This window comes from Paenibacillus alkaliterrae (assembly GCF_021532375.1).
In the GTDB taxonomy this organism is placed as follows: Bacteria; Bacillota; Bacilli; order Paenibacillales; family Paenibacillaceae; genus Pristimantibacillus; species Pristimantibacillus alkaliterrae.
The window spans coordinates 1-208,947 of record NZ_JAKGAP010000010.1 but is presented as its reverse complement, the minus strand read 5'-3'; the positions used below and the strand labels follow the sequence as shown (position 1 = coordinate 208,947).

Sequence of the window (208,947 nt, the reverse complement as noted above, 5' to 3'; positions counted from 1 at the left end):
ATCAGGTGGAGAACAATCTAGCGATTTGAACTGAATACGATTCCCTTGTCCAAGTTTTATAGATTTACACAACCCATGCTAAACTGCGAATAGCCTCGTTAATTAACTAAGCAATTAAACTAAGAGGCTCCGAGTGAGCCTCTTTTTCCAACGACAAGACAAGATTAGAGAAGAAGGTGAACAATGAATGCCGTCCTGGAAACAACATTATAAACACATCATTCGGATTCTTCTTCTTCGTGATCAGTCTCTCATGAAAAAATTGTTAGTTTTCTCGGCGCTATTGGTTGTGCTGCCGATGTTATTTGTAGGCCTTATTTCTTACCGTCAATCCTCGCAGGTGCTGGAGAGAGAGGCACGGGATTATAGCTTACAGATTATCGATCAGGTTCAGCTTTATGTGGAGGACTACCTGCGTGACTTTGAAATTAATACACTCAAGATCATTAATCATCCTGACACCGTGAACTTCCTTAGAATGGTGACACGTGAGGAAGTGGAGAGCAGTGAGATTGTCGGAAGTATACGCAATTTATTGAAGAATTCAGCTTATTCACGTTCCGACATTCTCAATATCACGATTATTCTCGACGATATTCAAGTGGTAGATTCCGCCGATGAAGCGGATGAAGCGTCTGTACTTAATCTAAAGAATGAATACTGGTATAATACGATTCCTCAAAGCGGCGAGCCCAAAATCATCAGTCGTCTTATCCATTGGAAGCAAGAAGAGTTGGCGGTAATCTCCGTTATGAAGAGAATCGTTAGTCCACAAACCTTGAAGCCAATCGGCATGCTGATTATTGATGTGAATTACAAGCGCTTACAAGATGTTGCGTACAGAGTCAAACCGGGTAAAAGCGGTTATCTGTCTATTATTAATGAACAAGGTCTTTTTGTCTATCATCCTAATTTCTCGCTAATCGGGCAGCAAGCTAATGCTATGGATGTACAAGAGATGCAGTCTAAGAGCAGCGGATCATTAATATCCGTTGAAAAGGTCAAATATTTATTAACATTCAGCCGCAGTGATATATTGAAATGGAATTTTGTTACTTTTATTCCATATGACGAGCTGATGAGTGGTACGGATTATATAGGGAGAACCATTCTGCTCACAACAATGGTCTTCATGATTATTGCCTATATATTTGGCATTGGATTTGCTGCCAGCCTGGTTAAGCCGATCAAACGCTTGCATGAATACATAAGACGAGTGGAAGTCGGTGATTTTTCCGGAAAGGTTTCTGTTGATTCCAAAGATGAAATCGGTTTGCTGTCACACGGTTTTAATAAGATGGTGGAGCGGCTTTCCAGACTGCTCGAAGAAATATATTTCTCTAAATTGAAAACGACTGAGTTGAATTTGCGTCAAAAGGATACGGAACTGAAGATGCTTCAGGCGCAGATCAATCCTCATTTTCTCTATAATTCACTGGATACGATTCGAGGGATGGCGCTGCAGCATGATATGGATGAAATTTCAGTAATGGCGGCTTCTCTAGCACGGCTTCTAAGGTACAATGTGAAAGAAGAATCTCCCCAGGTGACGGTTCGGCAGGAAGTGGAAATAGGTGAAATTTACTTGCGAATCCAAAAATATAGGTTTGAGGAGAAGCTCGACTACCTTATTGAGATCCCTGATTGGGCACTAGCTCAAAAGATAGCTAAATTTACATTACAACCCTTAATTGAGAACTGTATCGTGCATGGACTTGAGCCTCGTTCGGGAACAACGCAAATCGTCGTAAGTGCCGAAAAATCGCCTGGCAATGGAACATTCACTCTATTAGTGACGGATACCGGACCAGGAATTCATCCAATCAAGCTGGGCGAGTTGATTCAAAAACTTGATCAGCGGGATGGAATAGAATTGACGGGCAAACACATTGGTCTTATGAATGTACATCGGCGTATTCGCTACATTCATGGTGAAGAATATGGATTATTCGTCGAAAGTCAGCCAGGTGAAGGAACAACAGTTGGAATTAGGTTGCCTCTACAAACGTCTTCGGAGGGAGGAAGTTGAATGCATAGCATTCTGATCGTGGAGGATGAGAGATGGGTACGCACCGCATTGAGAAAAACAATCGAGAAGACCGGTCTTCCCTTTAAAGTTGTTCATGAGTTAACGAACGGCGTGGAGGCGGTGGATTGGCTCAGCCATAATGAAGCGGATATGGTTCTAACGGATATTCGGATGCCGGTGATGGACGGGTTGGCATTAATAGAGGAGATTCAGCGACGCAAGCACATGATACAGGTGGTTATTGTCAGCGGGCATGACGATTTCTCTTATGCCCAGCAAGCTATTCGGCTTGGTGCCTTTGATTATTTGCTTAAGCCTGTTGAGACGGAGAGTATGGCTGCTTGTTTGCATAAGTGGTTAGAAGAACAGGAGAGGGAGAAGGTTGGGAAGCAGGAAAATCTACCTCTTGATTTGAAAGAAATATCCTCAATAGAGCGTGTCATCCGGCATATTGATAGCTTATCCGTACCTGATTTGACTATGACTGAAGCTGCCGCTATGGTGCATCTGAACCCAAGCTATTTCTGCAAGCTGTTCAAACAGCAGACCAACATAAATTTTACAGATTATATGACTAGTGTAAGGATGAAGGAAGCGACAAGATTGTTGGAAAAGACGTCTCTGCGTATTTCGGAAATAGCTGAACGGCTGGGTTATGCGGATCTGGCGTACTTTAGTAATACCTTTAAGAAGTCAGTGAAAGTGACACCGAGTGAATATAGGAAATTGAAACCTTAATTTAACCAATATAATAAAAAGTATCCCATAACTAAAAATGGGCAGTATTCTCTTCAATTAGAGAATAACTGCCCTTTTTGTGATTTCTTCGTCGGGAGCGAATTGCGAATGCAAGCCGTTATGTTCTCATATACATGTATAACGATTTTTCCATGAAATGAGGTGACATTGAACATGATCAAAAAAAAAATAGATCCCGTTATTACTTTATCAGCTTTTGCAGATGAAATTTCGCCAAACCTGCAAACACAGATGGACTTTCTCGCCGCTGAAGGCATTTATCATATGGATTTGCGATTGATTGGCGGGGAAAATGTCATAAAGCTTACTGACGAAGAGATTATTGAAATCAAAGAGCAGCTTGATGCCCGCGGTTTCAAAGCTGCTTCGATCGCTACATATATCGGAGCTATTGGTATCAACGATGGTTTTACTCCGCAACTGAAAGATTTAACACGGGCCATTCAACTGGCTAAATATTTCGGCACCCCATATATTCGGATATTTTCTTTCTTGATTCCCAAAGGAGAAGATTATTATAAGTATAGAGATGAAGTTCTGAGAAGATTACAGGCACTGACTCTTATTGCCGAACAGGAAGGGGTTATATTAGTTATAGATAATGACACTCCATTTTATGTCAATAACGGGGAACGCGCCCGAGACATACTTGGAACGATTAACTCGCCGAATCTGCGATTAGCGTTCGATCCTGCGAACTTCATTCAATCGCTAGTCTTTCCGATGAAAGACGCATATCCTCTAGTAGAACCTTATATTTCTTACATTCATATGAAAGATGCCAGGGTGAATACGGGCGAAGTGGTTCCCGCCGGCGAAGGAGACGCCGAAATAAGGAAATTACTCGCTGCATTAAAAGAGAAACAATACTCCGGGTTTATATCAATTGAACCGAAAGGCAGAGCGGGTGTTGCAGATCCGGATTTCTTCATAGCCGCCGCAAAAGCATTGAAGACGCTTCTGAATGAAGCGGGAATCAAGTATCAGCACACGGTTCCACCTGCCTGTCCAATGCCGATGATTCCACCCGATTATCTAAAGGATTGGATTCCTCTTGCTTCGTTGGATCAAATGGCTGAAACCGAATATGATGTCCTCATCGTCGGTACTGGTGCAGGTGGAGGAGCAGCCCTTTGGCGATTATGTGAACAGTGGCAAGAAAAGGGCAAGCGGATCGGCATTATTGAAAGGGGCGGTCTCGTGCTGCCGACACAGGCCCGTAATCTCCCAACGATGGACAACGATCGATTGAACAGGCTTTTTTATTCTGTATCCCAATCGATACCTGGATCCTTACCGGAATATTCAACAGGAAGACAATTATTTGCGCTGGGAGGCAGAACTTTATTTTGGAATATGATCAGTCCCCGTATGGATTTATCCCAGATTGCCAAGTGGCCCGTTTCACTTGAGGAGATGGATGTTTATTATCATATTGCTGAACAGGTCATGAATGTTTCCCGCAATTATTCTCAAGGGTCTTCTATGACAGAAATTTTGCTGGGTCATCTGCACCAGCTTGGTTTTCCGGAAGCAATGGGCGTTCCAATAGCTGCTGATCTTCAATCGAGAATATATGCGAAGAGGGACACCGACGTATTTTTCAGCTCGATTGTTTTCCTTGCTCAAGCTTTAAATCGCAGACCGTTCGATTTGGCAGTTAGAGCCCGTGCTGTACAAGTGCTGACTGATAACGGGAAAGCGATTGGCGTTCAGGTTATGTCCCCGGACAAAAAAACGTATAATCTCAAAGCAAAACATGTGGTTTTGTCGGCAAGTACATTTGAAACCCCCCGCCTTCTGCTTCATTCAGGGATTCAAGGGAGGGCAATCGGCCATTATCTGACAAATCATTCATCGATCAGAGCTACAGGGAAAATAAGCCGCAATGAGTTTCCGGATATTTTGGGTACGCTGGGTATCTTACTGCCAGGAACTTCATCGAGGAACTACCAAATTCAGCTGAGAGGGCCCGACACTTATGATTGGCATCAGACATACCAGAAAATACGGTTGTTGGATGAATTGGCGATCCTTTTCCTTGGATACGGCAAAGTTGAATCCCGGTTTGAAAATAAAATCACACTGGATCCAAATAGAATGGATGAGTACGGAGTACCTGAGATCCGAATCCATTTTTCTTATAGTGAGACGGATCAAGCTGTCATACGTCAGACCATGGAAGCTATAAATCAGATTTCTTCCGATCTGGGAATCCCTTTGATTTATAGGGATGGGATGCAGGCGATCTGCTTAATGCCTCCAGGGGACTTGCATCATGATTCGGGAACTTGCCGCATGGGCGATGACCCCTTAACTTCAGCAACCAACAGATATGGCCAAATTCATGGGGTATCCGGCCTTTATGTTGCCGACAACAGCGTCTTGCCTTCCGTAGGCACGGCGAACGTAACCTTGACAACAGTTGCCCTTGCCATACGTACGGCAGACTATATCAATAGTCAGGAGTGAATCGATAGCGATATGACTACATTAGCAGGTCTTGAAGATCCCCTTAATTCATGGATTCCTCTCACCCCATTGGAAGAAATGGCCAGAACCGATTATGATGTAATTATTGTCGGCAGCGGTGCTGGAGGGGGAGCGATTCTATGGAGATTATGCGAACGGTGGAGGAACAATGGAATGCGGATCGGCCTGATTGAGGCAGGAGATCTTTTATTGCCTACGCATATGAATAATCTTGCTATATTGTCTGGCGGACGGGCGGAGAGGTTTATGGCAAATCCCGAAATAACGAGACGGATTGGGAAAACCCTGCCTGAATTTTCAGGCGCAAAACAAGTTCTCGCTCTTGGAGGGAGAACGATACAATGGGGGAATGTTACTCCACGCATGCCATTGCACATACTTGAACAGTACCCCGTCCCACCTAACGAGATGCAGTTTTATTACGGCATTGCCGAACAGGCCATGAACGTCATGAAGTCCTTTATTCCAAATTCATCTCTCCAGCATGTCATTCTCAGCCGCCTTCGGATAAACGGTTATCCTGAAGCCGCTGCTCCGCCGATAGCTGTTGACATCAAACCGACCCAATTTGGAGTGGTTCATTCCAACGCGTATTTCAGCTCCATCGCTTTTCTCGCCGAAGCGTTGAACCGCATGCCCTTCGATCTGGCGGTAAACGCTCGTGCCGTTCAGGTGCTCACCGAACAAGGGAAAGCGGCCGGTGTGAGAGTGATGTCTCTTGACAAAAAAACGTATATTGTTCATGCCAAAACCGTTGTCATATCGGCCAGCACTCTCGAAACTCCGCGCATTCTGCTGAACTCGGGAATCAGTAGCAGCGCCATCGGACGTTTTTTAATCGATCATTCGGCTATAAGAGGCACAGCAATAGTGAGCCGAAAGGGTTTCCCGGAGATATTGGAACCGATTTCAATTATTATTCAGGAGACGAAAGATCGTCCATATCAGCTTCAGATATTTGGACGGGAACGGCCCTCTCATGAAGAGATGGGGATCATTATACAAGGTTACGGATTGGTAGAACCAAGGGCAGAAAACCGGATCACTTTGGACCCGTATCGGATTGATGAATATGGTGTACCAGCAGTCCAGGTCCATTACACCTATTCTCAAAAGGATCTGAATGTGATTCGGAAAATGACAGCGGGAATGAGAAAAGCTTTCTCAGCTATAGGAGCAACATTGGTTTCGATGGATGGCCAACCGGAATTATGTCTAAGACCCCCGGGAGATGATAACCACGAGTCAGGAAGCTGCCGCATCGGCGATGATCCAGCCACTTCGGCAGCCGACCGGTACGGTCAAATTCACGGTGTGTCCGGGCTCTATGTGGCCGATAATAGTGTCTTGCCTTTCCTCGGAACGAATCCGACACTCACAACCGTTGCCCTGGCTATTCGTACGGCTGATCGTATCATCCACAGGGCCTCATATTAAACACTGAGGTCCGTTTTTGGGGGTCGCCACGTTAATGGTGTTTGTCTGTATTATTCTCTCTATCTTTACTTAATTACAACAGGAAATCCTGTGTATGGTCGGCTTCCGTGTAGATGGATATGAGTACAATTGCCAATTCCTCACCTATATTTCTCACCAAATGGGGCGTACAGGCATTCCAACTGAATGAATCGCCCTCTCCAAATTCAGCCGCATCTTCTCCTTGCTCGGCGTAGATCTTTCCTTTAATGACAACATGTACTTCTTCACCCTCATGCGCATGAGGAGCTTCGCCTGTTGAGGTTCCGACAGGGATCTCGACGAGCAGCATTCTTACGTTCTTTGTAGAGCTCAGGTGCTCCACCTTTAACTTTTCTATTCCGCTTGTCGTTATCCTCCGTTCCTCTTTTCGGACGATATTCATGCGTTCCTCTTTTTGTAGCAGCAAATATGCTAAGGGTACCTTCAAAGCCTTCGCAATACTTTCTAAGGTTGTTATGGATGGTGAAGTTTTATTGGTTTCAACTTGGCTCATAAAGCCTTGAGATAAGCCTGTTTCTTCACAGATTTGAGCGATGGTAATATTTTTGCGTTTCCGGATTAGTCGTATGCTGGAGCCGATTTCCATCCAGTTTCACTCCTCGAAATATTAGTAATATAACATATAGATTTATAATACCGATTTTTTTGTTGACACGCCAGTTCACAGTACGATATATTAGCTATATGAATTTTATATTTTAATATATTATATTTAAGGATGGAGAGGGAAGAGAATGACGAAAATAACAGTGGTATCGACAATAATGCGTGTGGTTCTGGGAATATTATTCCTAGTTCATGGAATCAGTAAATTCCAAATGGGTCTCGGCAATGTTGAGGCTTGGTTCAGCTCAATGGGTGTTCCCGGATTTTTGGCTTATATTGTGGCGGCGCTTGAACTAGTCGGAGGTATTTTGCTTATTGTTGGTCTGTTTACCCGTTATGTATCAGTTCTGTTTGTTATCATGCTCATTGGTGCGATCGTTACGATAAAGTTTTCTGTAGGGTTGCTTGGAAACAGCCAGATGCCTGGATACGAGCTTGATTTAGGTTTTATGCTGGTGGCGATTTATTTGGCGGTTTCCGATCCTACGCCTCTATCGGTCGATCAAGCGTTTCTTAGAAAACGCGGCGCACAAACCACAAATCGAGGAGAGTTTCTATGAAACCTACTTACCAATATGATATTCAACTGCCGCCCAATTTGGACCCGGACAAAAAATATCCGACGATCTTTACGCTTCATGGAAAAGGATCCAACGAGAAAAATATGTATGGTTTGGTCGCGCCATTGTCCGATGGTTTTATTATTATCGGTATCCGAGGCAATCTTACGTTAGGTGAGGGATTTCAATATTACGAGTTGAAAAGCCTTGGTAATCCCATTCGGGAAATGTTTGATCAGGCTGTTCGGCAATTGGAAGCATTCATCCTATATGCGACGGAGAAGTACCCGATCGACATGAACAAGCGGTATTTGCTCGGCTTTAGCCAAGGGGCGATCTTGTCCATGGCGCTTGCGCTTACGCTGGGAGAGCAATTGAAAGGAATCGTCGCGTTAAATGGGTATGTACCGGAATTTGTAAAGACAGAGTATCCGCTGCAAAGCGTGGAAGACGTATCGGTGTTTATCTCTCATGGTGAATTCGACTCTGTATTCCCGATTCGGATCGGCCATGAAACGGCAGCTTTTTTTGAAAACCAAACATCTCGCTTGACCTTCAAAACTTATCCAACCGACCACGGTGTCTCCGAGGAGAATCAACGGGATTTTGTGAAATGGCTTAAAACGGATGCAGGTGTGCATTCAAACAAGGGGTGAATGAATATATGATACCATCTTATTTTTTCGCGCATGGTGCGCCTTCGATTGTCCTAGATCAAAATGCATATACGGCTTTTATAAAAAAATTTACGGCGAGTACACCTAAGCCTAAAGCGATTGTGCTATTTTCCGCACATTGGGAACAATCGATGCAGACCATTAGCGCCGTCGATACGTATAGTACGATTTACGATTTCTCGGGATTTCAAGATGAGCTTTACCAGATGACCTATCCGGCCAAAGGCGAGCGTTCGCTAAGTGACCAAATCCAATCGTTGTTCTCGAAGCAAGGTATTCAGAGCGAGATGGATGAGGAAAGAGGGCTGGATCACGGCGCTTGGGCTGTTCTTAAGCTGATCTATCCCGAAGCAGATGTTCCTGTAGTCGCTTTATCCGTCAACCGATATCTAACCAATGATCAACAATATCAAATCGGCAGAGCTTTATCGGAGCTCAGGGAACAGGATGTTCTTATTATTGGCAGTGGGGGAACCGTCCATAATTTGCGGAGGTTAAATTGGCAGGGGGAAGGGAACGACGAATGGGCTGAATCGTTTGATAACTGGCTGCAGAGCAAGCTAGAAACGTGGGATGTCGATGCGTTGTTTAACTACAGGGAATTAGCCCCTTATTCCAAGGAGGCTGTACCGACAAATGAACACTTTATTCCTTTGTTGCTTGCAATGGGGGCAGGAGACAAGAACCGTCAAGCGAAATTGCTTCACCGGAGTTATCAATTCGGTAACTTAAGCTTAAGCTGTTGGCAATTTAATTGATGATATTGAAAAAGAGGTTCCTTGAAGTAAAAACAGCTCTAGAGCGAGCGGTTATATTGTTGCTTGTCGCCGTGTTCATCGCTGGACATCTTACACATTGGGAACTGCTGTCCCCGATACTAGGCAGCTTGGTTTTTATTGCGGTGGCTCTGATGCTGCCCCAGCTTAGAGGGATGACGCTATGGCTTACCGTTTCCTTTATAGCCTTCGGAGTAATTCTCCTTATCCTTCAGAAGGCGGATGCCGGATTCTGGTTAAATGCAGCCGGTATCAATGTCACCCTGGTTACCCTGTTTGTTTTCGCTCCGCTGTTCGGGATCCCGGTCCGGCTTCCGGATTACATCGAATCCTTGAACCGGTTCTACGAAACGAAGGTGCGCAACAGGTCAGTTCTGTTCGCAGGAACACAGCTTCTGACTCAAATCATGGGTGTATTCCTTAATGTAGGTTCCATACCCGTTGTTTATCACGTCGTTTTTGCCAAACCGCAACCGGGCATGTCCCGGTTGCTTGCCAATGCGCTGAACCGCGGATTTGCGGGGGCCATTTTTTGGTCTCCCTATTTTGCAGCCATGGCAGTTGTAATCACCTCGCTTTCGATAAACTGGTCGACACTTCTTCCCTATATGCTCGGTTTGTCGATGGTTAGCATCCTTGTCAGTCTAGCCGTGGATTTTAAAGGACTGCGACATACAGAAAGTACCCTCTCACAAGCGGAAAGGGAGGTCATCGAACTGGCGGGCCCAGCCGCAAACAAGGGAAAGGCTGTATTCCCAGCAGGGCTCGGCGTTTATTTGGCATCTGCCATTGTCGTCATCTTGGTGTTGGAGCGATTAGTTGAACTGCCCATGGTCATGATCACCTGCATGGCAGCAGTCCTATTCCCGCTGATATGGTGTTTTGCGAAAGGGGCCATGGAGACTTACCGGCAAGGTCTGAAGAATCATGTCACGGTTACATTGCCAGCTTTGAAAAAAGAGATGACTCTATTTTTGGCAGCGGGTTTTTTCAGCGGCTCGATCGGCGCAACCGGGTTCGGTGCGTCCGTCCCCGGTCTGCTAGAGCTGATTCCTCTTCCAATCTCCGTATCCTTTTCGGTTTGTACAGTAGCGCTTATTACGGTTACGTCTATGGTGGGTCTTCATCCGATCGTCCTCGTTACCATTCTTGCAACCGGCATTGATCCGGCAGTTGTTCACATCAGTCCAAACTATTTCGCTGTACTGCTGCTTGGAAGCTGGGGTTTATCCAATACCGTATCGCCGGCTTCTGCCGTCAATAATTTGCTGGCGGGAGTATTTAAGAAGCCGGTATTTGAGTTTACATTAGCGAATTATAAATTCGCCGCCTGTATGGCGGTCGTGCTTCTTCTCTATTTAGCAGCTGTACGGATTTAAGTTTAAGATCGTTTGAGCGTTTCAGTACACAAGGAAGTATACGATATGACATTGTCGGATTATATATTTAGAAGAACGTATTAAAAACGTTAAACATATACTTGAATCTACGAATTGGTCAGTCACCGAGTAGTGAAATGATCTAATTAAACTAATAAACAAAGGTTTAGATAAATGGAGCGCAATTAGCAGATGGGAGACGTCTGCTAATTGTGCTTTTTTATCTGTGTAAAAAAAGGAGGCAATAATAATTAATCTGGAAGCTGGGAGGTGGAATTGCGGACAACGAGCTCTGGTTCTAAGTAAACGGTCTTAAGTGAATCAGGGCCTTCTATAAGCTCGAGAATGGTTGTTACAATAACGGATGTTATGGCAGATATGGCAACGCCTACCACAGTCATCGGAATTTCAAGGTCTTCCATTTGGGGCAGATTGTCGTAACTGACGACAGAGATATCTTTTGGAACGGTAAGCCCGCGCTCGCTGACGGCACGAAGGATGCCGCGAGTCATATCGATACCGCCGCTGATGACGGCCGTTGGACGTACCGTCCGTTCCAGCATGGTACGAGCGGCCATATACCCGTCGTGAAATTCTAAGCCATTCATCTGGAGAATGGAATCTTCCTTGAAGTGAAGGCCTAGGCGAATGGTCTCTTCCCGAAATGCTTCGATCTTTACGGCTTGCAAAGGATCATGTGATTGCGGTTCCCCTATGTAGGCGATATCTCTATGACCGAGGCCTGCCAAATGACGGACGGCTAGACGAACGGCTTGGCCTCGGTTCACGTCAACAGCAGAGTGCGGCGTATAGCCGGCAGCACCATAGGTGAGAATCGGGATTTGCAGCGGATTTAAGTCGTTAGAGCTGGAAATACTATCCCTATCCCCGAACACGAGTATCGCATCCACCTGGTATCGGCGGAAGGTTTCAATCGCCGATTCTATATTGCTAATGGATAATAACGTGATATAGCCTTGTTTTTCGAGCTCTTCGTTAAGCTTTGTAATTAGAGAGGAAAGGGCAGCTCGTTCGATGGACGGCCACACGACGCCAATTGCTCCGCTTCTTCTAGAGACGAGACTTCGGGCTGCAATGTTGGGTTGGTAGCCCAGTTCCTTAGCGATTGAAAGGATATGCTGTTTTGTTTTGTGTTGTACGAGCGGGCTGTTTCTCAGTGCCTTGGAGACAGTGGAGAAGCTAACGCCTGCCTGCTCGGCGATATCTTTAATCGTTACCATGGGTTCCCTCCGCTAGGAATGTCTACGAGTAGTTCGTAAGTCATTCATTTTATAATATTACACTTATTTCTGAAATGAAAGCGGCATAATTTTCGAGTGGACAGTACTAGCATAATCGGATATTATAAAAATAACAACGTTGTTAATTGGGGATAAGGGTGGTTTTCTGATGTTTAACTTACAAGATACCGTATCTGTTGTTATCGGAGGCAATGGTGTGCTGGGCAGCGCCATGTCATCTGCTCTTGCCGAAGCAGGATCGAAGGTGGCGGTCGTTGGCCGAGATATGGAGAAAGCAAGATTGGTATGTGAGCAGATTGAACGCAGCGGAGGTATCGCAAGCTCTTTTCAGGCAGATGCCACAAAGAAAGACGAACTAGAGTCAGTATTGATTGACGTGCTGCAATGGGGAGGTCGTGTGGACACCCTTGTTAATGCTTCTGGCACGAACAGTCCGACGCCGTTTTTTGACTTGGAAATGGATGAATGGGACAAAATTATGGATGTTAACCTGAAAAGCGTGGTGCTGGCAAGCCAAGTTTTTGGCAGAAAGATGATTGAACAGGGTACCGGCGGTTCCATTATAAATATTTCTTCCGTATCATCTGCACCGCCGCTTTCCCGGGTGTTTACTTATTCCGCATCGAAAGCGGGAGTCAATAGTATAACGCAATTTTTAGCTCGGGAATTTGCTCCGAATAAGATTAGAGTGAATGCGATCATTCCAGGATTCTTCCCTGCTGAGCAAAACAAGAAAATTTTATCTCCGGACAGAATTCAATCGATTATGCAGCATACCCCAATGAACCGCTTCGGAGATCCGGAGGAGCTTAAAGGGACGGTTGTTTACTTGGCCTCGCCAAAAGCTTCTTCGTTTGTCACCGGTGCTTTGCTGCGGGTAGATGGCGGATTTGGAGCGATGACCATATGAGTGATATCCTTACAAAGCTAGTAGAGAACACACCGATTCCAAAGCTGGTGAAGATTCGTCAGTCGTTTGACGATACGATACTAGAGGATCCGATTGGACAATTAATTAAGCGGCTTCGGGCTGCCGATTCGATGTCGGGGATTGCTGCTGGACATAAGGTGGCGGTAGCTGTCGGAAGCCGCGGCATTTCCCGAATCGATGAGCTTACGAAGACCGTTATCGATGAGCTGAAGAGGATTGGAGCTGAGCCTTTCATTGTGCCTTGCATGGGAAGTCATGGAGGAGCGACAGCGGAAGGGCAAACGGAGGTGCTTGCCCATCTTGGTATAGATGAAGAGCGGATGGGTTGTCCGGTCCGATCTTCGATGGAGGTTATCGAACTGGATCGTCTGCCGAATGGCTTGCCGATTTACTGTGACAAAATCGCCGCTATGGAGGCTGATGACATTATCGTCATAAATCGCATTAAGCCGCATACTGCTTTCCGCGGGGCGATTGAAAGCGGTATGTTTAAGATGATTTCTATCGGACTGGGCAAACAGAAAGGCGCGGAGGCTTGTCATCAGCTCGGCTTTAAATATATGGCTGAGAACGTACCTGCGATGGCTCGGGTAATGATCGAGAAGCTTCCGATCCGGTTTGGGGTGGCGATTGTTGAGAATGCGTACGACCAAATTTGTCGTATTGAGGTTCTCGGAACGGATATTATGGAGGAAAGAGAGAAGGAGCTGCTTGTAGAGGCGAAGAGCCGGCTTCCGCAAATTCTTTTTGCTGACTTGGACGTACTCGTTATTGATTACATCGGTAAGAACATCAGCGGAGATGGAGCGGATCCGAATATTACAGGCAGGTACCCGACGCCATATGCGCATGGGGGGCCTGAGGTGAATAAGATGGTGGTTCTCGATCTGACACCGGAGTCCAAAGGGAATGCCAATGGAGTAGGCACCGCCGATTTCACGACGAGCCGCTTGGTCAGTAAGACAGATTGGCCCAGCACCTATGCGAATGGACTTACCTCAACGGTATGTGCGCCTACGAAACAGGCGACAACACTTGCGAATGACCGCGATGCTATCAAAGCGGCGATCAAAACCTGTAACATTCTGGATTATACACAGTGCAAGCTGATTCGCATTCGCGATACGCTGCATCTCGGAACGATTGAAATTTCCGAGTCGCTGCTTGAGGAAGCGAAAAGCAATCCGCGCATTGAAATTTTGGAAGGACCTTACGAGTGGCAGTTCGACGAGGAAGGATACTTGCCAAAATGAGTGCAGATACAAAAATGGTATTAGCCATTGATATCGGAACGACGAGCACAAAGACGTTGGCTGTCGACCTGGCAGGGAAGATTCACGGCAGCCACTCCATTGAATATCCGCTTCACACTCCGAGTCCCGGTTATGCTGAGCAGGATCCGGATGTTATATACGAGGCTGTATTAGATGGAGTGGCCCATGTTATGAAGAAAGGCGGCCTACTGGCTGACGATATATGGTGTGTGACGTTCAGCTCAGCCAATCACAGCTTGATTCTTCTGGATGAAAGCGGTATTCCGCTGACCCCCAGCATCACTTGGGCGGATCAGCGCAGCGCTGCGCAGGCGGAGCGATTATTGAAGGACGGCACTGGATTGTCGGTCTATTCGCGGACAGGTACACCGATCCACCCGATGTCACCGCTCGTCAAGCTCATTTGGATGAGGGAAGAACGTCCGGATCTATTTCACTCCGCACAGCAATTCGTCGGTATAAAGGAATACATTTTGAATAAGCTATTCGGGATTATGGTTATAGATCATTCCATCGCAAGCGCTACCGGTTTATTTCATTTAGAAACGTTGACATGGGACAGTGAAGCGTTGCAACTCGCAGGTATCCGTGAGGATCAGTTGCCTCGATTAGTTCCGACTACGGAACGAATCCATGGGTTGAAAAGGGAAGCGGCTGAGCGTATGGGTCTTGGAACGGATACTCCATTCATTGTAGGCGCGCAGGACGGGGTGCTGGCCAATCTCGGTATTGGTGCGGTGGAGGAAGGTGTTTTGGCAGTGACGATTGGCACGAGCGGTGCAGTTCGGACTACCGTTAATCGGCCGACCTTCAATCCGGAAGGGCGACTGTTTTGCTACGCTTTGACGAAGGATCATTGGGTTGTAGGCGGACCTTCCAACAATGGAGCGATCGTAGCCAGGTGGATTTCGGATCGTCTCTATCCAGGCAAACCTATGGAAGAGGTGCTTCCATTAGCTGCTGCTGTTCCCCCGGGATCGAATGGACTTCTCTTTCTGCCTCTCTTATCGGGAGAACGCGCACCTTTCTGGGATGCGCAGGCGAAAGGAGTCATGTTCGGGCTGACACTCGCGCATATCGAGACGGATATGCTTCGGGCTGCAATGGAAGGCGTCTTGTTCCAAATTACGGCTATTGTATCCTTAATGAAACAGGCAGGAGAACAGCCTAGGGAGGTTCGTGCATCCGGAGGCTTTGCCCGATCTGCATTATGGTGCCAAATGATGGCCGACATGCTGGGCGTACCTGTTCGAGTACCCGATTCAGTAGAAAGCTCAGGACTCGGAGCTGCGCAGCTTGGACTTTATGCCATGGAAGGCTGCCACGGTTCGCTGCTGAGGTGGAAGGAGACGGAAGGCAGTCTCTACGAACCGGATGCGACAAACCATAGGTTGTATCAAGGCATATTACCGCTCTATTTAAACTTATATGATCGATTGAAAGAGCCAATGCGGGAAATTACAAAGCTGCAGTGTACACCCGCTTGAGTCCTTGAACAAAAGGAGGGACCAATATCATGCATGATAAATACAGCAAGCTGCAAGCGATTTTATTAGATATGGAATCCGTTGTGGTGGCGTTCTCCGGGGGCGTTGACAGCACCTTTCTTCTCGATGCAGCACTAAAGACGCTCGGAAGAGAACGTGTCTTGGCAGTCACGGCTGACTCGGAAACCTATCCGACGGAAGAGCTTGAGGAGGCCACTAAGCTAGCGAAAAGTCTCGGAGCTGCTCATAAAGTCATAGAGACGTCTGAACTCAATATTCCAGGCTATAAAGAGAATACAGGAAACCGCTGCTATTTTTGCAAAAAGAGCTTGTTCGAGCATTTGGAGCCGTTCATCAAGGATGGGACTTACCGGCATATCATTTATGGACTCATAGCTGATGACATGAATGAGCATAGGCCAGGGGTTCAAGCGGCGAAAGAACGCGGAGTGCGGGGGCCTCTGCAGGAAGCGGGTCTTTATAAAGAAGAGATCCGTGATTTATCCCGTGAGCACGGACTCCCAACTTGGGATAAGCCATCATTTGCGTGTCTTTCCTCCCGGATCGCATACGGCGAGACCATTACGATTGAGAAGCTTGGACGTGTCGGAGAAGCCGAACGCTACATCCGCTCGCTTGGCTTTGGCCAAGTAAGGGTCAGAAGTCATGGTGATATTGCCCGAATCGAAGTGGAGCCAGGAGCAATGGAGCTGCTTATTGGTCAGGCTGCGAATATTTCAGCTAAATTAAAAGAGCTTGGTTTTATCTATGTGGCAATGGATCTTTCCGGATATCGAAGCGGAAGTATGAATAAAGTGCTGGAACGTGGAGGATCAGTGATATGAACGAGTTTGAGGATCTTGGTTTCTGTAAGCTTGATGTGGGCCGCAATGAGCGGACGGGACATCCGGAGATCGTTTTTGGGATGGGAAAGACAGCAGATCAGGTTGAAACGATATTCTCTCGTCTCGTGGAGATACATGGCAGGGCGCTTGTTACCCGGGCAACAGTCGAAATGGCGGATCGAGTGACCGCACGGTACCCGGAGGCGCATTATGACGAAGTATCCCGACTCATCTCTTTAGGTCAATCCACCCGGAAGCTTCCAGGAAAGGTAGCTGTACTGACCGGAGGTACTTCGGATATTCCGGTGGCAGAGGAAGCGGCAGGCACAGCGGAATGGATGGGCTGCGAGGTTGACCGCATCTTTGACGTCGGGGTTGCTGGAATCGATCGGCTGCTTAGTCAAAAGGAACGGATTAGGGAAGCGTCTGTTGTAATTGGGGTTGCCGGCATGGAGGGCGCCTTGGTCAGTGTTGTCGGAGGACTTGTTCGCAGACCGGTTATTGCCGTACCTACGTCTGTGGGATACGGTGCCAATTTACAAGGGATTACAACACTTCTTGCCATGATGACCTCTTGCGCATCCGGTGTTACGGTTGTCAATATCGATAATGGCTTCGGGGCAGGATTTCAAGCAGCAATGATTTTACAATTGGTAGCGGAGGGCACGTAGGATGAGGACGGTCTATTTGGATTGTATTTCAGGCATCGCAGGAGATATGGCACTGTCCGCACTGGTGGACCTAGGTGCTGATCCGGATTACATTATCAGTCATTTAGCGAAATTGCCGATCGATCCTTTTACGATGGAATTCGTTCAGGTGGACCGGCGGGGGATTACGGCGAAATGGCTGAAGCTGGACTTTGATCATTGTGCTCATAACGACGGCCATATACACCAACATCAGCATCCTCACGAGCACCTGCATGATCACCATCATGATCACAACCATGATCATCACCATGATCATCCTCATGATCATGATCATGAGGAGCACATTCTTAATGAGCCGCATAACCAAGAGTCTCATGAACACTCGCATGAACATAGAAAGGCTTCCGACATTCTTCGGATGATCGAGGGCTCAAGTCTGCCGGTACGGGTGAAAGAGAGGAGTTTGTCGATTTTTCGCTTGATCGCCGAAGCGGAAGGTAAGATCCATGGGATAGACCCGGCCGACGTCCACTTTCACGAAGTTGGAGCAATGGACTCCATATTAGACGTCATTGGGGTTTGCCTGGCATTAGAGAATCTCGATGTCAGCAAAATCATCGTCTCTCCTTTACCAACCGGTACGGGCAAGCTCCGTATGGCCCATGGCTTATATCCGATTCCCGCTCCTGCGACGGCGGAGCTGCTTCGCGGCGTACCGTTATCTTCGTTTACGGCTAAGGGTGAATTGACAACGCCAACCGGCGCAGGGATCGTCAAAGCGCTGGCCTCTGAATTCGGTTCATTACCCGCTGGGACGATCGATCGAATTGGATATGGCGCAGGAACAAAAAATTTCGACCATCCGAACGTAGTAAGAGCTCTTCTTTATCAGCAGGAACAAAAGGAACAATCAAAAGAGACGATTATCGTACTCGAAGCGCAAGTGGATGATTCAACGGGAGAAACGCTTGGCTATGCTATGGAAAGGCTGTTTGAAGCCGGTGCTCTCGATGTTTTTCACACTCCTGTCTACATGAAAAAAAATCGTCCTGGAGTCCTCGTCACTGTTTTATGTTATCCGGCAAACAGCGGTCGTTGCGAGGAGACACTGCTTGCGGAAACGTCCACCTTCGGCGTACGCCGGAGCGAATGGCAGCGCAGGGCGCTTGAACGTCAGTGGATTCAGGTGGAAACTCCTTACGGATCCATTCGAGTGAAGCAGGCTATTGATGGAGAACGAATCATTCGCCAAGCTCCGGAATATGAGGATGCGGCTCAAGCTGCCAGATCGTTTGGCGTTCCTCTTGAGACCATCTATCGCGAAGTATATAAACGGATAAACGAATAGGAGAGGGATTATTGTCGAGTTTATAGGACTATTAGTATTGTCTATATTACTAGGGCTCCGTCATGGAATTGATTTTGACCATATTGCAGCTTTGGCCGATATAACCGGAGGGAGTCCGGGTTCGAAAAAAGAAAGGTTGAAGATGTCTCTATGGTACGCAGGCGGTCATGAGGCTGTCGTATTCATTCTGGGCAGTAGCATTCTCCTATTCGCTTGGAGCGTGCCTCTATGGGCCGACCACCTGATGGGCAAAGCGGTAGGGCTCACCTTGATTCTCATGGCGATCCTTATGCTGCTTGGGAGAAGAAAAGGTAACGCTGTCTATTGGAGCCGCGGGATCACCGTATTTCAGAAGCTTAGGCGGAAAAACGGTGAGCCGTTTACCTTTACACGGCGGAATGTATTTACCATCGGAGTCATTCACGGCATCGGAGCGGAAACACCGACTCAGCTTTTGTTGTTCACTACTGTGGCCGGAGTGGCTGCGATTAATCACGGCATGTTTGCGGTGGCGGCCTTCAGCGTCGGTTTACTCATTTCCCACGCGCTCATAGCGATAATCAGTATTTGGTTTCATGATCTTTCCAAAAAAATTCGTCCATTGTTTCCAGTTACGATGTATGCCGCTTGCTTATTCAGTTTTGTTCTCGGGGTAAGTTATTTAATAGAGTAAGTACGGCCTTTTTTAACAACGTTGTTATTAACGCGGTATTGAACATCCATATTCGTACAAGTCATAGAAAGATTGAATCTCATTAGCGTAAGAGGAGAGAAAGAACTTGAATAAACAACAGATTGGTGTCATTGGCCTTGCTGTAATGGGGAAAAATCTTGCCTTAAATTTGGAGAGCCGCGGATTTGAGGTTGCCGTCTTTAACCGATCCTTTGAAAAAACAAAGGAGCTGGTCAGGGAAGCGGCTGAGCGGAATGTGTACGGATACGATTCTTTAGGGGACTTTGTCGCTTCGCTCGAAGTGCCGAGAAAAATTTTGATCATGGTTAAGGCCGGCAGCGCTACGGACGATACGATTGCACAGCTTATCCCGCTGCTTGAAATAGGAGATATTTTGATGGACGGAGGCAATTCGTACTTTATAGATACACAGCGGAGAACAAAGGAGCTGGAGCCGTACGGCATTCATTTCATCGGTGCAGGTGTCTCAGGAGGCGAGCAGGGCGCGTTGGAGGGACCGGCTGTCATGCCGGGCGGAACCCAAGAGGCCTATGCGCATGTTGAGCCTTATTTAACCGCTATTTCTGCCAAAGTCGAGGGAGAGCCTTGCTGTACGTATATCGGACCGGACGGAGCGGGCCATTATGTCAAAATGGTACACAACGGTATCGAATATGGAGACATGCAGCTGATTTGCGAGGCTTACCATCTGCTCAAGGAAGTAATAGGCGCGGAGCCTGAGGAGCTTCATCACATTTTCAAGGAATGGAACGAAGGTGAGCTTAACAGCTACCTGATTGAGATTACACAAGACATATTTACCAAGATCGATCCGGAAACGGGCAAAAGAGTGGTCGATATTATCAAGGATTCTGCCGGACAGAAAGGCACGGGAAAATGGACCTCGCAAAACGCTCTGGATCTGGGTGTTCCTTTGCCAGTCATTACGGAGTCTGTTTTCATGCGTTATTTATCCTCCCTTGGAGAAGAGCGCAAGAGGGCATCGGCTTTGTTTGACAAGCCGGTTCCGAAATATAACGGGAATCGAGCGGATTTCATTGAGCTGGTGCGTAAGGCGCTGTACGCGAGCAAAATATGCTCCTATGCGCAAGGCTTTGCTCAAATGAAAATGGCTTCTGACACTTACGGATGGGGATTGAATTGCGGAAACATTGCCATGATCTTCCGCGGAGGCTGTATTATCCGGGCTCAATTCCTTCAAAATATTAAGAATGCATTTGAAAGCGATGCGGGTCTGCCTAATTTGCTCGTAGACAACTATTTTAAAACCATTGTTAATGAATACCAGCAAGCGTGGCGCGAGGTTGTTGCAGCTGCAGTGCTGAATGGAATCCCTGTTCCGGCATTCGCTTCGGCTCTATCTTATTTTGATGCATATCGCACACCGTATCTCCCGGCTAATCTGCTTCAGGCTCAGCGTGATTATTTCGGGGCCCATACTTTTGAGCGTGTTGATAAAGAAGGAAGCTATCACTTTCAATGGAATAACTAAAAAAAGGGGAAATGAAAATGAATACTCAAACGGTTGTAAGCTTGGCTGATCTTCGACAGACTGTAGAACGTTTGGCTCTCAGCATGCCCGTCACCGATATGCATACGCATTTATATGCGCCCGAATTTGGGGAGATGCTTTTGTGGGGCATTGATGATCTGCTGACTTATCATTATTTGATTTCGGAGTCGTTCAGGTGGTCGGAGGAAGAATACAGTCATTTCTGGACCATGTCCAAACGTGAGCAAGCGGACTGGATATGGAAATTACTATTCCTTGACCATTCTCCAGTAAGTGAGGCGGCCAGCGGTTTCATTACGATCCTAAAGCGTCTTGGGCTGGACGTATCCTCACGCAACCTGGACGATTACCGTCAGGCACTCTCGAAACGCACGGTGCATGAACAAGTCGATACGGTGATGCAAATCGCGGGAATTGAGAAAATCGTCATGACTAACGATCCGTTCGATCCCGTAGAACGTCCTGTTTGGCTGTCAGGCAATGGGAAAACAGATTCCCGGTTTTATGCTGCGCTACGGGTTGATACATTGCTGAATGACTGGCATCATGCCGTGAACGAGCTTCAAAACCTTGGTTATGATGTACAGGCGGAGTGGACCGAACGGACGAGAGAGGAAACTCGCCGTTTTCTGGCGGAATGGATCATTCGCATGGATGCCCTCTACCTTGCGGTTTCTATGCCTGGTGACTTTAAATATCCAGCCGATGATCATCGAAGCAAGATGATAGACGACGTTATGATACCGGTATGTCAAGAGCAAGATATTCCGTTTGCGCTTATGATCGGCGTTCGAAGAAAAGTGAACCCGTCGCTGGGATTGGCAGGCGATATGAGTATGCAATCTGACGTGTCGGCAGTTGAAGCGTTATGCCGCCGTTATCCGGAGCAGAAGTTCCTTATCACTATGCTGGCGAGAGAGAATCAGCATGAATTGACAGTACTTGCCCGTAAGTTCCGTAATTTGATGATTTTCGGCTGCTGGTGGTTTCTGCACATCGAGTCCATGGTCGAGGAGATGACGCGATTCCGCTTGGAGCTTCTAGGCACTTCGATGATCCCGCAGCATTCCGACTGCCGTGTCTTCGAACAGCTGATCTATAAATGGGAGCATTCCAGAAGAATCATCGGGAATGTGCTGGCAGACAAATACGAGAAGCTGCATCAGAGTGGCTGGAACGTGACCGAAGAGGAAATAAAAAGAGATTTGGATGATATGTTGAACCGGAACTTCTGGCGCTTTCTTGGCAAGGGGCAATAACGGGACAGAGACGGATAGAAATAAATGGGCGCAGCCGCAGGCTGCGCCCATTTATGATTTTGGTTTTTCACTCTTTATGGGCTCAACACAATAATCAGTGCGTGACGTGTTAAGGCTTCACCTTAACGGACACAGAAGCCCTTATATGTGAATTTTAGGGTTGAATTGCTTTCTATCGGACTCAGAAGCCGTTATTTAACCATTATGAAGCCCAAACGTATGGATTTGCGTGAAATAAGAGCCTCAGTGTCCGTAAGGAACTAGCAATACAGGGATAAACAGCAAATAAGGTCTCTGGTGTCCATTTATTCAATTGAAGAAATCAAATATCGACTTCGATTGATGGACAAGCACTGATTTCGGTTTTGAACCCTTTTATGCGCAAATTTTTTTTCAAATAGAAAAATTTTTGTCATGTTTTTGATCTCAGCGCTCCCTATAATGAACCCATAGACAAATAACATTTATGTAAGCGCTTCAGTTTATCCGCCATACCTGTTATCTCGCGTCTGTTGTCAAAAAAATTTAAGGGGGAAGTTGTATGATTAAGAAATGGATGAAGAGCTCGACAATTGTTCTAACGGCTGCGGTAATGCTCCTGGCGGGCTGTTCCTCATCAACTGGAACAAAAGACACAAATGCCGGAACCAACGCTGGAACAAAAGCTGAATCCAATGAGGGCAGCAAGGCGGAACCGGTTACGATTAAGGTTCATACCTGGTATAACCTTGAAAATGAAAAATTCGATGTTGTGAAACAGGAATTCGAGAAAAAGCACCCGGACATTAAAATCGAATTCGTATCCGCCGGAGATAACAATGCTACCGAACACTTGAAAAAAGTCGATCTGGCAGCAGCCTCGGGCGAGGAGATGGATGTCATCATGTTCTCTTCGCAAACATCAGTCGTTCAGCGGGTCCCGGCGGGCATGTTAGAGCCGATAGACGATTATTTGAACAAAGAGTGTATCAAATTTGATGACGAATATGCCGTCAGTACGCAAGATAATGGGAAGTACTATGGTCTGCCAGGTAAATCGGTTAACTTCTTTGTTGCCATTAACGAAGACCACCTGAAGGCCGCTGGACTGCCGATTCCGACAGATTGGACTTGGGACGAGTATCTCGACTATGCGAAAAAGATGACAAAACAGGACGGTGAGAAAAAACGGTATGGCACGTACTTTCATACTTGGACCAACCCATTTGTGATGCTAGCCTTGGCGAATCAAGCAGAAAACAACTACCTCGTCACTGACGATGGCAAATCGGCAAACATTACGAGCCCTGCTTTGCGTAAGTCGCTTGAAATTCGCTTGCAAGCGGAGAAGGATAAATCGGCAACGCCTTACACCGAGGTGATTAGCCAGAAGCTGAACTATCGGCCGCAGTATTTCAACCAAGATGCCAGTATGATAGCGACAGGTACGTTCTTAATCGCAGAAACGGGTGGTACAGACAAGGTACCGGCGACGTTCAAATCCGTATTTGCACCTATTCCGAAACTTAATAAAGAAGATCCAACCAGAGCCAACATTTCATCAGATGTTTTGTCGATCTCCAGCAAGTCGAAGCATAAAGAGCAAGCCTTTACATTCATCCGCTGGTTTACGACGGAAGGACTTATGGTCCAAGGCAGAAATATTCCATCCTGGAAAAAGGCCAATATGGAAGAAGTTTTAGATAAGATCATTGCTGCGACGCCGAGTCCGGAAATGATTGACAAGGCATCTCTGCTCAACTTTTTGAAAAATACCGTTATGGTCCAAGCGAAAACTCCGCCAGCGTATTCAGCAGAAGTAGAAAAAATGATGCAAGAGGAATTTGATAAAATGATGCTTCAAGGTCAAGATATCGATAAAACGATAAATACGGCACAAGAAAAGATTCAAAAATTGGTTGATGCCAATCAATAATTGCTCATATGGAATTGCAAACGACGCAGAAGTCATTTCTGCGTCGTTTGCGTATAGGCTGAAAGTATCTGAGAGGGGAGAAATGGTTGATTGATCCATTCAAAATAATTGCGCAAATAATTTTTCAAAGAGAAAAATTATTGCCCTGTATTTGATCCCAGCTCTCCCTATAATGAAGACATAGACGAACAACAAGAGGTGATTAGATTGGAACAAACGGTTCAAGAAACCGGAGCCATGAAAAATATGGTTCCACGAAAAAAACGAAAGAATTTAACACAGGATACATTAGCAGGGTATTTGTTTATATCACCTATGCTAATTATGACTGTTGTCCTCATGGTCATTCCGATTCTACTCTCCGGAATTATCAGCTTTACCGATTGGAACTTTATTGCAGGTTTAAAGAGTATCAATTTTATTGGATTTGATAATTATACGAAAATGCTATCTGATGAGAATTTCACCAGGTCGTTAGCCAACAATTTTCTTTTAATGATAGTCATCCCTGTTTCCTTGTTTATTGCATTAATATTGGCGGTACTTATCAATAAAGCGACTTACTTCAAATCTGTTTTTAAAGTCATTTATTTCATGCCTTTTATATCCAGCTTTGTCGCAGTAGCTATTCTGTGGCGTGTGTTATTTCATCCGACTAGCGGACCCATTAACGGTCTCCTAATGTCGATAGGGATCGATAATCCGCCGGCATGGCTGGCAGATCCGAGTTTTTCGCTCATATCTGTGATGATTATTATGGTTTGGGCTGGGATAGGCTTTGAGATGATCATTTTTATGGCCGGGCTGCAAAACATTCCGCAAGATCTCTATGAAGCAGCTGACATCGATGGCGCTTCGAAAATTCGTCAATTTTTCTCGGTTACGCTGCCTTTACTTTCGCCAACAACGTTCTTCCTGCTCATTACGGGTATCGTCGGTTCCTTTAAGGCGTTCGATCTGATCATGATCTTAACGAATGGTGGACCTGCTGGATCAACATCCGTTATCGTGTTTTACTTGTATGAAGTTGCCTTTATTCAATTGAAATCCGGATATGCGTCGGCGATTGGTATCGCACTTCTTCTCTTAATTCTGGCAATAACAGTTATTCAATGGATTGGTCAGAAGAAATGGGTAAATTACTAGGGGGATTCCTATGAGTTCGTTACGTGTTAGTCGTATTATAATTACTATATTGATGAGTGCTGCAGGTATAATTTTTCTCCTGCCATTCGTGTGGATGCTCTCAGCTTCCTTTAAACCGGAGCTTGAAGTTTTGGCTTATCCGATTCAATGGATTCCGGAAACATGGAATGCTGTTGAAAACTACCGGGAAGTTTGGTTCGGTACACTTCCTTTTGCTTTGTATTATTGGAACTCAATCAAAATCACTTTACTGACAACAGCAGTGTCTCTGATTACTTCAGCTATGGCTGCTTATGGCTTCTCAAAAATTTCGTTTAAAGGCCGGGATGTCATATTTATTATGGTGCTCGCAACATTTATGATTCCACATCAAGCGATCTTAGTTCCTCAATTTGTTCTATTCCGTTGGTTGGGTCTGTTTGACAGTCATACCGGCATAGTATTGTTAGGCAGTGCCGGAGCAATCGGGACTTTCCTTCTTCGACAATTTTTCATGAGTGTTCATAATGAAATTATCGAATCGGCACGTATGGACGGTGCCAACCATTGGACCATCTTTGTTAGAATTACGCTTCCATTAGTGAAATCTGCATTGGCTACCTTAATGATTCTTCGTTTCATCTGGACTTGGAATGACTATCAGAATCCGTTGATTTTCCTTCGGTCCGATCATTTGTATACGCTGCAGCTGGGGATGAGGAAGTTTAGCGATGTGAACGGAGAGTTTTATTCACTCATGATGGCAGCCGCCGTGTCCGCAATCTTGCCGCTGATGATTATCTTCATCATTGGCCAAAAGCAAGTTATTGAAGGCGTGGCGCAGGGTAGTGTCAAAGGATAGATAAAACAGATAATTGGATGGACAACTAGGAGGAAACCGTATGATTAAGAAATGGATGAAGAGCTCGGCAATTGTTTTAACGACTGGAGCAATGCTGCTGGCAGGCTGTTCCTCATCAACTGGGAATGAAACAAATACAGGAACCAACGCTGGAACCAACGCGGGCAGCAATGCGGAACCGGTCACGATTAAGGTTCATACATGGTACAACCTTGAAAATGAGAAATTTGATGTTGTAAAACAGGAATTCGAGAAAAAGTATCCAAACATCAAAGTTGAATTCGTATCTGCTGGAGATAATAATGCCAACGAACACGTGAAAAAAGTCGATCTGGCCGCAGCTTCGGGCGAAGACATGGACGTCATCATGTTCTCCTCACCAGCTCAATACGTGCAACGACTTGCGCTGGGCATGTTAGAGCCGCTTGATGAATATATGAACAAAGAGGGTCTCAAATTTGAGGATGAATATGTCGTCAATACGCAAGAGAATGGGAAGTACTATGGTCTGCCGGGGAAATCTGTAAACTTCTTCGTTGCCATTAACGAAGACCATCTGAAGGAAGCGGGACTGCCGATTCCGACTGATTGGACTTGGGACGAGTATCTCGAATACGCAAAGAAGATGACAAAACAGGGCGGTGAGAAAAAACGGTATGGTACGTACTTTCATACTTGGACCAATCCGTATGCGATGTTAGGACTGGGGAACCAACCGGAAAACGCCTATCTCGTCACGGACGATGGCAAATCGGCAAACATTACGAACCCGATTATGCGTAAGTCGCTGGAAATTCGCTTGCAAGCGGAGAGGGATGAGTCGGCAACGCCTTACTCCGAAGTGATTAGCCAGAAGCTGAATTATCGGCCGCAGTACTTCAATCAAGACGCAAGCATGATAGCGACAGGAACGTTTTTCATTCCCGAAGTGGGCGGGACAGAGAAGGTGCCGGCGACGTTCAAAACGGTATTCGCGCCTTATCCGAAAATGAATAAAGAAGACCCGATTACTACCTCAGTCTCATCAGATTTTGTGACGATGTACAGCAAGTCGATGCATAAAGAGGAAGCTTACACGTTCATCCGCTGGTTTACAACGGAGGGACTCGTTGCGCAAGGTAGAAATATCCCATCGTGGAAAAAGGCTAATATGGAAGAAGTATTAGATAAGATCATTGCTGCGGCGGCGAATCCGGAAATGATTGACAAGGAATCGGCGTTGAACTTCTTGAAGAATAGCGTTATGTTCCCAACGATAAATCCGCCAGGGTATTCAGCGGAAGTGGAAAAAATTATGCAAGAGGAATTTGATAAAATGATGCTTCAAGGTCAGGACATCGATATAACGATGAACACGGCGCAAGAGAAAATTCAAAAATTAGTTGATGCTAATCAATAATCATGCATTTCTGAAGAAAGGAAAGTGTAATAAGGGTGGACTTAAGGTATAACTAAAAGAATAGAAAACGAAGCTGGAGCAGCCTTTATGGTGCTCTAGCTTTCGTCACGTTATAGGGGAAGGAGGGAATGGGGATGAAATTCAACTTTTTTCGAGAATTGTCGCTTAGACAAAGATTGATTGCAACGTCCATCGCTTGTTTGATGGTTCCTACCCTTGTTATGCTTTACAACACGAGCTCATTTTCACAACAAATTATACGAGAACAAGCTTTAAACAGTGCAAGCCAGTCGCTAAGAATTGTACAGTACCAAATTCATGGCATTATTGAAGAAATGGTTGAAGTGTCGAACCGGGTTCAATTTAATGATGAACTAAAAAGCTTACTTCAACTACCGGACGATCCGTTAGTTACCCTGTCAGTCACCGCCCAGCTGGAACAGATGGCGAGCGCTCGACCTGATATACGACTTACCTTGCTTATGAGGGATGGACGATACTACTCGAATTATTCCTTTTACGAGTTTGATCCTTCGTCTTTCCGACAACAACCATGGTTTCAGAAGTTGTCCGGATTGTCGCCTTTTGACACCTTGTATTTGGGTGTTCAACCCAATTATTTGACAATTCAGGCTGAGAAAGATCCTTTTGTAATCATGACAGCACGTTCATTGACGGATTATTCGTCAGCGCCGTTCGCTTATTTGATCGTTAGCCGTACAGAAAATACGGTCAGCGGCATTATTGATAACCTATCTGAAGATATTTTTTTATTGGATCAGAATCAACGTATTCTGTCACATCGTGATGAAGATTATATCGGCCAAGATTTCGGAAGCCTTATGTCGACAAGCACGGATGTATCACCTGGAATTATTCACTTAGCTGGAGAAAATCAGATCTATGTATCGATGCCCGTTCAATATGCCGAATGGTCATTGGTGAGCTTGGTTCCGTATGAGCAATTAACAGACAAAGTGAACCGGATTTATCGATCAGGTCTCCTGCTGCAAATTTTATTCGCCGCGGGTTTTCTCCTTTTTCTCGCCTATTTACTAAGGAAATTTACAAAACCGATTAAAATTTTAGGTGATATAGCTCTGAAAGTTGAGTCGGGTGACCTGCAAATTCGATCTAACGTGAGGTCAGGCGACGAGGTAGGCCGACTTGGCAGATCCTTCGATCATATGCTCGACCGCATTTCAGAAATGCTCGAACAAGTAAAGCTGGAGCAAGAGCTTAAGAGGCAAGCGGAGCTTGCGATGCTGCAGGTGCAAATTAACCCGCATTTCTTATTTAATGTACTAAGCTCTATTCGTTTAAAGCTGCTTATGAAAGGGGATGATGAGAATGCCGAGCTGGTCGGCTCCTTATCTTCGCTGCTGCGGACGACACTATCATCCCAACAAGAATTTGTCCCTTTGCTTACCGAAATTGACATTACTCGGCAGTATATGGATCTGATGAATTTTTCGTTGCGGCATCAGATCGAGTCAACTGTAGAAACCAATGCGGACCTGCATTTGGAAACCGTACCAAGATTTATTCTTCAGCCTATTATAGAGAATTGTTATAAACATGGGTTTTCAAGGAGAGGCGGGCGCATTTCCATCCGTGTGGAGAAGACGGAAGAAACCTTACGTATAACGATTGAGGATAATGGTGTTGGCATGAACGCCCAAACATTGAGCCGTGTAAATGACACCCTAAAGCTGAGCAAGAGACAGATTATGGAGAGAAGAGATCAAATTGACGGGTTTGCTGCAGGAATAGGACTTACGAATGTGTATAATCGTTTAAAGTTAATTTACGGCGATCAGTTTCAAATGAATATGGATAGCGAATATCAAAAAGGAACGACAGTTGTATTCATTTTCCCGACTTCAATAACGGAGGGGAATCAACATGTATAAAGTAATCATCGCAGATGACCAAATGCCAGTCCTAGAATATTTGAAAGCAAAGCTGCCTTGGCAGGAGCTGGGTTTAGAATTGATAGCGGTCTGCTCGGATGGAGAAGAAGCGCTCCATGCTTGCAAGATTCTACCGCCTGATATCCTAATAACCGATATCGGTATGCCGATCATGAACGGATTAGAATTAATCGAAGAGGCACGCAAGATCAATCCAGGTCTCAAGACGGTCATCCTGTCCTGTCATGAAGAATTTCATTTTGCACAGCAAGCCGTAAAATTAAATGTAAATGATTATATTTTGAAAGAAACAATGCGTATCGAACAGCTGTTGGACATGTTACAACAGCTTATTTTGCAGCTTCAAAGCGAAAAAGCGGTGCAGAACGAACATCTGAAACTACAAGCTGTTGTCTCCCATGGTCTCTCAGCGTTAAAAACAACATTTTTGCGATCGTTGATTGACCAGCCTGTATGGGATGAAACGGAGTGGGAGAAGAAAGCCGGAAATTTGGGGATCCGTTTAACGGCTGGCTATCGATATTTGCCTGTGCTTTGCACGCTGGAACGTTTTTCGGATATAGAGGAAAGATTTGGAGGAGCACATCAGGTTCGGTTCGTAGTGGAAAACGCATTGAATGAATCTGTTCAAATAGCAGATCATGTCGTGTTAACCTTTGACGAGAGATCTTATTATATTCTCTATCCTTACCCAAAGACCATAAAAGTCAATATAATGGACATGATAACCGATGAATTGTTTAAGGCCCAAAAAATGTTCCTTCGCAATATGAAAATTGGAGTTTCTTTCTATTTAGGCGAAGGCTGCGATTCAATGACAACACTAAAAAAGCAAATTAGATTCATGCAAAACATAAAGACGTTTCGATTCTATTCGGGAGAACATCGTATCCTAAAAGCACAACAAATGGAGACGACGGAGGATGAACTATTTGTTCATTATTCTGAAGCAGTAAATGATATAAGAAATTGTATTCAATTGGACGATGCTGAACGTCTAAAGTACATGATTGAGAAGTGGTTGAAGCATATTGAATCGAAAAGGTATCCGGTAGATTCCGTACGCGGCTGGGTGATAAAGATCGTTTCTGACATTGAGCTGAAGTACTCGGTCATGCAGCATTTTTTGACTAATTATAGTGCTGAATTGATGCAGCAAAAAATTTATGCGATAGATACATTGGACCATCTTGGAGATGGGTTATATCACTATTTGGTTGAAAAGATGGATTCTATAAGAGTGCACAAGGATCACTCCATTCGTAAAGAAATCGCAGAAGCACAACGTTATGTACTCATGCATTTAAACGAGAAAATCGTTATGGATGACATGGCAAGAAGCTTAAACCTTAATCCTACACATTTTAGCCGCATTTTCAAAAAAGAAACCGGTGAAACCTTTGTGGAATTTGTAACGAGAAGCAAAATGGAACGGGCTCAGGAGCTGCTTGATAAATCCAATCAAAGTATAGAGCAAATTTCGCTAGAGCTGGCCTACGATAATTCCAGTTACTTCAATAAGCTGTTTCGTGCTTTCTCCGGCATGTCTCCGAATGAATATCGCAAAAAAATATGACCATATTTTTTTATTATATGGCCGTTAATCTGAGCTTAACGCTGATTATATTTCTGCAGAAGGTCCCGATATCGGGACCTTCTTTGGGTGCCGTAAAGTAAACAAAAGATACTTGATTGTGTTAAGCTCTTGGAGAGGCTATTGATACGAATGACAGTCAATACGGAGGAATGCTATGACAAGCTGGTTAGGAAGATCGCTCAATCGAAAGTTATCCTTTTTGCTGCTTGTATCGATACTCGTCCCACTTTTGTCGCTCGGCTACTTCTCGTATACGACTGCATCGGACGTGACGGAAGAAAAGGCGAAGCAAGCGGGGATGAGCATTTTGCGGCAGATCGATACGAATCTTGAATTTGTCGTCAAGGACATTGAGAACATGTCCTTGTTTCTGATCGGCAACAAGGAGGTTCAACAGTATTTGAGCAATAAGGGAGACGATGCCGTCAAGCAGACCCAAATGATCGAATTTTTATCCAATCTCGTCTATTCCAAGCCGTACATATCCGATATCACGATTTATCCCAAATATAAATCCCATCCGGTATCCAATACGACGATACTGCAATCGGGCCTGCCCGATATTACGCAGAAGGAACCGGACTATTTCGAGGCACACCCCAGATGGTGGTCTTCAGTGTACGAGAACCATACGAACGTCGGCGTCAAGCGGGTTATATCACTGGTGCGTCCGGTTCGCAACATGTTCTCATTTGAACAAATCGGCATGCTCGTCATCAGCTTGGATGAACAATCGGTGGCGCGAATGCTGAAGCAATCCGTCATCGAAGGCGATGATTACACGATGCTGGTTGATTCAGAAGGACGAATCCTTTCGAGCGGAACAAACTCCTCTATGAACGGTTCATTGGAAGACTTCTTGCCGGGACTTATGCCGTTTACAAAGACGACAGGGTCCGTCAATTATGGAGAGCAGGCATCAAAGAAAACGATTCTTTATTTAACGGTGCCGGATGTGAACTGGACGCTGGTCAGGGCCATACCGTATGCCGAGTACAGGTCGCAAAACCGGTATGTTCTTGCGCTTACGGCGGTGTCCGTCGGTTTAGCGGGCCTGCTGATCGCCTCACTCGTCGTTTTCTTCGTCAAGCGGGTGACGCGGCCTCTGCTGATGCTGACGCACTTTCTGAAGGATACCGATCCGGAGGAGCCGATACAGCCGTATCCCGTGGAGTCGATGGACGAGGTCGGACAGCTGGTGCGCAGCTATAACAAGCTGGGCGGGCGAATAGAACGGCTAACGGAGCAAGTGAAGCATAACGAATCGCTGAAGAAGGAAGCCGACATGCAAGCGCTTCAGGCGCAGATCAACCCGCACTTTTTGTATAATACGTTATCTTCGATCCATTGGATGGCTTTAATGAATGAAGACATGAAGACGGCCAATATGGTCGGCAGCCTGAGCGATTTCCTGCGCTTCAGCCTAAACAAAGGGGCTCCGTACTGCCCTGTGGAGCAAGAAATCGCGCATGCCCGCCACTATGCGAACATTCAATCGATTAGGTACCCGGACAAGTTCGAAATCCGCTTCTTCGTCGATCCCGCGATGCATGGCCGCATGATGCTCAAGCTGCTGCTTCAGCCTTTGATCGAAAATGCGCTCATTCATGGCATTCAGAAGAGAGAAGGCAAAGGCGTCATTCATGTGCACGCCGTCATGCAAGGGGCGACGATGAACTTCGTCGTCGACGATACCGGCACCGGCATGGAGCCGGACAGACTGAGCGACGTCTTGAGCAGGCTTTACCCGCCGGATGACCGTGAACAACCTATCGAGCAAGGAAGCTATGGCCTCAGGAACGTACATCAACGGCTCTTGCTGCACTACGGCAATGAGGCAGGACTTACGATTGAAAGCATGGAGGGCATAGGAACGCGAGTCACGTTTACCATACCTGTAATGGAGGAATCTTAAGGCATGAAAATTTTGATCGTGGACGACGAAGTGATCATTCGCACCGGGCTCAGCACGGTGATCAATTGGAAGGAGCTCGGCTTCGAGCTGCTGACCCCGGCCGCTTCCGCCGAGGAGGCGATTGTGCGCATACCGGATGAACGGCCGCATATTGTACTGACAGACATCCGCATGACCGGCAAGGATGGCCTGGAGCTGACGGCCGAGGTGAAGCAGCTGCTGCCCGATTCGGAAATTATTATTCTTACCGGCTATGAGGATTTCAGCTATACCCAGCAGGCGATCCGGGAGGGCGTCAGCGATTATTTGCTCAAGACGAGTCCGCCCAAGGAAATCATTAAGGCCGCAATGAAAGCGAAGCAGCGCATATTAAACCGGTGGGCTGCGCTGAAGCAAGGTCATATTCAGCAAACGGCTTTCCGTGACAGCCTGCTCGAGCGGTTAGTGACGGAAGGCCGTCTGGACGAGCAGTCGCTCGCGCAAATCCCCCAGCTGCTGCCGAAGGTGCATCCGGATGCCAAGTCGTTCCAGGCGCTTATCATCGCAGCATCCGGCTGGGGCGATGATACGATTTACGCCAATTCTCTTCATTTTGCAGTCGAGAATATGGTCAGGGAGCTGCTTGATTGCGAGACCTTGCTGCGCAAAGACTGCGTCCTGCTCATCCTAAGCCGGCATCAAGCGGTAATCGATCTTTATAAGGTCAAGCTGGAATTAGATCGAATCAGCCGGAAGCTGAAGTGCAAGCTATTCATCGCCGCAGGCTCCTGCGTGCGGGAGCTCCGCGACTTGAAGACGTCGTATGCGGAGGCTTCATTCGCTTTTACCTTCAAAGGGTTCGCCGGGCGGGAAGACTTAGTCGCTTATGACGATGTCAAAGGGTGTGTTGGCGGAAGAACGATTTGCACGCAGGAGGAGGAGGAGCAGATCATATCTATTTTGAAAAACGGGAACGCCGTCGAGCTGCGGTATTGGGTTAACCAAGCGATAAGCGCTCAGCTCGCGGATCCGGCAGTAACGCCAAGCTCGTTCCGAACCTATTCCAATTCGGTCATTATTTCAGGGCACCGTTGGCTTGAACGGGTTATGCAGTCACTGGGAGAGGAGGAGCCGCTTCCGGAGCAGCTTCTGCAGCAGCCGGCCGACATGTCTGTGCAGCCGGATGAAGCGCTGTACAAGCATTTGCATACTCTAATGGGCAAGTACCAGGAGATGGCGGCGGGCGAGCGGGTAACTTATATCAAACGCGCCATGGCCTATATTTGCGATCATTTAGACAAAAATTTGACGCTGCAGCAGGTGGCGAAGCATGTGCATTTAAACCCGAATCATTTCAGCGAAGTGTTCAAACGGGAGACCGGCCTGACTTATATCGAGTTCGTGACGCGGGAGCGTATCCGGCGCGCTATGAAGCTGCTTAGCCAGTCGCCGATGAAGATCAGCGAGGTGGCCCGGCATGTCGGCTATGAGGATGTTAAATATTTCAGCCAGCTGTTTAAGAAGGTTTCTGGAAAGACGCCTTCGGAATATCGAATAAAAAACTGAAGTTTATCCACCCTAATGCTGATTTCTGTCCCCTGCCCATTAAAAAATGTACCCCCTATACTAAAGAGGCAACTAAAACAAGGAGGTCACATCAATGAAAAAAGTATTATCCATTGCTATAACGCTTACGCTCACAATCTCACTCATCTTGACAGGCTGCGGCAAGAAAGAATCCGGGAACGAAACGGATCAGGCCGGCGGCAAAGAAAAGGTGAAGCTCTCTCTCTGGCATAACTTTACCGGTGACGACCAACGCGCCAAGACGATGCGCTCGATCATCGAACAGTTCCAAAAGGACCATACGAACATCGAGCTTGATATTCAAGCGATTCCGCCGGACGGCTACAGAACGCGTCTGAAAACGGTTGCGGCAGCAAACGAAATGCCTGACCTATTCGTCATGTGGCCGGGTGTTATGACGAAGGAGTTTCAAGCGGGCAAGCTGATTCAGCCTATTAATGAACTGCTCGAGAGCAAGCCGGAGTGGAGAGACGGATTCCTGCCTGGCTCGTTCGATGCCTTTACGATAGAAAACAACATTTACAGCGCGCCGATTGCGTTGTCCCCGACGTCTATTCTGTATTACAACCAATCGATTCTCGACGAAAACGGCCTGCAGGTGCCGAAAACGTGGGATGAGCTGTTGAACGCCGTTAAGGTGCTCAAGGAAAAAGGAATTACGCCAATCGCACTTGGCAATAAAGCAGCATGGGTTGCGCAGTCCAGTATTCTCAGCTCGCTGGCTGACCGTGTGACCGGCACGGACTGGTTCTTAAAAGCAGCTGCTCAAGACGGGGCGAAGTTCACTGATCCAGAATTCGTGCAGGCGCTTCAATATTTGCAGGATTTAGGAAATGAAGGCGCGTTCCAAGAAGGTTTCAATGCAATTGACAATACGCAAATGGAGCAAATGTTCGCGCAAGGCAAAGCAGCGATGATGATCGACGGCGGTTGGGCGCTGACGAACTTTGCAGCGAATGCTTCTGAAGAAGCAATGGCTCAAATGGGCGCAACGGTGCTTCCTTCTATCCCTGGCGGCAAAGGCGACCCGAATACGTTGTCCGGCGTTGTCGGAACAGGTCTTGGACTTGGCAAAGGCGCAACGGGCGCGAAGAAAGAAGCCGCATTCGAGCTGATGTATGCCATGGCTGGCCCTGACGCTCAGAAGAGCGTACTGGAAAGCAACCAGCTTGTCAGCTATAAAGTGGAACTCGACAAGAGCAAGGTAACGTCGATCTTCGCGAAAGTGTACGAGCTAGTGAATACCGTAAAGACGACTCCGGTATACGACGGCGTCATGACTTCAGCCGGCGCTGAAGCGGTGAACAACGGACTTCAGGAGCTGCTCATGGGCGGCAAACCGGAAGACATTGCGAAGAAAATTCAAGACGCGCAAGCGAAGTCGCTTGGCAAATAATGTAGAGAGTCTTAAATAACAAACAACATGTCGCGGTTTCAGTTCTCCTCCCGGCAGGAGGGCTGAAACTGCCCTACCTATTAGGGATGAAAGGAGTTCTGTATGACGTCTTCCAGCCGTATGAAAGGTTTTATCACCCTTGGACTTCTTCCCGCCCTGCTCTTATATCTGGTATTCGTTATTATCCCGATTATCTGGTCGGCCTATTACGGCTTATTCGATTGGAAAGGTATTGGCACGGCGAAATTCATTGGTCTCGGAAATTACCTGGAAGCGATCCAGGATCCTATATTTTGGCTTTCCTTTAAAAATAATATGCTCATTGTGGCTGCGTCCGTTTTCGGCCAAGTGCCGATTGCACTGTTTCTGGCCTTGTTCTTGCTCAAAAACAGCTGGTTCCACAAGTTCATCCGTTCCTCCGTATTCATGCCGATGGTTCTGTCTTCGGTTGTCGTCGGTATTATCTGGGGCTACATTTACCACCCGGAAATCGGGATTTTGAACTTCCTGTTGGATCGTTTAGGACTCAGCTCGTGGAAGCAGCTTTGGCTGTCCGATCCGAGTATTTCCATGTACTCGCTGATGGTGCCGATCATCTGGAACTACATCGGTCCTTACCTGATCATCTTTATTGCAGCGCTGCAAAACATTCCTAGTGAAATTGACGACGCCGCCAAAATCGACGGGGTGGAAAGTTCGCGCAAGCTGTTCTCCATTACGCTGCCGATGATCTGGGATACGATCAAGGTAGCGGTCGTACTCTGTATTTCCGGCAGCTTGAAGGCTTTCGACTTAATTTATATTATGACGGGCGGCGGTCCGGCACATTCAACCGAGCTGCTCGCGTCGTATATGTACAACAATACCTTCTCTATCTACCGATTCGGATACGGCAGCGCGGTGTCCACGACCATTATTATTTTGAGCCTCGTCTTGATTGCAGGCAGTCAATATTTGATGAAAAAAAATTATCGTTAAGGAGGAGGATCCGACAATGAAAGCAAGCAGTCATTCAAGCAGAGTATCCTCCTCTAAAAAGAGAATGGACCTGCGCAATTGGACAGGCGGGATCGTCAACGTATTGATGACCATGTACGCCCTGGTCACGCTCTATCCCTTATTGTGGTTATTTATGAGCGCGTTCAAGACTAATGAGCAATTTTTCTCCCGTCCGTTCCAGTTTCCGACCGACTGGCAGTGGGAAAACTTCACACGTGCGTGGGAAGTGTCCGATATGGGTCTTGCCATGTTTAACTCTGTGATTGTCACGATCGTGTCGCTTGTTCTGTCGCTAGTGATCGGGGCGCTGGCCGCCTACGTGCTGTCGCGTTTTCAGTTTCGATTCAAGCTGTTCTTTATGGGCTTGTTCCTGCTCGGGATGCTGATCCCGATTCACAGTACGCTCGTCCCGCTCTTTATTTTGATGAATAAGGTGCATCTTCTAAACACCTACTGGGCGCTTATTTTGCCGTATGTGGCGTTCGAGCTGCCGATTGCGATTTTTATTACGCAAGCCTACATGAACACCTTTCCGAAGGATATCGAAGAGGCGGCAGCAATCGATGGTACCGGCTACTGGGGCATCTTTGCTAGAATCATGCTGCCGCTGTCCCTTCCGGCGCTTTCTACCGTTGCGATATTGGCCTTCCTTCGCTTCTGGAACGAGTTTTCATTCGCGCTCGTATTCATCAGCAAGCCAGCGCTGAAGACGCTGCCGCTTAGCCTGTCCATGTTCGCCACAGGTTATATGACCGACTACAAGTTGACGATGGCCGCCTTATCCTTATCGGTTATTCCAACGATTATTGTCTACTTGATTTTCCAGAAGCACATTATGCAAGGGATGGTCGCAGGCGCAGTTAAAGGTTGAAATAATCCCCGCGGGGGCCAGCTCCGGCGGGGATTCCGCTCAAACGCCGCGCGGAGTGATAATGAGGTGCAATTTGTTTGCACCTTTTTATGTCGTTATCAGCGCGCGTGCGGACCCAATCATGGAGAGGATGCTGTCCCTCAAGTCGTATCAGACCTTATCGGACAGCCTTCCTGCTTCAAAATCAGATTATTACCCAACACTTAACGGTTAAACATTATAACGTTATATTGTTCTTTCAGTTTTTATGCTATTCTAAACGTATAAGAGAAAGCAATACGATTGTACGAGAATACGAGAATGAATAAGTCATCATTCTAGCTGCGGAAGTAGGTGAACAACATGCAAGATCGTTTCGTTTTGCACAATCTAAAGCGCGTCAGCGGAGAGTCTATCGATATTGTCGTGGAGAACGGCAGCATTGCCCAGGTGACTGAGGCGGGTCTAGCATTTGGACACCGTATGACAGATTGTTCCGGCGTTTATGTATCGAGCGGATGGATTGATCTGCATGTCCATGCATTCCCTGATTTTGATCCATACGGGGATGATATCGATGAAATCGGCATCAAGCAAGGTGTAACCACGATCGTGGATGCCGGAAGCTGCGGTGCGGACCGGATTGCGGATTTGGCCGCAACCAGAGAGTATGCCCGTACTAAGATGTTCGCCTTTTTGAATGTTTCAAGAATAGGTTTAGCCAGAGTCGACGAATTATCCAATCTCGAATGGATCGACACGAAGAAGGCCGTGCAGGCCGTACAGGATTTCAGTGGTTTCATCGTAGGATTAAAGGCTCGCATCAGCAGAAGCGTTGTCCGTGACAGCGGCCTGGAGCCATTACGCATAGCGCGTTCGCTGTCTGTTCAAACCTCGCTGCCGTTAATGGTTCATATCGGCTCCGGACCGCCGGGCATCGAGGAAGTCATACCGCTGCTGGAGAACAAAGATATTATTACGCATTATCTTAACGGGAAAAGCAACAATCTGTTTGACGAGGAAGGCAAACCGCTTCAGGCGCTGCTTGATGCCATCGGTCGCGGCGTTCACCTCGACGTCGGCCACGGTACCGCGAGCTTTTCCTTTAAGGCTGCCGAAGCTGCGAAGCGCCGTCATATCCGTATAAATACGATCAGCACCGACATCTATCGCGGAAACCGGCTGAATGGTCCGGTATATAGTATGGCTCATGTCCTCACTAAATTTCTTTACTTGGGCTATTCACTGGAAGAAGTGATCTCAGCGGTCACCACGCGCGCGGCTGAATGGCTGGAGAAGCCTGAGCTTGGCCGCATTCGGGTTGGGGATGCCGCGAACTTAACCTTATTTACCGTTCGTAATGAACCGATTGCGCTTCTTGATTCCGAAGGGGAGCAGCGTATAGCGGAAAAGAGAATCGAAGCAAAAGGAGTCGTTATAAATGGCGAATTCATTGAATGTGAAATACGGACTTAAACGCGTCATTAATGCTAGCGGACGGATGAGTATATTAGGCGTATCCGCTCCTGCGGATACCGTCATGGACGCCATGAAGCATGGCGGACAAAATTATGTGGAGATCGCGGATTTGGTGGATAAATCAGGCGATTATATCGCACGAATTCTCGGCTCGGAGGCAGCGGTAGTCGTAAATTCGGCTTCAAGCGGCATTGCGCTGTCGGTTGCGGCGGTAGTAACGCAAGGAAACCGGCGCAAGAGCGTGCGTCTGCACCAAGAGTCCATCCCTAGAAATGAAATCATCATTCTGAAAGGCCACAACGTTCAATATGGAGCGCCCGTTGAAACGATGGTTTACTTAGGCGGCGGCAAGCTCATCGAAACGGGATACGCCAATGAGGGCAAAGCGGAGCATATGGAAGAGGCCATCACGGAGAACACGGCAGCCATTCTTTTTGTCAAATCGCATCATGCGGTTCAGAAAAATATGATATCCGTCGAGGAAGCATGGGTGATTGCGCAGCGAAACGGCGTTCCGCTCATTGTGGATGCGGCAGCGGAGGAAGATCTTCAAAAGTATGTAACATGCTCAGACCTGGTCATCTACAGCGGATCGAAGGCGATTGAAGGTCCGACATCCGGCATAGTCGGCGGCAAACGAACCTATATCGAGTGGGTCAAGATGCAATTGCACGGCATCGGTCGAAGCATGAAGGTCGGCAAGGAAACAACGTTCGGGCTGCTTCAAGCGCTCGATGAATATAGGGTCAAGGCGGACAAGAGCGGGCAAGAAAAAGAAGAGCTCCAAACCTTAATGCCTTTGAATGAGATAGACGGACTGCGAGTGAGCGTCGTGCAGGATGAAGCCGGCCGGGCCATATTCCGCGCACGGATTCATATCGATCCGTTGCAAGCGGGTATGACCGCAAAGCAATTGGTAACGGAGCTGCAAGACGGAGAAATTGCGATATACACGCGTGATTACGGCGTAAGACAAGGCTATTTCGATATCGATCCCCGTCCGCTTCAAGGCGATGATATGCAGGTTATCGCATCCCGAATTCGTGAACTGGCAGGAGGAAAATAAAATGTCAAAGATTATGAAACGGCTATACAAAAACCGGGTCGCTTTAAACGTATTAGCTAATAGCATAGAGAATGCCAAGGAAGTATTTGAAGCGTCGGAAGGCTGCGTTCTAGTCGGCGTTCTTTCGAAGGATTACAGGACGGTTGAAGAAGCGGTGGCCGCCATGAAAGCATACGGCAAAGAAATCGACGATGCGGTGTCGATTGGACTGGGCGCAGGCGATAACCGTCAAGCTGCCGTCGTTGCCGAGATTGCGAAGCACTACCCCGGCAGTCATATTAATCAGGTGTTCCCTGCCGTAGGAGCCACCCGTGCCAACCTAAGCGGGAAGCAGAGCTGGATTAACAGCTTAGTGTCTCCAACGGGCCGTGTTGGATATGTAAATATTTCAACAGGTCCCGTAAGCGCCGCACAAGGGGAACACGCGATTGTGCCGGTGAAGGCGGCGATTGCGCTAGTCCGCGATATGGGGGGCCAAGCCTTGAAATATTTCCCGATGAACGGATTAAGCCGCGAGGATGAATGGCGCGCCGTTGCGGAAGCTTGCGGTGAAGAGGGCTTCGCGTTAGAACCGACTGGCGGAATTGACATGGACAATTTCGAGACCATTCTGCGCATTGCTCTTGAAGCTCATGTACCGCAGGTCATTCCTCACGTCTATTCCTCGATTATTGACAAAGCAACGGGAAAAACGAATGTTGAGGACGTCCGCCGGCTGCTTGAAATCGTGAAGAGACTGGTTGATCGCAATGGCTAAACGGATCGCAGCCTTTGGCGAGGTTATGATGCGCTTGCAGGTGCCGGGTTATGAACTTCTATCGCAAGCCGGCAGACTGAACTTTTCTTTCTCGGGAACGGGAGTAAATGTGGCTTCAGCTCTGGCTCGTTTTGGGCATACAGGCTGCCTTGTAACCACCTTGCCGGCCAATGCCGTGGGGGATGCCGCAGCAGCTTATCTTCGCAAATTAAGTCTGGCACCTACTTTCATGATGCGGGGCGGCAATTACGTTGGCATGTACTTCCTGGAGAACGGCTTCGGCGCGCGGCCTAGCCGCGTTACTTATTCCAACCGGTTGGAAAGCAGCTTCAATACCGCCCCTGAAGGAACCTATGATGTTGAAGCCATCGCGAAGCAGGTGGATGTTGTTCATTTTTGCGGCATTACGCTGGCCATGAATGATACGGTCAGGCTTCATATGAAAGCATTGGCGAAAGCGGTCAAGGCGCATGGCGGAACGGTCGTCTTCGACTGCAACTACCGCCCGTCGCTTTGGGGGCAGGACGGCTATGAGAAGGCAAAGCCGCATTATGAGGATATGCTGCATTTGGCGGATATCGTCATGATGAACGAGAAGGACGCCATGTTCGTCCTTGGCATGAACACCGGGAAAGAAACCCGCATGGAACAGCTCACTGAGCTGATTCCAGCCGTCGCAGCCCAGTATGGGATCACGGTTATAGCCGGTACCCACCGTTCCATTAACGGCGACAATACACATTCCTTGCTTGGCTTTATGTACAAGAATCAAACCTTCTTCTTTTCCCAAAAGCTCACGTTTTCCGTCTATGATAGAATAGGTGCAGGAGATGCCTATACGAGCGGAATTGTGCATGGCGAGGCCAGCGGATTTTTGCCGGAAAAGACCGTCGGGTTTGCCGCGGCGGCCGGCATGCTGGCGCATACGATTGCGGGCGATACGCCCATGTCGTCCGAGAGCGATATCCTCCGGGCCATGACCGAAGCAGTAGGCGATGTGGAAAGGTAGTGAATGCCGCAGTGATCTTATCCCGCAAGAAGAGACCTCTATATTTGCAAATTAAAAATATAATAAAGGACCGGATCCTGCACGGGGTTTATCCCATCGAGACCAACATTCCTTCAGAGCCTCAATTGGAAACGGAATTCGAGGTCAGCAAGATTACAGTCCGCAATGCGATTAAGGAGCTCGTTCAAGAAGGTTACCTGGAGACAAACAGCGGCAAAGGAACAAAGGTGATTCGAAATACGTCCGCCTCCAAGCTTTCGACGTGGAAACGATTTACGGAAATTTTAGTCGAGGAAGGTCATCGGATCCAAAAGCAATTGCTGCGCATGGAAGCAGTCGTTAACGAAGAAGGTACGGAGCCTTATCGATTATTCGGAGAGCAGTGTCTTCGCTTAGAGCGTCTCTATCTGCTTAATGACGCGCCTTATATCCATTACACGCATTATTTAACTATGCGGAGGGGAGATATAGAGCTGACCGATTTGAACGCCCAATCCTTGTACGGCATGTTTGAAGAGCGGCAAATTTCTTTGGCCAATTTTCGGGACCGGTTCGCGGTCGCCTTTGCCCCGTCTTCAGTGGAGAGCATATTACGCGTCGATGAGAAGACACCGCTGCTTAAGCGATCCCGTTATTCTTATGATGAAACCGGGGAGATTATCGAATTCAGCGTAGGGTATTACAATACGGAGATGCAGACGTATATCGTAAACTATGATGTGTAAAAAACAATAGTCAGGCCGAAGACTCCTTCTAGCTTTGCAGAAGGAGTCTTTCGCCATGTTGATTAACTATTCCTGCAGTGAACATATTCCCCCGGCAGAGGACGTAGAGATAAGAAAAGAGATGAAACCGAAATAAACCGGATCAGAAGCATACAGGCAACGCTGCGTCAAAAAGACTAAGGATAAAGGTGGAATGCGCGTTGGAAACGCAGGCTTACCGACCGGCATGTCATGTGCGTTTTGTTACGGCCGCTGCCCTATACGATGGTCATGATGCTTCTATTAATATTGTGAGACGGATTCTTCAAGCCTCAGGCGTGGAAGTCATTCACCTTGGACATAACCGGTCTGTCGAAGAGGTGGTGAATGCGGCGATTCAAGAGGATGTGCAGGGAATTGCCGTTAGCACGTACCAGGGCGGCCATGTCGAGTATTTGAAATACATGTATGACTTGCTTCAAAAGGAGGGAGCGGGCCATATTCATATCTTTGCCGGCGGGGGAGGCGTAATTGTCCCTGCCGAGATCAAGGAATTGAGCGGTTACGGCATCGCCAAAATCTTTTCCCCGGACGATGGCCGCGAGCTGGGATTGCAGGGCATGATCAACGAGATGATTCGAAGATCCGATTTTCCGACACCTAAGCAGTTAGATCGGGAGTTGGCCGGATTACAGGCCAAAAACTGGGGCTCCATTGCGAAATTGATTACGCTTGCGGAGGAAGCTGTAACGAAAGGAGGCGTTGATGGAACCGTTAGCGCTGCCTTGAAGCTATTGAAACCGGATGCGCCGGCCATTCCCGTTTTGGGAGTGACGGGCACGGGCGGAGCGGGCAAAAGCTCGTTGACGGATGAATTGGTGCGCCGTTTTCTTAATCAATTCCCGGATCGCTGCGTTGCTGTCATTTCCGTCGATCCTTCCAAGATGAAGACAGGAGGGGCGCTGCTTGGGGACCGTATCCGGATGAACGCGATAAATAACTCCCGCGTGTACCTGCGCAGCATGGCGACCCGGGGCTCCAAATCCGAGCTAAGCGATGCCACAAAAGAAGCTGTCGATATCGTCAAAGCGGCCGGTTACGATTTTGTCATTGTTGAAACAAGCGGGATCGGACAAGGCGACTCCAGAATCGTCGAGCTATGCGATGTAGCGATGTACGTTATGACGAGCGAATTCGGGGCAGCGACCCAGCTGGAAAAAATCGATATGATCGATTTTGCGGATATCATCGTCATCAATAAGTTTGAACGAAGAGGATCCGAGGATGCTCTGAGGGATGTACGAAAGCAATACAAGCGCAGCCGCCAGCTGTTCGAGGTTCCGGACGAGGAGCTGCCTGTATACGGGACGATTGCCAGTCAATTCAACGACCCGGGAACAGACGTCCTGTTTGCGAGCCTAATGAAGATTGTGGAGAAGAAAACCGGAGGCGCGTGGCCTTCCTCATACGATGACAGCATGCAAAGAGTAATGAAGAAAAACAACATTATTTCACAGGACCGAATCGGGTACTTGGGAGAAATCATACAAACCGTCCGGCAATATAAGAAGTTTATGAAAGAACAGGTTGCGGTTACTCGAAAGCTGTCCCAGTTAAAGGGAACCAAACAAATGATAGAATCCGATCAGGGGCGGATCATGACGGAGGCAGAGGCGCAACATTTTGCGGCAAAGTTGGACGAAATGCTGGCGATTAACGAATCCAAGCTCCATCCGGAATGCAAGAAAATGTTGGAAGAGTGGCCGGGGATCCGAGAAGCCTATAAGCAGGACCAACTGGTCACCCAAGTTCGCGGCAAGGAAATATGCACGGATTTATATACGGAATCGCTGTCCGGCAATAGGATTCCGAGAGTCAGCCTGCCTAAGTGGGAAGATGAGGGGGAAATTGTGCGCTGGCTTCTTGCTGAAAATCTGCCCGGTTACTTTCCTTATACAGCGGGCGTATTCCCGTTTAAACGGGCGAATGAAGATCCGAAGCGCCAATTTGCTGGAGAGGGAACTCCTGAGCGCACCAACCGCCGGTTTCATTATTTATGCCAAAATGAAGAGGCCAAGCGATTATCGACCGCCTTTGACAGCGTTACTCTGTACGGTCAGGACCCCGATTACCGTCCCGACATCTACGGGAAAATCGGGAACAGCGGTGTGAGTGTATGCACGTTGGATGATATGAAGAAATTGTTTGACGGTTTTGATTTATGCCATCCTTCCGCCAGTGTTTCGATGACGATCAATGGACCGGCACCGATTATTTTGGCGATGTATATGAACACCGCCATCCATCAGCAGGTTGAAAGGTTTGCGGTAAAGAACGAAAGGCAGCCGAGCCAGGAGGAATACGAAAGCATCAAGGATTATACGCTGCAAACGGTGCGCGGTACCGTTCAGGCAGATATATTGAAAGAGGACCAAGGACAAAACACATGCATCTTCTCTACCGAGTTTGCTTTGAAAATGATGGGCGATGTAGGGCAGTACTTCATCGATCATAAGGTGCGTAACTACTATTCCGTGAGCATCAGCGGCTATCATATTGCCGAAGCGGGCGCCAATCCGATTTCCCAATTGGCGTTTACGCTGGCGAACGGATTTACTTATGTGGAATACTATTTAAGCCGCGGTATGGATATCGATAATTTTGCTCCAAATCTCTCTTTTTTCTTCAGCAATGGTTTAGATGCCGAGTATACCGTCATGGGCCGTGTGGCGCGCCGGATTTGGTCGACCGTCATGAAACATAAATACAAGGGAAATGAGCGCAGTCAAAAGCTGAAGTACCATATTCAAACCTCCGGCCGCTCCCTCCATGCACAAGAGATGGATTTCAATGATATCCGCACCACTTTGCAAGCGCTGATTGCGATTTATGACAACTGTAACTCCTTGCATACGAACGCCTATGATGAAGCGGTCACGACGCCGACGGAAAATTCGGTTCGGCGGGCTATGGCGATCCAAATGATTATCAATAAGGAGCTGGGCCTCGCGAAAAACGAAAACCCGCTGCAAGGATCCTTTATTATAGATGAGCTAACCGATCTCGTTGAAGAAGCGGTCCTCAATGAATTTCAGCGGATCCACGATCGCGGGGGAGTGCTCGGGGCGATGGAAACCCAGTACCAGCGCGGAAAAATCCAAGAGGAATCACTCCTTTATGAACATAAGAAGCATACGGGGCAATTGCCAATCATCGGCGTGAACACCTTCATTAATCCGAATGCAGATGAAACGGCTTATGAGATCGAATTGGCCCGATCGACGGAAGAGGAGAAGCAAACCCAGATTGCGAATCTCCAAGCGTTCCAGCTCCAGAACCAAAATGAATGCCCCGCAGCGCTCGAACGACTGAAACAGGCTGCTTTGGCAAACGGAAATATTTTTGAAGAGCTGATGGAAACGGTTAAATGGGCATCGCTTGGACAGATCACAAATGTTTTATTCGAGGTGGGGGGACAATACCGCAGGAATATGTAAGGGAGCCCGAATCCATCATTGAGTTGTTAGCCCCTTATCGCTATAATTAAACGAGAAAAAAGTTTAAACAGAAAAGGTGTCATTCATGAGCATATTAAACGTAGAACGACTAAGTCACGGGTTCGGAGATCGCGCGATCTTCAATGACGTATCCTTCCGCCTGCTTAAAGGCGAGCACATTGGACTTATCGGCGCCAACGGCGAGGGCAAGTCCACCTTCATGAACATTATTACGGGCAAACTCCAGCCGGATGACGGCAAGGTTGAATGGTCCAAGCGCATGCGCGTCGGCTACCTTGATCAGCATGCGGTGCTTAACAAAGGGTTAACGATCCGCGATGTTCTTAAGGGAGCCTTCCAATATCTGTTCGATATGGAACAAGAGATGAACGATATGTATGGCAAGATGGGCGATGTATCTCCGGAGGAGCTGGAGCAGCTGCTTGAGGATGTCGGAACGATTCAGGACGCGCTGACAAGTCAAGATTTTTATTTGATCGATGCCAAGATCGAAGAAACCGCCCGCGGACTGGGGCTTACCGATATTGGACTGGATAAGGACGTTAACGATCTTAGCGGAGGACAACGGACGAAGGTATTGCTGGCGAAGCTGCTGCTTGAGAAGCCGGACATTCTTCTTCTCGACGAGCCTACGAACTATCTTGATGAGCAGCATATCGAGTGGTTGAAGCGTTACCTGCAGGAGTATGAGAATGCCTTTATTCTCATTTCACATGACATTCCGTTCCTTAACAGCGTCATTAACCTGATCTATCATATGGAGAATCAGGAGTTGAACCGTTATGTCGGGGATTATGAGTACTTCCAGCAGGTCCACGAAATGAAAAAACAGCAGCTTGAATCGGCCTTTAAGCGCCAGCAGCAGGAAATTGCCGATTTGAAGGATTTCGTAGCCCGGAACAAAGCGAGTGTCGCGACGCGAAACATGGCGATGTCCAGACAAAAGAAGCTCGACAAGATGGATGTCATCGAGCTGGCTAAGGAAAAGCCGAAGCCGCAATTTAACTTTAAGGATGGAAGAACTTCCGGCAAGCTGATATTCGAGACGAAGGATCTCGTTATCGGTTATGACAGCCCGTTATCCAGACCGCTCGACCTGCGTATGGAGCGGGGGCAGAAGATCGCGCTTGTGGGTGCGAACGGGATCGGTAAAACGACGCTGCTGCGGAGTATTTTAGGAGAGATTCAGGCTCTTTCCGGCACGGTTCAGCGCGGAGAACACTTGAATATCGGCTATTTTCAACAGGAAATGAAGGAAACGAATTACAATACATGCATTGAAGAGGTATGGAAGGAATTCCCTTCCTATTCGCAGTTCGAAGTGCGTGCGGCACTGGCCAAGTGCGGACTCACGACCAAGCATATCGAGAGCAAAATTGCCGTGCTTAGCGGCGGAGAGAAAGCGAAGGTACGCCTCTGCAAGCTGATCAACAGCGAAACGAACCTGCTCGTGCTTGATGAGCCGACCAACCACCTGGATGTGGACGCTAAGGATGAGCTAAAGCGCGCACTCAAGGCGTACAAAGGCAGCATCTTGCTGATTTCCCACGAACCGGAATTTTATCGCGATGTCGTCACGGATACTTGGAACTGTGAATCTTGGACGACAAAGGTGTTTTAGATTGGACAAAGCTTGACAGTGTGAAGTTTATAAAAGGAAAAAAGGGGCTGTCCCTTAGTCATATTAAAATGACTTTCGGGTCAGCCCCTTTTTTTTTACTTTTCGGTCATGTTGTCCGTTTCCGATTGAGGTTGGTTGCCGGCGGACTCGATTTCCCCTTCGAGCTTTTGTTCATTAAACCAAAGAGGATCCTCGCAATCGACCTCGCCATTGTAGTTGATTAGTATTTCTTCCCCAGCATGGATATCCGTGTAAGCAAAGAAGTCGACCGTGTGGTTGTCAAAGTTAATATCATAGAAGGCATTAGGCGTATAGGAGTGGTTAAACAGCATGCCATATCCTAAGAGGAGGGCCGTGTGGTTAGCCCCATACTCAAACATGTAATCTGCGAGTAATGTTTTCTCTATGAAAACATGTTGTTCGTTCGGGTAAGGAATGACCGGTGCTTCATGGATAAGATCACCTTTTGCTATATCCTGTGTCGCAAATACCCCTCTATTGAACTCACCGTCGCTAAGCTTAGAAGTCTTTATCTCAATCATGTTAGTCACCTGCGCGTTCTTTAGTCTATGGAAATCCTCATTCGATTAAGGATTAAATTAATAATTATAACTGTCTTTTAGTACTATGGCAAATTCATATTTGTCGATACATATTCAGAAGCTTCTACTCCAGAAAAACGGTGTTGAACGGGTAATCCATCTTACGGCTTCGATATTCGCGCGGAGATAATCCAAGGTATCGCCGGAAAACCTTGCCGAAATAGCTTGGACTATCGAACCCGCACAGCATTCCGACCTCCTGAACGCTTACAGCCGTGCTCCGCAGCATCGTAACGGCGGCCTCGATTCTTCGCCGGCGCAAAAATTCCAGAGGGGAAATCAGCTCCTGCTTCTGAAATAAACGGCAAAGATAAGCCCGGGATATACCGCAGTGGGAAGCAATGTCCTCCAAGGAAAGATTCAACGCGTAATTTTCTTTCATAAAGCTTTCGGCCTTGCGAACCAGCGGGTGCGACTCCAGATCCGGAGCGGAGGCGACATCGGGAGCCAGCATCGACAGCAAGAAGTTATAAAGCAAGGAGGAGAGCGCGGAGGACTCGGATTCACGATCCTCCGATATCGCTCTGTAAAGCTCCCAGAACCTGGCTATCGGCAAAGATTTGGGCTGAAGGGTTAGAATGTGGCCGCTCCTGTCAAGGATTCGGTCCCACATTCGCAGCGCATCCTCACCCTTGGCGTTTAGCCAGATGAATTCCCAAGGCTCCCCAGCCTCATGGGTGTAGTAGTAGCGATGCGAGCTTGGAATTTTCACCAGAAAAGCAGTTCCCGCACGCAACGGGTATGTTCGTCCGTCGAGGTCAAGCTTGCCTTCTCCGCTTAACGTATACTGAAAGATCACATGACCGTTATCGGTTCTGGTTTGCCCGTCATTCCCATATTTTTCTGAATTCGTCGACTGCCAGCCGATCGAGTCGAGGAGCATATAGGGGATGGATTCGGTATACCGAAACGCAAAAGCGCCGGGATTCATTTGAATACCTCCTTATATCAATCCTGTATTGTAAATTGTATCATAAATAGGCGGAGCGTAAGCGAATGTTTGAAAATGCCGAATCCATTTGAGGTCAATATCGTAATAGTTTGGCTAACAAATTCAGATTGTTGACGTATTTTTGCTTTGTTAGAATGGAGCCATAAACAATCGTTTTCTATGTAATCGCTTGTTGCGGTCCGGGAAACGAAATCGACCGACAGAGGAGTTGGCATGGTGACAAAATTGCCTCCCATTTTCGAAACACGCTGTATAAGCTCGCTGAGTAAAGTGTTCGCCGATACGGAGCTTCAAGACTCCGCCGTACGCGAAGGAACGGCGCTTTGGAAGGAGACTTATTCTTTCCAGGTCGCTTACCGTTCCTCTAAATTAATCAAGCCTCTCCAGATCAAGGCCGATTCCCCGCTCTTGCCCTACCTTTCTATCCGGACGGTCGGGTTATCGCCTTCGGAGCTGCCGGTTTACGACAATCCGGACTCCGGTTATATGCGAACGGCGCCGGGCTTATATCCGGATCCGTTATACCCGCTTTCGGAGGGTCTGCGTGCCGTGCCCGGCCAATGGCGCTCGGTATGGGTCACGGTATCACTGCCGTCCAAGGCAGACTTCGATTCCGCAATAATAGGCCCAAGCTCATTGTTTACGATCGATCTGCAGTTTTCCGACGCAACCGGGAACCTCTTGGGCGAGGAACGCTTCACTCTGGAGGTCATGCCGGCGGAGCTGCCTGAGCAAAAATTGCTTCACACGGAATGGTTTCATTGCGATTGCATTGCGACACATTACGGCTGCGAGGTATTTAGCGAGGAGCATTGGCAGCTCATTGATCGTTACATACGCAATGCGGCAGACCATGGAGTTAATATGCTGCTAACCCCTCTTTTTACGCCGCCGCTCGATACGGCTGTGGGAGGGGAGCGTCTGACAGTCCAGTTAGTCGGCTTGGAGCAAACAGGCGATAATCAATACCGTTTCGACTTCAGCAGGCTTGAGCGCTGGGTTGCCATGTGCAAGGAGCTGGGCATCCGGTATTTTGAGTTTTCCCACCTGTTCACGCAATGGGGCGCGCAGCATGCGCCGAAGATCATTGCCACTGTGGAAGGTGCGGAGAAACGGATCTTCGGGTGGGAAACGGAAGCGGCAGGCGAGCCGTATCGGCAATTTCTGGACCAGTTCCTTCCTGAACTTGTGCGTTTTATCCGCTCCCGCGGCTTGGAGAAGCAAGTTTATTTTCATGTCTCGGATGAACCGGCGGGGCATCAACTGGACAGCTATAAGCAGGCAAGCGATATTTTAAAAAGCCATTTATCCGACTTCGCGTTCCTGGAGGCGCTTTCGGATTACGAATTTTACGAGCATGGCCTCGTCCCGATCCCGATTCCCTCTAACGATCATATCGAGCCCTTTCTCGAAAACGGCGTCGAGCCTTTATGGACCTACTATTGCTGCGGTCAGCACCGGGAGGTTTCCAACCGGTTTTTCAGCATGCCGTCTTCTCGAAACCGGGTATTGGGCGTACAGCTGTATAAGTTCGGCATTCAAGGGTTTCTGCACTGGGGCTATAATTTCTGGTACTCGCAATATGCGACGCGGACGATCGATCCTTTCCGGGTAACCGACGCGGATTGCGCCTTTGCTTCCGGGGATCCGTTCGTCGTTTATCCCGGACAGGACGGACCGATTGATTCGATTCGCTGGGAGGTATTCCGCGAGGCGCTGCAGGATTTGCGCGCATTGGAATTGTTTGAATCACTGGCGGGCAGAAGTAAGGCGATGGCGCTGCTGGAGGAGGATCTGAAGGATGGATTGACCTTCAAGACATACCCTTCCGATCCGGGCTGGCTGCTTCATACCCGGGAGCGGATCAATCAGGCGATAAAGGCCGTGTCAGTAATCGGACGAGGAGAGGACATGGATACGTCAGAATGACGGCACCATTGCCGTACCGCCCGAACATCAGCCAGAGTTGAACGGCTAAGGCGAAATTTATGCAGGAAGCCGAAAAAAGTTTATTGACCTTGATAGCGCTTCTACCTAAGATGGAGGCTAGCTTATACGATGAGAGGAGAAATAAGATGAATAATACGAAACTTGCACGGCCTACGCCCCAGCAGATGGCATGGCAGGATTTGGAGCTGGGTATGTTTTTTCATTTTGGCATCAATACTTTCTGCGATCAGGAATGGGGGGAAGGGACGGATTCGCCGCAATTGTTCAATCCGAAGGAGCTTGATGCCCGCCAATGGATACGCACGGCTAAGGAAGCCGGATTTAAGTATGTGATCTTGACGGCGAAGCATCATGACGGCTTCTGTCTATGGCCGACGAAGACGACCGATTATTCCGTGAAGTCAAGTCCCTGGAAGGACGGGAAGGGCGACGTAGTCCGCGAGGTGGCAGATGCTTGCCGCGAAGAAAATATGCTGCTCGGACTGTATGTATCGCCTTGGGACCGGAATGCTCCCAGCTACAGCGATCCGGATGCCTATGACGATTTTTATGCCGAGCAATTGACCGAATTGCTGACGGAATACGGTCCGTTGGTTGAAGTCTGGTTCGATGGGGCTGGGTCGGAAGGCCGCAAGTATGACTGGCCGCGCATTATTGGGCTAGTGCGGAGCCATCAACCGGATGCGATGGTCTTTAACATGGGAGCGCCGACGATTCGCTGGGTTGGCAATGAGGATGGTGTCGCCCCGTACCCGTGCTGGAATACGGCTGAAAGCGCTCGAGTCAGCATGTTTACAAGCGACATGAATACTTGGATGGAGGAGACGCCCGAATGGGTCCCTGCTGAATGCGACGTGCCCATTCGCAATCGTCATTGGTTCTGGCATCCGGATGATGAACAGAGCCTGCATTCGCTCGAACATCTGTTGGACTTGTATTACCGGTCCGTCGGTCACGGCACCACGCTGCTGCTGAATGTGTCTCCGGATAATCGGGGACTGCTGCCGGAGGCAGATGTAAGTCGAGTGCTGGAATTAGGCGCGGAGATTCGGCACCGTTTCGGCAATCCTTTGTCCGAGACACGGGGCAGCGGTAACGATATCATTCTTGAATGCGCGGAAGAACAAGAGATCGATCATATCGTGACGATGGAAGACATTGCTCATGGAGAGCGGGTTAGGCATTACATCATCGAAGCTGAGATTGCCGGCGAATGGGCGCCTATTGCTGAAGGCAGCGCAATTGGACATAAGAAGATCGACCGTATCGAACCGCCTGTCCATACGAGCAGAATCAGGCTGCGCGTATTGGAGGCAGTTGAATCTCCGGCAGTACGTTTGCTGTCTGTCTTTGGTCCTTCAGGCCGAGTGTAGAACCTTATGAAGCATCCAAGCCTCGATACTGATCCGGTATCGGGGTTTCTTCATCAAAACTCAGCGAGCGCGAGTAGATACGCCTCGAAAACGGGTACTTCGGAGGAGGATTATATTGGATATTTTACTTGTCGAAGATGATGAATCAATTCGCGATGTGCTGAAATCGTACTTTCTCAATGAAGGCTGGAACGTAAAAGAAACCGGTAACGGGAAAAATGCTCTGCAATTGATTCAGGATTTTAAAATAGATCTTGTCGTGTTGGATTTAATGATCCGAGGGATGCAGGGGGAGGACGTTTGCGGTAAGATCAGGCAGTTCTCGACCGTGCCGATCATTATGATTACATCAAAGGTGAAAGAAACCGATACGATTAACGGTTTGAATTTGGGGGCCGACGACTATATTACGAAGCCGTTCCGCATGAAAGAAGTGATCGCCCGTATTCACGCTTTAAAACGGCGGATGGATATGTTCTCGAGCGATAAATTAAATCCAATCACGATCAAGCGATTCAATAGGGGGCGGTTTGTCGTAAACTTTACGACGAAAGAAGTGTTTGTGGACGGGAAAAAGGTTGACTTGACGCATACCGAATTTAAGGTGCTGAACGTATTGACGAATACGCCGGGAAAAGCGTACAGCAGGTATGATTTGACGTACGAGGTCCACGGTTACCGCAATATAGACGTTGGCCGGACAATGGACATGCATATTCGGAATATAAGAAGCAAAATTGAAGCCGACCCCAAAGCTCCGCTCTATATCGTTACGAAAATCGGTTCCGGGTATAAGTTTGAATATCAGCCCGATGTGCAGCTTTCATGAAACGTTTCTTATCCGGGACGCGATTCGTGCTTTTTCTTTCCTTTGCCTGTTTGTCTGTTTTTCTGCTGTCGGCCATGTTTATCGGGGGTTCGGCTGCAAAGGAGCTGTCGCTTATTGAGTACAGAAAGCAGTATTACAAGGACCAAAGCCACAAGCTTGCGTATGCCCTTCAAACCCATATAAGGTTCGAGCGGCTGTCGAAAGACGAAATCCAGCTTTTGCATAATTTCTCGGCGGTTTATACGTTCGCCTTTCGTTATTATGCAGCTGACGGCAGCACCCTATTGTTCGATTCGGCCGATAACCGTCCCCTGGCTGCCGAACCTTTCGATTTCGACGTTCCCATTATCGTGGAAGGGAATTTGATCGGGTATATTAAGACTTACTTTGATTTGAGCAAGCATGACTTTTCCTATTATCCCGGCCAGGCGATGGAATCATCACGGCCCAACGCGGTCTTGTTCGCCGGATTGCTGATCTTATCCGTCCTCCTAAGCTATGTTATGGCCAAGAAGCTATCCGGTTCGATCGTTGCAAGCAGCAAAGTGGCCGATCATATCGCCGGCGGTATCCGGGGAACGAGGATGCCGGTCACAGGAACAAGCGAAATGAAGCAGCTCGCCAGCACGATTAACGCATTGGTCGCCGAATTCGACCGCCAGGAAGGGTGGCGGAAGCAGATGATGCAGGATTTGGCGCATGAACTGAGAACGCCGTTAACCTCGCTGCTTTCCCGCATAGATGCGATTCTCGACGGGATACTTCCGGCCACGGAGGAAAACATGCACAAGATTCATACTGAAATCGACAGACTGTGCAGGCTGGTGGACGATTTGGAAAAACTGTCGGAGGCGGAAGGGGCCCGCTTTGAGCTGAATATCGGGCAGGTTGATATGACACAGCTCGTGAAGGATGTTTACGAAGGTTTTTTGTTTATGAGCAAAGGAAAAGACATTCACTTTACATTTCAGAAACCGCATGTTCCTTGTTATGCCGAAGTCGATCCGGACCGCTTTATTCAGATAATATCGAACCTGGTTTCCAACGCGATTAAATATACGCCGGCCGGCGGCTCCGTCGAAATGGGCTTATACCCCGCCGAAACCGGTATCGTCTTTTACTGCCAGGACAACGGGATCGGCATCTCAAAAAAGGATCTGCCGCTTATTTTCAACCGGTTTTATCGGGTGGATAAATCCCGGAGAAGGAAGAACGCGAGCGGGGGGATTGGCGTCGGCCTCAGCATCGCTAAAGCATTGGCCGAGGCGCACGGGGGAACAATCGGGGTAGAGAGCGCGCCCGGAAAAGGCTCGAAGTTTTATGTCAACATTTAAACTGCAGGAGGCTACCGATGTTCGTACAAGACGCTTTTACCCGCCTTTACCGGCAGTTATGGATTGTCAGTTTTCCGATTATTCTCGATACGGTTTCGTTCATGGCAGGGTGGTATATGATCGGTTTCACAGGCGAATCCCGGTTATCTTGGCGAGTCATTCTGGAAATGGGAATGCCGTCAGTGAGCCACTTGTTCAATACGCCGCTGCTTGCGAATCAGATCGAATTTCTGAACAATGCCGGAAAACCTTCGTTTGCATGGATTGCCGTCGCATTGATCATGCTGCTGTCCGCGTACGCGCAAGGGGGATTTATTTCCGCGCTATGGAACATGACCGAGCGGAAAACGGCAACGTTCAAATCATTTATTCGCGATGGACGAAAGCATTGGATACGGTTTATCGGGCTCTATGTGATGATCATGCTGGCGAAAATTGCCGTTACATCCCTTTTGGTCCTGTTATTCGGGATTGCCGGGACGCTTGTTTCACTCCTCTTTTTTATCGTCATGAGAGTGCTGTTCATTTATTTGGAATTTACGATGGTCATTGACCGCATGAGCATTGGCGCCGCACTGCGCCAAAGCCGGCGTTATATGAAGCTGTCCGGTCCGCAGACGACGGCTTTAATCCTGGCGATGTTTCTTATCTCCGGCGCGATAAGCGTGATCATCCATTGGATCTGGCAACCGGTCGCGATCGTGACGGGCATCGTGGTTTATGCCTACCTGATGACCGCCATCCAGTTAGCCTTTATAATGACGCTGCGTCAAGCCCGGGAAGAGGATTCTCCAGGTACGTTCGTATAGGCATGGCCGGAATATCGCTCTGACGAAAAAGATCACCGATTATCCGGTCGGTTTGGACCGGATAATCGGTGATCTTTTTCGCCTTGTATCGCTTCCGCTTCAAGTCGAATTCTTTACACTACATTGACACTATTGTTGTTACGATATTGATTGAAAGCGTATCCGGAAAGAGTGCGTCAACCAGCCGATTTATAACAAGGCCATGGAAGGAGCGATACCGTTTGGTACAGAATGATGCAGTACGCAGCTTGCCTACAAAACAACAACTGGAGTGGGCGGATGCCGAGATTGGCGTAATCATCCATTTCGACGTTCAGGTGTTTGAACCCGGTTATTCCGATTGGAGACAACATTGGGGTTACACGCCTAGTCCAAAGGTGTTTAATCCGGCTGCTCTGGATACGGATCAATGGATCCGAACAGCCAAAGCGGCCGGCGCTAAATATGCGGTCCTCGTGGCCAAACACTGCAGCGGTTTTTCCTTATGGCCGACCGAGGCGCACGACTACAGCGTCAAAAGCTCGCCTTGGCGCGATGGACAAGGCGATATTGTGAGAGACTTTGTCCGATCCTGCGAGAAATACGATGTCCGTCCCGGGCTGTATTACAGCACGTCGGCGAATGCCTATTATCGGGTGGACAATCCTGGTATCGTCGTTTCCGGTCATCCGGCTGAACAGGAGGCCTATAACGCGGCCGTGATTCGGCAAGCAACGGAACTATGGTCGAATTACGGGGAATTATTCGAGATTTGGTTTGACGGAGGGACATTGCCTCCCGAGCAAGGGGGGCCGGACGTCGTTTCCTTGCTTGCAAAGCTGCAGCCGGAAGCGGTTTGCTTCCAGGGACCTCGCGGAACGCCTTCGTTAATCCGTTGGGTCGGAAACGAAGAGGGGTGCGCCCCGTACCCTTGCTGGAGTACGACCGATGAGATGAAAGCGGCATCGGATCATGGGGCCTCTCCGATGTACGGAAGCGGAAACCCCGACGGCGCGGTATGGGCTCCTGCGGAGGCGGATGTGCCGAACCGAAGAGATCAGTGGTTCTGGTATGAGGGGGAAGAGCATCTCCTGCATCCGGTCGACAAGCTGGTTGAATGCTACTGCGACTCCGTAGGGCGCAACGCCAATTTGCTGCTCGGAATGGTGATCGATAATCGAGGGTTGGTGCCTGAAGCCGATGTGAAGCAATTTACGGAATTCGGCGAAGCGATCAAACGCAGATTCGGCAACATTCGGGGCGAAACCGCCGGCCAAGGTCATGAGTTGATCCTGTATATGTCATCACCCTCCATGGTGAATCAGCTCGTTATCATGGAAGAACTATCGGAAGGGGAACGGATTCGGGGGTATCGAATCGACGGTCTGGCCGACGGGGTATGGAAGCCGCTATGCGAGGGCATCTCCGTCGGACACAAACGAATTGAACGGATTGATCCGGTACGGGTCTCCCAAATCCGATTGACGGTTACCCGTTCGTCAGGAACGCCCCGCATTCGAACATTTGCCGCGTTTGAAACGGGATCGGATGACCGGTAAAAATCTTTACACTACATTGACACCATAGTTGTTATTATATATTTATTGAAAGCGTTTCCAGTAAGGGGCTGCAGACAGCCTGGTCATCAAGATCCAAATTCTCAGGGGGTGTTCCCATTTGGCGAAGATACTGTTTAACCATGTATACAAGCGATACGGAAAATTCAAAGAGCTGGCCGTCAACGATTTCAACCTGGAAGTGGAGGATCAGGAATTTCTCGTATTCGTAGGCTCCTCCGGCTGCGGGAAATCGACGACGCTTCGCATGTTGGCCGGGCTTGAGGATATTTCCGAAGGGGAAATCTATATCGGCGATACGATTGTGAACGATGTTCCTCCCAAAGACCGGGACATCTCGATGGTATTTCAAAACTATGCGCTCTATCCGAACATGACCGTGTTTGAAAATATCGCATTCGGTTTGCGGCTGCGCAAGGTGCCGAAGCATGAAATCGAGCTCTCGGTGAAACGTGCGGCGCGCGTGCTGGAAATCGAAAACTTTCTTGAGCGCAAACCGAGAGAATTGTCCGGCGGTCAACGCCAGCGCGTTGCACTCGGAAGAGCGATCGTCCGGACGCCGCAGGCGTTCCTGATGGATGAACCGCTATCGAACCTGGATGCGAAGCTCCGCGTTCATATGAGAACGGAACTGATCAACCTGCACAAAAAAATCGGCGTTACGATTGTATACGTGACGCACGATCAGGTGGAAGCGATGACGATGGGGAGCCGGATTGTCGTGATGGAGAAAGGCGTCATTCAGCAGGTGGACAAGCCGGAAAACGTATATAACAAACCGGCCAACCTGTTCGTCGCGAATTTTATCGGCAATCCGCCGATGAACTTCATTACCGGCCGGCTGCAGGAAAGAAACGGAGTGCTGGAATTCCATACAAACCGGTTCGCTCTTCGAATTCAGGAGCAGCATGCCTATCAGTTAAGAAACGATCATAAGTTGGTGGATAGAACGGTCATTATGGGCATTCGTCCCGAGCATATCAGCTTCGAGGAAATCGCGCTCCAGACGTGCGAGCATTCGGTCATTAACGGCGTGCTGCAAATAAACGAATTTATCGGTTCCGATCGTTATTATCACATGGATATCGGATTTCCGAAGATGGTTGTGGCGCGTGCGCATCCGCGCTATCACTTCGATGAGGGAGCGCGGGCCGCATTTGCCCTCGATATGAATAAAGCATTATTTTTCCATAAGGATACCGAAAAGCTGCTAACCGATTAGCGGATGCTTCCGAAGCGGGTTTTTGCTTTACTGACGTCGGGCGATGCACGCAAAAACTTTTAGGAGGACAAGTTGATGGCAGGGGGAAAGAGAAAACGTCCTGGTTTCCGATTGTTAATCCTTTTTCTGTCGATTACGTTGATCGGTACCTCGAATATGCCGGGTCGGACGGGCAGTGATCGAACCGCTCATGCCGAGTCAGAGCGGGCCGCAGGCATGTCCGTCGATTTGATAGAGAGCGCTCCGTCGGACCAGAAGGAGCCATATTATTATGAAGTGCGCAAGAAGCGGGAAAGCGATAAGATTCCTTCCGGAGAAACCCAAACCATTATCCAGGCCGCAGACTATTCGAGCAAGTCCGAAGATGCAGCCGTAACAGCCGGTACGTACCAAGGACAGGCCGATGTTCTCCTCTGGTCGTCTGCCAAAGGCTGGGTGGAGTATGAAATTGAAGTCGATCAGGAAGGGCTGTATGAGATCGTCGCCGATTATTTCCCGCTGTTGGATGACAACCGGAAAAAACGGCGTTCATCGATTTTATCGGCGCAAGTAAATGGCGTTTATCCGTTCCGGGAAGCGCGTTCGATGTCGTTCGAACGGGAATTCCAAAACGATCCTCCCAGGTTCGATGCCGACGGCAATCAGCTTCAATCCTCGATCGATGAGATCGAGGGATGGAAATCGAAGCCGTTCCGCGATTCCGACGGGGCATACGCGCTTCCGCTGCTCTGGCATTTGCAGAAAGGCCGGAACACGATGCGCATTCATGTTTCGCAGCAGCCTATGGCGATTAAGTCGTTTACGATTAAGCCTCCCGCCGAAATTCCCTTTTACGAGGAAGTGAAGAAGAGCTATCCTGCCGCGTCGTCAATGAGCAAAGAAAGCATCATCATTGAAGCGGAACAATTCAGTAAAAAAAATTCGACCTCCATCCAGGCGCAGTATGACCGGGATGCGTTCACGACCCCGAAGTCATTCAAAAAAAAATCGTACAACACGCTGGGAGCATGGGGCTGGTACAAAGGCGGACATGCGGTCAGCTGGGAATTTGAAGCGCCCGAGGACGGGCTGTATAAGATCGGCATGCGCGCAAATCAAAATCTTCGAAAAAACTTGTCCGTTTCCAGGACGATTTACATCGATGGGGAAATTCCGTTCAAAGAACTGCAATCCTATCAAATTCCATACGCCTCCGGTTGGCGCGGGTATACGATCGAAAACGGCGATGGGCAGCCGTTGGAGTTTTATTTAAAGAAAGGGAAGCATTCCATCTCGATGGAGGCCGGTTATGAGCCATACATGCCGGTCATCGCGAAAGTCGAACAAATGGTCGCTTCGCTGAAAGCGGTGTTGGAACAAATCAAATCCGCTACGGGAAACCGTCAAGACGACCAGTTTCGCGTATGGGATGTCGAGAAGGATATGCCCGGCGTCACGGACAGCTTGAAGCAAATAAAAGATCAGCTTACCGAACAGGTCGAAAAGCTGAGGGAAATCAATAAAGAAGTCGACATCGTTGCCCAGACGTACCGCTCCAGCGCAAAGGATATCGAGGAGCTGCTGCATAAGCCGGAAAAAATTGCTACCAGCCATTTGACGCTGGGAGCCGTATTGGAACAGCTGCAGGAGCAATACCGGAACTTTATGGATGCTCCACTGCAGATCGATAAGCTTTACATCACGCCTGCAGAGTCTTCTTTTCCAAGAATGGAAGCCCATTTTTTCGAGAAAGCGAAGGGAATGTTCGCGACGCTGATGTACTCGTTCGAGGACCGGAACCGGCTTGGCGAGCAAAACGGCGACGTATTGAACGTCTGGATGATGATGGGGAGGGACTATGTTGATGAGCTGCAGATGATTGCCGACGAGACGTTCACCCCGGAATACGGCGTGAAGGTAAAGGTGAACCTGGTTCAGTCGCCCGACTTGCTGATTCTTGCGAAAGCCTCGGGAATCTTGCCGGATGTCGCGCTCGGAATTCCGGGAGTCATGCCGTTTGAGATGGCGTTAAGAGGAGCGGCGCTGAATCTCCAAACGCTGCCCGGCGGCGATGAGCTGATCGCCAAGTATCATCCCGGCGCGATGCTGCCGTTCTTTTACAATGGCGGGCATTACGGCATTCCCGAAACGACCAGCTTCAAAGTGTTGTTTTACCGGAAAGATATTCTGGGGGAGCTTGATCTGCAAGTGCCGGATACATGGGATGACGTGTACAAGATGATTCCGACGCTGCTGCAAAAGCAGTACAATTTCCATGTTCCTCCGGAAGACTTCTCGTCGATGTTTTTTCAGAACGGTGCCGAAATTTATACGCCGGACGGGATGTCGACTGCGCTGAACAAACCGGAAGCTTTCGACGCGTTTAAGAAATGGACGGATTTATTTAATATTCACGGACTCGAGCGGCAGGTGCAAAGCTTCTACAACCAGTTTAGAGCCGGAACGATGCCGATCGGCATCGCCGATTTCAATATGTACATGCAGCTGATGGTAGCTGCGCCGGATATTTTGAACGAATGGGCGATCGCCCCGATTCCCGGAACGCGGCAGCCGGACGGATCGATTGTCAGATGGGCCGCGGGAAGCAATCCGACCAGTGCTATGCTGTTTAATGATACTCCGGAGCATAAACGCGACATCGCTTGGAAATTTCTGCAATGGTATCTTTCAGATGAAACTCAAACCGAATATGGCCTGAATATGGAGCAGTTCCGTGGCGAAGCTTTCCGCTGGAATACGGCGAACGTACAGGCATTTATCAACATGCCATGGAAAAAGGAAGATTTGAAGGTCATCCTGGAGCAGTGGAAATGGATAAAGGACGTCCCGAATGTACCGGGCGGCTATATGTCGACCCGTGAGCTGGCCAATGCGTGGAACCGCGCGGTCGTACCGGACAGTCATGCGTTGGAGACGCCGCGAATCGCGCTGGAGAAAGGAATTAAAGCGATTACCCGCGAGCTTGTCCGAAAACAGCAGGAGTTTCACTTCAGGGATGCAACCGGAAATGTAGTCAGAACGCTTGATCTGCCGCAGATACTGGAGCCATGGAAAGGAGCGGATATCGATGTCGAATAATATGCAAATCCGTTCACGGCGAAACACCGATACTTCTGTAGGAACCGGAAGCAAAATGACGCGCAAAATAATGGATTTGGCGGCAGAGATTTGGAAGAGCCGTCTGTCCTACCTGTTTATCGCTCCGTTTTATGTCATGTTTGTATTATTCATTCTTATTCCGATTGTTGCCGGCGTGCTGCTCGGCTTCACTTACTTTAATGCCATTCAGTTCCCTACATGGGTCGGGTGGATGAATTATCAAAACTTGTTTTCCCAAGATATCATTTTTCTACAGCATGTCGTGCCTAATTCTTTTAAGTTTGCCTTATTTGTCGGACCGCTCGGCTATATTTGCGCTTTCTTCCTGGCATGGCTGATCGCGCAGCTTCCGGGGACCTTGCGGACCGGATATGCGCTCGCCATTTATGCGCCGTCCTTAACGGCGGGAATCGCGATGACTGTCGTATGGCAAGTCATGTTTACCGGAGACCGGACCGGCTATTTGAACAGTTTTCTGTTGAAGTGGGGCATTATTGAGAAACCGGTCCTCTTCGTGCAAGACAGCGAATTTTTGATGAACGTCATGATCATCGTCTCGATTTGGGCCAGTATGGGGATCGGGTTTCTGGCCATCCTGGCCGGCATATTGAACGTCGACAAACAAATGTACGAAGCCGGACGAATTGACGGCATATCGAGCAGGCTGCAGGAAATTTGGCACATTACCGTGCCGTTGATGAAGCCGCAGATGATGTTTGCCGCCATTATGTCGATCGTGTATACGCTGAAATCCGGCGCCATTGGAACCCAGCTGTCAGGCGCCAATCCGACCCCAGGCTATGCCGGACAGCTAATGATCAACCATATCGACGATTACGGTTTTATCCGTTATGAGCTTGGCTATGCCAGCGCCATATCGGTCGTGCTGCTGGTGGTATGTTATGTATTAAGCCGGATGTTCGGCTATCTGTTCGCTCCTAAGGAGGGGGAATAATGCGCGAAATCAACAATAAAATGCTGCAGCGGCTTTACTGGAAGCGGAAAGAATTTATGCACGCCGTCAAAAGATTCGACCGTACGCAGCAGTTCATCGTTTTGTTTCTGACGCTCCTCTCCGTATTCATGCTTCTGCCGATCGTGTATGTCTTTAATCACGCCTTTAAGCCGCTGCATGAATTGTTTCAGTTTCCGCCTACATTTATCGTGCGGAATCCGACGTTCCAGAACTTTATCGAGCTGCTTTCGCTTACGCAAAGCACGTTCGTGCCCGCATCGCGGTATATGCTCAACAGTATCATCGTCACCTTCCTGGCTACGGTCGGAATGGTCGCAACAGGCGCTATATGCGCGTATGCCCTATCGAAACATCGATTTCCCGGCTCGAAGCTCATATTCGGCTCGATCATCGCCTCGCTCTTGTTTGCTCCGGAGACGATCGCGATTCCCCGATACGTTGTCGTGCAAAGTCTTGGTATTATGAACAGTTATTTCGGGCATGTATTGCCGATGATCGCGATGCCGGTCGGCGTCTTTCTAATTAAACAGTTTATCGATCAGGTCCCGAATGAAATGATCGAGGCGGCCAAAATGGACGGCACGACCGAATTCGGCATTTTCATGCGGATTGTCACCCCGATGGTGATGCCGGCGATCGCGACGATCACGATTTTAGCGTTTCAGAACGCGTGGGGGAATGCGGAGACGTCAACGTTATTTATGCAGGAAGATGCCATGAAGACGCTTCCCTTCTATATGAGTACGCTAACCTCCAATTTGGCAAACTCGGTTGCCAGACAAGGTGCAGCAGCGGCAGGGGCATTAATTATGTTTTTGCCTTCGTTGATCATATTCCTGCTGTCCCAGCGGAAAGTCATCTCCACAATGGCGCATTCGGGAATCAAGTAATGAAGGAAGCAATCGATCGCTGGGCTTGGCGGGATAACGGAGGTTAAACGATGAAACTAAATCTAAGCAAATGGATGATATGCTTGGGGCTCGTTTGCTTGATTTCAATTGCATTCATACCGGCGAAGGCAAACGCGGATGTGCCTTATAGAACGTTCTTCGAGGATAGTAACGGCCGGAGTATTCCTACGCGGCCGGCTTATATCCCGGCAGGGGTTGTCGCGAAGGATATCTATGTCGATAACGGCAATGGCGAGATGGTTTACTCGCCGCTCAAAAGGCCGCAGGACATCTTTATTGACGGGAACGATCACATTTACATCGCAGATACGGATAACGACCGGATCGTTCATTTTGCCGCAGATGGGACTTTTGTGCAGGAAATCAAAGTGCCGGAAAGTCCTTTGAAGAGCCCGCAAGGTGTTTTTGCAGCGGAAAACGGGGACATCTATATCGCCGATACGGGAAATAAGCGTGTCGTCAAGCTTGATAAAAAGCTGCAGCTTCAACAAGAGTTTGCGCGTCCGCAGTCAAGCTTGATTAACGAGACTTTCATTTACGAACCGACGAATATGGTTGTCGACAGCAGAGGATTTGTTTATGTCGTTTCCAAAGGAAGCTATCAAGGCGTTATCCAATTCGAGCCGGGCGGACAATTTTTCGGGTTTTTCGGAGCGAATGCCACGGAAGTTAAAGTGATGGACGTGGTTCGAAAGCTTCTATACACCAAGGAGCAGCTTAGCAGACAGGTAAGGCTGCTGCCGCCCATTATCCGAAATATTGATATTGACCGGCAGGGCTTTATTTATACGGTATCCGGCTCATCCAAGGAACAAGTGAAAAAGCTGAATATTCGCAGTGAAAATGTATGGAAGGAATTGAGTTTCGGAGAGAAGCTCGCGTTCTCGCAGGAAGAAAGAGACAAAGAGGTGCAGCTGTCCGATCTTTCGGTCGATGCAAACGGAAACATTACGGTAATCGACAAAAATTTGAACGTGGTATCTCAATACGACGCCAGCGGCAAACTGCAGTTTTTTTGGAAAAGCCCGACTTCCTCGATGGCCATCATGGGGCTGAATCAAAGCCCGGTTGCCGTCGCAACGAACTCGCGCAATGAGCTGTTTATTTTGGACGATGCTTTAAATCTGGTGCAGCAATTAAAACCGACGCAGCTCGGAGCCGCAATCCATCAAGCGTTTATGCTTTCGCAAGGCGGCAAATACAAAGAGAGCGAGCAAAACTGGGAAGAGGTGGTCAAGCTTAACGCGCTTTTCTCGCCCGCCTATTACGGAATGGCGCAAGCGGCTTTTAACGAAGGCGATTACGAGAAAGCGAAAGACTTATATAAGCTTGCCGGGCATGGTCAAGGCTATTCGGATAGTTATTGGCAGCTTCGATTGTTATGGTTTCAAAAGCACTTCTCCCTGATCGCCAACAGCATGGTCATTTCACTCGTCGTGTTTTTCATTGCGGCGAGATTGAAACGAAAATATAAGATCGCCCTGCCTTCCAACCTTCGTTGGAAATGGCTGCGGCAAACGTTGATGAGACAGCTTAAGCATGCGTTCTACATTTTGAAGCATCCGCTCGAAGGATTCAGCGATCTCCGTTTCTTGAACCGCGGCGGATATTTAAGCGCATTTGTGCTGCTTGGCTCCACAGTGCTGATTCTCCTTGTCAAAACGTACTATACCGGGTTTTCGTTCAATCCGAAACCGGCTGCCGATATTAACGGAAGCTTAATCATGACGGGATTTTTGGTTTCCTGGACGTCTTGGGTCGTTTGCAACTACTTGATCGGTACGATCCAGCAAGGCGAGGCTCGCTTTAAAGACGTCTTTGTAGGGAGCTCCTATGCGCTATTCCCGTTTGTATTGCTAGCTCTTCCTTTGGCGCTCATCTCCAATGTGCTTACGCTGAGTGAAGGCTCGATCTATCAGGCTATCGAGTGGGGAATTTTAATTTGGTGCGGACTGCTCTTCTTCTGGAAAATTCAATCATTGCAAAATTACAGCGTCGGCGAAACGGTCGTCAACATCCTGCTGACGCTGCTTGCGATGGTTATTTTATGGGTGCTGGTATTCATCGTATTCGGACTCGCTTCGGAGCTTGCCGGCTTCATTTACACGATTTATCAGGAGGTGTCGAAGTGAAACGATTATTCGTCTCAAAGCGGGGTCTCATGACGGTTGTGGTTTGCATCGTTTCAATTGCGGCTCTGGCAAGCTTCGCTATTGCCGGGCCTCTTGCGGACAAACAACAAGATGAAGTTAAGGTTTCCGCGCAAGCCGCGGAAGCTAAGGACACTTCAGGAGCCTCCGCAGTTGTCAAACCGGCAGCTCCTAATCTCGATAAGGGAGAATATAAACAAATTGCGGAAAGCAAATATTTGACGCTAAAGGCGAATTCGGGTACCGGACATTTTACGGTTACCGATAAACGGACGGGACATGTATGGAAATCGTTCCCGGATGAGAAAGGCTACATCGAGAAAGAAAACCAGGGAAAATGGAAAGCCAATTTGGAATCTCCGCTCCTGTACAGTTACGTGGAATTTAACGTCCGGCAGGATTTGGCGAAGGAAGACAATTTGAAGGACGGGAAAGGGATCGTCTCCAAATTCGAAGCGACCGGTCAAGGCTTTAAGGTACAGTACGAAATTCCTGATCTGGGCTTTGTGATTCCGGCGGAAGTGCGTCTAGGCGACGACTACGTAGAAACCAAAATTTTGCAGGACGGACTGAAGGACGAAAGAGTATTCACAGAGGCAGAGCTGAAAACCAAAAAGGACAATGAAGCCAGGCTTGTCTCCGTGCGGCTGTTTCCATTCCTGGGAGCGCAAACCTCTGAAGAGGAGAACGGTTATTTGTTCCTGCCCGATGGCTCCGGCGCAATCGTCGAGTTCAAGAAGGACCGCGGCGGCACGAACAATTACTATAGTGAACGAGTCTATGGCGCAGATTGGGCATATAGCGCCAATACGATCTTCTCCATCCGAAAGCCGGTCAGAATGCCCGTCTTTGGCATAAAGTCAGGTAAACAGGCCATGATCGGCGTCATTCATGACGGCTCGGAGTATGCGAACCTGGTAGCGGCTCCTTCCAAAACCTTCAGCCAGTATAACTGGGTTACAGCTGAGCAAAATTTCAGGTTTATGTATTACCAATATACGAATACGAAAAAAACGGCAGGGTACGTTTCCTACACCAAAGATATAACGGCGTCGGACCGTTCCGTTCGGTACTATTTGATCGGTCGGAAGGACGCCGATTATGTCCAAATGGCTGCCCGGTACAGACAATATTTGACCGAAGAGCTCGGCATGCAGCCGCTTCAGGCGAACGGAAACAAGCTTGAACTGCAGCTGCATTTGCTTGGCGCCGATTCGGAACGCGGATTTCTGCGGGACTCCTATTTGCCGCTTACGACGACCCGCCAAGCACAAGAAATCGTTCAGGAATTGAACACGATCGGCATCGAAGGGATGTCCATCACCTACTTAGGCTGGCAAAGAAAAGGGTTTAGCCAATACGGCGGCAGCTTTCCTCTGTCAAGCAAGCTGGGCGGAAATGACGGTATGCAGCAATTCGTCGATTTTACTCATGCGAAGGGCTATGAAGTTTACCTTGATGCGTCATCCTATTCCTTCAACAATACCGGAAAAGACGGGTTTCGAAGAAACAGGGACGGGCTGCGCGATATCGGAGCCTCGGTGATGGAGTATTATACGCGAGGGAGTGATAAGAAAAATACGTTCGTCAGTCCAAGGTTCGCGGAGAAGGTCATCCTGGATGAATTGAGCAATGCGCAAGCATTGCATGTCGATGGGTATGTGTTCGGTCAAGGAATAGGTTCCCTCCTGAATACGGACTTCAATGAGAATTATGCCGCGACAAGGGAAGAGACGAAGCAAATTCAGCAGCGCATATTCGAAACGACGAAAAATGCGCTCGGCCATGTTCAAGTCGAGGACGGCAATGTATACGCCCTGCAATATGTTAACCACGTTCAGGGGCTGAACGACGATATTTCCAACGATCTGTTCGTCGATCGAGGGGTTCCGTTTGTACAAATCGCTTTGCACGGTCTTGTCACGTATTCTGCCAATTACGCAAACGACAGCGACGATTATGAGACAACCTTCTTGAAAGGGATCGAATATGGAGCCGTACCGTCATTCATCGTCACGTATGCGAAGTCGCAGCAATTGCTGAAAACGAGGTCGCTCGGGAAGTTCTACAGCACCTATTACAAAGATTGGCTGCAGGAGATGGCCATGCAATACCAACAGTATAATGAAGCGCTGGGGGATGTCCGGAATCAATTTATTACGGGTCATCGTTCGTTAGCGGACGGCGTCTTCGAAACGTCCTATGCGGGCGGCAAACGAATTGTAGTCAATTATAATGCGGAACCGTATGCAGGAAACGGATGGATTGTAAAGCCGAAAGACTTTGCCGTCGTCAAGCAGGGGGGGATAGAGTGGCTAAAAAACGGGTTATGACAACGAAGGTTTACAGTCATTTGGAAGGCATGCTGTTTATGGTCCCATGGCTGCTCGGTTTCATGATCTTCATGGCGTTTCCGCTTATATTCTCTCTGTATATGAGCTTCAACAATGTGAAGGTGCTTCCGACAGGGATGAAATACGAATTTGCAGGCGTTCAATTTTATAAAACGATCTTGATGGGGAGCGCCGAATTTTACGATCAGCTCATCCCTTTTTTACAGGAAGTCGTGATCATGGTTCCGGTTATCGTAATTTTTTCTTTGCTTATCGCCATTTTTCTAAATCAAAGGCTTAAGGGACGGTTTATGTTTCGCGCGATCTTCTTTCTTCCTGTCATTTTCTCGACTGGCGCTGTTCTGCAGCAGTTTATGGACCAGGAAGAAGGCGGACTCGGCTTCATGAGAAGCGAAATGATCGGCGGCTTTATGGATGCCTATATCGGGGGAAGCCCATGGGGCAAACCGGTACTCGCCGTTCTCGAACACTTTGTGTTGGTGTTATGGTATTCAGGCGTGCAAATCGTAGTGTTTTTGGCGGGACGCCAGACGATTCCCGCCTCCGCTTACGAATCCGCCAGAATTGACGGAGCCTCGCCGTGGGAGGTGTTTTGGAAGATTACGCTTCCGGCCATGTCGCCCTTCATTTTGCTTAATATCATTTATACCGTTGTCGACATGTTTACGTTCCCGTCCAATCCGGTCATTACGATGATAGGCACCGGTAATTACGGGTACAGCAGCGCGCTTGCCTGGATTTATTTCGTCATCGTTCTCGTGTTCCTCGCCAGCGTCCTGCTCATCTACGGCAGAGTGAACAGACAGCAGCGAATGTGATTATAAAGGGGGTGCAAGCATGAGTGTCGTGAAAATCAATGTACAAAAAGCAAAGAAAAACAAGCCCTTTTTCAGGCATGGCTTACGGTCCATACGCTACTTCATTCTGGGCAGGGAAGTGGATAAAGGTCTCATCTTTAAATTGTTGTTGTATTTGATTCTGATATCCACCTCTTATATTTACTTGAACCCGATTATTAAGATGATCGTGAGGATGCTCATGAACGCCAAGGATCTTATCGATCCTACGGTCACCTGGATTCCGTCATCGCTCTATTTCGGCCATCTCGCCACGGCATGGAATATTTTGCAATACTCCAAGTCGTTAACGATCAGCATTACGATTGCTTTGTCCGCTTCGGTACTTCACTGTATTTCATGCGGTTTGGCGGGCTATGCGCTCGCACGGCTTCAAGTTCCGTTTAAGAGGCTGGCTTTCTTTCTGCTGCTGCTTGCGTTTATTATCCCGCCGCAGGTCATCGTTTTGCCGACGATCCTGTTTTTCAGGGAAATAGGCTTGGACGGCAGCCTGTTCACCTTGATCATACCGGCTGCATTCGGCTTCGGCGTAAAAGGCTCGCTGTTTGTCTTCATCTTCAGACAGTTTTTTATGACTCAGCCGAAGGAGCTGGAGGAAGCGGCCAAAATCGACGGCGCCACCGCCATCAAATTTTATGTGAAAGTCATGCTTCCTTTGGCGAAACCAGCCATTCTTGTCGTCTTTTTATTTTCCTTCGTTTGGACGTGGAACGACACGTATTTGCCGAAAATGTTTCTGGCGAATGCGGCCGATGTTCCGCTCGCTACCCAAATGTCGCGTATGGGAACCTCTTTGGATGCTTTTATTGATACGGGAGGCTATCCGGAGTATGTGGCGGAGCCGATTAAGATGGCGGCAAGCTTCCTGACGATTTTTCCCCCGCTTCTCATCTATTTGTTTGCGCAGCGGTATTTCGTGGAGAGTGTGGAACGAACGGGATTGGTGGAATAGGACAACCGCTTACGCTTCACATAGATGATATCCTGCGGTTGGCAACGCGAGGGGGGGTAGTCCGGCGAAAAACTTGAGCAACGAAAGAGAAAGGCAATGTAAACCAATTTCAAGGAGGAGTCTTTCAATGAGGAAGCATAAGAGAAGCTTTACAATTTTCATGATGTTGTTCATGATCTTGTCATTGATCGTTTCAGCGTGTTCGTCAAATAACGGTGTATCGCCGAATTCGTCTTCTTCTTCAAACTCGTCAACGAACTCGCCGGAAGAAGATTCGGAGAATATTTCGGAAATCAAATTAACGAAATTTTCCAACGAACCGGTGACGCTTAAAGTGGCGACTCCATGGGGAAATGATTATTTCATGTCGCGAATAGGCAACTTTATTCAAGAAAAGATGCCGCACATCACCTTGGAACACGTTGACTGGGACGGTACGCCGGAGAAGATGCAGGAACTGTTCGCGGCGCAAGTCGTTCCGGATGTACTGCTCGCCTTTACCGGACAGAAGCCGCTCGAGGATTTGGAGATGGTATTTCCTTTGGACGAGATGCTGGAGGTATACGGCTTTGATATCGACACGATCGACCCCGCTGCAGTTGCTGAAATGCGCGCGCGGGACTCGCAGGACAGACTGGTCGGTATGCCGCAGGAAATGGGCTATTTGGGACTCCATTATAATAAAGAAATATTTGATAAATTCGGGGTGGATTATCCCCAGGAAGATATGACATGGGACGCGGTTCTTGATCTTGCGAAGAGGATGACGGCCGAGCGGGAGGGCGTTAAATATCGCGGTTTGGTATTCGGCGACGCCGCCCCATTGCTGCAATTATCGGTTACGAAAACAGACCCGGAAACCGGGGAAGTGCTGCTGACGAAGGATCCGAAATTCACGAAATATATGGAACTCATGAAAAAGTATTACGAAATTCCAGGCATCAATGATCCGGAGGCGACAGGATCGTTCGAGGATAAAACAGTTGCCATGAGCGTCAACTGGCACGGATTATTGACGTGGTTCGGCGGCGAAACGGAAGAGGAAGCCTTGGAATATCAGAAGCAAATGGATATTGTTCCGCTTCCATCGTGGCCTGATTTGCCGAATACCTCGACGGTTCCGATAGGGATCCATCCGTGGGTCATCAACAGCTTCAGCGAGAAGAAGGAAGCCGCGCTGCAATTTTTGATCGAGAGCGTATCGGGCGAGTACCAAACCAAGATGGCCAAGTCGGGAACCCCTACCGTTCTCGCGGATAAAGAAATAAAAGCCCACTTTGGCACCGAACTCGCAAGGTTTGCCGGGAAAAACATCGGCGCTTTCACGAAAAACAAACTCGCGGAGCCTCCAGCGAGAAACAGCCACTGGGACCGTTATGTCAATCTTGATATGAAAGTATTTACGGAGTCTGATATGAACATATCGGAGTTTTTACGTAAAGTGGAAGAAGAATCCCAAATGAAAATCGAGGATGCCATGGCTCAAGAAGCGGCCAAGTAGGAATAGTCGATTCAATAAGGTTAAAGAGGCGCATGCTTGGCTTGCGCCTCTTTAATTATGTGCGCCTAGCATCAGAGTTAAGTGATTGAACGTGGATTTAGTTGTTATTAGTTGTTTTATGTTGACTTTGTAAAGGCCGGCAAGTATGATAAATAAGGTAAGCAATTAATCCTTCGGGGGAGGGTTACGCGATTTCCTTTGCTATCATACTTGTTTTATGCTCGGGATTGACACATGCTATTTGGAATCTGTTTACCAAAACAAGCAGGAATAAAAGTGTTTTTCTGTGGTTGATTCATATTACATCGTTTGTGCTCCTTCTCCCCTATTTCATTGCCGATGTCGCCGGCAGCTCCATTTCGTTAAACGGTTACATGTTCATGGCGTTATCGATGGCTTTCCAAATGGGGTACATATTTTTGCTGCCGATTGTTTATCGGGCAGGGGATATGTCGCAAATGTACCCCATTATGCGAGGTATAGGCGCACTTCTCGTGCCGCTCTTCAGCGTATGGATTTACGACGAATCGTTGTCGCCTGTCGGATGGTTTGGTGTGAGCTGTATCGTTGCAGGGATGTTTGCCCTTAGCGGTTTTATGAAGAAGCCGTATAAGGCTTCGGTGAGCTTTCGGAACATCCTGCCCGCCCTAATGGTCGGTTTATGCATTACCGGGTACGTGATGACAGATAAGATGGTGCTGCAATCCTTGTCGCCGCTATCTATACTCGAGCTTAGCAACATGGCCTATGTCATCGTGTTGAGCCCAGCTGTTTTCCGTTCCGGGAAAGTCATGGAAGAATGGCGTGGAAATAAAGCAACCATTTTATTGGGGACGATTTTATCACCCGGCTCGTACCTGCTGTTCTTATTTGCCATGGAGCTTGCGCCGTTGTCGCATTTAGCTCCCATTCGTGAAATTGGCACTGTGTTCGGTGCGATGCTCGGCGTTTTTTTGTTGAAAGAATCGAATGGCAGAAACCGAATTCTGTTATCAACGGTCATTACACTGGGAGTTATTATGATAGGGATCTGGGGAAGCCCATAATTCATGCATAAGGGGAGAAATGAATCATGGAAAAAATAGCTAGGGTGTTCATTATTGGTTGGGACGGTGCGGGCAATTTTGTAAAAGCCGCCCATACACCGAATTTGGACCGGTTAATTCGAATGGGGACGTTTGGGTTTGACGCGCAAACCGTTTCACCGACGATTAGCGCGCAATGCTGGGGTTCGCTTCTGCACGGCGTAGGACCGGATAAGCATGGTCTGACTAATGAAATAGTCAGCGAGGATACGTATCCGGAAAATTCGCCGTATCCATCCATTTTTCAAATCGTTCGGGACAGTGTCCCTGATGCCAAAATGGTGGCATTCAGCGCCTGGAATCCGATCAATCACGGCATCATCGAATCGTCAATCGGCGTTCATAAAGTATCCATGAACGACCGCGACCTCTCGCTGGCCGCAGCCGCATACATCCGTGAAAATCCAGATTTGAAGCTGATGTTTATCGGATTAGATTTACCTGATGCAGGGGGGCACCAATATGGATACAATACGCCCGGTCAACATCAGGCAATCGAAGAGACGGACGAGAACACGGGAATAATTATACGGGCCATTGAAGAAACAGGCCTTCTGACAGACAGTTTGATCATTGCAGTGACCGATCATGGCGGAGGAGGAGAGCATTCTCACAGCCATGGCAGCGATCACCCGTCTGACAAAACGATCTTCTGGGGCTGCGCCGGTCCCGGGATCAAGCCTGACTCACCGCTGCAAGGAGACTTCGTCATCACGGACACGGCGGCTGTCGTCATCCGCGCGCTTGGTCTTACTGCTCCTTCCGCATGGGAAGCGAAGCTGCCGGAAGGTCTTTTCTTCATTTAAGTCCTCACCTGTTTGTCACGGCAAGATTGGAACGCAAGAGGCCTTCGAACCGCCGGTTCGGAGGTCTCTTGCGTTATTGCTGCGTAATAAGTATTGCTAATTGCCATGCACGTATGTAAAATTCTAAATGTATCCGTTTTCAAGCTTTTTGGTTTACGCTGCGAATCTGGAATCAGCGTTTCGTATGGAGGTGGAAAGCTCTATGTATAAAATCATGCTTGTTGATGATGAAGCGGAAGTGAGAGAAGGTATAAAAGAGAGCATCGATTGGAAGCGGCACGGCTTTGAATTGGTAGGAGATTATGCAAGCGGCTGTGACGCGATTGAAGCGGTGATAGAGCTTAAGCCGGATCTTGTTTTGTCTGATATTTGTATGCCGTTTATGGATGGGCTGGAATTGACCAGGCAGATTCAGTTGAACGACCCTTATATTAAAGTGATTATCCTGACCGGTCATGATGATTTCGACTATGCCCAGCAGGCGCTGCGCTTAAAAGTTACCGATTTTATCGTAAAGCCCATTACGGCCAACGAACTTCGCGGACTGTTGGACAAGGTCAAGCTTGAAATGGATAAGGAAACGGAAAATCGCGAAAATCTCTCTCAGCTCAAGATGCAACTTCATCAAAGCTTGCCGTTGTTGAAGGAACGGTTTCTGGAGCGGATGATCAACTTCTCTTTATGCGATTCCGAAATTCAGGAGAGGTTTCAATATTTCCGCATTCAGCCTATGTCCCCGCCTTATCTTGTCGTTGCGATAGATATTGATTATTTAAGTGAAACAAGAAAAGGGAGGTGGGGGAACGACCCGGAGCTTATCCCATTTGCCGCCTTCAATATTCTCGAAGAGGTTACGGAGAGGAAAGATGCGATCATTTTTCGTACGAGGGAAGAAAAAATGATTGCCATATTTTTCGGCGAGGAAGAAGAAGGACTGTATGAAGCTGCTTTTAACCTATCTGAAGTGATCCGTTTCTGCATGGAGAAATATTTAAAATACACGGTTACCGTGGGGATAGGCATGGTTAGCAGAACCTTATGCGAGCTTCCTCTCTCTTACAAAGGCGCGGTCTCCGCTCTTGATTATCGTTTGCTGCTAGGTAATAACAGGGTCATCAGCATTCGCGATATGGAAAGTACAAATACATCCTTGCAACCACTGGATATCGAATGGAACCGTAAATTTTCCACTATTATAAAAACGGGTACGTTCACGGAAGCCAAAGCTCTGATCGAACAGCTAATCGGAAACTTGAAAGCTTCCTTGATGCCTATCGAAGCTTGTAATCTCCAAATTCAAACCATTATTTTCGCTATTATGAACACGATTCACGAGCTGGTGGGAAATGATATCGCTCATTTTAAAGGACATGGCATTTTACTGAAAGATATCAACCAGTTCAAAACGTTGGATGAAATCGAAAAATGGTTGAAGGAGATTTGCAACGAGACGATTTCCTATATTTCGGATCAGCGTAAAGACCTTACGCAATTGCAGGTTCAGCGCGTGATCGACTATATCGAGCAGCATTATCATGATGAAAATCTTTCTCTGCAGATGCTCTGCAGACACGTACATATGAGCAAGAGCTATTTCAGTTTGCTATTTAAGCTGCAAACGGAACAAACGATAATGGAATATGTAACGCGCGTCCGGGTTGGGAAGGCGAAAGAGCTGTTGCAGCATACTGCGTTGAAAGCGTATGAAATCGCCGCGAAAGTAGGCTATAGCGATCCCCAGTACTTCAGTGTTTTGTTCAAAAAGCATACAGGCTCAACCCCTACCCATTACCGGGAAATGCTGAAGAGGGAGAAGTCTTGATGAGACAAGGAAGGAATGTCGGTTTCGATCTATTCAAATTCAAAAGCATCCAATCGAGTATTTCCGTCGCCTTCTCTTGCTTGATCTTGTTTTCCATAGCGATCACAAGCGTTATTTCTTATTTTTTGTCAGCTAACGCGGTTGAGGAAAATTCGGAGCATTACATAAAAGAAATCATCCAGCAGGTTAATGTCAACATCCAGTCCTACATTACCAATATGGAACACATAGGCATGCTTGCTCTAACGAACAAGGATGTGAAGTATTACTTCTCGGATACAGGCTTCATCAGTGAAGCGGCCCGAAGACCGTATGAGAAAAGAATTTCCGATTTATTTCAATCGATATTAATTTCCCGCAAAGATATTGCTTCAATCATGGTGTTTGGCTATAACGGCCGGTTCGTCTCCGATCGCAGGATTACAAGCTTGAATCCGAACGCCAGGATCGAGGAGCAGCCTTGGTACAAAAATGCGAAAAAAGAGGGTGGAAAATCCATCATCTCTTCCCCCCACGTGCAGAACATTATTCAGAATGAGTACCGCTGGGTCGTATCGCTCAGTCAAGAGCTGAAGAGCCTGGACGGCATGACGGGAGAAGGCATTTTTCTGGTTGATTTGAACTTGAGCGTTATTAACGAAATATGCAGTCGCATCAACATGGGAAACAAGGGATACGTATTCATCATCGACAAGGATGGGAATATCGTTTATCACCCGCAGCAGAAGCTCATTAACAGCAATCTGAAGACGGAATTGATCGACAAGGTCAAAAACGAAACCAGCGGCAGCTTCATGACGGACGAAGGCGGGGGGAAACGGATTTACACGATCCAGGAGACCCATTTCGGATGGAGAATAGTCGGAGTTGCTCATACAGGGGAGCTAATCTCCAATCGGTACCAGATCAGGCTGTCCTATATTTTATGGAGCCTCCTCGCACTAGCGATCGCACTGCACCTCTCTTTCTTCATCTCCCGGCGGCTGTCGCAACCGATCAAGCTGCTCCAGGGAAAGATGAAGCAGGTAGAGAAGGGAGACTTCGACATCCGGTCGGAGATCGACAGCCAGAATGAGATCGGACAATTGGGACGAGCTTTCAATATCATGGTAGGCAGAATCAAGGATTTGATGAACCAAATTATTCAAAACGAGGAATTCAAGCGAAAGAGCGAATGGCAATTGCTTCAATCGCAAATCAATCCCCATTTTTTGTACAATACATTGGATTCGATTATTTGGATGGCGGAACGGAAAAAACATGAGGAGGTTGTTCTGATGACTTCTTCCTTGGCCAAGCTGTTTCGCGCTATCATCTATAAAAATAATGAAACGGTTCCTGTTCGCGTGGAGCTTGAGCATATTACAAATTATTTGTTGATTCAAAAGATGAGATACAAGGATAAGCTCGACTTTCAAATCGACGTGGATCCAAGTATTCTTGATTACCAAATCCCCAAAATTATTTTACAGCCTATTGTGGAAAATGCCATCTATCACGGTATCAAAAAAAAGCTGGAGTCTGGAACGGTAAAAATAACCGGGATGGAACAGGGAGAAAACATCGTATTCGTCGTTTCGGACGATGGGATCGGGATGGATTCGGAGAAATTAAGACAAGTATTGATGCTGACACATACTTCAAACAAAGGTATTGGGGTTAGCAATGTGAATGAACGAATCAAACTATTGGGAAGGGAGTACGGCCTCACCTTCAAGAGTGAACAGTGGGAAGGCACCGAGGTTACGATCGTACTCCCGAAATTTATATAGAAAGGAGATACAGATGACTATCAGAAAGCCGGTTCTTCTAGCGGTGTTTCTCATTATCGTGATCGGATTCTTTGCCGTATACGGCATAGAAGCATTTCGGTTAACGAATCCAAAAGAAACGAGAATTACTATCGTACTGAAAACGAACCATGTTCACTCGGAATTTTGGCAAACGGTTAGCACAGGCGTACAGGCAGCAGCAAAGGAATTCGGAGTTATAATCGATATCAAGGGGCCGTTGTCGGAAATGGATTCAGATGAACAAATCCGGATGATTGACGAAGCGATTGCGCAAAAGCCCGACGCCTTCATTCTCGCTGCAGCCGATTACAGCAAGTTCGCTCCTTCTGCGGAAAAAATAAGAGAGTCGGGAGCCAAACTAATCCTGATCGACTCGCCCATCCCTATCAACTGGGCGGATAGTTTTCTTGCAACCGACCATGTCGAAGCGGGAAAAAAAGCGGGAATTAGTTTGGCAGGGCATGGGAACGGCGAATCTTTCAAAGTAGTGGCGATTGGCGATAGGAACGGGACCGCTGCCGAAGAAGAACGAGAGGCAGGATTTAGACAAGTGCTTTCAGATTTACCGGAAGTCGAATACGTCGGCGTTTATTATTTTGAAGGTACGGAGGATACAGCATACGAACGGGTCAAAAAGCTGCTTACTTTATATCCCGACATCCAAGGCATTATCGCTTTGAATGAGAAGGCGACATTGGGGGCAGCCAAGGCTATTAAAGAAAAGAAATGGGCTCAAAAGATTAAGATCATCGGTTTCGACAGCTCCATTTATGTGATTAAGCTTCTGGAGGAAGGCATCATACACGCGACAGTCGTACAAAAGCCGTTCAATATGGGGTATTTATCCATTGAAACCGCGGTGAAGGCCCTGAACGGGGTGAAAGTAAACCCAAGGGTAGACTTAGGCTCCAATGTCATTACCAGTGACAATATGTATACGAAAGAAAATCAGGAGCTTCTCTTTCCCTTAGTGGAAAAATAGCTGTGCGGAGGAGGTGCGGATTGATCCTAATGAAAAATGTAATCATAGGCAATAAGGCTTCGTCTCTCGCTTTGCTTCTGCTAATACCTCTTTTATTCACCGGATGCATAGGGGGCTACGATCAACCGGCTGTTGCGCCCGAATCCGGCACGAGGGCATCGATAACATTCGTCGCAGCAGAATACAGCTCGTCTACAAAGCCTTTTTTTGAAAACCTTGTGAGAGATTTCGAAACGAGATATCCAAACATCGAGATCGAATTGCATGTCATTAATTGGGATTTTCTAGATGCTGCTTATTCATCCATGATTAGCAGAAACCAACCTCCTGATTTGCTGCTCTCGAATAGCTACGCGCACTTCGCGAAGGATGGCTTGTTGAATAACATAGAAGAGCTGCTCTCCCCCGAGCTGAAGGAGAAATTATATCCATTCCTATTCAATACCGGTAAAATGGATGGTGTGCAATATGCGGTTCCATACGCAGCGACCATTCGGGAGCTGTATTACAACAAAGATATTTTTGAGGACATTGGCATGGAAGAAACCCCGAAAACATGGGAGGAGCTGGAGAATACGGCTCGTATTATCATGGACAAGACCGAAGCAGAAGGCTTCGGTGTGGATTTTACAGATAATGAGATTTGGGCGTATCTCTCCTACTTTTTCTTCGGTGCGGGCGGAGGCTGGATGAAGGATGGCAAATGGGCGATCAATTCGCCGCAAAATGTGAAAGGGTTAACGTTCCTGAAGGAGCTTTACGAGAAAGGATTAACAGACGCGGAACCTGCAGTGACGACTCGCGATGAGAAACAACGCATTCTCGGAAATGGCAAATTAGGAATGATGATTTCGGGCAATTATTTTGAGTCGGTCGTACCAAAGGAGTTTCCGGGATTAAAATGGGCAAAAGGGCCAATCCCCGTTAAGGAGGGACAGACTCCTCTCATACACGGTGTTCAAGATGTCATGATATCATTCAAAACGGATCATACGAATAAAGAAGCGCTGTCCTTATTTCTCGATTTCCTCTATGAAGATGCAAGATACGAAGAATTTGTCCTCAGGGAAGGGTTCCTGCCTGCAATCCGTACGGTTGGAGAGAAGCTCTCGTCCAATGACAAAATAATGAAACAAAATATCGATTCCATCATGAATGCCAGGTTTTATCCGATCGATAATCCAGCTTGGTCCGCCGTTCGGAACGCAACGAAAAGTATGGGGGAGGCCGTTTTGCTCGGCCAAATGACTCCCAAACAAGCGCTCGACCGATTGCAGCAAATTGCCCTAAACAAAAGCTGATCATTTATATGCGAGAAAAAGGCAGGCCGGAATAATTGTTCCGGCCTTTTTCTCATGGTGAACGCGTGCGCAAGAAAGTACGTTTTTCAACTACTTGCAGGACTAAATTCAATGGCTGTACGATCTCTGAAACCATATGATTAAGCTGTACCAAACAACAGATAAACATTCTAAGGAGGTCGTCGCTATGACGAAAAGATCAAAGTTTTTGAAAGCATGGAGTCTGGTTTTATTGATCGGTATGCTCTCATTGGCAGGATGTGGAAGCAACAATGCAAACAATCCCGAGCCTACGACGAAGCCCACGGACAGCCCGCAAACTACGGACAACGCAAATGAGGGGGCAGTGAAGCTTACTGGCGATTTCGAGATCCAATATTTTGTCGGCGGATATGGCGATGCATGGTGGAAGCAGGTCATTTCCGAATTTCAACAGCTGCATCCTGAATTGAAAATCAAGGAATCGGCCGGTGCAAAAATCAATGAGCAAATGAAGCCTCGCTGGATTCAAGGCAGCCCGCCCGATTTCGTTTACATTGACGGAGCTGGCTCCAACACCAGACAAATGGTGACGGACGACCAACTCATGGACATTACAGATTGGCTTAAGGAAGCTGAAAACGCAGATGGGAAAAAAATTCTCGATCTTCTTATTGCGCAGCCTGAGGAATACCAATCAGGAAAATTCCATGCCGTTCCGCTTGTATTTGGTTCCTGGGGGACGTTCTATGATAAAGCTTTGTTTAAGGAAAAGGGTTGGGAAGCGCCAACGGACTTTGAAAGCTTCCTGGCTCTAGGCGACAAGATTAAAGCGGAAGACGAGATGAGCGTTTATATCCACACAGGTGTTTACCCGTACTATATTAACGGTGCCTTGCTAGACCCTGCTATCGTTGCAATGAACAACTATGACACCTCTATCATTAAACGTATCAATTCCCTCGAAGAGGGTGTGTGGAAGAGTGAACCTGTTGTGAAGGCGCTTAATCAGATTGTGGAAATGAGCGAAAAAGGTTTTATTGACAAAGGATCACCTGCCCTGAACCATACGGATTCCCAGTCTCAATGGCTGCAGCACAAAGCGGCGTTTATTCCGACCGGTATTTGGGTGGAGAGCGAAATGGCAAATGATATTCCGGATGGGTTCGAGTTCGGATTTCTGCCGTCCATCGGTCAAGATAATGGCGGCAAGTTCGTGGCTAACCCTTATATCTCCACAGTGGCCATTGCGAAGAAAGCGAAAAACCCTGAAGCGGCCAAAGCATTCCTGCAATATATTTATACAGAGAAAAACGGTAAGGCATGGGCCGAATTATCAAAGGCTCCTTCGAACATCAAGGCGGACCTTGAGGGAACGAATGCACCGGCTTTAACGAAAGAGGCAGCAAAGTATTATAATTCTCCGAACACGGTCGTTTCGCCTGAGGTTGTTATTCCAGAGGAACTGGTAACTGCGAGAAATAATGCAACAGTCGCACTAACCAAAGGTGAAATTACTCCGGAGCAGTGGGGAGATCGCTTGGAGGAAGCGACTGCAAAAATTCGCGCCAAAGAACAAAAATAAGCGAATAAAATGAGGGGGGTCCCCCCCTTATCGATTGGAGGAAAGTATGAAAGAGAGAACAGCAGCCGCAACCGTTATGACCAAGCAGAAAGTAAGTACAAGAATCGGAACAGCGAAGACGAAGCGGAATTTGTTTATCGCATCCTTTATTCTTCCAACATTGCTCCTTTATCTCGTATTTACCGTTTATCCGATGTTTAAAGGCATTTATCTCAGTTTATTCGATTGGTCGGGCGGTTCTGAAACGTATAACTTTATCGGCCTTGCTAATTTCAAGGAAATGTTGGATGACGGAATTATTTTGAAAGCGATAAGAAACGACTATATCCTCGTAGTCGGCAAAGTGATCGGATTTATGATGATGTCGATGTTTTTTGCGGTGGCCCTGACCCGCTTTCATATCAAAGGCTCGGGGTTTTACCGTATCGTCTACTTTATCCCCAATGTACTTTCCATCGTTGTCGTCGGGGTGCTTTGGCGTTATGTGTATAATCCTAATCTAGGATTTTTGAACTCCTTGATCTCCTTATTTACGGAAAAACCGTTCGAATTCGCATGGCTGGGAGATAAATGGTCGATATTTGCGCTTCTGCCGCCCTCGATTTGGGCTGGTATCGGCTTTACGATCATTTTACTTGTTGCCGGTATCCTCAGCATACCGTCGTCGTTATTCGAAGCGGCCGACATAGACGGGGCTTCGCAATGGAACCAATTCTGGCTGATCACCCTTCCGCTTACGTGGGAACAAATGAAGACATCCGTGCTTTGGATTGTAATGACTACGTTAAATGGCTCTTTTGTTATCGTAACGATTATGACCTTTGAGGGCGGAGTAGACAATGCAACGCAGGTTATGGGTTCCTATTTGTACATGAATGCCTTCAAATTCGGCAAATTTAGCTACGGGTCTGCGATTGGCGTCCTTATCCTGGTTCTCTCTTTAATTACGACTGCAACTCTTCAGAGGCTGATGAAGAGAGATACAATAGAATTGACGTAGAGGGGTTATAGGTATGAACAAAGGGATAAGAAATCCTGGATTCCGTTTATTTTTTAAGCTCAGTCTTATGGTTTGGGCTGTTTGTGTCCTTTATCCGCTGATTTGGACGATCTTTGGCGCGCTGAAAGACAATCAGCAGTTTTTCCTGGGCAAGCCCTGGAACCTTCCGAAGCTTCCTTTACTATGGTCCAACTTTTCGTATGTGTGGGAGAAGTACAACTTCGGCGATTATTTTGTGAATTCTCTTGTGGTGACTTTAGTGAGCACGATATTGGGTGTTCTTTTATCGGCTACGACGGCCTACGCCATCGCTCGGTATACGTTTAGAGGAAATGGATTGCTTTACTATTCTTATCTTTCGTATATGATGATTCCGACGTTTCTTGGGATCGTTCCGTTATTCTTTTTGCTGAACGATTTTCATCTGACGAACAAATTATTCGGACTTATTTTGGTCTATATGATAACAGCAGTGCCGTTCGCTGTTTTCGTATTGGTCGGTTTTTTCAAATCGCTGCCAAAAGAGCTGGAAGAAGCGGCCGCGATCGATGGCGCCTCTCATTACGCAACCTTCTTCCGTATCATGCTGCCGCTCGCCAAACCGGGGCTAATTTCTGTAGCCATTATTACCGTACTAAACATTTGGAATGAGTATGTGTTCGCACTTGTCCTTGTCAACGATCCGACGAAATATACGATGCCGGTAGCCATTGCCGTATTGCAGGGTGAAATGCAGTACAGGACAGAATGGGGACCACTCTTTGCTGCGCTGTTCATTTCGATGGGACCGATTTTATTATTTTACATTATATTTCAAAGACAAATTACCGAAGGTATAACAGCCGGGGCTTTAAAAGGATAGTTTATGTTTTGATAGTGCGGAAATTCAAAAGTGGGATGTCGGATCTGTGAAAGATATAAAGGCTGCAGTATTCTATCATAATAGACATGAAAGATTGTAACAGCCGAATTATCAAATCGAGACGGAGGTATGTCGTAAAATGACCATTGCAGCAGGTATTAATATTTTTTCGGTTTACAGGGAACTAGGTGAAGATTACTTTGGCACACTGGAGAAGGTCGCCGCTGCGGGATATGCAAATATTGAGCTTATCGGATTCAACATGAAGACGTTTACACGATACATCGATGAAATTCCTATGGAATCGGTTAGAGATAAAATCCGAGAGCTTGGTCTTAAGGCGGTATCTGTTCACGAGGGTACGGCACCGGGTCAAGAACTGATTTCGCATGATTGGGACTCCGTCATGAAGTATTATGCCGGTCTTGAGTGCGAAGGCATCGTACTCCCGTCCGTCTGGATTAAAGACCGTGAGGACACGCTAAGAACCGCTGAACAGATGAACAGCGTCGGCAAGAAAATGAAAGAGGGCGGCTTTCAGTTCTATTTGCACAATCATGCCCATGAGTTTAAAACAATCGATGATCAAACGCTGTTCGATCTGCTTTTGCAAAATACGGATCCATCCTATGTGAAATTTGAACTTGACCTGGCATGGGTGATGCGTGCAGGAATAGATCCGATTGCCGTCCTTGAGAAGCTGGGAGATCGCTGCGATATGATCCATCAGAAGGATTTAAGCAGAAACCTTGCAAGCCAGCTTAATATTATGGAGGCTATGCGGCAGGGCGGCGACGAAGCGCTTGAATCATTTGAAGTCTACCGGAAATATGTAGGTCCTGGCGATTTCGTCGATCTCGGCACCGGTATTTTCGATTTCGCCGCCGTATACGAGCAAATCCGGTCAATGGGGCATGTCCGTTATGCGCTCGTAGAGAACGAGGGCGAGTCGGAGGACAAGTTTGGCAGCATCCGCAAAGATCTAACCTTACTGCAGAAATATGTATAGACTAATAAAGGAGGAGATTTTAATATGAACAGTAGAAAATTGAAGATCGGAATAATCGGCTGCGGCGGCATTGCCAATCAAAAACATATGCCATCGTTAGCCAAGCTTACACAATTGGGCGAAATGGTTGCCTTCTGTGATGTTATTGAAGAGAGTGCCAAGAAAGCGGCCAAAGATTTTGGAAGTGAAAATGCTAAGGTTTATGTCGATTATAAACAATTGTTAAAAGATGAATCCATCGATGTTGTCCATGTCCTGACCCCTAACCTGCAGCATTCCTATATAACGGTAGATGCGCTGGAAGCAGGCAAGCATGTCATGTGTGAAAAACCGATGGCCATCAATTCGATTGAAGCCAAAAAAATGGTGGATGCCGCAAAGCGCACGGGTAAAAAACTGACGATCGGTTACCAGAACAGGTTCAGAAACGATTCGCAGATTTTGCATAGAGCATGCCGCGAGGGTGAGCTTGGAGATATTTATCTGTCCAAAGCGCATGCCGTCCGCAGACGGGGAGTGCCTACTTGGGGCGTATTTCTTGACAAAGAGCAGCAGGGCGGCGGGCCGTTAATTGATTTAGGAACCCATGCGCTGGATTTAGCCTTATGGTTCATGGACAACTATAAGCCGATATCGGTTTCCGGCTCTGTTTTTTATAAAATGGCGGACAAGTTTGAAGGCAATATGATGGGCCCATGGGATCCAGAGAGATATGATGTGGAAGACTCCGCTTTCGGATTCATCAAGATGGAAAACGGCGCTACGATTTTCTTGGAAGCGGCGTGGGCGCTAAACACAACCGATGCCAGAGAAGCTATGACAACACTTTGCGGAACGGAGGGCGGAGCGGAAATGAGAGCCAGTTCTGTTCTAGGCAAAAGTGATGTGATTTTTAATAGTACCAAGTATGGTCAGCTTGTAGAAACGAAGCCATCCTTCAGCGGAGGCATCGCTTATTTCGGTCCGGGTGCCGAGGAGGAGGGTGTGAAAGAGGCGAGACAATGGCTTGAAAGCATTATTAACGATACAGAGCCTCTCGTCAAACCGGAGCAAGCCTATGTCGTCACGCAAATATTAGAAGCCATTTATACCTCAGCCGAAACGGGTAAAGTCGTAGAATTTTAAAAGAATAGAGAAAAGCAGACCTTTCCGCCACTTGGGAAGGTTTTTCTGCACGCGAGCGGAATTCGTTAATGTCTGAATATTGATAGTGAAAGGTCGGTTATTTGGTGGTTTGTCGTTTCAATTCGAACTACCATGAAGGAGATGGAGGGAGTGCAATCCTTCCCCGTTCAAACAACGTGTCCAAGGAGGCGGTAGTACCATGAATAATAAGGCGAAATTAAAATCGGAAACGGTTACATTCATAACGAATAAAGGTGGTCCCACACTAGGGTATTCGGACGCTTCAGGCGTAAATATCATCTTTGATGACGGATTTGCATTTAAAGATCTTAACAAAGACGGGAAGCTGGACAAATACGAGGACTGGCGCTTGCCGGCTGAAGTACGGGCTAAGGATTTGGCATCCAAGATGTCCATCCAGCAAATCGCCGGTCTGATGCTGTACAGCGGGCATCAGGCTGTGCCGGCCTCGGGAGGGTTTTTCCCTGCTGCGTATAACGGCAAGCCCTATACGGAAAGCGGCGCGAAGCCGCATGATCTCTCTGATGAACAGATCGAGTTTCTGACTAAAGACCATCTGCGGCATGTGCTGCTAACCTCTGTCGAAAGTCCTGAAATTGCGGCTCGCTGGAACAATAACGTCCAAGCCTTGGCGGAAGGTATCGGTCTCGGCATCCCGGCCAATAACAGCAGCGATCCGCGCCATGGCTCCGATGCCAGCAAAGAATATAATGCAGGGGCGGGAGGCGCTATCTCCATGTGGCCGGAAACGCTCGGACTTGCAGCAACGTTTGATCCTGAGGTTGTGCAGAGGTTTGGTGAGATTGCGGCTAAGGAATACAGGGCGCTAGGCATTGCAACTGCCCTTTCTCCCCAAATCGATATCGCGACCGACCCGCGCTGGTCGCGCTTTGACGGTACGTTCGGAGAAGATTCGAGGCTGTCGGCGGATTTGGCGAGAGCCTATATCGACGGCTTTCAGACTTCGCTTGATGAGCGGTCAACTTCGGACGGTTGGGGACCAGGCAGCGTGAATGCGATGGTCAAGCACTGGCCGGGCGGCGGCTCCGGCGAAGGCGGCAGGGATGCTCATTTTGGATACGGCAAATATGCGGTATATCCGGGCAACAACTTCGAAGAGCATTTGATTCCTTTCCTGGACGGGGCTTTCCAATTGAAGGGAGGAACGGAGAAGGCTTCTGCGATTATGCCGTATTATACGATTTCGTATAACCAGGATCAGGTGAACGGCGAGAATGTCGGCAATTCCTACAACGCTCACATAATAGGCGACCTTCTTCGCCATAAATACGGATACGACGGCGTCGTATGTACGGACTGGGGAATAACGGACGATGAGGGCTCCGATATTAGCCGTTTGTTTCCCGGCGGACGTTCATGGGGTGTTGAACAAGGCTATACCGTTGCGGAACGCCATTACAAGGCGCTTATGGCCGGAGTCGACCAATTCGGCGGAAATAACGATGCAGGTCCAGTCCTTGAGGCATACCGCATAGGCGTCGCCGAGCACGGCGAAGCTTACATGCGTCAGCGTTTCGAGCAATCGGCCGTACGACTCTTGAAGAACATGTTCCGTGTCGGCTTATTCGAAAACCCGTATTGCGAAACGGAAGAAACTGCCCGAATTGTCGGCAATGCCGAATATATGACGTCTGGTTACGAAGCGCAGCTCAAATCGGTCGTGTTATTGAAAAACAAAGGTCAAGTTCTTCCGCTGCAGAAATTGAAGACGGTTTATATCCCGAAAAGATACAGGCCGGCCGGCACGAATTGGATTGGCTTCCCTACTCCCGAGTTTGACGGTCATCCCGTCAGTCTTGATGTGGTCCGGAAGTATTTCAACGTCACGGATGACCCGGAAGCTGCAGATTTCGCGCTGGTTTTCATTACAGGAGCCGATTCCGGCAGCGGTTACAGCAAGGCGGATGCGGAAGCCGGCGGAAACGGCTACGTTCCGATCAGCCTGCAATACGGTCCATATACGGCTGAGCACGCTAGAGAGACGAGCATTGCCGGCGATGAACGCGATGTGCCCAACCGCTCCTACAAAGGAAAAACGATATCGGCAACGAATGTTTCCGACTTGGAGGCGGTGTTAAAAGCTAAAGAAGTTATGAAAGGCAAGCCAGTCATCGTATCCCTTCAACTATCGAAGCCTTCGATCGTTGCAGAGTTTGAAGCGGCTGCTGATGCGATTGTTGCTGCTTTCGGGGTTCAAGATCAAGCGGTTTTAGATATTTTAACCGGTGAGGCGGAGCCTTCAGCACTGTTGCCTATGCAGATGCCCGCCAATATGAAGACCGTCGAGGAGCAATTTGAAGACGTTCCGCATGATATGGAGGTGCATGTCGATTCCGAGGGCAACGCCTACGATTTTGCATATAGTTTAAACTGGAGCGGCATTATAAGCGATGAGCGGACTGAGCGCTACGGCAAGAGAAAATAGTGTGAAGATGCGAAGCCGGGGAGCAGTTCCCGGCTATTCGTGGTATAATGCTCATTACTCATTTGATAGGCAAAAGGGGAGTAAATAGAACTTGAAATTATTCAATCGTTCGCTTTTTAATTCGCTTCGTTTTAAGCTTGTCACAGGACTTATGCTCATTATGCTGCCGATGGTATCCTTTCTGCTCTACAACAACTTTTATTCGATCGATGTCGTACGTAACCAAGTGGCGCAATCCAACAGCAACATGCTCAATCTCTACATGGGATTAATCGACATCACGCTGGAGGACATCGACCATTACCTGCTCAAATTCGCCGCGGAAGAATCCGGCTTATATATCCTCGACCGTCCACCCGAGGCCGATATTGACCAATACAATCTGGAACGAATATGGCTATTTACGGAATTGAAAGATAACGCAACTTATTATAAAGCATTGGATTATTTCTACGTGTATTCGCCATTGAATCAGGATCTGCTGTTTGCGCCTAAACTGACCGGCTCCGCTTATTCCGATAACGAGCCCATTAAAGATGCGATCACAAACCTTCTGAACGATGAACAAGCCATGAGCAGCTATCGGTATGATCAGTGGTCAGTTCTTCATGTTAACGAGCAGGCGTACCTTCTCCGTACGATTAAAACGGGAAACTTATATATCGGAGCAGGAGTTAATGCGGATGATGTCATGGGACCGCTGGATCTGCTCGATCTTGGTACCGAAGGCAGATCACTGCTGGTGGATGACAGCTATGCTCCGCTCCAGGACGAAACTTTTTTTGAAGAACATGAAATTGATCTAACTTATACGCCCAATACGTACCGGCTCACCGGAGTCGATGACATATATCTGGTCATTGGCGAGAAGTCAGGCATGGGTGAATTCGGTTTAGTCGCCGTGGTACACGACCAAAATATTTTGGAGAAGCTGCCTTATCTGCAAAGGATTATTCTGCTCATTGCGACAGGATCCATCCTGATCCTGCTGATTTCCGTTTATTTCCTGCGCAAAGTCATCCTGCTTCCAATCAACCGGATCGTCGTGGCTATGCGCAAAATCAAAGAGGGCTACTTGGAGGCTAGAATACCGGACAAACCGGCTTCCAACGAATTCGAGCTGATGAACGGGACGTTCAACAGCATGGTCAGCGACATTCAACAATTGAAAATCGACGTATACGAGGAGCAATTGATCAACCAAAAAGCGGAGCTTAAGCAGCTGCAGCTTCAGATCAACCCGCATTTTTTTCTGAACAGCTTGAACGTCGTCTATTACTTGGCCCAAGAGAAGAAGTACGAATTGATTCAGGAATTGTCCTTCTCTTTGATTCGCTATTTCCGCTTCATGTTCCGCAGCCATACGGATTACGTGCTTCTGCAGGATGAGCTCAGTCATACCGAAAGTTACTTGAAAATCCAGAAGTTTCGTTTTCCGGACAGCTTGACGCATGCCGTATCCGTTCAGGATGATCTGCTTGACTGTTACATTCCTCCATTAATGATCCAAAGCTTTGCCGAAAACACAATCAAGCACGCGATCAATACGGACTTGCCTACTCATATCGATATTTCGATCAGGCGATTCGGCTTGATATCTGATGACCGGCTGCACATTCAAATTCGCGATACAGGACAAGGTTTTTCTGAACAGGTGCTGCAGCAGCTTCAGCAGGAGATCAACCTGACGAATGAAGAAGGAGAGCATATTGGAATATGGAACGTTCGGCGCAGGCTGCGTTTGTTGTATGGGGATCAAGCAAGCATTGCCTTTTCTAACGATAACGGTGCCGTTGTCAATATGATCATGCCTTTATCGAAAGAAATGAGGTAGAGAAGATGTACAGACTATTAATCGTTGATGATGAAGCGTTTATCGCGAATGGGATTAAATCGAGTGTGGATTGGCAAAAGCTTGGTATCGTGAGTGTATCCGTAGCTAATAACCTCCGGCAAGCGAAGGAGGAGTTTGACAAACAGCCGATTGACATGATGATTTGCGACATCGAGATGCCGCAAGGAAGCGGATTGGAGCTCTACGAATGGGTGAGGGAACAGCACCCTCATACGGAGTGCATCTTCCTAACCTGTCACGCCGACTTTCAGTATGCCAAGAAAGCGCTGCAGCTCGGCAGCTTCGAGTATTTGTTAAAACCGGTTCCGCATGACGAGTTGAAGCTTGTCATGACGAAGTTAATCGAAAAAATCAGGAAGGAGCGGGAATCGGCCACCATGGTGACCGAACGGTTTTGGCAGGATGTGTTGAACCAAGCGATTCCGTCCAATATGGATAAAATGATGGAGGTCATCGACAAGCAGAAACTTCCGTATGCCAGATCTATGAGATTTCTACCGGTCGTCATTAGCATCCAGCATTGGGAAAAGTCATTAACCGCCCGTGATGCGCAAATTATGGAGTATGCGCTTCGCAACGCACTGGAAGAGGTCGTTATTCAGCGTGCCTCAAGCGCACAAATCGTCCGAATTAATCCAGACTACCTGCTGATCGTTTTCACGCAAGACCTGCCGCCAGCAGAAGGCTGCGACCCTTTTTGCAAGGAAATCAAAAGCCGCTGTCAGGCTTTTATTGAGGTTTGCAATCATTATTTGTATTGCCACCTATCCTGCTATATCGGCAAGTTGGTGCAAGTGCATGAAGTGCGGGATATGGTCGAAGTGTTGATGGCGTTCAAAAAGAATCAAGTCAATATCGTTGACCGTGTCATCTTCATTGACGAGCGATTGAAGAAAGAATCGCAGCTCCCATTGCCTCCGATGAATGTATGGTCGGAGCTCATCAAGCAGGGGAATAAGAAAAAATTAATGGATGAGTCGCAGCAGTTTCTCGATTCCTGGAAGCGGATTGAGTGCTTGGGCGCCAAAGGCCTGCAGCAATTTTATCAAAGCTTTCTGCAGATGATTCTTCATACGCTTCAGCAGCAAGGGCTGCGGGCGGATGAAATATTTTCGGATCATTTGTTGCCGGAGCGTATTCTGTCGGCTACTCGCAGCGTGAAGGATTTGCAGGATTGGGTGAGGGACGTGCTTGAGAAAGCACTCGTTCACATTCAAGGGCTGGATTCGAGCGAAACGGTAGTAGAGAAGATCAAGCGGTATATCGCGCTTCATATCGATGAGGAGCTGTCCAGACAGTACATCGCTGACTATATCGGATTAAGCCCGGATTATATCGTTAAATTGTTCAAGAAAGAAACGGGTCTCTCGATATCCGACTATATTCTGAAGGAACGGATCAATTTGGCAAAGGAGCTGCTGACCAAGACGGACACCACGATCAGTAACGTCGCGTTGGCAGTCGGATTCTCAAACTTTTCTTATTTTTCCACGCTGTTTAAAAAAGAAGTATCGATGACGCCCCAGGATTATCGTAAGGGCTTTCTATGTCTGAAACTTGAAAGTCGAATGTCGGATTCTTAGTAGTTGATGCATTTGCTTTGCGTTAGTATTAGACCATGCAAGAAAATAAATGACGACAAAGGTGGTCGAGACCCGTGCAAGCAAATTCTGAAACGTCAACCCCAAATATGAAGCAGGTCTCATTGAAGATGAAGAAGAATGCAACATTCGCATTGGAAATGAGAAAGGTAAAGAAATACCGCGCGCTGGTGCTGATGGCGCTTCCCGGCCTTTTGTACCTGCTTATTAACAACTATTTGCCGATGTTCGGCATCGTCATCGCGTTTAAGGACATCAATTTTGCGAAGGGTATTTTGGGCAGTGACTGGATTGGGTTTAAAAATTTCGAGTATTTGTTTAAAACGACGGATGCTTATATCATTACAAGAAATACGCTGCTTTATAATATTACCTTCATTCTGTTGAATACCGTAATTGCCATATCACTTGCGATTATGCTGAATGAAATCCGCAAACGCTTTTTCTCGAGGATGTACCAAACGCTGATCTTGCTTCCTTTTTTGATCTCCATGGTTATTGTCGGCTATCTGGTGTTAGGCTTCCTCGATGTTGAAAACGGATTCATGAACAAAACCTTGCTGCCCCTGATGGGTTTAGAGCCAATTTCTTGGTACAGTGAAACGAAGTATTGGCCATGGATCCTGACGATCGTGAGCGTATGGAAGGGCGTAGGAAATTTGTGCATCATTTATTTAGCGGCGATCATCGGCATCGATAACGAGTATTACGAAGCAGCGACGATTGACGGAGCTAACAGATGGCAGCAAATTTTGAAGATTACACTTCCACTCGTTTCTCCGGTTATTACGATCATGACCCTGCTCGCGATCGGTCGGATATTTTACTCGGACTTCGGCTTGTTCTTCCAGGTTCCGCTTAACACTGGCGCGCTGATGCCGGTTACGAACACGATCGATACGTATGTATACCGCGCATTGATTAACCTTGGCGACATCGGGATGTCTTCGGCTGCCGGCTTGTACCAGGCGCTTGTCGGATTTATTCTGGTCATCCTATCTAATGCTGTCGTAAGAAAATACAACAAAGACAACGCGCTGTTCTAGAAAGGGAGATGTTTTATGCAATCATCCGGCAAGCTCTATCAATGGATCATTAACATCATTATGCTGGTCTTCACGTTTTTCTGCGTCATGCCGTTCTGGCTGTTATTCTCTGCCTCTCTAACCGACGATATGGAGCTTGTTCGCAGCGGGTACGCCTTTTTTCCTGATAAAATAAGTTTCTCCGCCTACGGTTATTTATGGAATACGTCTTCTGAAATATTCCGTGCTTACAGCATCACGGTCTTAACGACTGTGGCAGGTACGGCACTCGGATTGACGCTTACAGCGATGGTGGCTTATCCGCTTTCGCGGATCGAAATGCCTTTCCGCAATACGCTGGCCTTCTACGTATTTTTTACGATGCTGTTCAACGGAGGTCTTGTGCCGACATACTTGCTGTACACTAATTATTTCGATTTGAAAAATACGATGCTGGCCTTAATCATACCAGGCTTGCTAATGAACGGATTTTTCATTATCCTGATGCGAACCTTTTTTGCAAGCTCCATTCCGACGGCCATTATCGAATCGGCCTATATCGACGGAGCGAAGGAATGGAAAATTTTTTACCGCATCGTCTTGCCTCTTTCGACGCCTGTGCTGGCTACAGTAGGCTTGTTCTACACGATCATGTACTGGAACGACTGGTTCAACGGATTGATCTATATTACCGACAGCCAATACTATAGCCTGCAGAACTTGTTGAACCGAATCCTGTTGGACGTTCAGTTTTTGCAGTCTTCAACTCAGGCAGGCAGTCGCAGCGCTGAAATAGCCGCGAACATTCCGCTTGCATCGATGCGGATGGCGATGGCCGCTATCGGGGTCATTCCGCTGCTGATCGCGTATCCGTTCTTCCAAAAGTATTTCGTAAAGGGCCTTACGATCGGCGCGGTTAAAGGATAAGGCTTTTCCCGGCTATTTGGACGCCGTTTTCCAAACGATCAAGCAAAATGAGCCCGGCATCATTCCGACGGTGAAGTATGGCTACTCCATCATTGATACTTACTCAGGCAGCTACTTTGATAACTTGGGAGACGGCTTCGGCGTGCTTCCGGGTTATGACAACGGCCTTAAAGTCGTGAACATGTATGAGACGCCGGAGTATGCCGAACTGCTGAATCCGGCAACCAAACAGTAATTATGTAATGCTGAAGGGGCGGTGCAGACATTCGGATGCACCGTCCTTTATGTAAAAATACTTAATGAAAAGGCGGACAAGGAGCCAGTCAGTATAAAATACGCAAGTCCGGTGAGATTGCCGGAGACCGTCAGCGAGCGGATTGATCCGCGTTGACGGTCTTTCGCATAATGAGAGGGGAAGTCACGTGGATCTATCAAATGTACCTGACCTTAAGGAATCGGCCTTCGGGAGTAAAGGCAACCGATTAATCGTGTTCGTTATGGTGCTTGGGGTGTTCGTCGCGATTTTGAATGAAACACTGCTCAATGTAGCGATGACGCCGATTATGAACGATCTTGGCATATCACCTAATACCGCCCAGTGGTTGACCACCGGCTATTTGCTTGTCATCGCCGTGCTTATACCGGCTACCGCCTTATTAATACAACGTTACACAACAAGGGCATTGTTTCTATCTGCTATGGGAATGTTTGCAGCAGGCACCCTCGTCGCGGCGATTGCCCCCGGTTTTGCCGTCCTATTCGCCGGAAGGCTGATCCAGGCGGCGGGAACCGGGCTTCTTTTTCCTTTACTGACGAATGTCGTATTGGCCATTGTTCCTTTTCATAAAAGAGGCGCTGCCATGGGTACGATCGGGATCGTTATCACGTTTGCGCCGGCGATAGGTCCTGCGCTATCCGGCCTGATCGTTGCGCATTACAGCTGGCGGGTGCTATTTTACAGCGTGCTGCCGATTGCGGCTTTCGTTATGGTCTTTGCTTACATGCGGTTGAAAAACGTTACGGAATCCGGCAACCGTAAGGCTGACCCGCTGTCGATGCTTCTCTCCACGCTTGGGTTTGGCGGGATCGTGTATGGCTTCAGCAGCGCAGGGGAAGGTCACGGGGGATGGTCGGATCCGGAAGTGCTCTGGCCGCTTGCAGTGGGAGCTTGTTCACTCATTTGGTTCTGTCGTCGGCAGTTAACGATGCGGCAGCCGATGCTGGATTTAAGAACCTTACAATACGGTATGTTCAGCCTCTCCGTTATGATCATGATGATCGTCATGATGGCGATGTTCTCAACGATGATGCTCGTTCCGATTTTCCTTCAGAATGCACTTGGGTACACGCCGCTGCATGCTGGTCTAGCCATGCTCCCGGGCGGCGTCGTAATGGGCATTATGTCACCGATAACCGGAAGATTGTTTGATCGTTACGGAGCCAGGTGGCTGGCAGTCATCGGTCTTACGCTTATGGCCGTCACATTAAGCGGGTTTGGCTTCATGAAGCCTTCCATTTCCTATATGACGATTACCGTCCTAAATACACTCTTCATGCTCGGCATTTCCATGCTGATGATGCCGGTTATGACGAACGGCTTGAACGTGCTTCCGAGAAGGCTGTATCCGCACGGTACCGCCATTGCCGGTACGCTGCAGCAGATTGGCGGCGCGATTGGGATGGCGCTGCTTGTAACGGTCATGACGACAGGCTCCAGCCGTTTTGCGGCAAATAAAGCGAGCTTGATATCGGATTCTGAATTGCAAACGCTGGCGATGACGGCAGGCATGAAGCAGGCATTCTTGCTGGCCTTCGGCTTGGTAGCGATTGCTTTGCTGACAGCTCTATTTTTTCTCAAGCGCTCGATTCCTCCCGCAGAAGAGGGGAAGAGCAGGTCGGTTGCCGTACATTAATTTTAGTTCATACAACGGAAAATCGAAAACGGGATGTCGGAAATCTGATAGTTGGATAAAACGTTTTCATATATTCTACTTAGTGTACACGCTTTCATTAAAATAAACAGGGAGGTCACAGCAATGACAAAGAACAAATATGCGGCAAAAACGTTTCTATTGTTAGCGTTGGCATTCACTATGTTAATCACTGCATGCAGCAACGGCGGAAACGACGGCAAAAACAGCACCAATACGGAGAACGCCGGAACAGCGGCGGACGGAGAAAATGGCAACGGCAGCGGAGCATTGAAGCCTGTCGAGCTTGTAATGGTATTTCCAGTAGGCGGGGAACCGAAGGATATGAAGCTGGTATCGGACGAAATCAACAAATTGACCAAGGAAAAAATCAATGCGACGGTAAAGCTCGTACCGATCGGTTTTGGAGCTTGGGCTCAGCAAAAAACGCTGATGATGTCGGGTAACGAGCAGGTAGATTTGATCGTAAGCGGGCTCGGAACTTATAGCCAGGATGTGGCTAAAGGGCAGTTTCTTGAGCTTGACGGGTACTTGGCTGAGCAAGGGCAAGGGATCACGGAAGCGCTTGATAACCTTGATCCGGCGTTCTTGAACGCAACGAGAATCGACGGCAAAATATATGCCGTTCCGAGCATCAGGGATTTGGCTGCGGACTATGGAATCACGATGCGCAAGGATTTGGTTGAAAAATATAACATCGATACGACCGCGATTAAATCGCTGGACGATCTGGATGCAGTGTTTAAAACCATTAAGGACAACGAACCGGGCATGATTCCGACGGTCAAGTACGGAACATCTATTCTTGATATTTACGTAGGCAGCTTCTTTGATACCTTGGGTGAAGGATTTGGCGTGCTTCCGGGCCATGACAACGGCCTGAAGGTCGTGAACATGTATGAGACGCCGGAATATGCAGAGATGCTGAATACGGTCAGAAGATGGAATCAAGCGGGTTTTGTTGCCAAGGATGCCGCTACAAGCACTGAGACGCAATACAATTTGGTCAAGTCTGGCAAGGCTTTCTCGTTCATATCCCATATGAAGCCCGGCATCGAGACCCAAGAGTCGAGAACGACAGGCAAGGAGATGGTGTCGGTACACTTCAGACCTGCGGCCACAGCGACGTCCAACATTATATCGATCATGTGGAGTATTGCAAGAAACTCCAAGGATCCGGAAAGAGCGATGATGCTGCTCAATCTGATGTATACCGATAAAGACTTCATTAATCTGCTGGATTACGGGATTGAAGGCAAGCATTACGTGAAAGTGTCTGACAATATCATCGATTACCCGCAAGGCGTTGACGCAACGAATTCCGGTTACAATCTGCAAATGGGATGGATGTTCGGGAACCAGTCCTTGTCCCACATTTGGAACGGAGATGACCCGGAGCTTTGGAACCAACTGGCGGAGTTTAATAAAAACGCAATAAAATCAAAAGCGCTGGGCTTTACCTTTAACGCCGATGCCGTCAAAACGGAAATCGCTGCGGTCACGAACGTGCAGAACCAATATAAAATTGCTCTGGAAACGGGAACGATTGATCCTGTGTCCAAGCTGCCAGAATTCAATAAACAGTTGAAAGCAGCGGGAATTGACAAGATCATCGCCGAGAAACAAAAGCAGCTTGACGCATGGGCCGCAGCTAACAATAATTAAATGAAATGCTAACCCCTGTAATGACGGAAAGTCATTACGGGGGTTTGCCATAACTTCTCCTACTCAGCCCCAGCCATTTTTCTTTCCTGATTCAAATTGTTCCTTCAAAGCGTTTCGCAGACTTTCAGACAGTTCTTTAACCTGTAACACTTTGTTAAGTTTTTCGGGATTAAAACGGTCGTGGAATTTCAGGTCATTCACTAAGGATACCGATACTTGTTGAGGATGCGGTTCAATTAAAGTCAAATAATCACTAGCAGAAACCATGCCTTCTTTTAAAACCCTAAGAAGAAAACCTGTATAGCCTGTATTACGTACTTTTAAAATCAAATCAGGCACCTCGTATTTTGCTGCAAGTTTGTAGCAGGGGTTACGCGGCTCCGATACTTGAATAATGGCTTCTCCAAATGAAAAGATATCGCCAATATGAGCTTTATCCTCTGTTAATCCAACAACTGTAAGGTTTTCACCAAAAAGAGCTGCTTCGACCATATTCTTAAACATGTTTCTCCAATGATCATAGTAGTCGTAAGGATAAAGGCATAGAGCCTTGTTCTCTCCACCATGATGCTCGTATGCTTGCTCATCGCCAACTAATCCTAATTTGCTTAAAAACAAAGGATCTTTCACCGATTGTTTTTTTATTGCGGATTGATATATTTTTTTGCCATAAGTAAAGGTTTCCGTTATGCCCCTATTTAAAGATTTCACTATATATTGCTGAGAGGTCATATTCATCCTATACTCAGTCCTTTTTTAAAACTCTCAATATACGCATCAACGGCTTTTACTGCCTTTTCGATATCTCTCATTTCTATGGCTTCAATTAAGTCCACGTGACCTGCAGCAGTGCTGTTGTCAAATACCGTAGTATTTGCTATAGAACTTTGAATTTTCTCGAAAAGGTTCGAATAAATATCGGACAATAATTGGTTATGCGAGGCAGTTGATATCGTCTGATGCAGCTTGAAGTCAAACAAAACAAACTTCTCTAAATCCTGCTCCTTAAATGCTTCTTGCGTAAGCCGCTGTAATTCACGCATGTTGATCAAATCTTCATCCGTTCTGTTTTTACATGCAAGTAAAACGGACTCCCGGTCTAAAGCATGACGCACATCCAGTATCTCTAGTACATTCGATTGCTGAATCCTCTTTTGCAAAATGGCATTCAATTCGCTTGATGCTGTCACGAAAGTACCATCGCCTTGTTTAGTCTCGAGCATCCCTACGTGAACCATGGCACGGATAGCTTCACGCAATGTATTTCGACTAATGCCGAACTTTTCGATTAACTCCGTTTCACTCGGAATACGTTCTCCGATTTTCCACTTACCGGATTGGATCATTTTTTCAATCTGAAGATAAACTTGATCGACCAAAGATTTCTTCTCCAATTTTTGTATCATTGTTTCCAGCCTCCTAAACGTAGGATGTTTGGTTCATCGGTATAATGACTATCTTATCGGAAAAGGATTGGATTGTAAAGTGATTCTTTCCTCCTAATACCGCACAAGCGGCTGTTTTCATGACGGAAGCCAGCCTGTTCAGGCGAAAATGATACAGGAAGTTGAAAACGGTTAATTGACCTTGATAACGCTTTCGTCTAAGATGGAAGGGTTTCTTCGATTTACATCACCCGGGAAATAAGTATGCAATTCCTGTATTCGATGTATTGTATTGTTCGTTTAATGGCATTAAAATTTCAGGTAAAGGGCGGCTGCCAAGCAGGAAGTAGACGGCGCCAATCATCCCGGAGACGAGTGGGGACTAATGATGAGCAAATCGTGGTTTAATCGGCTGCTTCTGTCCTATATGCCGATATTTATAATCGTAGTCACCTTTACCTTTTTCGTATTTTTTCAACTGATTAGTGAACAGGGCCGTAAAGAAGCTATCAACGCCAACAGTATGTTGTCTTTGCAAGCGATGCGGCTGATAGACACATCCTTGAAAGCCATCGATAATATGGTGATGAAGGAATCTATCAACAGCAAGCCGCTTATCGATTTTTTCAACGGCAAAGAGGGCGGCGATCCGTATGTCAACATTAGTGCAGTCATGAAAATGAAAGATATGATCGCTTATTATCCGCTCATCGACTCCATCTATCTGGTACGTTATGATGACCAGATGGTGTTGAGTAATGCGACGAACGGGCATATCGGCACCTATCCGGACAAATCCTTTATCGAGCAGTACCGGAAGTCGGCCTCTCAAAAGTGGACGGACGTTCGAACGTTCAGGCAATTTACGGTTTTGAAGGGCAAGAAGGTTGTCAGTCTGGTGAGAGGCGCCCCATTTATGACGAACGAAAAAGGCATGATCGTAGTGAATGTGGCAGCGGATTCCTTGCAGCGGTTAGTGAATGAGCTATACGATTCGGAAGTCAGCTTCATCCGGATTAAAGACGGGGCGGGCAACGAATTGCTTAAACAGGCAGAAACCGTTGAATCTATGCGCATATATGCGGATTATAAGTCGAGTTATTCGAATTGGTCCTATATTAGCGGGTTTGTGCAGGGCACATTCATCCAAACGGTATCTTTGCTTTACAATGCCTGGTTTGTCATCGGACTCCTTATGATTGGCGCGGGTCTCGTATGGATGATCTATATATCGAGGCGCAATGCGAGGCCGGTTGAACAGATTGTTTCACGCTTTAGCGGGTATATGCTGCCGCTTGCCGGAGGAAGAACGAATGCCGGTCGAATTGATGAATTTGTATTTATCGAATCCGCGCTTGATAATTTGACGGAGCAGGCCAAACAGTATCAGCAGCAATACAAAGAAGATCTCCATTTGCGTACGCGCAACCTGTTTCACCAGCTCATCGAAGAGGGATCGGCGCTCACGCTGGAGGATTGGCGGCGCGAAGCGGAACGGCTGCAGCTTCCCGTGCCTGCGGCGGGTCATTCCATTATCGTTCTGGAAATGGACAAGTACGGGGAGTTTTGCAGCCGTTATTCGCGTAACGATCAAAATTTGCTGAAGTTCGCCTTGCGCAGCATTACTTATGAACAATCTTCAAGGTTCGGATACGAATGCTGGGCTGAATGGACAGCCTCATCCCGCCTCAGCGTCATTCTGTTCGAGAACGGAGACGAGGTTGACGACAAACGGCTGATTCAGCTATGCGACAGCATCCGCGGTTGGACAGAGCAGAATATGAAATTTACAATTAGCGTAGGGATTGGGGATCCGGCCGTTCATTTATTCGAAATCGCAAAATCCTTTAATCAAGCAATCGAAGCGCTTAATTACAAGATGGTGCTTGGAGAAAACCGCCTCATTACTCGTGAAGATATGATGAGTCAAAGCCAGGTTGAAGTATACTCCTATCTCGGCATCATTCGATCAGCCGCACAATCGTTCCGCAAATCGGACGACAGCTGGAGAGCGCTATTGGATGATATGTTTAGCCAGCTGAAGCAAGGCTTGTTGACCAAGGACGAGATCATGAACATTATTAATTATTTGATCTACAGTTTGGGACGTGAATTGTCGGGGCTGGGCAAGGAGTACCAGATCATGTGGGAGACGGGATCCCTGCCGAAACTGACAGATAAACTGGATAAGTGCCATTCTCTTGAAGAGATGCATGAAGCCATAACCGGTGAAATGACAGAGCTTGGGGAAACACTTTCGGACACGCGTTACAATGGTCAGCATGCGGGTATCATTATGGAGATACGCCGCTTCATAGAGGCGGAATACGTTAATCCGAACATGTCCCTTGAATATTTAAGCGAGAAATTCAATATTAATGCGAAATATGTGAGCAAGCTGTTCAAGGAAACAACAGGACAGAAGTTCATCGATTTCTTAATAGACATCCGCTTGTATGAGGCGAAAAGGCTGCTGGCCGAAACACGGCGGCCGATTCAGGACATCGCGGAGGAGGTCGGCTACACGAGCGCGATATCGTTTACCAGAGTTTTTAAGAAGGTCGTCGGAACTTCGCCGGGCGAATACCGTTTAGAGACGCAGAGGGAGTTTAAGGGTTGACGGAACATGGTGTTGAAAAGAGTTAAGCTCTAGAAAAATGTTAATCATGGAGATTGAAAATAGATGCCGAATTGGCGGCAGCACCTGCTGAATAGGGTGCTGCCGTTTCTTTTGCAGCAGTGGTTGCGAAAAAGGTTAAGCAAGAAATTATTGTTTCTTGTAGCAGGGAGCCGGGAGCTTATATGATGATCACATGAAAGCGCAACACAAACGAAGCTGTTTAAAGGAGGTAAGCCCATGTCCAAACTTAATAACGAATTGCATCCCTTATCGATTCCCCTTGTTCCGACAGCGGGACGTTATGCGCCCTTACGCAAGATTGCGCGCCACTGGCAATTGTATCTCGTCATCCTGCTGCCGATTGCTTATCTCATTATTTTCAAATATGTACCCATGGCCGGCATTATGATAGCTTTCAAAGACTACAACGTCATCAAAGGCATCTTAGGAAGCCCATGGGCCGGAATGAAATATTTTAATCAGTTTTTCGACTCCCCAAATTTCTGGCTGTACATGAAAAACACGCTCGGCATCAGTCTCTACGGCTTGCTGGTCGGCTTCCCGGCACCAATTATTCTGGCGCTTGCTCTTAATGAAGTTCGCAATGGTCTGTTCAAAAAAAGCGTGCAGTTGGTCTCTTATGCGCCTTACTTTATTTCGACGGTTATTATGGTATCCATATTAATCGTTAACTTGACCCCGAACGTAGGTATAGTCAGCAAGCTGTTCCAGATGCTCGGCGTGGAAAATACAAACTTTATGGGTATCCCGTCCTTGTTCAAATCCATCTATGTCTGGTCTGATGTCTGGCAGCACACCGGTTACGGAGCCATCATCTATATCGCGGCATTAGCGGGTGTCAACCCTGAGCTGTATGAAGCGGCAAAAGTAGACGGAGCATCGAGAATCCAGAAAATAATCAACGTCGATATTCCGAGTCTGATTCCGGTCTCTGTCATTCTTCTCATTCTTAATTTGGGCAATCTGATGAAACTCGGCTTCGAGAAAATATATCTGATGCAAAATCCGCTCAATCTGGCCACTTCCGAGGTCATTTCCACTTACGTGTATAAAGTGGGCTTGCTTGGTTCAAGCTTCAGCTTCTCGGCGGCTATCGGCGTCTTTAACTCGGTCATTAATCTAACCTTGCTTGTTGTCGTTAACTATATCGCTAAAAAACTGTCCAATAACAGTCTGTGGTAGCTTTTGGATCCATTTCCTTATTCCAAGACTGCCAAGCCCGGTTAAGGGCGGAAAGGAAACAATATGGCTAGAACCGTATCCATTCGAGAGTCCAGCGGAGACCGCTTGTTCATGGTCTTGGTCTATGCGTTTCTGACCTTGGTCCTGTTAATCGTGCTGCTGCCGCTTCTCTACATCGTTAGTTCTTCGTTCAGTTCGCCGCAAGCTGTAGTCTCGGGCAAAGTATGGCTGTTTCCGGTCCAGTTTACGTTGGACGGATATAAGGCCGTATTCAACAACCCGCAGATCGGCACCGGGTTTCTGAATTCTCTGTACTACACGGTAGTCGGCACGTTAATTAACGTTGTCCTGACGGTAATGCTTGCTTATCCATTGGCAAGAAAGACGTTCTACGGACGGAATATGTTCATGGTGCTGTTAGTCATTACGATGATGTTCGAAGGAGGACTTATTCCGTATTATCTGGTCGTGAAGGAACTGAATCTGCTGGATACCCGGTGGGCGATGATTTTGCCGGGAGCGCTGGCGGTATTTCAAGTCATCATAGCGAGAACCTTCTTCCAGTCGACAATTCCCGATGAGCTGTCCGAGGCTGCCGATTTGGACGGCTGCAGCGACATCCGCTTTATATTCAGTGTCGTGTTACCGCTTTCCAAACCAATCTTGGCCGTTATGATGCTGATGTATGCGGTAGGCCATTGGAATGCGTATTTCGATGCTCTTATATTTCTGCGATCCCCAGACCTGTTCCCATTACAAATCGTGCTGCGCAACGTGCTTATTCTGAACACGGTGGATGCGTCCATGATCGCCAATGCGAATCAAATGCTGGCCCAGCAAGGATTAAAGGACCTGTTGAAATATTCATTGATCGTCGTTGCCAGCGGTCCGGTGCTCATTATCTATCCGTTTGTTCAGAAATATTTTGTTAAAGGAGTTATGATCGGTTCGTTGAAAGGCTAAAGAGGAATGATTCTGTGAAGGGGGGGATGGGGCGCCTTTGGGGCCGGGGCGGTCATTTAGATTCGGAAATAGCGCCATTGCATGTCATTGGGAGTGTCAAGAATGGATATAACAAGGAGGAGTCGTTCTGATGAGAAAAGGATGGAAAAAATCGAGTGCAGTCTTGTTGTGCATCGTACTTAGCTGTGTCGTGTTCCTTTCCGCGTGCAGCAAGGATACGGAGGCGCCTGGAAATGGTAATACGGAAAGCGGTCAGAAAGAGAACAACAATGTACAAGAGGATGTCTTCACGGCCGTAGGTTCGTATCCGATTGCGAATAAGCAGCTGACGCTTAAGATGTTTGCCCCTCAATTTCCTACGATCGAGAACATGGAGACCAACGCATTTACGAAGCATCTGGAAGAGAAGACAAACATTAAGATTGCTTGGGATCTCGTTCCAAACAATGCGCTTGAAGACCGCAAGCAGCTGATGCTGGCCAGCGGCGACTATCCGGAAGTGATCTTGCATGGCAATTTGACTAGGGAAGAACAGATGAAGTACGGGAAGCAGGGCGTATTCCTCCCTCTGAATGATTTGATCGAAAAGTATGCTCCTACTATTAAAAAAGCGCTTGAAGAAATTCCTTATATGAGATCGTCGATTACGGCTCCAGACGGAAACATTTATGCGCTGCCGCAAATAAATGAATGCTACCATTGTGACAATGCTTTAAAGCTGTGGATCAACAAGGCTTGGCTCGACAAGCTCGGACTTCAACTGCCGACGACAACGGAAGAGTTCTATCAGGTAATGAAGGCATTCAAGGAAGAGGACCCGAATGGCAACGGAAAGCAGGATGAGATTCCGCTTACGGGATCCGATGAAATGTGGACGGGGAACGTGTCCGCCTTCTTGATGAATTCCTTTATTGTGGATGATTATACCGAGAAGAATGCGGGCACCTTCTTATTCGTGAAGGATGGCAAGGTCGACTTCTCGGCGAACAAAGACGAGTGGAAGCAAGGTCTTGCGTATTTGAACAAATTGTACAAGGAAGGGTTAATCGATCCGGCTGCATTCACGCAAAATGCCGACGCAATCCAGCAGTTGGCGAATCGGGAACCGGATAACATTATGGGAGCCGTGACGACTGCGCTCATTAGCTACGGTTATAATATGTCGGATGAGCAGCCTCGCCATAAAGATTATGTGACGCTGCCTCCGCTTAAAGGGCCGAATGGCGTCCAGCAGACACTTAACTTCGCCGGCATCAGCAAATCGCAATTTGCGATTACGAACAAGGCGACGGAAGAACAGCAGATTGCAGCGATTCGACTGGCCGATTATTTGTTCACGGAAGAAGCTATTGTATTGCAGGAGAATGGACCAGAAGATAAAGGCTGGCGCAAGGCGGCGGATGGCGAATTGGACATCGACGGCAAGCAGGCCAAATACGCTAGCATTCAACAGGAGAAGAAGCAAACGCATAACGACGGATGGGAACAGATCGGACCTTCTCTACGCACATATGAATACCGTTCCTCTTGGATGGCGATTCAGGATCCGCTTGCAGATGGCGGCTACGGCACACGATTGAATACGGAATCGAAGAAATATGAGTCCTATCATTCCGAAGAAGCGTATCCAAACGGCGTATTTATCGCCCAAGAAGATGCGGAAATCGCAGCTCAGTTGAAGACGACGATTGTCGATTATACGAAGTCGAATATGGCGCAGTTTATTACGGGCTCCAAGGACATCAGCAAGGAATGGGACGCTTATGTGAAGGGCTTTGACGGACTTCAGCTTGGTCAGTATATTGAGATTTACCAGAAGGCATTAGGTGCCCAATAAGGAAACGCAATGCAATCATACGGGGGTTATTCCCTGCGTGGAAGAGAGGTCTTGCAACGATGAGCGATCCAACCGATGATAACCTGCAACAAGAAAACGAAGAACAGGAATTGCATGAAGGCGTGCATAATTTCAGCAGTGAGCATGAGTGGATACGCCCCGATAATCCAATCACACTGGAGCGTCTGGAATGGTTCAAAGACCAGAAACTGGCATTGATGATGCATTGGGGGCCGTATTCTCAGCTTGGTATCGTGGAGTCTTGGGCACTCAGCGATGAAGATGCGGAATGGTCCCGCGAAGGCATTGACTGGGAGACGGACGGGGAAACGTTCAAGCTTCAATATTTTGGCCTGAACAAGACGTTTAATCCGGTTCGCTTTCAGCCTGACGTCTGGGCGGATTTAGCCGAAGAAGCCGGTTTTAAATATTTAATCTTTACGACGAAGCATCACGACGGCTTCTGCATGTGGGATACGAATACGACGGATTACCGGGTTACCGGCGAGCAAACCCCATTCCATACCCATAAATATGCCGATATATGCCGCCATGTATTCGATGCTTTCCGGGCAAAAGGAATGGCTGTCGCCGCGTATTTCTCTAAAGCGGATTGGCACACTCCCTATTACTGGGCGCCTGATATGGAGCGGAGCCTTACAAATACAAGACGGGGGCCTACCTACGATCCGCAGCAGCATCCCGAGCTGTGGAATAAGTTCGTCCAGTTTACGCATGAGCAGATTACCGAATTATTGACACGCTATGGCCGCATTGATGTCCTATGGCTGGATGCCGGCTGGGTGAAGCCGATACGAAGCGGGCAGGACATTCGCCTTGGCGAGGTCGTGGAGAAGGCCAGGGAGCAGCAGCCGTGGCTGCTTTCGGCAGACCGTACCGTAGGGGGCCCTTATGAAAACTATGTCACGCCCGAGCAGACGATTCCGTCAAAGGCCATGAACGTACCATGGGAAAGCTGCATTACGATGGGCACTTCCTTCTCTTTCCGGTATGAAGACAAATATAAGCCGACACGCCAAATCGTTAAGATTCTGCTCGAGGTAGTCGCCAAGGGAGGAAATTTGGCGTTAAACGTTGCTCCGCAGCCCGACGGCAGGCTGCCGGAAGGCGCGATTGCGCGCATGAAAGAACTGGGTGCATGGCTGAAAGTGAACGGAGAAGCCATTTATGGCACACGTATTTGCGAGCCGTATTATACGGGGAGCCATGCCTTCACGCAGAAAGGAGATGCGGTCTATTGCTCTTACCTGTACCCTTCGGCAGATACGAAAGTTTCAGAGACCATTTCAATTCCGTATACAGGTCCGCTGGAAACGATTGAGCTTCTTGGAATGGAAGGGAAGCTGAATTGGACACGCGAAGCAGACGGAATCTCGGTTCAACTGCCATCGGATGCCTTTTCGGAATCGGCGCCAATCGCGCATGTGTTCCGGATGCTGAGAAAATAATTTGGAGTGCAGCTATGACGACAATGTGGAGTTGGTCCGGGTGGTTCCGCGAGCTCTCTTTAATAATGCATCACGCTATTCTCGGTCTTAACTTTCGGCGTGAAGACTAATTAACAAGTGCTTGCATGCAAGAGCAATGTTCGGCCTTCCGATATAGATATAGACGCATTAAGGGAAATACTAACCTCGCAAGACGTCGTGCTATAATAGTTCGAACTCAAAGGAGCTGTCCCATAAGGTCTGTGAAGACCTGAACGGCAGCTTCTTTTTATGATCACTTGTCGAAAAAGCGGCACTGGTACTGCACTGATTATGGCGGCATCCATGTTTGCAACGGTACCCTTGCTTATTGTGTTTTTCTTCGCATAGAAGAAGTTTATCGAGGGAGTGGCGCTGACGGGGATGAAATAGCTCAATCATGTCTTCCTCCTGCTTTCGTAGGGGGGGGTCACTTCTAAAGTTCTGAAGGTTTAATGTTGTTCGTACCCATCGTATTAAAGTCTTTATTATTAAAGGTTATTACGCTTAAACGTTGTTGTTCAGCCAAAGAAGCTAAGTAGGCATCAGGATAATCAACATTATAGGCAGAATAATATCGGAGTGCCATAATCATAGTATCTTTGTTATCTGCTTCAACCTCAGTAAATTCGATTAACTTTATTAGAAGATTTGCAATTTCATCTCTAGCTAATTGATAAGACTTTCCTTTCAGAACATGAACGCATTCAGCAATGACAACATGATCAAGTATTAAACTATATTGTCCTCTCGTTACCTTTTCGAATAAGCGATATGCCGCAAGAGAGTGTTCCTCGTGATCATTAGCCAAAAAACGGATAATAATATTCGTATCAAGAATGTATTTCATTCATCCTCCATCTTATCCGTTATTTGTTGTACTCGCTTATCCCATGCATCTTGTCTAACTTTACTGAAATCTTTCGTATCTCCTTTAGCCTGAACAGATCCGAATAAATCCATAATTGAATTTCTTTTCAGAACTTCAACTTTTAATTCGCCGCTATCATCAATTATAAATTTCAATGAATCTCCTTCTACAATTTGGAACTGCTTTCGAATTTCAATGGGAACGACTACCTGACCCTTGCTCGAAATTTTACTTGTGGATTGGAACATGACTGAACACCTCACTTTCATATTTCTTACTAATTAGAATACCCTTACTTTTATAAAAAGTAAATATTCAGGCCTTATCCGCCATAGGTAGGTTGACAGATCAATATGAAAATAGGGGGAGATATTGTTACTACTTAGGTCTGTTTAGCAGCTATTGCTGCGACTTCAGTAAAGTGGATGTGACAAAGGCGTTGACTGTTTCATGCAAATCGTCAATGGATAACCGATTCTTGTGTTTGTTGTAATATACGCTCACGCTTTCAATCAACCCGAGCATACCTGCAGCCGCCAGCTCGAACGGCAACCGGTTCAATTCCCCATCCTTATATCCTTGCTGCATTATTTTCACGAGAAAATCGATATATTGTTGCTTCAAAACTTCGAATCGTCCCAGGATGTCGGGTTCGATTCCATTGGAAATTTCGTTAGACAGAATGTGTATTAACTCGCTGTAGCGCAAAAACAGCTCCACATGCTTATCGACGATAGCACGGATTTGCTTGTCGGCTGCGGCGTCGACCTCCAAAACTTGCTTAATTTCATTCATCAGCATTTGGATGCCTTCGGTGATCAGTGTTTCGAAGAGCCGTCCTTTACCGGTAAAATGATAATAAAGAGTTCCTTTGGCGACGTTCGCCTCCTTGGCGATATCGTCCATACTGGTCCGGTAATAACCGAGCTCCGAAAACAACTTCAGGGCGGCTGCCAAAATTTTTTGTTTACTCAATCACATTCCGTCCTTTCCGGTTCTATACGCATGTTTAAGATTATATCATAAAAAATTTGAAGGGTTGTTCCTCAACTATCATTGCGGCTCCCTGCAATGGGGAGGGTGTGGCGATACTGATTGGGCGACATCCCGACCCATCGGCGGAATTGTCTTGAGAAATGATGGACGGAGCGAAAGCCTAATTGTTCCGCGATCGCATACACCGTTAAGTTCGAGGTGACGAGCAGTTCCTTGGCTTTTCTCCACTTTCTTCTGCTCAGATATTGACGCGGAGATACCCCGTATACTTTGGCAAATATTTTGGATACTTGGCTCCGGCTGATACTCATTTCGGCGGCGATGGCAGATATGGACGGATTTGCGGAAAGATCTGCTGCAAGCCGCTCTTCGATGGAATGGGCTACGTCTGCTTCATAAGCGGAAACTTGATTGCGCCGGCATGTGTCCATAGCCGCAGGAGCCTCCAGCATGAGGAGAATTTCCTGAATGATCAGCAATACGTAAGCCTGCAGAGCGAGCCGCTGATGCAGCGCCAAAGAGAGCTGTATGATATCGGGACTGATCGAGGTTTCATCGGATAGAAGCTCCTGCTGCATTAATCGCTCCAGCTCCGGAAGCAGTTTGGGCAGCTTGCTTTCGTTAGCCAGGGCAGCGGGAATCAATCGGAAGGGAACGGCTCCGAGCCGGCTCCGGACATCCAAGTCGTCCAAGTCGAAATGAATATTGAAAAAAGCGTAATGCGAAGGAGACGAATTGGCGATCGTGTGATTGACTCCAGGTTTCAGCAGAATCCAGTCTCCCTGATTCAAATCTATCTTTTCCCCGTTTATTTCTTGAACGGCTTTCCCCTCCATACAGCAAAGCAGCTCGTAAAGATGATGATGATGCTTCTGGTATGCCCAGCATTCCGGCTTTATACCAAAATGGCAGCCGACAATTTGCAGCGTATTGGTTACATTCTGAAAGTTGACTATCGTGTCCATTTCCCGCCCCCCCGCCCTCTTAACGGCTTTGATTAGATTATAGCAGAAGTTTTTGACGTTGAAGCTCTGATCTGGCACAAATGGTTAAATAATTGAGTATTTTGTGCATTGTCCGAAACATACCGCAACCGCTACCATTAGGATCATAACAAACCTGTTTGGGAGGAAACGAGATTGAACAATTTGTATCTGCAAGGAAAACAGCTGATGATTGGAGAACGACCTATTCAGATTATATCCGGGGCGATTCATTACTTTAGAGTCGTTCCCGAGTATTGGCGTGACCGCCTGCAAAAATTGAAGGCTTGCGGATTCAATACGGTAGAAACATATGTGCCTTGGAATTTTCATGAACCGGACGAAGGGCAGTTCGTTTTTGAAGGTATGGCGAATATTGAGCAATTTATCGAGATTGCCGGGGATCTTGGACTTTATGTGATTGTACGGCCGAGTCCTTACATATGCGCCGAATGGGAGTTCGGCGGGCTTCCCGCCTGGCTGCTTGCGGATCCGGGGATGCGCCTCCGTTGTCATCACAAGGCGTTTCTAAATAAGGTGGATGATTACTACGATGTATTGATTCCGCGGCTTACGCCGCTCTTGTCGACGAACGGCGGTCCGATCATCGCCATGCAAATCGAGAACGAGTACGGCAGCTACGGCAATGATAAAGCGTATTTGGCGTATTTGAAACAAGCGCTAATCCAGCGCGGCGTGAATGTGCTGTTGTTCACGTCCGATGGACCGGACGACTTCATGCTGCAGGGAGGCATGGTTCCGGAAGTGTGGGCCACTGCCAACTTCGGGTCGCGCCCGGCTGAAGCCTTCGAGAAGCTAAGCGATTATCAGCCGGATCAGCCGCTTATGTGCATGGAATATTGGAATGGGTGGTTCGACCATTGGGGCAAAGAGCATCACACCAGAGATGCGGCAGATGTAGCGAATGTGCTGGATGAAATGCTGTCTGCCGACGCATCGGTCAATTTTTATATGTTCCACGGCGGCACTAATTTCGGTTTTTACAATGGGGCGAATTTCCATAGCAAGTATGAGCCGACCGTTACAAGCTACGATTACGATGTGCTCGTCAGCGAATGCGGCGATATAACGGAGAAGTTCCACGCCGTAAGGAAAGTGATTGCGAAATATGCGGATCCAGGTCCGCTTGAGCTGCCTGAGCCGATTGCCAAAAGAAGCTACGGCACGGTGAACATGACAGGGCATGCGCAGCTGTTCGCTTCTCTCGACAAGCTGTCGTCACCAGTACAAAGTACGTGCCCGGAACCGATGGAGCAGCTCGGGCAAAACTACGGTTTTATTTTATACTCGACGCGGCTGACCGGGCCCCGGGCGGAAAGTAAGTTGAATTTGCAAGAGGTTCGCGACCGCGCGCTGATCTTTGTCGATGGAGTGTATAAGGGCGTTATCGAACGTTGGAATAAAGATCGGGAGGTCGCCTTTTCCGTTCCGCCGGAAGGAGCCGTTGTAAGCATTTTGGTGGAAAATATGGGTCGGATAAACTATGGGCCATATTTGAAGGATCCGAAAGGGATTACGGAAGGAGTCCGCTTCGGACAACAGTTTTTGTACGACTGGACGATCCATACGCTTCCGCTGAATAACTTGTCCAAGCTGTCATACAGGCTCTTTGATGAAACGCAGAATAATCAGCCTGCCTTCTATGCAGGCGAATTTTCAATCGATGAACCTGCTGATACTTTTCTGAATATGAAAGGCTGGACGAAGGGCGTTGCTTATATTAACGGATTCAATTTAGGACGTTATTGGGAAATCGGTCCCCAAGAGACGTTGTATGTTCCCGGCCCTCTGCTGCGCAAAGGAAAAAACGAGCTTATCTTATTTGAACTGCATGGATGTGTCTCGCCGAAAGTGTTGCTGCAGGATTACCCGGTACTGAGCACGAGAAGTGAAAATGATGAAAAAAGTTAGAGTAGCATTGAGCGTAATGAAATAAGTCTGTTTGAAGCATCCCGTACCACAGAGAAATGTGGTAGGGATGTTTCTTTTTCTAAATGCGTGAGTATAATGGATTTTGCTGCTAGATTTACAGGAGGCGTTGCGCGGATGGGAAAGGGGAACAAATTTATTATTCGGCCTAAACTATTGGTTTATCAAAAAATTATTATAGTGTTTACTGTCCTTATCATTCCGGTCTACCTGATCAATTTATGGATGAATATCATGGGACAGACATTTATTAAGAATGAGTTTTCAAATTCCAATTTGTCGAATGTTAAATTTTACGCCAGGCAGTTGGATGACCAGATTTCGTTTATTCGTAACCAGCATCTGCAGTTTTTAGACGATTCGAATCTTCAGAAGCTAAGTTTTCTGGGCGAAACGCTGGATGGTTTTGAAGAAGTACAACTGGTTAACAAGGTGAAAGAGCGGTTGGCCACCATTCAGAACTCGAGCGATTATATAGTAAATGTAGGCGTATATATCAAGTCCTATAATAGAACCCTTTCCACTCGTGGAGGGATTACCGATATTCCTAACAGCGAATGGGACCTGATAGAATCGTTATATAACGGCGAACTGAAGCAATCTTTATATTATGCGGCCGGCCGGTTGTTCTTTATCGAACCTTCCAACAATTCCAACATTATCAGCTACCTTGAATTGTCAAAAAGTAAATTTGAAGCAGCCTTGATCCAACTGGTCCAATATGGGAACGACTCAGGTGTGGTGCTTTCCGATGATCCATTTGCTCAGCATATATCCATTCAATACGATCCGGGGGTTGTTCAAGGCATCTCCGCCAATATGCAGAATAACGAAGCCAAGAAAGACTTCGACAGCTTCATTGTTCAAAACGAAGAGAAAAGCTACAGAATAACCTACCACCGGATTAGCTCGCTCGGATGGACGCTGTACACTTACATGGATGAAAATCAAATTACGAAACCGCTCCGATCGTTTAATGTATGGTTCATCATTCTGTCTCTGGTTTCTATAGCGATCATACTGGTATTTTCACTTTCCGTTAATCTGATGATTCACAAACCGATTAACAAATTGATACGGGCGTTCAAAATGCTGGAAATGGATCAACTGCATGTTTCAATAAAATCGAAAGGGGGTACCGAATTCGGTTATCTTTACAGAAGCTTCGACAGCATGGTCGAGAAGATGAAAGTGTACATTCAGCAAAACTATGAGCAAAAAATGGCTTTGCAGCACTCTGAACTGAAGCAGCTTCAATCTCAGATCAATCCTCATTTTTTGTACAACAGTTTTTTTAATATTTATATGATCTGTAAAAGCGGTGATGCAGAAAATGCATCCATTCTTGCTCAAAAGTTAGGAAGCTACTACCAATTCATTACGAGAAGCGGTTCGGACGATGTGCTGATTGAAAAGGAATACCGGCATGCCCTCGATTACTGCGATATCCAATCCATCCGGTTCTCGAACCGCATACAGGTACAATTTACTGATTTGCCTTATAAGTGCAAACCTTTAACGGTGCCGCGGCTGATTATCCAACCTGTCGTTGAAAATGCGTTTGAGCATGCTTTTGAAAACGGTATGCAGCGAGGCAGCGTGTATATATCGGTTTCGTATGAGAACGATACAATCTCGATATGCGTGGAGGATGACGGCAGCACAATGACCGATGGAATGTTGCAAATGCTTCAAGATAAACTCGCCCATTCCTCCGTCATTCATGAAAAAACAGGTTTAATAAACGTTTGCAGCAGGCTTCGTTTGAAGTATGGCGAGGCAAGCGGAGTATTTGTTTCCAGAAGCGGATTCGGCGGGCTTAAAGCGAAAATCGTTATTTCATATCAACCATACGGAGGGTGATGAAACATGTACAGATTATTAATAGTAGATGACGAACCTGCGATTGTAGATGGCTTGATGCAGCATTTTCAAGAGACGGATGAGTTTGAGCTTGATCTATGTAAAGCTTATTCTGCCTTTGATGCGTTGGAACTTGTTAAGAAAACAAAGATTGACGTTGTTCTCAGCGATATTCGCATGCCAGGCAAAACAGGGCTGCAGTTAATGGATGAAATCCTGTTTTATTGGCCAGCCTGCCGGATCATTTTTTTGACAGGGTACAGCGAGTTCGATTACGTGTATACGGCCATACAAAAAAATGTGGATAACTATATTCTTAAAACCGAAGGTTTGGACACGATACTGGCTGCGATTAAGCAAGCCATACAAAGAATAGATGAAGAATCACGAAACAGAACGATTGTTGAAAGAGCGGAAAAGCAGATGATGCTTATAAGCCCCTTAATGAAAAAGGAGCTGTTTGAGGCGCTGCTTTCGGGGGAAACGACATCTGACATTTTTACGAATGGGCGTTTTGCGGAGGTAGGGTTAAATTTGCAAGCCGACCAGCCTGTGTTCATGTTAATGGGAAAGGTGGACAATTGGGCTGAGGAAGACTCGTATACGAATAAGCTTGATGTGCTATACTCCATAAAAGATATGCTAACGAGTCAATTGCCATCCTTATTCCGGATAGAGGACATTGTGCATGATCATTCCATCCTCGTATGGTTTATTCAGCTTGACCCGAACACGGACCGATTTAAAGGCGGGAACGGCCAAACGGAATGGAGAGAAATCATTAATTATTTGAAAGGAATATTGGAGTCTGTACAAAATAATAGTCAGGATCTGCTAGGAGTTTCTCTGTCTTTTGCCTTATCAAAGGAGGCATTCGAGTGGGACTTCATGCATAAGGAATTTGAAAGGCTCAAAAATGTTCTAAAACGAGCGATGGTGTTGGGACAAAAAATGTCGATCATAGATACCGGTACATCCGATAGTCTTCTAAGCATGGAAGCCGACAACGGATCCCTCGGAATGGATGAATTCCCCAAACTGCTGGGCTTGCTGGAGAAATATATGGATGAAGGCGATGACAACCATGTCGTCACATCAATTTCGGCGATTATCCAAAATATAAAACATAGTTTAGCCAGCAATTATTTGTCCGGCTTGGAACGTTATTATACTTTTATGCTGGCTCTATTATCGCATGTGAACAATCTGAATATGCCGGACATGCTGAAGGATGATAATGATTTCGCAAATCTTATCATTATGGAACACCCGATGGAATGGGAGTCAGCGGAGACACAACTGATCGAACTAGGGGAGCATATATGCCGAATAAAGAAGGAGCAGCATGAAAAAGGCGAGAACCTGTTGATTGAACGCATACACCGTTTCATTCAAGAAAATCTGGGCGGCGATTTATCGCTTGCCCGAATTGCGGAATGGGTTTATTTTAATCCATCCTATCTTTCACGTTTTTATAAGCAGGCGACAGGCCGGAATCTGTCCGAATATATCAACACTGCAAAAGCGGAAGCGGCTGCAGGGTTGCTTGAGAGCATGCAGTTGAAGATTAATGAGATCGCATTAAGCTTAGGCTTCGAATCGCCCTCTTATTTTACCGCTTTCTTCAAAAAAATGATGGGACGAACCCCACAGGAATATAGAGAAAATTACATCCAAAAAACAAGGAAGTAAACAGAACAGAAGAAAGTAAACAATTTATGATTTCGCAAGTCCGCCTCCGGACATTACAATGAATTCATGTAAAGCTCGAGTGCTTACAAATTTTACAGAACATTATTGGGGGGTAAAACATGATAAAAAAGGTTGTTAGTTCAGTTCTAATTTCGACATTATTAGCAGCGTCGCTTGCAGCTTGCGGCAGTAGTAATGAAAACGCTTCAAATTCTAATGCTGCGACACCGACGAATCAGTCTCACGACGCCAATGAACCTGCAGCCGCACCAGATCCGCTTGGAAAGTACGAGCAGCCGGTTACGGTAACGGAGGTGATTGGCTACCGTCCGCCTGAAGATGCGGGAACACCGAAAGGGATTACTCCTGAACAAAATGCCTACCTCAAGGATTTAAAAGAAGCTATGAACATTGAAATAAAATATTTGTGGGCTGTACCATCCGAACAATTTGAGCAAAAGTTTTCACTGGCCCTGGCAACCGGAGATTTACCCGATGTGATGCAAGTAGACACCAAAACATTTGAAAAATTGAAAAAGCAGGACATGCTTGCGGATATGACCGATGCCTATAATAACTATGCTACACCCGAATTAAAGGAATGGATCGAGTCGGACGGCGGGTTTACTCTAAAAACGGTTACATCTGAAGGTAAAATATTAGGGATTCCGAGCTTCGAGGATCCATACATGTCGACACAGCTTATATGGATCAGGAAAGACTGGCTGAAAAATCTGAACCTGGAGGCTCCGAAAACGATCGATGAGCTGGAGAAAGTAGCCGAAGCCTTCGTTAACAATGACCCCGATAAAAACGGTAAAGACGATACGTACGGCATAGCCATGCAGAAAGCGCTGATTGGCTGGGGCTTTGACGCAAGAGGTCTGTTTAACGGCTTTGGCTCTGCACCAAAATCTTGGCTCAAAGGAGCAGACGGCAAACTGGCAGCCGGTGAAATTCAGCCTGAAGCGAAAGAAGCGCTTGCCAAGCTTCAGTCTTGGTACCAGAAAGGGATTATTGACCAAGAGTTTGCGCTGAAAGACGAGACCAAAATGTCTGAAGATATTACGGCCGGCAAGGTAGGCATTACGTATGGCGAATGGTGGGTTCCGAACTGGCCGCTTAATCTTAATATGGATAAAGATCCGAATGCGGAATGGGAAGCTTATCAAATACCGGGACTGAATGGTCCGGGGAAATCCTTGGTAGGCAAGCTGCGGTTAAACTCGATCACAGTAGTCAATAAGAAGTTTGAACATCCCGAAGCGGCTGTTAAGATGATTAACTTTTATAATCTAATGCTAAATAAAGAAAATTTCGAGAAAAACAAAGCGGAAGACGGATATGTATATAACTGGTTCCAGCCGCGTATCTATCAACCGAATCTATTTGATGTGATCTATGATGAAGTGAATAAGGCCATTGCTGCCAATCAGGATGAAATCCCGGTCACAGATTCAAGCTATCGGGGGATTAATGATGTGTTTCTTGCGACAAAAGCTTTCCTTGCAGGAGATACAAGCACTAGATCAAAAGGAACAAATTGGGGGTTGTACGCCAGCCGTGCTGCTGAAAACGGAGGCTGGGGCTTAACGCGCAAAATCCGTGAAAGCGGGCAAGTATTCTTCAACGAATTCTACGGTCTTCCTACGCCGACACAATTAGATAAGGGCTCTCAATTGGATAAGCTCATTGATGAAACCTATATCAAAATTATCATGGGCGATTCTTTAAGCGAATTCGACAAGTTCGTAAGCAGCTGGAAGAAGCTTGGCGGAGACGATATTACGAATGAAGTAAACGAGTGGTACGAGAAGGAAGCAGTTAAATAAGCAAAGCCGGAAAACGGCGGGGAGAGAGTATTTATGAGCTCTCCCCATTTGCTTAAGATAGACTCTTGCAGATAATGGAGGATTCACAAGTGAGCGATAAACTTGCACATTTACGAAGAAGAAATTCAAACATACCGCTGCATCTGATGCTCCTGCCTGGCGTGCTTGTCACGCTTATTTATGCTTACGGCCCTATACTTGGAGTCGTTATGGCCTTTCAAAAGTATGAACCGGCATTGGGTTTTCTTAAATCCGAATGGGTTGGATGGGAAAATTTCGAATACGTGTTCAATTTGCCGGACTTCAATCAGGTACTGTGGAATACGGTACTCATTGCTTCACTAAAAATCGTGTTTTCTTTAATGGTTCCGCTTCTATTGGCGCTTTTACTTAATGAAGTCACAAAAAATTGGTTTAAACGGATCATCCAGACTAGCATTTTCTTGCCGTTTTTCCTCTCTTGGGCTGTGCTTGGCGGTGTCATTCTTGAGTTGTTTTCTTTGAATGGGCCTATTAACAGTTTGGTTTCGAGCTTGGGTTTGGAACCGACGATGTTTATGGGCAACAATAGTTGGTTTCGGGCCATCATTATCGGCTCGGATGTTTGGAAGGGCATGGGCTACAATATGATTATATTTTTGGCTGCGATCACAGGCATCAATGCAAGTCTGTATGAGGCAGCCGAAGTGGATGGGGCAGGCCGATGGAAACAGATGGTTCATATTACGCTTCCGGGTATGATGCCCATTATTATTTTGATCGGAACATTAAGTTTAGGCGGGATTTTGAACGCAGGCTTCGATCAAATTTTGATTATGTATAATCCGATTGTATACGAAGGCGCGGATGTGATTGACACCTTTACTTACAGGCTTGGCTTGTTCAGCCAACAATTTGCACCCGCTACTGCGGTCGGATTGTTTAAGTCGGGTATTTCGCTCGCGTTGGTGTCCTTATCGTATTACCTTGCCTACAAGTTTAGCAATTACCGAATCTTTTAAACGGCTGGGGGATTTCATATGTTCTATAAACAATCAATTAACAGAAAGTTATTTGTCTGGGTTAATGCAGCAGCGTTGACTTTCATTACACTTATTGGCATTGTGCCGTTCATTCACCTGCTGGCTGTCTCATTAAGCAGCAATACGGCTGCTATGGCTGGCGAGGTAAAGCTGATTCCCATTGGAATTACGTTGGATGCATACGATTATCTCATTCATAAGGTGGAGTTTCTTAGGTCTCTGGTCGTCTCGCTGAAAAGAGTTGTGCTCGGAACGGCGATTAATATGTTTTTGGTTTTCATTACTGCCTATCCGCTGGCTAAATCAACCGAACAATTTCGAGCGCGCACCGCGTATGTGTGGTTTTTTGCGATAACCATATTTTTGGGCGGAGGGCTTATTCCGACGTTTATTATCGTGAAAGAAACCGGTCTTATCAATTCGATTTGGGCGCTCATATTGCCTGGTGCTTTAAATGTATGGAATATGATTATGATGCTCAACTTCTTCCGGGGAATACCGAAGGAAATGGAAGAAGCCGCAACGATTGACGGAGCAGGCCATTGGGTGCTTCTGTGGAAAATTTACTTGCCTGTATCGCTGCCTTCGATCGCGACCATTGGACTGTTTACCGTTGTTGGGCATTGGAATTCCTGGTTTGACGGTATTCTGTATATGAATTCGCCGGAGAATTATCCGCTGCAAACGTACCTGTCCACCTTGATTACGGCCATGAACGCGCAGATTCAATCCATCAGCGTCGAACAGCTGAAAGCACTTGAGAATCTCAGCGAGAAAACGCTGCGTACGGCACAAATATTTATGGGTGCGCTGCCGATTTTGATGGTGTATCCGTTCCTTCAGAAATATTTTATTAAAGGTATGACGGTAGGCAGCGTCAAGGAATAAGGAAAAGTGACCACATTCTGATGGAGAGAAAGTTAGAGGAGAGACATAAATGAAAAAAATAAAGGTTGCCGTTATCGGAGCAGGTCTGAGAGCTGAAATTTATTCGAGTTATGCGTTGAGCCATCCCGATGAGATGGAGGTGGTTGCGGTTGCCGACCCTAATCCGGAGAGAAGGGAAAAGTTTAAATTACGTTACCGTTTATCTGACGAGATGTGCTTTGAGAACTGGGAAGCGCTATTGTCTGTACCCAAGTTGGCAGATGCGGCCTTTATCTGTACACAGGATAAGATGCATTATGAACCTGCGATGAAAGCAATGGAAGCGGGGTATCATGTCCTTCTGGAGAAACCGATGTCTCCCGACCCGCTGGAAAGCATCCGAATGGGGGAACGGGCTGAGCAGTACGGCCGGGTGTTTTCGATCTGCCACGTACTCCGCTATACGAATTTTTTTACAACGATCAAGCAGCTGCTGGATGAGGGAACAATTGGACATCTTATGTCCATTCAACATAACGAGAATGTAGCCCACTGGCATCAGGCACATAGCTTTGTCAGAGGAAATTGGCGCAATACCGCGGAGTCGAGCCCGATGATCCTCGCCAAATCATGTCACGATCTGGATATTATTCTATGGCTGGCAGGGTCCGACTGCACCTATGTGTCTTCTTTCGGATCGCTGTCTTATTTCAAGAAGAAGCATGCGCCGGAGGGAGCGCCATTGCGGTGCTTGGACGGATGTCCGGTATCCGGACAATGCCCTTATTATGCGCCTAAAGTTTACCTTACGGAAGATCTGAGCTGGCCTACTTCCGCGATTAGCAACGATCTTAGCTTGGAAGCGCGCACGAAAGCGCTGCAAGAAGGGCCTTACGGAAGATGCGTGTACCATTGCGACAATGACGTAGTCGACCATCAAGTTGTCAATATGGAGTTTGCTAATGAAGTAACGGCTGCTTTTACAATGAGCGCATTTACGCATGATTGCAGCCGGACTCTGAAGCTGATGGGATCAAAAGGCGAAATTCGCGCTGCAATGGAAAAATATGAGATTGAAGTGATTGATTTTGAAACAGGAGTCAAAAATGTGATTTCACTTCAGACTGCAGGCGGGCATATTGGACATGGCGGCGGAGATTTCGGGCTGATCCAGGATTTTGTCAAGCTTGTGCAGAATGACGGCAAGGTCGAGGGATTAACCTCTGCTGAGACTTCCGTTCAGAGCCATCTGATGGCATTCGCGGCGGAAACGTCCAGATTGGAAAAAAGAGTGATTTGCATCGATGAATATAAACGTAATTTGAGCTGCGGACTTATCCGATTTGCAGCAGTCTTCGACCGTTAGAACAAGGCGGAATACGTACGAAGCCGGCGTCGGTTCCTTTCATCCTGTCGATCGAACAGCCAGTGCCAGCAGGCATCAGGATAATAGAATCGGGGTAAAGGCGGCTTACATCCGGCAAGTATACGATAGTAGGGCGGCTAATCTGATTTTCTTCTTCCCATTCCAGAATGAAAGCACGGTCTTCGTGCCGATATTGGTAGCGCAGTATGGTCCCCGCAGCAGCCAATGGATAACCTCGGCACACCCCGCGGAAAGACGAATAATTTTCGGTTTCAGCACCGAAGTAGGACCAGTAGGCGTCGCTGCACAGCAATTTCTCAAAGATGCTCTGGATGTGTACGGACGGAGATTCCGCCGACTGGGATCCGTAATATGCGCCCCATTCGCCGATGAGCATGGGCATGTCCAAGCGCTGACGGGTTTGTTCATGCCGTTCAAAAATGAAGCTGACCCGCTCGTTGTTGGCGGCGTGCGCAAACGCTGTATCCGTGACAAGATCGTACCCATGCGGAGCATAAGCCTGCTGCCTATCCCTTTCTCCGTCCTTGTCTATGATCGGTACGACCCCGCTCGGAACGCCTTGGTTAGAGAAGAGGTTCGTCTCCAGGAACAGGATGCCGCCTTGATCCGCATCACGAATGGCATGAGAGACCTTTGTAAAAAAACGCATTAATTGCTCCCTTTCGAACGATTGCTGAACGGGAACGATAGCGTCCATAATCGTTCGATACGCGTCCGGCTGTTCAAGCAGTTCGAGCGCTTCCAGCTTCTTTGCCGGATCCATCCACATCCCGGTCAGCTCTTCCATGTCCGGCGCATCAAGGCCGGTGCGTTCGGCCAGCATTTGCCCATAAGCGGAAAATAGGTTCCGGATGATAAACTGTACGCCCGAACCGATAAAAGGCTCGTTCATAATATCGTAGCCGATGACGTTCGGTTCGCTGCCCAATCGTTCGACAACGCGGCGCCATGTTTTCACGTAATGATCCTGGATGCCGATTCCATCCGGTCCCGGCGTATTGTTCCAGAAATGGTCGAATGCTTTCTGCACGGCTCCATTAAATAAATAGGCATCGCTCCACAATTCGGCGGGTACATACTCCTCGTTGTCCGACAACGTGGCCCATGCGGGCGCTCCGTCACCGTAAAGCGAGCTGTACAGATCCTGATGCATATCGAGAAATACGTATTGGTCGTACCTGTGAGCCAGACGAATCAAACCGCGCAATCGTTCCAAATAGCTGTCATCGAATGATCCAGGCTCCGGTTCCACTCCGTCCCATATGATGCCGAGACGAATGAGATTGAATCCCCATTGCTTCAATTTGCGGAAATCCGTTTCATCCCACTTGCCGATGTAATCAATACTTTTTTCTTTGCAGACCATGTTGATGCCGTGAAGAATGACATGTCTGCCCTGCTCGTCGACAAAACGGCTTCCCTGCACCCGGATCTTTGTCATTTCGGTTTCCTCCCAGAAAGAATTCACTTGTACTGACTAGTCAGTTTAATTATATGCAAGCGTTGTTTTCTGTGTCAACACTTTCATAAGCTCAACTATTTGATCTTGTGCCTTGTTTATGGGAAAGCCCTGAAATTGGTTCGCTCACATACGATCAACGGACCGAAGTTCCTTGAAGAGAGCATTTGCTTCATGGTGACCACCATTCGTTGAATGAGCATGTAATCGTCAGGATGATAAGAAAATTGAATTTGAGCGAGCGGAACTCCATAAGTTACTGGAGAAATCCAACATAGCGCGCCGGATGGGGTGTAAGGAGCCGAAGTTACTGGATAAATCCAACATAGCGCGCCGAATGGGGTGTAAGGAGCCGAAGTTACTGGAGTATACAAGGAGAGATGATTGAGCTTGACATTGTGAAATGCGATGAAGTATCATTACGTGCTCTCACGACCTTATTCGCAACGAACCGCGAGTAACAAATCATTTATATCCGCGGGGTGGAGAATCTGTCGATGAAGGATCAAAGGGGGATTACGCCGGTTTTACTGAAATCCCGAAGTCAGCTTATCTTTTCCTTTGAACGGAATCCTGCCGATTTGAAGACGGAGAATGCGCTGGACGCGAAGCTTTATGAGACATTTCAAGACCGGACCATATTTCTTCCTCCGCTGCGCGAGCGCTTAAACGAGCTGGACGAGTATATTCGTACGTTTCTTATCATGTACAATGAAAGATTCGGCAAACAGATCGTCGGATTGCGGCTGGAGGTCATGGAAGCTTTATATGTGCACCCGTGGCAGGGCAATCTATTCGAGCTGAAGGAAATGATCGAAACGTTCGTAAAGCATTCGGAAGGCGAATATATAGGGAAGGATGTTCTCCCTTTGATGCGTCAGGTCGAAGGCGTACAATCGAGCGATTCGGCAGGCCGCAGCGGTTTGTCGGGTTTTGTCGATCTCAACAAAACACTCGATGAAATCGAAAGAGACGTCATTCAAGCGGTGCTGGAGCGGGAGAATATGAATCTGTCCGCGGCTGCCAAGCGGCTGGGGATTAACCGTTCGACGTTATGGAGAAAGGTAAAGGAATAACATGCGAATGCTTGATAATGAGTTAAATCGGTCATCCTAAGATTAGGATGACCGACTTTTTTTCTGGCGTGTCTCTAATCGTTTTTTGAATGATAACTATTTCACTTGTACATATTGTTCAGATACAATACTTGACTTAACAGCAGCTCCGCAAATGCGGCGCTGATCTTTTTGCCGGATAGTGCGCGGACCTCATGTTCCAAAGCATTCAATCCGTTCAGCACCTGCCTGCTATCATCCTGGTTCCTTTGGATAGGATCCACCTTTGCCATCAGGCTGTTAAAAATGCCCCGGTTCGTAATCCAGCCTTGCTGCCAAGCGTAATTTAAGGTTTCATCCAGATGATCTGCGTCCATCATCACTTGAAGCGTAAACTCGCGAACCGTTACATTCCCCGTCTGATCACTGCATTGTTGATGGTTGGCCCGATTATATCTTTGAACATGACGTCATGCGTTTTCCCTATCGAGCCGGCAACATTAATCTTCACTATGACTTTAGGCGATGTTTGCAACACTTCTACCGTGTTGTCTTTGTTTGCGACAGTGAGTCCCGTCTTATCCAGTTCCACCGTAACCGAGTCTTGTTTTTGCGTCGGATCGGACACGGCCAGCGTCAACTTACCATCCGCTTCCCTCACCATAACGGAAGCAGCATCGTGAGCCGTAATAAAATCGGCCTTTCCCGGTTGGAAGAAGTTTGCCGCCGTAATGCCGAGCGTCGTTTCTCTCACCGCATGAACATCGGCGCTGTTGCTGAGGATCTCTATATCCGGATTTTCGCTGTAGCTTGCCGTTGCAGCCGCGTCTTTGTTCGGCAGCAGTACATAAGAATACGAGGCGTTCGCCGGGTTCGCTCCATGATCAAACGCCACACTTAAATAGCTTCTCGTGATCGGATCCGATGGTCCCCCTGTATTTATCTCGTTCCATGAACCGGTTCTCGCCTCACGAAGACCGTGCACAGAAGCGGATCCCGGGAAATAGTACCCGATGTCCGAATTTGCAGCGTTGCCCTCCAAATAAGCCCATTTGACGTTGTCCATCGATTCCGACCACCCCGGTTCGGCCGGTTTCGTTTCTCCGTTGACTGTAAACGTATTATCGCCGCTGTCATTCAGTTGGCGATTTTCAACGACCGTTTCCACTTGGCGGCCTTCCGCACTTTTTATGCCAGACCCCAATGCGACGATTTCATCGTCGAACATAAACCACGATTTTTTTCCTTGAAGCGAGCTGCCCGTTACTTTTTCCAGCGAAAAGTCTATGCCTGCGGCACCGTAAAGACCGTCGATCGATGATCCGCCAACCCAGGTTCTTGTATTCGGGTAAGAATACCATGGTCTGGGAGTTACTCCTTTTCCCGATCCGTCCGTCGTCGTACCCGGCAAACGGAAGCTATCGACGGTTGGCCAAAAATCGTTGCTGAATTGGATGAGATCGTTGTTGTAAAGATAGGTCATGCCGAGACCCGTATACCAGCCCTTGATGTTTTCGCCATTGCCGTATTCAAAAGCCGATATCCGGTCGGAGAACATGCTGATGCCGAAACCGAAACCCGGACGCAGATGAACAACCCGGTCCATCCCGGCAAACACTTGATGTTTGACTAATTCGCCCTGCGGCCCAATCTCCGAATTATTCATCAACGATTTAACAAGATTCATTTCATAGAGAGGCAGGCCTTTGATATAATCGGCAAATGTCGTATCCGTCTGAATCCACTGTTTGATCATTCGCTTGATCTTGAGCGCTTCTTCCGGCGGCGCGCCTTCAGCCAAACGCAGCAGGGTCAAGATCGTTGACCGGCCGGTTGTATGATCCGTACTATTTTGCCTTGAGATCGCTCTGCCTCTTACCATATCCATCATGGCGCCTTTGTAGATGAGCGGTTCGAAGGATTTTGCCACCCAATCGAATACGTTATTTACGTTAGGATCCGTCACTTCCCACGGAGAATCCTTCAATAAGTACAACATATCAGCCGTACGGCTAATCCACACAGATCCGTAGCTTCCGGTATATGCGATGTTAAAGTGCTGGACAAGCGAACCGTCCCGGTAAACTCCGTCTCCATGATCGACGTAAACATACTCTTGGCCGATCGAATCACGTCCCTGGTTGACTTTGGCACTGTTATTGCCCAGTACGCCGCGAAGCGTGACGACCAGCGCTTTATCCAGCAGGTTCGCTCCGGTTTCCCTGAAGCTATCGTTGTTAAGCGAGTCCCGTTTGGTAGGATCCGGAACGAAACGGTCGATCGCTTTAATATAATTGTTCAATTGGGTCGACGTTAGATCATCGTACATGAGTACCATAATATTGTTTGCGATTTGGGGCGTTCCAATTTCCCAATCCCACCAATTACCGTATACGTTTTTGTTTTCGTTGTACCGGTTAACATACATCCAATCCAATGCGCGGATAATGTCATTCTTCAATGCCTCGTTTTGATATAACTCCGAACCTTGAATGGAGTACGCAAGTGCCATGTCCCTTAAGATGCCGTAAGCCCATGAAATCTCGCTCGAAACTGTCGTACTTGTCAAAAAGTCCCACAAATACGTCCGATCCGCCGACTTGTTCATCGTATCCCAGCGTCCGGTCTTCTCATCGTTCGTTATGCGGTCTGTCAAATCGGTAATATACGCGGCAATGTCCGGATCATTCGGATCATAGCGGTCGTTGCCGGTCAGCTTGTTGAACCATCTCTGCCGTAGTTCATCATTCGCCGTCAATGCTTCTTCCGCACTGACAACGCTTTCAATTGAAAGTGGAAAGGAGGGAAATAAACTAAGCAACAAACAACCTGCAAGAACGAAACTAATCTTTTTCTTCAAATCTCTTTCACCTCGTTTTTTTGAATTAGATTTATGGCCGATCCGCTTCCAAGTATAATGAAGTTTATTCATTTACAAAAGAATACGATTTCTCGATTCGCTATCATTTCTTATACCTAGAAAACGGATAGCGAATCGTGTATCGGTATATACCTTTAATTCTGATTTCATATTATAGTAGAAGATATTCAATAGAAGGATGGGCTTGTAGAATGGGGGGCTTCACGATGTATAATCACTTGAAACATTTCATTAGAAGAAAAGACGGCCGTAAGAGTGTATTTATTACGTTGTTTCTCTCCTATGTCATTATTTTGCTTATTCCGGTCGCAATAGGCAGCGTATTTTACCCGAAAATTGAACGAATCCTGATTGACAATGCGAATCGATCCAATGTAGCGATGCTGGAACAGGCAAGGAGAGCGATCGATAGCAGGGTGAAGGAAATTAACAGTTTTGCTAGTCACATCGCCTTTCATCCTAAATTGTCCAGGCTGCTGGATCAGAACCGTTATGCAGCGGATAACAATACTTTTACATTTGTCGAGTTCATGCGGGAGATCAATCGATATCATATCATGAACAGCTTTGTCGATGAATTTTATATCTATTTCAATGAATCAGACATTATTTTATCACCCAGTATGAAAACGGTTTCAAAAGTGTGGTTTGAAAGTATTTACCGCTATCGCAATCTGAATTATGAATATTATTTAAAGCAGATTTTACAGCCATACAGGTATCAAACTTTCCTTCCGTCCGAAGAAATGGAAAGCGGCACGAAACGTTATCAAATGATTACCTATATTCACTCTCTGCCCAGGGGGGAGCAGGAAAATGTGAAAGGCAGTTTGGTTATGCTCATCGACGAGCGCAAACTGCTCGATATGTTGGCCAGTATAGACGGGATGCAGAAAGGCTCGGTTATTATAGAGAATGATGCAGGCGAGGTGCTGATGAGTACAGCGGGGAGAACGGATTACAGCGATCGGGATCCCTCGTTAATCATTACCCGTACGATATCGGCTCAGAACGGATGGACTTATGTGTCTATCGTACCGAAAAGTGTTGTTTTGTCGCAAGTGAACACGTTGAAGAAGTGGGCTATTCTGGTCGTTTTCTTCTGCATTGCAGGTGGAGGGATGATTTGTTACCACATGGCCTATCGCAATTACCGTCCCATTCGTGAACTGGTGCATGCCGTTATTAATGGAAGAAAATCCGATCAGCACAAGGATCATCACAATGAGTTTGAATTGATTAGAACAACGGTGTCGCATTTATTTGTCAAAGAGAAGGATTTGGAAGATCAGCTGTCCCGCAATTTACCGGTAATTCAGGCCGATTTTTTGTCCAGGTTGATTAGAGGCCGCGTCGATGCGACAACTGTTTCTTCGCAGGATCTTGAATTCATGGACCTTTCTTTCACTCATTCCTGTTTCGCTGTCATGATTGTCGATATTGAGGATTGCAGCCGATTTATCAAAGAAGATACCGAAAGAGAGTGGGCGTTGCTTCGGTTTATTTTGGCGAATATTTCTAAAGAGCTGCTGAACAAACCCGCCTATGCGATCGAGATGGAGCGGGACCGGATCGTTATTTTGATTAATAATGATAAAATATCCGAAAATTTGAATTGTGATGATTTATATGCGTTTGCCGAAGAGCTTCTCAAGATCATGGAGGCTCGCTTCAAAACACAGGTAACGGCTGCGCTCAGCACCATACATTCAGGAGTGGGAAATATCGGAAAATGTTATAGCGAAGCCATCTTTGCGATGGATTACAAAATGATTAAAGGGCCAAGCTCGATTCTATATTATGAAGAGGTTCGCCATTCGAAGAAGGATCGATACCATTATCCGATTGAAATGGAAAGCCAATTGATGAATTATGCCAGAAACGGCGATATCGTCCATGTTGAGAAGCTGCTCGACCACATTTATGAGGTCAATTTCCTTCATACGGCAGGTATGACGCCGGAACTTGTGCGATGTTTATTTTTCGAAATGTTCAGTACATTGCAGAAGCTTTCCCATTCGTTGAACTATTCCTCCGATGCTGCAAGCGGGACCGATCCGGCCAAATTTTTTCAATACTATACGACAGCAGAGGAAATGTATGCGAAGCTCAAACGCGATTATAAGGAGTTTTGTTCTGTCGTCAAGCTGCAGCGTACCGATCATAGCGCTCAACTGTATCGAAAAATTACCGTCTATATCAATGAGCATTTTTATGAAAGCGGACTAAGCCTGACTATGATGGCTGATTATTTTGAATTGAATTCTTCCTATATGTCCACATTCTTCAAAAATTATAGCGGTCAGAATATTACGGACTACTTGTTAAATCTCCGGATTCAAAAAACGAAAGAGCTGCTCTTGGAAACTTCGCTTACCATTTCGGATATTGCGGAGAGGGTCGGGTATGCAAGCAACATTGGATTGATTCGCGTCTTTAAAAAGGTGGAAGGGATTACGCCCGGTCAATATCGCACCAATCATGCCTTGATCCAACAAGCAGATAACCGATCTGAATAACGGATAGCGCATAAACTGAAGATTGGATAACGGAAGAAGAAAATCTATTCTATCCGGATTTATGCAGCCGTTGTATGGTGGAGACAGATCAAAACTTGATCAAAAAAGAAAAATTGGGGAGGCAACACAAATGAAGAAAACGGGATTCCTGCTTTTGGCCAGTGCGTTACTTGTCTCATTGTTGGCGGGTTGTTCAGGGGCGAACAGTAAAAAGGAAGATCCGGCAAAGAACGATCCGAAGCCCGCAGAGAATAATCCGGCAACAGAACAAAAGGAAGCAGCCTATCCGGCTTCATTCTCTTATTGGGTAGGTTTGAACGGCAACGTAGCGGCTACATTGGCCGACTACAGCGAATTGAAAGTGTATAAAAAGCTGGAGGAGAATACGGGTACCAAGGTCGAATTCAAGCATCCCAGCACCGATCCGGCTCAAGCGGAAGAGCAATTTAATCTGATGATCGCTTCCGGAAATTATCCGGATGTCATCGAGAAGTCTTGGCTTGTATCGGGCAAAGGACCGGATGCATTGATCGAAGACGGCACGTTAATCCGTCTTAACGAACTCATTGACCAGCATGCGCCAAACATCAAGAAGTATTTATCCGAGCATCCGGAAATTGAGAAAATGATTAAAACCGATTCGGGTAATATTTATGCCTTCCCATTCATTCGCGGCGACAATGAATTGATGGTTTTCTTCGGTCCGATTATTCGTCAGGATTGGCTCGAGAAATTAAATCTCGAAGAGCCCGCCACCATTGAAGAATGGGAAAAGGTGCTTACCGCTTTCCGGGATGGGGATCCGAACGGTAATGGGAAGAAGGACGAAATCCCATACTTGCTCAATTACCGCAACGTACGGTCTGGCGCCACGAACGAATTGATTGGAGCATGGGGCATTGCAGCCCAGTTCTACCAAGTCAACGGTAAAGTCATGTACGGAGAAATTCAACCGGAGTACAAACAATTTTTGGAAACGATGCAGAGATGGTACAAAGAGAAGTTAATTGATCCCGATTTTGCCGCGACGGACGGCAAGCTGCAGGATGCGAAGGTGACGGGCGACCAACTGGGCAGCTTGTATACTTATAACGGCGGCGGACTTGGCAAATACACCGATCTGATGAAGGATAAGCCCGGATTCAAATTAATCGGCGTGTCCCATCCTAGTTTGGTCAAAGGAGAAATTTCCGCTTTGGGACAAGTGGATAAACCTTATACCGGTTTAGGGGCAGCGATCACAAAAACGTCGAAAAATCCGGAGCAAATCGTTAAATGGCTGGATTGGGGTTATAGTGAAGAAGGTAATATGGCATTTAACTTCGGCATTGAAGGCGAAAGCTATGAAATGGTGGACAATTATCCTAAATATACCGACAAAATCACGAAAAACCCCGATGGTCTGCCGATGGCCCAATCATTGTCTCAATATGCGAGATCTACTTCCAATGGCCCATTCATTCAAGATATACGGTATTTAGAGCAATATTTGCAAAAGGATACCCAGAAGGAAGCATTGAAGAAGTGGAGCCAAGCAAAGAATGAAATTGTTTTGCCGCCGATTACGTTGACAGCTGAAGAAAGCAAGAGAATGGCAAGCATTATGGGCGATGCGAATACGTATGCAGAAGAAATGATGCTTAAATTTATTATGGGCGCAGAGAGCTTGGATAAATTCGACGATTTCGTTGCTACAATGAAAAGTTTTGGTATTGATGAAGCGGTAAAAATTCAACAAACAGCCATGGACCGTTATTTCGCAAGATAACGGAAAGGACAAACTTCATGCCGGGAACATGTTCCCGGCATGAAATGTCTGCTACTTTGAAATTCGTTGAAGAGGAGTTTTGACAATGCCCGACCTGCAACAACAGACATCTTCCGGAACGATTGTCAAGAAAGACTTTCCCAAGGAGAGCTTCAGGCACAGAGTAATTCGGGATTTTAAAGTAAACAAGATGATTTATCTGATGCTTCTTCCGGTAGTTGTTTATTACCTTATTTTCCACTATGGACCGATGTACGGGCTTCAAATCGCCTTCAAGGACTACGCGCCCACGAAAGGCTTTTGGGGCAGCTCATGGGTAGGGCTTACGCATTTCCAGGATTTTTTCAACAGCTTCTTTTTCTGGCGTTTATTAAAAAATACGCTGTTGTTAAGCTTATACAGCATGCTGTTTTTTTTCCCGGCCGGCATTATTTTGGCTCTGCTGCTTAATGAGTTGACCAGCAACCGTTTTAAGCGGCTGGTGCAGACCATCACCTATATGCCGCATTTTGTCTCGCTTGTCGTTATTGTCGGGATTATGTTTGATTTTCTCTCTGTGAATGGCCTAATAAACAATTTGCTATCCAGCGTATTCGGCATTGAACCGATTCCTTTCATGCGTGAAGCAGGCTGGTTCCGCTCTCTCTATATCGGTTCGGACATTTGGCAAAATATCGGCTGGAGCTCGATTATATTCCTTGCTGCAATCAGTAATATTGACACTTCTCTTTATGAAGCCGCAAGGATGGATGGAGCAGGGCGGTGGAAACAAAATCTTTACATTACATTGCCCGGCATCATGCCTACCATCGTTATTTTGTTGATTCTATTTATCGGCAAATTCATGACGGTAGGAGTGGAAAAAATATTGCTTATGTACAATCCGATCACGTATGAAACCGCGGACGTTATCCAAACGTTTGTGTACCGTAAAGGGATATTGGAGGCTAACTTCAGCTACAGTGCTGCTGTAGGACTATTCAATGCGATCATTAGCCTTACACTGCTTGTAATAGCCAATGGAATTGCCAGAAGAACCGGGGAAAGTAAACTGTGGTAGAGGAGGGGAAGGCAGATGAAAAAGAGTGCTTCAGAGCGGTTGTTTGACTACGGAAATATCATCTTCATGATGCTCCTCTCTGTTGGTACATTGTACCCGCTCATTTATGTTTTAATAGCTTCGTTTAGCGATCCGGGCTTTATTTCACAATACAGGGGCCTGCTGCTCTATCCGCAAGGCATCACACTGGATGCTTATAAACTCGTTTTTATGAATCCGAATATTACGAATGCTTATGGCAATACGTTGTTTTATGTGTTTGTCGGCACGACCTTCAATATTATTATGACCTCTCTCGGAGCGTATGCACTCTCGAGAAGGGGCGTCATGTGGACCAGTGCCATTATGTTTTTTATTGTATTTACGATGTTCTTTGATGGCGGTCTAATTCCGATGTACATTCTTGTCGGGAACTTGGGTCTGCTTGATACCCGCTGGGCATTGATTATCCCCGGCGCCGTCAGCGCATTTAACTTGATTATTATGAGAACCGCGTTCCAAGCCGTTCCCTATAGTTTGGAGGAGTCCGCCCGAATCGACGGAGCCAATGACTGGACGATTATGTTCCGGATCGTATTGCCGTTATCGCTCCCCGTTATGGCCGTCATGGTTTTGTTCTATGGCGTATCGCATTGGAACTCGTGGTTTCCGGCTATGATTTACTTGCAGGACAGAACACTGCTGCCTTTGCAGTTGGTATTGCGTGAAATATTGATTACCAATAATACTGACAGCATGCTAACCGCAATCTCATCGGGCGATAAAGCGCCGATCGGGGAAACGGTCAAATATGCAACGATCATCGTTTCGACCGTGCCCATTCTGCTGCTGTACCCTTTCCTGCAAAAGTATTTTGTTAAAGGGGTAATGATTGGCGCGATTAAAGAGTAGAGCGTTCCTGTAAATAAAGGCAGCAGCCGTTATTTACAGGAACCGTTCGGTTAATATGGTAGTGATACCAGAAAGGTGACAAAAGAGTATGAGAACAACACATTTATCGCCCACGGTCCAGCGGGAGCGGGAGTATGATATTTCCGTATCGACGAGGACAACAAGGTTGAACGTTTCAACCATCTATGACATTCAGCCAGGAGAGCGCTTTAGGCTCTCCTGGCAGAAGAGCCCCGCATGTAACCTTATTCTTCGTGTTCCGGCTTCTCAGCAAACCAATCTTCCAATGTAGCCACGCGTTCCGGAAAATGATAGCTTCTGGCAAGGAAACCTGCTCCGTGCGACGGCATCCGATCTTGATCCGTCGGTTGGTAACGCAAGTCTACGCTCCAGCGAACCTCGTCCGATTCGTTCGGCGTTGACATATGCAGACAGCGGTCATTAAAAAGGATGGCGCTTCCGCTTGGTACCGGCAACGCGACGGTTTTTGTTTTTCCCAGTTGGTCTTCATTCAATGCGGTATAGCCTGTGCCTGTGTGGTTCTCGTTATGCCACTCCAACAACTTCGTTCGATGAGTCTTGGGCTTGATATGCAAACAACCGTTAACTTCGTTAGCATCGACCAGAGGGATCCAAACCGTGATGACGGGATTAGAATTTGCATCAGGCCAATACGATTTATCCTGGTGCCAAGGCACGGCTCCTGCGGCAACTTTCGGAATTTTGGGTCTTGTGTTATAAACCGGATTCGAGAATATCTCACCGCCGATCAAAGATTCCACGGCGTCCAATATTTTGGAATTGCTCATCAAATGAAAATAGCCGGGAAGTCGGTCGCGCCAGCTTCTGCCAAATTTAAGAAAGTCATCAGGGGTCAGGTTCGCAAATAGCTCCGCTAGCCGGTATTTAAATGGCCTATTTTCCAATTTATCGCTGATCAGTCCCGCTTGCAGTAATTCTTCTGCGATCATGGATACTTTCTGATTCATAGCCTCTTTTGCAGGCTCCAGTTCTTGATCAGAAAGCAGATGTGGAATTACAATATACCCTTGCTCGTCATAAAAGTCGATTTGCTCTTTAGTTAAACTTCCGCTAATTGATTGGTTGAACATATTACACAGCCTCCTTGTTAATGAGAAGATTTGACTTTATATTAACAAAGAGGAGATGAATTTGTATTTAGACAGCAGTGCGATTATTTATCAATACTTCCGTGAATATTTGATTTATGAACCATTATGCTTTTGATAATATAAAATCAAGAAGGGGGAGGTAAATATGAATGCTATCGTCGGAATAAGTCCTATCATTAGAGTCGCTCATCATTATAAATTCCATCATGAAAGAACGACTGGCGATGTTGGCCGCTACGGCTATTGTTATGCTTTTCATTTCGTTGAAAGCGGAAGAGGGCAAATAACGGTGCCGCCGAATACTTATTCCATTCAAAAAGGTGATCTCATCTATTTACCGCCGGAAAGAGAGCATTCTTTCCATTTCTATCATGAGGATCAGCTTGCGACTTATAACGTTTATTGCGAGTTATGGTCCGATAGGCCGTTTGCGACTGAATCCCACTTGACCTGGGATTTAGCGAAATTCGATTCGGCGTTGTTGACACATGTGGTTGCTTGTACGGAATTAGAGCATCTCCCCGCCGTCATCCCTTTGCAGCATCATGACGGATTGGCAGAGATATTCGCCCATATCGTGCAGCAGCACCAAAAAAAGGACGTTAATTCCGATGTTATCGCAGGTAGTTTATTAAAAGCGTTTGTCCTTGAGGTTGTTCAAGTCGCGCAAAATAAACCGTTCATCGATCCTAGAATAAAGATCATCATGGAACGGATTGAGAAAGAGGCCCATGCAAGTTGCAACTACGAGAGCTGGCTGAAGCTAAGCGGATTGAAAAAATCGCAATTCCACCAGTTGTTCAAGCAAACGACGAACATGTCTCCTAAGGCTTTTTGGACTAAAACCGTCATGAAGCAAGCGGCTGTCTCCCTTCTGGAAAACAACCTTACTATAACGGAATTGTCCAATTATCTGGGATACTCGTCCATTCATCATTTCACCAAACAATTTACTTCCTATTATGGTGTTTCCCCAACAAGCTATCGAAAGAAACAACATTTTGTTTAGATGTGATGTATGCCCGGCGTCAGGCAGCTTCGTTTGTAGCCGGCAGGCGTCGTTCCTGTTAGTTTTTTGAATGTGCGGTGAAAATGCGGCAGACTCTCGAAACCGCACTCGTTCGCGATCGCGTGGATCGGCGCATCCGATGAAAGGAGAAGCTCCTTGGCGCGGCTAATCCGTTTGGCCGTGACATATTCCGTTAGTGTCATTCCCGTAAGTAGCTTGAAGACACGTGTGAAATGAGAAGGATTCACAGCTGCTTTGACGGACAATGTGGACAAGCTAACGTCGCTGAATGGTTGCTCGTCGATTGTGCGCAGCGTCATCCTCATCCACTCCGGAGCTCCAGTATTTTTCCGTTCTGCCGTTGGAACGGGCATTTGCCGGTTCAGAAGAAGCAGCAGATGGAGCAGGTGGAGGACGACGGCATGTCGTTGCCCCGGTCTATTGACTGACAGCTCACTGTTGATATTAACCAACATAGCCTCAGTAAAGTCACGGTCGGAAGAGTCCACACACAGCTTGTGGCTCTTCCATTTGTTCGCCTGCTCGAAGCATTGTATGTAAGAAAAGGTATCGCCTAACGAGTTCCATTGTGCGATACGCCCATGAAAATAAATGGCGCTCACCGTCAAAGGAGCTTCTTCCTCCGGCAATGCGCGATGAATGGTGTTGCCGGGCAGAAGGAATAAATCGCCGGGCGACATGGCATAGAAGGACCCATCAATAAAAAAAACGCCTTTTCCCGCATGGACATAGACGATTTCATGCCAATCATGCAGGTGATTGGGAAGCTCGTTATGTGAATCCTTTACGGCGCGGTAGGTAAATTCGAGCGGGAAAGATGCAGCAGCATCGAATTGCTTACGGATGGGTTTCATATAGCGGAGCCTCCCTGATCAGGATGATAGGAACACATTTCTTGTTTGGTAATAGTGTAAATGCTATTAGAGAAATAGTCAAAATAGGGTACTAGTAAGCGTATTCTCGCTATTTTCATATCCTAAATGCTCGATTATTATGAAAGCTAACCGTTGTAAATCTTGTTAGTATGAATAGAAGGGGGTGCTGAATGAAACAACAAATAGCAGATGGCGTCGACGCTCTGATTATGGATAATCGGGATCATGTCGCTACGGTGCTGCGGGAAATAATGTCAGGGGATACGGTCCGTTACAGAGACGATCATGGTATTCGTGAAATAACGGCAATTGATTTGATCCCATTCGGCCATAAGATTGCGATTGAGGTGCTTGATACAGGAGATGACGTGTGTAAATACGGGGAAATTATCGGTCGTGCCTGTTTTGCAATCTTGGTTGGGCAGCATGTTCATGTTCATAATATTGAAGGAATAAGGGGCAGAGGCGATAGAGCCGGAAAGGCGGGGACATGAACACATTTATGGGGTATGAAAGGCCGAACGGAGATATTGGTATCCGCAATCATCTGCTCATCATTCCAACGGTCATTTGTTCCAATCAGGTGTGCAGCCGGATTATGCAGCTTGTCCCTGGTACCGTTGCTATTCCGCATCAGCATGGATGCAGCCAAATCGGGGCGGACAAAGAACGTACTTTCGAGGTGCTTGCGGGGACGGGGAAAAATCCAAATGTAGGCGGGGTTATCGTCATCAGTCTGGGATGCGAAGTTGTCGATCCCTACGCGCTTGCGGACGATATCCGGAAGACCGGCAAGCCCGTGGAAGTGTTTGATATCCAATCGGTTGGCGGCTCGGTGAAAGCGATTAAGCATGGAACGGAATTGGCAAGACGAATGCTGGAGGAGCTTGAACGTCAGCCTAAAGTGCCAATCCCGCTCTCCAGACTGAAGGTAGCCGTGAAATGCGGCGGCTCGGACGCGACTTCCGGCTTGGCGTCGAATCCGGCGCTCGGCGCAGCTGCGGACGCGTTAATCGCAGCGGGCGGGACGGTCGTCATTGGCGAGACGACGGAGATCATCGGTGCCGAGCATGTGCTTGCGCAGCGCTGTGCCACACCTGATACGGCTGAGAGGCTCTATCATATTGTCGGCCGTTTCGAACGGGAGGTAGAGAGAATGGGCGCTGATATGCGGGGCGGCAATCCGAGCCCTGGCAATATCGAGGGCGGACTTTCTACCATCGAAGAGAAATCGCTCGGCTGCATCAGCAAATGCGGAAAAGCCCCAATCAAAGGAGTGATCGAATACGCGGAACGGTTACCGGAGGGCGGACTTTACTTCATGGACTCGCCGGGTAACGATATCGAATGCGTATCGGGTATGGCGGCAGGAGGCGTCCATATTGTTTGCTTCACGACAGGCAGGGGAACGCCAACCGGTGCAGCCGTCGTACCGGTCATCAAAATTACGGGTAACAAGCGGATGTACGATCGGATGGAGGATAACATGGATGTCGATGTCAGCGCAATGCTCGAAGGCGCGATGAGCTTGGAGTCTGCAGGCGAACGGATCTGGCAGGAGATCCTGGAAATAGCGGATGGGAAATGGACCAAATCGGAAACGCTTGGTCATCAAGAATTCAGTATTAACCGTATCGGACCCAGCCTATAAGAAGGGTCTGTTCGTCCTCGTGGTATAGTTTCAAGACCCTTTTACATCCCAAAAAAGCCGGAGCATGAGCGAATCATGTTCCGGCTTTTTTTGACGGATTTACCATGATGCAAGACGGAATCATACTATAGTACCCTTTAATTATGTTATCCAGCTCTTAATTATCTACTCTGTAGAACAATGTGATCTGTCATACGTATCGCCAAAGCGACCGTGGAATTAGTTGGATTCGCCGCAGCAAGTAAAGGTATCACACTGTTGTCGGCCACATAAAGACCGGAAACGCCATGAATTTGGCCAAAACGGTTCGTAGCCGAAGTTGCTGGGTCAGTGCCCATCCGGCACGTACAGGATTCATGAACATCGCTTCCCGGCGGAAACAAGGCAGGCTCTCCATCTAAAGCTACTCCCATGGAAGCGGCGGATCGAATGATTCCCTCGCGCATTTGATTGATCACCGCATTATCCCTGTCGCTGTAAGAAAAATTGACTTGGATCATAGGGACGCTATAATCATCCCGTTCTCCAGGGTCCAAGTAAACTCTGTTCTCCCGCCTGGACTCCACCAAACCGAAAGCTGCATACACCACACTTATTTGCTCTGGGAGTACCTTTTCTTCGAATTGCTGGTATGAAAAGTACTGATCAGGCCCCAATATTTGTATCTGATAAGGAGATTGCCGCGTTTCCCGTTTCAAAATAGAAAGATTACCGATATTTTCCGAGAACTGACTGCGACTGATTTTGCCCGTTCCTAGAAGAAATGAATGATTGGTCAAATAGCGCCCGATTGCCGGTCCTTGGATGCCTGAATTGAGCAAAATGCGAGGCGTTTCCAACGTGCTTGCCGAAACAACCACGTTTCTTGCCCGAATGATGTGTGTTCTTTTATCTGGAGACATCACACTAACACCAACGGCTCTTCCATTCTCGACAAGGACGCGCGTTGTATAAGCGTTCAAAGCAAGGTCGAACGGTTTATCATTTAGGGCATAAGCAAGAAAATTGACAGAACTGAACCATGCATTGGAGTGAATTTCACCCATACGTGGACCCCTCATATCAACGGCAAGTGGAAGATCAGTCGCTTCTGGAATACCGCCTGCATGAAGCCGGTTCATGAGAACCCTCTGCATTGATGAGCCTTCAGCAAAAGACGTGGTAACATTCATGGCCCGCTCCGCGAGCCTAAAATATACGTCCAATTCTTCTGGACTAACAGGCCATTGTTGAAGATGAAACTGTGCAGGCCGAGGGCATGCCCCATTCCAGAACAACGTCCTCCCGCCGAGGGCAAACGTTAGTCTGGCACCCGAAAATTCCGGAAGTCGAGCCCCGACATGAGTCGAATTATCGGGCCATATTGATAATGACTCGGGAATATCCTATCAATATAATCATTGAAGATGACAAAGGTATATAACGAAATAGATATGGTTAAATTGGGAAAAGAAGAGGGCAATCTGTGACAGACATAGAAAAGGAAGTTTAATCCATGAAACCAGATGATACGGCAGAGCACAATGTTCTTATCTCATCAAATTTATCGGACAATCAGCAGCGGATTGCGAAAGTTTTCGCCAATTGCATCGATATCAAATACGTTGTATACCGGTATGGTCCCGAATTGATCCATACGGCGCTTGTTGTTCACTGCGAAACGCTTACCCAGGACAAGAAGTTGAATTATTTAAAATCGGCTCTGCAGGATCTTACCGCTCATGAAGTAGGAGCGGCTACGGCGATTTCTCCCGAAGAAGTCATTAACTTTTTCGGGCAGCATGGCGTTTCCACCCACTCCGCGGATATTATCGAGCAGTTTGATCAAGCGGTCAAAAACGTTTTGAACGGATATGTCGTTATTTTTCTCGACCAATGGAACAAAGCTTTGAGCTTCCACTCTCTTTACGTTGAATCGAGAACGGTGAGTGAATCGGTTAACGAGCCGGTAGTTAAAGGACCTCACGACAGTACGGTAGAAGATCTGAAAAAAAATATCGGGCTGCTTCGGGCGAGATTAAAGACATCGGATTTCAAGATCGAGATGTTCATAGCGGGGAAGAAGACGAACGCTGAAGTCGCCTTCGGTTATTTGGAAGAAGCCGTTGATCCCGAGATGTTGGCGGAATTTAAACGGCGGATTGAGAAGGTAAAGAAAGAGGAAATATTAGAAACTTCTTTTATTGAAGAGCTGATTGAAGATTCCACCTATTCTCCTTTTCCCCAATACCGTTATACCGAACGTCCGGATGTTGCGGTTGCCGCGCTGCTCGACGGAAAAATTATCGTCATGGTTTCAGGCACCCCGTCCGTCATGATCTGTCCCGGCCTGTTCGTCGAATTTTTCAGTTCGAGCGAAGATTATTACCAAAGGACGGTGTTTGCATCATTAGTCCGGCTGATGAGGCTTGTCGCCTTTTTTTTGGCGCTCGCTTTGCCCAGCATTTATATTGCTTTGTCGACCTTCCATCCCGAACTCATTCCGACCGTGCTTTTATTGGCCATTAAGGATACGAGGGAAGGCATTCCGTTCCCGGCTTTCGTGGAAGCGCTCATCATGGTGTTTTTCTTTGAAATATTGCGGGAAGCGGGGATTCGCCTGCCGCGGCCGGTCGGCTCCGCTGTAAGCATCGTCGGCGCTCTCGTTATCGGACAGGCGGCGATACAGGCCAAGATCGCTTCTCCGATTATGGTCATCGTCGTTGCGCTTACCGGGATCGCTTCTTTTTCCCTGCCGCAATATACGCTTACCGTCGCGCTTAGAACCATGCAGTTTCCGCTGATGGCGCTCGCCGCTTCGCTCGGAGGGTTCGGACTGATGATCGGTTTCCTGCTCACTCTCCTGCACCTGACGTGCTTGCGTTCGCTCGGACAGCCCTATTTATCGACGTTGGCGCCGCTTCGCCCGAAACAACTGCGTGACGTGTTCATACGGGCGCCATTGAAAATTTTGCTGCGCTCCCCGAGAAATCGGTATTTGCATAAGAAGCCCGGTGAATAATGAGGCCCGCAGCTATTGAGAAAGCAGGATGAACGATGCGACGGTCCATACTGAAAATGTTGTTGATATTCTCCTTGTTCCCGTTAACGGGCTGCTGGGATAAAGCCGAATTGAACGAACGTGCGTTTGTACAGGCGTTGGCGATCGATCTGAACGATGAAGGGAAGATTGAATTAACGACGCTTTTCTATAAGCCGGGAGGCGCAGGCGGCGAGCTGTCCCAGCAAGCGCAAGGCGGGCCTAGATCCTTCAATATCAAGACCGTGGACGATACCGCCCTCGAGGCGGTTCGGGATATTACAATCCATCTGGGCCGCAAAGCGCAATTCAGCCATATGCGGGTTATTCTCATCAGCGAAAAATTGGCGAAGAAGAGAAAGGTTGGAGAAGTTCTCGATGCTTTCTCGCGGGATCATGAACCGAGAGGGGTCATATCGGTCATGATCATGAAAGGCAAGGCAAACGATTATTTGAATATAGAGCCATTCATTGAAAGCACAATAGGAGAGCAATTGCGGAGTATTGAAGAAGGGAATTTCCGCTATTCCGGCAAAACGATTAAATCGACATTTATGGAATTGTCCATGCAATTGAAAAGCGAAACAGGTGTGGCGAAGGTTCCATACCTTTATTTGGACAAAAAGGGCAAGCCAACCGCCACTGTAGCGGGAATTGCTCTTCTGGACAAGGGGAAAATGGCCGGATTGATTTCCTCAAAAAACGCGGAAGGTTTGTTGATGCTTGCCAATCAATATGGAAACGGGATCATTGAATTTCCATGCACGGACCCAAAAAAAGAAAAAAGGAACAAAAAGGAATCGTTCGAGATCGGGCAGATGAAGACGGAAATAACGCCAAAAATCATCGGGGATTCGGTCAACGTTCATGTGTCGGCGAAGATCGGAGGATCGGTAGGCGACCTTCTATGTTCCAAGTTGGAAACGAAGGAGCAAGAACAAGCTTTCGCGCAAACGGCTGGAGAAGCAGTGAAGCGGGAGATGGAGCAAGTCATTGAGCTGTTGCAGAAGAAAAAACTGGACGCAATCGGAATCGGAGACCGGATTTACCGTAAAGATTCCCGGTTGTGGCAGCGTTGGAAGCCAAATTGGGGCGAGCGTTTCGCGCGGATTCAATTTGAGATCGATGTCGAGGTCAAAGTTCGCGATACAGGAATGAATATCGGCAAACCCATGAGCGGATAGATCTTACGCGTTAAAAGGGGATATGAACCATGCTTGAAAAAATCGCCGTTCTGGTTCTACTATATACCGTTATGCTCGCCTACGACGGACCGAAATTGAAACGGAAGAGCCTCCGGGAACGCGCCGCTTATGGAGTGATCGTGCTGGCCGCCGTATATCTCAGCATTGACTATGTGTGGGAAACGGACTGGCCGAACCTGAACGAGCTGGTTGATTTGGTTTTATCCGAACCGGCCAAACGCATCGTGAAATCTGTCAAGGTTTCACCCTAGTTTCATACTGCAGTGAAGGAGGATACCATGGACAAGCAGGAAACCGTTGATTCCTGGCAGATGGCGACGTTATTTCTCGCTTTTATGACCGGTTCGGCAATCGTCAACATCCCGGCCCCTTTGACGGCAGCCGCCGGGAACGGGGCCTGGCTGTCCCTGATCATTGCAAACGGAGCCGGAATGCTGCTCCTGGCCTGCATTCTTTATTTGCGGCGCCGTTATCCCGGCATGACAATGATCGATTACAGCCGCAAAGTTTTGGGAAACGGAATGACCGTTCTCCTTGCGTTTCCTTTCGTCCTTACTGTTATATTAATGTTTTCCTATATTGTTCTCGATATAGGAGGGTTCTTTGCCTCTTCGCTATTGATACAAACGCCCTCCTATGCGGTTCACTCTCTCATTATACTGACGGCTGCCCTGACGGCGCGTGCGGGGATCGAAGCGATGGCCAGAATGTTCATCCTGCTTCTTTACTCCATGTATTTCTTCATATTTCTCGTCTTGATGCTGGTTCAACCGTATTTCCATCCGGAGTATCTTTTGCCCGCATTCCCCCAAGGAATGAAACCTGTCATTCACGGCGCTTACATCGCCTTCGGCTTCCCTTATGCCGAACTTATCCTGTTCGCGATGGTTCTTCCTTTCGTTCGCAAAAGCGATGACAACCGTCTGGGCAAATATATGTTCTCGGCCCTTCTCGTAAACGGCCTCAGTCTGATTCTGGTCGTCATATGCTCGATCATGGTTAAGGGGCCGCTCGCTTCCGAACTCAAATTTTCCGTGTTTCAGCTTGCGCGATTGATCACGGTTCAGGATGTGATCGAAAGGGTCGAGTCCATCGTCGGCATCTCATTAATCGTCGGATCGTATATGAAAGCAACGATCACGCTGTTCGTTGTGAACCTTGCCCTGTCCCAATTATTGAAATTGCAGGATAACCGAATATTAATGTTCCCGCTTGCGCTTGTCAGCTTACTGCTCACCCTGGTCATGTTTGACTATGAAGCGGAATTTACGGAGAAAGTGACCGCGGTCTGGCCGCTAATCACCGCGGTGGCATTCGTTTTTCCGATTCTTCTCATTACATTGGTTACTGTTATTAAAGGGAAGGGGGGGAATGGCCCGTGAACAAACAGGAGTGGATCAGTTCCAAGCAAATGGCGGCATTGTTCTTTGCTTTTATGACCGGCTCTTCCATTATTAATATTCCGGCCCCCTTGGCGGGAGCGGCGAAGAACGGAGCGTGGCTGTCGCCCTTGCTTGCCAACGCGATGGCGATGCTTCTATTAGCTTGTATGCTTTATTTGCACCGGCGATATCCCGGAATGACCTTCATCGACTACAGCCGCAAAATAATCGGGAATTGGCTGACCCTTTTGTTGTCGATCCCTCTCCTGATTCTCGTTATGTTAGACCTTTCTTACATCGTGCTTGATATCGGGGGATTTTTTGCAAGTTCAATGATGCAGGCAACCCCCCCGGTTGTTATTCATTTTCTAGTCCTGTTGACCGCTGCCTTGACTGTTCGCGGGGGGATTGAAGTGATGGCCAGATTGTTCAGTATGTTGATCCCTGTCATGCTGCTGGCTGTCATGATCATATTGATATTCGTTTTGCCTTATTACCATCCCGAGTCTCTGCTGCCTTTGTTCCCGGGCGGAATCAAGCCGGTCGTTCATGGCGCTTATTTGGCCTTCGGCTTCCCTTATGCGGAAACCGTCCTGTTCGCGATGATTCTCCCGTTAGCTCGTCAGGAGAAAGAAAATCCGCTTGGGAAATGGATGGTTGCGGCTTTGCTTATAAACGGTATCGCTTTATTTCTCAGTATCTTATCTTCGATTATGGTTTTGGGACCGCTTGCAGGCGAAGCGAAATATTCCTTATTTCAGCTTGCCCGTTTGATCCAAGTGCAGAATATTATCGAGAGAGTCGAATCGATCATCGGTATTGCATTAATCGTCGGCTCCTTAATGAAAACGACTATCATGTTATTTATTTTTACAGTCATTGTATCGAAAGTATTGAAATCGCACGATGAAAAAATATTCGTTTTTCCGGTTACGTTATTCGCCTTGTTGCTCACGCTCACGATGTTTAACCATGAAGTCGAATTTTTCGAGGCCGTATACGTGGTCTGGCCATTATTCATTACGATGGCAGCCGTTGTTCCCTTTATGTTGGTGACGCTGGTCGCGTTCTTCAAAGAGGAGTCGTTAAAACCTGGTGATGACAGCGGTAAGGTATAGAAAAATGGTTGCGGCGTATATATGTAGGAGGATAATCGAAAGGGTGTGATCACTTTGAAGATCTACATCGCTGACGATGGAGATACCCTTAGAACAATTTCCCGTAAAAATGGCGCCGAATTAGAGGATCTTCTTTCCCTCAATCCGCATATTGCGCGTCCCGATCTGGTCATCACCGGCAATCAAGTCAAACTTCCCGACGCGTCCACGTCAACGAGGGACAGGACACCGGTCCCGTCATGCCCCCCTCCCAAGCTGACTTACCAGGAACAATGGATTCCTCTTACAACGCTTGAGCAAATGGAGCGGACATACTATGACGTGCTCGTTGTGGGTACCGGTGCGGGAGGAGGCGCCGCACTGTGGCGATTGGTTCAACAGCTGCAAAATAGCGGAAAGCGAATCGGTATCATTGAGCGGGGAGGCCTCTTGATACCGACACATGCGCAAAACATCGCCACATTGGATTTTGAAAGCAGAAACAGTTACTTCAACAGCGTTGCCGTAAGACGCACAGATTTTGCAACCCAGTTCGTTTATGCGTTGGGGGGCAGAACCTTGTTCTGGACAGCGACCAGTCCCCGCATGTCTCTAGCCGACATGGCCGGTTGGCCCATCACGGTTCAAGAGATGGACAACTACTATAACATTGCAGAGAAGGCCATGAATGTCACACAGTCGTTCACCGAAGGAGCTTCCATCACGCAGATCCTTCTCGACCGTCTTCAGCAGAACGGATTCCCAGAATCGATAGACGAGCCCATTGCAATGAACCTGCAGCCGACGAGCCGGTTCGGAGTGATCAATTCCAATGTATTTTACAGCTCGCTTGTTTTGTTTGCCCAAGCCCTGAACGGCGCCTACGATTTGGCCGTCAACGCCCGCGCCGTTCAGGTTCTCACGGACAAGGACAGGGTTGCGGGCGTTAAGGTGATGTCGCCGGATAAAAAAAGCTATTATTTGAAAGCCAGAAACGTCGTTCTGTCGGCAAGTACTTTGGGAACAGCGCAAATCTTGTTGAACTCGGACATTCAAGGGAGAGCGATCGGCCATTATCTTTCTACCCATTCCAGAATAACCGGCGCCGGAATGGTGAACCGCAGCGAGTTTCCGGAGGTTCTGGGGCCGCTCCGCATATTGATTCCGGGCACCGGAGACCGTCCCTATCAAATCCAGATTCTCGGACCGGGCCCTTACCGATATGTTCAATACGAAATACAACCTTTGCAGGCCGAGTGGGGTGTTACCTTTGCCGCTTCAGGCAAGGTCGAATCCCGATATGACAATAAAGTTACCCTCGACCCGCTCAAGCGGGATGAATACGGGGTTCCCGAAATTCAAATCGATTTTTCATACAGTGAACAGGACCGGGCCGTGATTCAGCAAATGGGAGACGCTGTGAAGCGGGCATCCTCGGCGATGGGAGTGCCCTTGATTGAACGGGACGGCCAGCCATTCTGCCTTGTACCGCCTGGACAAGAAGTTCATGAAATGGGAACGTGCCGGATGGGAGATGATCCCATATCCTCGGCGACCAACCGCTACGGTCAAATCCACGGTATGAGAGGTCTCTATGTCGCCGATAACAGCGTCATCCCGACCAGCGGAACCGCCAGCCCTACTTTAACGACCGCAGCGCTGGCCATTCGTACGGCGGATTATATTGTTCAGCAACTGAAATAACGAAGTTCGGAGGGAAATGAAATGAAGTTTCAGCTATTCGGCAAAGAACTGTGGGATATGTCGAGGATTCCTCCGGGCCTCACGCTTTATACGGTACGTAATGAACTTGAACAAGATTTCTTGGGAACACTCAAAAAAGTAGCGGATATGGGTTACAAAGTCGTCGAGTTTATTTTCAACGCGGAAGGTTTTCCGGCTGTACAAATAAAGCAAGCGTTGAATAAGCTCGGTTTGAACACCGTTTCCGTCTATGTGCGAACGGAAGATTTGGAAAGAGACTTGAACCGATACATCGAAGACGCCAAGACGATAGGCGTCCGATATATCGTTACCCGATTTCCCCGGGAAAAGTTCGCGGACGAATCCAAATTCCCGGAACTCGTCTCCTTTCTGACAAGGGTCGCCAAGGAGCTCAAGCGCCATGGCCTGCAGCTCGCCTACCACACCCACGATTATGACTTCGCAAAAGCAGGCGGCAAGTTTATCATCGATATATTGCTCGCGGGAGTCGGCACCGATTTGCTGCAGCTGGAGCTTGATACGTATTCGGTGAAACAGGCGGGGCTCGATCCCAAGGCAACCCTTCTGAAATACAAAGGAATTACGCCGCTGCTTCATGTGAAGGATATGGATCGCCAAGGAGGCTTTACGGAAGTCGGCCGCGGTACGATCGACTGGCCCCCTATATTTCGCATTCTTAAAGACGTCGGGGTGAAATATTACTTCGTCGAGCAAAACGTTAGCGCTCACCCTCTGAAAAGCGCAAAAATAAGCCTCGATTATTTGAAATCGATCGGCGCGGCATAAAGTCTGAGCATCTGAGACCAATTAGCTTTAGTTTTTCCAGTTCATGCTGCCGGTGCAGCCGTGATCTCGCGTGATTGATTAGTTCAATTTATATAGCTGAAGGGATGTAAAAAGGAAACGGGGCAGTTCCGCGAGTAGATTTATCTACTTGAGGGGCTGCCTTTTTTATAGCTGCCCCTCGTAAGTCATCAGAGCATCCAAATATCTACTGTCCTGATTTATCGGTTCATCCATAATCGACCTCGTTTGAATCCGCCTAAATAAGTGTTGACTAATAACGTATTATGAGGTAATTTATAAATACAAACCACATAAAACCATATGTAAGCGTTTCACTATTGGATTAACGAAATTATATTGTGGGGTAATGTGGTTTATAAAAAACTGGGAGGTCGAATCAGAATGAAAGCAAAGAATCGCATACTTATGCTTTTGTCGGTTGTGTTGACCATGAGCTTGCTTTTAGTGGCTTGTGCGGGAGGAAATAGCGGGAACGGCAACCATGCAACAAACGCTCCGGCTAATACAGAAGGAAATACAGAAGCCAGCGATCCGCCAGCCGCGTCTGTGGAGAAAATCGAATTGGATTTCTGGACGTTCTGGGGATCGGAGACGCGTCGTCCTATCATTGAGAAGATGATTGCCGACTTTAACAGCTCGCAGGAGCGCATTGTCGTGAAGCACACCTTCCTGCCTTGGGGCGATGTTTGGACGAAGAACTTAGCGGCGATCGCGGCAGGCAACCCGCCGGATGTCATTATCAACGATATTAATACAGTAGCGCAGCGTGCAAACAGCAAACAAGTCGTCAATCTCACCGAGTTTTTGGCGCAAGACAACATTAAAGACCGTTTTTTCGAGGAATTGTGGAATACAGTGGAGTTTAAAGGCGAAGCTTACGCCTTGCCATTCAATACAGACACCAGATTCCTATTCTATAACAAGGATGCATTCGCCGAAGCAGGACTCGATCCGGAGACGCCTCCAACAACCTGGGCAGAGCTTGAAGAGTTCGCGATTAAATTAGATAAGAAAAATGGAAATCGCTATGAAAGAGTCGGCTTCTACCCGAACGGCTGGGGCAACTGGGGCTGGGACAGCTGGATGACCAACGCGGATAACGGCATAGGTTTCGTTGACAAAGAAGGCAAAGTAACGATCAACACGCCGAATAAAGTGGAAGCGCTAAAATGGATTAATAAATGGACCGATCGTCTTGGCGAGAGCACCGTTAATGCGTTTAAAGCTGAGTTCGGCAGCAAGCAGGCGGACCCGTTTATTTCGGGCAAGGTAGCTATGATCAACCAGACGGCAACCTTCTACACGCAGCTGCGCGACTATGGTAAAGATGTAAACTTCGGCATCGCGCCGATTCCTGAATTCAAAGAGGGAACAGGCCACTACAGCTCCGGCGGCGGTTTTGTCATTGAAATTCCGTTCGGCGCCAAAAATCCTGAAGCATCGTGGGAATTCATGAAATTTATGACCGATGTGCAAGCGCAAGAATATTGGGCTATTAAAAACTTCGACAATGTTGCGAATATTGAAGCTTCTGAGAAGGCTGCCATGAATGCTGAATTGGATGAAAAAGGTAAATTAGTTTACGGCGAAGCGGTTAAAAACTTGCAGGATACAAAAATTTTCCCGATACCGGAGTTCGCACCGGATTTCCGCAGTTTGCTTAACCCGCAGGGGATGCTGCTCTTCTAGGACAAAAAATACCGGAAGCGGCACTTGAGCAAGCGCAAAAAGAAGTAGAGGCTTTAGTGAAGGCTAACAAAAAATAAACAAATGAAGAAGCGACGGAGTGGAAGCTGGACGCTTGCCACTCCCTTTCTTTAGGAAAGGAGAGGAGCCATAATGAACGCTGAGTCCAACAATTCCAAAAAGTCTGTGAAACGGAGTCGATTAACGGTTGAGCGAAGGGAGGCGCTTCAAGGGTATGTGTTCGTTTCTCCCTGGCTGATCGGATTTATATTCATAACGATGGGTCCGATGCTGTTCTCCCTGTATTCGAGCTTCACGAATTATAACATTACGTCCAGGATGGACTTTATCGGACTGGATAACTTTGTTCGGATGTTTACGACAGACAGCCTCTTCTGGATCTCCTTAGGAAACACCTTGTACTATGTTGCGTTTATGGTGCCGCTCACGACGGTCGGTGCCGTGCTTCTTGCCGTTATGTTAAATCAGGGTATCCCTGGCATGCGATTTTTCCGTACGATCTTTTATTTGCCCGCCGTATTATCAGGCGTCGGCGTTTATATTCTTTGGATGCAGCTGTTAAGCCCTTCAACGGGGCTCATTAATACGCTGTTAGGCTTTGTCGGGATTTCTGGTCCGGCGTGGCTGTTTGACCCGGAATGGACGAAACCTTCACTGATCATTATGAAGCTGTGGAGCGTAGGCGGCGGAATGCTGCTTTACTTGGCCAGCCTGCAGGGTGTGCCGAAGCAGCTTTATGAAGCAGCGGAAATTGACGGCGCGGGTATATTCCGGAAATTCCGCACCATTACGCTGCCAATGATTACACCGATTATCTTCTTCGACATCGTAACCAGCACGATCGGCGGATTTCAAATTTTCCAAGAGGCATACGTCATGTCGGAAAGCGGCGAGGGCGGCCCGATGAATTCTATGGTTTTTTATAATCTTCATATGTGGAACAAAGCCTTTAAGGTATTCGATATGGGTTACGCAACCGGAATGGCATGGGTTCTATTCATGATCGTTATGGTATTGACGCTTATTAATTTGGTGTTGGCCAAAAAATGGGTGTATTACGAGGGGAGTGACCGTTAATGAGTGCAGACGGACAAACGCAGAAGCGGCGCTACTATCAAGGCCAACGTTTCCAGGAAAGACTCAGAAAAACGGTCGTAGCGTTATTGCTCATCGGCGGCAGTGCCATTATCCTTTCTCCGATCTGGTGGATGGTTTCAACATCGCTCAAGCCGATGGAGGAAATCATGCAGTATCCGCCGACATTCTTTCCGAATGAGATTCATTGGGGCAATTATGTGCGGGCATGGACTTCACCCGCGGCCGATTTCACCCGGTGGTTGATGAATACAGCATTTATTACCGTTTGTGTCGTAATTGCGAGCGTATTCTCGAATGCATTCATTGCCTATGGCTTTGCAAAAATCAAGTTTCCGGGGCGCAATGTCATGTTTGCCGCCGTCCTGGCGACGATGATGATTCCAGGCTTTGTGACGATGATTCCGCAATATATATTGTTCGCTCAGCTGGGCTGGATGAACACCTATCTGCCATTAATTATTCCTTCTTTATTCGGCAGCGCGTTTTTTATCTTTCTGCTTCGCCAGTTTTTCATGTCCATCCCGAATGAGCTGATCGATGCGGCGAAAATGGACGGGGCAAACCATTTTTATATTTGGCTTCGCCTCATGGTGCCGCTAATTAAGCCGGCCATTGCGACAATCGCTATTTTCTCGTTTAATGGCGCGTGGAACGACTTCCTTGGACCTCTCTTGTATGTGAACAACGAGTCGATGTATACGCTGCAAATCGGACTGCAAACGTTCAAGGGCACGGAAGCGACGCAGTGGCATTACCTGATGGCCGCTTCGCTGATGGTTCTATTGCCGGTTATCGCTTTGTTCATGTTCTTCCAAAGATACTTCATTGAAGGCATGAATTTAACCGCCGGGACGAAGGGATAACGGAAATCCAGAACCGACAAAAAGGAGAGACTGATCATGGCTTACAACAAAAATAGAAGCAATGTCATTACGTTAAAGCAAGCGCTCGAAATGGCGGAGTCCCATCAGTTTGCATTCGGGTCTTTTTCGCCAAGATATACGCCGATGATTGTTCCGGTATTGAAGGCAGGGCAAGCGATGAATTCACCGTTGATCGTGCAAATATCGGAGAAGGAGCTGGATCGCTACGGCATCACGCCGAAGGAATTCGGCGAACAATTTTATGCGCAGCTGGAGCGGCTTTCGATTACCGTGCCGGTTGTGCTGCATTTGGATCACACGAAGGTGCTTTCTATGATCGCGGATGCTATCGATGCAGGCTTTACCTCGGTTATGATCGACGCCTCCGAGAAGCCGCTGCAGGAAAATATAGCGATTACGAAAGAGGTTGTCGATTATGCGCATGCCAAAGGAGTTTCGGTCGAAGCGGAGCTGGGCATGATCGGAACGACCGATTTTATCGAAACGGACAAGGATGAGGAGCTGTACACCGATCCGCAGGAGGCGAAGATGTTCGTAGACGCTACCGGGGTGGATGCGCTCGCGGTATCCTGCGGTACGGCACATGGCGTATACGTTGTTAGACAGCCGAAAATTGACTTTGCCCGCTTGCAGGCGATACGCGCTTTGACACCGGTTCATCTCGTGCTCCATGGCGGCTCGGGCGTGCCCGCGGAGATGATGGGCCATGCGATCCGATTGCCTGGCGGCGGCGTGAGCAAGGTCAACATTGCGACCGATTTGGAACATTCCTTCCTCGAGGCTATCGGAAGAGAGGAACGGATGACGAATACCGAATGCAAAGCGTTATCGGCCGATTTGCTCGAGCAGGGAAGAAATGCGGTCGAGCAGACCGTCAGCGAGAAAATTCGTTCCTTCCTGGGCAGCAAGGACTTTGCCGGCATGTACCAGGCTCGATAACCGGATAAACAACGGAATAGAAATGCGCGGGCATCAATGTCTTGGTGCAGTTGCGCATTTTTATTTTCACGGGATGAGAACAGCAGAGAGGGAGTGGGCGATGCGGAAGCTGGCGGATGATTTATACGTATACGAAAGCACCTGTCAAGTCTATGTTCGAATGCAGGGAAAGCAGGCGGTACTCATTGATTTTGGCGATGGCACCGTGCTGGACGAGCTTGCGGCAATCGGCGCAGAGCAGGTAGCCGGTATTCTCATGACGCATCATCACCGCGATCAAGGTCAGGGACTTCCCCGAGCGGTGGAGGCGGGTATACCGATTTATGTCCCTCATACGGAGCAGGAGCTGTTCAGCGGCATAGACGAAAGCCTGTCGTCATTGAAGATAAATCGGATACGTGGAGCCATAATGTTTTTCACTTTAATCAGGTGATTGGCGCCTTCAAGGCTGTAAGCGTGAAGCGGGTGGAGCATGGTCCCGTGAAATCGGTCATTCGCGTGACGAGCGAATACGGCCATTCAAAAATGGTGCAGGATTTCAGCATGTATCGCGAGCTGGATCAAATCGATGTCAAGGTGACGGTCGACTGGCGGGAGACATTTAAGATGCTCAAGCTGGTGTTCCCTGTCAACCTGATCTTCACCCGTCAAAGCTATGAGATTCCGTTTGGATTTATCGAACGCGAGCATAACGGGGAGGAGGAGCCGGGGCAAAGCTGGATCGATTATTCGGGCGTGACGAGAAACGGGGGTACATTATACGGCGTAAGCCTGATTAACGATGCCAAATACAGCTACAGCATTCATAACAAAGAGATGGCGATGACGGTGCTGCGCAGCCCGATTTACGCCCATCATGACCCTACAGTACCGGATCCGCATGGACATTATTCGTTCATTGATCAAGGCATACAGCAATTCAACTATTCGCTCTTGCCCCATGAAGGCAACTGGGAGCAGGCAGGGACCGTCAAGCGCGCGGCAGAGCTGAATCAAAGGCCGACAACGATCATTGAAACTTATCACGAGGGCGATCTTCCCCAGCAGGACAGCTTCTTGTCGGTGGAGCAGGACAATATTGTCGTTAGCGCGATCAAGCAGGCGGAGGATAATGAGGATATGATTATCCGCTGCTATGAAACGGCCAAGACCGCGACGGAAGGCGTCATTCACCTGACGAAGCAGAACAGGGAAATACGTGCCAAATTCGCGCCATGCGAAATAAAGACGTTCCGCATTCCGAAAGACGATCATCTGCCTGTCGTCGAAACGAATTTATTGGAGTGGCAAGAGGTTTTTATTTAAGCTCTACTGCATTCGATTGAAAATTGTTCTATTTTATTGCATAGTTGGGAGAGAAAATACTGGTGTAGGGGACATGACTATGATCGTAATCCAACGAAGAAATAAAATAAAAGAACGTCTTTTCGAGCAGCGCAGCGTGAAGGTATCCGATTTGGTGAAGGAATTCAACGTATCGGAGGAAACGATTCGCAGAGATTTGAATCAATTAGAGCGCGAAGGGCTGATCGTCAAAAATTATGGCGGCGCCATCCTGAGCGAAGAGGTGGAAAGCTTATCGATTCTGCCGGTTCAGCAAAGGAAGCTGCATTTTTTTGACGAGAAGGATGCCATCGGCAAAAAAGCGGCGGAGCTCGTGAACGAGAAGCAGATCATTATTCTGGATTCAGGCTCTACGACATGGTGCATGGCCAGACATTTGAAGCAGAAATCCGATTTAATGGTTGTAACGAACGGCATGAATGTAGCGGAGGAGTGCAGCCAGAACGAGGAGACGGCCATTATTGTGCTCGGCGGCAAGCTGATCAAGAAGTCGATGAGCTTAGTCGGTCCGCAAGCGGAGATGGAGCTGCAAAAATATAATGCGCACTATTCCTTCCTTGGCGCCTCGGGCATCTCGTTGCGCAAAGGTTTCACCAGCTCCGATATTTACGAGGCGGAGATCAAGAGGGCGATGATCGCGGCGGGTCAGAAGGTGGTCATTCTCGCCGATCACAGCAAGTTTATGAAGCAGGGGCTAGTTGCGTTTAGCAGCTTTCAAGATGTGGACATGCTGATTACGAGCGATATGGTCGATCCGGAGATTTTAAAGCAGATTGAAGAGGTTGGCGTTCAGATTGTCGTTTGTCCAACCAAATAAAGGGTGACAACGCAGAGGTGACGAGCAAATATATCGAAGGCGATTTCGACGCGATTCAAAATCGCGAAGAGTCGTATACCCAGCCGGGCTTTGACGATTCGCTATGGCAGGACTACACCCTGGGCGATTTTTGGGGCGGTTATGACAAAACGGCTTGGTTCCGCGCGACGGTCACGATTCCGGAGGGCTGGCGGGAAAAGAAGCTGTCTCTTCGTTTTCTCGTTGGACCGCGCGATGGCGGAGGCTTCACGGCGGAAGTACAGCTCGATTGTGAGCATACGATGATCGAAACGGTGAAGAAAGCGGAGAATGACGATGCTATTATTTTACGCATATATGAGTACAAGCAATATCGCTCCAATGGGATTAAGTTGCTATGCGGCCATCCAATCCGAAAGGCGATGTTGTGCAACCTGACGGAGGAGGAAGAGGCAGAGGCAGAAGTTTCGTTCAATGGAAATGAGCTGCAATTCGACTTGACTCCTTATGAGGTGAAGACGGTTAAGCTGTGGCTATAAGGCGGAAGGATTTGAATAGTGGAGCAGGGGAAGGTCCCTGCTCCACTATTTTTGTTAGGAACAGAGCTAGTGTCTAGCTCTATATGGGCTTCCGGGGCGCGATGGCGTGCTGTTTACGTTAGCGAGGGCGTTATAGAGCTTGATGCGGATCATTAGTTGTATGCGCTCCCAAAATAGATAAAGCTTCCGCTGCTTTGTAAATGGCATGCTGATTAGCTTCTTTACGCTTGGTTTCGGATGTCATGAAAATACCCCTCTCCTCATTCTAAGTCGTATTAGCTTTGATATTATATTTAAATACCACAACAGTCAATATTATTATGTGATTTTAAGAAGTTTTATATGTGTTTACCATTGAATAATTGACGTTTTTTATGGTTTCTGAAGGCGATACGCGTAAGAGGCTGTGTTTTGAGAGAAGCTATTGAACGATTTCGATCGGAGTGTCTACGCTGGTGATATAGTTACCGCCAGCTTCATAGTTTTAAGGTATAGGAATTACCTAACTCTACTTGCATCTCCGGAAATGATGACGCTGCTTGGCCGTGTCGTGATACCCGATCGAAAGCGCTTGCACAATCTGGAGGTGTCGTTCATATTGATGATCGTATACAAATAATTAGGAGGAATAATGGCATGAACAAATGGTTGAAACTCGTCGCCTTGTCCTTGGCCGTTATGCTGCTTTCGTTTGTTTGCTTTTTCAATTTGTGGACGGTCCGGGTTCAAGCGGGATTCACAGACTTTATTACGCGCAGTGGAGATACGTTGAAGGAGGGGACGTCCACGTTTCGTTTTACCGGAACCAACGTTCCTTTATTGAATAGAGCATGGTCTGATCCGTCGGAGATTGAGGATGCGATTCGCGCGGCCGGCAGCTCGGGGATTAACGTAATCCGCTTGTATCCGTTTGAGGTGAAAATGAGCAGCGATCCCGCAGGAACTTTCCGCCATGTGATGGGGCCCGGCGATTATAATGAAAGCTCGTTCAAGATACTGGATAAAATTGTTCAATTGGCAAACCAGCACAATATTCGGCTTATTGTGCCTTTCGTGGACAAATACAACTACATCGGAGGGATTGCCGATTGGGCGGCTTTCCGCGGGAAAACGGCGGGTGATTTTTGGAGCGATCCGACAGTGAAGCAGGACTTCAAAAATTTCATTGAATATGTGATCCATCGGACCAATACGTATACGGGTGTACAGTACAAAAACGATAAAGCCATTCTGGCATGGCAGCTTGGTAACGAACTTACCTCCACGGATAGCTGGGTAAGCGAGATGGCTGCGTATATAAAGAGCCTTGACTCCAACCACCTTGTAGCCGATGGAGGATATGTTCGGGCACAGGGAATAAAGGCCAATGCACTGAATGACAACCATATTGATATCATTGATCCGCACATTTACAAATACCACAATGTCGATATGGTTTCAAAGCTCAAGGAGTGGCAAGATAAAACCAAAGGAAAAAAAGCTTTGATTATTGGCGAATTCGGCGACTACTCCCTCACGGAAACCGAACAACTGTTGAACATCGTTCAGAACAATGGAACAACGGGCGCGATGTTCTGGGGCAGCATGCACCATCACAAGATGGGTGGATGGCATTGGCCTCTTCCCCGAAAAAATTCAACCGAGTGGTCCTATTTGCGCTATCCCGGTTTTGCAAGCGGTGATTGGGCGAACGAATCAGCCATCATCAACTTGCTGCGCAAGTATGCGTACTCGATGAAAGGTTTAACCGTTCCTCCTTGGCCGGCGCCGGATGCGCCTGTTATGTTCCCTGCCGATTCCGTGCAAAACCTCTCCTGGATGGGTGTCTCGGGAGCGAGCGCTTATGACGTTGAACGTTCGACAAATTCTTTCGGTCCATGGACAGCAGTCGGCAGCGGCGTGACGGACGATATTGCCGCACCGCGCCATCATAACTTTACCATACCGATTTTCGACGATGCGTCTGCCCAGGACGGCACAAGCTATTACTATAAGGTGAAAGCGAAAAATGTGCATGGTTCGTATTCCCCTTATTCCAACATCATCGGCCCAATTACGGCGAAAAGCGTGATCATCGTTGATAATGGAAGCAGCGGCTATACCGAGACGGGATCATGGGGGACTAGTACGCTGGACGGCAGTTACGGCGACAGCTCCCGTTACAGCAGTGCCATCGGAAGTACGGCAACGTGGAAGCCTAACTTTTCGACGCCGGGATACTACAATGTGTATGTCCGATATCCGTACCATCATGGTTCGGCGACGAATGCTCAATATACGGTCTATCACAATGGGGGGACGAATACCGTATCCATCGACCAGACGACCATAGCGGGTGGGCGGTGGCGTCTGATTGATACGGTGTATTTCGCCGGCGGACCGGAAGAATATGTGAAGTTGACGGCCATTGGAAGCGGTTCCAACTACAGGGCTGATGCGGTCATGTTCGAACCGCAAAATTTTGGCGACAGCTTCCAAAACAACAGTTCGGGCAACTGGACCTCTTTGAGCGGCAGTTGGACCTTAACCAACGACGTGAGTGCCGACGCCATTGACGCCGGCAATAAAGTGTTGAAACAATCGGGCACCGGCATTGCCGAAACGGTTAGCGGTTCGACCTACTCCGACGCCTCCATAACCATAGCCGTTAAAGCGTTTGACAATAAAATGACCGAATCTTCTTCCGGCTTGGTTGCCCGGGCAAATTCCGATTTCTCGAACAAGTACACCCTGCGCATTAATTATGATCAGAACAAAGTCCAACTGTACAAAAAATTAGGCAGTAATTGGAGCAACATCGGGGAAGCGGATATGATAGCCGCTCCAGGCACTTGGTATTTGCTGAAGCTGGAGTTGAAAGGAAGCTCACTCAAAGGTTACGTGAACGGCGTGATGAAAATCAGCGTTAGAGACTACAGCTTGACCAGCGGGTACTTCGGTTTACGGACGTATAATCAGACGGCTGTTTTCGATAACATCATTGTTTCGTCGAACTGATCGGACAAAAGAAAAGGGATTGAAGGTAGACAACTGCAGAAGGATTGAACCATCGGTTCAATCCTTCTGCGCTCGACTCATTAAATCATACATCTGTTTCGGTGTAAAAGCTGTGTAAGTCGTACTGAGTGCATGAATAAATAGGGAACCATCGCTTAAAGGAAGTTTCGGCAAGCTTAACGCAGAAGAACCAGACATGGAAACAGTCACCCCGCTGTCCGGATTTCCGCTCGTCGAATACAAAATGGAAAGGTGCAAATAAACGCCTTTAACCATGGACGACAGCGGGATGTCATAAGATTTATTCCAATCCTTACTTAATGATACGATCTTATGAAACGAGTAATCTTCAAAAATGACTTCTCCACGGTCATAACGCATAAAACCGTTAACCTTGCCGCCGAATACGGCTCCTTTTTGCTCACCGGCAATTTGGATGTTCGCCTTATTCCGAACCGTCAGCTGCGCCGGTATTTCTTCCACGATCGTATCCAAATGATTCTGCCTTCAAACAACACATCGGTGCCATAAACCGTAAATGAGCAGTATCTGAACTTGTAGTTATGATAGGCACCCTTCATGTTGCCTGGTGCGCTGAGTACGCGGCGAATCTCCTTAAAGCTGCAGGAATCAAAAAGGACATATCTGGGACTGGATACACCGGCGACCAGATCAAAAGGCTGCCGTATCATCTATCACTCCATTGCCGGCGGCGCCGTAATCTCTTACACTTACTCCTGCATTCGAGCTCTTGTCGGAAAGACGGGTTATAACACCGCCGCTCACAAAACTGAGACCAATTGCGGCCATTCCCGCCAACAGCTTTCTCCGGCTGATTAAGAACTTATTATTTCCCTCCATCTCTATCCTCCAATCTCCTCTTTTTGCACCACAGACGATTGACACACAACCATTAATGATGATCAGTTAATTCGTGTTTATGTCTATTCCTCCAGCAATGGGGTCAAGAGTGGAATTAAGGAACGAGGAGTTAATGTATAAATCCAGTATAGCGCGCCAATGCGCATTGTGTAATCGAAAATAAGCCTTTTGTCAGCATGCCTGTCGAAGCGCTTACAGCCAGTGCTATAGAGCAATGGTAAGAAAAGCCTAACAGGTTATTATTTTTGCGGGGAAGGAGCCAAGCAGGCTTTATTCAAACCTTCATAAGGCAGTTTAAGGGGACCAAGCAGATCCATTTTTTACGGAAATGATTGTTTTTTTATTGTTTGAGACAAAAAAAGACGGCTCCTTGTAAAGAAATGATTATGCAACAAACTAATGTGAATGATGTCGAATGGTGTTTTTGAGTCCTATTTTTCTAGGACGCTGGTCAATAGTCCCTTATTAAATCATAAATAGAGCGTTAAAAGTAAAGAAATTTGAATGAAAATAATAGAAATGAGCAGTCAATAACCGTTATTTTACAAGGGAAAGAGTCAGTTTAGCTATATACGGAATAAGTCTGAAGAAGGAATATCTGAAAACATACATAAAGCGCTTCCAAATGACAAATTTATCTGTTCAGGCACTAATAATGAGAAAAGTTAAAATTTTCTAATTCGATAAATTAGGAGACCGTACTTATGAAAACCATTTTGAAAATGAGCAGAAATGTCTAATCGACAACATGTCTTTATTCCCTCAAGAATTACAAAAATCTGTGGCATACTTAGACTCACAGCGGAAGCAATGCTAACATGACTCCTGAAACCTGTTGGGAGAAAAATCAAATGGTATGGCAAAAATTATATTTTACTAATATTAAAACCTCCTAATGAAGCTTGTATTATTTGTCGATTTGTAGCAATCTTAAGTGAACGATAGGGTTGAAAAATGGAGGGTGTCAGAGATGAATGTTTCGAATGTGGAGCAGAAGCGGGTACGGCTGAAGCAATTTTTGAAAATACTATCCGAAGATCCTTCTCTATTAAATCAAGAGAGGCAAAAGGATTCGAGATCGTTAGCTGAGTTTCTTATGTATACCGGCTATACGCCTCGGAACGAACCCGTCAATATGGCTGAGCTTGTATCGCTGCTGCTCAAGAGGGTGGGACATGAGGCTCGCTCGGAAGATATGATGGAGCATGTTATGAATGGCGGAACGGTCGATGAATTTATGAACATAAGTAAATAAGCAACTACATAACCGTGATAAGAAAGCCATCTGGCTCAATGATTCTCTGAAAAAACGATACCTTAAAGTTCGCGTTTTGAATAACTTATAAATATTAATATTCAATAAGAATAATTTTCTCGAACTTAATGGCAAGATGACTTAACTAGTAACGGAGGAAACGAGTTGGAATTAAAAAGATATTGGATCATCATCAAAAGAAGGCTGTTATGGATTGCTTTGATTATTTCGGTAAGCTGTCTAACCATCGGCATTTACTCCTTCAACTTCATCGAACCGCAGTATCAAGCTTCCGCTACACTAATCATCAACGACTACAAGGACAGCAGCTTGCTGCTTCCAAGCATAGACGTAGGCTCCATTAACTCCACGATCGGACTCATCAAAACCTATAAAGAAATCATTAAAACGCCTCGTATGATGAAAAAAGTTATCAAAGAGTACCCGGAGCTTGCGAAGACGTACGGTGAGCTCGCTGGCAAGGTAAGTGTCAGTTCGGTTAATGAAACGCAGATCATGACCATAACCGCCCGGGAAGACTCCTATAAGAAAGCGGCCAATATCGCCAACGCGGTTGCGATCGTTTTTCAAAAATCGGTTCCTGAGCTGATGAAGGTTGACAATGTTTCCGTCTTGGACCAGGCCGATCCGAACGAGATGCGCGGCCCGGTGGCTCCGAATCCGATTATGAATATTGCCGTCGCATTCATGCTGGCTTTGATGGCGGGCGTAGGCATTTCCTTCCTTCTGGATTATTTGGATGACACGATCAAGAATGAAGAAGACATCGAGATGCTGCTTGGGGTTCCGGTACTGACTTCGATTCCGAGGTTTAAAGAAAGAGACGCCACTGAACGGGGCAGCAAAGCCCCGCTAACACCAAGAGCCGGGAGGGAAAGCAATGTCTCGCTTGACACGTAAATGGAACCTTATTACGGAAAAAAATCCGAAATCGCCAATCTCCGAAGGGTATCGGATGCTGCGGACAAACATCGAGTTTTCAACGATCAACGATAAACTGAAAATCATTATGGTCACCTCTTCCAAACCGAGCGAAGGAAAAAGCATAACATGCGCCAATCTGGCGGTCACTTTCGCTCAGGCAAACAAACGGGTGCTGGTGATCGATGCGGATTTGCGAAAACCGGCGCAGCATCACATTTTTACAATTTCCAACCAAAAAGGCCTGACGACCGCCTTGCTGGGTCAAAAAGAGCTGCAGGATGTCATCCAGCATACGAATACGGAGAATCTGTCGGTCCTTGCCGCAGGTCCGACTCCGCCTAATCCATCAGAGCTGCTGTCGTCGAATCGTATGGAGGCACTGCTTGAGAAAGTGAGGGAAACATACGACGTGATCATCATCGACACACCGTCGATCATGCTCGTTACCGATGCTCAGCTCGTGGCAAGCCAAAGCGATGGCGTCGTTCTTGTTGTTGATTCGGGCAAAATCAAAAAAGATGCCGTGCTCAAGGCAAAAGCTTATTTGGATCATGTGAATGCTAAACTCATCGGCGTTGTGCTAAACAATAGCAGCCCTAAAAATTTAGATTCCTATTACAACTAACGTCCTTCAGCCGGTCAAACGGCAGCTGGAATAGAGGTAATGTCTCCTGCACCTTTATCACCGGAGGCACTCGGTCATGCTGTGGGTCAGCCGACCTTAGACGTTCATCGTCAAGGGCGTGACGTGAGGAAGGGTTCAATGCCCTAACAATCTTTATTTTTACCTCGGATTTTTTTCTAAAAATCCGAGCTATGCTCTCAGAGACAAGGAAAGCATAGCTCGCATTTTTAGCATCTCGGTACAATGCGAATATAAAAATATAAATAGGATAGGGTGAAATCAAATGAAAAAAGTGAGAAAAGCCATTATTCCTGCTGCAGGACTTGGTACCCGGTTTTTGCCGGCGACGAAAGCGATGCCGAAAGAAATGCTTCCAATCGTTGATAAGCCCACCATTCAGTACATCGTAGAGGAAGCCATTGAATCAGGGGTAGAAGACATCATCGTCGTGACTGGTAAAGGTAAACGTGCGATCGAAGATCACTTTGATATTGCGTTTGAGCTGGAATATACGTTGGAGAGTAAAGGGAAGCTTGACATTTTAGAAAAAGTCAGAAAATCCTCCAATGTAAATCTTCATTATATAAGGCAAAAAGAAGCGAAAGGGCTCGGCCACGCCGTATGGTGCGCCCGCAATTTTATCGGAGACGAACCGTTCGCTGTTCTGCTTGGCGATGATATCGTAGAGGCCGACGTTCCTTGCACAAGGCAGCTGATCGAGCAGTATGAGCGTACCGGACGTTCGGTCATCGGCGTTCAAACCGTTAATGCGGATCAGACAGACCGGTACGGGATTGTCGATCCTGGCGAGACGATGGACCGTCTTTATCAAGTGAACCGTTTTGTGGAGAAGCCGCCGAAAGGACAGGCTCCATCCAACTTGGCTATTATGGGCCGCTATGTTCTGACTCCGGATATATTCAATTATTTAGGGCAGCAAGAGATTGGCGCTGGCGGAGAAATTCAGCTGACCGATGCGATTCAAAAGCTGAATATGGATAAAGGCGTTTACGCTTATGACTTCCAAGGCAAGCGCTATGATGTGGGTGAAACACTCGGCTTTATTATGACAACGGTCGATTTTGCGCTCCGGAATAACGAACTTCGACATAAGCTCTTAAGCGAGCTTGGAGAATTGTTGGAACGGGAGCTTGGGAAACAATTAATCGGCATAGGGGGTGAGTAACCATGATGCATCCGCAGTATCGCGATGAAGTGGTATTGAACACTCCTAATGACTATAGGTATTCCCTGAATTCGGTGTTCAAACGTACCATTGACGTAACCGGTTCGCTGCTTGGATTGATTCTGTTAAGTCCGCTGTTTGTTATCATTGCTATTCTGATTAAAATAGAGGATCCGAAAGGCTCCGTATTATTCTATCAAACAAGGATCGGCAAGAACGAGAAGCCGTTCCGGATGTATAAATTCCGCTCCATGGTAAGCAATGCGGAAGAAAAGCTGAAAGAACTGCTCGCTCAGAATGAAATTGAAGGCGCTATGTTCAAGATGAAGAACGATCCGCGGATTACGAAAATCGGGAAGTTCATACGAAAAACAAGCATTGATGAGCTCCCGCAGCTGATTAACGTGCTCCGGGGCGAAATGTCCTTGGTTGGACCAAGACCTCCTCTTGTAAGGGAAGTTGCGGAATATACAGATTACGACAAGCTGCGTTTAACGGTTAAACCTGGTTGTACAGGACTTTGGCAGGTAAGCGGCCGTAATGAATTAAGTTTTAAACAAATGGTTGAGCTGGACTTGAGGTACATCCAGAATCGGAGCGTTGGGTTTGACTTGAAAATCATATTCAAGACATTCAAAGTGCTCCTTGGGGCAAAAGATGCTTTCTAAGGCGGAAAATGAATGAAAAAGATGATGTTTATTACGAACCGGCTGCCGTTTCCAAATACGGACGGCAGAAAAAACCTGCTTCAGCAATACATTTATCAAATCAAAGATATTTATCCCGAATGTCAGATCGTGAACTTGTCTTTTGTTGATGACAATAAGTACCTGAAGGATCAGCCGGATGCGATTTCTCGCTTGGTATGTTTGCAATTGCCCGGTATGGCCGAAAAGCTGTTCAATGTCCTGGTCTATTCCTTGTTAATGCGCAGGTGGCCGCTGCAAGTATCCGTTTATTACTCCCGGAGAACACATCGGCTGATCAAAGAAATGATCAAGGAAGAGCAGCCGGAATTCATCTTTTACGATATGGTGCGTGTAGCGGAATATGTCTCAGACGGAATCGGACAAAGGGTGCTCAGCTACGATGATCTTCTGTCATTGCGCTATGAACGGCAGCTTCAATGGTTTCAGTACATTCCGTCCGTATTCGGCGGCTTCTCGGACAAGCTTCCATCCGGTATCAAGCGGTTTGCAAATTTGAAGTACATTCAAAAATGGCTTGTCGCTTTCGAAAGCAAGCTGCTGCACAAGTACGAGAAACATGCAGCCCATAATTTCCAACACCTTATCTTTACTTCTCCCAAAGAAGCGGAGACCTTCCGGCAAATTGTCAGTCATCGCTCTTGTCTCGGCATCCCGATGAGATTCGACCCGGATAAGAAAATGACGGGGAATCCCAGGTCGTACGACAGGAACAAGATCGTCTTTGTAGGGAAAATGGACATCCCGCACAATAGCTCCGCCGTCGTTTATTTCTGTGAGCAGATATGGCCCGGGATAAAGCAGCAGGCACCGAAAGCAAAGTTCTATATCGTTGGAAAAAATCCGACTGCCGAAGTGCTTAGGCTGCAGCAGGCCTATCCTGACATTATCGTAACCGGCGAAGTGGATAACGTTAAGCGGGTCGTAAGCGATGCCGCTCTAATGATCGCTCCGCTGCTTTTTGGCACAGGAATTAAAACGAAGGTCGTCGAGGCTATGTCTTGGGGAGTTCCGGTCGTAACCAATCCGATCGGCAGTGAAGGCATCAACGCAATCAATCATGAGGATCTGTTCGTCTGTGAAACGAATGAAGAGATGGTACAAAATGTACTCCTATTATTGGACAACGATGAGATAAACGAAAAAGTATCGCGCAATTCGATCCGTTACGTGACCCATCATTTCAGCAGCTCCGTGACCCGTAAAAATCTGGAGTTGATTCTATCGTAGGGCCATTGCGCAAAGAGCAGGTGTTGGTTATTCGAAATCTTGTTATTGCGCTATTTATGTTATCCCTGATGCTCTTGACGTACGACAGCTTGCCATTTATCAATTTCTCGGTCTATAGGCCGGTATCCATGTTTCCGATGTTCCTTGCTTCCGTCCTGCTCCTGTTTACCGACTTCAGGTTCAAGAAGGGGGATGCATTCTTTCTCATCTTCGTGATGTACAGCATCGGGCATTCCTTGCTCGTTGCAACGGGAAACGGTGATATTGCCAGCAGTGCGTCGCATATTATTACGCTTCTGTTTGGTCTATCAATGTACCGGGTTTCGGTATATGTCGCTGAACAAGCGAAAGAAGATCCGGAGATTAGAAGCGGCATCGCTAAAAGTATTGCTATAGCCTTTATTCCTCCGCTTGCAGCCGGTTTTCTGCAGCTAATCGATGCATTTTTCATCCGCAACGGATTTTCCGGTGCGTTTACGGGACTGTTCGCGGATAAAGTGTATCTCCGTAGGATTCAGATGCTGTCGGGCGAGCCTTCATGGGCGGCGATCCATATGCTGAGCGGCGGGCTAATCATGTTCTTCCTGTATAAACAGGGGTTTCGAAAGCAGATCTACCTGCTTATCGCTGTTATGCTGCTTATGGTACTTTCCTTCTCCGCTTACGCTTATACCGTGCTGCTGACCGCGCTGGTCATTTATGTACTGGTAACGAACAAGAACAGAGGCCGGATGCTGGTCGTTCTGACAGTCTGCGCCTTAGTTGTTGTTGTAGGCGTGCCTTATCTGATTGAAACGTTTAAGGTAAGCGGCTATTTTACGCAGCGGTTTCAGTTCAATTTCAATCAATTAATAAATAATGATAATTCATTTTTTATTAGGCTCGTGTTTCCGGCCATCGGTTTTATAGAATTTGCCAGATATCCGATTTTTGGAGTAGGCGGCGGTTTTTATTATACGGAATTTGCCTCCCTCCTGCAGCAGTATTTCAGCAGCGGATTGAAATTCAGTGAAGTGCACGATCTGGTATTTATTAATCCCTATGACGCAACGTCGAGAAATATGGTGTCGAAGGTGTTCGCTGAGGAAGGTCTTATCGGGGTTATCCTTTTTGCAGGATTTCTGGTTTCGATTTTTCGCAGCTGTAGGGAAAATTCGTATTCGAAATTCGCTTTTGCGTTATGCATTTCACTCGTCATGAATTTTGATTCTTATGCTTTTCTGGATTTTTGGGTGTTGTTAGGGTTCATCCGCGGGGGTGGGTTCGAAACGGAAGCCATACGTACCGGTATGCCAGTACGTATGCCCGTTCGGGTTAAAGGTCTGATACCTCCCATTAGACTCATCTTTAGCGAATGGAGACGTAAGGCATGAGAATCGTTATTGTAAATAGTTTGTACAGCCCGCATATTATTGGCGGTGCGGAAATATCGACACAAATCTTAGCCGAAACGCTTGTGAAAGTGGCTGACGTACATGTGCTCACGACAGGAGGACAAAAGAGAAACGCCGGTATAACATCAGAGTTGATAAACGGGGTTACGGTTCATCGTGTTCCTTACAACAATTTGTATTGGATCGGCGATACGGAAAAACGGGGCAAGCTGAATAAAGCGGCTCGCAGACTTGCCGATTTGTATAATCCAATGCAAATCGGGACTGTGACGAACTTGTTGAAGGAGTTAAAACCTGATTTGGTTCATACTCAGAATTTGTCCGGTTTCGGGGCCGGGATATGGACAGCTTTCTTCAAAGCGGGTGTACCGATCGTTCATACATTAAGGGATTACTCACTCATCTCGCCAGTCAGCTCGCCAATATCCAATCCGCTGATGTCGCGGTTATACAAGCTGACTTCCCTTGGATTCAGCAAACGGGTATCCGCGGTTGTTGGTATATCTTCGCACATTCTGAACCGTCATACGGAAGCGGGATTGTTTCCGAATGCTGAAAAACTGGTCATTCCGAACGTAGTGGTTGGTGACATCGTCGCGGGAGAGAAAGATTTTGCGCATAAGCCGCTTCGCATTGGCTATTTCGGCAGAATTGAACCGGAGAAGGGGGTCCGTGAATTAATCGATGCCGTCCGCTCGTTTCCGGAAGAGGTGGCCCAGCGGCTTTATGTATGCGGTGAAGGCAAGCTGAAAGAGGAGCTTTCGGATTTGTGCCGGAATGACGGCCGCATCGTGTTCACCGGTAAAGTGAAGCCGAAAGAGGCGCGGGAACTCATGGCCCAAGTAGATGTCACAGTTGTTCCCTCCATTTGGGAAGAGCCGTTCGGGCGGGTCATCATCGAATCCTATCAAGTCGGCACGCCCGTATACGCCGCTGCAGTAGGAGGAATTCCGGACGTTGTACTGGATCGCAGCCAATTTCTGTTTTCTCCGGGCAGTTCAGGGGCCATTAAAGACAAGTTAAAGGAATATTATTTATTCTCGGCCGATGAAAAAAGAACGATTCAAAGACAATGCCTGGAACATAGCCGCAGGTTTACCAAACAATCGCTGCTTGAACGGCATACGGAATTATATAATTCGATATTGCAATGCGGGAAGGTAGTCTATGGCACAATTGGCAATCCGTAAAATATTAACAGGGAATGGTCTTGTTCAAACGATTTTGCGTACAAGCGCAACTAATTTTATGGTGATGGTCATCACCACGCTGACCTCCATCGTGACGGCGAGAATGTTCGGCGTCGAAGGCAAAGGGGAGTTCTCGGCGATTCTGTTCTGGCCGACCTTCTTGGTAGGGATAGTTGGCTTTGGACTTCCCACTTCCCTGATTTACAACATGAAGCGGCATGCCGGCAAAGGGGCGGAATTCATCAGGGCAGGCTTTCTGTTCCAACTCCCGGTCAGCATAACTGTCGGCGTCATTTCATGGATCTATCTTCCGGTTTGGCTGGGCAACTATCCTGTCGACATTATTAGAATCGCCCAGTGGTACACCGTGCTGACACTGCCGCTATTGCTTGCGGTCAATCTGATTGCGGCACTTGCGCAAAGCACAGACAGCTTCAAAATCTATAACGGTGTGAGGTTGTTCGTTCCGCTGTTTAATTTGGCAGGTATCACCGTACTCTTCATGATCGGAGTGCTGGATATCCAGGCTGCCTCATTCATTTACCTGATTACGACGCTGCTGGTCGTCATTTGGTCCTTGTACCAATTGAGGGGCGAGCTGAGAATTAATTGGTTCAAACGCCTGGTTGACCGGGCAGCTGCAAAATCGTTATTCGGTTACGGAAGCAGAGTATTTGGCGTTGAACTGCTCGGAACCTTGTACTCACAGTTTGACAAAATTATTATACTGTCTCTGCTCACACCGCGGGATTTTGGTCTATATAGTGTCGTTTATGCTCTGTCCCGCGTCTTCAATGCGGTTCAGATGGCCATCTCGAATGTCATCTTCCCCAAATTGACTGGGCTGGACAAGGACAAGATTATCTCAACCGTCGGCCGGGCTTTCCGATTGTCGCTGATCCTGATGACGATCGTGGTCGTACCGAGCATATTCGTCGGCAGATTCCTGATGGGCATTTTATTCGGCGCGGAATTTCTGGAGGCGAGCATTGCTTTCTATTTTCTTTCTATCGAATGCATTCTCGGAGGCGCATCATGGATTCTGGCAACTTCGTTCAACGCATTGGGTCGCCCGGGTCTCGTGCTGGTTCGGCAAGTCATAGCACTAGCGATTACAATCCTTCTGTTTTTTGTATTCACCCCCTTATACGGTCTGAACGGAATTGCCCTTGCTTTGGTCATCGGTGCGATGGTGAGAATGCTGATCACGATAGCAGCGATGAGGGTCGTGTTTAAGGTGCGGTTTGCCGGTATGCTTTTTGATAAAGACGATTTTCGCTTTTTGATCGGGCGTCTGAGAGAGAAGAACATCATTAAAAGAGCGGGAAGAGCAGGTGGAATGGATGAGTAACCCAACAGTTTACATGTGGCCAAAAGTTAGCGAATTTAATAAATACTCCGAATTGCTGACAAAGTCCATCGAGGATAACGGTTTGCATGTGGAACATTACGACAAGAAGAATACCCTTCAACCTGCAAAGGGAGACATCGTCCATATGCATTGGCCCAGTTACTCGTATCAGGCATCCAATTTCCCCCTGACGATCGTGAAGTCTCTGTTATTTGCTGCACTTCTCTTGTTTTTGAAAGTCCGGGGTGTACGGTTATTTTGGACCGTTCACAATGTTTGGCCGCATTCGACGGGTAAAACGAAATGGGATTATAGGATGCGAAAGTTTATTTTGTCCGTCTGCAACAAAGGATTCATCATGAGTGAAACGGTAAAACGAGAAGTTATCGAGACGTTCGGGGTGAGCGCTGATAAGCTGGTCGTCACACCGCATGGCCATTACGTGGATGCCTATGTCGGCAAAGGGACGGATATCCGTAAGCGGTTCGGCATTCCGCCGGAACAGTTTCTATTCTTATTTCTCGGCAGAATTAACTCTTATAAAGGAATAGAAAAGCTTGTCGAAGCTTTTTTATCGAGTAAGCTGGAGTCGGCTGGACTGCTGATAGCGGGAAAAGTGGATGACGGTTATAGATTGGATTACATCGATCCGATTAACGACGGCAGAATCAAGGTTTATCCTCATTTTGTGGATGATCACGAACTTGTCGACTACTTACGGGCGGGTAATGTTATGGTGCTGCCTTATAACCAGATTACGACTTCCGGAAGCGCGATTCTGGCTCTCTCTCATTATAAGCCGGTCATTGCGCCAAAGCTCGGCTCGCTCAGCGAATATGTTTCCGAAGGATGCGGAATCTTATACGATCCTGCTGATCCGGACGGGTTGCGCAAGGCGCTGGCGATGTCAGTCAATATGAATATGAACGAGGCAGAGAAGCATATTTCAAAAAAATTGGCAGAACTGGACTGGCAGGGGATAGCCGGAAAAATGATAAAAGTTTATACCGGAACAAAACGTTACGAGGTGAATGCATGAAAGCGACGGTAGCGATTTGCACCCATAACAGAGCTGAGGATGTGAGAGAAGCGCTTTTAAGTCTCTTACGGCAAAACTTTACGGATGCGTTTGAGGTGATTGTGGTTGACAACCGCTCCACCGACAACACCAAACAGGTTGTTCAAGAAGTCAATCAGATGACAAGCATCCCGATTATTTATGTTTATGAAGAACGGCTGGGGCTCTCCGTAGCCCGGAATCGTGCGATTCGCGAGGCGAAGGGCGAGTATGTGCTATTCCTAGACGATGATGCTGTGGCTTCCAGAGAATGGATTAGTGGAATTGTCTCATTATTTGAGACCGATCCCCGGATCGGCTGCGTCGGAGGCAAAATCGAACCGGCATGGGAAGGGGCGGAGCCGACTTGGCTTTTGCCGGAAAACCGGACGCTCTATACCATTTTGGATTATTCCCATGAAATTGTAGAAATGCAAAATCCGGCCATACCATTCGGAGCAAATGTTGCCTTTCGTAAATCCGTGTTCAATTCGCTTAAACCCTTTCGCGAGGATTTGGGCAGAGTGGGAAGTAATCTGCTTTCAAGCGAGGAAGCCGAGCTCATTGATCGAATCCGCAGCCGCTACAGCGTCTATTACACACCTCATGCCTGGGTGCGGCACAAAATCCCGCGCAGCAGAGTCAGCAGAAAATGGCTGCTGCGAAGGATTTATTGGCAGGGTGTGAGCAGTGCAGTCAGCTCGGAGCGGAAAACAGGCATTTTCGTCAAATCGGTCCTGAAGGTTCCGGTGTTTCTTCTGTTGACGATCATTTTTTTGTTCGATAAGCATCGGATTTTCCGCAATATAAGCAAAATTATATACAATAACGGTTTGATCAGCGGAGTATTGCGCACCTATAACTAGAGAAAAGAGATATGTGGTGGTGAGGAGAGAAAACGTAATGAGAAAAGTTTGTTCGCGGCTGTCTTTGCTGTTGATTTTCAGTTTACTTATAACCCTTATGCCGACAAACATATTTGCAAACATCTCAACTACTTCCGAAATAGTAGTTGATGAGCTTGTGGATTGGAGTCGTGTTTACAAACGTTCGGAGAAACTTTCTCTACAAGTATATTCGGATGCCGATGATCCCACCCGGGTGAACCGAAGCTATGCATCTAATGAATACTTGACCTACCGGACGAACGGTCCTATCAGAACTTTTTCCTTATACACGTACTATCGTCCGAACAACGGGCCGTACAATCATCCGAATTTTTATGTTTCCCGCGATGGCATGAATTACGAGAAGGCGGCTCCGCAAATTTACGAAGACGGGGATAACAAAAATTATATCGTGTACGAAGTACGAAACTTTCACGGGGATACCAGATTTATGAAAATAGAATACACGGGCAGCGATATCGCTAAATCGCCGTCAATTGGGAAAGTGGTGCTGAATGGTCCGTCGGGCGTCAATGCCAACCTGCCTTCGGGGTTCGTCCCTTACGGCAGTATGGTCATGTTGGAAAGAGCAGATGCCGGAGATACCGTATATTACACCACGGACGGCAGCGACCCCAGAACGTCTCTTACACGCAAGCTTTATTCTTCACCGATTAAAGTGGTGAATGAACTTGTGTTAAAGATTACTGCCGTGAACCATTCGGCTTCGGGCAAAGCAGCGGCCAGCAGGGTTTCCACTTACCGGTATGTGACGAAAGGTTCTTTGGATGCGGCAGTCGGATTTGACGATCCGCTTGACAATTTCAAACAGATTGCCAGCCGCTCTAGTATTTATATTGAGAGAAGTACTCCCTATTACTTCGGCAACGATTCGAATCGGATGGCGCGTATCTCAACAAAGCCCGGGAATATCATTTATCATACGGATTACGATATTTCTTCCTTCATGGTCTACAGCTACTTTTTTACTGGAAATGCCATCGAGAAGCATCGGTTCTTCATTTCGGAGAATGGAAAGGATTATACGGAAATTTCTGCTGAAGCTTATTCGGTAGGCCATCCAGTAGCCAATTGGCAGAAGTACGCTTACGAGGCTTCGTCACTGCCGGCGGATACGAGGTATTTGAAAATCGAGCTGCACGGATCGGCTATGTCTTGGTCGCCTCAAGTTTCGAATGTCATGTTCAATCGAAGCACAGCTTCCGTGGACGTTCAGTCGACTAGAAGCACTGAATCACTGAAGACTGTACTGTCTACGGCGACGAGCGGGGCAAAGATTTTTTACCGTTTGAATAAGGCGCCCGTCTTCCAGCCCTATTCCAAACCGCTCAAGCTCACAGGTTATAACGTGCTGGAAACCTATGCCGTCAAGAAAGGTATGGAGCCAAGCCCCATTCGTAAATATGCGCTCAATGCAAGCAACCAAATTCAAGTGGACAGGTTCGGTCAAATGACCTCTGCGAAATTTCCCGAGAAGGTGATAAACGAACAGCAACTGAAAGCGGATGCCGAGGCAGACGCCTCCTATTACGACAGTTTATCACCGCCTTCGGACCGTGACCGGTACGGTGGTCTGGCAGGCAGTGCGGCAAAATACGGGTTGCAAGAAACGGGCTTTTTTGCCATTCAGCAGATGGGAAGCCGCAAAGTGATGACAACACCGGAAGGCAATCTCTTTTTCAGCTTAGGGGTGAACGGACTTACAGCCCATGAAACCTTTACGATGGTAAAGGGCCGAGAGGAGCTGTTCGAATCGATACCTTCTAAACAAGAGAAATATAAACCGGCATTTATCGGGTCCGATAACTTCTCGTTCTATTTGGCGAACAAATACCGGAAAACAGGGGTATTTCCAACTGAGCATTCTATTTATTCGGAAGCGGCCGAGCGCCTCAGGAAATGGGGATTCAACAGTGCGGGAGGCTTTTCACCTGAAAAATACGGCAATGAGAACAACTTGCCTTACGTGCGGACGCTTCCGCTGAGCAGCATGAATTGGGCAAAGATTGATGGGATTTCGATATTCGACATTTTTGCGCCGAATGCGGAAGTCAAGATCGATAAGTCGTTTGCAAAAGCACTCAAGCCGAACAAGGATGATCCGATGCTGATCGGGTATTTCATCGACAACGAATACGATTTCCATAAGTTTTATTCCCATGTGCCGAAGCTGAAGGCAAGCAAAGCGGCGATCAAAGGACGTTTGGTTCAAAGGCTGAAGGATAAATATCAAGACATAGACAAATTCAACAGCAGTTGGGGGACAAGCTTCCAATCCTTTGAAGACTTGAAAGAAGCGGAGCTGCCGCTCAATACATCGCCGGCTTGGCGCGATATGGACGCATTTTTCAGGTATTATCTGGATACGTTCTTCGAAACGGTTTCGCGGATCTACCGCAAATATGATCCGAATCATCTTCTTCTCGGAGACCGCTGGATAACGACGCCTTTCCACAATGAGAAGTTTCGGAGCGTTATGGCAGAGGTGGAAGGGAAATACGTGGATGTCATCAGTATCAACTATTACAGCTATAAGCTCGAAACCGATCTTTTGGAAGATGTGTACACGAAGTCGGGCGGCAAACCGATTCTGCTTAGCGAATTCGGTTACGGTACGGCGGAACAAGGTTTGAAGCCTCTCCTTCCAAATGCGGCCGTGAACCAGTTTCAGAGGGGGATGCGTTACCGGAATTATGTGGAGGGGGCAGCCAGTCTGGACTACATTGTGGGAGCTCATGTGTTCAATTATGTGGACCAGGCAGGTCTGGGAAGATATTGGCAGGGAGTTTGGGGAGAACGTTATAACTCAGGCATTGTGAATGTCGCCGACCGTCCGTATAAGAAATACCTGGAAGGGATCATGGCGACCAACTACGACATCTATAAGGTGATTCTGGAGGAACGGCCGAAATTTTATTACGAGTTCAGGTGATGGGCATCATGGATAAAAGAAAGAGAAGCCTTAAGGAATTTGTCAGATATGGATACCGTATTTTGCTCGGCATGTTGTTTAGAATGAAGCTGGAACAGGGAGGCAGCATGCTTCGGGTCTGCGGTAGAGTCGTTGTATCCAAAGCTAAAGATTCCAAATTGATTATCGGGAAAAACGTCATCTTGCATAAAGATACCGGCTTTTATTTGGAATCGAAAAAAGCGAAGATCGAGATTGGCGATCATACATTTATTAATCGAAGATCTGAAATCAGGTGTAAAGAGCATGTAAAGATAGGGAATAATTGTGCGATTTCCTGGGATGTGTCCATAATAGATACCGATTATCATCAACTTTTAGGTACCGAATCGACGAAGCCGGTCTTCATTGGCGACAGGGTTTGGATCGGCTGTAAATCGACGATTTTAAAAGGCATCACCATTGGTAATGGTGCCGTTGTTGCGGCGGGTTCTGTTGTAACGAAGGATGTGGAGCCCTATACACTTGTAGCGGGAGTACCGGCAAAGGAAGTCAAACGGAATGTCAATTGGAGTCTCTAGAGAAAACAACGTAAAGGAGAGGGTTGTCATGCAGAGTACCCCGAATGTTCACCCTATGGATGGAATTAAAAATAAGCTTCGCCAAATTTTGAATGTCATTCCGCCTGGCTCCAACATTTTCTATATCGATATTCCCGTCCACAGCAACGGCGGCGACCTGCTCATTATGAAAGGCACGGAAGCGTTCTTCAAGGATTATAATATTCGCGTCCGCGCACGCTACAGCGTGCTTGATTTTCCCGATTCGCTGATGATTCCGAAAGATCATATCATCGTGCTCCATGGGGGAGGGAACTTCGGCGACCTGTATCCGGCGCATCAGAAGCTGCGCGAGAAAATGATTACCAGCTATCCGTACCATCGGATCGTGATGCTTCCACAGACGATATTTTATAAGAAAGAGTCAGAATTCGACCGGACGGCGCAAATATTCAATGGACATAAAGATATTCATCTCTATGTCCGCGACACGTTGTCCTATCGCACTGCAACCGAGAAATTCCATAAATGCAACGTTTATTTATCTCCCGACATGGCCCATCAATTATGGCCGATCCGGCACAAAGACAGCCCGGGCAAAGATCTGCTCTGCTTCTTCCGCACGGATATTGAGAAAACGACCCAGCAGGAGCAGCTCGAATCGGCGGGGCGCGGCGATTATTTGGATTGGAACTCCTTGTATAACCGGGTGGAGCAGAAATCGATTAATCTCATTGTCAGAATGATTAAGAAAGGCGGCAGTCCGCTGCCAATGCAGGCGATTTGGGGCAGGTACACCGATTATCTGGTAGATAAAGCAGTCAAGCGCTTCAGCGGCTACAGGGCGGTACAGACGTCAAGGCTGCATGGCCATATCTTATCCTGCTTAATGGACAAGCCCAATACGCTGCTGGACAATTCGTACGGCAAGAACTCCAACTATTATCAAACATGGACAAGCGGCATCGGGTCAGCCCAATTGATTGTGAAGAATGAAGGGCAGACAGCAAATTCGAATGCTTCGCAAATCAGTAAACTACTATCTTAGGAGGAGTTACTATGAAGATTGTTCTTCTCTCAGGAGGCTCGGGCAAACGCCTGTGGCCGCTGTCGAACGAATCCCGTTCCAAGCAGTTCTTAAAGGTGCTGAGGAATTCGGAAGGCGAGCTTGAGTCGATGGTACAGCGGGTTTGGGGGCAGATTGCGAGTGCCGGGCTTCGCGATCATGCTTTAATTGCAACGAGCAAGCCGCAGGTTGAAATGATCCACAGCCAGCTTGGAAGCGAGATTGAAGTGATCGTCGAACCGGAAAGAAGGGATACGTATCCTGCTATCGCGCTGGCGGCCGCATACTTGTATTCGGTTGAAGGCGTCAACCTGAATGAAACGGTCGTGGTCATGCCGGTCGACCCTTACGTTGAGGAGTCGTTCTTCCACAAGACCAAAGAACTGGAGCGGGTCTTGAACGAGTCGGGCGCGGATTTGGCGCTTATGGGAGTAAAACCGACGTATCCTTCGGAGAAATACGGGTATATCGTGCCGCAAAGCGGGACCGCATATGACGCGCCATATGTGAATGTACATAGCTTCCGGGAGAAACCCCGCGAAGAAGAAGCAGCGGTCATGATTGAGCAGGCAGCGCTATGGAACTGCGGGGTTTTCGCATTCAAGCTGGATTTCATCATTAATATTCTGATTTCTCACGGGCTTCCGATCCAATATGACGAGATGGTGAAGCAGTATGACAAGCTTCCGAAGAACAGCTTCGATTACGAGGTGGTGGAGAAAGCCAATCTTATCGTCGCGCTGTCATACGAGGGGGAATGGAAGGATCTTGGGACGTGGAACACGCTGACGGAGGAAATTGCTACCCCGCTGATCGGCAAAGGAATCATTACCGACAATTCATCCAATACGCATATTATCAACGAACTGGATATTCCAATTACGCTGCTTAATTTATCCAATGTCATCGTCGCGGCGAGTCCGGATGGCATTCTCGTCTCGGACAAGGCATCAAGCCCGATGATCAAGGAGGTCATGAAGCATGCAGATCAGCGTCCGATGTACGAGGAGAGGCGTTGGGGCCGTTACAGGGTGCTCGATTACTTGAAATATCCCGACGGGAAAGAAGTGCTGACCAAACGGATATGCATAGGGCCGGGCAAAAATTTAAGCTACCAATACCATCTGCTCAGAGACGAGGTATGGACCGTCGTTTCCGGCAACGGTGAGATGGTTCTGAATGATAAGCGGTTTCCGATTAAGGCCGGAGATGTACTCGTTATATCGAAACAGAGCATGCACAGTTTGCGGGCGGAGACGGAAATGGACATCATTGAGGTGCAAACCGGGTCGGAGCTTGTTGAAGAAGATATCGTCCGGCTTACGTTCGATTGGAATGAAATTATGCAATTATGTGCTGTATAAGTGACGGATTGCAATAAAGGGAGTGATGAGAATGAACATTACGGTCATTGGCACCGGCTATGTCGGGCTCGTATCGGGTGTCTGTTATGCGGAGCTCGGGAATAAAGTCATCTGTGTCGACAAGGATCTTGGGAAGATCGAGACGCTGCAGGCTGGCGAGATTCCCATCTATGAGCCGGGGCTGAAGGAATTGGCGGATAAGAACAGTTCCGCCGGAAAACTCGCTTTCACAACCGATCTGATCGAAGCGGTGCGTCAATCGGACATTATCATTCTGGCTGTCGGAACGCCTCCGATGCTAAGCGGCGAAGCGAATATGGCTTATATCAATCAAGCAGCCCTTGATATCGCAGAAGCGATGAACGGCTATAAAATTATCGCTGTAAAAAGCACGGTACCGGTCGGCACGAACGAACGGATCCGGGAGTTGATCCGCACCCGCACATCCGAGCCGTTCGACAGCATTTCACTGCCGGAATTTCTGCGCGAAGGTTCTGCCGTCAACGATACGCTGAATCCGGACCGGATCGTCATCGGTGCCGATACTGGGAGCGCAGCCGATACGATGGTAGAGCTGCATCGGCCGCTGACGGAGCAAATCATCGTGACGGATATTCGCAGCGCAGAAATGATTAAATATGCTTCCAATGCCTTCCTCGCTACGAAAATTTCGTTCATCAACGAGATTGCGAACATTTGCGAGAAGGTAGGCGCAGACGTGACGAAGGTTGCGGAAGGGATGGGCTACGATAAGCGGATTGGACAGTCGTTCCTTAAAGCCGGAATCGGCTATGGAGGCTCCTGTTTTCCGAAGGATACCAGAGCCCTTATCCAAATCGCAGGTAACGTCGATTACGAGTTCAAGCTGCTGCGCTCAGTTGTGGAAGTGAATCAAGATCAACGGTTTAATGTGATCCGCAAGCTGGAGACGATCTTTGACGGCCAGTTGCGAGGTAAGACAGTCGCGGTATGGGGATTGGCCTTTAAGCCGAATACCGATGACGTCCGCGATTCACCGGCGCTCGAAATCATTCAATATTTGGTAGAGAACGGCGTGAAGGTGAAAGCTTACGATCCTATCGCTATGGAAAACTTCAAGGCCTTATACGGCAAGGAAGGCGTCATATGGTGCAATCAGGCGCTAGATACTGCACAAGACTCAGATGCACTTTGTTTACTGACGGAATGGGATGAATTCGCGGAAGTGGATCTGAATCTGCTGCAATCCGTCATGAAGCAGGCCATTCTGATCGACGGACGCAATGTGTTTAAAGAGGAAGATTTGCTCGGAACCGCATTCGTTTATTATTCCGTCGGCCGACCGAGCTTGAATAAAGGCGTCAAACAGCAAATTCCTGTTCTGCAATTGTAATTCTAACGATAGTGGGGTTTCTTTCATGATTAAAGCAGCGAAAATTGATTTAAGCGATATTTCGAATGAATTATCATTTCTGTTATTCATTCTGCGCGACGTTCAAGAGTTGGATGAGAAGAGGATACGAGAATTCACTTCGAATCTGAAGTGGGATTCGTTTATACAATTAACCCTGCATCATCGTGTTTATCCGATCGTTTACTTGAAACTAAATCAAATCCGTTCATCCCTTATTCCTGCCGATATTATGGAGACGCTCCGCTATCATTACAACTCCAATGTCATTAAGATGATGCAGCTGACTAAAGAGATGAATGAAGTTTGCGGAAAATTATCAGACAACGGCATACGCACCATTTTGTTGAAAGGCCCCATTCTGGCGATTCAACTTTACGGAGATATGTCGCATAGGACTTCCAAAGATCTGGATATTCTGATCGATGCAGAAGATGTGGAAAGAGCAGAGGAAGTCATGACACAGCTTGGTTATGAAGCAGAGGATAAGCATTTATTAATTCATAATTGGAAAAATAAGTTTCACCATTTTTCCTTCCGGCATAAAGAACATTCCGTACAAGTTGAAATTCACTGGCGATTAAATCCTAATTCTAATGATTCTCATTCATTCAATCGACTGTGGGGACGTAAAAATAAAGTTCATTTATTAAATCAGTCATTTCATTGCTTAGGGAATGAAGACCTGCTCTATTATCTTGCCAATCATGGTGCCAGGCATGCCTGGTTCAGGTTGCGCTGGTTAATGGATATAGATCGTTTAATGCCTAAAATAGATAGCGGGAAAATGCATGTGTATTTTAAACAGCACGGTGGACAATCATTCACAGGACAGGCTTTCATATTAGCTTTCAATCTGCTTGATTCAAAGATTCCTCATTCTATGAATCAACTGACGGATAATAAGAAGACTCTTCGTTTAGCGAAAACATCTTTGTTTTTTATCAAAAAAATAGTTAAATTAAACCCGGTGCCGGAGAAAAGCGTCGTTTGGCATTATTTCCGGTACACTCTATCCCTAATGACAGGCAGGCAAAGGGCGAGATATCTGCTAAATCACCTGGAACCTAACGTGCAAGATATGTCGCTGCTGCCGCTATATAAACCACTTCATTTTCTCTATTTCCCGCTCCGGCCGTTTCTATGGTTTTGGAGAAATATCATAAATAATTAATTTTTTCTTAGAAAAAAGCGACATAAAATGAATTTTCTATACGAATAGTATAAATAAATACAAAGTTTATACTACTTGCTAAACGGGGTGTTTACTCTGAATTATTATCGAATATTTGGTTTGAACATTAGAAGTAAGATTGTTCTGCCTGAAGCATATGAAATACATGGAATTATTTCGGAATTTGATGTAGAAATTGAATTGAATCCACCGCAGGAAGATTGCCAGGATCAATTTACAACGGCCAACTACCGCTTCGATAACGGTCGATTTCTCTTCCATGTACCCGAAACAGCCTTTTACAGCATTACATCCGGTGCCCATATCACGATAACCCCATACCCGGGAGCGGATGAGGCGAAGATTCGGCTTTTCCTGCTCGGAACCTGTATGGGCGTACTGCTCATGCAGAGAGGGATTCTGCCCCTGCACGGGAGTGCAGTCGTCATTGACGGGAAGGTTTACGCAATTGTCGGGGAATCGGGTGCCGGTAAATCGACTCTTGCCGCAGCGTTTGCACGCGTTGGATATCCATTAATGACGGATGATGTTATCGCGGTCTCCTTATCCAATGATTCGTCAGCAGCTACTGTCTATCCGTCCTATCCGCAGCAGAAGCTGTGGGAGGAAAGCATAGAGCAATTAGGACTGCTTTCTCAAAACTATTCAACGATTTACCAAAGGGTTAACAAATACGCCGTGCCTATACAGTATCAATTTTACAGAGAGCCTCTCCCTCTCGCTGGCGTAGTTGAGCTAACCAAAGTCTTTGAACCAGAACCGTCTATTAAAGCTTACAACAGATTAGAAGGGCTTCATGTCTTAAATGTGCATACCTATCGAAATTCCCTTCTCCATCTGTTGAACCTGCAGCAATGGCAATTTCAATCGATTGCCCGGCTGGCTTCCCAGCTCCCGGTGTACCAGCTCCGCCGCCCGGTTGACGGCTTCTCTGCCTTTAACTTAGTTGATCAAATTGTCAGTCTGATTCATAAAGAGGAGGTTGTTATTTCATGGGCGTTGATATAATTACCGCTAACGAACTTGTTGTACAGTCGGATGGTTACTTGGTAAGCGATATGAACGGTGAGAAGGTCATGCTGAGCATCGAGAACGGCAAGTACTACAACTTAGGTCAGATCGGGGGGCGGGTGTGGGAGCTGATGGCATCCCCAGTGTCCATACAAGATATGGTGAAGCAATTAGTGACCGAGTATGAGATAGAGCCCGAATCGTGCGAACAGCAAGTTCGCCATTTCTTACAGAAGCTTGCAACCGAAGGACTCATACAAGTTAGGAAGGAATAATGAACTTGTATAGGAAAGTGATAAGAAAAGTACGTAGATTTATAGCATACCCCGCAGATTTGAAGCGGATGTACGTGGAGGCTTATTTTTACTTAGCCTGGGCCAGAGTGCTTAAGCTGCTTCCATTCGCAAAAGTAGCCCCTTCTCTTGGCGAGCATATGAGGGAGACACCATATACGAGCACTACGGAGCAGGATCTCTTGCATCGTAAGGTATCCAAAGCCGTTCATGCGATGAGCCGCATGACATGGTGGGAAAGTCAGTGCTTGGTCAAGGCTGTCGCGGCAATGAAGATGCTGGAGCGAAGAGAGATCGCGAGTACGCTCTATCTGGGCAGCGGCAGGGATGAGACAGGAAAAATGATTGCACACGCTTGGCTGCGCAGCGGGTCGTACTATGTAACCGGCAATGAAAGATTGGAGCGGTATGCTGTCGTTGCAGTATTCGGGAATCGCACAAAAGCTGAGGTTCTGTCGCCAATTGAGCGGTAATCCGCATTAGGGGTCTATCTATATGAAGGATTTATTATATTTTATACGAAAGATGCACCTGGTCTCAGGATTCCGTCTGTACCTTAATATGTTCACAACAATCGTTATCAGCTGTCTGGACGGCATCGGAATCTATCTGATCGTTCCACTGCTTAGCATTATAGGTGTATTCCAAATAAATATGGATGAAGTGCCGCTTGTTCCCTTCCTATTCGAATTCATCGAGTCATGGTCGATCGATTTGAACTTGCCGGTCGTATTAGCGATATACGTGATAATCGTAGGGGGACAGGCACTGCTTCAACGCAGCCAGATGGTGTTGAACACACGGATTCTGCAGAACTTCGTCCGTTCGCTCCGGACGGAAACGTACCAGGGGCTGCTTGGGGCGAAGTGGGAGTTTTTCCTCCGCAGGCGTAAGTCAGATTTTCATCATGTTATGGTTAACGAGCTCGGACGGGTCAGCTATGGTACTTCCCTCTTCCTGCAGATGGTCACGGGCATTATTTTTACGGTTATTCAAACCGGCCTGGCCTTCTGGCTGTCTCCGTTGTTAACAACGGTCGTGCTTATCAGCGGAGGGCTGCTCGCTCTATTTTCGCGCAAGTTTATTAAGAAGTCGGGGCATATTGGCGATAAGGCGACGGAGCTGTCTCAGAGCTATTTTGCAGGAATAAACGATCATTTCAATGGCATCAAGGATATTAAGAGCAACAGGCTGGAACGCTCCCATATCTATTGGTTCAACAGTCTGAGCAAGGAGCTGGAGAGTAACGTTGTCCAATTAATACGAGTTAATTCTCTGTCTCAGTTCATCTACCGTATCTCTTCCATTGCTCTTATTGCCGGATTCGTCTATTTAGCTCTAGAGGTCTTCCATACGCCGGCCGAGCAATTGATTCTGGTTGTACTCATCTTCTCGCGGCTGTGGCCGAGGTTTATCGGGATTCAGACGAATATCGAACAGCTGGCGACCAATCTTCCTGCTTTCAAAGCCATGCGCCAACTGCAGAAGGAATATGAGCAGGAGAAGGAGCTCACCTTGTCAGGCTCATCGTACGAAGGAGAGCTCTATCAATTGCAAGACGGAATCGAATGCAAACAAGTCAATTACCGATATGGCCCTAATGAGACAGTATTCGCTCTGCGTGATATTAATGTATATATTCCTGCGAACCGCATGTCGGCTATCGTGGGCATGTCCGGTGCGGGTAAAAGCACGATGATTGATATGCTCATGGGGCTTATTCAACCGGAGAGCGGGCAAGTACTGTTTGACGGCGTTTCGCTGAGAGAAGAGAATCAGCTTCTCTCGCTGAGGAGCTCAATCGGCTATGTGGCACAGGATCCCTTTCTCTTCAATGCGAGCATTCGGGATAACCTGAAGCTGGTAGACCCTTATGCCGGGGATACCGAGCTGTGGAACGCTTTGAAATTCTCAGCATCCGATGAATTTGTACGCATACTGCCGCAAGGTCTGGATACGGTCATCGGTGACCGGGGCATTCGGTTGTCCGGTGGAGAACGGCAGCGTATTGTACTCGCAAGAGCCATATTGAAGCGTCCCTCCATTCTTGTGCTGGATGAAGCGACCAGCGCGCTGGACAGCGAGAATGAACGGCGAATTCAGGAGGCGCTTGACCGTCTTAAGGGAAGCATGACGATTATTGTCATTGCCCACCGATTGTCGACCATCCGCAATGCGGATCAGGTAATTGTCATAGAGCAGGGCAAGGTTATTCAGCAAGGCGGCTATCAACAGCTGTCTCAAGAGGCCAAAGGAAAGTTCAGACAACTGCTCAACTATCAAACAGGCATCAACAGTTAGGTAAGTGTGTAATGAAGTATTAGTCGATGGGATGGGATTGCATGAGCGTTATTGCCGGTGTTATACAATTCGATAGGTCTCTTCATCCAACCGATGGTACTGCAGCATTCATGGAAGCAGTACAGCAATTTCCCGGGAACGGCTTTGAGACATGGGAGGATGCGTCGGTTCTTCTCGGCTGCCGGTCTCAATGGATAACACCGGAATCGGTTTATGAGCGGCTTCCTTATTGGGATGAGCAATCGGGACTTGCCATAACCGCTGATGCGATCATCGACAATCGCTGGCAGTTGTTCGAGCAGCTCGAGGTAGTGCGAGACAGAAGAAGCACTATGACTGACAGTGAGCTCATTCTGCTGGCTTATCTCAAATGGGGGCCGGAGACGCCGCGTTATCTAATTGGAGACTTCGCCTTCGTTATATGGGATGCAAGCAGAAAGCTGCTGTATGGGGCGAGAGATCAGCTTGCCAGCAGGACATTGTATTATTACCTCAGTTCGAATCAATTCTCGTTCTGCAGTGTAATCCATCCGCTATTCAACCTAGCGGGAATAGATAAGAGACTATGCGATGAGAGATTTGCCGAGTTTTTGGCGATACCGACGCTTCTAGATGCCGTCGATGTCCATACGACCTATTACGCAGATGTTTTGCAACTGCCTCCCGCACATACTTTTACTTTGCAAGAGGGGAAGCTTACGGTTGCAAAGTATGGCTCATTAATGCCGGAAAAGAGCCTAACCTTAAGCTCTGATGACGAATATGTGGAGGCCTTTCAAGAAATTTTCCAAGAATCGGTTCGCTCCAGACTGCGTACCTTCAAGCAGGTGGGAGTCACCTTGAGCGGGGGACTCGATTCCGGCTCGGTTTCAGGGTTCGCAGCGGGGATGCTCTCCCAGGAAGGCAAGAGCTTGCAAGCCTTCAGCTATATTCCAGAGCGGGATTTCAAAGATTGGACGCCCAGAAACATGTTTTCGGATGAAAGTCCTTATATTCAGTCCATCGTCGATTATGTAGGAAATATTAAGGCTAACTTTTTAGATTTTCCGCGGATAAGTCCTTTTACTGAGATTGATGAATGGATTGACAGTTTAGAAGGACCTTTCAAAAATTTCGAAAATGCATTCTGGGTTAAAGGCATTCATGAAGAAGCGGCCCGTCAAGGAGTTGGTGTTTTGCTCACAGGCGCCCGAGGGAATTACTCCATATCCTGGGGTTCTGCTATCGGTTATTACAGCTTGCTGCTGAAGAAGCTCCAATGGCTCCAATTATACCGTGAGATTACAAAGTACGGCAGACAACTGGGCACCGGTCGAAAACGAATCGTTCGCGCGATTAGACAGCAGGTTTTTCCGGAAAAAGCGGCTCCTTTTCAACCGGGGGTACCTCCCATTATTCAACCTGATTTTGCAAGGAGTTCCGGGGTATTCGAGAAGCTGTCGCAGTATGATGTCGGTTTGAAGGAGTCAACCTATCAAATGCTGGGGGAACGTGAGGATTACTTCAGCAATCAGGCGGTTTTAAGCATGCAGGGCACCATTTCGGCGAAGTCCTCCTACCGGCTGGGAATATGGGAACGGGATGTAACCAGCGATGTACGCCTTATCAAGTTTTGTCTGTCGATCCCCGTGGAGCAATTTGTTAAGGATGGCTTCGGGCGTTCTCTTATCCGCAGAGCAACCAAAAATATTCTGCCGGATAAAGTTCGATTGAATCAGCGGACGCGTGGCGTTCAAGGCATGGATTGGGTGCATCGGATTATTCCCCGGTGGCCGTCTATAGAAGAAGAGCTTCGTACGCTGTGCAGGGATGAGCAGACTTCCCGCTACCTGAACTTGACGCAGGTGAAGGAGTCGATGAGCAAGGTAGGTTCATCTATTAAACCGGAGCAGGCTGATGACCCTCACTTAAAGATACTTATGCGCAGCTTGATCGCCTATCGTTTTCTCAAACGGCTGCAATAGGAATACGAACTGCACTTGAAAGGAGGTGAAATACAATGGAGAAAAAACAATGGATAGCACTTTCCCTGGAAGTGATGAATGTATCAGAGACGATGGCAGGTTTTGGTACAGCGAAAATGGACTTTACTTATGTTGACGGCAAGATCGTTGACATGGACGTCTATGATTCCTAGGAATCATTGTATTTAACTGATGCACCAGAAAGCGCCGTAGAGGATCACAGCTTAAGCTGTGCACTTTACGGCGCTTTTTGTGTTCTGCGTGTGCCCAGAGGATGGTTTATTCCCCTTTAGGTAAATTTCGGTCGCGGAGAACGCGTTCGAGCAAATTTCGGATCAATTCCAGGTCGTCCCTTTCCAAAGGCACCCCGTCCCAATGAAGCTGCTCGTAATTTAAATATTCCTTCGCATTATGGTTCAATTCCGTTGCCGGCTCCTGAAGCTCGGTAAGTCCGAGCAAATAATCCGCAGACGTGCGCAGCTTGCGGGAAATCGTTTGAATGGATTCAATCGTCGGCTGACGATAGCCGGATTCATAGCCCGCATAAGTGCTTTTTGCAACCCCAAGATAATCGGCCACTTCCTGCATGGTCAATTTTCTCTTCTTTCGCAGCTGCTTTAGTCGCTTTGCGAACATCTTCCGACCACCTCCCAAGCCTCATGAATGTTAAGAAAACGCACTCATAATTATAGCATGTTTATCAGTTGCTTGCACAAGGAAGGATATGCATAAAAAAAATAAGGTTAGTTCTGACGTCCTGCTTCACGGAAAGCAGCGGGGGGAATACCCTTGGATTTAGTGAACACTCTGGTGAAATAATGAACCGACGAGAACCCGGTCCTGACGGCGATTTCTTTAATCGGGTCTTGTGTATGGATAAGCATTTGTTCCGCCGCGCGAATCCGTTCCTTCTGAAGGAGCGACGAGAAGGACTCGTGGATGCTCTGAGCGAACAAGCGTGATAAATGGCGCTCCGATAGATTGAGGTAACTGGCTACCTCGGGTAACGTCGGACTGCTGCCGAGATTGTCGCGGATGTACAGCTTTGCCCGGTGAATATGGAGAGCGGCGCTCGAATCCATTGATACAGCCTCCGATCCGCTGTACATGCCAAGAACGGCCGGAAAAGAAGCAAGCAGAGCGTGCGCAAGCTGGGGAAGTACGGAGATCGGAGCAGCTTTTTCGGCATTTTTCGGTACAAGCAGTGACTTCCAAATAAATACGGTCGGTGAATCCGTTAGATGCTCCAGCCATACGGCACCATGTCTCAGATTATGGCGGTATTTTTCAAATTCATCAGCCATGGTAAGGTTCTCGTCCAGCTCAAACGCTACATAAAGCAGATCAAGACAATCCACATCTTTTATTTGATGGAAGATGTTGGGCCGAGAACAAAAGAGAACGCCTTCATATAGGGAATAAGAGACACCTTCCTCTATATATAAACCTGTACCTGCAAGCACGTAGCAGACCTCGAAGAAAGAATGCTTGTGTACAACATTAGAGGTCAAGTTCTGTGATGTCCCCCAATAATACACATGAAAGGTCAGGTTTGCTCCTTTAAGCAACCCTGCGTAACGGTTCAGGCGTTCTTCGCTTTTGTTCCACTGGTACATGGCTTCAATACTCCCTTTGGCGTAATATTACAAAAAGATGTCGTCGTTTTCCAAATACGGTTCCCCGTCCGGTTACTATAATTAAACTATATTTTAATCTAAATAGCGATAAGGAGAATGAGAATGATTGAGCATGCCGATGTGCAATTTTACAAGGAAAATGGCTATCTATTAGTAAAGGGAGTATTTAATCAAGATGAAGTGGCGGCCATGAGAGAAGCGGTAGAAAATATCATTCAACGGGCTGCGCGCTCCAACGCGGATCATAACCATGCTTGGCAAGGAGATTTTCTGCCGCCTGAGCAGCTCAAAAAGTTGGTGCTTAAAGGCTTTCACGATGTTCATTTTCATGACGCTGCATTTACCCGCGCGGTCATTCATCCGAATATGACAGCGGTTTTAAATGCCATTATCGGCCCTAATGTTCAGATGCATCATACTAAAATGCTGGTAAAGCCTCCCGCGAACGGAGCGGCTTTTCCGATGCATCAGGATTATCCGTATTTTCCTCACCGCGATCATTCCATGCTCGCTGCCAGCATTCATTTGGATGATGCCGATACGGAAAATGGATGCCTCCGCGTCATTCCCGGCTCTCACAAGCAAGGACCTCTGCAGCATGTAGGCATGCATTACCTAAATCATAAAGAACATCCGATTTCATCGGGAACACCTTGTCCGGCCGAAGCCGGCGACGTGCTGTTTTTCAATTATCTGACTATTCACGGCTCCGATGTCAACCGGAGTACAAGAACGAGAAGAAATGTACTTATTCAGTACCGGGATGCGGCCGATCTTCCAACTGTGAATTCGCATTTTGATTGGGGTATGGGCTTAATGGTGAGCGGGGAAAACCCTGATTTTAAAAATATCGGACCGAATTTTAAAATTGCGGATGACAAGCCTGGCGAAGAGAAGGAGGTCAGCCAAAAGTAAAAACCTTTCAACGTTCGTGCGAATGTGAGGATGTCATAAAAAATGCACCCCTTGGGATTCTCCGGAATAACCAAGGGGCTTTTCCATTTCCAAGGGATGCACTTCTTTGAGTCTCAATGCGTTATTGATCAGCGTTTCGTTCTTTTTAGAATCTGCCTTGCCCTAATTGTTGTTCTGCGATTTGAACCAGCTTTTTAGTAATGTATCCGCCAATGGAACCAGCGTCGCGAGTCGATAAATTACCGTTGTATCCATCTTGTGAAAACGGTACGCCCAGTTGTTGCGCTGCTTCCATTTTCATTTGATTAAGTGCTGCTTTTGCTTGCGGTACTACCAATGTATTCGATTTTCTTCTGCTCATGTATGTTCACTCCTTTGTTGGATGTGAGGTTATTATGTGGTGTGATTTGTAAATGTATTCAAAAAAATAAAACAATTTTCAAAAAACTGTCTATGCGCTCGCGATAATGGGATTCTACACCCGATTCATCTTCCGGTAGGCGGACGGGCTTACTTTCATTATTTTCGAAAAGACCCGGCTTAAATAAAACCCGTTGCTGAATCCGCATGCCAGTGCGATTTGCTCGAGAGGAAATTGGGTTTCAATGAGCAGAGTTTTTACTTTCTCCAAACGAATATGACTTAGGTAATCGGATGGCGTCATTCCCATGCTTTTGCAAAATCTGCGGCTGAACTGAACAGGGCTGATACCGAGCTCGGCTGCAAGCTTGAGCATGCTCATCTCCCCATAGCCGTGTTGATGAATATACAGCTTTGCCCGCTCTATCAGCGGATCCGCCGGACGGTTCTCTTCATCGGCCGGGGCTGCTTCGCTATGCCGGCAGAAATGCCAAATATCGTTTAAAGCATGATTTTGCCAATAATGTCTCAGTTCGCCGACCGTCTCGGCATGCAGCTTTAAAAGCTTCATGTTATCGGCCAGTCTATCTAAATTTCGAATGTTCAGTTTATAGGCCGATGAGGCTAATTGAAGCCGGATAGCTGCTTCCTCCTCGGTCCTCTTCGTTAGCTCGCCCGGGACGGAGCCCAAAGAAAATCCAATATAATGAAACGTGAGCGCGTTTATAACGCTGCGATGAAAGCTAAGGCCCGGCGGGCAGACGACGACGTCTCCCATTTGGGCTGTTGCCTCCGCATCCCCGATCCGGTAGGAGAAACTCCCGCCCTCCACGGCGAAGAGGATCCAGAGCTCATAGGTGTCTACGTCGAATTGAAACCGGGTTTTATGATTCCAAAAGATATGATTAGAAAGTATAGGATAAAGACTGGAGCTTAGGAGTGTCATTTCTCTACGCCTCCATGCTGAAATAAAGTATATGGATATATGATAGCGCAGTGCATGTTAAAAAACTATCCTCTCGCTTAAGATGAAATCAAATCTACGTAATGGAGGTTATCTGCATGAAGCTTGAACATGTGCTTTCCGATATAACCGTAATTGGCGGAGGACTGGCAGGCGTTTGCGCTGCCGTGGCTGCCGCGCGCTTGGGACAGACCGTATCATTCGTTAATAACCGCCCCGTCCTCGGAGGCAATTCCAGCAGCGAGGTTCGGGTGTGGGTTTGCGGCGCTACGGCGCATGGAACGCAGCGGTATGCGCGGGAAACAGGCATCATGGGAGAAATGTTCGTCGAGAACCAGTACCGGAATCGCGAAGGAAACCCTTATTTATGGGATCTTGTTGTGCTGGAGACCGTCCGAGCGGAGAAGAACATCCGATTGTTCCTGAGCACGGATGTGCATGAGGTGGAAGCTGACGGACCGGAGGAGGACCGGATTATTCATTCCGTCACCGGCTGGATGATGGGCTCGGAGAGAAAAATTCGATTCGAAAGCAACATGTTTATCGACTGTACCGGGGACGGACTCGTCGGGTTTCTAGCCGGAGCCAACTATAGGATCGGCCGTGAAGCCAAGGAGGAATTCAACGAGGAGTGGGCGCCGGAGACCGCCGACGATATTACGCTGGGGAGCACGCTTCTCTTCTATACGAAGGAGGCCGACCGTCCGGTTAAATATATTCCTCCAAGCTTTGCCAAGGACATTACGCAAACGACGATCCCGATGAAGCGGGTTATCCGCAGCGGCGACTCGGGCTGCCACTACTGGTGGATAGAATGGGGCGGCGAGTTGGATACGGTCCATGACAATGAACGTATCCGCGACGAGCTGTGGTCGGTAATTTACGGCATATGGGATTATATTAAAAATTCAGGCAAGTTCGATGCGGACAAAATGACGCTGGAGTGGGTAGGATCGATTCCGGGTAAACGGGAATATCGTCGTTTTGTCGGCGATTACATGCTTAATCAAAACGATATTATCGCGCAGGAGCCGTTTGAAGACCGCATTGCCTTTGGGGGCTGGTCAATCGACCTTCATCCGCCGCAAGGGATGTACTCGGCGGAAAGCGGCTCGAAGCATCTGTATTCAGATGGTATATATCATATTCCATTTCGAAGCATATACTCTAGTAATGTTCGCAATATGATGTTTGCAGGCCGGGATATAAGCGCTACTCATGTCGCCTTCGGTACGACAAGAGTGATGGCAACCTGTGCCGTCATCGGCGAAGCGGCAGGCAGCGGCGCAGCGTTAGCCGTACAGAAGGGGATTACTCCACGCATGCTGCACCGTGATTACATGCAGGAGCTGCAGCAGATCATGCTGCGGCAGGACGCGTCGATCATCGGAATAGCCGGAGCAGACCCGGAAGATTTGGCGAAATCGGCTCGGGTTACAGCATCCAGCACCCTGGAGCGAATAGCGATTGAAAGCGCGACATATACCCATCCGCTCGTAAAGGATATCGGCATCTTGTTTCCGGTACATCCCATGCTGGAGTCGATCGAGCTGCTGGTAGATGTTAAGCAAGTCACGAAGCTTGAAGTAGAGCTATGGCATACCGGCAAAGGGGAAAATTATGTGCCCAAGCAGTTGATAACGACAGCTTCTGCCGCCGTATCCGCAAGCAACAAGCAGTGGGTGAAGCTTGACCTGCATTGGCAGCCGGCCTCAGCCTGCAATGCTTTTGTTGTTGTCAAAGCCAACGAAGCCATAACGCTGTACGGATCGGATGAACCGTTAACGGGGGTGCTTTGCTTCGAGAAAGGACCGAAGTCGACGGTTTCCACGATGCTGGAGGATCATCAGCCCGATCAGCCGGTAGCACAGTGGAGCATGCGGAAGTGGAACCGCCGTCCGATTTGCCTGAAGGCGACGCCGAATACGGAGGCATTCGCAGCAGGTCATGTTACAGACGGCTATGTCCGGCCGTTCGAAGGCCCGCATCTTTGGAGCTCCAGGAAAATGTCCGCGGATGAACCGGAATGGATACAATTAGATTGGGACAGCGAGAAGGTGATCGGCGCAGTTCATCTTACCTTTAATGATGATGTCAATGAGGATTTAATCAATTTGCACCATCATCGAACGCCTTTCGAGGCTATTCCCGAAGTCGTGCGCAGCTACCGGATTCAGGCGCTTATTAATGAGGAGTGGATAACAATCGCGGCCGAACAGGACAACTATAAGCGCAAGAGAGTGCATATACCCGACAATAAGTTTATGTCCAGGAAAATCAAATTATGGATCGATGGCACAAATGGCGGTACGCGGGCAGAGGTTGCCGAGATCAGAGTTTATGCTCTATAATAAGCCATGTTATAATAACGCTTTCATACATTCTCTGTAAAAGCACAGCGATTTGAAAGGAGAAGGTATCATGACCGTGCAGCCGTTGAACGTTCTAATCGTCGATGATGAGATTCCTCTGCGGCAGGAGCTTCGGATGTTCCCATGGGAGGAATGCGATGCTGTTTTGATCGGCGAAGCCAGCAATGGCGAAGAGGCCCTGCACATGTGCGGGACCTGCGCGCCGGACGTTGTAATAACGGATATTACGATGCCGGTCATGGACGGAATCACGCTTATTCGGGAACTGAGGAAACGGTATCCGGCTATTCAGATTATATTGCTGACCTGCCACAGTGATTTTCATTATGTCCAGGAAGCGCTCCGGCTCGGCGCGCTTGAATATATATTGAAGGTATCTATGGAAGAAGAAGAGTTAAAGCATGCAATGAATAAAGTAAGAGACGCGATCGTTAAGGAGCGCAATATTCGCGCTAACGAAAGAGCTGAACGGAGGATGCTGCTAGCCGCATTATTCGGCAAGCTGCTGCACGGACATGAACCGAACAGCACCGATTGGCAGCCGATCCCGATGGATGGGAATATATCCCATGTATGGGTACGCTTGATTCTCGATGCTCCGAATCATGCTTACCTTGAGGCAAGACAGCGAATTCAGCATATGTTGTCCGAGATGGAAAGAACGGACCCGAATTGGCTGATATGGCTGTCGATTCGGGAGAAGGAGTATTTTGTCATTATTGCCTTGCCGCATTCTGCGGCACCCGCCGTTCAATCGCTGGACGGTATGATACATGCCTTGGCCGACACGATGAAGGAGCAGGGACGGCTGACTGATCCCCCTGTATCGGTTCAAGCGGTTGTCAGCTATCCGTTCAGGAACAAAGAAGAGCTTGCGCTCTCACTGGCCTGCTCGACCGAATGGAAAGATGCTCTCTTCTATGACAGCCTTACGGAAAATCATGTGTTTATTGGCAAACCGTTGCCTTTAATGGACATAACGGATAAGCAGACCAAGGAAATGAACGAGATGCTAAGAAAGGCCAGCTGTTCCGCCGCAAGCTTAAAAAATTGCATGCAGGGGGATTTTGTTCATTGGTGCGTTACGCATCGCATTCGGCCGGAGCAGCTCAAACAGCGTATGCTGAACTGGCTCGTGGATTGGCTGATGAAGGCACAGGAGGGTGCAGAGCTTGACAGCTCCAGCGTTACGCAATTGACGGGAGCGGAAACCTTGTCCCGGATGGTCACCTGTCTGAACCGTGACATCGCGGCAGCGGAAAGCGGAAGAACGCGCTCGCGCATCGAAATCCGCTCCGCGATACAATGGATCAAAGACCATATGCAGCAGCCGATATCGCTTCCGGTCATTGCCGAGCAGGTTGGTTTAAGTCCTCATTACGTCAGCCGCCTGTTTCGTGAAGAGACGGGGAGCTCAGTCAATGAGTATATTACCCGATTGCGTATGGAGAAGGCAGTCGATCTGCTTAAACGAACGAACAAGAAGGTGTACGAGATCGCGGAAGAGGTCGGAATCCCGAGCTATCGCTATTTTACCGTTACGTTTCGTAACTGGACCGGGGTGTCCCCGACGGATTACAAACGCATATTTAGAGGCACTCGAGACCGGACGCGGGAGAATGGTTAACATGTCGAAGCTGATCAATTGGTATGGCAGCCTTGGTCTTGCCACAAAGCAGTTCATCTATTTATTCATTGTGACTTTGCTGCTGGTTATGGTGCTTGCATGGCGGAATCTCCATGAGGCCGAGAGCCTGCTGAAAAATCAAGTCATTCGCGATGCCGAGCTGCTGGTAGGCCGGACCAATCAATATATTGATGCCAGTCTCGACAATGTAGAAAATATGCTGCTGCTGCTCTCCACCCGATCCGATTTGCTAAAGGAGGGGAATGAGGAGACGGCCTTCGACACGCTCCGCAAATTCGCCAACTATAACAATTCGATAGCCAAGACGCTGTACATGGTTAGATCCGACGGCAAGGTATTCGCGAGCACCAAGGTGCATTATGAGATCATCGGCAATCCGCATTTGCCGGGGCTGTATGAGCTCGCGCTTCAAAATTATGGAGCCATTAACGTCAGCGAGCCTTACTATTCGCCTATGTCCGGACATACGCTTGCTTACGTTTTGCCGATAACCGGTACCAAGAAAGAGGTGCAGGGGGTTGTAGTTGCAGAGGTGAGTCTGGATTTGCTTACGGAGCGGATCTCTCCGATGATCTACCAATCCTATGCCTTATTTACGAGAGACGGGAATGTCATTAATCGGCTGGATTCCCGCGATAAGCTGCTGCCCTTTCGCCCCGCCTCCTATCCGCCGGCGCTTCAGGACAGCTTTCAGGAGCAGCTCGTTTCTCTTAAAGTCGGTGTCAGCAGCATTGATGGGAATGCTTTAAAGCCGCTCGTAGCCGTAAAATCGACGACAAATCGCTTGGGCTGGTCATTGGCGGCTTTTATCGAGGAAGATTATTTCTATCAGGACCTGAAGAAGCTGAACAACAATTACCGGACGGCGAGTATCGTTTGGACTGTCGTATTATTGTTCAGCGCGTACCTGCTCAGCCGCTCCTTCACGAAACCGATCCGCAGGTTCGTAGAGAAGATGGACCGGCTTAACGACGTACAGGTTGTAGCGAAGCTTCCGGTAACGAGGAGGGATGAGATCGGCAGGCTTACACAAAGCTACAATGCCATGCTTGAGCGGATCCAAAGCCTGCTGCAGAAGACGAAGTCGGCGGAGGAACAGAAGAAGGAATATGAGCTCAAGATGCTGCGAAGCCAGATCGCGCCTCATTTCCTTTATAATACGCTAGCATGCATAAGCAGTCTGGCTAAGCAGCAGAGAATTGACGAGGTGCGCGAGACGATCCGCTCCCTGGTTAAGCTGTTAAGCTTCAGCTTTGATAAACAATCGGAATATGTATCGATAGAAGAAGAGCTGGAAGGCTTGTGTATGTACATGCACATTCAACAGGTGCGTTACGGGGATCAATATAGATACGAGCTTGATATCGATCCGAGCCTGCTGCAATACCGGATTCTTAAGCTTACACTGCAGCCGCTGGTGGAAAATGCCTTGTTCCATGGCATTACTCCGCACAATGGAGGCGTCATTACGATTAAAGGGAAGCTGGAGCGGAGCATGATCAGGCTCTATGTACGCGATGACGGCGTAGGCATTTCGCGGGATGAGATTGGTAAGTTGCTGTACAGCAATCCCGAGCAAGAGTGCTCCAAATACAGGTTTACCGGCATCGGGTTACGCAATGTGCACGACAGGATCCGAATTCATCATGGCGAGCCATACGGCTTGCGAATCGGCAGCTTGCGCGGCGCAGGAACCGTTATTCGCCTGGACATCCCCGTTCTTACAGAAAGCGATGAGCATTTAGGAATTTGGAGTTAAGCGATTTTTAAAGGATTAAAAGCTGTCCCGCGGGACAGCTTTTTCTCGTATTCAGCCTATTTAATGAGTCGCTTGCCTAGTAAGTTCCCACAAAACCGTACACTTTTTACGTTTTTATGTATATCGGCGCAGTGTTCTGCTGTTTATACTTAAAGCAAGCAATGGAAGCGCATTCACAAAAGGAGGGATAAGATGGAAGCCAAACATAGCCTCACGCCCGCCCCTCGGATACAGCCCGCTTCGCAAACGAAATGGCAGACGGTTTTGAGAGCTGTCTGGCGTTTCCGGGCATTTTACGTCATGCTGCTGCCGGGCATGATCTATTTCATTATTTTTCGGTATTTTCCGATGTACGGGGTCATCATTGCCTTTAAGAACTTTGCCATCATGGATGGTATAACGGGAAGCGCGTGGATCAATCCTTGGTATAAACACTTTCAAGATTTCTATCAATCCCCCTATTTCAGCCAGTTGTTGACCAATACGCTATTAATCAGCTGTTACAAGCTGGTTTGGGGGTCACTGCCGCCAATTATACTGGCGCTGCTGCTGAACGAATGCCGTGTTCGTTGGTTAAAGTCCATCGTCCAAACGCTCACCTATATGCCGCATTTCTTATCATGGGTCATCATTTTCGGTATTCTTCTGACGTTATTCTCCCAGAACGGGGGATTGATAAACCGCTGGATTGCAGAAGCGGGAGGCAGTTCGATCCCATTCTTGACCTCGACGGACTATTTCCGCAGCATTCTGGTCGGCTCAGAGGTTTGGCAAAATCTCGGCTGGGGAGCGATTATTTACTTGGCGGCGATGGCGGGCATCGACCCTACGCTCTATGAAGCGGCCAAGGTGGACGGAGCGAGCCGGCTGCGCATGATTTGGCATATCACGCTGCCTGGCATCCGAAGCATCATCATATTGCTATTTATTCTGAAGCTTGGCCATCTGCTCGATGCCGGTTTCGATCAGATTTATATCCTGTACAACATTCAGGTATATCCGGTCGCGGACATCCTCGATACTTGGGTCTATCGAACCGGCTTGCAGCAATTAAATTTCAGCTTGGCATCGGCAGTCGGATTGTTCAAGTCGGTCATTGGGCTCATACTGGTACTGGGTGCCAATCGCTTGGCGAAGAAGTGGGGTGAGGGAATATGGTGAGAGGTCTCGATGACAAAATATTTAATTCGATCGTATATGCCATTCTCGGGTTATGCGGTCTGGCTGCCATTCTTCCGATTTTGTACGTGGTATCGGTATCCATCACTCCATTCGGGGAAGTATTGCGCAATGGCGGCTTTATCTTGATCCCAAGAGAAATCACGTTTTCCGCTTACCGGACGCTGCTTACGGAATCGAATATTCCGAAGGCGTTCCAAATTACCGTTCTGATTACAGTGGTCGGCACGGCAGTTAATCTCGTATTGACCAGCCTCATGGCTTATCCGCTTAGCCGCAGAAATCTGCCGGCAAGAAACTTTTTTCTCCTGATGATTGTGTTTACCTTATTGTTCAGCGGAGGAATCATTCCGACTTATCTGGTCGTGAAGTCGATGGGACTGCTCGATTCGATCTGGGCGATGATTTTACCTAACGCGGTATGGAGCTTTAACGTGCTCATTATGAAGAGCTTCTTCGAGGGGCTGCCTGAGGAGCTGTTCGAATCCGCAAGAATGGACGGCGCCAAGGAATTCCGCATATTGCTTCAGATCGTAACGCCGCTTTCGATTCCCGTTTTGCTTACGGTCGGCTTGTTCTATTTGGTCGGTCATTGGAACGAGTTCTTCCAAGCGATCTTCTATGTGACCGACCGGACGTTATTCCCGCTGCAGGTTGTCGTCAGGGAAATTCTGATGCAAAGCCAGCAGCCGCTTGAGAATGCGGAGAATATGATGCCGACCCAGACGATGCAGATGGCTTCCGTCATGATTGCCAGCCTGCCGGTTATCGTTATTTATCCTTTCCTTCAGAAGCACTTTACGAAAGGCATGCTTCTCGGTTCGATTAAAGGTTGATCTAGGCTGCATAGATAACTGGCCAGTTATGCAGACCTATTCAATAGCCAGAGTTCTGAAAGGGGATATGAAGATGAGAAAAATATTTTCTTTTATGTTGACCGTTTCGCTGCTAGGAGCTCTTCTTGCAGGTTGTTCGGGAGGAGCTGGCAATAAAAACGTTGGCAACACCCCAAGCAATACCGCGGAGCCAAGCAGTGAAACTGCACAGCCGAGCGGCAAGCCGGTTAAGCTGGAGATTATTGAGAGCGGTAATAACCTGCCTTCCCCGGATAAGGACATTATTAAGCAGGAGCTGGATAAGGCGCTGAACATTGATCTGAATTTGACCGTATATCCTTCGGCAGACGATTACGGCAATCAATTGAATGTCCGCATGGCCTCGGGAAATTTTCCGGACCTGTTTATGGTAGACCGCCAGCAGCTCATCCAGTTTTCCAAACAAGGACTATTGCTTGATTTAACGCCTTACATGGATAAATTGCAGCAAACCGTATCCTTCATTGGCGAAGACAGCGTCAAGAAGGGTATGGTGGACGGAAAGGTATATGCCATTTCCAAATCTCCGCAAATCCCGTATAACACGTTTTGGATTCGCAAGGATTGGCTGGATAAGCTGCAGCTGTCGGTACCGACGACCGTGGAGCAATTGGCGGCAGTAGCGGAAGCCTTCACCAAAGAGGATCCTGACGGTAACGGGAAGCCGGACACCTTCGGTCTGACTGGAGGTAAGCTGGGCGCGTTTTCACCGGTATTCGGCGCTTTCGGCGTCGGTATGCCTGGCAATTTCTACGTGAAGGACGGGGCGGTCGTCAACGCTATGTACGATCCGGCCATGAAGGAGGCGCTGGCGTTCATTGGGCAAATGATCGCATCGGGCTCGGTCGATCCGGAGCTGCTGGCCAACAGCGGGTTGCAGCATCAGGAGAAAGCGATCAAGGGGCAAGCCGGCATCGTTTATATCGATTGGCCGAACATCACCAAAGAGCAATTCGTGGAGCAAATCAAAACCGTTAATCCGAATGCGGAGTGGGTGCAGATTGCTGCGCCTAGCGGAGCCGGCGGACAATACGACGGATCATGGGATATCGGCGCGACACCGGCCCGATTCGCCGTTCCGAAGGCGCTCGAGAAGGATCCGGAGAAGCTGCAGCGGATTTTCGATTTGTTGAATTATATTTCTAATCCGGACGGCGGCTCGATGCTTGTGCAATTCGGGGTGAAGGACACACATTTCACACTTGATAACGGCAAGCCAAAGATGACGGATAAAGCAGGTGAAGTTGGTCATTCCTGGTTGTATCAATTCACCGGAAGACCGGAAATGGAGTACTTGCAAGCAAAGTTCGCTCTGCAGTCCGATGCCATTGCCTTTGCTAACGACCAACCCCGCATTGAAGCGTTGAACGGATTCATAGATAATCCGGAGGGCTTTAATCCGGTTGACGCCAATCGTTATATCGAAGAAGAGATTGCGAAATTCATCTATAACAAACGTCCGCTTAGCGAGTACGATGCGTTTATCAAGACGCTGGAGACATCTATGAATTACAAAGCATATTTAGATAGCGCGAACGAGCAGTTGAAAGCGCTCGGTTACGGAAGTTAATTGATTGGGAGGAATGGACCATGCAGATTGCGCCGCTTAATATTCCAGAATTGATGACCCGATTCCATGAGCAAGGATATTTGGTTTTACCGGATGTATTATCGCCAGAAAGGGTTAACCGCTTGAATACAGCGATAGATGAAGTCATCGCTAACGAGCCGGAAACGCTTGCTCATAACATTTACAATAGCGTCGAGCGGCACGCTGAGATTGCATCGTTGATCGATGAACCGACGATCCTGCCGTTGATCGTTAATTTGCTCGGTCATAATATTCAGCTGCATATCTCCCATCTGACGATCAGAAAACCGAATCCGAGCGAAGCAAAGACAGCCTCGCACAGCTTTATTGATTGGCATCAGGACGGTCCTCATCCTCAATTTCCGGTCATTGCAGGCTTAACGGCTACGTACTATATTAAGGTTTGTTATATATTAAGCGATATGACGGAACCGAACCGGGGCAACACGAAGGTTATTCCGGGAAGCCATAAAAAGCCATACAATCCGAACCATAAGGATGTGCGTCAACAGCTGGAAGGAGAGTTGCAGGTATGCGGGAAACCGGGAGATGTGTTCATTTTTGCGCAAAATTTGTGGCATGCAGGCTCACCCAACCAATCCGGCTTCACGAGAAGGCAGCTGTTTCTCGGCTACAGTCCGATCTGGATGCGTCCCATCGATTATCATACAGCTTCTAAGAGCCTCCTGAGGGATGCCGATCCTATTCGCCGTCAATTGCTTGGTCAAATCAGCGAAAACAAGTTCCAATATTATGTTCCCGAAGATGCAATGGTGCCGCTCAAATCGATGCTTCTCAGTCAGCTCTAACAGAATGAATCCGTGAGAGGAAATAAGTTAGCAAGGCAGAGGCCGGGGAGCTGTTCCCGGCTTTTCGTGCTGTTTGGAGTGCTATGATGGATTTATCCATTTACTTCGCTCCCGCAGGACGCACTGGCACTCTTGCTCACGATCAGCTTTCAGGAGTCGGTGGGCTTAGAGTTTGTTCTCGGATTAGCCTTGGCCGTGATCTTGAATCAACTGAAGCTGGGCTACTTTAATCATTGTACCGGTAACCGATTCGAAACTTACCTCATTAATAAGCTGGGCGATACCAAGAAGCTGGCTGAGGCAGTAAACCTCCCAAGCGTGAATATTATGGCCGATCTCTTTCATATGAATATTGAAGAAAGAGATTACAGCGCCGCCCTGCGGCATATCGCTCCATACCTCGCGCATGTTCAAATTGCGGACAATACGAGAGAGGCAGCGAGATTCGGGATGACGAATTTCAAGGAAGTCGTTCGCAAGTTAATCGAATTAGGCTATAACATATGAAACAAATCGTTAGCTCTTTGTAATAGGAAAGGAAAGGTGAATGAGAGATGGCAACGAACAAGCTAAGAGTAGGAGTAATCGGCTGCGGCGCGATTGCGCAGCGCCGGCATCTTCCGGAATATTTGGCAAGAGAGGATGTGGAGATTGTCGCGGTTTGCGATTTTAGCGAGGTACGCGCCAATCAGGTGAAGGAGCAGTTCGGGGCCAAATATGCCATAACGAGCACGGAGCAGTTGCTGGCGCTGGGTGAAGTGGATGCCGTATCGATTTGTACACCCAATCAATTTCACGCCTCCGTTTCTATTCAAGCGATGAAAGCGGGGAAGCATGTCCTCTGCGAGAAACCAATGGCGACGACGATTGAAGAAGCCAGGGATATGGTCGAGGCAGCCGAAGAAAACGGCGTGTACCTGATGGTCGGCCATAATCAGCGGCTGATGCCCGTTCATCAGAAAGCAAAAGTAATGCTGCAGCTTGGAAAATTAGGGAAAGTATTGACCTTCACCACGACTTTCGGACATAGCGGACCTGAGAATTGGAGTGTTGACGGCGCAAAAAGCTGGTTTTTTAATAAAGATCAAGCGTTCGTCGGCGCGATGGGCGATCTTGGCGTGCATAAGGCGGATCTGATCGCTTGGCTGCTAGATGATCCGATTGCCGAGGTATCCGCCTTGGTAGGCACCCTGCATAAACAAATTCCGATTGACGATAATGCCATTTTTCTGTTGAAGACCAGCAGAGGCTCGATCGGTACGTTAACGGCTAGCTGGACCTATTACCCGAACGAAGTGAACAGCACGGTTCTTTATTGCGAGAACGGTACGATGAGGATCGGAGCCGACCCGAACTACGGCATCATCGTTGATTATGCGGACGGCATGAAAGAAAACATCGAAATCGGCAAAATGCAGACGAACGACGTGGGCGGACAGACCAATTCCGGCGTTATCGATCATTTCGTCGAAGGCATTCTGTCGGGCAAAGGCCATGAGATTAACGGTTTGGAAGGCTTGCGCGCCCTGGAGGTTATACTAGCCGGCGTCGAAGCGGCGAAGACAGGCCAAAGTCAACAAGTTGACGTAATAAAATAGAATTTAGTATAAGAGGAAAACCCAATATAGCATTGGGTTTTCTTCGTCATATTGCTGCTCTTTTGGCTACGGAAACCATTCTATGCATGTGAACTAATACCTTGAAAATCGGTCGGCTCCTTACAGCGATAGGCTGGGTTATCATCGAGAGGAAACCTGCCGGCTTCCGGGCATTTGAGGATGTTAAGTAGGCGATAGCGTCATGCTGCATGACTCATCTTACAACATGTCATCTACCTTTTCTTTCATAGACACGATTACCGTCTTCTTATACCGTACCGCGAGCTTTAGCACTTGGAACTTTTGTTTGAAGGTTAGCGCTTTGAATCGGGGTTCTTCCTTCAGAAAGTCGTTGACGATCGACAAAGTGACCGAAGCTTTACGGGAGGGCTGGCGATCAGATAAGCGGCTGGTTCTCCTTTTCCATTGAAACGAATAAAGCCATGATTTCAGCCGCGCTTTGGGCTTGCTTTCGTCAACCAAACAAGGCGCGGCTATATTTTTGGTATGTTTTCGAAGGAAATCGTAGCGGTCGTTCCCCAGTAAAATGATATAGCTGCCGTCGTTGCGGTTTTTGCGCACCACGAGAAGATTCATGCAATCCCACATCGATTTGCGAAGCTTGCGAATATGAGCAGTCATTTTGGCGGTCAAGCCAGGCTTGATCTTGCTTAGAGGTATATATTGGACGGTGAAACGCATATGCTTCCTCCTCCTTTTCGAAGTATATGCGCCGGATAAAATGTCCTATTCTCCTTATCCGGTGAGTGAACTTGGAAGGAATATTAAGCATCCCCAGAAATATATTGTGACGGACTTATTCCTACATGTTTTTTAAAGCATTTACTGAAGTAAAAAACATCGTTAAAGCCAACCTTTTCAGCTGCCTCGGTAACGGAATATCCATCTCTTAATAGATCCTTTGCTTTGCGCAGTCGGATACCTACAAGATAATTAATTGGAGCAGTTCCGGTTACTTCCTTAAAAATACTTCCAAGATACGATGGACTTATCCCTATATGCTCTGCAATTTCTTGCAGAGTTAGCTGGTTCGGGAAATGTTCCGTCATATAATGGATCACTTTTTCGATTTTACGTACCTTATCATAATTAAAATTAGTACCGCATTTCCACTGTAAGAGTAGGGAGATCATCTCTAGAAAAATAGCTCTTCCTCTAGGCGTTTTATTTTGGTTCCCTGATAACCAAGTTCTTGTGAAGTTGGAAAATAAATCTAAGAGTCGCGAAAAAAGAAAATCATCATTAATTTTTTCGACCGCTGAAAAGGGGAGATTAATATTCAGGAATTCCCATTCGTCATTTGTCAAAGTTGGACAGGTGTACAGAAAATCCACTGTAAAGCATTTCATTAGACGATCAGGGAAAGTATGTCCTAATCGGAAGTCTAGAGGCTTATAGTACACCAAATCTCCTCTGGAAACGCTAAAAGTCCGATCGTTACAAGTGAGTTCAGCTTCTCCGTCGTAAACCAGAATAAGATTATGTTTATCATGAATTTTATTTCCTTGAAACTGCCAGTTTGTTGTACATCTTCGATCGGCTACATATGTAAACTGCGGAAACATGTTTTCCCATATGGAAGGTTGCATTAGAGTACCTTCTTTACAATAGTGATATAGTACAAATACAATTATATTATATATTCCGAACACCATCAATATACCCTATAATCAATTCAAAGATGAACACTATCCAAGTTGAAGAACGCCATAACAAGAAAGCGCTTTATAATAATGAATTTATGTAATAAAGCGTTCACTTAATCTAACTAGGGGAGAATCATATGCGACAAAATAAGATGATGCCCACATCTAATCGGGCACTTGGTAAAGGCAGTATATTGACCTGGCTGGACGAGAGAATTCGTATCCTTTTATTAATGCCAGCTTTTATTATTATGGTTTTGATTTTCTGTTACCCCGTTGGATATACGTTTTATCTCAGTGTTCATGACTGGACATTTTTCACTTTGACCGATCCGCCATTTATTGGTTTGCAGCATCTCTTGAATGTGTTTCAAGATACAAGCTTCTATATGTCAATGTTTCGCACAGCGATGTACGTAGGAGTGGGAGTCTTCTTGCAGCTGTTCTTCGGCTTCACCCTGGCTTTAGCAGTAAATCGTATGAAATTAGGGCATGGAATGGCAACAACCTTACTGGTCTTGCCAATGATGGTCACGCCAGTTGTTGTAGGATTAATGTGGAAATTCATCCTTGATTATAACTTTGGTATTTTTAATTACATACTAACGTTGTTAGGCTTTGAAAAGCTGGCGATTTTGAGCACGAACTCGCTCGCCCTCCCTTCTATTATCATGGTTGATACTTGGCAATGGACTTCTTTTATGTTCATTACTTTACTTGCCGGTTTGAAATCGCTTCCAAATGAAGCTTTTGAAGCAGCCAAAATAGACGGAGCTACCGGATGGCAAACGATACGACATGTAACGATACCTTTAATGAAGAGGGTAATCATCGTTTCGTTAGTTTTGCGTACGGCTGGATCCATAAAAGTGTTCGATCAGATTTTTGTTTTGACCGGAGGCGGTCCTGGTACGGCAACGGAAACAACCTCCATTCTCTTGCATAGGAAAGCATTTGTGGATTTTGACTTTGGATATGGATCTGCATTAGCTATCGTATTGACGGTCATTGTCGGGATTATATGTTGGTTTGCTATCCGATCACTGTATTCGGAAAAATAAAGAGAGGGGGGAAGCGCATGATTCGCAAAAATGGATGGGGATATGGATATGTCAGCATTGCTTTGATCATATTTCTATTTCCGATATTCTGGGTGATGTTTACTTCAATTAAAACGCCGGTACAGGCTTTTCAAATCCCGCCTGTCTGGATGTTTAAACCAACCTTTGAAAACTACTCGATTGTATTTAGCAAACAACCGTTTTTATATTATTTTCTAAATTCGCTGATCGTAACTGTATTATCAACTGCGCTTTCGCTTTTTGTAGGTACATTAGCGGGTTACAGTCTTGCTCGATTTCGGATCAGGGGCCAGAAATGGATCAGCTTCGCCGTGTTCTTTACTAAGATGTTTCCACCCATTGTGCTGGTTGTACCTTTCTTCGTCATATTTCGTCAATTTGGAGGAACTGATAATTTATACACACTCACTTTAGCCTACACATCATTTAATTTGCCCTTTGTCATCTGGTTGATGTGGGGGTTTCTGAAAGAACTTCCTGAAAGTCTGGAAGAAGCAGCGTCAATTGATGGTGCTTCACGTTTTGGTGCCATGTGGCGGATTATGCTGCCGCTGGCGAAGCCCGGTTTCGCTGTGTCTGCCATTTTTGCAGCAATGAACTCCTGGAATGAATTTTTATTCGCATTAAATCTGACAGGCACACAAGCTAAAACATTGCCTGTCATGGCAGCCAATTTCGTCACGCAGGAAGCCATTCTTTGGGGACCTGTTACTGCTACCGGTACAATGTTGATGATTCCGTTGTTTATTTTCACACTTCTTGTCCAAAAGCATCTGGTTAAAGGGCTTACGATGGGTGCTGTGAAATGATCATATACTATTCTTCTAGGGGGACATTGCTATGCGGAAAAAAATGATGCTAGGCGCTTTAACACTCTTACTCATTACTGTCGGATGTGCGCCGGCGACCAGTCAAACTTCAACATCTTCAACCACAAACGGTCAAGCCGCGACGAAGGGGGAGACGATTACAGTTGTTGCCCAGTCGGGCGTTTTGTACAATTCATTAAACAAATTAGGGCCTGACTTTGAAAAAGAAACGGGGATTAAAGTAAACGTCCAGGAGATAGGGCGGGATGCATACTTGCAAAAGGTATCTACCCAACTGCTTGGAAAAGATGAGGGTCTTGATGTAGCGTTAGTGCTTAATAATTATGTGGGACAATTTGCCGCTGGAGGACAATTCGAGGACCTTGGTCCCTTTATGGAAAAAAACGGCACAAATTTAGAGCATTTTTTACCGGCATCCGTCCAATCCGTCAAATATAAAGAAAAGACTTATGCAATGCCGCTTGAATTGAGTACCATGTTATTAATTTATCGAAAAGATTTAATTCCAAATCCACCGAAAACGTGGGAAGAGTATGCCGAGCTCGCAGAAAAGTTTACCCAAAGTAAGAATCCGCAATCCCCAACAGAATTCGGTACCACTTTCCAAGGCAAGAGAGGATATACACAACCTAAGGAATGGTATCAGTATTTTTGGGCTATGGGTGGAGAATTGTTTGATAAGGATACGAAGCCGACTCTAAACAGTGAAGCCGGGGTAAAGGCGCTCACTTTTGTAGTCGATAATTTCCGGAAACATAAGGTGGTCCCTCCGGACGCAACCACGTACGAGTTTCCTGAAGTGCTATCCGCATTTCAAAATGAAAAAGTAGCGATGGCCGTCGAATGGAACGCAGCATACTCACAATTGAAAGATCAAACGAAATCTCCGAAAGTGTTTGATAAGTTTGCGGTTACTCAAGTACCTGATGGAGTTTCATTCATCCATGCATGGTCGATCGCCATAAACACCGCATCCAAAAAGAAAGAAGCCGCTTATAAATTCATATCATGGGTCACTAATGAAGGTGCGAAGAGGTATGCGCTCGCGGGCGGCGTTCCACCTGTAAAGTCTGTTTTGCAAGATCCCGAATTGATTAAGGAGCGTCCTGAGTTCCCCTATATTGAAGCGGCGATCAATCGGGCTAAACTGGAACCTAATCTACCGGAATGGCCTAGCATTCAGGAAATGATCACCGATGGTATTTCAAAAGCTCTTGCTGGAGAAAAATCCCCAAAGGATGCTCTTGATGAAACAAACGCGAGTATCCATAAACTGTTGGAATCTAGAGGGTATTATAAGAAATAAGCTGGAAATGAAAGGCATGCGGCATAAAACAAGCTAGAAGGAGAGACGGAAAATGAAAAGGGTTCCTTTTGAAACGATGAAAGATGAGATCGTGCGGGTACTGCTGAAAAAAGGGTTTACAAAAGAACGTGCAGAGGAATGCGCTCTATTATTTGCAGAAGCAAGTCTGGAGGGCGTTTATTCACATGGTTTAAACCGGGTTCCCCGTTTTGTGGATTATATCGATAAGGGCTTGGTGGATATTCACGCGGTCCCGACAAAAATGGATAGTGTGGGGATGCTCGAAAGGTATGACGGAAACCTCGGAGCAGGGAATTTAAATGCAAAAATGTGTATGCAGCGTGCAATTGAAATGGCCCGTGAACATGGGGTTGGAATCGTAACGATTAGAAATACGAATCATTGGATGCGTGGAGGCAGTTACGGTTGGCAGGCTGCTAATGCCGGATGCATAGGGATCTGCTGGACGAATACGGAATCCTGCATGCCTCCATGGGGGGCAAAAGAAACAAAAATAGGAAATAACCCCTTTGTTTTAGCGGTTCCGAGAGAGTCTGGCAACATTGTATTGGATATGGCTATGTCTCAATTTTCCTATGGAAAATTAGAGGTGACAAGATTGAAAAATGAACTTTTGCCCGTAGATGGCGGGTTTGACGACGAGGGGCAATTGACTAGAGATCCGGCAGCGATTGAGAGATCGATGCGCATTTTACCTACCGGATATTGGAAGGGCTCGGGGCTATCCATTTTATTGGATTTAATAGCTGCATTGCTATCAGGCGGATTATCTACCCGCAAAATGGATGAGTTAAAACCTCAGCCTGGGATTTCCGGTTATGGAGGCTCTCAAGTATTTATAGCCATGGACCCGACTGTCATATCAGGTGAATTATTTACTGAAAATATGGTCAACGAGGTCGTTGAGTATTTACATCAGGCAGAACCTGCTGAAATAGATGGTAAGGTTACTTTTCCAGGAGAACGCACAGTCGAAACAAGAAAAGCGAACTTGGAAAAAGGAATACCTGTTGATGAGAATATTTGGAAGACCGTATTGGATCTGTAATAGAAATGAGGGGGTTAAGCATGATCTTCGGAGACTTCATGAACTGGGAAGAGGAAAGAAACTCACTCTCACCCGTTATTCAGAAAGCATTGGAGTACATTAAAAACACAGATTTGGTTCAACTAGATACAGGGAAGTATGAAATCGAAGGAGACGATTTGTTTGCTGTCGTTCAAGAAATGAGTACAGTGGACAAGTCTGAGAGAAGAGCCGAATGTCACTCCAAGTACATTGATGTCCAGTACCTGATAAGCGGTGAGGAGATTATTGGTTTCGCAAGGGAATCGAGAGAAAACGTTCCCGTCGAAAACGAACTGGAAACGAAGGATTATGCGCTATATGAAGAAATTAAAGGGGAAATGGAGCTGGCGTTATATCCCGGGATGTTTGCGATATTTTTTCCTTCCGACTTGCATAGACCCGGTTGCAGTAGAAATGGCCGAACGACTATAAAAAAGGTAGTTGTGAAAGTAAATAAAAAATGGTTAATACCAAATTAATCTCGGCATAATGGCAGAGAGGTGAATGCTATGAAAGCGGTACAAGTTGTAAAACCGGGTGAAGTTAAGATTATTGAGAAAGAAAAGCCGCATATACGTAATGGTAATGAAGTACTTATGAAAGTGAAATTGGTAGGAATTTGCGGCTCGGATATGCATATTTATCACGGGACTTCCCCTGTTGCTACTTATCCGCGAATCATTGGCCACGAAGTGACTGGTGAAATCGTGGAAGTAGGATCGAATGTTGAGTATGTTTCTGTAGGAGATAAAGTTGTGTTGGAACCGATACAGACTTGCGGAAATTGTTATGCCTGTAAGTCTGGACGAAAAAATGTATGTGAACATTTGCAGGTATACGGCGTTCATTTGGACGGAGGTTATCAGGAATATATAGTGCTTCCGGAAAATAACGTTCATAAAATTGCAGAGGACTTGGATTGGCAGACAGGGGTTCTGATTGAACCCTTTACGATTGGAGCTCAGGCGGTATGGCGCGGAGATGTGCGAAAAGGTGATACCGTATTTATTATGGGTGCCGGACCCATCGGCATATGTGCCTTGCAGATAGCTAAAATTCAAGGTGCTACCTGCATTGTTTCCGATTTGAGTGATGCCAAACTCGCTTATGCTCTGGAATTGGGAGCAGATTATGCGTTCAATGCTGCCAATGACGATATCCGTAAGGAGATTTTCGCCCTTACCGGAGGTTTGGGCCCGAACGTAACCATTGATGCAGTATGTACAACAAAGACATTTGAACAGGCAGTGGAATATACCTCCGTAGCAGGGCGCGTTGTGGTACTTGGATTCGGCGATACTCCGTCACAGATTCCTCAATTGCCGATCACGAAGAAAGAATTGACTATCGCAGGCTCTCGCTTACAGTCAGATAAGTTTTCTGAAGTGATTACCTTATTTAATGATAGAAAAATAGATACGAAATCTTTCATTACGCATCGCTTTCGATTGGAAGAAATTCATCAAGCGATTGAACTCATTGAAAGGCATCCGAACGATGTGAGAAAAGTCGTTTTGGAAGTATGATTGGCCTCCCGTTAGGAACGATCTGTTATCGTTTGACAACTATCTCTCACTTGGAATGATCTTCACTCAACGCTTTTGTTGCTCTGTCATCTCTGTCATCGTAATCTGCTAAGATACACAAGCTTACATGGGCTTTCACTCGCTCTGGACGTGTAAGATGAATCGGACGTAAGGCAAGCTTGCTTTTCATTTCACGGAAAGCTTCCTCTTTTTTATTTTTCTTGATAGTTACTCGAACGGGTTTGGCAATTTGGAGGCAGGAAAAATGCGCGGGGTGCAGGCGCAGGTAATAACATTCATAAGCATTTTGGGATATCATCCCGATAGATGCAAAAATTGGGGCAGTCTCTCAGTCAGATTGATGTCTGAGGAACTGCTCCTTTGTGTCTCCCCAGCTAAACACGCCAACCAACGCGCTATGTTGGATTCCTCCAGTAACTTTCCCCTCGGACGCACCAAATGGTGCGCTAACTTGGAAAAATCCAATAATTTCGGCTCCGTACGCCTCATCCGACGCGCTTGGTGCTCAGCATGACATTGCTACTAGATATGAAGACGATTTTCATCTTACTCGTGGTCGGACACTTATTTTCTGTAATCCTCATTAGCGCTTATTGGCGCAATCATACGAAAGATAGCAGCCTAAATGTTTTCTTTCTAGCAAAATGTATACAAGCGGTCGCGTGGCTATTGCTAGCTGCTGCAAGCATTTCAACGAAACACGAAGAGATGGCATGCAGCCTTGACTGCTGCAACCATATTGGGGTTTCATCTGGTCATTTTTTTCAATAATCAAGAAAATATAAGGATTGCGGCAGCATCGATCGGAATAGCAGCCTTCATGGTAACCCCGGCTTATCGGATGATTCGGATCAAAAATGCATCATCGATTATGAAAATTATCGGTTTTTTGTATATTTTCACCATCGCTTCCCTTGTCGGAAGGACAATTGCCGCTTTGGAATTCAATCAAATGATGGGGCTGTTTACACCTGGGCTCTACCAGACGTTATCCTTCTTAGCACTTTTTTTAATCATGTTCGTAGGCAATACCGGGTTTGTAATCTTGTTGAAAGAACAAGTCGACCAAGAACTGCTGCGCGTAGCCAGCTTCGATGATTTGACGGGCATTCTAAATCGCAGAACCTTTGTTTTACTCGCAAAACAAATCATAGCCGAGCATGTGAAAAAACAGAAGCATCTTTCATTGGTGTTGTTCGATATCAGGTATGGCGGCGACGAATTTGCAATTCTGCTGCCAGAGGCGAACGAAGCCGAATCCGATAGACTTGTAGAACGTTTCAGATTGTCCGCGGTTCAGGCTGGTATTCCGGAAATTCCGGCCACTCTTTCGGTAAGTCGCGGTGTTGTCACCATCGTGCCCGACCAACGTACAACTCTTGAAACGCTCTACAATTTGTGCGACAGAGCGCTTTACGATGCCAAGGGCAACGGTCGCAATGGCGCCGCCCGGACTCGAATAGCTCTGTGAGGTTGGATCAACCGAAGCAGGTTTGCTTAGCGCAGGCCTGCTTTTTTTTTATGCCGAACGAAAAAAAATCATTAACCCTTCATTAAACATCAATTTGGCCAATATGTAAATTTTAAATTGCTTTCTGTGATCGGAGATTAATTGGAGATCCTTCATCATTGCTTTTATAAGCAGTCATTTCGCAATATTCCATTCATTTCCTTGGATTTCCTTTACAGGATGGTCTTTGTAATCCCTTACATCTTGAACTAAGATGGGGAAGGTTTCAATTAAAGATCTAGCTCAGGGGGGATTTGTATTAGTCCGGTTAAACGATACTTATGTTGGGCAAAGCCGTACAGGCGGACGATAGGGTTTATCATTCTATTAGGTATCGTTCAACTCATCGCGCCGTTATCTACGCCGATTTACACGCAAATCTTAATAGACGATGTGCTGGCCGGTAAAGGCGGATGGGGGCTTTACCCTATAATAGGGATGATGTCCGTTATTTTATTAATTGGCGTCATCGTTAATTTTTTCAGAAATTACTGCTCTGCCCTTTTAGGCAACCGAATGATGAAGGATCTGCGCGAACAGTTATACAAGCATTTGCAAAAGATGCCGGTCAGTTTTTATGATCAACGCCAGGTGGGCGGGATTTCCTCCAGAGTCATTCATGACATCGGCGGTGCGCAAAACCTTATAGGCGGGGGAATTATCAATCTGGTTCTCGATTTGTTTATGGTTCTTTTTGCGGGCTTTCTGTTATTTCGGATGAACGTTTTCCTTGCGGCTTTATCGCTGGCTATTTTACCCTTTTATTACTTATCGTTTACGAATATGAATGTGCATATCCGTCTTGCCTGGCGGTCCGTTCACCGGCAAATGGAGCGCATATCTGGTACGCTGGTCGAGCGGATGGCGGGGATTCGGATCGTCCAGGCGTTCAATGGCGAAAGGCAGGAGCAGGAACGGTTTTCCGGTCAGACCAAGCAGCACTATAAGCATACGTTATACGCCCATTTGTTCTCAAATGTATTGGGAAGGCTTAGCGAGACGTTTGCGCATATCGGCGGCATCCGTGATCTGGCTGGTCGGAGGAAGCATGGTGCTTGCCGGCAAAATGACCGCAGGCGAGATTATCGCCTTTCAGATGCTGCTAGGTAATCTGTACGGACCCATTCAACGCTTCGCCGACGTCAATGTTACGATCCAAAACTCCATAACGAATATTGAGCGGATCTTTGAAGTGCTCGATGAGAAGCCTGCGATCACGGAATCGGAAAATGCGCTATCCATGCCGAGATGCGACGGACATATTGTGTTTATTGACGTTTCATATACGTATTCAACCCGAAATGTAACACAACAGTCCGCTGACGGAGCAGTGAACCCGGATTTGATTGAACGGGAAAAAGCGCCGAAGCGTTTTTCTGGAAGCCGACGAATGTCCGCCCCGTCCCGCCGGAGGTTACGATCGAAGAAAGGCAGGGGATAAAGGATATTACCTTCGAAGCGCGTTCAGGCGAAGTGATCGCTCTTGTCGGACCCAGCGGCGCCGGCAAATCGACCTTGATCAATCTGATCCCGAGGTTTTACGAGCCTGCCAAGGGTGAGTTTTTTATCGACGGGCATAATGTTCGCGATTACCGCTTGGAGGATTTGCGAAGGCATATCGCTTTAGTCCTGCAGGAAAATATTCTTTTCTCCGGCTCGATCAAAGAAAATCTGGTCTACGGCCGTCCCGATGCTTCGATGAAAGAAGTGATTGCTGCCGCGAAAGCGGCCAATGCCCATGACTTTATTATGCAGTTTAAGGACGGTTACGAGTCGGTAATCGGAGAGAGGGGAATGCGGTTGTCAGGCGGGCAAAAGCAGCGGTTGGCCATTGCGAGAGCGCTCCTTAAGGATCCGAAAATATTGATTTTGGACGAAGCTACCTCTGCTCTGGACTCCGAATCTGAGGCTTTAGTGACAGAAGCCTTGGAGCGCCTTATGCAGGGGAGGACGACCTTCGTTATCGCCCATCGTCTCGCCACGGTCGTTCGTGCTAATCAAATATTAGTGATTGACGACGGGGAAATCGTACAGAGAGGGAGTCACGGCAAGCTGCTGCGCGAAGGCGGATTATACCGGAAGCTCTACGAGCAGCAATTGAAAGCGATGAGGCCGGAAGAAATGGCCGGCTTGGCCTAAAGGAACGGGGCTGTCCCAAAAGTCATGTTTGATGACTTAGGGGAAAGCCCCATTTGTTTGGCTTTTAGCTGCAATCGTGTTGCAAAAGGAAATGGAAACTTGCTAGTCTGGTAATAACTATATAATTTGAACTAATCAATCTCGCGAGTTCACGGCTGCTCCGGCAGCACGAACTGAAATAATTCCAGCTGTCTCAGACACACTTTATTAAAGCAACCATCACTCACCCATATTAGTCTAGAAAACAGATCTAATCCGACCAAACTAAGCCATTCTGCAAACATAGATCTAGAAACTAGACTTAATTCGTCGCACCTCCCGCCAGGCGGCCTCAAAAGCTCATCACTTACCCATATTAGTCTAGAAAATAGATCTAATTCGACCAAACTGTCATCAGCCACTTTAATTGTCGGTGAATTCGGAACCGCCAATGACGGTGGCTTTTTTCATTCGCCACCGACAAGCATTTGGCGATTAGATTT

General features: G+C 47.3%; 172 protein-coding genes. 148 read left to right on the top strand and 24 right to left on the bottom strand.

Features of this window, described 5'->3' with window-relative positions; translation table 11 throughout:
- The first annotated feature begins 187 nt into the window (after positions 1 to 187).
- The 4 genes from L1N85_RS06405 to L1N85_RS06390 all read left to right on the top strand — a co-directional run bounded on the left by L1N85_RS06405 (position 188) and on the right by L1N85_RS06390 (position 6,718).
- Positions 188 to 2,029 carry a sensor histidine kinase gene (locus tag L1N85_RS06405; RefSeq protein WP_235236189.1) on the top strand — a complete coding sequence of 614 codons (1,842 nt, stop codon included), beginning with the start codon at positions 188 to 190 and terminating at the stop codon, positions 2,027 to 2,029.
- Positions 2,030 to 2,767 (top strand): response regulator transcription factor, encoded by a 738-nt coding sequence (locus tag L1N85_RS06400; protein ID WP_235236180.1) that lies wholly within the window; start codon positions 2,030 to 2,032, stop codon positions 2,765 to 2,767. It begins immediately after the preceding gene.
- 174 nt (positions 2,768 to 2,941) lie between these two features.
- Positions 2,942 to 5,260, top strand: a complete 2,319-nt coding sequence (locus L1N85_RS06395) for a TIM barrel protein (RefSeq protein ID WP_235236178.1) — start codon at positions 2,942 to 2,944, stop codon at positions 5,258 to 5,260.
- Positions 5,261 to 5,272: 12 nt separating this feature from the next.
- The gene (locus tag L1N85_RS06390; protein ID WP_235236176.1) at positions 5,273 to 6,718 is read left to right on the top strand and encodes a GMC oxidoreductase; all 1,446 of its coding nucleotides are present in this window, start codon (positions 5,273 to 5,275) and stop codon (positions 6,716 to 6,718) included.
- A gap of 73 nt (positions 6,719 to 6,791) precedes the next feature.
- Here the strand turns inward: L1N85_RS06390 and L1N85_RS06385 are convergent, their stop codons facing one another.
- Positions 6,792 to 7,346 carry a helix-turn-helix domain-containing protein gene (locus tag L1N85_RS06385; RefSeq protein WP_235236174.1) on the bottom strand — a complete coding sequence of 185 codons (555 nt, stop codon included), beginning with the start codon at positions 7,344 to 7,346 and terminating at the stop codon, positions 6,792 to 6,794.
- Between the two features lie 148 nt (positions 7,347 to 7,494).
- Here L1N85_RS06385 and L1N85_RS06380 point away from each other — a divergent pair, with 148 nt between their 5' ends.
- The 4 genes from L1N85_RS06380 to L1N85_RS06365 are packed head-to-tail and all read left to right on the top strand — an operon-like array spanning position 7,495 to position 10,758.
- Positions 7,495 to 7,926 carry a DoxX family protein gene (locus tag L1N85_RS06380; protein WP_235236172.1) on the top strand — a complete coding sequence of 144 codons (432 nt, stop codon included), beginning with the start codon at positions 7,495 to 7,497 and terminating at the stop codon, positions 7,924 to 7,926.
- The gene (locus L1N85_RS06375) at positions 7,923 to 8,582 is read left to right on the top strand and encodes an alpha/beta hydrolase (protein ID WP_235236169.1); all 660 of its coding nucleotides are present in this window, start codon (positions 7,923 to 7,925) and stop codon (positions 8,580 to 8,582) included. Before L1N85_RS06380 ends, L1N85_RS06375 begins: the two co-directional genes overlap by 4 nt.
- An 8-nt stretch (positions 8,583 to 8,590) precedes the next feature.
- A complete protein-coding gene (locus L1N85_RS06370; protein WP_235236166.1) occupies positions 8,591 to 9,361 on the top strand; it encodes a DODA-type extradiol aromatic ring-opening family dioxygenase in 771 nt (256 codons plus the stop codon).
- Positions 9,361 to 10,758 (top strand): hypothetical protein, encoded by a 1,398-nt coding sequence (locus L1N85_RS06365; RefSeq protein WP_235236159.1) that lies wholly within the window; start codon positions 9,361 to 9,363, stop codon positions 10,756 to 10,758. Before L1N85_RS06370 ends, L1N85_RS06365 begins: the two co-directional genes overlap by 1 nt.
- Before the next feature lie 251 nt (positions 10,759 to 11,009).
- Here L1N85_RS06365 and L1N85_RS06360 read toward each other — a convergent pair whose 3' ends face one another.
- The gene (locus L1N85_RS06360; protein ID WP_235236157.1) at positions 11,010 to 11,999 is read right to left on the bottom strand and encodes a LacI family DNA-binding transcriptional regulator; all 990 of its coding nucleotides are present in this window, start codon (positions 11,997 to 11,999) and stop codon (positions 11,010 to 11,012) included.
- Between the two features lie 169 nt (positions 12,000 to 12,168).
- Between L1N85_RS06360 and L1N85_RS06355 the strand changes: the two genes are divergently transcribed.
- The 27 genes from L1N85_RS06355 (at position 12,169) to L1N85_RS06225 (ending at position 47,736) form a co-directional block, all read left to right on the top strand.
- Entirely contained in the window at positions 12,169 to 12,930 is a 762-nt protein-coding gene (locus tag L1N85_RS06355; RefSeq protein WP_235236155.1) for an SDR family oxidoreductase, read from the top strand.
- Positions 12,927 to 14,204 carry a nickel pincer cofactor-dependent isomerase, group 22 gene (locus L1N85_RS06350; RefSeq protein ID WP_235236153.1) on the top strand — a complete coding sequence of 426 codons (1,278 nt, stop codon included), beginning with the start codon at positions 12,927 to 12,929 and terminating at the stop codon, positions 14,202 to 14,204. The genes L1N85_RS06355 and L1N85_RS06350 overlap by 4 nt, the downstream gene beginning before the upstream one ends.
- Complete coding sequence (locus L1N85_RS06345) at positions 14,201 to 15,712, top strand: gluconokinase (protein ID WP_235236151.1); 1,512 nt, start codon at positions 14,201 to 14,203, stop codon at positions 15,710 to 15,712. Before L1N85_RS06350 ends, L1N85_RS06345 begins: the two co-directional genes overlap by 4 nt.
- 29 nt (positions 15,713 to 15,741) lie before the next feature.
- Positions 15,742 to 16,557 carry an ATP-dependent sacrificial sulfur transferase LarE gene (gene larE, locus L1N85_RS06340; RefSeq protein WP_235236149.1) on the top strand — a complete coding sequence of 272 codons (816 nt, stop codon included), beginning with the start codon at positions 15,742 to 15,744 and terminating at the stop codon, positions 16,555 to 16,557.
- Positions 16,554 to 17,228, top strand: a complete 675-nt coding sequence (gene larB, locus L1N85_RS06335) for a nickel pincer cofactor biosynthesis protein LarB (protein WP_235236147.1) — start codon at positions 16,554 to 16,556, stop codon at positions 17,226 to 17,228. The genes larE and larB overlap by 4 nt, the downstream gene beginning before the upstream one ends.
- 1 nt (position 17,229) lies before the next feature.
- Positions 17,230 to 18,558, top strand: coding sequence for a nickel pincer cofactor biosynthesis protein LarC (gene larC / locus L1N85_RS06330; protein ID WP_235236145.1), 1,329 nt, complete (start codon positions 17,230 to 17,232; stop codon positions 18,556 to 18,558).
- A gap of 37 nt (positions 18,559 to 18,595) precedes the next feature.
- On the top strand, positions 18,596 to 19,231 hold the full coding sequence (locus L1N85_RS06325; RefSeq protein WP_235236143.1) for a HoxN/HupN/NixA family nickel/cobalt transporter: 636 nt from the start codon (positions 18,596 to 18,598) through the stop codon (positions 19,229 to 19,231).
- Between the two features lie 106 nt (positions 19,232 to 19,337).
- Entirely contained in the window at positions 19,338 to 20,744 is a 1,407-nt protein-coding gene (gndA, locus tag L1N85_RS06320) for an NADP-dependent phosphogluconate dehydrogenase (protein WP_235236141.1), read from the top strand.
- 17 nt (positions 20,745 to 20,761) lie between these two features.
- The gene (locus L1N85_RS06315; protein WP_235236139.1) at positions 20,762 to 22,024 is read left to right on the top strand and encodes a glucuronate isomerase; all 1,263 of its coding nucleotides are present in this window, start codon (positions 20,762 to 20,764) and stop codon (positions 22,022 to 22,024) included.
- A gap of 541 nt (positions 22,025 to 22,565) precedes the next feature.
- The gene (locus L1N85_RS06310) at positions 22,566 to 23,939 is read left to right on the top strand and encodes an ABC transporter substrate-binding protein (protein WP_235236137.1); all 1,374 of its coding nucleotides are present in this window, start codon (positions 22,566 to 22,568) and stop codon (positions 23,937 to 23,939) included.
- A gap of 207 nt (positions 23,940 to 24,146) precedes the next feature.
- Positions 24,147 to 25,085, top strand: coding sequence for a carbohydrate ABC transporter permease (locus L1N85_RS06305; protein WP_407946329.1), 939 nt, complete (start codon positions 24,147 to 24,149; stop codon positions 25,083 to 25,085).
- 10 nt (positions 25,086 to 25,095) lie between these two features.
- A complete protein-coding gene (locus L1N85_RS06300; RefSeq protein WP_235236135.1) occupies positions 25,096 to 25,926 on the top strand; it encodes a carbohydrate ABC transporter permease in 831 nt (276 codons plus the stop codon).
- 40 nt (positions 25,927 to 25,966) lie between these two features.
- A complete protein-coding gene (locus tag L1N85_RS06295; protein ID WP_235236133.1) occupies positions 25,967 to 27,325 on the top strand; it encodes an ABC transporter substrate-binding protein in 1,359 nt (452 codons plus the stop codon).
- Positions 27,326 to 27,459: 134 nt separating this feature from the next.
- Positions 27,460 to 29,238, top strand: coding sequence for a sensor histidine kinase (locus tag L1N85_RS06290; protein WP_235236131.1), 1,779 nt, complete (start codon positions 27,460 to 27,462; stop codon positions 29,236 to 29,238).
- Positions 29,231 to 30,835 (top strand): response regulator transcription factor, encoded by a 1,605-nt coding sequence (locus L1N85_RS06285; RefSeq protein ID WP_235236124.1) that lies wholly within the window; start codon positions 29,231 to 29,233, stop codon positions 30,833 to 30,835. The genes L1N85_RS06290 and L1N85_RS06285 overlap by 8 nt, the downstream gene beginning before the upstream one ends.
- A 175-nt stretch (positions 30,836 to 31,010) precedes the next feature.
- Positions 31,011 to 32,771 (top strand): sensor histidine kinase, encoded by a 1,761-nt coding sequence (locus tag L1N85_RS06280; RefSeq protein WP_235236122.1) that lies wholly within the window; start codon positions 31,011 to 31,013, stop codon positions 32,769 to 32,771.
- Between the two features lie 3 nt (positions 32,772 to 32,774).
- Positions 32,775 to 34,316, top strand: a complete 1,542-nt coding sequence (locus L1N85_RS06275) for an AraC family transcriptional regulator (RefSeq protein ID WP_235236120.1) — start codon at positions 32,775 to 32,777, stop codon at positions 34,314 to 34,316.
- 94 nt (positions 34,317 to 34,410) lie between these two features.
- A complete protein-coding gene (locus tag L1N85_RS06270; protein ID WP_235236118.1) occupies positions 34,411 to 35,733 on the top strand; it encodes an extracellular solute-binding protein in 1,323 nt (440 codons plus the stop codon).
- 102 nt (positions 35,734 to 35,835) lie between these two features.
- Positions 35,836 to 36,711 carry a carbohydrate ABC transporter permease gene (locus L1N85_RS06265; protein WP_235236116.1) on the top strand — a complete coding sequence of 292 codons (876 nt, stop codon included), beginning with the start codon at positions 35,836 to 35,838 and terminating at the stop codon, positions 36,709 to 36,711.
- 64 nt (positions 36,712 to 36,775) lie between these two features.
- Positions 36,776 to 37,603 (top strand): carbohydrate ABC transporter permease, encoded by an 828-nt coding sequence (locus L1N85_RS06260; protein WP_235236216.1) that lies wholly within the window; start codon positions 36,776 to 36,778, stop codon positions 37,601 to 37,603.
- 342 nt (positions 37,604 to 37,945) lie between these two features.
- Positions 37,946 to 39,058: an amidohydrolase/deacetylase family metallohydrolase gene (locus L1N85_RS06255; protein WP_235236107.1), complete on the top strand. Its 1,113-nt coding sequence runs from the start codon at positions 37,946 to 37,948 to the stop codon at positions 39,056 to 39,058.
- The gene (locus tag L1N85_RS06250) at positions 39,024 to 40,127 is read left to right on the top strand and encodes a DgaE family pyridoxal phosphate-dependent ammonia lyase (protein ID WP_235236105.1); all 1,104 of its coding nucleotides are present in this window, start codon (positions 39,024 to 39,026) and stop codon (positions 40,125 to 40,127) included. The genes L1N85_RS06255 and L1N85_RS06250 overlap by 35 nt, the downstream gene beginning before the upstream one ends.
- 1 nt (position 40,128) lies before the next feature.
- Positions 40,129 to 40,884, top strand: coding sequence for a 2-dehydro-3-deoxy-phosphogluconate aldolase (gene dagF, locus L1N85_RS06245; RefSeq protein WP_235236098.1), 756 nt, complete (start codon positions 40,129 to 40,131; stop codon positions 40,882 to 40,884).
- The gene (locus tag L1N85_RS06240; RefSeq protein ID WP_235236096.1) at positions 40,877 to 41,893 is read left to right on the top strand and encodes a sugar kinase; all 1,017 of its coding nucleotides are present in this window, start codon (positions 40,877 to 40,879) and stop codon (positions 41,891 to 41,893) included. Before dagF ends, L1N85_RS06240 begins: the two co-directional genes overlap by 8 nt.
- A gap of 11 nt (positions 41,894 to 41,904) precedes the next feature.
- Positions 41,905 to 42,618 carry a GntR family transcriptional regulator gene (locus L1N85_RS06235; RefSeq protein WP_235236214.1) on the top strand — a complete coding sequence of 238 codons (714 nt, stop codon included), beginning with the start codon at positions 41,905 to 41,907 and terminating at the stop codon, positions 42,616 to 42,618.
- Positions 42,619 to 42,818: 200 nt separating this feature from the next.
- A complete protein-coding gene (gene icmF / locus L1N85_RS06230) occupies positions 42,819 to 46,094 on the top strand; it encodes a fused isobutyryl-CoA mutase/GTPase IcmF (protein WP_235236088.1) in 3,276 nt (1,091 codons plus the stop codon).
- 85 nt (positions 46,095 to 46,179) lie between these two features.
- Positions 46,180 to 47,736 (top strand): ABC-F family ATP-binding cassette domain-containing protein, encoded by a 1,557-nt coding sequence (locus tag L1N85_RS06225; RefSeq protein ID WP_235236086.1) that lies wholly within the window; start codon positions 46,180 to 46,182, stop codon positions 47,734 to 47,736.
- A gap of 95 nt (positions 47,737 to 47,831) precedes the next feature.
- Here L1N85_RS06225 and L1N85_RS06220 read toward each other — a convergent pair whose 3' ends face one another.
- Together L1N85_RS06220 and L1N85_RS06215 are read right to left on the bottom strand one after the other, a co-directional pair.
- A complete protein-coding gene (locus L1N85_RS06220) occupies positions 47,832 to 48,278 on the bottom strand; it encodes an SET domain-containing protein (RefSeq protein WP_235236084.1) in 447 nt (148 codons plus the stop codon).
- 124 nt (positions 48,279 to 48,402) lie between these two features.
- Entirely contained in the window at positions 48,403 to 49,269 is an 867-nt protein-coding gene (locus tag L1N85_RS06215) for a helix-turn-helix transcriptional regulator (RefSeq protein WP_235236082.1), read from the bottom strand.
- Positions 49,270 to 49,503: 234 nt separating this feature from the next.
- On the opposite strand from L1N85_RS06215, the gene L1N85_RS06210 reads away from it, so the two are divergent.
- From L1N85_RS06210 to L1N85_RS06045, 34 genes are all read left to right on the top strand, one after another.
- A complete protein-coding gene (locus L1N85_RS06210; RefSeq protein ID WP_235236080.1) occupies positions 49,504 to 51,219 on the top strand; it encodes a DUF4091 domain-containing protein in 1,716 nt (571 codons plus the stop codon).
- A 146-nt stretch (positions 51,220 to 51,365) separates the two neighbouring features.
- Positions 51,366 to 52,613, top strand: coding sequence for an alpha-L-fucosidase (locus L1N85_RS06205; protein WP_235236078.1), 1,248 nt, complete (start codon positions 51,366 to 51,368; stop codon positions 52,611 to 52,613).
- A 115-nt stretch (positions 52,614 to 52,728) separates the two neighbouring features.
- Positions 52,729 to 53,442, top strand: a complete 714-nt coding sequence (locus L1N85_RS06200; protein ID WP_235236076.1) for a response regulator transcription factor — start codon at positions 52,729 to 52,731, stop codon at positions 53,440 to 53,442.
- Complete coding sequence (locus L1N85_RS06195) at positions 53,439 to 54,776, top strand: sensor histidine kinase (RefSeq protein ID WP_235236074.1); 1,338 nt, start codon at positions 53,439 to 53,441, stop codon at positions 54,774 to 54,776. Before L1N85_RS06200 ends, L1N85_RS06195 begins: the two co-directional genes overlap by 4 nt.
- A gap of 17 nt (positions 54,777 to 54,793) precedes the next feature.
- Positions 54,794 to 55,585, top strand: coding sequence for a hypothetical protein (locus tag L1N85_RS06190; protein WP_235236072.1), 792 nt, complete (start codon positions 54,794 to 54,796; stop codon positions 55,583 to 55,585).
- A 221-nt stretch (positions 55,586 to 55,806) separates the two neighbouring features.
- The gene (locus L1N85_RS06185; RefSeq protein WP_235236070.1) at positions 55,807 to 57,123 is read left to right on the top strand and encodes an alpha-L-fucosidase; all 1,317 of its coding nucleotides are present in this window, start codon (positions 55,807 to 55,809) and stop codon (positions 57,121 to 57,123) included.
- Positions 57,124 to 57,241: 118 nt separating this feature from the next.
- Positions 57,242 to 58,363 (top strand): ABC transporter ATP-binding protein, encoded by a 1,122-nt coding sequence (locus L1N85_RS06180; RefSeq protein WP_235236067.1) that lies wholly within the window; start codon positions 57,242 to 57,244, stop codon positions 58,361 to 58,363.
- Positions 58,364 to 58,438: 75 nt separating this feature from the next.
- Entirely contained in the window at positions 58,439 to 61,441 is a 3,003-nt protein-coding gene (locus L1N85_RS06175) for an extracellular solute-binding protein (protein ID WP_235236065.1), read from the top strand.
- A complete protein-coding gene (locus L1N85_RS06170) occupies positions 61,431 to 62,417 on the top strand; it encodes a carbohydrate ABC transporter permease (RefSeq protein WP_407946328.1) in 987 nt (328 codons plus the stop codon). The genes L1N85_RS06175 and L1N85_RS06170 overlap by 11 nt, the downstream gene beginning before the upstream one ends.
- Positions 62,417 to 63,328: a carbohydrate ABC transporter permease gene (locus L1N85_RS06165; protein ID WP_407946327.1), complete on the top strand. Its 912-nt coding sequence runs from the start codon at positions 62,417 to 62,419 to the stop codon at positions 63,326 to 63,328. The genes L1N85_RS06170 and L1N85_RS06165 overlap by 1 nt, the downstream gene beginning before the upstream one ends.
- A gap of 50 nt (positions 63,329 to 63,378) precedes the next feature.
- On the top strand, positions 63,379 to 65,481 hold the full coding sequence (locus L1N85_RS06160) for a YIP1 family protein (RefSeq protein ID WP_235236063.1): 2,103 nt from the start codon (positions 63,379 to 63,381) through the stop codon (positions 65,479 to 65,481).
- On the top strand, positions 65,478 to 67,832 hold the full coding sequence (locus L1N85_RS06155; protein ID WP_235236061.1) for a DUF5696 domain-containing protein: 2,355 nt from the start codon (positions 65,478 to 65,480) through the stop codon (positions 67,830 to 67,832). The genes L1N85_RS06160 and L1N85_RS06155 overlap by 4 nt, the downstream gene beginning before the upstream one ends.
- Positions 67,811 to 68,671: a carbohydrate ABC transporter permease gene (locus L1N85_RS06150; protein WP_407946326.1), complete on the top strand. Its 861-nt coding sequence runs from the start codon at positions 67,811 to 67,813 to the stop codon at positions 68,669 to 68,671. Before L1N85_RS06155 ends, L1N85_RS06150 begins: the two co-directional genes overlap by 22 nt.
- 19 nt (positions 68,672 to 68,690) lie before the next feature.
- Entirely contained in the window at positions 68,691 to 69,662 is a 972-nt protein-coding gene (locus L1N85_RS06145; protein WP_235236058.1) for a carbohydrate ABC transporter permease, read from the top strand.
- Between the two features lie 127 nt (positions 69,663 to 69,789).
- Positions 69,790 to 71,163 (top strand): ABC transporter substrate-binding protein, encoded by a 1,374-nt coding sequence (locus tag L1N85_RS06140; RefSeq protein ID WP_235236056.1) that lies wholly within the window; start codon positions 69,790 to 69,792, stop codon positions 71,161 to 71,163.
- Positions 71,164 to 71,453: 290 nt separating this feature from the next.
- Complete coding sequence (locus tag L1N85_RS06135; protein ID WP_235236054.1) at positions 71,454 to 72,209, top strand: DMT family transporter; 756 nt, start codon at positions 71,454 to 71,456, stop codon at positions 72,207 to 72,209.
- 26 nt (positions 72,210 to 72,235) lie between these two features.
- Positions 72,236 to 73,054: an alkaline phosphatase family protein gene (locus L1N85_RS06130; RefSeq protein ID WP_235236052.1), complete on the top strand. Its 819-nt coding sequence runs from the start codon at positions 72,236 to 72,238 to the stop codon at positions 73,052 to 73,054.
- 202 nt (positions 73,055 to 73,256) lie between these two features.
- A complete protein-coding gene (locus tag L1N85_RS06125) occupies positions 73,257 to 74,876 on the top strand; it encodes a response regulator (RefSeq protein WP_235236050.1) in 1,620 nt (539 codons plus the stop codon).
- A complete protein-coding gene (locus L1N85_RS06120; RefSeq protein ID WP_235236048.1) occupies positions 74,876 to 76,648 on the top strand; it encodes a cache domain-containing sensor histidine kinase in 1,773 nt (590 codons plus the stop codon). Before L1N85_RS06125 ends, L1N85_RS06120 begins: the two co-directional genes overlap by 1 nt.
- A gap of 13 nt (positions 76,649 to 76,661) precedes the next feature.
- A complete protein-coding gene (locus L1N85_RS06115; RefSeq protein ID WP_235236046.1) occupies positions 76,662 to 77,651 on the top strand; it encodes a substrate-binding domain-containing protein in 990 nt (329 codons plus the stop codon).
- A gap of 29 nt (positions 77,652 to 77,680) precedes the next feature.
- Positions 77,681 to 78,952: an extracellular solute-binding protein gene (locus L1N85_RS06110; protein WP_235236201.1), complete on the top strand. Its 1,272-nt coding sequence runs from the start codon at positions 77,681 to 77,683 to the stop codon at positions 78,950 to 78,952.
- A 187-nt stretch (positions 78,953 to 79,139) separates the two neighbouring features.
- A complete protein-coding gene (locus L1N85_RS06105; protein WP_235236044.1) occupies positions 79,140 to 80,516 on the top strand; it encodes an ABC transporter substrate-binding protein in 1,377 nt (458 codons plus the stop codon).
- A gap of 46 nt (positions 80,517 to 80,562) precedes the next feature.
- A complete protein-coding gene (locus tag L1N85_RS06100) occupies positions 80,563 to 81,516 on the top strand; it encodes a carbohydrate ABC transporter permease (RefSeq protein WP_407946325.1) in 954 nt (317 codons plus the stop codon).
- Between the two features lie 13 nt (positions 81,517 to 81,529).
- Positions 81,530 to 82,378: a carbohydrate ABC transporter permease gene (locus tag L1N85_RS06095; RefSeq protein WP_235236042.1), complete on the top strand. Its 849-nt coding sequence runs from the start codon at positions 81,530 to 81,532 to the stop codon at positions 82,376 to 82,378.
- Between the two features lie 139 nt (positions 82,379 to 82,517).
- Positions 82,518 to 83,387 (top strand): sugar phosphate isomerase/epimerase family protein, encoded by an 870-nt coding sequence (locus L1N85_RS06090; RefSeq protein WP_235236041.1) that lies wholly within the window; start codon positions 82,518 to 82,520, stop codon positions 83,385 to 83,387.
- 24 nt (positions 83,388 to 83,411) lie between these two features.
- Entirely contained in the window at positions 83,412 to 84,512 is a 1,101-nt protein-coding gene (locus L1N85_RS06085; RefSeq protein ID WP_235236039.1) for a Gfo/Idh/MocA family protein, read from the top strand.
- Positions 84,513 to 84,711: 199 nt separating this feature from the next.
- Complete coding sequence (locus tag L1N85_RS06080) at positions 84,712 to 86,979, top strand: glycoside hydrolase family 3 protein (protein WP_235236038.1); 2,268 nt, start codon at positions 84,712 to 84,714, stop codon at positions 86,977 to 86,979.
- A 91-nt stretch (positions 86,980 to 87,070) separates the two neighbouring features.
- Positions 87,071 to 88,813, top strand: coding sequence for a sensor histidine kinase (locus L1N85_RS06075; protein WP_235236036.1), 1,743 nt, complete (start codon positions 87,071 to 87,073; stop codon positions 88,811 to 88,813).
- 5 nt (positions 88,814 to 88,818) lie between these two features.
- A complete protein-coding gene (locus L1N85_RS06070) occupies positions 88,819 to 90,417 on the top strand; it encodes a response regulator transcription factor (RefSeq protein WP_235236034.1) in 1,599 nt (532 codons plus the stop codon).
- 128 nt (positions 90,418 to 90,545) lie between these two features.
- On the top strand, positions 90,546 to 91,481 hold the full coding sequence (locus L1N85_RS06065) for an ABC transporter permease (RefSeq protein ID WP_235236032.1): 936 nt from the start codon (positions 90,546 to 90,548) through the stop codon (positions 91,479 to 91,481).
- Between the two features lie 15 nt (positions 91,482 to 91,496).
- Complete coding sequence (locus L1N85_RS06060) at positions 91,497 to 92,387, top strand: carbohydrate ABC transporter permease (RefSeq protein WP_235236030.1); 891 nt, start codon at positions 91,497 to 91,499, stop codon at positions 92,385 to 92,387.
- 16 nt (positions 92,388 to 92,403) lie between these two features.
- Entirely contained in the window at positions 92,404 to 92,622 is a 219-nt protein-coding gene (locus L1N85_RS06055) for a hypothetical protein (protein WP_235236027.1), read from the top strand.
- Positions 92,623 to 92,809: 187 nt separating this feature from the next.
- On the top strand, positions 92,810 to 94,300 hold the full coding sequence (locus L1N85_RS06050; protein WP_235236025.1) for an MDR family MFS transporter: 1,491 nt from the start codon (positions 92,810 to 92,812) through the stop codon (positions 94,298 to 94,300).
- A gap of 123 nt (positions 94,301 to 94,423) precedes the next feature.
- Positions 94,424 to 95,983 carry an ABC transporter substrate-binding protein gene (locus L1N85_RS06045; protein ID WP_235236023.1) on the top strand — a complete coding sequence of 520 codons (1,560 nt, stop codon included), beginning with the start codon at positions 94,424 to 94,426 and terminating at the stop codon, positions 95,981 to 95,983.
- 63 nt (positions 95,984 to 96,046) lie between these two features.
- On the opposite strand, the gene L1N85_RS06040 is transcribed toward L1N85_RS06045, so the two are convergent.
- A complete protein-coding gene (locus L1N85_RS06040) occupies positions 96,047 to 96,721 on the bottom strand; it encodes an MOSC domain-containing protein (RefSeq protein WP_328285155.1) in 675 nt (224 codons plus the stop codon).
- Positions 96,718 to 97,389 (bottom strand): FadR/GntR family transcriptional regulator, encoded by a 672-nt coding sequence (locus L1N85_RS06035; RefSeq protein WP_235236015.1) that lies wholly within the window; start codon positions 97,387 to 97,389, stop codon positions 96,718 to 96,720. The genes L1N85_RS06040 and L1N85_RS06035 overlap by 4 nt, the downstream gene beginning before the upstream one ends.
- 364 nt (positions 97,390 to 97,753) lie before the next feature.
- On the opposite strand from L1N85_RS06035, the gene L1N85_RS06030 reads away from it, so the two are divergent.
- The 5 genes from L1N85_RS06030 (at position 97,754) to L1N85_RS06010 (ending at position 105,460) form a co-directional block, all read left to right on the top strand.
- Positions 97,754 to 99,988, top strand: a complete 2,235-nt coding sequence (locus L1N85_RS06030) for a helix-turn-helix domain-containing protein (RefSeq protein ID WP_235236013.1) — start codon at positions 97,754 to 97,756, stop codon at positions 99,986 to 99,988.
- A 237-nt stretch (positions 99,989 to 100,225) separates the two neighbouring features.
- On the top strand, positions 100,226 to 101,191 hold the full coding sequence (locus L1N85_RS06025; RefSeq protein WP_235236012.1) for an ABC transporter permease: 966 nt from the start codon (positions 100,226 to 100,228) through the stop codon (positions 101,189 to 101,191).
- A gap of 63 nt (positions 101,192 to 101,254) precedes the next feature.
- The gene (locus L1N85_RS06020) at positions 101,255 to 102,154 is read left to right on the top strand and encodes a carbohydrate ABC transporter permease (protein ID WP_235236010.1); all 900 of its coding nucleotides are present in this window, start codon (positions 101,255 to 101,257) and stop codon (positions 102,152 to 102,154) included.
- A gap of 130 nt (positions 102,155 to 102,284) precedes the next feature.
- Positions 102,285 to 103,991 carry an ABC transporter substrate-binding protein gene (locus L1N85_RS06015; protein WP_235236008.1) on the top strand — a complete coding sequence of 569 codons (1,707 nt, stop codon included), beginning with the start codon at positions 102,285 to 102,287 and terminating at the stop codon, positions 103,989 to 103,991.
- 59 nt (positions 103,992 to 104,050) lie between these two features.
- Positions 104,051 to 105,460, top strand: a complete 1,410-nt coding sequence (locus tag L1N85_RS06010) for an alpha-L-fucosidase (protein WP_235236006.1) — start codon at positions 104,051 to 104,053, stop codon at positions 105,458 to 105,460.
- A 454-nt stretch (positions 105,461 to 105,914) separates the two neighbouring features.
- Here the strand turns inward: L1N85_RS06010 and L1N85_RS06005 are convergent, their stop codons facing one another.
- The 4 genes from L1N85_RS06005 to L1N85_RS05990 all read right to left on the bottom strand — a co-directional run bounded on the left by L1N85_RS06005 (position 105,915) and on the right by L1N85_RS05990 (position 108,310).
- Positions 105,915 to 106,328, bottom strand: a complete 414-nt coding sequence (locus L1N85_RS06005; RefSeq protein ID WP_235236003.1) for a PIN domain-containing protein — start codon at positions 106,326 to 106,328, stop codon at positions 105,915 to 105,917.
- Entirely contained in the window at positions 106,325 to 106,597 is a 273-nt protein-coding gene (locus L1N85_RS06000; protein ID WP_235236001.1) for an AbrB/MazE/SpoVT family DNA-binding domain-containing protein, read from the bottom strand. The genes L1N85_RS06005 and L1N85_RS06000 overlap by 4 nt, the downstream gene beginning before the upstream one ends.
- 151 nt (positions 106,598 to 106,748) lie before the next feature.
- Positions 106,749 to 107,324 carry a TetR/AcrR family transcriptional regulator gene (locus tag L1N85_RS05995; protein WP_235235986.1) on the bottom strand — a complete coding sequence of 192 codons (576 nt, stop codon included), beginning with the start codon at positions 107,322 to 107,324 and terminating at the stop codon, positions 106,749 to 106,751.
- 71 nt (positions 107,325 to 107,395) lie between these two features.
- A complete protein-coding gene (locus L1N85_RS05990; RefSeq protein WP_235235978.1) occupies positions 107,396 to 108,310 on the bottom strand; it encodes an AraC family transcriptional regulator in 915 nt (304 codons plus the stop codon).
- Positions 108,311 to 108,517: 207 nt separating this feature from the next.
- On the opposite strand from L1N85_RS05990, the gene L1N85_RS05985 reads away from it, so the two are divergent.
- The 7 genes from L1N85_RS05985 to L1N85_RS05955 all read left to right on the top strand — a co-directional run bounded on the left by L1N85_RS05985 (position 108,518) and on the right by L1N85_RS05955 (position 118,920).
- Complete coding sequence (locus L1N85_RS05985; protein ID WP_235236195.1) at positions 108,518 to 110,260, top strand: glycoside hydrolase family 35 protein; 1,743 nt, start codon at positions 108,518 to 108,520, stop codon at positions 110,258 to 110,260.
- A gap of 135 nt (positions 110,261 to 110,395) precedes the next feature.
- The gene (locus L1N85_RS05980) at positions 110,396 to 112,141 is read left to right on the top strand and encodes a sensor histidine kinase (RefSeq protein ID WP_235235975.1); all 1,746 of its coding nucleotides are present in this window, start codon (positions 110,396 to 110,398) and stop codon (positions 112,139 to 112,141) included.
- Positions 112,142 to 112,147: 6 nt separating this feature from the next.
- Complete coding sequence (locus tag L1N85_RS05975) at positions 112,148 to 113,833, top strand: response regulator transcription factor (protein ID WP_235235973.1); 1,686 nt, start codon at positions 112,148 to 112,150, stop codon at positions 113,831 to 113,833.
- A 119-nt stretch (positions 113,834 to 113,952) separates the two neighbouring features.
- Complete coding sequence (locus L1N85_RS05970; RefSeq protein WP_235235971.1) at positions 113,953 to 115,665, top strand: extracellular solute-binding protein; 1,713 nt, start codon at positions 113,953 to 113,955, stop codon at positions 115,663 to 115,665.
- 146 nt (positions 115,666 to 115,811) lie between these two features.
- Complete coding sequence (locus L1N85_RS05965) at positions 115,812 to 116,666, top strand: ABC transporter permease (protein WP_235236193.1); 855 nt, start codon at positions 115,812 to 115,814, stop codon at positions 116,664 to 116,666.
- An 18-nt stretch (positions 116,667 to 116,684) separates the two neighbouring features.
- On the top strand, positions 116,685 to 117,575 hold the full coding sequence (locus L1N85_RS05960) for a carbohydrate ABC transporter permease (protein ID WP_235235969.1): 891 nt from the start codon (positions 116,685 to 116,687) through the stop codon (positions 117,573 to 117,575).
- A gap of 49 nt (positions 117,576 to 117,624) precedes the next feature.
- Positions 117,625 to 118,920, top strand: coding sequence for a Gfo/Idh/MocA family protein (locus L1N85_RS05955; RefSeq protein ID WP_235235967.1), 1,296 nt, complete (start codon positions 117,625 to 117,627; stop codon positions 118,918 to 118,920).
- Here the strand turns inward: L1N85_RS05955 and L1N85_RS05950 are convergent.
- Positions 118,889 to 120,382, bottom strand: coding sequence for a cellulase family glycosylhydrolase (locus L1N85_RS05950; protein ID WP_235235965.1), 1,494 nt, complete (start codon positions 120,380 to 120,382; stop codon positions 118,889 to 118,891). The genes L1N85_RS05955 and L1N85_RS05950 overlap by 32 nt on opposite strands.
- A gap of 515 nt (positions 120,383 to 120,897) precedes the next feature.
- Between L1N85_RS05950 and L1N85_RS05945 the strand changes: the two genes are divergently transcribed.
- On the top strand, positions 120,898 to 121,476 hold the full coding sequence (locus L1N85_RS05945) for a helix-turn-helix domain-containing protein (RefSeq protein WP_235235963.1): 579 nt from the start codon (positions 120,898 to 120,900) through the stop codon (positions 121,474 to 121,476).
- A 101-nt stretch (positions 121,477 to 121,577) separates the two neighbouring features.
- Here L1N85_RS05945 and L1N85_RS05940 read toward each other — a convergent pair whose 3' ends face one another.
- Both L1N85_RS05940 and L1N85_RS05935 read right to left on the bottom strand, forming a co-directional pair.
- Positions 121,578 to 121,838, bottom strand: a complete 261-nt coding sequence (locus L1N85_RS05940; RefSeq protein WP_235235961.1) for a hypothetical protein — start codon at positions 121,836 to 121,838, stop codon at positions 121,578 to 121,580.
- 23 nt (positions 121,839 to 121,861) lie between these two features.
- Positions 121,862 to 124,315: a polysaccharide lyase 8 family protein gene (locus L1N85_RS05935; RefSeq protein ID WP_235235959.1), complete on the bottom strand. Its 2,454-nt coding sequence runs from the start codon at positions 124,313 to 124,315 to the stop codon at positions 121,862 to 121,864.
- Positions 124,316 to 124,542: 227 nt separating this feature from the next.
- Between L1N85_RS05935 and L1N85_RS05930 the strand changes: the two genes are divergently transcribed.
- The 4 genes from L1N85_RS05930 to L1N85_RS05915 all read left to right on the top strand — a co-directional run bounded on the left by L1N85_RS05930 (position 124,543) and on the right by L1N85_RS05915 (position 130,574).
- Entirely contained in the window at positions 124,543 to 126,855 is a 2,313-nt protein-coding gene (locus L1N85_RS05930) for a helix-turn-helix domain-containing protein (protein WP_235235957.1), read from the top strand.
- 130 nt (positions 126,856 to 126,985) lie between these two features.
- Positions 126,986 to 128,623 carry an extracellular solute-binding protein gene (locus L1N85_RS05925; RefSeq protein ID WP_235235955.1) on the top strand — a complete coding sequence of 546 codons (1,638 nt, stop codon included), beginning with the start codon at positions 126,986 to 126,988 and terminating at the stop codon, positions 128,621 to 128,623.
- Between the two features lie 85 nt (positions 128,624 to 128,708).
- Entirely contained in the window at positions 128,709 to 129,683 is a 975-nt protein-coding gene (locus L1N85_RS05920) for an ABC transporter permease (protein ID WP_235235953.1), read from the top strand.
- A gap of 15 nt (positions 129,684 to 129,698) precedes the next feature.
- Positions 129,699 to 130,574 (top strand): carbohydrate ABC transporter permease, encoded by an 876-nt coding sequence (locus tag L1N85_RS05915; protein ID WP_235235951.1) that lies wholly within the window; start codon positions 129,699 to 129,701, stop codon positions 130,572 to 130,574.
- A gap of 245 nt (positions 130,575 to 130,819) precedes the next feature.
- Here L1N85_RS05915 and L1N85_RS05910 read toward each other — a convergent pair whose 3' ends face one another.
- On the bottom strand, positions 130,820 to 131,686 hold the full coding sequence (locus L1N85_RS05910; RefSeq protein WP_235235949.1) for a phytanoyl-CoA dioxygenase family protein: 867 nt from the start codon (positions 131,684 to 131,686) through the stop codon (positions 130,820 to 130,822).
- A gap of 166 nt (positions 131,687 to 131,852) precedes the next feature.
- Here L1N85_RS05910 and L1N85_RS05905 point away from each other — a divergent pair, with 166 nt between their 5' ends.
- Positions 131,853 to 132,716: a helix-turn-helix transcriptional regulator gene (locus L1N85_RS05905; protein ID WP_235235948.1), complete on the top strand. Its 864-nt coding sequence runs from the start codon at positions 131,853 to 131,855 to the stop codon at positions 132,714 to 132,716.
- Here the strand turns inward: L1N85_RS05905 and L1N85_RS05900 are convergent.
- On the bottom strand, positions 132,713 to 133,591 hold the full coding sequence (locus tag L1N85_RS05900) for an AraC family transcriptional regulator (RefSeq protein ID WP_235235946.1): 879 nt from the start codon (positions 133,589 to 133,591) through the stop codon (positions 132,713 to 132,715). The genes L1N85_RS05905 and L1N85_RS05900 overlap by 4 nt on opposite strands.
- 191 nt (positions 133,592 to 133,782) lie before the next feature.
- On the opposite strand from L1N85_RS05900, the gene L1N85_RS05895 reads away from it, so the two are divergent.
- Both L1N85_RS05895 and L1N85_RS05890 read left to right on the top strand, forming a co-directional pair.
- Positions 133,783 to 134,106, top strand: coding sequence for a UxaA family hydrolase (locus L1N85_RS05895; RefSeq protein ID WP_235235944.1), 324 nt, complete (start codon positions 133,783 to 133,785; stop codon positions 134,104 to 134,106).
- Positions 134,103 to 135,263: a UxaA family hydrolase gene (locus tag L1N85_RS05890; protein ID WP_235235942.1), complete on the top strand. Its 1,161-nt coding sequence runs from the start codon at positions 134,103 to 134,105 to the stop codon at positions 135,261 to 135,263. Before L1N85_RS05895 ends, L1N85_RS05890 begins: the two co-directional genes overlap by 4 nt.
- A 161-nt stretch (positions 135,264 to 135,424) precedes the next feature.
- Here L1N85_RS05890 and L1N85_RS27525 read toward each other — a convergent pair whose 3' ends face one another.
- Positions 135,425 to 136,627, bottom strand: coding sequence for a GMC family oxidoreductase (locus tag L1N85_RS27525; RefSeq protein WP_328285159.1), 1,203 nt, complete (start codon positions 136,625 to 136,627; stop codon positions 135,425 to 135,427).
- A gap of 131 nt (positions 136,628 to 136,758) precedes the next feature.
- Here L1N85_RS27525 and L1N85_RS05880 point away from each other — a divergent pair, with 131 nt between their 5' ends.
- The 16 genes from L1N85_RS05880 to L1N85_RS05805 all read left to right on the top strand — a co-directional run bounded on the left by L1N85_RS05880 (position 136,759) and on the right by L1N85_RS05805 (position 154,802).
- Complete coding sequence (locus tag L1N85_RS05880) at positions 136,759 to 138,264, top strand: spore germination protein (RefSeq protein WP_235235933.1); 1,506 nt, start codon at positions 136,759 to 136,761, stop codon at positions 138,262 to 138,264.
- Positions 138,265 to 138,299: 35 nt separating this feature from the next.
- Entirely contained in the window at positions 138,300 to 139,466 is a 1,167-nt protein-coding gene (locus L1N85_RS05875) for a Ger(x)C family spore germination protein (RefSeq protein ID WP_235235931.1), read from the top strand.
- A 29-nt stretch (positions 139,467 to 139,495) separates the two neighbouring features.
- On the top strand, positions 139,496 to 139,738 hold the full coding sequence (locus tag L1N85_RS05870) for a hypothetical protein (RefSeq protein WP_235235929.1): 243 nt from the start codon (positions 139,496 to 139,498) through the stop codon (positions 139,736 to 139,738).
- A gap of 27 nt (positions 139,739 to 139,765) precedes the next feature.
- Positions 139,766 to 140,869 carry a GerAB/ArcD/ProY family transporter gene (locus L1N85_RS05865; protein ID WP_235235928.1) on the top strand — a complete coding sequence of 368 codons (1,104 nt, stop codon included), beginning with the start codon at positions 139,766 to 139,768 and terminating at the stop codon, positions 140,867 to 140,869.
- On the top strand, positions 140,866 to 141,987 hold the full coding sequence (locus L1N85_RS05860; protein ID WP_235235926.1) for a GerAB/ArcD/ProY family transporter: 1,122 nt from the start codon (positions 140,866 to 140,868) through the stop codon (positions 141,985 to 141,987). The genes L1N85_RS05865 and L1N85_RS05860 overlap by 4 nt, the downstream gene beginning before the upstream one ends.
- Before the next feature lie 45 nt (positions 141,988 to 142,032).
- Complete coding sequence (locus L1N85_RS05855; protein WP_235235924.1) at positions 142,033 to 143,670, top strand: GMC oxidoreductase; 1,638 nt, start codon at positions 142,033 to 142,035, stop codon at positions 143,668 to 143,670.
- Between the two features lie 21 nt (positions 143,671 to 143,691).
- Positions 143,692 to 144,477, top strand: coding sequence for a sugar phosphate isomerase/epimerase family protein (locus tag L1N85_RS05850; protein WP_235235916.1), 786 nt, complete (start codon positions 143,692 to 143,694; stop codon positions 144,475 to 144,477).
- Between the two features lie 402 nt (positions 144,478 to 144,879).
- Positions 144,880 to 146,187 (top strand): ABC transporter substrate-binding protein, encoded by a 1,308-nt coding sequence (locus tag L1N85_RS05845; RefSeq protein WP_235235914.1) that lies wholly within the window; start codon positions 144,880 to 144,882, stop codon positions 146,185 to 146,187.
- A 150-nt stretch (positions 146,188 to 146,337) separates the two neighbouring features.
- Entirely contained in the window at positions 146,338 to 147,282 is a 945-nt protein-coding gene (locus L1N85_RS05840; RefSeq protein ID WP_235235912.1) for a carbohydrate ABC transporter permease, read from the top strand.
- Positions 147,282 to 148,166, top strand: coding sequence for a carbohydrate ABC transporter permease (locus L1N85_RS05835; RefSeq protein WP_235235909.1), 885 nt, complete (start codon positions 147,282 to 147,284; stop codon positions 148,164 to 148,166). The genes L1N85_RS05840 and L1N85_RS05835 overlap by 1 nt, the downstream gene beginning before the upstream one ends.
- Before the next feature lie 36 nt (positions 148,167 to 148,202).
- Positions 148,203 to 149,126, top strand: coding sequence for a class II fructose-bisphosphate aldolase (locus tag L1N85_RS05830; RefSeq protein WP_235235907.1), 924 nt, complete (start codon positions 148,203 to 148,205; stop codon positions 149,124 to 149,126).
- A gap of 100 nt (positions 149,127 to 149,226) precedes the next feature.
- The gene (locus tag L1N85_RS05825; protein WP_235235905.1) at positions 149,227 to 149,559 is read left to right on the top strand and encodes an MBL fold metallo-hydrolase; all 333 of its coding nucleotides are present in this window, start codon (positions 149,227 to 149,229) and stop codon (positions 149,557 to 149,559) included.
- Positions 149,556 to 150,431, top strand: a complete 876-nt coding sequence (locus tag L1N85_RS27520; protein WP_235235903.1) for a glycoside hydrolase family 38 C-terminal domain-containing protein — start codon at positions 149,556 to 149,558, stop codon at positions 150,429 to 150,431. The genes L1N85_RS05825 and L1N85_RS27520 overlap by 4 nt, the downstream gene beginning before the upstream one ends.
- Before the next feature lie 79 nt (positions 150,432 to 150,510).
- On the top strand, positions 150,511 to 151,287 hold the full coding sequence (locus L1N85_RS05815) for a DeoR/GlpR family DNA-binding transcription regulator (RefSeq protein WP_235235901.1): 777 nt from the start codon (positions 150,511 to 150,513) through the stop codon (positions 151,285 to 151,287).
- 17 nt (positions 151,288 to 151,304) lie between these two features.
- Positions 151,305 to 151,805: a glycosyl hydrolase-related protein gene (locus L1N85_RS27515; protein WP_235235899.1), complete on the top strand. Its 501-nt coding sequence runs from the start codon at positions 151,305 to 151,307 to the stop codon at positions 151,803 to 151,805.
- A gap of 636 nt (positions 151,806 to 152,441) precedes the next feature.
- On the top strand, positions 152,442 to 154,802 hold the full coding sequence (locus L1N85_RS05805) for a golvesin C-terminal-like domain-containing protein (protein ID WP_235235897.1): 2,361 nt from the start codon (positions 152,442 to 152,444) through the stop codon (positions 154,800 to 154,802).
- 57 nt (positions 154,803 to 154,859) lie between these two features.
- Here L1N85_RS05805 and L1N85_RS05800 read toward each other — a convergent pair whose 3' ends face one another.
- Complete coding sequence (locus tag L1N85_RS05800) at positions 154,860 to 155,297, bottom strand: hypothetical protein (protein ID WP_235235895.1); 438 nt, start codon at positions 155,295 to 155,297, stop codon at positions 154,860 to 154,862.
- A 177-nt stretch (positions 155,298 to 155,474) separates the two neighbouring features.
- Positions 155,475 to 155,663: a hypothetical protein gene (locus tag L1N85_RS05795; RefSeq protein ID WP_235235893.1), complete on the bottom strand. Its 189-nt coding sequence runs from the start codon at positions 155,661 to 155,663 to the stop codon at positions 155,475 to 155,477.
- Positions 155,664 to 156,654: 991 nt separating this feature from the next.
- On the opposite strand from L1N85_RS05795, the gene L1N85_RS05790 reads away from it, so the two are divergent.
- From L1N85_RS05790 to L1N85_RS05680, 23 genes are all read left to right on the top strand, one after another.
- On the top strand, positions 156,655 to 156,939 hold the full coding sequence (locus L1N85_RS05790) for a hypothetical protein (RefSeq protein WP_235235891.1): 285 nt from the start codon (positions 156,655 to 156,657) through the stop codon (positions 156,937 to 156,939).
- A 165-nt stretch (positions 156,940 to 157,104) separates the two neighbouring features.
- Entirely contained in the window at positions 157,105 to 157,860 is a 756-nt protein-coding gene (locus L1N85_RS05785; protein ID WP_235235889.1) for a YveK family protein, read from the top strand.
- Positions 157,841 to 158,509: a CpsD/CapB family tyrosine-protein kinase gene (locus tag L1N85_RS05780; protein WP_235235887.1), complete on the top strand. Its 669-nt coding sequence runs from the start codon at positions 157,841 to 157,843 to the stop codon at positions 158,507 to 158,509. Before L1N85_RS05785 ends, L1N85_RS05780 begins: the two co-directional genes overlap by 20 nt.
- A 283-nt stretch (positions 158,510 to 158,792) precedes the next feature.
- Positions 158,793 to 159,695, top strand: a complete 903-nt coding sequence (galU, locus tag L1N85_RS05775; RefSeq protein WP_235235885.1) for a UTP--glucose-1-phosphate uridylyltransferase GalU — start codon at positions 158,793 to 158,795, stop codon at positions 159,693 to 159,695.
- Between the two features lie 2 nt (positions 159,696 to 159,697).
- Entirely contained in the window at positions 159,698 to 160,363 is a 666-nt protein-coding gene (locus L1N85_RS05770) for a sugar transferase (RefSeq protein WP_235235883.1), read from the top strand.
- Between the two features lie 12 nt (positions 160,364 to 160,375).
- Positions 160,376 to 161,632, top strand: a complete 1,257-nt coding sequence (locus L1N85_RS05765; RefSeq protein WP_235235881.1) for a glycosyltransferase family 4 protein — start codon at positions 160,376 to 160,378, stop codon at positions 161,630 to 161,632.
- A 23-nt stretch (positions 161,633 to 161,655) separates the two neighbouring features.
- Entirely contained in the window at positions 161,656 to 163,005 is a 1,350-nt protein-coding gene (locus L1N85_RS05760) for an O-antigen ligase family protein (protein ID WP_235235880.1), read from the top strand.
- Positions 163,002 to 164,216 carry a glycosyltransferase family 4 protein gene (locus tag L1N85_RS05755; RefSeq protein ID WP_235235877.1) on the top strand — a complete coding sequence of 405 codons (1,215 nt, stop codon included), beginning with the start codon at positions 163,002 to 163,004 and terminating at the stop codon, positions 164,214 to 164,216. The genes L1N85_RS05760 and L1N85_RS05755 overlap by 4 nt, the downstream gene beginning before the upstream one ends.
- Positions 164,194 to 165,567 (top strand): oligosaccharide flippase family protein, encoded by a 1,374-nt coding sequence (locus L1N85_RS05750; protein WP_235235875.1) that lies wholly within the window; start codon positions 164,194 to 164,196, stop codon positions 165,565 to 165,567. The genes L1N85_RS05755 and L1N85_RS05750 overlap by 23 nt, the downstream gene beginning before the upstream one ends.
- A complete protein-coding gene (locus L1N85_RS05745; protein ID WP_235235873.1) occupies positions 165,560 to 166,606 on the top strand; it encodes a glycosyltransferase family 4 protein in 1,047 nt (348 codons plus the stop codon). Before L1N85_RS05750 ends, L1N85_RS05745 begins: the two co-directional genes overlap by 8 nt.
- Complete coding sequence (locus L1N85_RS05740) at positions 166,603 to 167,490, top strand: glycosyltransferase (RefSeq protein ID WP_235235871.1); 888 nt, start codon at positions 166,603 to 166,605, stop codon at positions 167,488 to 167,490. Before L1N85_RS05745 ends, L1N85_RS05740 begins: the two co-directional genes overlap by 4 nt.
- A 37-nt stretch (positions 167,491 to 167,527) precedes the next feature.
- Entirely contained in the window at positions 167,528 to 170,464 is a 2,937-nt protein-coding gene (locus L1N85_RS05735) for a chitobiase/beta-hexosaminidase C-terminal domain-containing protein (protein ID WP_235235869.1), read from the top strand.
- 8 nt (positions 170,465 to 170,472) lie between these two features.
- Complete coding sequence (locus L1N85_RS05730; protein WP_235235866.1) at positions 170,473 to 171,024, top strand: acyltransferase; 552 nt, start codon at positions 170,473 to 170,475, stop codon at positions 171,022 to 171,024.
- 28 nt (positions 171,025 to 171,052) lie between these two features.
- Positions 171,053 to 172,051: a polysaccharide pyruvyl transferase family protein gene (locus L1N85_RS05725; RefSeq protein WP_235235864.1), complete on the top strand. Its 999-nt coding sequence runs from the start codon at positions 171,053 to 171,055 to the stop codon at positions 172,049 to 172,051.
- A gap of 11 nt (positions 172,052 to 172,062) precedes the next feature.
- Positions 172,063 to 173,433 (top strand): sugar phosphate nucleotidyltransferase, encoded by a 1,371-nt coding sequence (locus L1N85_RS05720; protein WP_235235862.1) that lies wholly within the window; start codon positions 172,063 to 172,065, stop codon positions 173,431 to 173,433.
- Between the two features lie 31 nt (positions 173,434 to 173,464).
- Positions 173,465 to 174,805: a UDP-glucose dehydrogenase family protein gene (locus tag L1N85_RS05715; protein WP_235235860.1), complete on the top strand. Its 1,341-nt coding sequence runs from the start codon at positions 173,465 to 173,467 to the stop codon at positions 174,803 to 174,805.
- A 25-nt stretch (positions 174,806 to 174,830) separates the two neighbouring features.
- A complete protein-coding gene (locus L1N85_RS05710; protein WP_235235858.1) occupies positions 174,831 to 175,997 on the top strand; it encodes a nucleotidyltransferase domain-containing protein in 1,167 nt (388 codons plus the stop codon).
- Positions 175,998 to 176,117: 120 nt separating this feature from the next.
- Positions 176,118 to 177,026 carry an ATP-binding cassette domain-containing protein gene (locus tag L1N85_RS05705; protein ID WP_235235856.1) on the top strand — a complete coding sequence of 303 codons (909 nt, stop codon included), beginning with the start codon at positions 176,118 to 176,120 and terminating at the stop codon, positions 177,024 to 177,026.
- On the top strand, positions 177,011 to 177,304 hold the full coding sequence (locus tag L1N85_RS05700; protein ID WP_235235854.1) for a lasso peptide biosynthesis PqqD family chaperone: 294 nt from the start codon (positions 177,011 to 177,013) through the stop codon (positions 177,302 to 177,304). The genes L1N85_RS05705 and L1N85_RS05700 overlap by 16 nt, the downstream gene beginning before the upstream one ends.
- Entirely contained in the window at positions 177,304 to 177,795 is a 492-nt protein-coding gene (locus L1N85_RS05695) for a lasso peptide biosynthesis B2 protein (RefSeq protein ID WP_235235852.1), read from the top strand. The genes L1N85_RS05700 and L1N85_RS05695 overlap by 1 nt, the downstream gene beginning before the upstream one ends.
- A 22-nt stretch (positions 177,796 to 177,817) precedes the next feature.
- Positions 177,818 to 179,623, top strand: a complete 1,806-nt coding sequence (locus L1N85_RS05690) for an ABC transporter ATP-binding protein (protein WP_235235844.1) — start codon at positions 177,818 to 177,820, stop codon at positions 179,621 to 179,623.
- Positions 179,624 to 179,664: 41 nt separating this feature from the next.
- Entirely contained in the window at positions 179,665 to 181,587 is a 1,923-nt protein-coding gene (locus L1N85_RS05685) for an asparagine synthase-related protein (RefSeq protein ID WP_235235842.1), read from the top strand.
- 35 nt (positions 181,588 to 181,622) lie between these two features.
- Positions 181,623 to 181,760, top strand: coding sequence for a paeninodin family lasso peptide (locus L1N85_RS05680; protein WP_235235840.1), 138 nt, complete (start codon positions 181,623 to 181,625; stop codon positions 181,758 to 181,760).
- Positions 181,761 to 181,866: 106 nt separating this feature from the next.
- Here the strand turns inward: L1N85_RS05680 and L1N85_RS05675 are convergent, their stop codons facing one another.
- Both L1N85_RS05675 and L1N85_RS05670 read right to left on the bottom strand, forming a co-directional pair.
- The gene (locus tag L1N85_RS05675) at positions 181,867 to 182,223 is read right to left on the bottom strand and encodes a helix-turn-helix domain-containing protein (protein ID WP_235235832.1); all 357 of its coding nucleotides are present in this window, start codon (positions 182,221 to 182,223) and stop codon (positions 181,867 to 181,869) included.
- A 107-nt stretch (positions 182,224 to 182,330) separates the two neighbouring features.
- Complete coding sequence (locus L1N85_RS05670) at positions 182,331 to 183,203, bottom strand: AraC family transcriptional regulator (RefSeq protein WP_235235830.1); 873 nt, start codon at positions 183,201 to 183,203, stop codon at positions 182,331 to 182,333.
- Positions 183,204 to 183,326: 123 nt separating this feature from the next.
- Between L1N85_RS05670 and L1N85_RS05665 the strand changes: the two genes are divergently transcribed.
- The gene (locus L1N85_RS05665; protein ID WP_235235828.1) at positions 183,327 to 184,139 is read left to right on the top strand and encodes a phytanoyl-CoA dioxygenase family protein; all 813 of its coding nucleotides are present in this window, start codon (positions 183,327 to 183,329) and stop codon (positions 184,137 to 184,139) included.
- Positions 184,140 to 184,284: 145 nt separating this feature from the next.
- On the opposite strand, the gene L1N85_RS05660 is transcribed toward L1N85_RS05665, so the two are convergent.
- A complete protein-coding gene (locus L1N85_RS05660) occupies positions 184,285 to 184,500 on the bottom strand; it encodes an alpha/beta-type small acid-soluble spore protein (protein WP_235235826.1) in 216 nt (71 codons plus the stop codon).
- Between the two features lie 114 nt (positions 184,501 to 184,614).
- On the bottom strand, positions 184,615 to 185,445 hold the full coding sequence (locus tag L1N85_RS05655) for an AraC family transcriptional regulator (protein WP_235235825.1): 831 nt from the start codon (positions 185,443 to 185,445) through the stop codon (positions 184,615 to 184,617).
- Positions 185,446 to 185,561: 116 nt separating this feature from the next.
- Between L1N85_RS05655 and L1N85_RS05650 the strand changes: the two genes are divergently transcribed.
- The 9 genes from L1N85_RS05650 to L1N85_RS05610 all read left to right on the top strand — a co-directional run bounded on the left by L1N85_RS05650 (position 185,562) and on the right by L1N85_RS05610 (position 197,294).
- Complete coding sequence (locus tag L1N85_RS05650) at positions 185,562 to 187,814, top strand: FAD-dependent oxidoreductase (RefSeq protein WP_235235823.1); 2,253 nt, start codon at positions 185,562 to 185,564, stop codon at positions 187,812 to 187,814.
- 70 nt (positions 187,815 to 187,884) lie between these two features.
- Positions 187,885 to 189,462, top strand: a complete 1,578-nt coding sequence (locus L1N85_RS05645; RefSeq protein WP_235235821.1) for a response regulator — start codon at positions 187,885 to 187,887, stop codon at positions 189,460 to 189,462.
- Between the two features lies 1 nt (position 189,463).
- Complete coding sequence (locus L1N85_RS05640) at positions 189,464 to 191,242, top strand: cache domain-containing sensor histidine kinase (RefSeq protein WP_235235818.1); 1,779 nt, start codon at positions 189,464 to 189,466, stop codon at positions 191,240 to 191,242.
- A 192-nt stretch (positions 191,243 to 191,434) separates the two neighbouring features.
- A complete protein-coding gene (locus L1N85_RS05635; RefSeq protein WP_235235816.1) occupies positions 191,435 to 192,403 on the top strand; it encodes an ABC transporter permease in 969 nt (322 codons plus the stop codon).
- Positions 192,397 to 193,257: a carbohydrate ABC transporter permease gene (locus L1N85_RS05630; RefSeq protein WP_235235814.1), complete on the top strand. Its 861-nt coding sequence runs from the start codon at positions 192,397 to 192,399 to the stop codon at positions 193,255 to 193,257. The genes L1N85_RS05635 and L1N85_RS05630 overlap by 7 nt, the downstream gene beginning before the upstream one ends.
- Before the next feature lie 73 nt (positions 193,258 to 193,330).
- Positions 193,331 to 194,866 (top strand): extracellular solute-binding protein, encoded by a 1,536-nt coding sequence (locus tag L1N85_RS05625; RefSeq protein WP_235235812.1) that lies wholly within the window; start codon positions 193,331 to 193,333, stop codon positions 194,864 to 194,866.
- 20 nt (positions 194,867 to 194,886) lie between these two features.
- A complete protein-coding gene (locus L1N85_RS05620) occupies positions 194,887 to 195,696 on the top strand; it encodes a phytanoyl-CoA dioxygenase family protein (protein ID WP_235235804.1) in 810 nt (269 codons plus the stop codon).
- Positions 195,697 to 195,855: 159 nt separating this feature from the next.
- Positions 195,856 to 196,203, top strand: coding sequence for a sugar phosphate isomerase/epimerase family protein (locus tag L1N85_RS05615; protein WP_235235802.1), 348 nt, complete (start codon positions 195,856 to 195,858; stop codon positions 196,201 to 196,203).
- A 47-nt stretch (positions 196,204 to 196,250) separates the two neighbouring features.
- The gene (locus tag L1N85_RS05610; RefSeq protein ID WP_235235785.1) at positions 196,251 to 197,294 is read left to right on the top strand and encodes a Gfo/Idh/MocA family protein; all 1,044 of its coding nucleotides are present in this window, start codon (positions 196,251 to 196,253) and stop codon (positions 197,292 to 197,294) included.
- 219 nt (positions 197,295 to 197,513) lie between these two features.
- On the opposite strand, the gene L1N85_RS05605 is transcribed toward L1N85_RS05610, so the two are convergent.
- On the bottom strand, positions 197,514 to 197,996 hold the full coding sequence (locus L1N85_RS05605; RefSeq protein ID WP_235235782.1) for a hypothetical protein: 483 nt from the start codon (positions 197,994 to 197,996) through the stop codon (positions 197,514 to 197,516).
- An 83-nt stretch (positions 197,997 to 198,079) separates the two neighbouring features.
- Complete coding sequence (locus L1N85_RS05600) at positions 198,080 to 198,904, bottom strand: AraC family transcriptional regulator (protein ID WP_235235780.1); 825 nt, start codon at positions 198,902 to 198,904, stop codon at positions 198,080 to 198,082.
- 194 nt (positions 198,905 to 199,098) lie between these two features.
- On the opposite strand from L1N85_RS05600, the gene L1N85_RS05595 reads away from it, so the two are divergent.
- From L1N85_RS05595 to L1N85_RS05550, 10 genes are all read left to right on the top strand, one after another.
- The gene (locus tag L1N85_RS05595; RefSeq protein WP_235235778.1) at positions 199,099 to 200,022 is read left to right on the top strand and encodes a carbohydrate ABC transporter permease; all 924 of its coding nucleotides are present in this window, start codon (positions 199,099 to 199,101) and stop codon (positions 200,020 to 200,022) included.
- Positions 200,023 to 200,039: 17 nt separating this feature from the next.
- Positions 200,040 to 200,852, top strand: a complete 813-nt coding sequence (locus L1N85_RS05590) for a carbohydrate ABC transporter permease (protein ID WP_235235776.1) — start codon at positions 200,040 to 200,042, stop codon at positions 200,850 to 200,852.
- Positions 200,853 to 200,883: 31 nt separating this feature from the next.
- Complete coding sequence (locus tag L1N85_RS05585) at positions 200,884 to 202,179, top strand: ABC transporter substrate-binding protein (protein ID WP_235235775.1); 1,296 nt, start codon at positions 200,884 to 200,886, stop codon at positions 202,177 to 202,179.
- Positions 202,180 to 202,231: 52 nt separating this feature from the next.
- The gene (gene yiaK / locus L1N85_RS05580; protein ID WP_235235773.1) at positions 202,232 to 203,248 is read left to right on the top strand and encodes a 3-dehydro-L-gulonate 2-dehydrogenase; all 1,017 of its coding nucleotides are present in this window, start codon (positions 202,232 to 202,234) and stop codon (positions 203,246 to 203,248) included.
- A gap of 20 nt (positions 203,249 to 203,268) precedes the next feature.
- On the top strand, positions 203,269 to 203,748 hold the full coding sequence (locus tag L1N85_RS05575) for a YhcH/YjgK/YiaL family protein (RefSeq protein ID WP_235235765.1): 480 nt from the start codon (positions 203,269 to 203,271) through the stop codon (positions 203,746 to 203,748).
- A gap of 30 nt (positions 203,749 to 203,778) precedes the next feature.
- Entirely contained in the window at positions 203,779 to 204,795 is a 1,017-nt protein-coding gene (locus L1N85_RS05570; protein ID WP_235235764.1) for a zinc-binding alcohol dehydrogenase family protein, read from the top strand.
- Between the two features lie 742 nt (positions 204,796 to 205,537).
- A complete protein-coding gene (locus L1N85_RS05565) occupies positions 205,538 to 206,287 on the top strand; it encodes a GGDEF domain-containing protein (RefSeq protein ID WP_235235761.1) in 750 nt (249 codons plus the stop codon).
- A gap of 291 nt (positions 206,288 to 206,578) precedes the next feature.
- On the top strand, positions 206,579 to 207,436 hold the full coding sequence (locus tag L1N85_RS05560; protein ID WP_328285158.1) for an ABC transporter ATP-binding protein: 858 nt from the start codon (positions 206,579 to 206,581) through the stop codon (positions 207,434 to 207,436).
- Positions 207,375 to 207,767: a hypothetical protein gene (locus tag L1N85_RS05555; RefSeq protein ID WP_235235760.1), complete on the top strand. Its 393-nt coding sequence runs from the start codon at positions 207,375 to 207,377 to the stop codon at positions 207,765 to 207,767. The genes L1N85_RS05560 and L1N85_RS05555 overlap by 62 nt, the downstream gene beginning before the upstream one ends.
- On the top strand, positions 207,746 to 208,465 hold the full coding sequence (locus tag L1N85_RS05550; protein ID WP_407946330.1) for an ABC transporter ATP-binding protein: 720 nt from the start codon (positions 207,746 to 207,748) through the stop codon (positions 208,463 to 208,465). The genes L1N85_RS05555 and L1N85_RS05550 overlap by 22 nt, the downstream gene beginning before the upstream one ends.
- The last annotated feature ends 482 nt before the right edge of the window (positions 208,466 to 208,947 follow it).

Excerpts from the sequence above, each read along its gene's own strand:
- L1N85_RS06405 (WP_235236189.1), top strand. The coding sequence starts at position 188 with ATGCCGTCCTGGAAACAACATTATAAACACATCATTCGGATTCTTCTT.
- L1N85_RS06400 (WP_235236180.1), top strand. The coding sequence starts at position 2,030 with ATGCATAGCATTCTGATCGTGGAGGATGAGAGATGGGTACGCACCGCA.
- L1N85_RS06395 (WP_235236178.1), top strand. The coding sequence starts at position 2,942 with ATGATCAAAAAAAAAATAGATCCCGTTATTACTTTATCAGCTTTTGCA.
- L1N85_RS06390 (WP_235236176.1), top strand. The coding sequence starts at position 5,273 with ATGACTACATTAGCAGGTCTTGAAGATCCCCTTAATTCATGGATTCCT.
- L1N85_RS06385 (WP_235236174.1), bottom strand. The coding sequence starts at position 7,346 with ATGGAAATCGGCTCCAGCATACGACTAATCCGGAAACGCAAAAATATT.
- L1N85_RS06380 (WP_235236172.1), top strand. The coding sequence starts at position 7,495 with ATGACGAAAATAACAGTGGTATCGACAATAATGCGTGTGGTTCTGGGA.
- L1N85_RS06375 (WP_235236169.1), top strand. The coding sequence starts at position 7,923 with ATGAAACCTACTTACCAATATGATATTCAACTGCCGCCCAATTTGGAC.
- L1N85_RS06370 (WP_235236166.1), top strand. The coding sequence starts at position 8,591 with ATGATACCATCTTATTTTTTCGCGCATGGTGCGCCTTCGATTGTCCTA.
- L1N85_RS06365 (WP_235236159.1), top strand. The coding sequence starts at position 9,361 with ATGATATTGAAAAAGAGGTTCCTTGAAGTAAAAACAGCTCTAGAGCGA.
- L1N85_RS06360 (WP_235236157.1), bottom strand. The coding sequence starts at position 11,999 with ATGGTAACGATTAAAGATATCGCCGAGCAGGCAGGCGTTAGCTTCTCC.
- L1N85_RS06355 (WP_235236155.1), top strand. The coding sequence starts at position 12,169 with ATGTTTAACTTACAAGATACCGTATCTGTTGTTATCGGAGGCAATGGT.
- L1N85_RS06350 (WP_235236153.1), top strand. The coding sequence starts at position 12,927 with ATGAGTGATATCCTTACAAAGCTAGTAGAGAACACACCGATTCCAAAG.
- L1N85_RS06345 (WP_235236151.1), top strand. The coding sequence starts at position 14,201 with ATGAGTGCAGATACAAAAATGGTATTAGCCATTGATATCGGAACGACG.
- larE (WP_235236149.1), top strand. The coding sequence starts at position 15,742 with ATGCATGATAAATACAGCAAGCTGCAAGCGATTTTATTAGATATGGAA.
- larB (WP_235236147.1), top strand. The coding sequence starts at position 16,554 with ATGAACGAGTTTGAGGATCTTGGTTTCTGTAAGCTTGATGTGGGCCGC.
- larC (WP_235236145.1), top strand. The coding sequence starts at position 17,230 with ATGAGGACGGTCTATTTGGATTGTATTTCAGGCATCGCAGGAGATATG.
- L1N85_RS06315 (WP_235236139.1), top strand. The coding sequence starts at position 20,762 with ATGAATACTCAAACGGTTGTAAGCTTGGCTGATCTTCGACAGACTGTA.
- L1N85_RS06310 (WP_235236137.1), top strand. The coding sequence starts at position 22,566 with ATGATTAAGAAATGGATGAAGAGCTCGACAATTGTTCTAACGGCTGCG.
- L1N85_RS06300 (WP_235236135.1), top strand. The coding sequence starts at position 25,096 with ATGAGTTCGTTACGTGTTAGTCGTATTATAATTACTATATTGATGAGT.
- L1N85_RS06295 (WP_235236133.1), top strand. The coding sequence starts at position 25,967 with ATGATTAAGAAATGGATGAAGAGCTCGGCAATTGTTTTAACGACTGGA.
- L1N85_RS06290 (WP_235236131.1), top strand. The coding sequence starts at position 27,460 with ATGAAATTCAACTTTTTTCGAGAATTGTCGCTTAGACAAAGATTGATT.
- L1N85_RS06285 (WP_235236124.1), top strand. The coding sequence starts at position 29,231 with ATGTATAAAGTAATCATCGCAGATGACCAAATGCCAGTCCTAGAATAT.
- L1N85_RS06280 (WP_235236122.1), top strand. The coding sequence starts at position 31,011 with ATGACAAGCTGGTTAGGAAGATCGCTCAATCGAAAGTTATCCTTTTTG.
- L1N85_RS06275 (WP_235236120.1), top strand. The coding sequence starts at position 32,775 with ATGAAAATTTTGATCGTGGACGACGAAGTGATCATTCGCACCGGGCTC.
- L1N85_RS06270 (WP_235236118.1), top strand. The coding sequence starts at position 34,411 with ATGAAAAAAGTATTATCCATTGCTATAACGCTTACGCTCACAATCTCA.
- L1N85_RS06265 (WP_235236116.1), top strand. The coding sequence starts at position 35,836 with ATGACGTCTTCCAGCCGTATGAAAGGTTTTATCACCCTTGGACTTCTT.
- L1N85_RS06260 (WP_235236216.1), top strand. The coding sequence starts at position 36,776 with ATGGACCTGCGCAATTGGACAGGCGGGATCGTCAACGTATTGATGACC.
- L1N85_RS06255 (WP_235236107.1), top strand. The coding sequence starts at position 37,946 with ATGCAAGATCGTTTCGTTTTGCACAATCTAAAGCGCGTCAGCGGAGAG.
- L1N85_RS06250 (WP_235236105.1), top strand. The coding sequence starts at position 39,024 with ATGGCGAATTCATTGAATGTGAAATACGGACTTAAACGCGTCATTAAT.
- dagF (WP_235236098.1), top strand. The coding sequence starts at position 40,129 with ATGTCAAAGATTATGAAACGGCTATACAAAAACCGGGTCGCTTTAAAC.
- L1N85_RS06240 (WP_235236096.1), top strand. The coding sequence starts at position 40,877 with ATGGCTAAACGGATCGCAGCCTTTGGCGAGGTTATGATGCGCTTGCAG.
- L1N85_RS06225 (WP_235236086.1), top strand. The coding sequence starts at position 46,180 with ATGAGCATATTAAACGTAGAACGACTAAGTCACGGGTTCGGAGATCGC.
- L1N85_RS06220 (WP_235236084.1), bottom strand. The coding sequence starts at position 48,278 with ATGATTGAGATAAAGACTTCTAAGCTTAGCGACGGTGAGTTCAATAGA.
- L1N85_RS06215 (WP_235236082.1), bottom strand. The coding sequence starts at position 49,269 with ATGAATCCCGGCGCTTTTGCGTTTCGGTATACCGAATCCATCCCCTAT.
- L1N85_RS06210 (WP_235236080.1), top strand. The coding sequence starts at position 49,504 with ATGGTGACAAAATTGCCTCCCATTTTCGAAACACGCTGTATAAGCTCG.
- L1N85_RS06205 (WP_235236078.1), top strand. The coding sequence starts at position 51,366 with ATGAATAATACGAAACTTGCACGGCCTACGCCCCAGCAGATGGCATGG.
- L1N85_RS06195 (WP_235236074.1), top strand. The coding sequence starts at position 53,439 with ATGAAACGTTTCTTATCCGGGACGCGATTCGTGCTTTTTCTTTCCTTT.
- L1N85_RS06190 (WP_235236072.1), top strand. The coding sequence starts at position 54,794 with ATGTTCGTACAAGACGCTTTTACCCGCCTTTACCGGCAGTTATGGATT.
- L1N85_RS06175 (WP_235236065.1), top strand. The coding sequence starts at position 58,439 with ATGGCAGGGGGAAAGAGAAAACGTCCTGGTTTCCGATTGTTAATCCTT.
- L1N85_RS06170 (WP_407946328.1), top strand. The coding sequence starts at position 61,431 with ATGTCGAATAATATGCAAATCCGTTCACGGCGAAACACCGATACTTCT.
- L1N85_RS06165 (WP_407946327.1), top strand. The coding sequence starts at position 62,417 with ATGCGCGAAATCAACAATAAAATGCTGCAGCGGCTTTACTGGAAGCGG.
- L1N85_RS06160 (WP_235236063.1), top strand. The coding sequence starts at position 63,379 with ATGAAACTAAATCTAAGCAAATGGATGATATGCTTGGGGCTCGTTTGC.
- L1N85_RS06145 (WP_235236058.1), top strand. The coding sequence starts at position 68,691 with ATGAGTGTCGTGAAAATCAATGTACAAAAAGCAAAGAAAAACAAGCCC.
- L1N85_RS06140 (WP_235236056.1), top strand. The coding sequence starts at position 69,790 with ATGAGGAAGCATAAGAGAAGCTTTACAATTTTCATGATGTTGTTCATG.
- L1N85_RS06130 (WP_235236052.1), top strand. The coding sequence starts at position 72,236 with ATGGAAAAAATAGCTAGGGTGTTCATTATTGGTTGGGACGGTGCGGGC.
- L1N85_RS06125 (WP_235236050.1), top strand. The coding sequence starts at position 73,257 with ATGTATAAAATCATGCTTGTTGATGATGAAGCGGAAGTGAGAGAAGGT.
- L1N85_RS06120 (WP_235236048.1), top strand. The coding sequence starts at position 74,876 with ATGAGACAAGGAAGGAATGTCGGTTTCGATCTATTCAAATTCAAAAGC.
- L1N85_RS06115 (WP_235236046.1), top strand. The coding sequence starts at position 76,662 with ATGACTATCAGAAAGCCGGTTCTTCTAGCGGTGTTTCTCATTATCGTG.
- L1N85_RS06110 (WP_235236201.1), top strand. The coding sequence starts at position 77,681 with ATGAAAAATGTAATCATAGGCAATAAGGCTTCGTCTCTCGCTTTGCTT.
- L1N85_RS06105 (WP_235236044.1), top strand. The coding sequence starts at position 79,140 with ATGACGAAAAGATCAAAGTTTTTGAAAGCATGGAGTCTGGTTTTATTG.
- L1N85_RS06100 (WP_407946325.1), top strand. The coding sequence starts at position 80,563 with ATGAAAGAGAGAACAGCAGCCGCAACCGTTATGACCAAGCAGAAAGTA.
- L1N85_RS06095 (WP_235236042.1), top strand. The coding sequence starts at position 81,530 with ATGAACAAAGGGATAAGAAATCCTGGATTCCGTTTATTTTTTAAGCTC.
- L1N85_RS06090 (WP_235236041.1), top strand. The coding sequence starts at position 82,518 with ATGACCATTGCAGCAGGTATTAATATTTTTTCGGTTTACAGGGAACTA.
- L1N85_RS06085 (WP_235236039.1), top strand. The coding sequence starts at position 83,412 with ATGAACAGTAGAAAATTGAAGATCGGAATAATCGGCTGCGGCGGCATT.
- L1N85_RS06080 (WP_235236038.1), top strand. The coding sequence starts at position 84,712 with ATGAATAATAAGGCGAAATTAAAATCGGAAACGGTTACATTCATAACG.
- L1N85_RS06070 (WP_235236034.1), top strand. The coding sequence starts at position 88,819 with ATGTACAGACTATTAATCGTTGATGATGAAGCGTTTATCGCGAATGGG.
- L1N85_RS06065 (WP_235236032.1), top strand. The coding sequence starts at position 90,546 with ATGAAGAAGAATGCAACATTCGCATTGGAAATGAGAAAGGTAAAGAAA.
- L1N85_RS06060 (WP_235236030.1), top strand. The coding sequence starts at position 91,497 with ATGCAATCATCCGGCAAGCTCTATCAATGGATCATTAACATCATTATG.
- L1N85_RS06045 (WP_235236023.1), top strand. The coding sequence starts at position 94,424 with ATGACAAAGAACAAATATGCGGCAAAAACGTTTCTATTGTTAGCGTTG.
- L1N85_RS06040 (WP_328285155.1), bottom strand. The coding sequence starts at position 96,721 with ATGAATATGACCTCTCAGCAATATATAGTGAAATCTTTAAATAGGGGC.
- L1N85_RS06035 (WP_235236015.1), bottom strand. The coding sequence starts at position 97,389 with ATGATACAAAAATTGGAGAAGAAATCTTTGGTCGATCAAGTTTATCTT.
- L1N85_RS06030 (WP_235236013.1), top strand. The coding sequence starts at position 97,754 with ATGATGAGCAAATCGTGGTTTAATCGGCTGCTTCTGTCCTATATGCCG.
- L1N85_RS06025 (WP_235236012.1), top strand. The coding sequence starts at position 100,226 with ATGTCCAAACTTAATAACGAATTGCATCCCTTATCGATTCCCCTTGTT.
- L1N85_RS06020 (WP_235236010.1), top strand. The coding sequence starts at position 101,255 with ATGGCTAGAACCGTATCCATTCGAGAGTCCAGCGGAGACCGCTTGTTC.
- L1N85_RS06015 (WP_235236008.1), top strand. The coding sequence starts at position 102,285 with ATGAGAAAAGGATGGAAAAAATCGAGTGCAGTCTTGTTGTGCATCGTA.
- L1N85_RS06010 (WP_235236006.1), top strand. The coding sequence starts at position 104,051 with ATGAGCGATCCAACCGATGATAACCTGCAACAAGAAAACGAAGAACAG.
- L1N85_RS06005 (WP_235236003.1), bottom strand. The coding sequence starts at position 106,328 with ATGAAATACATTCTTGATACGAATATTATTATCCGTTTTTTGGCTAAT.
- L1N85_RS06000 (WP_235236001.1), bottom strand. The coding sequence starts at position 106,597 with ATGTTCCAATCCACAAGTAAAATTTCGAGCAAGGGTCAGGTAGTCGTT.
- L1N85_RS05990 (WP_235235978.1), bottom strand. The coding sequence starts at position 108,310 with ATGGACACGATAGTCAACTTTCAGAATGTAACCAATACGCTGCAAATT.
- L1N85_RS05985 (WP_235236195.1), top strand. The coding sequence starts at position 108,518 with ATGATTGGAGAACGACCTATTCAGATTATATCCGGGGCGATTCATTAC.
- L1N85_RS05980 (WP_235235975.1), top strand. The coding sequence starts at position 110,396 with ATGGGAAAGGGGAACAAATTTATTATTCGGCCTAAACTATTGGTTTAT.
- L1N85_RS05975 (WP_235235973.1), top strand. The coding sequence starts at position 112,148 with ATGTACAGATTATTAATAGTAGATGACGAACCTGCGATTGTAGATGGC.
- L1N85_RS05970 (WP_235235971.1), top strand. The coding sequence starts at position 113,953 with ATGATAAAAAAGGTTGTTAGTTCAGTTCTAATTTCGACATTATTAGCA.
- L1N85_RS05965 (WP_235236193.1), top strand. The coding sequence starts at position 115,812 with ATGCTCCTGCCTGGCGTGCTTGTCACGCTTATTTATGCTTACGGCCCT.
- L1N85_RS05960 (WP_235235969.1), top strand. The coding sequence starts at position 116,685 with ATGTTCTATAAACAATCAATTAACAGAAAGTTATTTGTCTGGGTTAAT.
- L1N85_RS05955 (WP_235235967.1), top strand. The coding sequence starts at position 117,625 with ATGAAAAAAATAAAGGTTGCCGTTATCGGAGCAGGTCTGAGAGCTGAA.
- L1N85_RS05950 (WP_235235965.1), bottom strand. The coding sequence starts at position 120,382 with ATGACAAAGATCCGGGTGCAGGGAAGCCGTTTTGTCGACGAGCAGGGC.
- L1N85_RS05945 (WP_235235963.1), top strand. The coding sequence starts at position 120,898 with ATGAAGGATCAAAGGGGGATTACGCCGGTTTTACTGAAATCCCGAAGT.
- L1N85_RS05930 (WP_235235957.1), top strand. The coding sequence starts at position 124,543 with ATGTATAATCACTTGAAACATTTCATTAGAAGAAAAGACGGCCGTAAG.
- L1N85_RS05925 (WP_235235955.1), top strand. The coding sequence starts at position 126,986 with ATGAAGAAAACGGGATTCCTGCTTTTGGCCAGTGCGTTACTTGTCTCA.
- L1N85_RS05920 (WP_235235953.1), top strand. The coding sequence starts at position 128,709 with ATGCCCGACCTGCAACAACAGACATCTTCCGGAACGATTGTCAAGAAA.
- L1N85_RS05915 (WP_235235951.1), top strand. The coding sequence starts at position 129,699 with ATGAAAAAGAGTGCTTCAGAGCGGTTGTTTGACTACGGAAATATCATC.
- L1N85_RS05910 (WP_235235949.1), bottom strand. The coding sequence starts at position 131,686 with ATGTTCAACCAATCAATTAGCGGAAGTTTAACTAAAGAGCAAATCGAC.
- L1N85_RS05905 (WP_235235948.1), top strand. The coding sequence starts at position 131,853 with ATGAATGCTATCGTCGGAATAAGTCCTATCATTAGAGTCGCTCATCAT.
- L1N85_RS05900 (WP_235235946.1), bottom strand. The coding sequence starts at position 133,591 with ATGAAACCCATCCGTAAGCAATTCGATGCTGCTGCATCTTTCCCGCTC.
- L1N85_RS05895 (WP_235235944.1), top strand. The coding sequence starts at position 133,783 with ATGAAACAACAAATAGCAGATGGCGTCGACGCTCTGATTATGGATAAT.
- L1N85_RS05890 (WP_235235942.1), top strand. The coding sequence starts at position 134,103 with ATGAACACATTTATGGGGTATGAAAGGCCGAACGGAGATATTGGTATC.
- L1N85_RS05880 (WP_235235933.1), top strand. The coding sequence starts at position 136,759 with ATGAAACCAGATGATACGGCAGAGCACAATGTTCTTATCTCATCAAAT.
- L1N85_RS05875 (WP_235235931.1), top strand. The coding sequence starts at position 138,300 with ATGCGACGGTCCATACTGAAAATGTTGTTGATATTCTCCTTGTTCCCG.
- L1N85_RS05870 (WP_235235929.1), top strand. The coding sequence starts at position 139,496 with ATGCTTGAAAAAATCGCCGTTCTGGTTCTACTATATACCGTTATGCTC.
- L1N85_RS05865 (WP_235235928.1), top strand. The coding sequence starts at position 139,766 with ATGGACAAGCAGGAAACCGTTGATTCCTGGCAGATGGCGACGTTATTT.
- L1N85_RS05850 (WP_235235916.1), top strand. The coding sequence starts at position 143,692 with ATGAAGTTTCAGCTATTCGGCAAAGAACTGTGGGATATGTCGAGGATT.
- L1N85_RS05845 (WP_235235914.1), top strand. The coding sequence starts at position 144,880 with ATGAAAGCAAAGAATCGCATACTTATGCTTTTGTCGGTTGTGTTGACC.
- L1N85_RS05840 (WP_235235912.1), top strand. The coding sequence starts at position 146,338 with ATGAACGCTGAGTCCAACAATTCCAAAAAGTCTGTGAAACGGAGTCGA.
- L1N85_RS05835 (WP_235235909.1), top strand. The coding sequence starts at position 147,282 with ATGAGTGCAGACGGACAAACGCAGAAGCGGCGCTACTATCAAGGCCAA.
- L1N85_RS05830 (WP_235235907.1), top strand. The coding sequence starts at position 148,203 with ATGGCTTACAACAAAAATAGAAGCAATGTCATTACGTTAAAGCAAGCG.
- L1N85_RS05825 (WP_235235905.1), top strand. The coding sequence starts at position 149,227 with ATGCGGAAGCTGGCGGATGATTTATACGTATACGAAAGCACCTGTCAA.
- L1N85_RS05815 (WP_235235901.1), top strand. The coding sequence starts at position 150,511 with ATGATCGTAATCCAACGAAGAAATAAAATAAAAGAACGTCTTTTCGAG.
- L1N85_RS05805 (WP_235235897.1), top strand. The coding sequence starts at position 152,442 with ATGAACAAATGGTTGAAACTCGTCGCCTTGTCCTTGGCCGTTATGCTG.
- L1N85_RS05795 (WP_235235893.1), bottom strand. The coding sequence starts at position 155,663 with ATGGAGGGAAATAATAAGTTCTTAATCAGCCGGAGAAAGCTGTTGGCG.
- L1N85_RS05790 (WP_235235891.1), top strand. The coding sequence starts at position 156,655 with ATGAATGTTTCGAATGTGGAGCAGAAGCGGGTACGGCTGAAGCAATTT.
- L1N85_RS05780 (WP_235235887.1), top strand. The coding sequence starts at position 157,841 with ATGTCTCGCTTGACACGTAAATGGAACCTTATTACGGAAAAAAATCCG.
- galU (WP_235235885.1), top strand. The coding sequence starts at position 158,793 with ATGAAAAAAGTGAGAAAAGCCATTATTCCTGCTGCAGGACTTGGTACC.
- L1N85_RS05770 (WP_235235883.1), top strand. The coding sequence starts at position 159,698 with ATGATGCATCCGCAGTATCGCGATGAAGTGGTATTGAACACTCCTAAT.
- L1N85_RS05765 (WP_235235881.1), top strand. The coding sequence starts at position 160,376 with ATGAAAAAGATGATGTTTATTACGAACCGGCTGCCGTTTCCAAATACG.
- L1N85_RS05755 (WP_235235877.1), top strand. The coding sequence starts at position 163,002 with ATGAGAATCGTTATTGTAAATAGTTTGTACAGCCCGCATATTATTGGC.
- L1N85_RS05750 (WP_235235875.1), top strand. The coding sequence starts at position 164,194 with ATGGCACAATTGGCAATCCGTAAAATATTAACAGGGAATGGTCTTGTT.
- L1N85_RS05745 (WP_235235873.1), top strand. The coding sequence starts at position 165,560 with ATGAGTAACCCAACAGTTTACATGTGGCCAAAAGTTAGCGAATTTAAT.
- L1N85_RS05740 (WP_235235871.1), top strand. The coding sequence starts at position 166,603 with ATGAAAGCGACGGTAGCGATTTGCACCCATAACAGAGCTGAGGATGTG.
- L1N85_RS05735 (WP_235235869.1), top strand. The coding sequence starts at position 167,528 with ATGAGAAAAGTTTGTTCGCGGCTGTCTTTGCTGTTGATTTTCAGTTTA.
- L1N85_RS05730 (WP_235235866.1), top strand. The coding sequence starts at position 170,473 with ATGGATAAAAGAAAGAGAAGCCTTAAGGAATTTGTCAGATATGGATAC.
- L1N85_RS05725 (WP_235235864.1), top strand. The coding sequence starts at position 171,053 with ATGCAGAGTACCCCGAATGTTCACCCTATGGATGGAATTAAAAATAAG.
- L1N85_RS05720 (WP_235235862.1), top strand. The coding sequence starts at position 172,063 with ATGAAGATTGTTCTTCTCTCAGGAGGCTCGGGCAAACGCCTGTGGCCG.
- L1N85_RS05715 (WP_235235860.1), top strand. The coding sequence starts at position 173,465 with ATGAACATTACGGTCATTGGCACCGGCTATGTCGGGCTCGTATCGGGT.
- L1N85_RS05710 (WP_235235858.1), top strand. The coding sequence starts at position 174,831 with ATGATTAAAGCAGCGAAAATTGATTTAAGCGATATTTCGAATGAATTA.
- L1N85_RS05700 (WP_235235854.1), top strand. The coding sequence starts at position 177,011 with ATGGGCGTTGATATAATTACCGCTAACGAACTTGTTGTACAGTCGGAT.
- L1N85_RS05695 (WP_235235852.1), top strand. The coding sequence starts at position 177,304 with ATGAACTTGTATAGGAAAGTGATAAGAAAAGTACGTAGATTTATAGCA.
- L1N85_RS05690 (WP_235235844.1), top strand. The coding sequence starts at position 177,818 with ATGAAGGATTTATTATATTTTATACGAAAGATGCACCTGGTCTCAGGA.
- L1N85_RS05685 (WP_235235842.1), top strand. The coding sequence starts at position 179,665 with ATGAGCGTTATTGCCGGTGTTATACAATTCGATAGGTCTCTTCATCCA.
- L1N85_RS05680 (WP_235235840.1), top strand. The coding sequence starts at position 181,623 with ATGGAGAAAAAACAATGGATAGCACTTTCCCTGGAAGTGATGAATGTA.
- L1N85_RS05675 (WP_235235832.1), bottom strand. The coding sequence starts at position 182,223 with ATGTTCGCAAAGCGACTAAAGCAGCTGCGAAAGAAGAGAAAATTGACC.
- L1N85_RS05670 (WP_235235830.1), bottom strand. The coding sequence starts at position 183,203 with ATGTACCAGTGGAACAAAAGCGAAGAACGCCTGAACCGTTACGCAGGG.
- L1N85_RS05665 (WP_235235828.1), top strand. The coding sequence starts at position 183,327 with ATGATTGAGCATGCCGATGTGCAATTTTACAAGGAAAATGGCTATCTA.
- L1N85_RS05660 (WP_235235826.1), bottom strand. The coding sequence starts at position 184,500 with ATGAGCAGAAGAAAATCGAATACATTGGTAGTACCGCAAGCAAAAGCA.
- L1N85_RS05655 (WP_235235825.1), bottom strand. The coding sequence starts at position 185,445 with ATGACACTCCTAAGCTCCAGTCTTTATCCTATACTTTCTAATCATATC.
- L1N85_RS05650 (WP_235235823.1), top strand. The coding sequence starts at position 185,562 with ATGAAGCTTGAACATGTGCTTTCCGATATAACCGTAATTGGCGGAGGA.
- L1N85_RS05645 (WP_235235821.1), top strand. The coding sequence starts at position 187,885 with ATGACCGTGCAGCCGTTGAACGTTCTAATCGTCGATGATGAGATTCCT.
- L1N85_RS05640 (WP_235235818.1), top strand. The coding sequence starts at position 189,464 with ATGTCGAAGCTGATCAATTGGTATGGCAGCCTTGGTCTTGCCACAAAG.
- L1N85_RS05635 (WP_235235816.1), top strand. The coding sequence starts at position 191,435 with ATGGAAGCCAAACATAGCCTCACGCCCGCCCCTCGGATACAGCCCGCT.
- L1N85_RS05630 (WP_235235814.1), top strand. The coding sequence starts at position 192,397 with ATGGTGAGAGGTCTCGATGACAAAATATTTAATTCGATCGTATATGCC.
- L1N85_RS05625 (WP_235235812.1), top strand. The coding sequence starts at position 193,331 with ATGAGAAAAATATTTTCTTTTATGTTGACCGTTTCGCTGCTAGGAGCT.
- L1N85_RS05620 (WP_235235804.1), top strand. The coding sequence starts at position 194,887 with ATGCAGATTGCGCCGCTTAATATTCCAGAATTGATGACCCGATTCCAT.
- L1N85_RS05610 (WP_235235785.1), top strand. The coding sequence starts at position 196,251 with ATGGCAACGAACAAGCTAAGAGTAGGAGTAATCGGCTGCGGCGCGATT.
- L1N85_RS05605 (WP_235235782.1), bottom strand. The coding sequence starts at position 197,996 with ATGCGTTTCACCGTCCAATATATACCTCTAAGCAAGATCAAGCCTGGC.
- L1N85_RS05600 (WP_235235780.1), bottom strand. The coding sequence starts at position 198,904 with ATGCAACCTTCCATATGGGAAAACATGTTTCCGCAGTTTACATATGTA.
- L1N85_RS05595 (WP_235235778.1), top strand. The coding sequence starts at position 199,099 with ATGCGACAAAATAAGATGATGCCCACATCTAATCGGGCACTTGGTAAA.
- L1N85_RS05590 (WP_235235776.1), top strand. The coding sequence starts at position 200,040 with ATGATTCGCAAAAATGGATGGGGATATGGATATGTCAGCATTGCTTTG.
- L1N85_RS05585 (WP_235235775.1), top strand. The coding sequence starts at position 200,884 with ATGCGGAAAAAAATGATGCTAGGCGCTTTAACACTCTTACTCATTACT.
- yiaK (WP_235235773.1), top strand. The coding sequence starts at position 202,232 with ATGAAAAGGGTTCCTTTTGAAACGATGAAAGATGAGATCGTGCGGGTA.
- L1N85_RS05575 (WP_235235765.1), top strand. The coding sequence starts at position 203,269 with ATGATCTTCGGAGACTTCATGAACTGGGAAGAGGAAAGAAACTCACTC.
- L1N85_RS05570 (WP_235235764.1), top strand. The coding sequence starts at position 203,779 with ATGAAAGCGGTACAAGTTGTAAAACCGGGTGAAGTTAAGATTATTGAG.
- L1N85_RS05555 (WP_235235760.1), top strand. The coding sequence starts at position 207,375 with ATGGTGCTTGCCGGCAAAATGACCGCAGGCGAGATTATCGCCTTTCAG.